Here is a 230,686-nt window from a genome sequence, read left to right as displayed (position 1 = left end):
AGCCATCAGTATTCTGCCTGTTAATTTTTCCACCTCGATCGCCTGTGTATTCATTGCTATATTACACAGGTTTCCGGAGACACCGAAGAAAAACAAAACAATCATCAATTGCCAATAAGAATCGGCAAAACCTATTAGCAGCAGAATAAAAGGATAAAGCATGAAACAATTTTTAATCATCCGGCTGCTGCCATATCGGCTTGTAAGTTTTCCTACAAGAATCATTGTAGAGATTTGCCCTATGGGCATTAACAGAAGAAGTGCCCCCAGCTCTGCTTCTCCTATATCAAGCATTTTTTTTACAATAGGTATTCTGCTGGCCCAGGAAGAAAAAACAAGACCATGCGCAAAGAACAAAAGCAAGCACGAAGCAGGCATTTTTACCCGGGATGATTCAGTAACATTCATGATTAAAGCAATATTATATTTTATAAAACTCTTCTGCCAGCGAAATTAGCTACTCCTCTTAGATAAAATATATTCCATTTTTGGTATTCTATATTCCATTTTAAGCTATGCCCCTAAAAAGAAAAATTTACTACTTAAATTTGTCTGCAACAGACCCGAACGACATAAGCATAATTTCTATAAACAAATTTAATCAGTGGATTCACCAATAAACAAAATGGATATTAAACCAAAATTTGAGGGATTACATATTGAAAATTACAAAGCCGGCAATATTGCCGACCTCAGTAAAAAGGCCACTAAAATCAACAAATTACTGCTTTGTTTTGTTCTGGAAGGTGAACTGAATCTCTACATCAGCTCAAAACCATATCTGATAGAAAAAAATTCAATTATAATGATACCTCCGGATACAGATCTTGCTCATATTTCAGAAAGTGAAAATATAAGTCTCTCTGCATTTTTCATATCACTTGATTTTATCAGTACTTATAGTTTTTTGGAAGTTTTGTTAACCAGTGAAGAAATAAAATTCAATCCTGTCATAAAAACAGAAATACCATCCAAAAATCTGATCTGGTCTACGGTAAAACTTATCAGAAATTATCACTCACAAACAAAAGAAATTTGCACACCAGAATCTGTGCAATATCTGCTATATGCTTTACTCGAGCTGGTTTCCAAACTATACCTGCCCGTAATAAAAAGTAAAAGCCTTCTACAAACCAGAAGTCAGGATATTATAAAAAACTTTTTCCATTTGCTTGAGAAACATGGACATCTGGAGAGAAGTGCATTATTTTACTCCGATCAGCTGCATCTTTCGGCTCAATACTTAAGCAACATTATAAAAAAAGAAACCGGAAAACCTATAAAGCAATGGATAAGTTATATGGTTATAAAGCATGCTAAAGAATTACTGAAGACTACACCCTTGTCCATCAAAGAAGTAAGCAACCAGTTAAAATTTGTGGATTCTTCTCTTTTTTGTCGCTATTTCAGACGCTGTACAGGTATTACCGCCAGCTCTTACAGAGAAAATTATATAATAAAATCGCACAAAAGTAACAGAAAGCTTGGGTAATGATGACTTTGAGGAAAATAAAATACCTAAAGACAGGCAAAAAGAATTTGTTCAGTTTGTTATGGGAAAAGAAAATCTGCTAACCCTATTAAAGCCAAAAATATTGTGACTGTAGAATTTGCGCTTTCTCGGTATGCACCAGATTTTATAAAACTTATTGATCAAAAAGGCCCGTGAAACAAAAACTATTCTTTATTCTTTTTTATCAGTTATTGCTGCATCACAGCACAAACCTTTGTTTCAGGAAAAATACTGAATGAAGAAGGCGCATTCGGGTAAAGATATTTATCTATATCTTTACCCGAATGTATCTGTTTAAAAACGGTTATAAGGATGTTTTGCTTTCCAAAAAAAATCTATATCCGGTTTGACGGCAAGGAATAGAAAATGAGCAGGTGGAAATAATAATGGACTGACAAGAAAACACGAAGGAGATGTTGTTCTTATAGGAAAGTTTGATATATAATTATATACCAGTACGCAGACAAGGCTTGTATACCTGTACCTAGCTTTACGCTTTTGAAGCATACCAGATTATTTTCAAAATCAATATTGGATTCGCTTGTGTCAATACCTTTTAAAATTATGGACAGTCCATAATACCTCAGTTTCCTTTCGGTGTTTTTGTAAAAATTGATCAGCAGTATGGAATTGCCAATCTGCTGAGAGATAAAGGAATGAGATATGCACAAGATGATATACCGGAGAAGTATTTAAAGCTACAGTTAAAAAACTATTGAATTTTAAAAACTAACGCCAGTGTTTGTGCCAGCAGAAATCATACAATTGTCGTACACCGTTTTTTAGTCTTTATTTTTCACATGGTCTAAAATACTTTTTGCATAAAAACTTTTCTTTACAGATTCTGATAAAAAATCATACATTTCTTGATAATCAGTAGCATCTAAAGCAGCTGATAGAGTGCAAAAATTAGGAATAATTGCCGAAACTATATTATCCCCATTATCCTTAACATACTTTTTTAGTAATTTCTTTCGATTAACTGTTATAGAATTTAACTTGGTTGCTAAAAGTTTTGCATTGTCGATGTCTTTTTTCTCTTTATAATCATCAAAAATGACTTTTAGTTTGTTCCAATCATCGACTAACAACTTATCTTCCTTAAAATACCGTGTTAAAATATCATTTGATTTCGAACCCGAAACTATTATGTTCTCAAGTTTGTCTGCTGTGCCAGTTAACTTTAGTTTTGTAGGTTCTACAATAAATTCTGCTAATTTTCCAGTAGGTTTTCCTTTTTCTAGTTTTATTATTTGAAAAAAATATGGGTTCTTTAAGGTGTCTGAATAATTGAAATTTCCATTTTTAGTGGCAATTTTCAATATTTCAGGTTTTTCAGAATTGAATTTGATAATCATTAAACTATCTGATGTAAGCTGTTTTAAATCACTGCTTATACTAAATTTCTGAGAAAAACATACATTTGAAAAAAAGATTAAAAAAAAGATTGAAAAAACTATACTTCTCATAATAATTGTTTTTAGTTAAAGAATGGATTAGTTCCACAGGCAAAGGCAAACAATGTCAGCCAGATAAATTTAGGGTGTTTTTTATAGTTTCATTTGGTTTATAATTTAGATTGAGGCATATTTTTTTAGTAAAAAACATTGGGAGTAGATAAAGAATTGTTACGAATGTAATATTTTTTTATTTGATTGTCAGCAGGTTGTATTTTTTAACCGGTATTAAATGGTTGCAAATGATTAAGTTGGTACAGCTACTTAGTATTGAATGTTTAAAAACCAGCGATGAACGTAAGGTTTCTTACCATTAAGGAGCATAAGGGAGGTGAATTCTAAAAAATTGAACCAACTATTTGGATTTATTTTTTTGCCAGATAAAAGGAAGGAAGCAGCCTTAATTTGTTACAAAACAAAAAAACCATAAATCTAAATACTTCGTAAATGCAGATAAGTATACGGACAGCCTCTTGTGTTGTTACTGTATAACAAACCTGAAAATTATTTAATTATATTTTCCTTTATCTCTCTGTATATTTTTAACACCGAAGGCGTATTTATATTCAGTTCTTTACCATAGTTAATAACCGCTCCACCAAATAATTCCAGCTCATTGCTTCCTTTATCAGAATGAATATCGAGTTGGAGAGAAGTCGGTGTCCCCGGAGGAAAACCGGCTGCTTTTTCCATTGTTTTAGCAATAATATCTTCCGGAAGATAAATACTCTTAGCACTGGCAATCAGTTTTATCTCTTCCATAATTTCTATAGCTTCCTGATTTTGTGCCTCATCCGTACAAACTGAGCTTATTGAAGAATTGTGCTTAGCAGTCACCAATCCGAAACTGGCAATGAAGATAAATTTCTCCCAAATATCTGTCAACGGGTTATCTTTAAAACTGAACTTAATATTACTTTTTTCCAATAAACCAATTACCCAATCAATATCTGCAGATTTATGCTGAGGATCGCGTCCGAAGATTAGAGTTCCAGGCTTTCCTTTATGCTCTACAGTCCCTTTTTCCTTAATGTGAGAGGCAACATATACACAAGATGGCAAGACCACATGGTCCGGAATAATTTTCCGTATTCTGTCATATATATCTGCACCATTCATCATTGGAAATAAAACAGTATCCGGGGTTATAACTTTAACCAGCTGCTGACAGACATTTTCCAGATCATATTCTTTCACACAAATAAAAATCAGATCCGGATTTTTGATATCAGCTATATTCTGCAATACGGTATTTGGTCTCGTAATTGCGTTTTCATGCTCCGGAGAAAGTAATGTCAAGCCCTTTTCTTTTACAATTTCATAAGTTGTTTCTCTGGCCACAAAGCTTATATTGTATTGTTTTGTCGCTTCATTCTCCTGATTCATTTTAAAACCAAAATAACCACCAACACCTCCCAGACCTATTACAACAATATTTTTCTTACTCATATTTTTTTTGATAAATATCTGTATTAAGTCCCATTCCATTACTTGACAAATGCAAAGAAATCACTTGTTATAAACTTTCCCGCCGAATCCGGCTTAACGAACTATCCTTAATCCCCAGATAAGAAGCAATAATCTTTAACGGAACATGCTGAAAGATATTAGGTTTTTGCTGTAATAAATTTATATACCTGGTTTTCGCTTTCTGACTGGACATTGCAATAAGTCTGTCATTAATAGAATAATAATTAATCACAAACAAAAGCCTGCTAAACTCTCTGAATTCGGGAATGTTATGAAAATTAGACTGTACATTTTCCAGTCCTGTTTCCCAGAAGGTACATGGTGTTATCGTCTGGTATATTTCTTTCGTAGGCTGCTGTCTGAAAAACGACAAAAAATCATTGACAAAACAAGGAGCCTCATATATATTTGTGGTAACCTCTTCATTATCCTCATTCAGAATATAAGAGCGTACATAGCCCTTCTCCAGGAAATAAGTCTTGGTACTGATGCTGTCTTTGTCCAGTAAAATTAAATTCTTGTCCAGCTCAAAATGATTGAAAGTCTCTGTTATCTTCTCGACAACCTCTTTTTTTATAGTGAACAATGAATGGAAATAATCATTGATAACCGATTTACTCATAAATTTCAAATAAATAAAAATAGTTTGGATAAAATACTTTTCGGAATATATCAGAGGAACTTTGCCAGCTCTTTAATACCTTCTTCCAGCTGCTCTTCCGAAACGGCCCCGTAGCTTAGGCGTATACCTCTGTCACGCGGTTCCTGCTGATAATGGTCCATTGCTACAATACGAATGCCTTTCTTTTTCAGTACTTCCGAAACCGTATCCCAGTCGACTTGTTTTTTAGGTATTATCCAAAATGCAAGCCCGCCTTCCGGAATATGATAGCTTGCTTTACTCTTCAAATACTTTCCAAGTAATTCGGCTGCGAAGTCCCTTTTAGCTTTATAAAAATGAGTTGCCTTTTTCAAATGGCGCTTAATTGTACCGTCGTTAATCAACTGCAATACAGCCTGCTCCATAATCGTATCTCCCTGTACATCTATAATTTTTCTCAGAGTTCCCACCCGCTCCAAGAGTTCTTTGTTGTTACTGATCAAATAACCTATTCTTAGTGCCGGCGCTACAACCTTACTCATTGTTCCTATGTACACATAGTTTTTAAGCTCTGTATAACTGGATAAAGGTAATACAGGACGGTAACCAAAATGGAATTCATTATCATAATCGTCCTCGATAATACTAAATCCAAATTTATTTGAAAGACGTATTAATTCCAGCCTTCTTTGCAGGCTTAGGGTTACTGTTGTAGGATATTGGTGATGCGGAGTTGTATAAATTGCCCTAATTCTCTTACCCGATTGTAGATGCATTGCTACCTCATCCGTAATGAGTCCGTCTTTATCCACATTAACAGGTAATATTTTGGCTCCCGCACTCTCAAAAGCTTTCCATGCAGGCTTATATCCAGGTTCCTCAACAATTACATAGTCTCCTTTTTCAAATAATGAATGTGCAGTGAGGTACATCGCCATCTGACTTCCCCGTGTAATACATACTTCATCCGCACTAGCCTGCATGCCACGCTGGTGATTAGCCATCTGCACAATTGCCTTCCGAAATTCAGCATCCCCGAATTCATCTCCGTAACCCATCATCTGCCACCTTCCCTTTCTGCTAAAAATCTGCCTGTAAGCCCTTGCTAATTCTGCAACGGGAGCAATTTTACTATCCGGATGTCCGTCATCAAAATTAATCCTGAATATACTTTTTTCATTTTTTTCAATTACAGGATCATGCTTTGGCTTCGCTGTCTTAGATAAAACCGGGAGAATATCCGAGACAAAGGTTCCCCTCCGCTCTTTAGAAACCAACCATTCTTCATTCAACAGAACATTCAAAGCTTCTACTACTGTATTCCGATTTACCTTCAGATCCTGCGCCAGCTTACGACTCCCCGGTAAAGCTGTTCCCTGTTTCAACCTTCCGGATTGTATATCTTCTATTATTGCATCGGCAATCTGAAGATATATCGCCTTATCAGATTGATGGTCTAATTGTATTTCTAATTTCCACGGTCTCAACATCTGGACTATCTTATTTTATAAAAACTGTATCATTTCAATAGTCCAAATCTACAATACTTTTGTTAAGCAATAATGCAAAAACACAATTAATATTATCAATCATGTTAAAATCAGAAGAAACAAAACAATTTAGTTCCAAAGACTTTCACCAGACTTTTGCAAGACCAGTCTATGTAAAGCCAACGCATGTTATCCACAAGAATGTGGAAAAAGCAGGAGTACACGATCAGTTTTCCACAGAAAGAAAACACCCTGTATTTTTTGTAGACCTTCCCAGTAAAAACGTAAGTATGACTATTGGTGGTTTACTACCGGGGCAATTGACCAATCGTCATCGCCATACTTATGAAACCGTACTTTATGTAATAGAAGGAAAAGGATGGACAGAAGTAGAAGACGAGCGTGTGGAATGGGAAGCCGGAGATGCGGTCTATATTCCATCATGGGCTTGGCACAGACACCAGAATACGAGTGATACAGAATCTGCAAAATATATTGCTTGTGAAAATGCTCCGCAATTGCAAAATCTTGGCGTAGCTCTTCGTGAGGAAGAAGGAAGAGATTTATAATCTATATTAAAAAAACGAAATGAAAAATACTTTATTCGAAGGTGTCATAGCATACCCTATAACTCCGTTTGACGAAAATGAAAAGGTGAATATTCCGTTATTCAGAAAATTGACCGAACGCCTTGTAGCATCAGGATCCCACGCTATTGCCCCATTAGGAAGTACAGGAGTATTACCTTATTTGTCCGATGAAGAGAAAGAAGCCGTAACTGAAGCTACTATTCAACAGGTTGCCGGACGTGTTCCTACATTGGTCGGTGTATCTAATCTGACAACAGAGAAAACTGTATATCATGCACAATTTGCAGAAAAATCCGGAGCTACAGCAGTAATGATTATTCCTATGAGCTATTGGAAACTGACCGATGACGAAATTGTAGAACATTACGATGCTGTAGCCTCTAAGATCTCTATTCCGATTATGGCCTATAATAACCCGGCAACAAGTGGTGTAGACATGTCTCCTGCTTTATTAAAGCGATTACTGGAAATTCCAAACGTTACCATGATCAAAGAAAGTACCGGAGACGTACAACGCATGCATTATTTAAGAAAAGAACTGGGCGAGGAAGTTGCTTTTTATAATGGCTCCAATCCTCTGGCCCTCGCTGCATTTTCTGCAGGTGCCAATGGCTGGTGTACAGCTGCTCCCAATCTTATCCCCGAACTGAATGTGGAATTGTATAATGCTATACAAAATAATGATCTGGAAGGTGCGCAGCAGCTCTTCTACCAGCAGCTGGATCTACTGAAGTTTATAGTAGCCAAAGGTTTACCAAGAGCTATTAAAGCCGGACTTCATATTCTGGGTGAAGATGGCGGAACCCTGAGAAGTCCGCTAAAGCCTTTGACAGAAGCTGAAACAGAGGAACTCAGACTTATTCTTTTCCGTATCCAGACTCCTGTTACAACCGCCGAAAAAGCCTTATAGAAAGCACTTTTTGCCTTTTATCATTTTTTAAGAAGCGCTAAACTATTCTTAAAAGTGTTAATTTACAGTTAAACAGCGGGTTAAGCACATACAGGTAATGAAAATTCTTTGTAGGTTCGCAGTACTAACATTAAAACAATAGTACAATGAAAAACACGTTAATGGCATTATCACTAGTTCTTGGACTAGGTTATGCAACTGCACAACAAACAACTCCAGCACAGAAGAAGTCTGAACCTGCTAAAAAGGAAATGAAAGGACATGAAACTGCTAAAAAGGTTGAGAAAAAGGCTGAAAAAACAGCTCCTGTGAAGCAGGAAAAAGCTCCCGTAAAGAAGTAAGAACAGTTTAATTAATGATAAGTCCCGGAATATCCGGGACTTATTTTTTATAGATATTATCTGTAAATCTGCAAACTAACCCAACCACCGGGTTTAAAGTTGATTACCGTTTTGCCTGCATCCAGAATCTCTGTTTTTGCATTTTTGCTTTCTGTAAGTTGTATTTTTCCTTTAGGCAGCTTAACATTCACTACTCCACCCTTTTCCGAAAACAACTTCACAGTAATAAGCTTTTCATTATCGATTTTGCCACTTACTAACACTGCTCCTTCCGCACGCAGATTAATAAAACTCACATTCTTCCAGTCTTTGGGGATTGCCGGAAAAACTTCTATATATCCCTGTCGGCTCTGTAATAATAGTTCGTGTACTCCCTGGGCAAATGCAAAATTCCCTTCCAATGTAAACGGACGATACGTAAATCCTGAATATTGCCCTCCTTTCTGGTCTCCATTCAGGTGAAAACTATTAGGGGAGCAAAAGTTAGAGGCAAATATCTGTAATTGCTTTACCGCTTTTTCTGCCTGATAAGCTCGTGCATACAATGTAGACATCCATGTAAAAGAATAACCTACCCAGGCACGGGTTCCTAGCTTTTCAATATGCTGAATGGACTTATCCACAATTTCTTTGTCCTTAGGCTGATTTACGTCCAGCAATGCTAAAGGATAGACTGCCATATAAGGAGAGAAATGTCTGTGAGATGATTCCATACTTTGTCCGGGTGCTACTGTAAGTCCTGTTTCATTTACATTATAATCAGGCAATTCTCCTAATATTTTTTTCCAATGCGTGGCTTCATCCTCTTTGCCGGAAGCTTTTGCAATTTCCGAAGCTGCAGAAAAAAGGAATCGCGCCAACGAAAGATCATAATTGGTCCAGTCTTTAAACCACGCATTAACAGAATTATCATTGTACTCCGGGCTCGAGCTTAGCGGTAATTTTCTCACACCATCTTTCAGGCGGGTAATATTCTCCATATAAACGGCTGCATCATGAACATAGGGGTAAGCTTTTTGCTGAAGAAAACGATCGTCCATAGAATATTTCCATTGCCAGTAAAAGTACTGGGCACACCATGCACTTACTGTAGGAGAAAGCGAATACTGAATCCACCCGCCCATAGGATCACCGTTTAGGGTAACAACTCCCGGAACATTCAGCCCGTCTACGCCGAAATACTGTTTGGTATACTGTAGACTTACAGGTCTTATCTTCCATAACCAGTCTGTAAAAGATACTGCTTCCTGCAAATGATTCCCTGTATAGGCAGGCCAATAACTAAGCTGAGTATTCAGGTCATTATGAAAATCGCCTTTCCACGGCGGCAAACTTCCGTTATCTGCTGTCCATACCGCCTGTAATGTAATCGCCGGCGCTCCCTTACGACTTACACTTCCCAGTTTATATAATTCCAGATAATATTGTTTTTCAATCAATTGATCAGGAAGTTTTACCGAAGATTTACTCCAGAAATCTTTCCACCATTTCACATGGCTTTTCCATTCACCGGAGTTCGTTATCGATTGCTGAGGTAGAGAAAGCGCAGCAGACTGGTTATCGGAAATTGTCCAACTCCCTGTCAGTTTATCTTTTCCTATTCTTTTCCATTTTACCAAAACTTCAAAAAATCTTCCGCCATAAGTAGGCTGGTGATAGCGTATTGTATGCTCTTCTTCCTTTACATTTCCTTTAGCATAGCCCAATTTCCCAAGACCTTCACCTGCATGACTGTTGTCACTCTCAGCTGCAGCACCTGAATTATAATTATGCACATCCAGTTTTGGTAACAGATCTTTCATTAAGTTTTCATCAGTAATATGATCAAAGCTAAAATATCCTGCTTGCTGCGTTGCGTGTATGTAGCTCTGAAAAACTACTCCGGAACTAAATTTGACACTATGCAATGCCGTTGCAATCTCTAACTGATTTGAGATCACTGTACCTAAAGCTTTTATATCAAATTGTAAAGCTGCTGCAGGTAATTTTGTAGGATATGGTGTATTATCATATGGCCAGTCTCCTATCTTTTGAACAGGTTTATAATCATTCTTCAGAACCTGCTGCTCAACCCATTTAAAATTTAGCTTGGAAATATCCAGGGCTTTTCGTTCATCCCACAAATCTGCTCTGTCCAGAGAAAGCCTTAGTTTTCCGTTTTTCTCCCAGGCCAGAGATCCCAACATTCCATTTCCTAAAGGAATACCTTCATCCCAACGGGTTGCCAGTTTTGTAAACTCAAGCCTATGCTGAGGTAGAGACTGAGCTCTGATATTCGGAACTATAAAAAAAATAAAAATGAGGGTACTAAACAGAAAAAGACTCTTTTCTGCGGTTACAGAAAGCAACATTCTGCCACCGGAACCGGAGGGTGGTTTTCGCATGATTAATAATGGTATAAAAGTTTTTACTAAACTATGAAATTATTTTTAGCGAATCAGCATTAAAACACCAAATGAAAAACATAAAGTCCTGTAAATTAATTTTTTAAATTATATTTACAAAAAAACAATATAACCAACCATGAAAAACACGCTAACCTTATTATTATTTTGTCTGCTGGGGACTCTATTCCCCTACGCCCAGACCAAAGTGTACGTTTCTTCCGGCGGAAGTGATAATAACCCCGGAACTGTAGCCAAGCCTTTCAAAACTCCGGAACGTGCTGTACAGGAAATTGAAAAAGCGAACGGAAAAGCATTTATTATTTATCTAAGAAAAGGTATCTATTATCTTCAGAAGCCTATTGTACTGAATAATAAAACACTAAAAACAAAGTCTCTTTTAATAAGTTCCTATCCCGGAGAACAAGCTTTTATAAGCGCCGGACAAGTATTAAAAACTAACTGGAAGCCTTATAAAAATGGTATTTATGTTACCCCTATTCCACAAGACATAAGCTTCGAAAGACTTTATGCTGATGAAAAACTACAAGTACTGGCTCGCTATCCTGACTTTGATCCAAATGCCAAAATATTCAATGGTACCTCAGCAGATGCCATAGCACCAGAACGTGTGCAGCAATGGAAGAATCCAGCAGGGGGTTATGTACACGGGCTTCATTCCGGAGAATGGGGTGGATTTCATTATCGTATAACCGATGCTGATGAAAAGGGCAATCTAAAACTGGAAGGAGGCTGGCAAAATAACCGGCCTTCACCACTGCACAAACAATTCCGTTTTGTGGAAAATATCTTCGAAGAGCTAAATGCTCCCGGTGAATGGTTTGCTGATAAAGAAAAAGGATTGCTTTATTATTATCCACCTAAAGGAACAAACCTTTCCCAAACCAACATAACAGTTTCCCGATTGAAAAACAGCATCGAAATAAAAGGTACAGAAGGTTCACCATTATCGGGTATAGAAATAAAGAACATAGGTTTCCTGCATAATGAACGAAGCTTTATGGATACCAAAGAGCCTCTTTTGCGAAGCGACTGGACCATCTACAGAGGCGGAGTTATATTGATGGAGAATACCCGGAATATAAAAGTAACCGACTGCCAGTTCACAGATGTAGGTGGCAATGCTATTATGCTAAGCGGGTATAATAAGAACAACACCATCAGTGGTAACCATATTAGAGGAGCAGGCGCCAGCGGAATTGCCTTTGTAGGAGAAACAGATGCTGTTCGTTCTCCTTCTTTCCGGTATGAGGATTATGTACCTTATGGACAATTGGATAAAACACCCGGCCCTAAGTCCGATCATTATCCACAGCAATGTATTGCAGAAAATAACCTTATTCATGATATAGGTAAGATTGAAAAACAGGCTACAGGTATACAGATTGATATTGCAGCCAATATTACCGTACGGCATAACAGCATATACAATACACCGAGAGCAGGCATTAATATCGGTGACGGGGCTTTTGGCGGGCATATTCTGGAATTCAATGATGTATTCAATACAGTACTGGAAACCGGAGATCATGGTGCTTTTAATTCCTGGGGAAGAGATCGCTTCTGGAGTCCTGACAGAAAATATATGGACAGCATTACCAATGCCCACCCGGAATTGATCCTACTGGATGCCATTCAAACCACTGTTATCCGGAACAACAGATTCCGCTGTGATCATGGTTGGGATATCGATTTGGATGACGGATCTTCCAATTACCATATTTACAACAATGTAATGCTGAATGGTGGGCTCAAATTCCGCGAAGGTTTTAAACGTAAAGCCGAGAACAACATTATGATTAACAATAGTTTTCATCCGCATGTGTGGTTTAAAAACAGCGATGATTATTTTACTCATAATATAGTAATGACACCATATGCTCCAATTGGGATGAATGACTGGGGCAAAAATATAGACTATAACCTCTTTCCGGATACAAAGGCTTTACAAGCTGCACAAAAAAGAAATACTGACCAACATAGTATCTCAGGAAATCCTGATTTTATCAATCCACAAATTGGTGATTACAGAGTACAGAACAATTCCCCGGCTCTGCGCATGGGTTTTAAAAATTTCCCAATGGATCAATTTGGTGTACAGATTCCACGATTAAAGCAAATTGCTGCCAAGCCAGAATTGCCAAAACTAATAAGCAATACTGAAAATAATAAAAATATAACAAGCATTGACTTTCTAAATGCTACGATAAAATCGGTAGAGGGACTTGGTGAAAGATCTGCTTTTGGTCTGCCTGATGAAAACGGCGGAATCATTGTAAAACTGGAAGCGAATAGCCCGCTAAAAAAGGCGGGGTTACAGGAAAAAGATGTCATAAGAATGATGGACGGTACCGAAATAAAAAAAGCAAGTGATTTGCTTAACGTTTATCAGGCTTCTAAATGGAAAGGACAGGTAAAAGTAGAGGCCATGCGTAATCAGCAGACGCTACATGTTAATCTGTTACTGAAGTGAGAAAAGATTACCTATCTTTTTGAAAAATAAAATGGCCGGATATTTCTTCCGGCCATTATCTTTAGTGTAATATACTATTTGTTACAATGATTTGCAGTTTTTAGCATATTGTCCTGATTGTACGCATGCGCTTAATTTTTCACACCATAACAGTGTTCTGCATCCGCAATCATAAGGCATTCCTTCACCAGGTGCATCGTCTACAGTAACAAGATGAGCATTACATCCACCTGTAAAAGCTCCGCCCTGAATTTCTTTAAGATTGTTTCTTGAAAGTTTTTTAAGATTTTTCATAATGTTTTAATTTGGTGTTAAAAATTATTTTATTACAGACCAGTCTCACATTTTGATCTAGGTATCTGACCTGAGTGAACACAAGCTCCTATTCCGGGACACCATCTCAGCCCTTTGCATCCGCAATCATATGGCATACCAGGTTCTGGCTGCTGATCCCCTGGAATCCAATGAGCTTCACAGCCACCTATGCCGCTTCCGCCGCCGCCAATAATGACTCCGCCATGAATTTCTTTAAGGTTTGTTCTTGAAAGTTTTTTAAGATTTTTCATAATGTCTTATTTTATTTGGTGTTTTATTGATTATTTGTTCCTGGATCCATCCATGCACAAGTAGGCTGCATTTTGTTCGGACACAATTGATCGCAAGGAGTAGGAACTTGCTCTCCTTTTATATAACAAACTCCCCATCCATCTGGTAAAGGCTCTCCTCCCCCGATAATAGCTTTTAGCTCTGTTCTTTTAATTTTTTTAAGGTTTTTCATAATATTTTATTTGGTATTTTATTGATTATTTGTCTGGGTCTACCATGCACAAAAAGGCTGTGTTCTGTCCGGACATAATTGATTGCACGGAGTAGAAACAGGTTCTCCATCTACAAAGCAAACTCCCCAACCGTCTGGTAAAGGCTCCCCTCCTCCGATAATAGTTTTAAGCTCTGTTCTTTTGATTTTTTTAAGGTTTTTCATAATGTTTTATTTGGTATTTTATTGATTAACAATTGTAAATGGCAGTTTAACAAGATCGATAACATTTTCACCCTGACGGTTTTTTGCGGCTGTCCATTTCATTGTAGATACTTTCTTTGCGGCTATCTCAACTTCTTTATTAAATACTTCATTTATGCCGTATGTGGAGATATTTAGTACCGTACCATCACCATCAACCTTAATGATAATTTTGGTATCAAGTTTCTTAGGCTGTCCCTTCAGAGGCTCTTTATTTATATTTTTTTCCACTAGCTGAAGAAAAGATCTGTTTCCCTTAGGGTACTGAGCCGGAAAAATATTTACCGGTGGCGCCGGTACAGAAGGATCCTGAGGCTGCCTTGCTTCCATTTTATTTTTTACATTCATTTCACTCTGCTTTTTAGCATTCTGAGCAAAACAAAAGTTGGCAACAAATAATAAGAAAAAGGGTACTATTTTTTCCATTTATACACACAAATATTATTATAGCTATAAATCAACATATAATATTTTCCCAAATATGTGAATTATTCTTGAAATAAAAAATGTACATTAGTTTTATTTTTAATTAACTAATGTTTTACACAACTCTTTAAACATATGATTAACACAAGCCTTATAATATATAAATAAGATGAAACTAAACACCAAATTGCGAAAATTAAGAAATTCTATAAAGCTAAGTCAGTCTGAATTAGCCGAGGCTTTACAAATATCACAGACAGCTTATAACAAATGGGAATCCGGCACAACAAAACCCTCTTTGGATAATATTCTGAAGCTGTCACAATTTTATAATATCTATATTGAAGAACTTATAGACGAAAGCCCCCTCCGTACAGCTGATACTTCAGAAAAAGAAATCAGAATAACGGAAGGGGCTATTTCGGCAATTATCCAAAATCAGAATGAACTAATCGGACTTATCAGGCAGCAGAATGAATTACTTATCCTACTTTCAAAAGCCTTAAATTAATATTTCAGGTTTGCTTTTTCAGCAATCTCCTGAGTATTTTTAACAGGAACTATTGTAAAGCCCCATTTATAATTTTTGTCAGACGGAATACTGTATTCCGGAAGAGGTTTAGCTCCCCAGCTATTATAACCAGCAACCCCCATCTGTTTCATATCCACACATACTTCTACGAAATTTCTTGGTGCAATATCGTTTATATGGGTCTGACGCGGACGCATATCTTTTGCTTTTTCATCAGAATTAGCAGCACGTTCTTCTGAACTAAAGTTGTTGAATTGGTAAGGTCTGTTTTTAGCCTCCTCGGAATCAAAATCTTCTACAGAATTTCTTAAAGCATTAAAGCCTACTGTATCATCAGCAATAATTAACAATCCAGCATTCTTGGTATCTGTAAGAGAGAACCAGCGGTTAAATGTTCTGTGACCATTTTCCTGCGGACGCACATAAGGGAAATACATATCCTCTGCTGTTGTATTATAAATACCTATTCTGGCTCCGGATTGACGGTCTGTATAGTTTTCCACAGGACCATTTCCATAGTACTGAACTTTATTCATAGACTGTGGTAATCTGAAGCGTACCCCAATTCTCGGTACTTCCAGTTTGGAAGAATTCTCCCTGGCTTTTTTCATTTCCGGAGTAAAGGTTGCCATCTGTGTAGCTTCTGAAGCTTCAACATTATTTGCTTCCATAGAAGTGGAGGTAAACTCCGCATTTACCTTCATCACACCATCCGGATAAATTTTATACTGCACCTTATACAGATTTCCGGCAGGTAACAGATAAGTTGCATTTAGCAGTGCATGATCATTTTCCTTTACAGCATTAACTTCCGTTACCTTAAAGTCTTTACTCGACTGTTTCCAGATCTGAAGACGTTTCGGCATCGAGCTTCCATAATCATTATCATTCGGGCCTCTCCAAAAGTTTGGCTGAATTCCGAATCCATCCTGAAAATATTCTTTACCATTAACCTTATAAGAGCTTACAATACCTTTTGCTTTATCAAAAGTCAGCACAGCTTTCCCTGCGGTTATAATCGTTATATTTCCTTTTTGATCCGTTTTTATATTCTGCGATACAGTTGCCAGCTTATAAGATTCTTTTACAATTTCAGAAGGCAGTCTGAATTGTCCATGTGCAATATTAAAGTTATTAGGAACTAGCGTTGTCGCTTTTGCTGTATATACATCAAAGTTTACAAAATATTCCTTCCCTTGTTTCAGTAGGTTTACCGGAATCTGTACATCCATGCTTTGCTGTGCACCAAGATTCATCGGAACTGTTTTTTCAGCTACAACTTTACCATTTTCAATAACATTATATTTCAGAACATAATCCTGAGTATTTGTAAAATAGAAACGATTTTTCACACTGAACAATCCTTTGGAAAGATTCTTTGCTTCAAAACCAAAGTCCTGATGAACATACTTCACTTCCTGCATTGCCGGATGAGGAGTTCTGTCCGGATTCACGATACCATTAATCAGGAAGTTTCCATCGCTGGCCATATTCTTTCCGAAATCACCACCATAAGCCCAGAACATTTTCCCATTTTTATCTTTCTGTGCAATGCCCTGATCTACCCAATCCCATATGTAACCACCCTGAAGATTCGGATATTTATAAATTGCCTGCCACTGCAGATCCAGATTACCACTGGAGTTCCCCATTGCATGCGAATATTCTGAAGGAATGACCGGACGGTCAGATCCCTCTTTCCCGGTTTTCTCCAACCAGGCTGCACTTGGATATTGTGGTACATACATATCCGAGTTATACCCCCAGATTGCTCTTTCATAATTTACCGGACGGTTCATAAAATCTTTCTCCCGCTCTTTCAGCCATCTATAGGTTACGTCGAAGTTAACCCCGTTTCCGGCCTCATTTCCTAATGACCAAAAACTTACTGAAGGATGATTTTTATTGCGTTCGAACATATTGATAGTCCTGTCCAGATGGGCATTCTGCCATTCCGGGTGCTTAGCCAGAGATTCTTTCCCGTAGTACATTCCGTGGCTTTCAATATTAGCTTCGTCATATACATAAAGTCCTAATTCATCACACAATTCATAAAACTTCCGGGATTGTGGATAATGGGCTAAACGGACAGAATTGAGGTTATTTTGCTTCATCAATGTAAAATCCTTCAGCATAATATCTTCAGTCACATAATGTCCGGTTGCCGGATTATGCTCGTGGATATTAACACCTTTAAATTTTATAGGCTGTCCGTTTACCAGAAACAGACGATCTTTTCTTCCATTATCTTCTACCTCCTTTATTTCAAATTTTCTGAATCCTACTGTAAATGGAATCACTTCGGTTTGTGTACTCCCTTGGTTCTGTACTGTCATTACCAGTTTATACAAATTCGGAGATTCTGAAGTCCATGTTGAAACTCCCGGTATTTTGATTTCAGGAAATTTATAATCGTTCTCTCCTCTTCCTTTTACACTTACTGTTGCCGAAGCTGAAGCTACAACCTTACCCTTAGCATCAAGCAGCTCATAACCCAGTACAGGGCTGGCCGGCTTAATCGGTGTATAGTTTGCTTTCTCTACAAGATCTCCATTTCCGTAATTTGCAACAGACATTTCCAACTGGAATACTCCGTTTTTATAGCTATCATCTAAAGTAGATTTCACTCTGAAATCACGCAAAGACACATTGGGTTGAGACCATAGGTAAACATCCCTTTCAATACCACTCATCCTCCAGAAATCCTGCGCCTCCAGATAAGAGCCTGTACTCCACCTGAATATTTTAACTGCAAGTTTATTAATACCAGGCTTCACATATTCATTAATCCTGAACTCTGCCGGATTTTTAGAATCCTCACTATAGCCAACTTCTTTACCATTGATATAAACATAAGTACCAGACTTTGCACCACCAATATTCAGAAAAATAGTCCTGTCTTTCAACCATTCTGCAGGAATATCAATATCTCTGCGGTAAACGCCTACAGGGTTTTCTTCCGGCATGTAAGGTGGAGCCTGTTTAGGCAGCCTTGTCTTAGGATCTCTTTCTACAAATTCATAAGGATGATTAACATAAATAGCAGTTCCAAATCCCTGAACTTCCCAGTTTCCCGGGACTTTTATATCCTTCCATCCGGAAGTACTGGTAGCAGAATCGGTAACATTTTCAGGCAACTGCTTATAGGCATCAGCAAAATGGAACTTCCAGGTACCATTAAGCGATTTATAATATTTACTATTTTCGAACTTAGTATTTAGAGCCTCACTTTTGGAATCATAAGTCATAAAGAGTGTCCGTGGATATTCTTTATTAACCTTTACAATACTGGCATTCTTCCAGTAAGGTAGTTCCTGAGCCTGAATAACGACCGTAACTAATGTGAGGACTCCGGCCAGGAGTTCCCTAGAAAAAAAATAATGTCTCATTACATGGTTATTTGAAGGGCTAAAGTATTAATTTCCAATCATAAAATCCAGAAAAAAGGCATTTAAATTTTTATTTATTTAAAATAATATCGTATATTTGCATTTCGTTTTGGGCTTATTTTATTTTTTATAAATCAGATTTTTGATAACTCTTGCGCTTTCGCGTGAGGGATTTCTGCGTTTATATACAATATCCTAATTTCTCAAAACTTAAAAAAGTATTTTGCATTACGCTGTGAAAAGATATACCAGCGTTGCAGTTAGAAAAATAGACATTCGGAACAAAAAAAAGATCGACAGGCTATTCTGATGAGCCCAAAAATCAAAGTCTTTCATCTTCAATCGTTCCCATTTGTCTTTCTTTCTGATATTTTTTACAAATCAAAATATTTTTTAACCCTTTTCTAAAACGTTTTATGAGCAAGACACAGACGCCAAAAACTCGGGAAAACCAAAGAATTAACTTCTCCTCTTCCAAAGGGAAAGTTATAACTCCTGATTTTCTGGACATTCAGATCCAGTCTTTCAAGGAGTTTTTCCAGCTTGATACACTGCCGGAAGCTAGATTGGATGAAACTCTTTACAAAACTTTCCAGGAAAACTTTCCTATTACAGACTCAAGAAACCAGTTTGTATTAGAATTCCTTGACTATTTAGTAGATGCACCTCGTTATTCTATCGATGAGTGTGTGGAAAGAGGTCTAACCTACAGTGTACCATTAAAAGCAAGACTTAAATTGTATTGTACTGACCCGGAACACGAAGATTTCCAAACAGTAGTACAAGACGTATATTTAGGTCCGGTACCATACATGACTCCAAGTGGTTCATTTATCATCAACGGAGCAGAGCGTGTTATCGTAACTCAGTTACACCGTTCACCGGGGGTTTTCTTCGGACAAACTTACCACGCAAACGGTACCAAGTTGTACTATTCCAGAATTATTCCTTTCAAAGGTTCTTGGATGGAATTTACAACGGATATCAACAGCGTAATGTACGCTTACATCGATCGTAAGAAAAAATTACCTTTAACTACACTTTTAAGAGCTATCGGTTATGAGTCTGACAAGGATATCCTTCAGATTTTCGACCTTGCTGAGGAAGTAAAAGTTTCTAAAGCTGCACTTAAAAAAGTAGAAGGAAGAACATTAGCTGCGAGAGTTTTGAACACATGGTTCGAAGACTTCGTAGATGAGGATACAGGTGAAGTAGTTTCTATCGAAAGAAACGAAATCATCTTGGACAGAGAGACTGTTCTTGAAAAAGAGCACTTGGATCTTATCCTTGAATCTGGTGTAAAAACAATTCTTATCCACAAAGAAAATGGAAACGAATTCTCTATTATCCAGAACACTTTACAAAAAGACCCTACCAACTCCGAAAAAGAAGCGGTAGAATATATCTACAGACAGTTACGTAACGCAGATCCACCAGATGAGGAAACTGCAAGAGGAATTATCGAGAAATTATTCTTCTCTGAGCAGCGTTATTCTCTTGGTGAAGTAGGCCGTTACCGTCTGAACAAAAAATTAGGGTTAAATATCCCAATCGATACTGAAGTTTTAACAAAAGAAGATATTATCGCTATTGTTAGACACCTTATCGAATTGGTAAACTCTAAAGCTGAGGTTGATGATATCGACCACCTTTCTAACAGAAGAATTAAAACTGTTGGAGAACAGCTATCAGGACAATTTGGTGTAGGTCTTTCCAGAATTGCAAGAACAATTAAGGAAAGAATGAACGTTAGAGATAACGAAATCTTTACACCGATAGACCTTGTTAATGCTAAAACATTAACATCAGTAATTAATTCATTCTTTGGTACCAACCAGCTTTCTCAGTTCATGGACCAAACCAACCCATTATCAGAGATCACTCACAAGAGAAGATTATCTGCACTAGGGCCTGGTGGTTTATCAAGAGAAAGAGCAGGTTTCGAGGTTCGAGATGTTCACCATACTCACTATGGTAGAATTTGTCCTATCGAAACTCCGGAAGGACCAAACATTGGTTTGATTTCTTCTCTAGGTATCTATGCTAAGATCAATAACCTTGGTTTCATCGAAACTCCATATAGAAAAGTAGAAAACGGTAAAGTAGACTTAAATGCTGACCCAATCTACCTAAATGCAGAGGATGAAGAAGCTAAAGTAATTGCTCAGGCGAACGTAGAACTAAGCGACAGTGGAGACTTCGAAACAGACAGAATTATTGCTCGTCTGGATGGTGACTACCCTGTAGTAGAGCCGGGTCAGGTAGACCTTATCGACGTTGCACCAAACCAGATTTCTGGTATTTCTGCATCATTAATTCCGTTCTTGGAGCATGATGATGCGAACCGTGCGTTGATGGGATCTAACATGATGCGTCAGGCTGTTCCATTATTAAGACCACAAGCTCCAATTGTAGGTACAGGTTTGGAAAAACAAGTAGCTACTGACTCCAGAATTTTGATTAATGCTGAAGGAACTGGTGTTGTAGAATATGTAGATGCTGATAAAATTACAATTAAGTACGAAAGAAGCGAGGATGAAGATTTAGTAAACTTCGAATCTGCGACTAAGTCTTATAAATTAACTAAGTTCAGAAAAACCAACCAGAGTACAACTATTACATTGAAGCCTATCGTAAGAGTAGGTGACACTGTAGCAAAAGGACAAGTACTTTGCGAAGGTTATGCAACTGAAAAAGGAGAACTAGCACTAGGTAGAAACTTAGTAGTAGCCTTCATGCCTTGGAAAGGGTACAACTTCGAGGATGCGATTGTAATCAACGAGAAAGTTGTTCGTGAAGACTGGTTTACTTCTATCCACGTAGATGAATATTCACTAGAAGTTCGTGATACCAAATTAGGTATGGAAGAACTAACAGCTGATATTCCAAACGTATCTGAAGAAGCTACTAAAGATCTTGATGAGAACGGTATGATCCGTATCGGTGCTGAGGTGAAGCCTGGTGATATCCTTATCGGGAAAATCACACCAAAAGGTGAATCTGATCCAACTCCGGAGGAAAAACTTTTACGTGCAATCTTTGGTGACAAAGCTGGTGATGTAAAAGATGCTTCATTGAAAGCTGACTCTTCATTAAGAGGTGTAGTTATCAACAAGAAGCTATTCTCCAGAAATATTAAAGACAAAAAGAAAAGAACTGAAGAGAAGCTTAAGCTTGAAGAAGTTGAAAACAGATACAAAGAGAAATTCGATGATCTGAGAAATACACTTCTTGAAAAACTTAACATTCTTGTTAGCGGTAAAACTTCTCAGGGTGTGAAAAATGACCTTGATGAAGAACTTATCGGTAAAGGTGTGAAGTTTACTCAAAAGTTACTTTCTAGTGTTGAAGATTACGTAAACGTAAGCGGATCTGACTGGACGGTTGATGCAGATAAAAATGAATTAATCAAACAGTTAATCCACAACTACAAGATTAAGTACAACGACCTTCAGGGTGTTAAGAACCGTGAGAAATTTGCAATTTCTATTGGTGACGAATTACCAGCAGGTATCATGAAGTTAGCAAAAGTTTACATCGCTAAGAAACGTAAACTGAATGTAGGGGATAAAATGGCAGGACGTCACGGTAACAAGGGTATTGTTTCCAGAATCGTTCGTGAAGAAGACATGCCGTTCCTTGAAGATGGTACAGCTGTAGACATCGTTCTTAACCCACTAGGGGTACCTTCCCGTATGAACATCGGTCAGATTTATGAGACCGTATTAGGATGGGCTGGTAAGAAACTAGGATTGAAGTTTGCTACACCAATCTTCGATGGTGCTGAGTTAGATCAGATCACTGAGTACACTGAAAAAGCAGAACTTCCGGCTTACGGAAACACCTACTTATATGACGGTGGTACAGGTGAGAGATTTACACAGCCTGCGACAGTTGGGGTAATCTACATGTTGAAACTAGGACACATGGTTGATGATAAAATGCACGCACGTTCAATTGGACCATACTCATTGATTACGCAGCAGCCGTTAGGAGGTAAAGCTCAGTTCGGTGGTCAGCGTTTCGGAGAGATGGAGGTTTGGGCACTAGAAGCATTTGGTGCATCTAACATCTTGAGAGAAATCTTAACTGTGAAGTCTGACGACGTAATCGGTAGAGCAAAAACTTATGAAGCTATCGCGAAAGGAGAAGCGATGCCTGAACCAGGTATCCCTGAATCTTTCAACGTATTACTTCACGAGTTACAAGGTCTAGGACTAGATGTAAGATTGGAGGAGTAAATTAAAAGATTTAATTATTTAAAAAATTAAGTAACTCCAAATTTGAGAGCGAAAGCTATTTCAAAACTAATTTTTGAATCTTTCAATCTTTTAATCTTTAAATCAAAAAAAACAATGTCAAAAAATAAAACAAGTAGATTTAGTAAAATCACGATTGGTTTAGCTTCTCCAGAGTCTATTCTTCAGGAATCAAGAGGAGAGGTTCTAAAACCAGAAACGATTAACTATCGTACACACAAACCTGAAAGAGATGGTTTGTTCTGCGAAAAAATATTCGGTCCTGTAAAGGATTACGAATGTGCTTGTGGTAAATATAAAAGAATCCGTTACAAGGGTATCGTTTGCGACCGTTGTGGGGTTGAAGTAACTGAGAAAAAAGTAAGACGTGAGCGTATCGGGCACATCAGCTTGGTTGTTCCTGTTGCACACATCTGGTATTTCCGTTCTTTACCTAACAAAATTGGTTACTTACTAGGTTTACCTTCCAAGAAATTGGATATGATTATCTACTACGAAAGATATGTAGTAATCCAACAAGGTATCGCTAGAAAAGCTGATGGTTCCGATTTCGACGAAATGGAATTCTTAACTGAAGAAGAATATCTTGATACTTTAGATACGCTTCCACAAGAAAACCAATACCTGGATGATTCAGACCCTAACAAATTCGTTGCGAAGATGGGTGCTGAGGCTATCGAGGAAATGTTGAGAAGAATCGATCTTGATGCGCTTTCTTATGACCTAAGACACAGAGCACACAACGAATCTTCAAAACAAAGAAGAACTGAAGCATTAAAGAGACTTTCTGTTGTAGAAGCATTGAGAGGTGCTAATACAAGAATGATCAACCGTCCTGAGTGGATGGTAATGCGTGTTCTTCCGGTTATACCACCAGAATTAAGACCACTAGTACCATTGGATGGTGGACGTTTCGCTACTTCCGACTTAAATGACCTTTACAGAAGAGTTATCATCAGAAATAACCGTCTGAAGAGACTTTTAGAGATCAAAGCTCCGGAAGTAATCTTAAGAAACGAGAAGCGTATGCTTCAGGAAGCAGTAGATTCATTATTCGATAACACCAGAAAATCTTCTGCTGTTAAGTCTGAATCTAACAGACCATTGAAATCTCTTTCTGATTCATTGAAAGGTAAACAAGGTCGTTTCCGTCAGAACTTATTAGGTAAAAGGGTTGACTACTCTGCTCGTTCGGTAATTGTTGTAGGTCCAAGCTTGCAACTACACGAGTGTGGTCTTCCAAAAGATATGGCAGCTGAGCTTTACAAACCATTTATCATTAGAAAACTAATTGAAAGAGGTATTGTAAAAACTGTAAAATCTGCTAAGAGAATCATCGACAGAAAAGAACCTGTTGTTTATGATATCTTAGAAAACGTAATGAAAGGACACCCGGTTCTTCTGAACAGGGCACCTACCCTTCACCGTTTAGGTATCCAGGCATTCCAGCCTAAGATGATCGAAGGTAAGGCTATCCAACTTCACCCACTAGTAACAACGGCATTCAACGCCGACTTCGATGGTGACCAGATGGCAGTACACTTACCACTAGGTCCTGAAGCTATCCTGGAAGCTCAGTTATTGATGTTAGGTTCCCAAAACATCCTAAACCCTGCGAATGGTTCTCCAATTACGGTACCTTCTCAGGACATGGTATTGGGTCTATACTTCATGACCAAAGAAGCGCATTCAACAGATACAAACAAAGTAAAAGGAGAAGGCCTGGCATTCTATTCACCTGAAGAGGTAGAGATTGCTTATTCAGAAGGACAAGTATCGTTGAACGCTAAAGTAAAATGCCGTTTACCAGTTAAAGAAAACGGTGAATTAGTAACAAGACTGACTCCTACAACTGTTGGTAGAATCCTGTTCAACCAGATTGTACCAAAACAAGTAGGTTATATTGATGAGTTATTGACTAAGAAGTCATTAAGAAACGTTATCGGTAGAATTTTGGATGAAACTGATTTCCCTACTACTGTGAAGTTCCTTGATGATATGAAAGATCTTGGTTACACCAATGCATTCAAAGGAGGTCTTTCATTTAGCCTTGGAGATATCGTGGTTCCAGCTGAAAAGAAAACCATGATTGCTAGTGCTGTTGAAAATGTAGATGAGATTAAGGCTAACTATAACATGGGTCTTATCACCGATACTGAACGTTACAACCAGGTAATCGACGTTTGGACAAATACCAATGCGAAGCTTACTGAAATGATTATGGACAGAATGAAATCTGACCAAGGTGGTTTCAACTCAGTATTTATGATGCTTGACTCTGGGGCGAGGGGTTCTAAGGAACAGATTCGTCAGTTATCCGGTATGAGAGGTCTAATGGCAAAACCACAAAAAGCTGGTTCAGTTGGGGCGGAGATTATCGAAAACCCGATTGTAGCTAACTTTAAGGAAGGTCTTTCCATCTTGGAGTACTTTATCTCTACCCACGGTGCACGTAAGGGTCTTGCGGATACCGCTCTTAAGACTGCCGATGCGGGTTATCTAACTCGTCGTTTGGTAGACGTTGCTCAGGACGTTATCGTTACTGTTGACGACTGTGGTACATTAAGAGGTGTGGAGATTACGCCATTGAAGAAAAATGACGAAATCGTTGAGAAAATCTCTGAAAGAGTATTAGGTAGAGTTTCTCTTCACAATATCTACGATCCTGAAACCGATGAATTATTGGTAGAAGCAGATCAACTTATTGATGAGAAATTAGCGAAGAAAATTGAAGTTGCAGGTATCGAAACTGTAGAAGCTCGTTCTCCGTTAACTTGTGAAACTAAGAGAGGTATTTGTGCGAAGTGTTATGGTAGAAACCTGGCAACAGGTAAGATGATCCACATGGGTGAAGCTGTAGGTGTTATCGCTGCACAATCCATTGGTGAACCTGGTACACAGTTAACATTGAGAACCTTCCACCAAGGGGGTACTGCGGGTAACATTTCTGAAAACCCATCTATTGTTGCAAAACGTGATGGTATCGTAGAAATGGACGAAGTAAGAACCATTAAGAGTGAGGGTGAAGATGGTAACACAACAGATATCGTTGTTTCCCGTTCTACTGAATTCCGTTTGGTAATGGATAACGAAACCAGAACAGTAATTATGACGGCGAACGTACCTTATGGTGCTGAGCTTGCTGTAAAACCTGGTGACAAAGTAAGTAAAGGAGATCTTATCTGTAAGTGGGATCCGTATAACGCGGTAATCATTGCTGAAACATCAGGTAAGGTTGAATACGAAGATATTATTCAAGGGGTTTCTTTCCAATTGGAAATTGATGAACAAACCGGTTTCGAGGAAAAAGTAATCTCTGATTCCAGAAACAAAAAAGCAGTACCTACTCTTAGAGTGGTAGATGCTAAAGGTGTTGAGCAGAAATCTTACAACCTTCCGGTAGGTGCCCACTTGATGGTTAACGATGGTGAGAAAATTAAGGCTGGTAAAGTCTTAATCAAAATCCCAAGAAAATCTGCTAAGGCAGGGGATATCACCGGGGGTCTTCCAAGAGTTACCGAATTATTCGAAGCTCGTAACCCATCTAACCCAGCGGTTGTTACTGAAATCGACGGTGTAGTATCTTACGGTAAAATCAAGAGAGGTAACCGTGAACTTGTTGTTGAAGCTAAAACTGGTGAGATCAAGAAATATCTTGTAAAATTATCTAACCAGATCCTTGTTCAGGAAAATGACTTCGTACGTGCAGGTTCTCCACTTTCTGATGGATCCGTTACTCCGGATGACATCCTAAGCATTAAAGGACCAACTGCGGTACAGGAATACTTAGTAAATGAGATTCAGGAAGTTTACCGTCTACAGGGGGTAAAAATTGATGATAAGCACTTCGAGATCATCGTTCGTCAGATGATGACTAAAGTAGAAATCGTTGATGGTGGTGATACTCAATTCCTTGAAGGCAGCCTTGAGCACAAGAATGACTTCATCGAAGAAAACGAAAGAGTATTTGGTCTTAAAGTAGTTATTAACCCAGGAGATTCTAAAGAATTCAAATCTGGTCAGATGATCACTGCAAGAGAACTAAGAGACGAGAACTCTAAGTTGAAGCGTGAAGATCAGGAATTAGTTGAAGTAAGAGAAGCTTTACCAGCTACAGCACAGCCTGTATTACAAGGTATTACAAGAGCAGCTCTTCAAACTAAATCTTTCATGTCTGCAGCTTCCTTCCAGGAAACTACAAAAGTACTTAACGAGGCAGCAGTGTCTGGTAAAGTAGATGATCTGAATGGTCTTAAAGAGAATGTAATTGTAGGTCACAGAATCCCTGCAGGTACAGGTCTTAAGCAATATCAGAATATCATTGTAGGTTCTACAAAGGAATTTGAGGATATAAATTAAAATTAATAATTTGAAATTTGAGATTTGAATTTATTTTTATACTTTCACAATCTCAAATTTTAAATTTTAAACAAAAATAATTAACAAAAATGGACAACAACCAAAATCCACAAGACGGAAACATCAACATTGAACTGAATGAAATGGTAGCAGCTGGTGTTTACGCAAATCTTGCTTTAGTTAATCACTCTCCATCTGAATTTATCTTGGATTTCATCCAACTAATGCCAGGTGTACAGCAAGCTAAAGTTAGATCAAGAGTTATCTTAGCTCCATTACACGCTAAGAGAGTTCTTAATGCGCTTCAGCAAAACATCGCTTCTTACGAACAACAATTCGGAGAAATTAAAGAAGTTGAGCCTTTCGTATTAGGACAAAACACTCCTCAAGCTTAATTAAAGTAACTACTTTAATATATAGGTCCCCGTCATTTCGACGGGGATTTTTATTTGATGAAAATTTAATCCCCAAGCCTTTGGCAAAGCTTTTATATGTTTTACCTTTGATAAAATTTTATGTTAATGAAGAAGTTTCTTGTTATAGGCTCTTTAATGTTAGCTGTTTTTGGCTACTCGCAAAAGCCTGCAGTGGATACAACACAGGTTATAATATCCGGAAGAACAAACGCTCCTGAAACCCTGCAAAAACCTTATGTAATTCTTATTTCTGCAGACGGATTCAGATACGATTATATGCAGAAGTATAATACTAAGAATTTATTAAACCTGGCTGAAAACGGTATATGGGCAAAAAACGGAATGTATCCGTCCTACCCTTCTATTACCTTCCCAAACCACTACAGCATTGTAACAGGATTGTATCCTTCTCACCATGGTCTTGTGGATAACATTTTCTACGATCCTAACAGAAAGGAAATGTATAAAATAGGCAGTAAAACAGTTACAGATGGCAGCTGGTATGGAGGATTACCATTATGGGGATTGGCCGAAAAGCAAGGAATGGTCGCAGCCAGTTTATTCTGGGTAGGTTCCGAGAGCGATGCCGGAGGAACAAGACCTTCTTATTACTATCCATATCACGAGAAATTTTCGGATGATGATAAGGTAAAAATTATCAAAAACTGGTTACAGCTTCCTGAAGAGAAAAGACCACATTTCATTACTCTATATTTCCCGGAAGTAGATCATGAAGGCCACCATTACGGCCCCGATGCAAAACAAACTGAAGATGCTGTACATTATGTAGATGGTGCTGTTCAGAAACTGGTAGATGGATTAAAACCACTTAACCTTCCTATCAACTTTATATTTGTTTCCGACCATGGAATGATAAAAGTAGATCCTAAAGATTACATTACAGTTCCATCCATTATCGACAGAAATAAATTTGTAGTAGTGAACAGCAATACTTTTGTAAGGATTACTGCAAAAGATGAAGCAGATATCTTACCTCTTTATAAAGCGTTAAGAAAAGAAAAACACGAAGGCTATAAAATATATCTGGCAAAGAACTTTCCGGGAAGGCTGCACTATAGTAAATCTGATGATAAAAACAGAAGAATCGGTGATATTATACTGGTACCTAACGGAACAAAAGCTATGGTAGATCCGGGTAAAAATCCTCCGGTAGGAAAACACGGTTACAATCCGTATAAAGTACCCGAAATGAAAGCAACTTACTTTGCATGGGGTCCTGCATTTAAACAACACCAGCAAATAAGACCTTTTGTAAATGTAAATATCTATCCTGCTATCGCTGAGATTCTGAACCTGAAAATTACAGCTCCTATAGATGGGAACATCAAAGTACTGGGAAAAACACTCAATAAAAAGTAACAAATAATGTAGACTGGATACTTTTTAGAACGAACGATTACAAATATTCTGCTTGATCCTTAGTAGTAAAAACATTGAAAATGTGCCAAACAAAATGGAACTGAAACCTATTTGTTTACAAGAAGACAAAAGCGCCGAAATATATGTTTCGGAAGACTGCCAACAGTTGTTAAACATCTATAAAGATTTTTATCCTAAAATTGGTTTTCAGCTTCCATGGATTGGCTATTTTATATTCAGTCAAAAACAAATTGTCGGTTCTTGCGGCTTCACCGGGCAACCCAGGGACGGAAGAGTTGAGCTCGCTTATTGGACATTCAAAGAGTTCGAGGGAAAAGGCGTTGCTTCTTTCGCCTGTAAGGAACTTATTTCTATCGCCTATACAGCAGACCCACATATAACGATTATTGCAAAGACAGCACCTGAGCATAATGCTTCTACAAAAATTCTGCAGAATAACGACTTTTTATTTACTGAAATTGTGCAGGATGATGAGATCGGAGATGCCTGGCTCTGGGTGCATAAAAAGTAAAATATAAAATTTAAATAATCAGGATATTCAGAAGAACTAATAATTACTTAATTCCGAATCGCTTAACTTCTACCTTTCTTTCTTTAACTTTTAGAATAAAAGGTTTCAGTTCCGATGTATTTCCCTCATTAATATCTGCAGTCTGATTGGCTTCTACATATACATTCTTCTGCAGCGCATTACCATCTATAAATACTTTATAATGTCCTACCGGCAAATAGGCTGAATATTCACCTCTCTCATTGGTGTAGAAAACAAAATTTTTAAACTGATTATTCTGGAATACTACAGGAAGTCCCGATAAGACTTCTACTACTTCAAATTGTGTTTTAGTAGTTTCCTGATACTGTACTTTTCCTTTTACCATGCTTGTTTTCTGCAGCGGAATTGTAAGGAATACATCTTTCCTGTCCACGGTAACCCTCATATCGTCGGCATACCATTTATCTTCCATTGCTTTTATCATGTAGGTTCCGTAAGGTACTTTCTTGTACTTTATATTTCCGTTCTTTGGTGTAATAAACAGGGTATTGTTGATTTTAGTTTTCAGATCCTGTGCCGGCAGATCTACAGAAGGATCATACTGTCCGTTATTATTAAGATCATAATAGAAAAACAATTCTATATTTCCAGTTTTGCCACTAGTTTTTTCTTCGCCAAAACTCGGTAAATCCTGGATAATACCTACCTGATAATAATTATTAGCAGATCTGTATACTCCGTTCAGGTATTTATTCAGATTATAGCTGGCAAATAGTTTAGTTCCGGATAAAACCCTGTAATCGAGGTTGGTATTAAAAGAAAAGCTTTTTCCAATAAATTTATCGGAATTAAAAATGGAACCAAATAACAAATTGAGACGTTTGTTAAGCAGGCTTATTTTATAATTGGCAATGGCAGAAATCCTCTCCGTATTGTCGCTAAGGCTATTGTTATAATTACCTTCATATAACATAAAGTTACCTTTCTGGTAATTGGCACTCAGCATGAAATTTTTATAATACCAGTTAGCCTGTAACCTGTAAATAAAACTATTAGAGGTAAATCCAACATATCTGGAATAGCCATTCGAAAGAACCAGGTTAATGCTGCTTTTATAATCCGGACTGGTATAGTTGAGTGCCGTATTGATAAAAGCGGTATTAAAGTCCACATTTACACTCTGAAAGCTACTGTTAACAAACACATTGGATCGTTCTGTGCTCCATTGCGGAATAATACTAAGTTTTGTATTTCTGGCAATCGTAAAGCTGGTTCCCATTTCAACCTTGCTGCGGTTAGCAACCGTATTATATTGGTATTGTGGATCAATACTTTTAGGATTATAATTATTCAGGCTATACCCTACCCAGATATTGAATTTATCAAAATTTCTAAACAAACGCTCCTCAAAAACCGTATTCCCTTTTCTAATTCCCGGATAGTAACTACTACTATAATAATTGTTAGAACTAAAAGTATATTTATTAAATGATGTATTCAGATTTAGTCCCGCAGCTACAGAAGATGCCGTATGAGACATTTCACCTTTTGTAGATGTGTAACCATATCCCAATCTCAGATCATAATATGTCTGTTTGTTATTATTGTAATGGTACTCATTCATCAGGATAAAACTTCGCTGGTATGGGTCATTATCCAGAATAACCGAATTATCCAAAGACTCTTTCTCATTGAGGCTAATGGACGATTTTGCATAGGTAGAATATCCTCTCGAAGAATTATTAAGATCCAATGGGTCAATCAGGTTATAGCTTTTTTCAACAGTTCCGACACGAATCACAGATCTTTTATTGGTAAACGGATTAACAGAAACTTCAGCCCCACGCCCTACAAGGTTTATTTCCAGATCACTTGCATTCAGGTTACCCAATTGCACACCTACACCTTTTCCTTCCAATCTTACCCAGGTATTTGTAAATAAAGGCTTTGTGCTGTTATTACTCCAATAAGTTCCATTTACATTAACAATACCTTTTATACCACCGGCATAAAATTCGGTATGCAGATCGAGATTATAGGAAGAATCATAATTAAGAAAAGCATTCCGGCTACTAAGGCTGATATGATTGACCTGATATGCCGGTCTGTAAAAATTGATAAAAGCAGGGTCTACGTATTTTCTGTTCCCTAAGGCGTTTTGTACGATAATAATAGCATTGCCAAAGAATTCTTTTTCTGCATTTAGTCCTGCTACATTTACGGTAAAAAGCTCCATTTTCAGGAGATCTTTATCCACAATTTTAGAGAAACTGACTTCTTTATTAACAAACGGCTCCAGTTTTATTTTCTTACTAATACTAAGGTCACGCCCGTCGGCTTGTGGAAAACTGGCAATTACTTCTACATTCTCTTCTCTGTTTCCACTGTTGTAAACTTGTGTGGAAATCTTTATAGAATCTCCAACCTTATACATCAGTACCTGAGGCTCATTGGCTACAATTTTCAATCCGCGTTTAGACTGTACCGTCAGATTGGTTTCAGCAGTTGCTAAAGTTAAACTACTCTCTGTTATAGCATATTTTATAGTTGCCTTTCCTGCAGGCTGATTTTTTTCTACAAATATTTTTACAGGTAAAAAAGCTTTTTCATTAGCCTTTAGGTGTATAGAGGAGATATTGTTAATAACTCTCAGTCCCTTTACCGTCTGTATATCTACATCAAGATTTCTTTCGATCTCTGTGTTATTACTGATCTTAAGCAGTACACTTACCATGTCTTCATTGAAAACACTAAGTTTCTGATCCGTTTCTATACTGACAGCACTTTTCTGGGCATAACACATGGTTATCCCCGCCACAAATATGGTTAATATAAATTTTTTGAAAAGGTTCAAAATTTTTACTGTGGAATAAGACTGAAAATAAGGGTTCCCGAATACTGTTCCTGAGCTTGATTAAAAAATCTCATGTCTCCCGCCTGTGTAGAATAGGTGAGATCAAAATACTTTTCTGTCTTTGCAGGAATCATACTTGTAATAATATTCTGCTTACTGCTGGATAATTTCACACTACCTGTTACAGTCTGCGACTGGCTGTCCTTCACATTGAGATTTATAGCATTTACCGGAAGATTCTGGTTAGATGTACTGGTAAGGTCGTTATTCAGACTATTCACCTGTACTGCATAACCTGTAGTCGAGATTACCGACAATGCTCTGCTGTATGTTCTGGATACTCCGTTGGCATAATCGCCGGGAGTTTTAAATTCCAAAAGGACATTTTTAGCAGATGGATCCAGCAAAATAGCATATTCTTCTGCAGGCTTCGGAGGTGAGTCGTCCGGATGTACCTGCATCTGAAAAGACACTGGCTCCGAATCTATAATCTCCCCTTTACCATTCCTTATCTCTATAATAATATTTACCGTATAATTATTCCATGAAGAATATTCCTCCAGATACGCTCCCCCGTCTATCATAACATCATATCCAAGTGTCATCATAAAATACCTGTTAACAATCTGCAGGCTATAAGGTGAGTTATTGACAAAATACGAATTGGTATACTGAAAAGGAATTGGATTGGTATTTACCCCCAGGTTCCCGGCATTAGGACTACTTCCCTGGTCATTCACGCCATTGCCTGCCACACTATTGAAGCGAAACTTCAGCCGTTCTACAGGAAAATATTTAGGACCACCATTGCTAATAGCGCCTACTACTCTGTAGCTCATAGACCATGTTTGCATCTGGATTCCCTGGCTGCTGTTGGCATGGACCTGAATCTGAACAAGGTTACTAATTGTAGCCCCGTTATAGCTTCTTACAGACGCATAACCAGTATTATACGGAGTTATCCACAATTTTTGGGCAGATAACTGTATGCAATGAAACAGAAAAAATATATAGATAAAGAGTCTATTCATTAATAAAGGTTAACTCGGCCATTTTAATAACATTATCATCGCCATAAGTAAATGTAGAGGTTACAATATACTTTCCTTTCTCCAACCCCTTCGGCAATGGGATGGTTACAATACGTTTGTCTGAAGGAAGTGTGTAAATAATCTCCTCTTCCAGATTATATTTAGCGCCATTCTGCTGATTAATCATCTCTGTATGAATTGTACCGTCTGTCCATACATTTCCCTGGTTTATAATTTCTAAAACCAGACTTTTACTATCCTTCTCATATTTGTAATCCGTGAAATCCATATTAGGTTCACGCTGAGATGAATAACGATGATAAATTTTTATTCCTGTTCTTACACTTACTTTTACCAGGGCACCTTTCTCGTTAATAGCATCAACGGGATTGGTTTGGGTAATATACATAAGACAGGTATGAACGGCTAATGCATCTTTCCGTACTGCCGGAGGTGTAACGGTAATTTCCAGTTCTTTTGTTTCTCCGGGATTCAGACTAAAGTACGACTGTGGTTTTATGCTTACCCAATTTACAGCCGAATTTTCTAAAGTTCCGGGTTCCGATATAACATTATTCCCTTTCTCGTCGTATGTCCAGTCATTCAGAGAGACTGTTAACTCCAGTGTGGTTGTTTTGCTCGGATTAGTTACCAAAACTTTTTTCGTACTACTCTCTCCTGCATTAGAGGTAAAATAATTGCGTGGAGGGCTCACAGTAATTCCTGCTTGTCCTTTTGCAATAATACCCGTCAGGAAAAATAACAAAAAGCTTAAACTTGCCAGAATTCTTTTCATATCGTGTAAAAAGGCAACCTAGGATTAATATCCTAAGTGCCTTAAATATTGTTATAAAAAAAATAATGTTATTTAGCTACAATAGTGTAGGTTACGACAGTCGTATAAGTCGTAGGATTTTCCACGTTAAAATACTTGTTCAGGTAACTGTCTGCACCAGCAGCAGAGTATTTTACGTTAAAGGTCTTGTCAACACCACCAATGTTACTGGAAATTAATTCAGTTGGGGTTGTAGATAATGTTACGGTACTAAGTTTTGAACCTGATAATGGATTCGTTGTACCTGCAGTCGGCGTTAGTTTAATATCCGCTGCATTAATTTTTTCTGTGATGCTAGTGTTTACACTGGATAACTGAGCATCTTTTGACTGTACATTTACAGCGAATGCACCGGTACTGTATACCGTAAGGTGATCTGCTTCATCTAAAGCTACACCTTTCTTGTAATCGTCTGATGTTCTGTAGTCAAGGTTTACATTTTTTTGTGAACCATTTACCACAATCGTCTGGATTGGATAAAGTCTAACATTAACCGTTGCATCGCCAGTTTTCTGTGCAGCCACGTTAATTGATGTAAGGCCGAAAGTAAGACCTAACAGGTAATAAAATTTTCTCATACTTTTAATAAAATCTTCTTCTTTTTAAAAAAAATGCATTTTATGCAAATGCATTCATACTACCTTTGATAGCGGGTGCAAAATTAGAGTGGAAATCCTATCTATTAGTTATGAAAAACAACAAAAAAACTATGTAAAACGACAAAAATTAATTTTTATTAACACTGCCTATACCCCTACTTACGAGGCAGTTATAGTATATTTTCTAGTTTTATGAGGCATTAATAAAAGTGTATGTACTGAAAATATAACACTTAGCTCAGGGCCGTATTTTCCCCAAAAATAATTGCATTAGCATTTATTCTGTATTGCATAGGTGTCATTCCGATATGAAGTTTAAAGAAATTATTGAAATTTGACTCTTGTGAAAATCCTAATTCCAGGCTGATATTTTTAACAGGTATTGAAGTCGACCTTAACATCGCTTTAGCCTTATCCAAGGCTCTTCCCGTAACAAGACTCTTTGCGGAACAACCATAAATAATTTGGGTTGCTTTGTCTAATCTTCGTTTTGTAATATTAAGTTTATCGGCATAGTAGCTTACTACAAGATTGAAGGTTACCTGCTCATCAAGAAGTTTACTAAACTTATTCGCTATTTCCTGATCATAGACATTTTTAGTACCTCTTTCAAAGCCCGGGTCAAAGTCCAGCTGAGCTCTTATGAGAATAAATTCTATAAAATTAGCCAGCAAATTTCTTTTAATCAAAGGATTAGCTCCTGGTGTCTGAAGTGGTCTTGCATAGTTTTTAACAATAAACTTATAAGGTATAAAACTGTTTTTAGCAGCAACACCCAAAGGATTCTGAAAGAAGAAACAATTCGTAATATAATACAGAAACTTCAGCCGGTCCATAAAGACTTCTGGTTTAAACCAGATAAGCACGGCTTTCTTATATTTTTCTATAACGGAAAAAGAACTTTTGGGAGGCAGGAAATAGAAAGTTTCCGGATCTATGCTTATGCTTTTATCTTTAATAATGATGTTTAAATGGTCTGTTGCAGTATACAGAATGGAGTATGCCAATGGATGAATACTAACATCCAGGTCATCAGCATCTTTTAGTCGATAAATCCCCCAGTCCTTTTGCATTTCCCTATTCATAAAAGCCAAATACAGGTGCAAATATAACCGTATTTATTTATTTCATATAATAATTACATATATATGATTAATTTTTAACAATTTTTGAAGATTATTTATTTTTTTTAGAAGAAAATATACTAAAAAGTGAGATACAAAGGTGGACACAAACCCGCTATATATTTAGTACATAACATTTTTTACAACACAATCCATACGCTAATACCATTTTTCGATACTGAAAATTTTCCGCAGCCATTTTTATCAATTTCAATATGATCATTTACTATTCCCAGGGCATCATAAAAGAATTTTCCGCTATATTTTGTACCAACTTCCATTATTTTATCTCCTGGACCATTATTACTGATAACAACAGCACAGCCTGGTAAGTCCCCGTTCCCCTCAAAGGTCCAGCCTATACAATCCGGATGATCAAAATAGTCATGTTGTACACCATAGATATTATTCTGGCGAATCCTCAGTAAAATTTCCAGTTCTTCTACACTCTCAAGGAAAATTTCACAGTCGTTACCTTCTTTATCTTTATCCACATAATGTGCCCCAAATAAGTCCGGATAGAATATACAAGGATACCCTTCTGTCCGTAATAAAATCAATGCATAAGCTATGGGCTTAAACCAATGTTCAACAGGAGCTTCCAATTGTTGTAACGGCTGGGTATCGTGATTATCTACCAGAGTAACAGCTTTATCGGGTTGGCTCTGAACTAGTGTTCCATCAAAAATTTTACTAAGGTCATAATCTGCTCCTTGGTTGGAAGCTAGGTAAAATTGATGCTGCAATGGAGCATCAAAAAGATTCATACAGCCCTCCGTTACTTCTATATATTTTTCAAGGAGAGGCAAATCGTTTGGGGCCCAGTATTCACCTACAGCAAATATATTCTCTTCTGTGGCTTCACGAAGTTTATACAGCCAGTCTTTAAAAAAAGCCGGTGTAATATGTTTTATAGCATCCAGTCTCACACCGTTGTAACCAATCTGTTCATAATACCATCTTCCCCAATAATCTAACTCTCCTACAACATTTGGATTTCGGAAATTAATATCATTATTCATCAGATAATCATAGTTACCTTTTTCATCACTCAGCAATTCATCCCAACCATCTCCATAATCATTGATCACCCGATATACATGCATACCATCAATTCCTTCAGCATATTCAACACCTGAAAAACAGGTGAAATCCCAGATAAATTCTGAATACTGCTTATTTCTCTCAGGAAAATTAAACTTCGTGTATGACTTAATATTAAAAGGTTCCGATGTTACCTCATTTCGGTTTTCGGTATTTACTTCCACAACCTGAAATTCTTCCAGCTCGTCACCGCCAGCTTTATGGTTCAGTACAATATCTGCAATGATCTGAATGCCTTTACTTTTAAGGCTGTTTATAGCGGCCAAATAATCCTCCTTAGTTCCATATTTAGTTGCTATACTTCCTTTCTGATTAAACTCTCCTAAATCGAATAAATCGTATGGATCATAACCTACAGAATGGGGCCCACTTGCACATTTATATGCAGGAGGAAGCCATACTGCTGTTATCCCTATATGCTTTAAATAATCAGTTGTTTCTTTAAGATTTTTCCACAGAAAAGAGTCTCCGTCCGTATACCAGTGAAAATACTGAAGCATCGTTCCATTCATAATATGTGCCTTTTGAATAATAAAAGTACATTAAAAAGAACTGATTACCTTATGATTACAAAAAATTAAAATTTGAACACTATTATAAAAATTCCGGAAAAGGAATTTTAAGCTGTACAGAAACCTGCTTCTTTTCTTCAGTATTAAGGTTGGACAGGGATAATCCCAGAAGACGTATCGGTTTATCAAACGGCCGGCTCTGCCAAAGTTGTTTAGCAAGTGTAGATAATGAAAATTTATTCTCGAGATACTGACCTTCAGTTTTACTGCGGGTAAATAATGTAAAATCTTTGTATTTTATTTTCAATGTCAGCGTCTTCCCTTTAATTCCTGATCTTTCAAGACGTCTAAATAATTCATCTGCAATCTCATCCAGTTTTTGAAAGACTGTATCCTCGTCCAGAAGATCTTCCCAAAAGGTTTCTTCAACAGCTACACTTTTTGCTATTCGGTGAGGCTTCACTTCTGAATATTGAATCCCTCGTACAACATTGTAATAGTGTTTTCCGGATTTTCCAAAAAGCAAAACCAACTCTTCAAGGCTTTTATTCTTAAGATCTTTTCCCTTATAAATACTAAGGGTATTCATTTTATTAGCAGTAACTTTACCTATACCATAAAATTTTTCTATAGGCAGCTCTTCTAAAAAGCTGAGGACATTTTGTGGATGAATCGTTTTTTGTCCATTAGGTTTATTGATATCAGAAGCTACTTTTGCCAAGAATTTATTAACAGAGATTCCTGCAGAAGCCGTTAATCCTGTTCTTTCCAGTATCTTTTTGCGAATTTCCAGAGCTATCTGATTAGCAGACTCTATTCCTTTTTTATTTTCGGTAACATCCAGATATGCTTCATCCAGCGACAAGGGTTCCACCAAATCTGTATATTCATAAAATATCTCACGGATTTGCTGGGAAATTTCCTTATATCTGGGAAATCTTGGTCGTACAAAAATTAAGTTGGGGCATTTCTGTTGCGCTGTTTTGCTGGGCATAGCAGAGCGTACACCATACTGACGGGCTTCATAACTTGCAGCAGCAACTACACCACGGTGAATTCCGCCTACAGCAATAGGTTTTCCTTTTAATTCAGGGTTATCATGCTGTTCCACGGAAGCATAAAATGCATCCATATCTACATGAATAATCTTACGAAGCGAAAAAGGGAAATCCATACCGCAAAGATATGGATTAGTTTATTTTCAAGAAGCTCAAAACAATTTATATCTTCTTTCTCATTAATAGAATATGGGATTCAAAACCTGCCTTTTCATAAGCTTTTACTGCTGATTCATTATCAGCATAAACCTCTAATCGGATTTCTGAAATTCCCTGGTCTCGTGACCAGTTTGTTAACTCATCAACAATCAGCCTATTAACACCCTTTCCTCTGTACTCAGGTTTCACATACATAAATCCTAAATAAGCATATCTGGAAAAGTTGTAATAATCCTTTTCAGCATTTTTGATGAGTGCATAACCTGAAGCTATAATATTCTCTTCATCTTCAGCAACAATAAGAGCTGCACTCTCTGAAGCTATTAATGAATTCAGGTCATAATAATGAATTTTTCCTTCTATCAAAGTAGGATTATATGGTCTTTCTGCTATCACTACTCCTTGCTCAAATTCTAAAAGAATAGGCAAGTCCTCTTCTGTAGCATATCTTAGTGTAATCATACTATAAAAGTAGTCAAAAGTTAAGAATGAATAGCAATAAGTTCGTAAGGTTTATAGGCTTAAGAGCTTTAATAACTCTGTCCCCAGTCTTATAACCTCTGTAGCCATTATAACTCTATCACATCCATAACTATTATAACCTGCATAACCAGTATAACCTCTTGGTTGTATGGGCTGGTTTAGGGATAAGTTAGGAATAGTAATATCCTAAAAACGAAAAAGCCTCTGCATGAATATGCAAAGGCTTTTCAAAAATAAAAACTGGCGGCGACCTACTCTCCCGCGTTAGCAGTACCATCGGCGCTGGTGGGCTTAACTTCTGTGTTCGGAATGGGAACAGGTGAGCCCCACCGCTATAACCACCCTAAAGTTTGTTATATATTTTTGGTTGTTCGTTATCGGTTTCTGGTTATCGGTCTTACACCTACAACTCTTATCCAATAACTACAAACCATTTTCGGTAGTTTCAACATCACAAAGGCATAACCTTTAGCGCACTCCTTAAGTATTTTTGCAAAGCTTACTTATTGCTTTTAGCTTTAAGCCTTATTAGGCTATAAATCTACGGGTAATTAGTACTACTCGGCTATGACATTACTGCCTTTACACCTATAGCCTATCAACGTCGTCATCTACAACGACCCTTAAAAGATGTCTCATCTTGAGGCGAGTTTCGCACTTATATGCTTTCAGTGCTTATCTCTTCCAAACATAGCTACTCAGCGGTGCACCTGGCGGTACAACTGATACACCAGAGGTTTGTTCAATTCGGTCCTCTCGTACTAGAATCAAGCCCTCTCAAACATCTAACGCCCGCAATAGATAGAGACCGAACTGTCTCACGACGTTCTGAACCCAGCTCGCGTGCCACTTTAATGGGCGAACAGCCCAACCCTTGGGACCTTCTCCAGCCCCAGGATGTGACGAGCCGACATCGAGGTGCCGAACCTCCCCGTCGATGTGAGCTCTTGGGGGAGACTAGCCTGTTATCCCCGGAGTACCTTTTATCCTATGAGCGATGGCCCTTCCATACGGAACCACCGGATCACTATGTCCTGCTTTCGCACCTGATCGACTTGTAGGTCTCACAGTCAAGCACCCTTATGCCATTACACTCTACGCACGGTTACCAAGCGTGCTGAGGGTACCTTTGAAAGCCTCCGTTACTCTTTTGGAGGCGACCACCCCAGTCAAACTACCCACCACGCAATGTCCTTCCGTAGAAGTTAGGCTCCAAGTAAACAAAGGGTGGTATTTCAACGTTGGCTCCACAAACACTAGCGTGCCTGCTTCACAGCCTCCCACCTATCCTACACATTGTTTACTCGAAGTCAATACGAAGTTATAGTAAAGGTTCACAGGGTCTTTTCGTCCCATTGCGGGTAATCGGCATCTTCACCGATACTACAATTTCACCGAGCTCGTGGCTGAGACAGTGCCCAGATCGTTACACCATTCGTGCAGGTCGGAACTTACCCGACAAGGAATTTCGCTACCTTAGGACCGTTATAGTTACGGCCGCCGTTTACTGGGGCTTCAGTCAATGCCTTCGAGTTACCTCTAAGCACCTTCCTTAACCTTCCAGCACCGGGCAGGTGTCAGACCCTATACAGCATCTTTCGATTTAGCAGAGTCCTGTGTTTTTGATAAACAGTCGCCTGGGCCTCTTCACTGCGGCCTCCCCGGAGGGAGGCGTCTCTTCTTCCGAAGTTACGAGACTATTTTGCCTAGTTCCTTAGCCACGACTCACTCGAGCACCTTAGGATTCTCTCCTCGACTACCTGTGTCGGTTTTGGTACGGGCAGTATATTTCGCTTTTCTTGGAAGCGGGTCCCCAGGATTATCAGCGCATCCGAAGATTTGCTGTACTATCGTAACCTCGCAGTTACTTCAACGTACTATTCCGTCAGTACGCACCTAGTTTCCAACTCCGTCACTTTTATTAATATACTGGTACGGGAATATTAACCCGTTGTCCATCCACTACGCCTGTCGGCTTCGCGTTAGGCCCCGACTAACCCTCAGCTGATTAGCATGGCTGAGGAAACCTTAGTCTTTCGGTGAGGGGGTTTCTCGCCCCCTTTATCGTTACTTATGCCTACATTTTCTTTTCTATCCGCTCCACAATACCTCACAGTACTGCTTCGGCGCAAATAGAATGCTCCCCTACCCAGTATTAAATACTGCCATAGCTTCGGTAATATGCTTATGCCCGATTATTATCCATGCCGGACCGCTCGACTAGTGAGCTGTTACGCACTCTTTAAATGAATGGCTGCTTCCAAGCCAACATCCTAGCTGTCAATGCAGTCCAACCGCGTTCTTTCAACTTAGCATATATTTAGGGACCTTAGCTGTTGGTCTGGGTTCTTTCCCTCTCGGACATGGACCTTAGCACCCATGCCCTCACTGCCGACAATCATTTATTAGCATTCGGAGTTTGTCAGGAATTGGTAGGCGATGAAACCCCCGCATCCAATCAGTAGCTCTACCTCTAATAAACTATATCGACGCTGCACCTAAATGCATTTCGGGGAGTACGAGCTATCTCCCAGTTTGATTGGCCTTTCACCCCTACCCACAGGTCATCCGAAGACTTTTCAACGTCAACCGGTTCGGTCCTCCACTTTGTGTTACCAAAGCTTCAACCTGCCCATGGGTAGATCACAAGGTTTCGCGTCTAATCCCACTAACTAAGCGCCCTATTCAGACTCGCTTTCGCTACGGCTCCGGACCTTAAGTCCTTAACCTCGCTAGTAAGATTAACTCGTAGGCTCATTATGCAAAAGGCACGCCGTCACAGCATATAGCTGCTCCGACCGCTTGTAGGCGTACGGTTTCAGGTTCTATTTCACCCTTCTATTCGAAGTGCTTTTCACCTTTCCTTCACAGTACTTGTTCACTATCGGTCTTTCAGGAGTATTTAGCCTTGGAGGATGGTCCCCCCATATTCAGACAGGATTTCACGTGTCCCGCCCTACTCATTTATCATCTATGTATGCCTTTCATATACGGGGCTATCACCCTCTATGGCCACACTTTCCAGTGTGTTCTATTAAACATATAAAGACTTTTGGGCTAATCCGCTTTCGCTCGCCACTACTTACGGAATCTCTTCGATTTCTTTTCCTCCGGGTACTTAGATGTTTCAGTTCTCCGGGTTTGCTTCTCGTCCGAAGACGAGATGACATATCTTCAATATGCCGGGTTGCCCCATTCGGACATCTGCGGATCAACTCGTGTGTGCCAATCCCCGCAGCTTTTCGCAGCTTACCACGTCCTTCTTCGCCTCTGAAAGCCTAGGCATCCGCCATACGCCCTTAACGATTTCTTTCCTAATTTTATTTTACTCTGCACTCAAGGAGTGCTCGGTTATCTCTTTGTGATGTCAATTTTACCGTTAATGTCAATGATCTTTAATTCTTTCTGTCTTCCTGATAAACGAATATTTGTTTTGGCTCTATTCGTATACTTGTATCAGTCCAACAAAACTGTGGAGAATAAGGGAGTCGAACCCTTGACCTCCTGCGTGCAAGGCAGGCGCTCTAGCCAGCTGAGCTAATTCCCCCTCTTAGTTAAGATGTTAGTCTTTAGTCCTTAGATTCTAGTATTAAACTAAATTCTAATTTCTTATTTCTAACCTCTAATTTAATTAGTAGTCTCGGGCAGGCTCGAACTGCCGACCTCTACATTATCAGTGTAGCGCTCTAACCAGCTGAGCTACGAGACTTCAATTTTAATTTTAAATTTTAAATCCTTAATTTTAAATTCAATCTAAAACCTATTATTTATAATCTAAAATCTCTCTATCCCTGTTACTAATCTAAGGGGTTATCTTTTTTATAGCAACCAAAGTAAAACCAAAGCTGTGCTTTGTTTAAGTAAGCAGTACATTTAAGTACCTTAATTTTGTTTATCGTCCTTTGGACGCTCTAAAATGAGATGTTCCAGCCGCACCTTCCGGTACGGCTACCTTGTTACGACTTAGCCCTAGTTACTAGTTTTACCCTAGGCAGCTCCTTTTACGGTCACCGACTTCAGGTACCCCCAGCTTCCATGGCTTGACGGGCGGTGTGTACAAGGCCCGGGAACGTATTCACCGCGCCATGGCTGATGCGCGATTACTAGCGATTCCAGCTTCATAGAGTCGAGTTGCAGACTCCAATCCGAACTGAGACCGGCTTTCGAGATTTGCATCCTATCACTAGGTAGCTGCCCTCTGTACCGGCCATTGTAGCACGTGTGTGGCCCAAGACGTAAGGGCCGTGATGATTTGACGTCATCCCCACCTTCCTCTCTACTTGCGTAGGCAGTCTCACTAGAGTCCTCAACTTAATGTTAGCAACTAGTGACAGGGGTTGCGCTCGTTGCAGGACTTAACCTAACACCTCACGGCACGAGCTGACGACAACCATGCAGCACCTTGAAAAATGTCCGAAGAAGGATCTATTTCTAAATCTGTCATTTCCCATTTAAGTCTTGGTAAGGTTCCTCGCGTATCATCGAATTAAACCACATGCTCCACCGCTTGTGCGGGCCCCCGTCAATTCCTTTGAGTTTCATTCTTGCGAACGTACTCCCCAGGTGGATTACTTATCACTTTCGCTTAGTCTCTGAATCCTAAAATCCAAAAACGAGTAATCATCGTTTACGGCGTGGACTACCAGGGTATCTAATCCTGTTCGCTCCCCACGCTTTCGTCCATCAGCGTCAGTTAAGACTTAGTGACCTGCCTTCGCAATTGGTGTTCTAAGTAATATCTATGCATTTCACCGCTACACTACTTATTCCAGCCACTTCAACCTTACTCAAGACTAACAGTATCAATGGCAGTTCGACAGTTAAGCTGTCGGATTTCACCACTGACTTATCAGTCCGCCTACGGACCCTTTAAACCCAATAAATCCGGATAACGCTTGCACCCTCCGTATTACCGCGGCTGCTGGCACGGAGTTAGCCGGTGCTTATTCATCTGGTACCTTCAGCTACTTACACGTAAGTAGGTTTATCCCCAGATAAAAGTAGTTTACAACCCATAGGGCCGTCTTCCTACACGCGGGATGGCTGGATCAGGCTTGCACCCATTGTCCAATATTCCTCACTGCTGCCTCCCGTAGGAGTCTGGTCCGTGTCTCAGTACCAGTGTGGGGGATCACCCTCTCAGGCCCCCTAAAGATCGTCGCCTTGGTGAGCCGTTACCTCACCAACTAGCTAATCTTGCGCGTGCCCATCTTTATCCACCGTAGTTTTCAATATAATCCGATGCCGAATCATATATTATAGGGTATTAATCTTCCTTTCGAAAGGCTATCCCCTTGATAAAGGCAGGTTGCACACGTGTTCCGCACCCGTACGCCGCTCTCAAGATTCCGAAAAATCTCTACCGCTCGGCTTGCATGTGTTAGGCCTCCCGCTAGCGTTCATCCTGAGCCAGGATCAAACTCTCCATTGTATGTTTGTGTTCCTTAAACTCAACTCAATTTAAAATTGACGCTTTGGTTTTTCTTACTTGGTTGTTATTTTATTTTCAATGATCTTTTATTCTTTTCGCTTTCTCCGAAATCTCTTCTGTCAGTTGTTTCAGATTTGCGAGTGCAAAGATAAAAACTTTTTCCCGATTTACAAAACTTTTTTTGAAGTTTTTTTTTCAGTCATCTTTATTAACTCTGCTCTACAGTCCTTTTATTAACCATTTTTGCGTGGGCAAAACTAATAAATTTTATTAACATGACCAAATCTTTCTTCTAAAAAATTTTAACCGATTTTATAGTCTCAATTATCTCCTGCTCCCTCAACAACTCTCATTGTTTAGGACTGCAAAAGTAGAAAAACTTCTACTACACACCAAACTTTATTACTCATTTTTTAACATAATATACCTAACTCCCTGAATACATGCGAGAAAAATTTAAGGTCAGTCTAATATTATACTTAACTACTCTTCTTATAAATCATAAAAACGGCTTTATATACATACTGAAAATTAAATTCTATTGATCTAAAATATACTTTAAAAGCTATTTTTTAATTTATCAAAAGTAATTTTTAATCCTCTACTTCATTATTTATACTATAAAAACAGAAAAACCAAGCTTCGAAGCTGGATAATAACTTGTGAGAAACATATAAACAATAAATAGAAGTTATCTTTTTATTAAGATATCAATCTGGGAATTTATTAAGGGCTTTATAATTTCACTAAAATCTAAAGGCATATAATTTTAATAAATTAATAGATCGTATTATAAGTTTATAAATTTTAAATGTTGATATTATTATTAATTCATAAGCTTCATAAAATTGACAGTTATTATAAAGTTGAAAACCAATACTGAGTTATGAGTTATAAATGATAAGTTATAAGTCGATAGGATTTAGACTTACTGTTATTCATATAGTATAATAGTATATATAATATAAAGTATTTACTAATGGGAAGTAGCTTAACTAAATATTCTATCTAAATAGTTATGAGGTATAAATGATAAGTTATAAGTCTATAGGATTTAAACTTATAGTTCTTCATGTAGTATGATAATAATATAGACTATTTACTAACAGCAAATATCTATTATGTCTTCGGTAAAAAAAAATTAGCCTGAGATAGAAAGTTATGAGTTATCAATGATAAATGATGAGTTGTAAGTTCAAACTTAAGTCATTTTTACAATTGCTCTAACCTATTAACGGATCAGATATGAATCCTTGGAGAAAGATAATATTCCTGTAGTGAAATAGTATTCCGGAGGAATACTTACTTTCTGACATACATTCTTTATGCAGATCAGACTCTTCCGGAGCTTCATTCTAATTTTTCCAGTTTCTATCAAATCTTATATTGAAAATATAGTTCATCACAATAAATAAGGAGCTCCGTCAGGAGCTTTATCTCCATAGATTATAATTCTGAAAAATCAGAGCGTTCCAGAGGAACGTTATCTTAACCGGATATTATGAGTGATTATTAGAAGGATAACTCTATCCCCAGTCTTATAACCTCTGTAGCCATTATAACTTTATCACATCCGTAACTATTATAACCTGCATAACTTACATAACCAGTATAACCTTTCTGGTTAGTTAGTGGTTAGGTATATTGAGTTGTGTTATTTTGGATAGGATTGGTTTGATAGAATGTTTTAGGAATATCCTAAAAACGAAAAAGCCTCTGCATGAATATGCAAAGGCTTTTCAAAAATAAAAACTGGCGGCGACCTACTCTCCCGCGTTAGCAGTACCATCGGCGCTGGTGGGCTTAACTTCTGTGTTCGGAATGGGAACAGGTGAGCCCCACCGCTATAACCACCCTAAAGTTTGTTATATATTTTTGGCTGTTCGTTATCGGTTTCTGGTTATCGGTCTTACACCTACAACTCTTATCCAATAACTACAAACCATTTTCGGTAGTTTCAACATCACAAAGGCATAACCTTTAGCGCACTCCTTAAGTATTTTTGCAAAGCTTACTTATTGCTTTTAGCTTTAAGCCTTATTAGGCTATAAATCTACGGGTAATTAGTACTACTCGGCTATGACATTACTGCCTTTACACCTATAGCCTATCAACGTCGTCATCTACAACGACCCTTAAAAGATGTCTCATCTTGAGGCGAGTTTCGCACTTATATGCTTTCAGTGCTTATCTCTTCCAAACATAGCTACTCAGCGGTGCACCTGGCGGTACAACTGATACACCAGAGGTTTGTTCAATTCGGTCCTCTCGTACTAGAATCAAGCCCTCTCAAACATCTAACGCCCGCAATAGATAGAGACCGAACTGTCTCACGACGTTCTGAACCCAGCTCGCGTGCCACTTTAATGGGCGAACAGCCCAACCCTTGGGACCTTCTCCAGCCCCAGGATGTGACGAGCCGACATCGAGGTGCCGAACCTCCCCGTCGATGTGAGCTCTTGGGGGAGACTAGCCTGTTATCCCCGGAGTACCTTTTATCCTATGAGCGATGGCCCTTCCATACGGAACCACCGGATCACTATGTCCTGCTTTCGCACCTGATCGACTTGTAGGTCTCACAGTCAAGCACCCTTATGCCATTACACTCTACGCACGGTTACCAAGCGTGCTGAGGGTACCTTTGAAAGCCTCCGTTACTCTTTTGGAGGCGACCACCCCAGTCAAACTACCCACCACGCAATGTCCTTCCGTAGAAGTTAGGCTCCAAGTAAACAAAGGGTGGTATTTCAACGTTGGCTCCACAAACACTAGCGTGCCTGCTTCACAGCCTCCCACCTATCCTACACATTGTTTACTCGAAGTCAATACGAAGTTATAGTAAAGGTTCACAGGGTCTTTTCGTCCCATTGCGGGTAATCGGCATCTTCACCGATACTACAATTTCACCGAGCTCGTGGCTGAGACAGTGCCCAGATCGTTACACCATTCGTGCAGGTCGGAACTTACCCGACAAGGAATTTCGCTACCTTAGGACCGTTATAGTTACGGCCGCCGTTTACTGGGGCTTCAGTCAATGCCTTCGAGTTACCTCTAAGCACCTTCCTTAACCTTCCAGCACCGGGCAGGTGTCAGACCCTATACAGCATCTTTCGATTTAGCAGAGTCCTGTGTTTTTGATAAACAGTCGCCTGGGCCTCTTCACTGCGGCCTCCCCGGAGGGAGGCGTCTCTTCTTCCGAAGTTACGAGACTATTTTGCCTAGTTCCTTAGCCACGACTCACTCGAGCACCTTAGGATTCTCTCCTCGACTACCTGTGTCGGTTTTGGTACGGGCAGTATATTTCGCTTTTCTTGGAAGCGGGTCCCCAGGATTATCAGCGCATCCGAAGATTTGCTGTACTATCGTAACCTCGCAGTTACTTCAACGTACTATTCCGTCAGTACGCACCTAGTTTCCAACTCCGTCACTTTTATTAATATACTGGTACGGGAATATTAACCCGTTGTCCATCCACTACGCCTGTCGGCTTCGCGTTAGGCCCCGACTAACCCTCAGCTGATTAGCATGGCTGAGGAAACCTTAGTCTTTCGGTGAGGGGGTTTCTCGCCCCCTTTATCGTTACTTATGCCTACATTTTCTTTTCTATCCGCTCCACAATACCTCACAGTACTGCTTCGGCGCAAATAGAATGCTCCCCTACCCAGTATTAAATACTGCCATAGCTTCGGTAATATGCTTATGCCCGATTATTATCCATGCCGGACCGCTCGACTAGTGAGCTGTTACGCACTCTTTAAATGAATGGCTGCTTCCAAGCCAACATCCTAGCTGTCAATGCAGTCCAACCGCGTTCTTTCAACTTAGCATATATTTAGGGACCTTAGCTGTTGGTCTGGGTTCTTTCCCTCTCGGACATGGACCTTAGCACCCATGCCCTCACTGCCGACAATCATTTATTAGCATTCGGAGTTTGTCAGGAATTGGTAGGCGATGAAACCCCCGCATCCAATCAGTAGCTCTACCTCTAATAAACTATATCGACGCTGCACCTAAATGCATTTCGGGGAGTACGAGCTATCTCCCAGTTTGATTGGCCTTTCACCCCTACCCACAGGTCATCCGAAGACTTTTCAACGTCAACCGGTTCGGTCCTCCACTTTGTGTTACCAAAGCTTCAACCTGCCCATGGGTAGATCACAAGGTTTCGCGTCTAATCCCACTAACTAAGCGCCCTATTCAGACTCGCTTTCGCTACGGCTCCGGACCTTAAGTCCTTAACCTCGCTAGTAAGATTAACTCGTAGGCTCATTATGCAAAAGGCACGCCGTCACAGCATATAGCTGCTCCGACCGCTTGTAGGCGTACGGTTTCAGGTTCTATTTCACCCTTCTATTCGAAGTGCTTTTCACCTTTCCTTCACAGTACTTGTTCACTATCGGTCTTTCAGGAGTATTTAGCCTTGGAGGATGGTCCCCCCATATTCAGACAGGATTTCACGTGTCCCGCCCTACTCATTTATCATCTATGTATGCCTTTCATATACGGGGCTATCACCCTCTATGGCCACACTTTCCAGTGTGTTCTATTAAACATATAAAGACTTTTGGGCTAATCCGCTTTCGCTCGCCACTACTTACGGAATCTCTTCGATTTCTTTTCCTCCGGGTACTTAGATGTTTCAGTTCTCCGGGTTTGCTTCTCGTCCGAAGACGAGATGACATATCTTCAATATGCCGGGTTGCCCCATTCGGACATCTGCGGATCAACTCGTGTGTGCCAATCCCCGCAGCTTTTCGCAGCTTACCACGTCCTTCTTCGCCTCTGAAAGCCTAGGCATCCGCCATACGCCCTTAACGATTTCTTTCCTAATTTTATTTTACTCTGCACTCAAGGAGTGCTCGGTTATCTCTTTGTGATGTCAATTTTACCGTTAATGTCAATGATCTTTAATTCTTTCTGTCTTCCTGATAAACGAATATTTGTTTTGGCTCTATTCGTATACTTGTATCAGTCCAACAAAACTGTGGAGAATAAGGGAGTCGAACCCTTGACCTCCTGCGTGCAAGGCAGGCGCTCTAGCCAGCTGAGCTAATTCCCCCTCTTAGTTAAGATGTTAGTCTTTAGTCCTTAGATTCTAGTATTAAACTAAATTCTAATTTCTTATTTCTAACCTCTAATTTAATTAGTAGTCTCGGGCAGGCTCGAACTGCCGACCTCTACATTATCAGTGTAGCGCTCTAACCAGCTGAGCTACGAGACTTCAATTTTAATTTTAAATTTTAAATCCTTAATTTTAAATTCAATCTAAAACCTATTATTTATAATCTAAAATCTCTCTATCCCTGTTACTAATCTAAGGGGTTATCTTTTTTATAGCAACCAAAGTAAAACCAAAGCTGTGCTTTGTTTAAGTAAGCAGTACATTTAAGTACCTTAATTTTGTTTATCGTCCTTTGGACGCTCTAAAATGAGATGTTCCAGCCGCACCTTCCGGTACGGCTACCTTGTTACGACTTAGCCCTAGTTACTAGTTTTACCCTAGGCAGCTCCTTTTACGGTCACCGACTTCAGGTACCCCCAGCTTCCATGGCTTGACGGGCGGTGTGTACAAGGCCCGGGAACGTATTCACCGCGCCATGGCTGATGCGCGATTACTAGCGATTCCAGCTTCATAGAGTCGAGTTGCAGACTCCAATCCGAACTGAGACCGGCTTTCGAGATTTGCATCCTATCACTAGGTAGCTGCCCTCTGTACCGGCCATTGTAGCACGTGTGTGGCCCAAGACGTAAGGGCCGTGATGATTTGACGTCATCCCCACCTTCCTCTCTACTTGCGTAGGCAGTCTCACTAGAGTCCTCAACTTAATGTTAGCAACTAGTGACAGGGGTTGCGCTCGTTGCAGGACTTAACCTAACACCTCACGGCACGAGCTGACGACAACCATGCAGCACCTTGAAAAATGTCCGAAGAAGGATCTATTTCTAAATCTGTCATTTCCCATTTAAGTCTTGGTAAGGTTCCTCGCGTATCATCGAATTAAACCACATGCTCCACCGCTTGTGCGGGCCCCCGTCAATTCCTTTGAGTTTCATTCTTGCGAACGTACTCCCCAGGTGGATTACTTATCACTTTCGCTTAGTCTCTGAATCCTAAAATCCAAAAACGAGTAATCATCGTTTACGGCGTGGACTACCAGGGTATCTAATCCTGTTCGCTCCCCACGCTTTCGTCCATCAGCGTCAGTTAAGACTTAGTGACCTGCCTTCGCAATTGGTGTTCTAAGTAATATCTATGCATTTCACCGCTACACTACTTATTCCAGCCACTTCAACCTTACTCAAGACTAACAGTATCAATGGCAGTTCGACAGTTAAGCTGTCGGATTTCACCACTGACTTATCAGTCCGCCTACGGACCCTTTAAACCCAATAAATCCGGATAACGCTTGCACCCTCCGTATTACCGCGGCTGCTGGCACGGAGTTAGCCGGTGCTTATTCATCTGGTACCTTCAGCTACTTACACGTAAGTAGGTTTATCCCCAGATAAAAGTAGTTTACAACCCATAGGGCCGTCTTCCTACACGCGGGATGGCTGGATCAGGCTTGCACCCATTGTCCAATATTCCTCACTGCTGCCTCCCGTAGGAGTCTGGTCCGTGTCTCAGTACCAGTGTGGGGGATCACCCTCTCAGGCCCCCTAAAGATCGTCGCCTTGGTGAGCCGTTACCTCACCAACTAGCTAATCTTGCGCGTGCCCATCTTTATCCACCGTAGTTTTCAATATAATCCGATGCCGAATCATATATTATAGGGTATTAATCTTCCTTTCGAAAGGCTATCCCCTTGATAAAGGCAGGTTGCACACGTGTTCCGCACCCGTACGCCGCTCTCAAGATTCCGAAGAATCTCTACCGCTCGGCTTGCATGTGTTAGGCCTCCCGCTAGCGTTCATCCTGAGCCAGGATCAAACTCTCCATTGTATGTTTGTGTTCCTTAAACTCAACTCAATTTAAAATTGACGCTTTGGTTTTTCTTACTTGGTTGTTATTTTATTTTCAATGATCTTTTATTCTTTTCGCTTTCTCCGAAATCTCTTCTGTCAGTTGTTTCAGATTTGCGAGTGCAAAGATAAAAACTTTTTCCCGATTTACAAAACTTTTTTTGAAGTTTTTTTTTCAGTCATCTTTATTAACTCTACTCTGCTCTAACAGTCCTTTTATTAACCATTTTTGCGTGGGCAAAACTAATAAATTTTATTAACATGACCAAATCTTTTTTTCTAAAAAATTTTAACCGATTTTATAGTCTCAATTATCTCCTGCTCCCCTCACAACTCTCATTGTTTAGGACTGCAAAAGTAGAAAAACTTCTACTACACACCAAACTTTATTACTCATTTTTTAACATAATATTCGTAACTATCTGACTACGGGTGAGAAAAATTTAATATTATGTTCATATTGAAAAGACTTCCCTTCTTTATATATACTCCATATATCGCTGGACACGCTTTAAAACCCGGGTTTTTGTTGTCAGCATTTACTGGAATAGGCTCTTTCTAATAGCTCAGAAGCCATTTTTTAGCTTTAACACTTCCTTTATATACATAAGAAAAACAAAAATCCGGCATGAAGCCGGATTTTATATACTATATATATGTATTAATAATGGTGAACGATATATTCATTCTCGAATGTACCATCATCATAAAACTTTAATATTGTATATCCAGGAGGTGTTTCCTGATAATAAAAAGGTTTAGCAGATCGCTTATCTCCTTCTCCCCACCAGAATCCAGACATCGCACCATTACAGAAATAGTACACATCATTGTACCAGGCTCTGTCCAAAAGGTGCTGGTGACCACTAAGACACCCTTTTACTTTATCTTTATGTTTATAGAAAAGGTCTTTTAGTGCTACATGATCTTTATGCTGCCCACCTTCAAAGGTTCCGGTAACCGTAAGTATTGGGTAGTGGGACATAATAAGTGCGTATTCTCCCTGAGGGATATTCTCCAATTCTTGTTTCAACCAGTTCATTTGTTCTGGATCCAATGTAACACCAGAATTATTACCATCTAACATAATAAAATGCCATTTCCCTTTTTTAGTGCTATAATAACGATTAGGCATTTTAAGCCTTTTAGCTGCATAAGGCACACCATACATTTCATCTGATTTGCCGCCGGCCCACCAGATATCATGATTTCCTACACAACTGTACATATCATAATCTGCAATTTCTTTGATACAGGTATCCCAGGCATTCCACTGATCATAGACCTCCTGACGAGTAGAATTGTCTCTGTCAACAGCCATAATAGAATCTCCGGTATTAAGGAAGAAATCTACTTTCTTTGTTTTCACTTCTTTCAGGCATTTCACAAAGCGTTCCATAACCTTAGGATCAGCCGGCAAGTGTACATCTGTTATATGAGCTACCGTCAGTACAAGTTTCTTTTTCAGATTTACATTTTTGTCTTTCAGAGTTGACGCTAAAAGATTGGTAGCAGTTCCTCCTAACATAAGGGCTGAAGCTGCTAGCGGAACTTTTGCCAAAAACTTTCTTCTTTTCATGATATATTATTCTGTTTCTTTAATATTAGTCTTCGAAACTCCGGAAGGCATTTTACCACCCCGGTGATTGTTTAAGTTTAGGGTTAAGAATTAATTGACTTGCCGGTATTGGAAGATAGTAATATTTAGGATCAATAAATGTTCTTGGCAGTCGTCTGTCTTTTTCGAACATAATATTACCTGAAGTACCTCCAGAAAGATAGAAGACCCCATCGGAAATATAAAACTTGGTTAGTTTCGCTCTGATATCTGCAGGAATATTACTCAATGGATCTTCTTTTCCAGGAGCTTCAAGGATTGCAATATCTGGTTTGCCATCACCTGTCACATCCATTGCTCCAAGTGCCGGGGTATAAATACCTTTGGAAGCTTGTCCCAATAATGCTCCGGACTTCCAACGGAATAAATCATCCAATCGTTTGTCTTCACAAGCCAGTTCAACACGACGTTCACGTCTGATTTCTAAAAGAACACCTCTGTTTCCTCCGTTAATATTAGGATATTGTTTTGCAAGATAGTTATCTGGTGTTGCATTAGCTGCCAGCATAGAAAGATCTGGCATCTTCACTCTTCTACGCAAAAGATTCACGGTATTGTCGAGATCACCCTGCGTTAAAATTCCTAATTCCGCTTTTGCTTCTGCATTAACTAATAATACCTCAGCAAACCTATATATAGGAAGATCTGTATAATTCAGTTCCCATCCTCCCCTTAATGATGGATCTCTAGGATAAAATTTAATTTGAAGATATCCACCAAAAGCAGGCTGAAGCATATAAGGATCACCATTCGGAATTGCTGCATACCCCGGAGGCATAATCGTTTCTGCCATACGTGGATCACGGTTGGCAAATACTTCAGTAAATGTTTTCTTATCATAATCGGTAACTGAAGTAAAAGGCGTTCCGTCCTTCATCAGGAATTCATCCGCAAGACTTCCACTCAGCGCCCACTGCCATCCCAATACTGTATGGGTATTATTACTCACTCCCTGATCTTTATTATTTTTTTGCAAGAAAATAACTTCCTTGTTACCAGCAAGACTATTACTGGCAAACAATGCCCGGAAATCTTCGGCTCCTTTTCCTGTATTATAGATACTGAATCCACCATTGCTGATAATATCCTGAGAGGCAGTTACAGCACGGTTCAGAAATTTAGCAGATGTATTCTGCAAGCCTAATTCATCATGATATTTTCTAAATGTACCTTCATACAATGCAACTCTGGACAACAATGTAAGCGCAGCCCATTTCGTAATCATGGTATTATTTGTTTTTGCAGGCAATACATTAGCAGAAGCATATTCCAGGTCTCCCATCACGGAATCCATAACCAATGCTCTCGGATCTTTAGCTTTGTAAAGCATTGCTTCGTCATTACTACCAATAGTAGCAGAATACCATGGAACATCTCCATATTTTTTCACCATATTGAAATAGAAATTGGCTCTGAAAAATTTAGCAACTCCTTTGTAATGCCTTATTAATGATTGATCGCCTTTCGCTTTTCCAGAATTTTCAATCATATAGTTAATAGACCGAAGCTGTTTCCAGTCCCATCCGTCTATATTTGCTGGTGTAAGGGAACCTCTCAGAAGATTATCTGTATTACTGGCGCCGGTATAAACTGATATATTGTCTGAAAACACATCGGTATATGGTGCCGAAATATAACTGTAAAAACCATTGGTATAGGTTTCCAAATCCTGAGGATTATTAAAAAAATTATCTTTTGTAACTTCTGTTATCGGATCTTTTTGTAGAAAATCGCTTTCACATGATATTAATGACAGCCCTGTAAATAACGTCAAAACTCCTGTGGATATATAGGTATTTAGTTTCATTTTTATATGCTTAAGAAATTATAGATGTTAAAAGTTTAAGTTCATACCGAATGAGTATGTTCTCTGAAAAGGATAAGCTGCCTGCCCTAAGGTTTCAGGATCCAGTTTTACTTTCAAATGCGATATCTCGAATATATTCTCGGCACTGAAATAGAAACGAATCTTATTAAAATGAATTTTAGAAGTTTCTTTCAGTGGCAGGGAGTAGCCTATAGTCACATTCTTTACACGGACATAGGAGGCATCCTGCATATAGCGTTTATTTGGAATGCCCAGCTGCTGCATGTTATCTTCTGCCGTATAAGCTCTTACTGCAGGGAAATATCCATTAGGATTATCCGGTGTCCAGTGATCAAGGTTTTGCTGTGTTACGTTAGTCCATGGCTGTGCATAAACACCCCAGAAGTAAATTGTTCCTGCACCAGGATACCAGTCTCTTTTCCCAACCCCTTGTAAGAAGATACGTAAATCTATTCCTTTCCATTCTCCGGATAAGTCTAAACTAAATGGAAAACGAGCGGATGTATTCCCGACTACATATAGGTCTCCAGGATTATTTACCGTCTTATCGCCCATATCTACTTTACCATCACCATTACGATCTCTGAATTTTGGATCTCCCGGGTAGAATCTGTAAGATTGATCATCGGTACCCATTGCGGTCTGATTAGGATGATTCTTAATATCCGCCTCATCTTTAAAGAAGCCCTCTATTTCAGCTCCCCAAATCTCACCAATTTCCTGGCCTACATAATATCCAGAAAGTAATTTTGCAGGATTATCAAATCTTGTAATATATGATCGGCTATCTGCAAGTGTAAATGCTACATTATAACGGAAAGGAGAACCTGCTAATTTAAATTGATCATTCCATCCTAATCTAAATTCCCAACCTTTTGTTTTAAGATCTCCCGCATTCACTTTAGGTTCAGATGCTCCAAAAACATTAGGAAGGATTTTCCCCGGAATCAACATATCCTTGGTATAACGGGTATATTTATCAAAGTTTAATTGTAGTCGATTATTAAAGAAGGCTAAATCTGCTCCGAAGTTTACTGTTGAAACTTTTTCCCATGTAAAATTATCGGAGACAGCATTAGGTGCATAAACTGCAATAGGGCGGCCATCTCCCAGAATCTGCCCTACAGTACCTGTAGTCATCGTTGGGATATATGGATAGGCTATTGTATTCTTATCTTTATCTATCAGATCCTGATTACCAAGAGACCCATAAGATCCTCTGAATTTTAGTAAGTTAAGACCGATTGTATTTTTCACTCCCGCAAAGAAGTTCTCGTCCGACAATACCCAGCCTGCCGATGCCGATGGGAAGAAGCCCCAACGGTGACCTTTCGGGAATCTGGAAGAACCATCATAACGGCCATTTAATTCCAACAGGTATTTATTCTTAAAATTATAAGCCGCTCTATAATATATACCCTGCAATGCCCATTCTATAATCCTTTCGGTTTCTTCCATTGTACCCGTACTCAATCCGATAGAAGGCAATGAAGTGGAAATGATATTATTTCTTTTTGCTGAAGAGTAGCCATATCTGTTATATTCCTGATTAAAACCTCCTAATAATTGAACATAGTGGCTTCAAAAGTTTTTATGAAAATCGGTATATACATTATATACGTAATACCTTCCCGTCATATTCTCGTTTCTGGCCCATGATGTTGTAGAACCTGTATAGGAGATAGGCTGCATTGGTCCTGTTTTATAAGCCACAGGAATATCATAGGAACGGGTAATTGATGATGTATTTCTGAAAGTTGCTTCAGCCTTTAAATCCCATACCTTTTTAATAATAGATGCATTAGCTGCAAATGAGATCTGAGTTTGTCTAAACTCATTCTTAGAGCGTCCGCCATCCTGTAATCTTCCCAAAATGCTAGCTCCGTCTTTTGTCCAGGTCCCATCCGGGTTTTTAGGTACACTTAGAGATGGAGTTCGGTTTACATTCCAAAAGAAAAGATCATCTATAAATACCGGAGAATCATAATCCGAAAATGTAAAAGCTGTATTGGTAGATAAATCTAACCATGGATTGATATTAAGATCTACCTTACCTCTCATGTTATATCTGTTATAGATATCGTTACCAAATCGAAGCATTCCGTCCTGACGGTAGTATTCTCCTGAAAGTAAGTAGCCTACTTTGTCCAGCTTTCTGGAAATACTTATATTATTGGTAAAAGTAGGTGCTGTATCATTATAAGCTTCTTTTAACCAGTTGGTCGATCCATAATATGCCCAGGAATTGGGGTCTGACGGATTCAGAATTACACGGGGAAGATTCGGGTTATTGGCAATCTGCCTTGCATATTCTCTTTCGTTTTCCGGAAAGAGATTATATAGCGGCGTTGCTGCGTCATGCTTATACTGCATAACAGTTAAAGGATCTGTTACCAATTCCGGCAATTTTCCTACAGTTCTGTATGCTGTATTGGTATTTACAGATACATTCAGCTGACCTCCTTTTGCACTTTTAGTTGTAATCAATACCACCCCAAATGCAGCCCTTGCTCCATATATTGCAGCTGATGCTGCATCTTTCAGCACTGAAACACTTTCTATGTCTGCAGGATTTAATCTCGCCAGATCCTCAGCGCTATAAGGTACATTGTCCACCATAATTAAAGGATTACCACCATTTACACTGGTGAAACCTCTTACATTAAAGTTTGCTGCCGAAGTAGCTCTACCATTATCTATGGTAATATTAAGGTTAGGAATAAGTCCTTGCAAACCTGCACCGATATTAGTAATAGGTCTGTTCTCCAGCTTCTTTGCTGAAACCATATCTACGGCACCGGTAAGGTTAACTTTTTTCTGTTTTCCAAAACCGACAACAACTACCTCATCTATATCTTTAGACCTGGATAGTGTATCCGCTTTTTTGGAGTTTTCTTTCTTTAAAGGTACTTGCTGGGCTATAGCAGTGTAGGAAGCACACAGGAAAAACGCAATAGCGACCTTCAAAGAGCCTTGGGTAATAATCGAGCTTCTTCTCATGGTTTAAGTTTAATTATTAGAATTATTGTTTATTAAATTTTTATATAAATAAGCACTACTAACAGCAATATACCTCCGGCAAATGAAGACGCAATTAAGTCACTTTCCGAGCAATTTTGTAATACAATATTGACATACTTTAGTATTAAATTATCCTCATCACAGCTCTTTGAAAAGCTCTCTTTTTCCCATTTATTTTTTCTGGTATATTTATACTATACGCAACAGGGAACAACTAAAATTTATATCTTTAATGCCCCAATATTTTTTTGGGCGCTGAAATATGGAAGATTACATCATTACCGTCGGAAAGAGAATCAAACAAATACGAAAGGATAAAAAACTTACAATTAACGATATTGCACAAAGAGCTGATGTAAGCAACGGTCTTATTTCCCGCGTGGAGAATGGGCGTACCATTCCCTCCCTACCCGTGTTGTTTTCACTGATTTCCGCTCTGGAAACAGATATTGCCTTATTCTTCAAAGATCTTCCCGTACAATCTAAAAACCCATTCCTGGTCTTCCGAAAAGAAGAAATGACACTGATTGAAAAGGAAGAAAATGCTGAAGGTTTTATATATCAGCATATATTCAGTAAGCAGTTTCCTTTTGTAGGCTTCGAATGTGTACTATTAGAAGTACATCCAAACTCAAAAAGAGAACAGGTAGTTACCGATGCATTTGAATTTAAGTTTATAATCTCGGGAGAGTGTAGTTATATCATTGGTGAAGAAGAAGTTCTGCTGAAACAGGGAGATTCTATATTTTTTGACGGAAGAATTCCGCATGTTCCTGTAAACAGAGGAAACCTCTCCTCCACTATGCTCGTTGTTTATTTCTATATTAACCCGGAATAATATGATCCAGTTCCGCCAGCGAATCCAGAATATAATCCGGGTTGGCAGCTTGTAACTGCTCTCGGGTCTGTGCTCCGCTTAATACACCTATTGTAATTCCGCAACCAGCATTCTTTCCTTCCTCTATATCAATTTCGGAGTCTCCGGCTTTCAGTACGGATTGGCTATCATCTATGGCCAAATCTTTCATCGCTTTATAAATCATATCCGGGTGCGGACGACCGTTTACTACATCGTCTGCAGTAATTACAGCATCTATATCACTCCCATTTCCCCAACCTACCTGCTGAAGAAGTTTATTAGCCGTTTTTGAATCGTAGCCTGTATTAAGTGCTATTTTGATTCCTTTGGATCTTAAACGGTCAAACAATTCAGGCACCCCTTTTACGGGTTTTACCTGCACTTCATCATATGCCTGCTCCAAAGCCTTTTGGAAATATGTAAATATAATTTCTGCCTGCTTTTCTGTATTCTGTTCTCCTGTGCAATTTTCCAGTACATCTTTTATCGCCTGTTGCTTTTCTTTTCCTGCTCCGTATTGTAATACCTCTTCCAGGCTTACATTATATCCATATTCATTTATTGCTTTCTGTACTGTTTTGTACACCAGATTATCTTCATCTATTGTTGTTCCGGCCATATCAAAAACAACCAGTTTTATTTTCTTCTCCATTCTCTATCGTTTATATTACATTAAAAGTTTATTGATATTTTCTTTAGAATAGCCCGCACTTCCGGTCATTCCTTTACCACCGATACCTGTGATAATGTGAATTTGTCCGTCAATTGAATGCTCGAACACATCGTGGTTTTTACATTGTGAATAAATTCCGAACCACTGTCTCTGGATTTCATAAGTAGGAAGATCTACTATTTTCCTTGCTTCCGCCAGCATAAAAGCATTGATATCTTCTTTAATATCATATCCAAGATCATCCATGTCTTTTACATCTGCATATTCGTGAGAATCTCCTATAATAACTGATCCGTCTGCTGCCTGCTTGAAAAGGATATGCACGCCCCATTTCTTCTCGAGTGCATCTTTCTCTTCTCTTGATTTTATCTCATTAAAAGACGGGCACTCGTGGAAGCTTTCATATCTGCGGATACTAAGTCCCGTTAATACTGATCCAGGCAAAGTATAATCAGATGGTTGTGGCACCGTCTGCAACATTTGCAGTTTGGTAACCTCCAGATCGCTTTGTGCAAATAGCTCCGGATACAATGTTTTGAATTCGCTACCATTACATATGATAACATTGTGTGCTAAAAGCTTATTCCCTATAGAAGTCAGAACTTCAGCTTTTCCATTTTGTACTGAGCAATGAATTACCTGTTGATATGTTAACAGCTTTAATCCTTTCTCTTGTACCAGATAAGCCTGTAATCTATGAATCATAGTGCGAGGCTCTACTGTGACTTCCTCCGGAAAGAACAGTCCGGCTTTTACATAATCCGTACGAAGCCCCGGATATTTGGCCAAACATTCTTCTTTTGTAAGAAGTACCGACGAATAGTCATTGTTTTTATTGATGTGATGCAACTCTTCTATCAGAGCTACTTCTTCATCATTGGAGGCAAAGTAAGCCGAACCATTCTGACGAACTGTAATGTCAAATTTACTTTGCAGCTCTTTGTAAATCTGCAAACTTTCTCTTCCATAGTTTTGCCATTTAGTATCCATTCCGGAAGGAACTACCTGTCCAAAATTACGGGTTGTAGCGCTTTGAGGAGCTTTATCTTTCTCCAGTATTGCCACTTTAAATCCTTTTTCCAAAGCATGATATGCATGGAAGGTTCCCAGAACTCCACCTCCGATTACTATAAGGTCAAATTCGTTTTCCATTTTTTTTCTTTATGTATATTTTCAGGGTTATTAAATTTACGATTGAGATAGAAATATGAATACAGTACAGCTAATAAGGCTATTGCTGACAATATATAAGTGCCTGAGCAAAAGAAATCTAACCAGGAAATTCCTCCTACACTAAAGTTTTTATACAACAGAACCAGCATACTTCCTAGATAACCGAAGGAATCGGCCAGGTAGATAAGAAATCCTGCATTCCCTTTAATTTTAAAAGCAGCTATAAACCGATCAAAAAACAAAGCATTGAAAGGCACATAGCATATATACAATCCAAAACCTGTTGATACCATCCAGATAAAAGCTCCGATATGATGATACTGAAACAACAAAGTGGAAGCTGCTAATGTTACTATTCCCAACAATAGCAAATAATGATATATATATAGTGCTTTAATATTATTCTTTATAAAATAGAGTGCTCCGAAAATAAGAAGTACAATAAGTGAGACAACAATTTCGGATTTACTGTATACGCTTACATCTCCGGTATAACCGATACTATCCCAAAGCTCTCTTGCGAAATTATCCCGAAAGTCTCTAAAAGCTGTAAGTAGTGTATAAAACAGAATAAGAAAACTAAAAGGCAGTGCAAACTGACGAAACACTTTCTTTCTCTCTGCACGGTTCATTGGTACACGTTCAGATTTTTCGGCAATATCCTCTGCTGTAGGTGGTGGAATTTTTTCCAGCAAAAAAATAAAAATCAGTAAGGGTAAAAGGAATAATGCTCCTGTTACCACAGGCATCCAAAACTCCGAAATACCCCAGTACTGCATTACCCACATACCGACAGACTTTACAACACCACTGGAAACAATAAAGCTTGTACAAAGAATAATGCCTAATATTTCGGTTGTTTTCCGACCTTCCAGATAGGAGAATACAATTCCCCAAATCATCCCCAATGGCAAACCATTCAGGAACATAAATACCACATTATACGGAGCCGGAACAATTGCAAAAAGGAACAATGCCAGCTCTGCCATCAGAATTAATCCCAGAAAATAGAATTTGCGCTTGTTAGGTGTGAGTTCCGATATTACTTTAATTCCAATAAACTTAGATGTTGCATATCCCAGTACCTGCAGTAGAATAAGGGCGATTTTATAATCTACACCCAAAACCTGCAAATGATCGTAGCGGGCAACTGTAAAAGGCTTTCGGAAAGCATACATGCAAAAGTATGCTCCGAAAGCTGCTATTGAACTATATAAAAGAAAAGTAAATTGCTTTGTTTTATTCTCCTCTGTTGATTTCATGGCTATGATCTGTTAGTACATTTCATAAAAATGAAGTCCTCGATACTATTGAATTCATGATCTAAAACAATAGCTTTAAAGAAATGGTTATCAGTTTTCATTTTTACTATTTGTAAATTTTATGCGCCAAAATTGATTAAATATTTACAAATAATAACTTTTTGAGTATTATAAAATTGTTAATCCAATATTAAATTTTCTTATTTCAGGGAATACACAATTGCAGAATCTCTGCATAAAAGAAGTAGCCGGACCTTACTCCGAAATTCATCTTTATTCTTTAAATTTGTCACTCATGCTGCACTTTTTTAGCAGAAGCACTTTAGCCCTATAAATTTTGAAACACTTTTTATTTTTCTTAATTACAGCTATTTTTATTACATCATGTACTAAGACAACTAGTACCAAAGAAGCAACGGCACCACACTCTATTCCAAATGCAGATTATGATAAAGCCTGGAAGTTTATTGACAAAGGTGACGACAAAAATGGTTTCATCTATCTGGATAAAGCAAAAAATGCTTATATAAAAGCCGGGGACAGCTTTTCTGCTGGAAAGAGCTTTGTAAACATGGCTATTATTCAGGAGCGGGTAAGCGATAATATGGGAAGTATAGAAACCAGCATTACGGCTTTAAAATTTCTAAACGAAAAAAATCCATACCATCACAGCTTTCTTTCCAGTAATTATAATAACATGGGCGTTGCCTCCAATAGTTTAAAAAACTATGCTGATGCAGAAAAGTATTATAAAAAAGCATATCTGTTTACACAGGATAAAATTGAGCAGATTATGATTATGAATAATCTGGCCAACTGCTACCATAATCAGAGAAAGTATAGGGAAGCAGCTTCAGTATTCCAAAAAATAAAAGACAGCCTTAAATCAAAAGACGATATCTATTACAAAATATCCTCTAATCTGGCTAAAACCTTATGGTACGAAGATGCCAGGAACAATCCAACCCCTGTCTATCTGGAAGCTAAAAAATATTATGCAAAAGAAAAAGACGACTGGGGACTGGATACTTCCTATGCCTATTTATCAGAATATTATCTCCATACCAACAAAGACTCTGCAATGTTTTATTCTAACAAGATGTACGATATTGCAAACAGACTAAAATCTCCTGTTGACAGACTGGAAGCCCTACAGAATATGATTGTATTGGAAAAGGGAGATCAGTCGAAGAAGTATTTTACAGAATATTATAAACTTTCGGACAGCATACAGGAGAGCAATAATACCTACAAAAATCAGTTTGCGGCCATACGGTTTGAAAGTGATAAAAACCGCATAGCAAAACTGAATCTGGAAAAAGATCTCGTACATAACCAATATAAAATAATTCGCCAGCAGGTCTTCATCTATTCTGTATCAGGAATATTGATACTTTTACTGATTACCGGAATACTATGGTACAAACGGAGGAAAGCCAAACTGGAACTTCAGGCTCAGGATAAAATAAAAGAAGAACGGCTTATTCTTTCTAAAAAGGTGCATGACGTGGTTGCCAACGGGCTTTATCAGGTGATGTCCAGAATAGAATACAATGATGATTTTAGTAAAGATGAAATACTGGACAAACTGGAGATGATGTATCAAAAATCCAGAGATATTTCCTATACTCCCTTATCTTCTTCTGAAAAGAAGTTTAAAGATCGTATCTCTGAATTATGTTTATCTTTCCAAAATAGCTTGCGCAGAATATTTGTTGTCGGAAATGAAGATGCTATGTGGAATACTTTGAATGCGGATATTCAGGAAGAATTATTTCTTATTTTACAGGAGTTTCTGGTAAATACTAAAAAGCACAGCAAAGCAGATAGGGTTGTTGTAAAATTCAGTTCTGACGAAGGGAAATTTCATCTAAAATATTCTGATAACGGAACCGGGCTGGATGAAAAAACTTCCCACAACAATGGATTACAAAGTATACAACAACGGACAAACTATATAAAAGGAATACTACATATATTACCCAATGAAGGAAAAGGATTTCTGGCAGAGATCTCTATACCTTAATTACAACAGACTATGTTTAGAAAAATACTTATTGCTGAAGACCATGAAAGTGCCAACCTTTCTGTACAGAAAACTCTGGAGGACTACCCAGCTTCAGCTACAGATTTTGTGTATTATTGTGACGATGCTCTAGACAGAATTGAAAAATCAATTCAGCAGAAAAATCCCTATGAATTACTAATCACAGATTTGTCTTTTGAAGAAGATAAGAATATACAAAGAATAAAATCGGGGTTTGAACTCATTACGCTGGCTAAAAGTATTGCACCAGATTTAGCTGTTATTGTATTTTCTGCAGAAAAGAGAGCCGGAATTATAGATTCTCTGTTCAAAGATTATAATATAGATGCCTATATTCATAAAGGAAGGACTGACGTAAAAGAGCTAAAGCTGGCTATTGACGCTATATATAATGGAAAGAAATACCTCTCAACAGATTCTCAGCAATCTTTGAAAGAGATTAATTCCTTTGAATTTTCTTCATTCGATGTAAAAGTTATTTCTCTTCTTGCAGAAGGTATTCTGCAAAAGAATATTCCTATGTATCTGCAACAGGAAAACATCTCTCCCAGCAGCCTTAGCAGTGTGGAAAAGCGCCTCAACATCTTGAAAGATCAGCTTCAGGTAAACAACAACGAACAGCTTGTTGCTTTCTGTAAAGATCTGGGAATTATATAAAAAACAGCTCCGTTACGGTTTCCCGTAAGGCCATGCAAAATTTCATTCCTATTTTTGCGGCTGAATACAAATGCAGAAAATTTAATTCTAAATTCATTTCCTATAGAGCCTGTTGTTAATTTTTTAACGACGGGCTTTTTTATTTTCAGAAATATCCTTTTTACTGAAAGTTTACCCATTTGAAACACCTAAACAACTTATTATCAGCTTTCAGAAGTTAAAAATCTCAAATCTGTTTATCCATGAACATTACAGCGATTTTACAGCTCTGTTTTTCAGATTTAATTTAATGTAAACTCAATCTGTAAAAACAACATTAAAAAGTGAAATAATATCTATTTACCCCGATAACTATTACTATTTTCTAAACAAATACCTATTTAAAACAAAAATAAACTACAAAGTATTGCATAATTACATTTTTTATTTAACTTTAATAGAATTAAACAATTCAGCACAAAAACACAATTCTGATGAAGTTTTATTTAAAAACAGATAAAAACGATGAAAGAACAATATTCATCACCGGGAATTTTAACAATTGGAATCCACGGGACAAAAACTATAGTCTGCAAAAGACTAAAGACGGATACTTTATAGAAATCAGTGATGATAAATTACCTTCTGAAGTAGAATATAAATTTACCAAAGGAGGCTGGGAAAATGTAGAAATGGATAGTGAAGGACATTTCACTTCCAACAGAAAGGTAAAAAAGCAAACTAAAAAAATTGAAGATATTGTTGAAGATTGGCGCTTGAACTGGGCTCCATTCAAGGAAGAATATTTTCCCAAAATAGAACTGATATCTGAAAATTTCTATATCCCACAACTGAATAAAACCCGAAAAGTATGGGCTCTGCTTCCCTATGATTATGAAAATTCACTGAAAAGTTATCCAGTGCTTTATTTACAGGATGCACAAAACCTCTTTAACGAAGAAAGCGTTTTTGGTAACTGGGAAATAGATAAGAAACTCTCTCTCCTTGCCGAATATGGAATTGGTGATATTATAATTATAGCTATAGAGCACGGAAGCCAGGATCGTATTCAGGAATATGTGTTCGAAGATGAAAACAAATATGCTGTAAAAGCTGAAGGCAAAAAGTATATACGCTTTATAACGGATACGCTGAAACCATACGTAGACCAGCACTTCCGGACTTTACCGGAGAGGGAGCACACCGGAATCGGAGGCAGTTCACTAGGTGCACTTATAAGTATCTACGGAGGTTTTTTATATCCCGAAGTATATTCTAAGCTCATGCTGTTCTCTCCATCATTATGGTTGAACCCCAATAATAATTTTCCGATGTTAAGCTTTCATCAGCCTTATCATACTAAGGTATACATCTATGGCGGCGAATTGGAAGGATCGGATATGGTAAAACGGATTAACCTGTTTAAAATAGCCATGAAACGATGGGAAGAGAGCAAATCCATAGAATTCGATATCAGAACCAGCATTCATCCGGAAGGAAAACATCAGGAATTCTATTGGTCACAGGAGTTTCCACGAGCCTTAGAATGGTTATTCTTCGACAAATTGGAAAATCCTAAGGAAAGAAAGAAAAAATACAATAAAGCCAAACAAAATGTCTGAAGCTACCCAACATATTTATATCTACTCTGAAGATTCATGGAAAGAGAACCAACATCTCTTCCTTGATTCTTTGCAAACTTTCTTTTCAGGGAAAAGAAATGAAAGCTTTGTTATTGCTTCAAACAACGAGATTACTTTACTCTTAGGAACAGGTACAGCTTATTCAGAAAATGACCTTACCAACATCGGTCAGAAGTTTTCTTATGATCATAGGGAGAAGTTATCCACAAATATTACATTTTTACATGCAGATATTCTCAGTTCCCGGGAAACTGAAAGTTTGTTATTGGGGTTCTATCTGGGAACTTATCAATATCCTTTTCAGGCAATACATCCGCTATGGAATCCAGAGTTCAGATGGGCAAACATTGAACTATTTGAAGAAAAGTTTGCTAAGATAAAAGCTATTTGCAAAGGTCAGTTTATTTGTATGGACTGGCTGAACAAACCTGCTAATCTTAAAAAAGCACCACAATTAAGTAATTTTATACAGGATAGAGCTCAGGAATACGGCTTCAATCTCACTACATACAACCGTAAACAATGTGAAGAGCTTGGGCTCGGAGCCTATCTGGCGGTTAATCAGGGAAGCCATCAGGAAGCTGCATTCACTATTATAGAATATATTTCCGAAAAAGAAAATGCTCCAACAATAGGTCTGGTAGGCAAATGCGTGCTTTTTGACACCGGTGGAATTTCTATAAAACCAGCTGCCAATCTGCACTATATGAAAAGCGATATGGGTGGTGCTACAGCTGTTTTGGGTACATTAATAGCTGCTGCAGAAATGCAGTTACCTGTCAATATTACAGCCATACTTCCGATTACCGACAATGCTGTTTCCAACAATGCTTACCTGCCTAGTGATGTAGTTACTGCTTACAACGGAAAGACAATAGAAGTAATAGATACAGATGCTGAAGGCCGCATGACTCTTGCGGACGGACTTGCTTATCTTTCAAAAAATTATAAAACCGATTATCTGATAGATCTGGCTACTCTTACAGGAAGTGCTGTGCGAATGTTCGGAACTACTTGTGGTGCCCTTTTCTCTAACGACCAGTCATTGCAAAAGCAACTTGAAGAATCCGGACAAAAAACCGGACAACGCCTCTGGAGCCTCCCATTATGGGAAGACTGGGAAGATGAGATTAAATCGGATGTAGCCGATTTAAAAAATATTTCACTGAAACCTGTAGGTGACTGTATCGTTGCCGCTACTTTTTTAAAACATTTTATCAACGATCATCCTAAATGGGCACATCTAGATATTGCCGCTATGTGCTTCGGGAATGTAACTTATGCTAAGGAAAAAGCAGCTACAGGTTATGGTGTAAGACTCCTAATAGACTTTATAGAAAAATTGTAAAAAACTAAAAACACAAGATGAAAACATTCGTTTGCCTTTCCAGCTATTACAAAGGCTATGATTTTATGGATGAATGCAAAAAGCTGGGCAACAAAGTCATCCTGATTACCTCCGAAAGCCTGAAAGAAAAAAACTGGCCCTGGCATGCTATAGATGAAGTCTACTACATGTCGGAGACAGAACCCTCGGTATGGAATTCTGACCATATGATCCAGGGGTTTGCTTACCTTATGAAGATTCATAACATCGATACCGTTATTGCATTAGACGATTTCGATGTGGAAAAAGCTGCGCTAATCCGGGAAACCTTTCGTATACAAGGAATGGGTCAAACGACTTACCGATATTTTCGGGACAAACTGGCCATGCGCCAGATGGCAAAGGACAGTGGTATCAATATTCCACCCTTTGCTCCGGTTTTTAATGACAGTGTTATTACAAGATTCATTGAAGAAAACCCTGCACCATGGGTTTTAAAACCTCGTTCTGAAGCGTCTGCAAGTGGTATAAAAAAAATACGTTCCGCAGAAGAACTCTGGAAAGTGATGGAAACACTGGGTGAAGATCGTATCCATTTTCTTTTAGAGGTTTTCAAACCAGGAGATGTTTTCCATGTTGACTGCCTCGTTTATAACAAAGAAATTAAATTTATTTCCTGCTCGAAATACCTTTCTCCACCTATGGCAGTATCGCATGATGGTGGTATTTTCAGAACCAAAACACTGGCAGAAGATTCCGAAGACTTCAAAGGTCTTGCAGAAATCAACCAGCAGGTTCTTTCCAAATTTGGGATTGTACATGGTGCTACCCATTCGGAATTTATCAAAAGTAATGAGGATGGAAAGTTCTACTTTCTGGAAACTTCTTCCCGTGTAGGCGGAGCACATATTCCGGATATGGTGGAAGCTTCTACCAAGGTCAATCTTTGGCGGGAATGGGTGAAGATTGAAACAGATGTCTTGAACAAGAACAAATATAACCTTACGTATGAACGAAATCATTTCGCAGGGCTTATTATAGCACTAGCTAAGGACAAGCATCCGGACATTACGGATTTTCAAAGAGAAGAGCTTGTAAAGTCTCTTAATCTGGATCATCATATCAGCCTTCTGTATCAGTCAGATTCTGCCGATAAAATAACTGAGGCTCTGGACGATGCTGCAGAAAAGATCTATGCACATCATCTTAGCATTCTTCCCCCACAAGCAAAGCCAACATCTTAAACACTAAAAACACAAATATGCCACAAGTAGAATATACAGACTACTATTCCCATATTTTAGGGAGGAAAATAAACATTCAGGTGACGGGACATTTCGGACATCCTATTATTATGTTTCCTACATCACAAGGAAGCCTCACCCAGAATGCAGATTTCCATCTTAACGGATCTATAGATCATTTCACAGACAGTGGAAAAGTGAAACTTTTTAATCTGGAAACATTGGATAAAGAGAACTTCTACAACGACAATATTTCTCCTCAGGAAAGAATATGGCGTTATGAAAACTACGTTCAGTTTCTCATCCGAGAATATATTCCATTTATCCAGAAAACTCATCAAGTACATCGTGTAGCTATTGCCGGTTGTAGCTTTGGAGCCTATCATGCTACCAATTTTGCATTCCGCTATCCGGATGTAATCTCCCACCTTATAGCGATGTCCGGAGCTTTCTCTATCCGAAATTTCATGGATGGTTTTAGCAACGATACAGTTTATTTCAATTGTCCTGAGGAATTTATGCGGGACGATGCTTCCTGGAAATTCGGGCATATGCATATTGTCCTCAGCACTTCCGATCAGGATGTTTGTCTGGACAAAAATATTCGAATGTCCAACATTCTTCGTTCGAAGGGAATTAATCACTGGTACGATGAAGCCAAATGGATTAATCATGACTGGCCGTTGTGGAGGATGGTTTTCCCAAAATTCATAAGTGCTTATTTCTCATAAAAACACGATTAACTAAAATATTAACTACTCAAAAAATACAATTATGGCAAAAAAAGTTGGAATACTATTCGGAATGGAAGATACCTTCCCTTGGGCATTTATAGATAAGGTAAACGAGCTGGGAAAAGGCGAAATTATTGCTGAACCGGTGAAAATTGATGTTCTGGAGCAGGGAGCTGATTATGGTTATGCTGTAATTATAGACAGAATTTCTCAGGATGTTCCTTTCTACCGTGCTTATCTGAAAAATGCAGCACTGAACGGTACTTATGTTATCAACAACCCTTTCTGGTGGAGTGCCGATGAGAAATTCTTTAATAATGCATTAATGAGCAAACTGGGAATTCCTTTACCGAAGACCGTTTTATTACCCTCCAATGACAGACCTGCGAATACAAGCGAAACATCATTCAGGAACCTTACTTTTCCGCATAACTGGGATTATATTTTTAATTATGTTGGCTTTCCTGCTTATATGAAGCCGCATGATGGTGGTGGCTGGAGAAATGTTTATCGTGTGGAAAATCCTGAAGATTTGTGGAATAAACTTTCGGAGACCGAGCAATTGGTGATGATGGTACAGGAGGAAATTATTTTTGAAGACTACTATCGTGTATACTGTCTGGGAAAAAAATATGTTCATATCATGCCTTATGAACCAAGAAACCCACATCATTTACGCTATGCAGCAAAATCTCAGTATTCCGGAAAACAGCTGGAAGATCTGCTCAAAACCATTCACAACTATACTATTAAAATGAATGAGGCTTTAGGATACGACTTCAATACAGTAGAATTTGCTGTAAGAGATGGTATCCCTTATGCTATCGATTTCTGCAATCCTGCACCAGATGCGGATAAAAATTCTGTAGGAGAAGAAAACTTTGCATGGATTGTAGAACATGCTGCAAAACTCGCTATAGAAAAAGCGAATGAATATGTTCCGGGCAAGCCGAATATTTCGTGGGGAACATTTGTAAAAGACTCTGTTAAATAAATCCGCAGCATGCGGGCTTCTCAAACTAAAAATTAAAAACACACAAAATGCACAAATTCACAATAGGTATAGAAGAGGAGTACCAGATTATCGATGCGGAAAGCCGGGATTTGGTTTCACACGTTTCTAAAATTATAGAAAGTGGAAAAGCAATATTGAGTGAAAACCTCAAGCATGAAATGCATGAATCCATGGTAGAAATGGAAACAGGCATTTGCCAGAATGTAGCACAGGCACGTGATGAACTTACCGGTCTGCGGCGCCAACTGGTAAAAATAGCACACGACCAGGGACTGCGTGTTTCAGGCGGAGGGACCCATCCTTTCTCTCACTGGAAGGATAACATTATTACCAAAGCCGAACGTTACAACAAAATTGTAAATGATATGGGTGACGTTGCCCGATCTAATCTGATTTTCGGGCTACACGTACATATTGGTATTCCGGACAGAGAAGAAGGAATCCGCATTCAGAATGTAATGCGTTACTTTTTGCCCCATGTTTATGCACTGTCTACCAACTCCCCTTTTTGGGTAGGCCGACTTACAGGTTTTAAGTCATACCGCCAGGAAGTTTTTGCCAAATTTCCAAGAACGGGTATTCCGAGTTATTTCAGCAGTGTTGCAGAATTTGATGCTTATGTTAACCTGATGATAAAAACCGGAACTATAGACAATGCTAAAAAGATATGGTGGGATCTTCGCGTGCATCCTTTTTATCCGACTATAGAATTCAGGATTTGCGATATGCCTTTTACAATAGACGAAACGACATGTCTAGCCGCGATTATGCAATCTCTGGTTGCTAAAATCTACAAAATGCACAGACAAAATATTAGTTTCCGTTCTTACCGTAGATTATTGCTGAGTGAGAATAAGTGGCGGGCCTCAAAAGACGGAATACATGCAGACCTTATCGACTTTGGTAAAGAGGCCAGTGTACCTTATGCTATTTTGTTGGATGAATTACTGGAATTTATAGATGATGTTGTTGATGAACTGGGCTGTCGTAAAGAAGCGGAATATGCCCGTGAAATTATAAAAATGGGAACCGGCGCTGATCGACAGCTAAAGGTTTTCCATGAAACTGGCGACATCAAGAAGGTTGTAGACTATATGATTCGTGAAACCGAAAAATCCGTACTCTAATACCACAGAACACTGGAAAACAACTTTTTACTTTATTACATTTGTAGAAAATATACAGATTATGAACCACGAAATAAAAATTGCAATACTCGACATGAACAACAATCATCCTAACCAAGGGATGCGAAATATAAAAGCTATATCGGAAACATTCAAAGCCAATTCCGGATATCAGGTCAGTATTGAGATTTTTGACGTTCGTCACAAATATGAAATGCCTAAAATCGAAGATTTTGATATTTTCATTTCTTCCGGAGGTCCCGGAAATCCGCATAAGGAAGGTTTTGTATGGGAGGAGAATTACAATCGTTTTCTGAATGCTGTATGGAAACATAACAAAGAAAATGAATCTAAAAAGTATATGTTTCTTATCTGCCATTCATTCCAGCTAGCCTGCATTTATTGGGATCTGGCTGAAGTTACTCAAAGAAAGTCTTATTCTTTCGGAGTTATGCCGATCCATAAGACAGAAGCTGGTGAAAAAGATTTTTTACTGAAAAATCTTCCCGAACCTTTCTATGCAGTAGATTCCAGAGCTTATCAGGTTATACAGCCTAAAACAAATCATCTGGAAAAACACGGAATGCAGATTTTGGCACTGGAGAAAGAACGTCCATATGTTGATCTGGAAAGGGCTGTAATGGCTATTCGGTTTTCCGAAGAGATATTTGGAACTCAATTCCACCCGGAAGCAGATCCGGAAGGCTTTCTGGAATCTCTGAAAGTTGAAAAATACAAAAACAGTATTATTGAAGATTACGGACTGGATAAATATCAGGAAACAATAGACCGTATTGACGACGAAGATAAAGTAGTACTTACAAGAAAAGAAATCCTGCCAGTATTTTTGGAGTTTGCCGCACAGCAGATTTCTAAAACTGTTTCCCTGGCCTAAAAACACAGATATGATATGATTCCTAATCTCAGAAAGCAGTTTAATGATGCTTTCTCACCAGAGAAATATCAAAAACTAAAAGATACCTGTCAGCAACATTCATCTACAGAAATTGGATTCAGACTTTCAGAAAGCCCGATTTTTGTTGATAAAGTTTTTCAGGAAAAACTATTTAATGCAGCCGAGTCTATTATCCAGCAAATAGATTCTTTTTCTGCCGAAGAACTAAACAAAGCGATTCCTTCTCAGTCTTTGGTTCCCGGTGATGATTCCCATTATCATTTTCTGGCAATTGATTTCGGAATCTGCAGAAATGAATCCGGAGAGCTGGAACCTCAGCTAATCGAATTACAGGCTTTCCCTTCTCTTTTTGGTTTTCAACGCCAATATGAGGAAGACTTAAGATCAGTATACCCTTTTCTGGATACTTTCAAAAGACGTATCCCGATAAATGATTACATAGAGATGCTAAGGAATATTATTATCGGAAACGAAAATCCGGAGAATGTTATTCTGCTGGAAATATTCCCTGAACAGCAAAAGACAGCTGTAGACTTCAGTGTAACTGAAAATTTCCTGGGTATAAAAACCATTTGCCTAACCCAGCTTATAAAAGAAGGCCGACAGCTTTTCTACGAAAACAATGGGAGAAAGATCAAAATAAACCGTATTTACAATCGTGTAATTTTTGATGAGCTGGATAATATTTCGGATCTAAAAACTGATTTTCATTTCACAGATGATGTAGATGTAACCTGGGTAACGCATCCTAACTGGTTCTTCAAAATTTCTAAATTTATCCTTCCAAAGCTAGACCATGCTTATATTCCGAAAAGTTATTTTCTGAATGAAGCTCCAAATAGTCTAGACTACAGTCAGTATGTATTAAAACCTCTTTTCTCTTTTGCAGGAAGTGGTGTAAACATATATCCCAAGCAGGAAGATATTGACAGTATAAGTGACAAAGAAAATTATATACTGCAACAAAAAGTGAGCTATGCTCCAATATTTGAGGATATCAACGGTGAGTTTTCCAAAGCAGAAATCCGTCTATTGTTTGGTAAGGCGGAAAGAAGTAACAAATTAGAGTTCCTTGTAAATCTTGTAAGAATGACCAAAGCAGAAATGGTGAATGTAAATTTCAATAAGAAAGATGCAATCTGGATTGGCAGTACCATGGCCTTTTTCGAAAGTGATCTTCAAAAATAATTAAGTTAATATTCATTCTCATACTTACAAACCTTATAGGTCTCTTAGACCTATAAGGTTTGTTTACAGTCAGTAAAAAGTAAAAGAGCGCTACCCGAAAGCAGCACTCTTTTTTTGAAAAGTTAAAATAATAATATTTGTGATGAAGTTTTTATAAAGCTCTGTCCAGGTGTACATAGCCACCATCGACATGAATCAATTGCCCTGTTGTATGGCTGGACTTTTCTGAGAGCAGAAATACAACCATATTGGCAATTTCCTCAGTTGTAGTCATTCTTTTTTCAAATGGAATTTTATCTGTTATAGATTTCAATTTAGCCTCAGGATTATCAAAAGTCTTAATCCACTTTTCATATAACGGTGTATACGCTTCGGCAACAATTACAGCATTTACCCTGATGCTGTAAGGCAATAATTCTACAGCCCAGTCTCTGGTCAACCCACTTCTTCCGCCATTGGATGCTGCATAAGCAGAAGTTCCGCCTTGCCCGGTTTCAGAAGTTTTGCTTCCTATATTTACAATCGATCCTTTACTTTCTTTCAGCGCAGGAAGTGCATAATGAGCCAGAAGATAATAATGAATAAGATTTTTGTGCAATGACTGCATAAAAGCCTCATAACTTCCATTCTCCAACCCTACTCCGTCATTAACTCCTGCGTTATTTACCAACCCATCAATTCTTCCGAACTTTGTAATAATCTCATCTATAGCTTTTCTGCATTCCTCAGGCTGAGTCAATTCGGCAACTACAGCATGAGCTGTCAGATTTTTTTCGGCTAAATCATCAATAAGTTTCTGATTGTCTTCAGCGCTTCTTCCGATGATAACAGGAATTGCTTTTTCCTGAGCCAATACCCGTACAATACCTTCACCAATACCTTTGGCCCCGCCACTTACAATGATAATTTTATTTTCAAGTTGTAAATCCATGTTCTATAAATTATAAAAATCAACAGCATTTCCTCTCAGGATTTGTTGCTGCTCTTCTTTACTAAATCTTTGTATATAGTCTTTTACCAGCTGTATCCATTCTGTATAATTGGTGTTCAGAAGCATTACCGGCCAATCACTCCCAAACATTATTCTGGATGTCCCAAAATTTTCGAAAATTACATCTAAATAAGGTTCCAGCATTTCTTTTGTCCACTTTCCTTTTTCAGCTTCAGTAACCAATCCGGAAAGTTTGCAATACACATTTGCAGATTTGGCCAATACTGTAATATTCTTTTTCCAATGATCTATCTCTGGTGTTTTTAAATCTGGTTTACCCATATGATCCAAAACCAGTTTTTGCTCAGGAAGCTTTTCAGCAAACTCAATGGCTTCTTCCAATTGCGAATAATAGACCAGAATATCATAGATATAATTATATTCTTTCAGCTTTTTTACGTTATCCACAAACTGTGGATAAGCTAAAAAGCCTTCCGGTTCTGCCTGCACAATATGCCTCCAGCCTTTTAGTTTAGAATATTTTCTATAGGTATGCAGCTGCTCTTCGAAATTATCACTCAGGAAATCTATCCAGCCAACAATGCCCAATATCCTAGGGTTATTTTCTGCAAGATCCAGCAAAAATCTGGTTTCTGCAATACTCTGATCTGCCTGTACAGCAACAATTCCCTCAACGCTGTTACTTACCAGCAATTCTTCAATATCAGAAGGCAGAAAGTCTTTGCGGATAACTTCCATACTATCATCGATCCAGCTATCGCGGACCTCATCATATTGCCAGAAATGAACGTGAGTGTCTATCATTTTCTACAGACTAAATATTTTGTTCATTAACACCCATTTTTCGCCAGGCTTAGATTTGGGTAATGCCTGCTGATAATCCCACATCAGCTTTTCCCATTCCTGAACTTTCGGGTTTCCTGCATCTGCTTCAGCCTTTACGTCGAAAGAAAAATCATCTCCAACTTCCATTATCATAAAAAGTCGGTTATCTGTACGGTAGATTTCCATATTCTGTATTCCGGAATTTTTGATGCTTTCCAGAATTTCAGGCCATACCTGTTTGTTGTATTCTTCATATTGACGAATTAACTCGTCGTCGTCTTTAAGGTCTAAAGCTAGTGCATATTTTCTCATTAGGAATAAGCTTTTACATTTTGTTTACTTGTTCCCAGTCCTTCTATTCCTAATTCTACTACATCTCCCGGATTCAGATACCATGCTTCTGGTTTCTGTCCCATTCCTACTCCTGCAGGTGTTCCGGTGGAAATTACATCTCCCGGGAGTAAGGTCATAAACTGACTGATATAACTTACTATATAAGCTACATCAAAGATAAAGTTTGAAGTATTACCATCCTGAACCTTTTTGTCATTTACTTTCAGCCAAAGTCTCAAGTTATTAACATCTTTTATTTCATCTTTTGTGGCGATAAAAGGACCTAGTGGTGCAAATGTATCTGCACTTTTTCCTTTTACCCATTGCCCGTTTCTTTCGATCTGGAAAGCTCTTTCGCTGTAATCATTGTGCAAAGCATAGCCTGCAACATGATCCAATGCATTTTCCATTTCCACATAGCTGGCTTTTTTTCCTATTATAATAGCCAGTTCAACCTCCCAGTCTGTTTTAGTGCTGTTTTTGGGAATTATCAGATCGTCGTTAGGACCAACTAAGGCTGAAGTAGATTTAAAAAACAAAATAGGTTCAGATGGTATAGGCATATTAGTTTCTTCGGCATGGTCCTTATAATTAAGTCCTACGCAAACAATTTTTGAAGGTCTTGCCAGTGGCGCGCCCAGTCTTACATCCTGATCAACTTCGGTAAGTCCGCCGGCAGCAATTTTTTCTTTTAACTCTTCAATAGCATTCCCGGAGAAAAACTTTTCATCATAATCATTCACCAGGTGAGAAACATCGTAGTATTTCTCATCAATAATAACACCTGGTTTTTCTTGTCCTTCCGCTCCGTATCTTATTAGTTTCATTGTCTTTGTTTAAAATTAGTTGTTTAATGTTGTAAAACCTCCGTCAATCGGGTAATCGCATCCTGTAATAAAAGAAGCTTCATCACTGCATAAATACAATGCCAGTGCTGCAATTTCTTTTGGATTCGCCATTCTTCCTATTGGTTGGGTTTTGGAAAGGTTCTGAAACATTTCCTCTATTCTGTCAGGATAATTTTTCTGTAAAAAACCATCTACAAAAGGTGTATGTACTCTAGCCGGAGAAATAGAATTACAACGGATATTATCATGGATGTAGTCTTTGGCCACACTCATCGTCATCGCTTTTACAGCTCCTTTTGCAGTACTATAAGCAAATCTGTCCGGAATACCTACCAATGCCGCAATAGATGCAAGATTAAGAATAACTGCATTTCCGGATTCTTTCAATTGTGGAATAGCTGCATGTAAACAGTTATAAACTCCCTTGATATTTACATTTACTATCTTATCAAAATCTTCTTCTGAGGTATTATCTGCTTTACCAACATGGGCAATACCGGCATTATTTACCAATATATTAATGGCTCCTATGCTTGTAAACAAGTCTTTTATCTGTTGGTGATTGGATACATCACAAACATGAACATAGGCTTTCCCTCCTTTTGCTTCTATTTCGGATAATGCCTCTGCTCCGTTGGCTTCACTAATTTCCAGGATATGAACTTCCGCTCCCTGCTCGGCAAATAATTCGGAAATAGCTTTTCCAATACCACTTCCTCCTCCTGTAATTACTGCTTTTTTATTTTTTAATGAAAACATTTTATATTTTTTTAAGCGCAAAACGCGCAAAGTATTTCTAACTTCTAACTTCGTACTTATAAACTCACTCCTCTTTTCCAGGGGATAAAATCATCTTGATTGAGTAAAACAGCTTTTGGTATAATTCTACCGCTTGCCACTTCTATACAATAATCGAGAATATCTTCTCCCATTTCTGCAATAGTCTTGCTTCCTTCTATAATTGGTCCTGTATCGATATCTATAATATCGGACATTCTGATCGCCAATGATGTATTGGTTGCTACTTTTATGGTAGGACAAACCGGATTCCCCGTTGGTGTTCCCAATCCTGTCGTAAATAATATTAAGGTAGCTCCGGAAGCTGCTTTTCCTGTTGTTGCTTCTACATCATTTCCGGGAGTACAAACTAAACTCAATCCGGGTTTTGTTGCTTTCTCGGTATAATCCAAGACATCAGCTACCGGAGAAAGGCCTCCTTTTCTGGCTGCTCCGACAGATTTTATAGCATCAGTAATAAGACCATCTTTTATATTTCCCGGTGATGGGTTCATATAAAAACCTGAACCAACTTTATGTGCTAATGTATCATATTCTGTCATGAGTTTGATAAATTTCTCGGCAGTTTCTTTATCCACAGAGCGGTCGATCATTTCCTGCTCGGCTCCGCACAATTCCGGAAACTCAGCCAGTAATACTTTCCCGCCTAATCCTACTAACAAATCGGCTGTATAGCCTACAGACGGATTCGCAGAGATTCCGCTGAATCCATCACTTCCGCCACATTTAACACCCAATACCAATTTATCCAGTCTTGCCGGCTTTCTTTCTATTTTATTAATTTCCGTAAGCCCGATAAAAGTATCATGAATAGCCTGTCTGATTAAAGCTTCTTCACTTTGTGTCTTTTGCTGTTCAAATACCAGAAGGGGTTTATCGAAATTAGGATTTCTCTCTTTTAAATCTTTCTTAAAGTTATCTACCTGAAGATGCTGACAACCGAGGCTAAGCAAAGTAATTCCGGCAACATTCGGATGGTCTGCATAGGATGCTAATAGCTTACTAAGCGTTGCAGAATCCTGTCTGGTTCCGCCACAGCCACCGCTATGATTCAGGAATTTTATACCGTCTACATTTTTGAAAACACGATTCTTTACTTCCACAACTGGATTTAAAGATATGTTTTCTAAATCTTCACCTTTCTGATAGGCTTCCAGTAAATGATGGGTATAGTCTTTATATTTATCTCCTACAGCATATCCGAGTTCGTTGTGCAAGGCTTCTTTAATGATGTCAAGGTTCCTGTTTTCACAAAATACCGTAGGAATAAACAACCAATAATTAGCTGTTCCTACTTCGCCATTGCTGCGGTGATAGCCATCAAAAGTTTTATCTTCAAACTTTGAGATATCAGGTGCCTGCCATGCATATTCCACATCGCGGTATGCATAAGGTTCTGCTGCATGCTTGGTATTTTCTACACTCATCCTTGCTCCTTTCTTCACATCGAACTGTGTTTTTCCAACCAGAACACCGTACATCATTACTTCACTTCCCTGCGGAAGATCCTGCATGAAGAATTTATGCTTTGCTGGAATTTTCTCTAAGGTTTCATATTCCAGTCCTTCAAAAAGGACTTTCTCACCCTGTTCAATATCTTGTAGTGCCACTAAGACATTGTCCTTTGGGTTAATTCTCAATATTTTATTTTTCATGATTATGTTCTCTGATTATTATCGAAGTTTTATCAGCAGCTAAAGCTGCTTGACTATGCTTCGGTTGGTTTCCAGCCATATTTACCAAAAGCAAATACAACAATGAAACATATAAATGGTACGATGTAGCCATACTGTATACTATGGGTAACATCTGAAATATAGCCTAATCCTAATGGCAATATTGCTCCTCCTACAATAGACATTACAATAAGAGAAGATGCTATCTTGGTATCTTTACCCAAATCTGCTATTCCCAGTGAAAAAATTGTAGGGAACATTATCGACATAAAGAAAGCTACTCCAATAAGCGCATAAATGGTAATATCACCTTTTCCGAATACTGCTACCAAAGTAAGAAGCATGCTCAGAACTGCGTAGATCATTAAAAGTTTATTAGGCTTTACGTATTTCATAAAGAAGGTTCCGACAAATCTTCCAACCATAAAGGCCAGTCCTGCCAATCCTGAATAAAATGCAGCATTTTTTTCCGTAATTCCTGCTGAAACAACAACAAAACGTATAAAAAAGCTTAGTACACATACCTGCGCTCCTACATAAAAGAATTGTGCAACAACTGCCCAGCGAAGATGTTTGTGTCTCCACGCATGAGAAATTTTAGATTTATCACCATCGTCTTCATGCTTAATGTCTGGCAACTTTGTAAAGACAAACAAAAGCATTACAATAACAATAATAACTCCCAGAACCAGATATGGCCCTTTTACACTGGCTGCTTCCTGAGCAATGTAAGCACTAAGCTCGTGTGGAGGTAATGCTTTTAGTTGTGAATCAGTCATAGATTGTTCACTCAGAATATATTTACCTCCAACGATTGGCGCTATAAAAGCTGCGAGTCCGTTGAAAGATTGTGAAAAGTTTAATCTGCGTGTTGCTGTTTCTTCAGGGCCTAAAATAGTTACATAGGGATTAGCTGCTGTTTCCAGAAAGGCCAATCCACAGGCTATTACAAATAATGCTCCTAAAAAGAAAATGTACATCTGGGTATTGGCTGCCGGAATAAAAAGGAAAGCTCCTAATGCAAACAGGCAGAGCCCAAATATGATTCCACTTTTATAGCCATACTTGCGCATAACATTTCCGGCAGGTATTGCCATAAGAAAATAGGCAATAAATATAGAAAAATCCACAAGGGAAGATTCTAAATCTGTCAGCTGAAAAGCCTTTCTCAGGTGCGGAATCAGCACCGGATCCAGGTTGTGAACAAAGCCCCAGAAGAAGAAGAGACTCGTAACGAGAATCAGTGGGAAAAGGTAGCCTCTCCTCCTTTCTGATGAAGCTTTTGTTGATTGCTCTGTTGTTATGTTTTGCATGGTCTATAAAGTAAAGGTCTTCGTGGTTATTAGTTTTTCGTTTTTCACTTAAATTTTCATGGTTATTAGTTTGTTAGTTTTTATTTAAGCTTTCATGGTTATTGGTTATTCATTATAAATATGTGGTGGCTGCGTGCACCATGTGCACCAATCACCAGTGATTGTTCTATATCCGCCGTTTTAGACGGTCCTGAAATAAAAGATGAAAATCCACCTTCTATCTCTATTATTTTATATGCATCATGCATCAGAGCTACTATTTTATCGGCCGCTAATATCACAAATAAATGCTGAGTGATAAAAGGTAATGCCCTATATTTCATTTGCTTTTCTGTAATCCATACTGCAGCATTCTCCGCTACTCCTATGCTCCCTTCAATAAGAGCAACTTCTACATTTTCCAGTTCATGCGAATCTGTTATTTCATCGCTGTCACTGTACAAATTTTCTTTTAATGCATTGATATTAGAGATTATTCTTTTATCAGATGCTATATTCTCTTTGAGGTATGTTAAAACCTCTTCTGTATTCTCTACAAATGTAACCTGCGAACCATTATTCCGAGCTGTTTGCACAAAAGACTCCAGAAGGTTTCCGGTTCCCGGTATAAATGATAAGTCTTCAGGCAGTTCATTTCCTGCAGGCTTTACTTTTGCAATTCTGGATAAAATTTCTTCTCTACTTCCCATTCTCAACATTCTTTTTATACCATTCTTTAAAGCTTTCCTCTGGCATTTCAGGCATCTCACGATGCTTATACCAAGGGTTTATACCACTTTTAAGAAGGAATGGTGTGTAGCGATATCCAAATTTCACTTTCTTTCTAAGCTTCTCATACTTTTTTGCATTGGAAAGTGACCTTGCCATCAGCTTCATAGAGAAGTTTTTCACCGGCTCTCCCAATCCTGAGGCAATAACCTCTTGTCTTAGTTCATACAGCTGATTATGTAAATCAATCTGTACCGGACATACATTAGTACATGAACCACATAATGTAGATGCAAAAGGCAGATCCTTGTACTCTTCAATATTTCGTGCCGGGCTTAGTACTGAGCCTATCGGCCCTGCAACTGCTGTATGATAGCTATGTCCGCCACTCCGTCTGTATACAGGACATGTATTAAAACAGGCACCGCAACGTATACACTTCAGTGAATTTCGGAATTTCTCTCTGCCTAACTGCTCAGATCTGCCGTTATCCACAATTACCAGATGCATTTCCTGTCCTTCTCTGGGCTTTCTGAAATGGCTGGAATAGGTAGTAATAGGCTGTCCCGTGGCACTTCTTGTAAGAAGACGAAGAAAAACGCCCAGATGTTCACGCTTTGGGATTATTTTTTCCAATCCCATACAGGCAATATGTACGTTTGCCAAATGCGCACCCATATCTGCATTTCCTTCATTGGTACATACCACAAACTCTCCGGTTTCTGCAACAGCAAAGTTAACTCCCGTTAAAGCTGCCTGGCTTTGCAAAAACTTCTTCCTAAGATCCTGGCGCGCTATTTCTGTTAGCTGCTGCGGATCGGAAAGGCCTTTTGGGGTATTTAGATACTCATGGAAAATCTCACCAATTTCTTCTTTCTTCTTATGAATGCATGGCAATACAATATGACTTGGCGGTTCTTTAGCCAACTGAACAATACGCTCTCCCAAATCGGTATCTGTTACTTCTATTCCGTTTTTCTCCAGATAATCGTTCAGGTGACATTCTTCCGTAAGCATAGACTTACTTTTCACCATCTTTTTTACCTGATGTTTCTCCAGAACAGAAAGTACAATAGCATTATGTTCTGCTGCATCTTTAGCCCAGTGTACTTTTATGCCGTTTTCTAAAGCATTCTTCTCGAACTCTATTAAATAGGTATCGAGATTGGAAAGCACATTCAGTTTTATTTTAGATGCAGTTTCTCTTAGCTTTTCCCAATCCGGAATAGGCTTGCTCTGTCGGTCACGCTTCTCGCGGACAAACCACAACGTCTTGTTATGCCAGTCTACACGGTCTTCATCCCGGTTAAATTGTTCTGCTAAAGTGGCGTGATTCTTCATTAATTTACTTATTAAGTATTCAAAATCTCCGCTATGTGCATCACTTTCACAGTGCTTTTCTCTCTTTTCAGAATTCCTTCCAGGTGCATAAGGCAAGACATATCACAAGCTGCAATATATTCTGCACCGTGTTTTATATGATCGTCTACTCTGTCTTTACCCATTTTGGATGATACGGCCTCTTCAGCAACACAAAATGTTCCGCCAAAACCACAGCACTCATCCTGTTTATCTAATTCTATAAGCTCTATTCCTTTCACCTGATTTAATAATTGTTCAGGTTTTGAAAAATAAGGAGCTGTTAATTCGCTCATACCGGAAAGCTTTAAACCTCTTTGTCCATGACAACTTTGGTGAAAACCTACTTTATGAGGAAAAGAAACTTCAAGATTTTCAACTTTCAATATATCTGTCAAAAATTCTGTCAGCTCATAAATATTCTCACGAATACGTATTGCTGTATCTTCATTCTCCTTTCCTTCGCCCTTCAGATGTTCTTTAATATGTAAAACACAACTTCCTGAAGGAGCGACAATAGCATCATAATCTTTGAATTGCTGAATAAAATTCCTGTCAGTATCGCATGTAAGATGCTGATAACCTGAATTGGCCATTGGCTGACCACAGCAGGTCTGACCAGTCGGATAACTAACATCTACACCAAGCTTTTTTAATAAAGAATAAGTTGCTATCCCAACTTTAGGATACAATATATCTATATAACATGGCACGAATAATCCAACTTTCATAACAATTCAATAAAGAATCAAATATTTTTTTAAACTTTATTAACACAAATTAAGGTTTTATTTAGAAAATAAAATTTCAGTATTTTATCCAATTATTAAGCTATATTATCCAAAAAGGTTTAATTTTATGTTTTAGATACTGATATAACTAAATAATGAAGCCACAGTTCCTGAAAATCTCCTCGGATACACTCCATTCCTTCAATGCCCGAAAGGATATAATGCCCGATGTAAACAACAAATGGCACTACCATATGGTCTTGGAACTTATCTATTTCCGAAAAGGTTCGGGGACTCAGTATGTGGGCAATAGTATTGAGCGTTTTAAAGAAGGTGATGTTGCACTTATTGGTAAAAACCTTCCACATTATTGGCTATTTGATGCGAAATACTTTGAAAATCCTAAGAGAAATAAGGTTGAAATTTTTGTAATACATTTTGGGGAACATTTCTGGGGTGAAGATTTCTTAAAACTTCCTGAGAATCAGACATTGAAAAAGACACTGGCACTTAGTTCCAGAGGGTTTCAGATTAAAGGGGAAGCTAAAGAGAAACTTACACAACTCATTCCGGAAATTGTAGAAAGCGACGGAACTCTGAAAATCATACGTCTATTAGAGGCCTTACACAGCATTAGTGAATCTGCTGAATACGAATTTTTAACTTCAGCCAATTTTAAATATCATTTTGATGAAGATGAGAGACACCGGATTCTTGACATTTATAATTATACCTTATCTAACTATACCCAAAAAATAACATTGGAGGATGTATCTGAAATAGCGAACCTTAGTCCTAACTCATTTTGTAAATTTTTTAAATCCCGTACAGGGAAAACTTATACACAATTTGTTAATGAAATCCGAATTGGTGATGCTTGTCAGAAACTTATCGAAAACCAAATGTCTGTAAAAGAAGTTTGCTTTGCGAGTGGCTTCAATAATTTTACCAGCTTTCATGAGTGTTTCAAGAACATCACAGGAAAAAGCCCTCTAAAATATCAACAGCTTTACAGAAAATAATATTTTTCGTAACTTCTCTGGCAAAACACAAGTGTTATGCTGAAGATGACTGAGGTTACTGATAGAATAACGCGAAAAGAATTTCTTGAGTTTCCTGTAAGGCTCTATCAGCTAGATAAAAATTTTATCCGGAATATGGACAAAGATGTTGACGACATCTTCAATCCTGTGAAGAATAAGTTTTTTAGCTCCGGAGAAGCTTCCAGATGGCTATGCACTAATGAAAAACAAGAAACGATAGGTCGTGTAGCCATATTCTATACCAGTAAATATAAACAAGATCAGCCAACAGGCGGTATCGGCTTTTTTGATTGTATTAATGATCAAATAACTGCTAATTTCATTTTTGATTTTTGTAGAGAATGGTTACAACAGAAAGGTATGGAAGCTATGGACGGGCCTATTAATTTTGGTGAAAGAGATCAGTTTTGGGGATTACTGACAGAAGGTTTTACAAGACCCCTTTACAGGATGAATTACAATTTCCCTTACTATCAGAAGCTTTTTGAGGGTTATGGTTTTCAGCCATATTTCCAACAGCTATGTTTTTCCCGAAAAACTACAAGTGAAGTTGACTCCAGCTTTATAAATGCACATACATGTCTTAGTCAAAATCCGGATATTCATGCAGAAAGAATGCAGATAAAACATCTTGATCGTTATGCCGAGGATTTTACACATATTTATAATGCTGCATGGGCAAACCACGGTGAAGGAAAACAGCTGGATGTAAAACAGGTAAAAAAAATGTTTCATATTATAAAACCTGTAATCAATGAACATATCTCCTGGTTTGTATATGAAAAAGGAAGTCCGGTTGGCATGTGGATAAATCTTCCGGATCTGAATGAATGGTTCCGATACCTGAATGGAAAATTTGGAGTGTGGGAGAAAATAAAGTTTTTGCTCATCCGGCAATTTGTCCCGAATAAAAAAATGGTAGGGCTGGTTTTTGGTATCGTACCAGAATGGCAAAAAAGAGGTATAGATGGCTATATGATATGGGAAGGAACACAGCATCTAAGAAAATATACTCATTTTGAGGAAATAGAAATGCAGTGGATAGGGGATTTCAATCCCAAAATGATTAAAATTGCAGAAAACTTAGATACAACAATCACAAGAAAACTTACAACTTATCGCTATTTATTCGACAGAAATAAAATATTTAAGAAACATCCAACGTTATAACGAAAATATATTACAATGAACTCAATTTTTATACTTTTGATCGTCTTTATTATTGCCTTCTTAGGCTTTATCGGACTTATTTTTCTGATTGCTTTTCTGGCTTCTCAAAGCAGAAAGAAAAAACAGGAAGCTGTACTTGCGTCATTACCAGAAGGTGCCAAGCTTAAGGCTATTGTACGTTACAATAAGGGCAAGCAACAAACTAAAATATTAAAAATGAAAGCTTTTCAGGGAAGTGGCGTTCTTTATGTTCTGGATAACAAGATTATTTTTCAGGACACCCTGAATCAGAATCCATATAGCTTTGATCTAAAAACGGCAGCAGTTAACTGGGTTGGGATCAATGCAGCTAACGGGGCACTTAACTGGTTTAAAGTTTCGGACGAACAGACAGAATACTACTTTAATGTAGAAAGCGGAATGTTTATCTGGCACACATCTTCAGGAAAACCTACAACAGAACAAATTTGCAACAATCTAAAGTCTTTGCAATTAGAAGCTGTTTAGCCATTTAGTATAGAATTACAAAAGCCTTATTAAGATTTCAAACTTTGATAAGGCTTTTTAAAAGGTATAGATACCAAAAAGAGACTGTCTCAAAAGGTGTCATGTTTAGCTTGGTCGAAACATTTTCATTAACAAAACATTAATAGTCAAAGATCCTTCGACAGGCTCAGGATGACAAAGTATAATATTTTTAGTTTTTGATACAGCCTCTTTTATTTTTATAAAGTATTCTTAGAAAAATTCGCTTACAATTTTCTGGATATTATCACTTTTACCCATTGTATAGAAATGTAGTGCAGGAACACCAAAATCTAATAACTCCTTGCATTGCTGAACACACCATTCAATTCCCACCTGCTTTACAGCTTCATTATTCTTGCATTGTGACACAGCATTTACCAAATCTTCGGGAAGATCTATTTTGAATACCTGAGGAAGCAGCTGTAAATGTTTTTTTACAGCAAGAGGTTTTATACCCGGAATAATAGGAACATCTATACCAGCTTCACGGGCTAGTTTTACAAATTCAAAGTATTTCTGATTATCCAAAAACATTTGAGTTACCACATAATCTGCTCCCAACTCTACTTTCTGTTTCAACATTTTCAGATCATATTGCATAGAAGGTGCTTCCAGATGCTTTTCAGGATAACCTGCTACACCAATGCAGAAACTATTGTTAAGATCGTTACCGGAGATTTCGCCATGCAGAAACTTTCCTTTTCCAAGATCATTAATCTGTGTAACAAGATCTGAAGCATAACGGTTTCCGCCTTTAGTTGGCTCAAAATATTTTTCACCTTTCATAGCATCACCACGTAGTGCCATTATATTATCAATCCCCAGATAAAGACAGTCTACCAGCAGATATTCTGTCTCTTCTTTAGTAAAGCCACCACATAGTACATGGGGAACAGTATCTACATTATATTTATACTGAATAGAAGCACAAATCCCTAGTGTTCCTGGTCTCATTCTGGAAATTTTACGTTCCATAAGCCCATTGCCTTTTTCAAGGTAAATATATTCTTCCCGGGAGGTAGTTACATCTATAAAAGAGGGTTTAAACTCCATTAACGGGTCTATATTTTTGTACAAATCTCCAATTCCGTGACCTTTCTGAGGCGGAATAATTTCGTAGGAGAGAAGTGTTTTACCTTTTGCTTCTTTTATATGGTCTGTTACTTTCATTCTATGGGTTCAAGGTTTTAAGTTTTTTTTTAATGTTTAAATAAAGCATTGTGTTATTTTTACTTTCATCAGTTTTTGTAAATCCAGTCTGTAATCAGCATGTTTGAATTTCCACATCGTTTGTAAGAATCAAGAGCAAAACTAATCCTGAATCGATATTTTTTATTTTTCAATGCATCGAAAAAAGAATCATTTACCAAGATTTTAAAATCTGATTTTATATCTATATCATATACATATGTTTTGCCTGACTTTAAACTTTTTGATTTGTCCCGATATGTAAAACAATCGATATCTTTATTTGTATTACGTACTTTTTCGAATGATTGAGTATCATAATTAAAAGATTCTAAATCTGCTAGCCTCATATTACAAAAGTTGATTTCTTTTCTTACTATAAAGGTTTCCTTTCCTGTATTTTTAATGAATAGTTTAATTCTACCTGTTTCTTTTAAGTCATCAGCATATACATTAACCAAATATTGACATCCTTCTTGTGCATAGTTATAAAAGCTAGCTAAAAAGAGAAAAAATAAAATCAGTTTCTTCATATTTCAAACTTATTATTGAGTCAAACGAAATATTCTTTTGATTTACAAGAAAATAATTAATTATGCCAAATTAGGGCTGAGCCATTTCTTAGCAAGATCATAATCGATGCCTTTACGTTCGGTATAATCCCGAAGCTGGTCTTCTTTTATTTTACCCAGTCCAAAATATTTACTCATCGGGTGAGCAAAATAATAACCACTAACGCTTGCTGCCGGCCACATTGCCAGGCTCTCAGTAAGTTTTACACCGATATTTTCTTCAACTTTCAAAACATCCCAGATCATATTTTTTTCCAGGTGATCCGGACAGGCCGGATATCCCGGTGCGGGACGTGTTCCTTTATATTCTTCCTTGATCATCTGTTCGTTGTTCAGATTTTCATCGGAAGCATAACCCCAATATTCTTTACGTATTTTATAGTGTAAAAACTCAGCATAGGCCTCAGCAAAACGATCAGCTAGAGCTTTCACCATAATGGAATTATAATCGTCATTTTCTTCGTTATATTTTGCAGCTACTTCGTCGGCTCCAAAACCAGCGGTTACACAGAAACATCCTATATAGTCCTGAATTCCGGTTTCTTTTGGTGCTATAAAATCGGCCAAAGCTAAATATTCTTTTCCTTCAGATTTTTTAGCCTGTTGGCGCAACGTAATAAATTTGCCAATATCTTCACCTTGCTCATTTTGCAGAAAAATATCGTCTTCCACAGCATTAGCCGGGAACAATCCAAAAATAGCTTTAGCAGTTAAGCTTTTATCTTCAATCAGCTTTTTAAGAATTTTCTGAGCATCGTGAAAAAGTTCTGTTGCCTGTACCCCCACTACTTCATCTTTCAAAATATCCGGATACCTTCCGTGAAGATCCCAGCTTCTGAAAAACGGTGACCAGTCGATATAATCTAACAAGGCTTCCAATGGCTGATCTTCGATAATGGTAATTCCCGGTTTGGCGGGTTTTACAATATCTTCAGATTTAAAGTCTATTTTGTATTTATTTTTTCTTGCAAATTCCAGTGCTACATATTCTTTATGCTCACCTCTGTTTAAGAATTTCTCTCTGAAATCCTCATACTCAGTTTTCAGATCCAATGTATAAACATTAGATTTTTCTTTATTCAGCAAACTGGAAACCACATTTACTGCACGGGAAGCATCGTTTACATGTACTACAGCATTAGAATATGACGGATCAATTTTCACTGCAGTATGCGCTTTGGATGTTGTTGCACCACCGATAAGAAGTGGAAAATCCAGATTCTTACGTTCCAATTCACTGGCAACGTGAACCATTTCATCCAAACTCGGTGTAATAAGACCACTAAGACCTATAATATCTACCTTTTCGTCTATGGCTGTCTGAATAATCTTTTCAGCCGGAACCATTACACCAAGGTCTATAATCTCGTAGTTGTTACAACCTAATACTACACTTACAATATTTTTTCCGATATCGTGTACATCTCCTTTTACAGTTGCCATCAACACTTTTCCGGCGGCCGGACGGCCTGTATCTTTTTCTGCTTCAATATAGGGTTGTAAATAAGCCACCGCTCTCTTCATTACACGGGCAGATTTTACCACCTGTGGCAAGAACATTTTCCCGCTGCCGAACAAGTCTCCAACAACTCCCATTCCGGTCATCAGATTAATCTCAATAACGTCCAACGGGCGCTTAGCTTCTTGACGGGCTTCTTCGATATCTTCTTCAATAAATCGGTCTATACCTTTTACCAAGGCATGAGTAATACGATCCTGAAGAGGCTGCTCTCTCCAGGCCAGATCTTCAGTTTTTTCTTTTCTGACAGATTTTACTCTTTCGGAAAAATCCAGAAGTCTTTCTGTTGCATCATCTCTGCGATCCAACATTACATCTTCTATCAGCTCCAGTAGATCTTTTGGAATTTCATCATAAACTTCCAACATCGTAGGGTTCACAATTCCCATATTCATTCCTGCTTTAATAGCATGATAAAGGAATACTGAGTGCATTGCTTCTCTCACTGCATCGTTTCCTCTGAAAGAGAAAGATACATTGGAGACACCTCCACTTACTGATACGTAAGGAAGATTGGTTCTTACCCAACGCGTAGCTTCTATAAAATCGATAGCATTCCGTCTGTGTTCATCCATACCGGTCGCTACCGGGAATATATTAAGGTCGAAAATAATGTCTTCCGGCGGAAAGTCTATTTCATTGACAAGAATATCGTATGATCTTTTAGCAATCTCTATGCGGCGTTCATAATTATCAGCCTGTCCTACCTCATCAAATGCCATTACAATAACAGCTGCACCGTAACGCTTTATTTTCTTTGCCTGATCGATGAAATTGGCTTCACCTTCCTTCAAGCTGATTGAGTTCACCACCGGTTTTCCCTGAACAACCTGTAAGCCGGCTTCCAGAATTTCCCATTTAGAGCTGTCTACCATAATAGGAATCCTCGCAATATCCGGTTCGGAGGCAATAAGATTCAGGAACTTCACCATAGCATATTTACCATCCAGAAGACCATCGTCCATATTAACATCCAGAACCTGTGCCCCTCCTTCTACCTGATGGCGGGCAATATCTAAAGCCTCAGCATATTTTTCTTCTTTGATTAATCTCAGAAATTTTTTAGATCCGGCAACGTTCGTCCTTTCCCCTACGTTTATAAAGTTACTTTCCGGTGTAATCACCAATGGCTCAAGCCCTGATAGCTTTAGATATTTCATTCGTCTACTTTTAATTTACCGCTCTGCAGTATTTTTATCGAATGGAATGCTTTTTACAGACATTTCCCATTCTTAATTAGGAATCCAGCTCCTCGAAGACATGCTTCAGAGGAACGTTATTCGCATTATATTTTAATAATTGATAATGTTTGCTCAATGCTGTGAGTAACGGAAATCTTTTGTAAACAAAACCATTCTCGTGAGCAAAATTTTCTATTTCTTCTGTAATTTCATTATAGTATACATAGCTGTAGTTAGGAAATAAATGGTGCGCCACATGGAAATTAAAATTCCCCAATACATGACGGATAAACCAATTGTTATTGCTTAAATCATTTGTTACCTCCAACTGATGTCTCAGCCAGCTAAATGGCAGATTATTATGTTCATCCGGAACCGGAAACTCGTTATCCGGCAGCGGGTGCAACGGCAACAACACAAATAATGCAAAAATGCTGGCTACCAGTATTTCCAAAATCCAAGCGCCAAATGCCAATCCGAAAGATACTTTCAGAAATAAAACAGGAATCGCTATCTGATAAAAAAGGTAAAATAATTTGTAAAGAATCAGTTTTACTTTTTCTCTTTTAGGGGCTTCACCATGAGCTTTATAAATAACTCTTTTTTTGTCGAAAAAGTCTCTGAAATCCCTAACTAACATCCAGTTGAACAGATAAAACGGATAAGCAAAAATAAAATACTTATCCTGGTATTTCTGAATACCTTTTGCCTCTACATGCGGAAAAATTTTTATTGGTCCGCTCTGTTCTACATCAGTATCCCAACCATCTACATTAGGAAAAGCATGATGACTTACAATATGTCTTTTCTGCCATATATAGCTATTCGCACCAATAAAATCGAATAAATTCAGAATCCACTTGTTAAATTTCTTAGTTTTATAAATATTGCTATGAGCTGCTTCATGAATAAGATTCAGGTAAATTAAAACCAGAGTGAGCCCCATTGCAATATAGCATGCTATATAAAGCCATGGTTTATCCCCGTTAAAGATTGCAAGGAAATAACTGCCAAAATATACAATTGGCAGAAGAATGGCTTTAACCTGGATGTACCTATCCCGATTTTCCGGTATTTCCTCTATTCTCTGGTTCACTCGTTTTCTCAGTTCGTTGAATAAATGTATCTCATCAGTATTCTTAGGATAAGCCGGATGTTTCATATGTAATTATTTGTGATGTTCTAACAAATTTACAAAAAATGAAAACTCGGATCTACCCTCTAACTATCTATGCTACTATACTTTAAATTAATAATTATTATTTATAAAATCTACCTTAAGCTTTAACCGATGTTACTCTAGGTTTATAGTTTTTAGCCAAATCTGCAATGGCTTTAATATGCTCCGGTGTTGTTCCGCAACATCCACCGATAATGTTGATTAGCCCTTTGTCAACAAACTCTTTAATCTGTTCTGCCATATCTTCCGGCGTTTCATCATATTGCCCGAATGCATTTGGTAAACCTGCATTTGGATAAGCAGAAACTGCAAAATCCGTATTATGTGACAATACTTCCAGATAAGGTGTTAGCTGCTGAGCACCTAAAGCACAGTTGAAACCAACACTTAGTAAATTAAGATGCGAAACAGAAATAAGGAAAGCTTCGGCAGTTTGCCCTGAAAGGGTTCTTCCCGAGGCATCTGTAATTGTCCCACTTACCATAATTGGTACACGAATATTTCTTTCATCCTGAATCTCATCAATAGCAAAAAGTGCCGCTTTAGCATTCAGAGTATCGAATATAGTTTCTACCAATAAGATATCAGAACCTCCATCCAATAAAGCTTTAGCCTGTTGTTTGTAAGCCTCTTTAAGTTCGTCAAAGGTAATAGCACGATATCCTGGATCATTCACATCCGGAGAAAGACTTGCTGTTTTATTAGTAGGCCCTATAGCTCCTGCGACAAATCGAGGTTTATCCGGTGTTTTTGCGGTATACTCATCTGCAACTTTTCTGGCAATTCTTGCTGATTCATAGTTAAGCTCTGTTACCAGCTCTTCCATCCCGTAATCTGCCATTGCAATTGTAGTTCCGGAGAATGTATTGGTCTCGATGATATCTGCCCCAGCTTCAAAATATTGTCTGTGTACATCTTCAATAGCTTGTGGCTGTGTTAAAGAAAGCAAATCATTATTCCCTTTTAAAGGACTTGGCCAGTCTTTGAAGCGATCTCCTCTGAAGTCTTCTTCTTCAAATTTGTGTCGCTGTAGCATTGTCCCCATAGCACCATCCAGAATAAGGATTCGCTCGTTAATAATATCATAGAGAGTTGCCAGTCTCTGGTTATCGGTTGTTGGTATTATATCTTGGTTTTTCATTTTATAGGTTCTTGTAATAATTAATAAAACCGTTCAACAGTTTTTTACATATCAGAGTTTTCCCCAGTACAACAGTTAACTCATCTTCCGAAATATAATTCTGATCGTATGATATGTAAAACTGCGTTTCAAGTTCATAAAGTGAGCCTCTTGCAATATGTAAAAATTGTATAGTATCATTAGCTGTTCGTCTTCCGCAGCCTTCGGCAATATTAGCAGGCACTGAAACTGCACTTCTTCGTATCTGACTTGTTATTCCAAACAATTCATCTTTTGGATACTTCTGCACTAATCCGTAAGCTATATTTGTTAGTTTTCGGCTTTCCTGCCAGACTTCTAATTCAGTGTATTCTTTTTTCATGATATATGTATTAAAAAGTGTGTTACTAAAAACTGGCAACCAAAAACCAACAACCTAACCTATAGCTTCTAAAGCTTGTTTTAGGTCCGCAATAATATCATTTACATTTTCCAATCCTACAGAACATCTTACTAATCCCGGAGTAATAGCTACTTCCAGTCGTTCTTCTTCTGTAAGCTTGCTATGTGTTGTAGATGCCGGGTGTACAATAATAGTTCTGGTATCTCCTAAGTTAGGTGATAGTGAGCATAGCTTTATATTATCCATAAAAGCTCTTCCTTTTTCCAGTCCTCCTTTTACTTCAAAAGCAATAATATTTCCGCCCAGTCTCATTTGCTTTTTAGCAATTTCATGACTAGGATGTGATTTAAGGAAAGGATATTTCACTGTTACTACATTCGGGTGTGATTCCAAAAACTCTGCAACTTTCAGTGCATTTTCACAATGTCTTTCTACGCGGATAGCCAATGTCTCCAAACTTTTGGACAACACCCATGCATTGAATGGAGAAAGTGATGGTCCTGTATTTCTTGCAAAAAGATAAATCTCACGAACAAGATCTGCTTTTCCGACAACTACCCCACCTAATACACGTCCTTGTCCATCGATTAGTTTGGTAGCAGAATGCACAACTAAGTCAGCCCCGTATTTTATAGGCTGCTGTAAATAAGGTGTTGCAAAACAGTTATCCACTATAAAGATCAGATTATGTTTTTTTGCAATTTGCCCTAATACTTCCAGATCAAGAATTTCTATAGCCGGGTTTGTTGGTGTTTCTGCATAAAGAATCTTGGTTTCCGGTGTTATATATTTCTCGATATCATTTACCTCATCAGCTTTGAAGTAAGTAGTATTGATATTCCACTTCGGAAAATACTTTGTAAAAAGTGTATGAGTAGATCCAAATATAGACTGACAGCTTAATACATGGTCACCACTATTTAGAAGAGGAGCCAAAGTACTGTAAACAGCTGCCATCCCGGATGAAAAGGCATAACCAGCCTCACCTCCTTCCAACTTCACCATTTTATCGGTAAATTCATTCACCGTAGGATTACTGTAACGGCTGTAAATATTCTTTTCTTTTTCTTCAGCGAAAGAAGCTCTCATATCTTCTGCATCCTGGAATATAAAACTGGATGTTAGAAATAACGGAGTTGAATGTTCGTCGTACTGCGTTCTTTCTGTTTGAGTTCTTATCGCCTGAGTTTCAAAATTTTCCATTTTCAAAAAGTTTACCAATATAACAATGTAACAGTCTAACAATCCATATTGTAGTTGAATTTTGGTACATTGCTAAATTGTTATATTGTTACATTATATATAATATTTTATTTATTCTCACTTACTCTTAAAATATCACCAAAGACACCTCGTGCAGTTACTTCGGCTCCGGCCCCGGCTCCCATAATTACAATAGGATTCTCACCATAAGATTCTGTATAGATTTCGAAAATAGAATCCGATCCTTTTACCTGGCCTAAACTTGCAGATTTTGGTACCGAAACTAATTTCACTTCCAGTTGTCCTTTTTCTTTCTGTAAATCTCCTTTCAGTTCTCCTACATAACGCAATACATGATCTTCCGGAAGGGATTTTTTCAGCTGTTCGTATTCAGTATTGAGTTCTTCCAAACGGGAAAGGAACTCATCTTTAGCAATACTCTGAAGATTTTCAGGAATCAGATTCTGAATATTGATATCTGAGAATTCATTTACCAAATCCAGCTCACGAGCCAAGATCAATAATTTTCTTGCAACATCATTTCCGGAAAGGTCTTCACGTGGATCCGGCTCTGTATAACCTTTATCCATTGCTTCTTTTATAATCGTACTAAAGGCATCTTCTCTTACAGAGAAATTATTGAAAATATAACTAAGAGATCCTGAGAATACACCTTTTACACGGGTAATATTTTCTCCAGAAAGATGCAGAAGTTTAATCGTATCTATCAGTGGTAAGCCTGCTCCCACATTCGTCTCATACAGGTATTTTTTATTTTTATCTTCCAGTACCTTACGCAGATTTTTATATCGGTCAATCGGCAGAGTGTTGAAAATCTTATTAGAAGATACTAAGTCGAATCCATTTTCAGCTAATAGCTCGTAATTTTCTACAAACACGCTGCTGGCAGTATTGTCTACCGCAATTAAGTTTTCTAAATGATTTTCTTTAGCGTACTTTAATAATGTTTCGATATTTGCCGGAACTGCACTCGTCTGCAATTGTGTTTCCCAGTCTTTCCCAATTCCTTTTTTATCAAGTATTAAATTTTTGGAATTACTGATAGCAAATATCTTAATGTGTGTATTCTTACGGTTTACAATATCATGAGTAGAATTCAGGATCTGATTAATCAACGCGCGCCCTACTGTTCCGTGTCCAATAATAGCCAGATGGATTTGTTTCGGATTTTCGAACAACTCACCATGAATAATATTCAGAGCTTTGCTTGTATCTTCTTTGCTTATTACGATACTAACATTAGCTCCAGATACCGTATTACTTATTAATAAAGGTTCTACATGATTTTTGATCAGTGCGTTGTACGACTGATTAAAATGAGACATTTTCTGTCCGATAATAGAAATTACACTTAATCCATCAATACTGTGGATACTCTGTACATCTTTGGTATCATAGTCTCTTGCAAATTCTTTGCGGAGTGCTTCCAATGCTCTTGGAGCATCTTTCTCATCTACCACTACTCCCATTCCTCTTTCGGAAGATCCCTGAGAGATAATTCCGGCACTAACTCCTGCACGGTGTAATGCACTGAAAAATCTTGCATCAATTCCTACTTTTCCCAATAATCCTCGCCCTTCGAAAACGACAAGTGATTTGTTTTCCTGAAGCATCAGAGATTTTACAGAAGTATTGTTCTTATCATTGGAAATAAGAGTACCTGTCTGATCTATTCCTTTGAAGGTATTCAATATCTTGAGCGGAATATTTTTATCTATAAGAGGTAAAATCGTTTTATCATGAAGGACATTCATTCCGAAGTTTACCATCTCATTTGCTTCCTGGAAGGATAAGTTTTCTATATGGCGGGCATCTTCTACCAGCTCAGGATTTACAGAGAAAACACCATCTACATGTGTATAGTTTTCTAAGATCTCTGCATTGATAAATTTAGCCACTAGAGCCGCTGAATAGTTACTTCCGTTTCTTCCTAATGTTGTGGTCTCTCCTTCTTCGGTAACGCCAATAAATCCTGTTACAACCGGAATAGCTCCGTTGCTATAGAACTCCTCGAACGCAGCTTGTGCATTTTTTTCAGAGATTTCGTCTTTAGGAATAGCATTACCAAAACGATCATCAGTAATCAAGAAACTCCGGGCATCTACAAACTTGGCAGAAAGTCCTTCATTGATAAGAACCTGCACCAATGTTTTAGCCGAAATAACTTCACCAAAGCTTAGTACCTCATCTTTGGTTTTCAAAGAATAATCCTTTAACAACTTAACACCTGCAAAGAAGTTTTTCAGATTATGGAAATCAGTATCCAGAATATCCTGTTGTTGCGGAATTGCTTTTAACTGATTTTCCTTAAAGTTAATCCAGTCTTCTTCTTCCCACTGTCCGTTTCTGGCATTTTCCAATAACGCAATCAGCTCATCTGTCGCATTTCCTCTTGCAGAAACTACTACACAAATATCTTCTTCATTCGCTTTTTTATGCTTGATAATTTCTAATGTCTTTTCCAGACCTAATCCGTTTGCCAGAGATTTTCCTCCAAATTTTAAAACCTTCATGTTACTTTTTAAATATATTGTGTAAGATGTTATTCAATTGTTCGTATTCCATCAAGAAAGCATCGTGCCCATGAACAGAGTTTATGATGAAATGCTTTATGTTATTTTTTATTTTAATCAGCTCAGTATATGTCTGGTGATCTTCCGATGCCGGAAAGAATAGATCACTGTCTACTGAAACGATAAATATATTTGCTTTTATGGCCGCTAATTGTTCGAAAGACGCACTGTTTACCTCAACGGTTTCAATAGTCGAAAGAAGTTGATTCATCATACTATAAGCGGACAATGTAAATCTTTCATTAAGCCTCTCTCCATGAAAGTTAAGCCAGTCTTCAGACTTTCTAAGTTCCTTATCTTCATGGATTTTATTACCAAATCTTTCGTTTAAAGATTGCGGCGTTCTGTAGCAAAGCATCGCGTGAATACGTGCTTTTTGTAAAGGCTTATCGGATTGTGTAAGTAAAAAATCCTGAACCAGACATTGTGCATATAACCAATCTGAGGTTTTCCAGTCTGTCGCTACCGGAATGAAATTCTGAGCCAGAGTATTATTCAACCCCAACATTTCCCAACCTATTCCTCCTCCTAATGATCCGCCAATAATAGCATAGAGTTCGTTAATATTCAGCACTTCTAATCCTTGCAGGAATAATCGTGCAATATCTTTAGTTACAAAATCTTTAGGATTGTCTATTAGAAAACCATCATATCCGTTACCGGGAATATTAAATGCCAGAATTGTATAAGTGTTGGTATCTACGGGTTTCCCTTCACCAATAGCTTCTTTCCACCAACCCAATTCTCCGGTTACTGCAGAATTTCCGGTTAAGGCATGATTGACTAACACTACAGGAGCCGTATACAAATCTTGTCCGAAAACCTCATAGGTTAATGGAATATCATATACTTTCCCTGATTGGGTAGTAAAGTTTTTAATATTAATGGTTTTAAGATAATCTTTCAATTTTATATTTTTTGATCCTATAAAATTGAAAATGCCCAGAAAAGGCTGAAAGAAATTCAGTAACGTTATCTATCCCATAGTGGTAGAATGTAGCACCTTCTTCGGCAAGCGAAGGGTTGCTAAGGCGTCATAGGGTCTATTCCCTCGGCCTTTCCTGATAACATTTTCAATCGTGTTAAAGAACTAATCTTGGCTGCAAAGATACAAACAATATGGATTTTTGCAAAAAAAAGATAAAAATACTTGTTAATTGTCCATAACAAGTAATGGGCAATAAGTAATTCTAAAAGTATTAATCACCTATTGCCCATTATTGTTTTAGTACGAGATGTATTTCTATTTTGTTGAAGTTCCGTTTACCAAAACTTCCCAGGTAACTTTAATTTGTGGATCAAGCGATTTAGAAACCGAGCAATATTTCTCAAAAGAAAGTTCAGCAGCTCTGTTTGCTTTTTTACCGTCAATCTCTCCTTCCAGTTTGAATATTACATGAATGTTACGGAAAGGCTTAGCATCCTCTACCTGTACACGTTCTCCCTCTACATCAGCAGAAAAAGAGGTAATTTCCTGTCTCTGTTTCTTCAGAATAGAAACCATGTCTATACTACTGCATCCGGCCAATGCCATTAGCACTGATTCCATTGGGCTAACTCCCTGTGGATCGTCTTCAGACGTATTATCTAAAATAATTTTATGCCCTCTCTGATTGGTTAATTCAAACAGATAATTATCATCAATTCTGTTCAGTTCTATTTTCATTATTTAAGATTTTTTAAAATTCTTTTTGATGAACAAATTTATACATTTGTTATGGTATTTGGTATCCAAATTTTGCATACGGTTTGTAAAATTGTATCTCAGACCTCACCAACAAACACAAATTATAAAAATATGGAACAGAAGCTCCAAAATCAAATTGCTATTATTACGGGTGCCAGCAGTGGTATCGGTAGTGGCATCGCCAAATGTATTGCAGCATCGGGTGCTACAGTTATTATCAATCACTCATCTCAATCATCTAAGCCTGCTGCCGAGGCAATTTTAAAAGAAATTACTGATGATGGTGGCTCCGGAATAACTTATCAGTGTGATGTAAGTAAAGAAGATGAAGTTATAAAAATGTTTCAGGATGTTATTGCGCAATATGGTACCGTGGACATCCTGATCAACAATGCCGGGGTGCAGAAAGACGCAAAGTTTACAGATATGACTCTCCAGCAATGGCAACAAGTTATAGACATTAATCTTACCGGGCAGTTTCTTTGTGCCCGTGAAGCCATCAGAGAATTTTTAAGAAGAGACATAGACCCTGCAAAATCCGTAGCAAGAGGAAAAATAATCCACATCAGCAGCGTTCACGAAATTATTCCCTGGGCCGGGCACGCTAATTATGCAGCCAGTAAGGGTGCTATAAGAATGCTGATGCAAACTCTGGCTCAGGAATATGGAGCTGATAAAATAAGAGTAAACAGCATATGTCCCGGAGCAATTCAGACTCCTATTAATACCAATGCGTGGAATACTCCGGAAGCATACAATTCACTGATGAACCTTATACCCTATAACAGGATCGGAAAACCTGAAGACATTGGGAAACTGGCAGTTTTTCTGGCTAGTGATGACTCGGATTACATCACTGGTGCCAGTATTTTTATAGACGGTGGTATGACCACTTTTGAAAGCTTTTCAACCGGAGGATAACTTTAAGTACGAGTAGGTATTATGAAGTTAGAAAAAGTATTAATAACTTTATAATTAACGACTTGAGACTAACTACTATGATGAACTATAAATAAAAACATGACACAAGAATATAACCGATTAAAAAATCCTGACTGGAAAATATGGGGCCCTTATGTAAGTAACAGACAATGGGGAACAGTACGGGAAGATTATAGTGCAAATGGTGATGCATGGAACTATACGGGACATGACTCAGCTGAAGCATTAACATTCCGCTGGGGAGAAGAAGGCATTGCAGGAATAAGTGATCAGGATCAGACTTTATGTTTTGCCTTAGGCTTCTGGAATCACCGGGATAAAATGATAAAAGAACGTTTCTTTGGACTAAGTAACAGCCAGGGGAATCATGGTGAAGATATAAAAGAACTTTTCTATTATCTGGAAAGCAGCCCTACGCACAGCTATATGAAGATGCTTTACAAGTATCCGCAGAATGCCTTCCCTTACGAGGATCTTATAACAACTAACAGGAATAGAGGAAAGGCCGAACGGGAATATGAAATTATAGATACAGGTATTTTTGATAACAATGAATATTTTGACATTACAATAGAATATGCTAAAGCCGATATTCATGATATTCTGATTCAAATCACTGTTGAGAATAAAGGACCGAAAGAAGCTCCACTGAGTATTTTCCCAACATTATGGTTTCGGAATACCTGGTGTTGGGGATACGACAATTACAAACCTGAGCTTTCGGTAGATTTTAACGGAATTAAAGTTGATCATCAGGAAATACTGATTAAAAAGTTATTTACTGAAATACCTTGTGAAAGCATGTTTTGTAATAATGAAAGTAATACAGAAAGGCTTTATCAGTGGAATGATTCTGAACCTTTTGCCAAAGACGGAATCAATCAGTATATTCTGACAAACAATACAGCAACTATTAATCCTGAGAAGAAAGGAACAAAGGCAGCTTTAAAGATTGAAACGTCTTTACTTCCTGGGGAAAAGAAATCCTGGCGTTTCCGGTTAGGTACCGAGCAGGAAAATCCTTTCGCAGATTTTGATCAGATATTCGGAGACAGGGTAACAGAAAATGAAGATTATTATAATCAGCTTCAAAAAGATGTAACGGACGAAGATAAGCGCAGAGTTCAGCGGCAAGCCTTTGCCGGATTGATGTGGAACAAGCAGTTCTATCATTACAATGTTTCCAAATGGCTAAAAGGTGATCCTAATGAAATCCATCCGCCGGAATCCCGCTACTATATCCGGAATGAAGACTGGCAAACTCTAAATAATAAAGATATTATTTCCATGCCCGATAAATGGGAATACCCATGGTATGCAACCTGGGATTTAGCTTTTCATTGTGTGGGACTAAGTCTTGTAGATTCTTATTTTGCGAAAGAACAACTTTTGCTGCTCACCCGCGAATGGTACATGCACCCTAATGGACAGCTGCCGGCATATGAATGGAATTTTAGTGATGTAAATCCGCCAGTACATGCATGGGCAACTTTTAGGGTATTTAAAATTGATGAGAAGAAACACGGCAAGCCTGATCTGTACTTTCTGGAATCTGTATTTCAGAAATTGTTATTGAACTTCACCTGGTGGGTTAACCGTAAGGATATGAACGGAAATAACATTTTCGGAGGAGGCTTCCTTGGCCTGGATAATATTGGTGCTTTCGACCGGAACACGGTATTCCCCAACGGAGAACACCTGGAGCAAGCTGACGGTACGAGTTGGATGGCTATGTTTTCTTTGAACATGCTACGTATTTCACTGGAATTAGCACTATACAATCCTGTATATGAGGATATGGCCACAAAATTCTTTGAACACTTCCTGTATATTGCTGAAGCGATGAACAGCCTTGGGGATGACAAACAGGGATTGTGGAATGAAGAGGATGGTTTCTTCTATGATGTTTTACAGCTTTCCGACGGAACAAGTTTCGATCTCCGTTTGCGCAGTATTGTAGGACTTATCCCTATGTTTGCGGTAGAAGTAATTGAACACCACTATCTGGAAAAGCTTCCTAATTTTGCCAAAAGGATGGATTGGGTACTATCCCATAAACCCGAGCTAGCGGCGTTGGTTTCGCATTTCGATGTTGAAGGACAGGGACGCAAGCATTTGCTGAGTATCTTGCGTGGACATCGTCTGAAAAAAATCCTGGAAAGAATGGTTGACCCTGAAGAGTTTTTGAGTGATTACGGAATCAGAGCGCTGTCTAAAGTTTATGAAAAAGAACCTTTTCAGTTGAATGCGGGTGGAAATGATTACACCGTAAAATATCTACCTGCAGAAAGCGACAGTGATATGTTTGGTGGTAACAGTAATTGGCGCGGACCTATCTGGTTCCCGATAAACTTTTTGATTATAGAAAGTCTGCAGCGTTTTCATTTCTATTTTGGGGATGACTATAAAATCGAATACCCTAAAGGAAGCAACGAAATGCATCATCTGAATGAAATTGCTGAGGATGTAAGTAAAAGACTTTGCAAGATTTTTCTTCGTGATGAAAGTGGAAGAAGAGCTTTTAATGGTGACTATGAAAAATTACAAAGTGACCCTGAATTCAGAGATTATATTCTGTTTTATGAATATTTTCACGGTGATACAGGCCGCGGCGTAGGCGCTTCACACCAGACCGGGTGGACAGCATTAGTTGCAAAATTATTGCAGCCAAGAGCTTAAAAAAAGTAACTTATTATAACTGCAGGTTTTGAATAAAAGCCTGCAGATCTTCTTCTTTGCCCAAGCCTATTTTCTGTTTTAGTCTGTATTTAGTCATTCTAACTGTTTTGGGATCTGCTTTCAGAACATTCGCTATCTGCAGGTTATCCATATTCAGGTAAATATAAGCTGCATACCTCAGATCCTGATTGGTCAGTTTACTTTTAGAAACTTCATTCAGTCGCTTGAAGAAATTAGGATGTACTTCCTGCACAATATTTTGTATCGCACTAAAATTGGTATCGGAAGATTGCTCTTCCTTTAGGATACGATCCAGATTAAAATCTTTTATGTCTTTAGCCTTTTCCTTCAGCTCATTGATGAAAGTATTTTTCTGGCTCAACTGAAGTGACGTTGCCAATGCCTGTTTCTGCAGCTGTTCCTGTTGTATAGCCCACAACTCCTGCTCTGCTTTCATACGGGCTTTTTCTTCATGCTCAAGTTGCAACAGAAGTTCTGATTCGTTTCTTTCGGCTACCAACAGGTTTTGTTTATATCTAAGGGTAGAAATCAGAAATATTATAGTAGCTATAGAAAGGAGAATAATTCCCAGATAAAGAAATTTTCGCTTATTAAACATTTTATTCTTCTCTTCCAGTTGTCGTATTTGCTGGTTCTTCTGCTGTGCCTGATAAAAGACGTCCAATGTTTTAGCTGTATTATGAGACTGTTCTTCGCTATAATTTTTAATCAAATTTTTGGCATCCCGTTCATAAACAAGGGCCTTTTCCGGCTGGCCAATCTTCTCGTGCAGTCGTGAAAGATTTTCAAGAATCTCCATTTTATCACTCAGAAAGATCTCCTTGTCATCCTTTGACAAAGAATAAGCTTTTAAATAATATTCTTTTGCCAGTTCATTTTTCCCCATTGCCTCATATACGTAGCCAATGTTATTGTAAGCAAATGTTGTAAACTGTTCAAAATTGTCATCGTCTTTATTCAATGATAGTACTTTATTGTACAATTCCAGACACTTATTATAATCTACAGGTTTTACAGTATTAACCATTACACCATAATTCAGATAATAAGCAATTAATGATCTTTTCTGGGCAGCAGGCTCTTTTATCAACAAAGCATATTGATGCGATTTTTGATAACTTTCCTGCGCGGAGGCAAGGAATTTCTTTTCATGGGACAACTCATATCTCTTCCGGTAATAATATCCGAGATTATTATAGGTAGAGTTGATTAATAAATTATTTTTAGATTTTAATGCATATTGATTTGCTTTGGTATAGTCTTCTTCACCATACTTATTGAGCATCTTTTTGGTGGAATAATTATATTTAAGAAAATACAATGTGGCAAGCATGAAATTCTCATCGGGGTATTTGCTAAAAGTAATGATGCTTTCATTAACTGATTTTACAAATAATTCGTCCTTATCTAGCTTCTGATAATATTTAGCATAGCCCTGATCTACATAAGCTTTGTCTATAGCGTTCTTAGTTTTTGAAGCTATATCTTGAGCATTCTCCAAAGCTTCAGTTCTTTTTACCACATCTTTTAGCAAAGTATAGTAGTCCGCCAAATAGACATAGCCAATAACTTTTCTGGAGTCATCATTCGATTTTAAGAACTCTGATTCTATAACTTCTTTTGCTTTGGCTTTCTCATTACCATATAAAAGGGTATAAACAAGCTGTTGATTAACATCCTTATCACTTTGGGCGAAATACAAGCAGGACATTAATAATAAAATGACAGATAATATAACTTTATTCATTTTTTGCAAACTCATAAAACCTTTACATACAAAAATACATATATATAAACATATAATAATTAGGTTTTTACAAAAAAATGTAGACATTTTGTATACGTGAAAAAAAAATTATGTAGGCGCATTGTAATGCGGAGAAACGCAACCATTAAAAAAAATAACAAGAAATTTGTAGTCAGAAACATACATGATAAAAAGAAACAAAAACACACTAGTTGAAAGAGAATGGACATTGTTGCCCATTCTTTTTCTTTTATAGATCTCAAAAGTTCAGAATAATAAATTCTTGGCTTTAATAATAAAACGCTTATATGCTTTGATAAGTAAAAGGAAATAGGAAGTATTAAAATGGTCCAAATTAGCTCTCTATAACAGATCGTTTAATCCATATTTTTCAAATAAAATTTCCCCTATTTCTAATTTAGACCAACCCTTTTTTATTTTATAAGTAAAGGTGAGGGCATTATCTTTAAAAAAGCTCTCCAGATTTAATATTACAATCTTCTCGCTGTCTGTTATTAGCTGTTCAATACCATTTAGATGTGTGGATAAAATAAATAATGAGGTATTGTATTTTGACAATGCTTTTATAGTCTTCAGTGTGATCCTGGATGAATCATTAATGTTAGTCCCTTTAAATATTTCATCAAAAACCACAAAACTTGTTTTATCCTTCAGGCTGATCAACACATTTTTTAAATTTAAAAGTTCTTGTGCAAAATAACTATATCCCATTTCAATATTATCGCTAACCGTAAAAAACAAAAATATTTTATCATAGAAAGGTATATTACAATAACTTGCCGGCACAGCTAACCCAAGATGAGAAAGATATACGATTGTACTTATGGACCTCATAGCCGTTGATTTACCGGACATATTAGCTCCGGTAAAAATAATCGTATTTTTACCAGTGATCTTTAAAGAATTTTTAACGGAATTTTCCAATTTCAAATTCTTAAGATCTTCAATAATAAACTGATCTTCAAAATTAAAAGAAGGAAATACTAATTTATTTTTAGCAATGCCTTTAGAAATACTTACATATACATCAAACATATAAAAAAAGTCCCAGAACTTACTGTACTTATTGTTTTTTATATTCCATTCAATATTGTTAAGTATTATTTTTCTCTTTTTATTACCTGAAGATCCATTTTGAAGATCACTAATGTTTAAAGAACTTATAAATCTTATATTTTCACGAAGTATTTCTGCGTATTCCGGACATATATTCAAATACCTGATACTCTTCAGCACATCACCAAAGTATTCGAAGAAATTAACATAAACATCAATATTGAAATTCACTTCATTGATATACTGCCTATAAAATAATTTATTGAAATTATTAAATTTAGTAGGATCTACCTCATCTAAAAAGGTCTTAATGCACAACAAACTACCCTCCATTACTCTAAAAGAGTTTATCACATCCAAATTTTCTTGAAACATTTTCAATATACCCTGAGTATAAAACACTTCTTTTATGTTATGCTCTGTCCTATTAAAAAAATTAATCAAATAATTTTTAGAAGATCTTGTTTGCACAAAATCAAAATATTGAATAACATCTAATTGGTCTGGCATTATAACTTTTATATTTACGATGTGAAAACTCTATATGTGAATAATAATGTTAATCTACAAAAAATTGTTTAGTTAGCCTGAATTTCAAGGAAGGTCAAATGTTTAGATCAATTATTTATTAAAATCTTTATATTTCCTAAAACCCTTCATCCGGATAAAGAAAAACTGATCATCTCAACTTAAGCTAATACTCTGTTTTTTCCACATAGCTTTATAAATAGAGTCTTTAGAAATTAGCTCCTGATGATTGCCTTGTTCTATAATCTGTCCATCTTTCATTACTAAGATTGTATCTGCATTAGCAATTGTACTAAGTCTGTGAGCAATCACCACCATTGTTTTACCTTGTGATCTAAACTCATTCAATGTATTTTGAATCACCAATTCAGATTCAGTATCCAGAGATGACGTTGCTTCATCCAGAATTAAAATTTCGGGATTCTTATATAACGCCCTGGCTATAGCAATCCTCTGCTTTTGTCCACCTGACAATAATGCTCCATTTTCTCCTAAATAAGTCTGAAAGCCATTTGGAAGTTTCTCTACAAAAGTAAGTATACCTAGTTTCTTTGTAATATCTAAAATTCGCTGAACATCAGGAAAATCTTCTCCTAAAGCAATGTTCTCTATTACATTTCCTGAGAAAAGATCAATCTGTTGTGGAACTACTGATATAAAGCTCCTCAATGAGTAATTGGATATGTAATTAATATCATAGTCACCTATGAGAATTTTTCCACCTTTTAAAGGATAAAGATTTTGTAGTAATGATGCCAATGTTGTTTTTCCACTTCCACTTTCCCCTACAATAGCGGTAGTTTTTCCCTTTTCTATGGTACAATTAAAATCATTAAACACATCAGCACGGCTACCATAACTAAAACTGACTTCTTTGAATTGTATATCACCAATGTGTTCTGGCGACAATTCTAATTTATCAGTAGTTTCTTCTCTTTCTAAGTCCATTATCTCAAAAAGACGGTCTGCTGCGATTAAGGCATTTTGTATGGTTTTATTCATTCCTATTAACTGTGCTACAGGACTGGTAAAATATCCAATCAGAGCATAAAAAGATAATAATTCCCCCGGTGTAATAATTCTGTCTATTACATAACCAGAACCTGCCCAAAGTAAAACAATAGTAAATATCCTTGATAGAAACTCAGATGAATTTCCTGAGAATAAAGCATTAAGAACAGAAGTATAAATAGTCTTTAAAAGCTTAGTAAAAGCATTGTCTGTTTTATTATTTGCAAAAGTCTCTACTCCAAATTGTTTAATCGTTCTGACAGAAGTAATGGATTCTACTAAGTGAGATTCCAGTTCTGCACTTTCTTCCATTAGTTTACGTTCTACCTTCTTGTTCAGCTTATTGGTTATCCAATAAACCAGAAAATAGAAAGGAATGACTAAAGCTGTAATTAATGCCAGCTTCCAGTAATAAGAGAACATCAAAACAAAGGAAAAGATAATGATGAAAATATTCACAAATATCTGAATGGCTACGTCATTAATAAAAGTTCTGATCTTAACAGCATCATTTACCCTTGATATGATTTCTCCTACCTTCATTGTATCAAAGAAACGCTGTGGAAGTTTTAGAAGATGTTTATAATACCCTAATATAAGATGTTTATCCATCTTCTGTCCCGTTTGTAAGACCAGAACACTTTTCATTACACCTATAAAAATTTGGAACAAAAGGATAAGAATCATTCCTACGGAAAGAAGGTTAAGTAGTCTTTTGTTACCATCTATCAGTACATAATCGGTAATCTTCTCAATATAGATAGAGGTTGATAATCCCAGAATAGTATAGACCAATGCTCCTAATAAAGCTTGTATTAATATACTTTTATGAGGTTGTACCAGATTCCAGAATCTTTTATAAAGGCTTGTTTTTTCATCCTTCTGCTCAAAGTATTCATTGGGCTCGAGAAGAATTAAAACTCCTGTCCATATTTCTGAAAACTCCTGAATGGTATACTCTTGCATTTTACCATAAGCTGGATCCATTACAGTGACCTTATCCTTTTTCACAGAATAGATAACTACATAATGATGAAGTTGCCCCTGAACGATAATATGAGCAATGGTTGGTAATGGAATTTCAGGTAAAGCATCAGCTCCACCTTTTACCCCTTTAGCATTGAAACCCATTTTTTCCAATCCCTGAATCATTCCTAGTACATTAGTACCTCTGGTATCAGTGTGGCAGATCTGCCTTATCTTGGCAATAGGCATTTTTAGTCCATAGTGTGCTGCTACTGATGCCAAACAAGCAGCACCACAATCTTTTATATCGTGTTGTTTAATCTGTATATCTTTCTTCATAAAACCCTTGTTGTTATTTTAATTTAGGATTAAACCAGTCATCAACTCTGTCAAATAAGAGTTGCCAAAGGGTACGGTCTATAAGATGGAAGCGTGCCGTGAAGGTCATTCCTTTTCCAATCTGACCTTTATAACCATTTTTAAGTTGTAGATAGTTTTTATCCATTTTACAAAGGACTCTGAAAGATGCTTCCCCAGTTTGCTGATTGATTTTGATGTTTTGGTCAATTTCCTGTACCCGCCCGTCTACAAGTCCCCATTGGTTGTAATTGTAAGTATCGATTTGGAATTTTACTTTTTGTCCTGTTCGGATAAAACCAATATCTTTTGGTGAGACTAAGCATTCTGCTACTAAAGATTGCTCGGGAGATATTTCCCCGATAGTTTGTCCTTGTACTAAAAAGTTACCTTTCTGAATTCCTGAAAAATTAACCAGTCTTCCAGATAATGGGGCAGTAATTACATAATTCTTCTGCTCCTGACTAATTTTTTGAATTTCAGAGCCCAAAGAGCGAAGTTGTCTTTCAGTTTCTCTTTTCTGTGCCTGCCATTGGGCAAGCTGTTGTTCTCTAACGTTAGATATCTGGTTTACCAGTCCCTGATGAGTATAATAATTTTTATCGTATTCTGCTTTTGGAACTACACCTTGTTTGAAAAGTATAGTAGCTCTGTCCAAGTCTTTCAGAGCTAAAGAGAGTTCTGTCTGAATCTGGGCTATTTTTTCCTGCATAGCAGAAAGTTCTCTTTGATATTGCCCAGTCTGTAGACCTGAATATTGTCCTTTGGTAAGTTTATTAAGATCGTTAAGCTGTGCCGTATAATCTGTGCTTTGTGTATTTTGTAATTGCTTTTGGGTATCTAATTGTTCTGCGGTTACAATAAGCAAAGTATCACCTTGTTTGATGAGCTGATTGTTCTTTAACAATGAGGTTTTAATTACTCTGCCGCTGACTACAGCACCAAGGTTAGTGTTTTCTTCGATTGGTCGCAAGCTTCCGCGAGAAGAGGAGGATATAGGTATTGTAATGACTGGTAACAGGGATAAAACTACAATAATAAAGAAGATTATACTCAGATAGATAGCGTTTTTAAACATTGTTGAGTAAATAGGATATTATACTGATAATAAGTTTGAAAAGTAGGGGGAGCATATTTTATTAGTATATTATATAGTTTAGATTTCGCTTTAATTAAAGATATATTTATATGCCTTGATAATTTCTGTTACAATTAAGAGTATACAAGAAATAGCACTTAGGATTATTACAGAAATTTCAAGTTTTTGAGAAATTACCTTGTTAAATATATTCTTGTAAGCACTTATAAGAAGATAGAATAAAAAAAACGAAAGAAAAAAAAGTAAAAATAAATTATTCATAATTAAAAATTGGGAGATCTTTTCCTTATTCCATTTAATAAAAATTATTTTACTTGTGCTTATTTACAACTTTAATATTTTCTATTCTGGATATCAACCTCTATTAAATTTAGTTTTAAGCCATTTTCGATTAATGCATTCTTAGAGTTCATGCTGTCTAATTTCCTCTAATACTATTTCATTATTTATATTTGAATTTTCGAGTTTTTTCAAATTATTATTGTTTTGTTTCAATAAAAAACTAACTCCAAGCATATATTTTATATATTTATCATTAGTACTCTTTTTAAGCATTTTTTTTACTTCTATGTTGGAACCATAAGCAATATATTCACAATAGCCCTCTTCTATCCAACCTTTCAAATATATATTAGAATTATATAACATCAAGTGTGTGATTTCGTGTGTGATTAAAATAGTATTAGTTACTTTTTTGCTTTTGGGATATGTTGTTGCAAGTCCTGTTTTCAAATTAAGATTTGATATGTATATATTATTTGTAAGCTTAGAACTTGTTGCAAAGCCTTTTCTATTAAAAGGGACTAAAAAACTATAAAGAACAGGAGAATTACAAATAAATAAATTTGTATGGGGGTTTTTCTCTGAAAATGCCCTAAATAAAGAACTTGTAGAAATATTCTTTTGAACAGAATCAGTAAATTTTTCAAGAACTTTAATATCTAAATCTTTATTGCTATAAAAGATATATTTTATATTGGAACGTGTAACAGAATATTTTTTAGTAAAAAAAAATGAAGGAAAGAATGTCCTTAATATTACCCATATAATTAAGATAATAGATATTATTTTAATTATATTATAGAAAGGGCTTTTGTTAAAAAGCCCTAAAAAGTGATTATTTGTCTCTGCCATTCCTATTTGCTTCATAATATGCAACTACAGCAACAACAATAATTGCCACAACAAGCCAAGGATTTCCTCCTTCAGTTTCTTTCATTTCCTGAGCATTAAGCTCCACTAAATCTAATTTTTTTAAAGTCATTTCTTCAATTTTTAAAATTCGTATTAATCTTTGTCATATTATAATCCCTGACATGGGTTTTTACAAATTTGTTAAAAAACAAATATGAACCTGATTAATATTATGAGCAAATGAAGTCCGTCCTTATTCTTTAAATTTTGACAGATTACATTATAAAAGCACTAAAATGAAAGTAAATGAAATAAGAATAGTAATAAAAAGGATACAGTATTGTCTATGAATATTTAAGACTTAATATAAAATCATAGCATCATTACTCATTATCTCTTTCCTACAAGTTTAAAAACCTGTGTATATAAAAAATTTAGGAAACAATTATTTTAAATTGAAGAAACTAAATGATAATTATCTCAATCAATAATGTTATAGGCCTTCATTAACCTAAGCGCATTCATGGTTTGAGTAACACCAGATTTTAGTTTGTAGTCGGATATAAGCTCTCCATTTTTTTCATCCAATTCAAAACAAAGATTGGAAACATTTTCAGGGTAAGTTATAGCCATTTCTGTGAGTGGCAAATCATGGGTAGCAATAATACAAGTAAAGTCTGTATTAATATCCATTATTTTCTTCAGGAACAAACGAGAACCCTCCAACTTATCTGTAGAATTTGTTCCCTTCAGAATTTCATCGAGAATAATGTAAAGTGGAATCTTTTCTTCCAGTGTTTCCACTAAGCTTTTTAATCTTTTTATTTCTGCATTAAAGTAAGAGCTTCCATCCGATAAGGAATCGCTTGTTCTCATACTTGTAAATATATGCATCGGTCTAAAAGAAAACTCTTCGGCTCCGACCGGGCAACCATTCATTGCCAGCACAAGATTTACACCTATAGTTCGGAGAAAAGTACTTTTACCTGTCATGTTAGCCCCTGTAACGATACAGATATTCTTAGTATTTCCAATAGTAAAATCATTACCGATTGCTTTTCCGGAGTCCAATAATGGGTGAACTATATCTTTACATTGTAATGAATCTATATCTTCTCTACAAACCGGATAATTGTATTGAGGATTTTTATAAGCAAAAATGCCAAAAGATATTAATGCTTCATACTCAGCAAATGCCTCAAACCAGTTATCAATATGCTCGTTAAGCAGATTCATTAATTTCGCCAGCTCTACTGTATATCTAAGATTCCATAGAAACAAAAGATTGGCAATTGATCCAAACAAGGGTGTATGTCCGTTATCCAGATTTCTTTTTATACCGGATAATTTGTTAATACATGAAGAAGCCAACGGATGAGTAAGCTTTGCCTGAAGGTTTTTATTTAATTCTGTATTGAAAACTTCTTTCTCTATTAACTGAAAAATTTCTGAAAACCTGCTATATTGTTCTGATCTTAGATTGACAACACTATAAGCTTTTTTAAGTTGTTTACTGTATTTACTATTAACAACAAGCAAGCTAATAATAGAAAAGGCTAAAAATACCCCCAGAAAAACAGGTGAAAAATCCTTCAGAATAGCCAATGTCAGTAATAAAATATTAATTACCGGAATCACTATCAGTATTGTACTAACGAGCTTCCATGGAAAATCTACAGACAGTTTATTTGTCAACAGACTTTTATCTTGTAATTCAAGCGACTTTGCATTTGCCAGAAAACGTATATTCCATTCCGGCTTCTGAGACAATTCTTTAATAGCTTCCTGCCTTTGCTCAATTTCTTTGCATTTCGTAAGTGGGTTGGACAGATAATCTCTTAATTTGTCTACTCCTAGGCAAGTTGATGTTTTATCTATTTTAGTAAACAGGGAGCGTTCACCGAAAATATCCAAATCTTTATTATAGGAGTGGTAATTGTTTATATCAGATCCTTCAATTTGGGTATTCGCTGAAAATTCTTCAGTAATCTGTTTACAAACCTCAATAATCCTTTTACTGTAATTTATTTTTTGCTGATAATGAGATGATACAAATAGTAATACTAAAAAAAGTATAAATGACAGGAAAGTTAAAAACAGATATAAAGCCTCCTTATCCTGAAAATATTTAATCATTGAAAAAACAGAGGCAAGAAATGTCAGAACCCTAAATAAACTGATTAAATTTTTGATCTTTTCAGAGGATTTTATATTAGCCTGCTCTTTCTCGATCGAGGACTTTATTTCTTTCATAAATCTATTTCATCATTAGTAAATAAAACATGCTTCCACGGAAAGGAAACAAATAATGGGTACCTGAATTAATATAGCTAGAGTATTCCCCTTGCTTTAATTTCCAGATATTTGTTGATAACTTCTATACTCAAATTTTCAGGAAGTGTATAAACAGAATAAATACCATATTTCTGGAGTTCCTGGCGAATCAGCTTTTTCTCATACTCGAATTTTTCCGCTATAATCTGATCATAAACGTCCTGAGTCTTTTGTGCATTTTTATGATCCATCATTTTCATTACCTCAGCATTCTTAAAGAATACAACTACCAATAAATGGCTTTTGGCAATTCCTCTGAGATATGGAAGCTGACGTTTCAGTGCATCCAGTGTCTCAAAGTTGGTAAAGAGAAGTATTAAACTTCGTTGCGTTACTTTTCTTTTCAGGTCGGTATAAAGCCGGCTGAAATCAGATTCGTAAAAGTTTGTATTAATGTTATACAGAGCTTCGGCAATTTTCTTTATCTGCCCTGCTTTCAGTTCAGCAGCAACAGTATTCTCCATTTTTTTGGAGAAAGTCATTACACCGGCACGGTCTTGTTTTTTAAGGATAATATGAGCTAAAGCCATAGATGCATTAATGGAATAATCCAGCAATGACAACCCATTAAACGGCATTTTCATCGTCCGCCCTTTATCTATAAGCATATATACCCTTTGTGCTCTCTCCTCCTGGTACTGATTAATCATCAGTCGGTTTTGCTTTCCGGTCGCTTTCCAGTTAATACTACGGATATCGTCACCGGTTACATACTCACGGATTTGTTCAAATTCCATAGTATGCCCAATTTTACGAATCTTTTTTATTCCCCCTAACAAAAACTCATTCTGCATAGCCATGAGCTCATATTTTCTGAGGTGAATAAATGATGGATAACTTGGTACCATTTGTCCATCCTGAGTTTTATACCTTTTTGCAACGAGTCCTAACGGAGAACAAACGTATATATTAAGATTTCCAAACTGATATTCGCCTCTTTCCTTTGGCACAAGCGGATATTCAAACAGAGTATTACCGTAAGGTTTTATATCCTTATGAATCTCAAAATTACGAAGCTGAAACTGAAATGGTATCTCATCGATAACCTTTACTTTTATAGTAAATGGATAATTGTTCCGAAGGTCAATTTTAGTAAGATTTTCATCTCCATTCGATAATTTTTCAGGCAGAATCCTGTTACTTTTCACTCCATTTTTCTCTCTGAATAGAATAAAAATATCAATACAGGTCATTAACACCAATAACAATAATCCTGCATGTGCTATCCACATTACTAATGGGAAGAAAAATGCAAAAACATATACTACTGCTATAATACCAAGCAGCAGAAAAAAAAGATTATTGATATATAATTTTTTCATAAAATTTATTGAGAGTTTACAGTACACAGATAATAGCTATTTACTCAAAGATTTGATTATTTCTTTTAAAATTCTGGAAATCTCCAGAATACCATTAACTGTAAGCTGACAACCGCACACTACATAATTTATCTCGGAATTTCTATAGATTCCAGTATTTGTTTAATTACCTCTTCTACACCCAGTCCTTCCATTTCACGCTCCGGGGTAACAATTACTCTGTGCCTTAATACTGCTACTGCAGCTTCTTTTATATCATCAGGAGTTACAAAGTCACGGCCGTTAATCGCTGCGAAACCTTTAGACGCCGTTAACAATGCTAAAGAAGCACGAGGTGAAGCGCCTAAATACAGGAAAGGATTCTCTCTTGTGTTCACGACAATTCTGGCAATATATTCCAGAAGGTTTTCTTCAACAATGATATCTTTTATCAACGTCTGATATGTTTTCAATTCTTCGGCTGTAAGTACAGCCTGAACTTGTTCAGTTTTATCATCAACTTTTAGCTGATGCTGATTCTTGATAATCTGAACTTCCTGCTCTGGTGTTGGATATCCAACATTCACTTTAAACAAGAATCTGTCTAATTGCGCTTCCGGTAATCTGTAAGTTCCTTCCTGCTCTATTGGGTTTTGAGTTGCAATAACCAAGAATGGTTCTTCCATTATATATTTTCGACCATCCATAGTAATTTGCCTCTCTTCCATTACTTCGAAAAGTGCAGCCTGAGTTTTTGCAGGGGAACGGTTAATCTCATCGATTAATATAAAGTTGGAAAATATAGGTCCTTTCTTGAATTCAAACTCTGTTGTTTTAGCATTGAATACTGCCGTTCCCAAAATATCAGAAGGCATAAGGTCTGGTGTAAATTGTATTCTGCTAAAATCTACTGCAATTGTTTTAGCTAATAGCTTAGCCGTAATTGTTTTGGCAACTCCCGGCACTCCTTCAATCAGTACATGTCCGTTAGACAATAGTGCAACCAGCAAATGTTCTATCATGGAATCCTGACCAACAATTACTTTATTGATTTCCGATTTTACTCTATCCAGGCTATTCTTCAAAGCCGTCATATCAATTCTGGATTGAAATTCCGGATTTTGTGATTCTGTCGAAGTACTCTCAGGTATTGGGGTATATTGATTTTCTTCCATATTTTTATTTGTATATTTTGTCTAATATTTCGTTTAATTTAATCAGATCCTGTTCTGTTATTTTTGAAGAAGGATTATTACTTCTTTGTATTAGTATAATCGCTTGTTCTATTAATTCTTTAGATTTTCCTGTTTTTAGTTGTAATCTGTTGACAAAAACATCATCTATAGCAGAAGTATCTATCAGGAGATCTGTACGCACTTTATTTAGAAAATAGGTAATTTTCTTCTGCATCATATCTTTTGCATCTCCTTCATTCAGATAAAGATTGCCTATACTTCTCACAAATTCCACAGAGGTATTTTCCAATGGCTTTATTATAGGAATAATACGCTGTTTTCTTTTAGCATGGAATATTATGAATACAAGAAACCCTGCTAAAAATATATACCAGGCATAGCGTAATGGCGGATTTCTTAAAATAAAGCGTAATGGTGACATAGATTGTAGATTTTGATTTTCCATAAACCAAAAAGTATCTCTGTCTTTCGGCAGGTATGAAAACATTTCCTCTACATATTTTTCATTTCCTTTTTGTAAAAGGTAATAATTAGTCAAAACCAATGGCTCTGTATGAATAAAAATATTTCCCTTACCTGCTTTTACCCTTACAAAGTTCGCATAGGAATGATTACGACCTTTCAATAGATTACGTCCCAGTATCTCGGTTGTTTTTATATCAATCATCGGAATGACATTTCCGTTTGGAAGTCTATTGAGTTTTATGCTTCCTTTGCGGTTTTTATCTGTAAATGTCAGATAATTTATCGTGTCAGAACTTAGACGTCTTGTTGTGAGATTTAAAGTATCTACTAAATCATATGGTATATTTTCGGAAACAACCATCACATTACTTCCTCTTTTAGCCTGCTTCAGTATCTTTATCCACGATTGTTTATCCAATTCTCTTTCAATAATCAATATATTATGTAGATGTTGAAGAGAGTCCTTACTATAGTAACGATAAGGCGATTCACCAATTTTTTTTAACTTCTGGTTGAACAGCTGATTAGCCTCATGATTAAATATATATAAATCGAAAGGCTTTTTATCTATCACAGAATAGGTTTTTCGCCAGTCAATCAACGGTTTTTTATTCACCTGCAATACTGCCAGAAGTCCTACAACTACAGCAAAAATAATGAGATATAACTTTAGTGTCTTATTCATATTTTTTGTTGTGTCTGTTGATATTGTTTTCTGAAAACAGCATACTCATTCTCGGTAATACTGCGCTCTCCATACCATACATTCTCGAATACGAAAGAGAGCTTCTGGAAATCAGATTGCAAGGCATTACCATTAAGCATGCGGATATAATCCTTATTTGTCTTTTCCGGATCCCACTCCAACATATTCTTATCGGTCATAAGCTTCAGCAGGTAAAGGAACTGGTATCTTATAGCAGATCTGTATTCCTTTTTCTCTTCATAGTTTTTAATTAAAGATGGAATGTCCAGTTCATGAATATTTTCTGTTATTCTTCTGTCTTCAGGATTCAGCTTTTTACTTTTCTTGCTGAATACCCAGTTACCATTTCTGGAAAGAACAAACTTCACAATAAGATACAATGCAAAACCGAGAAGAACTATGGCTACAATTCTTAACAAAATATATAAGGCATCATTAGCTCCCTGTAAACTTTTACTTTGGAACAAATCATCAAATAGCTCAGCCAGCCATTTTTTGAATTTTTGCCATAAAGATTCTTTTGGTTTATTTACGGAGTAATCAAAATCGCTTCCGTTATATTTTTCTTTAAACTTCGCATCAAATATTCCCGGATAAACTGCATTTTCAGTAACATATCCTTTTTGGAGCAGGGAATCTGTTTTTAACTGATTCTTATTTTTTATACTCACTGGTGGCAATTCAGCAGTAACAATAGTGTCTACCTTCTGTGCATGTACAGAAAGTGTAAAAAGAAAAATAATATAAAGGATTCTATTATTCACCAGACCCAATAGTATCGATTTCGGAAAAAGTAACATTGCGGTGTAAATCTGTTCTGCTGTCATAATACATGAAACCAGCATTTACATAGATTAGATTATTGAGTACAATAGTACATGCAATTGATACAGCATACACAATGGCCATAAGTGTCATAAAAAATGAGGAATCTGATCCAAGTGCATCCGGAGTAGTTCTTACAGTGGTAATAATATATCCATATAAAAACATCATAGGAATAAAGGCAAAAATACTTGTCACCACATTAATCAGTAAATAAACAATGAAAGTGGAGCCTATATATTTCCAGAAGCTTTTGGAAAACTGCATACGAAATGCTATACCAATGGATGCAAAAAAACCATCATTGGTATTGTACATATTGAACAGGGTGAAGTTTATAATATTAACCATTACCGGGATACAGGCCATAATCAGCAAGAAACCGATAAGAATAATCATTAGAAAAGATGAAATAACAAATGCAAAAATGAATAATGGCGTCAGGATAAAAATAGAACCAATGAAGAAGATAAAAAATTTCTTCAGATTTTTTTTCATATCCTCTATCATTTCATTCATCGTCACTTTAGAATTACCCGTCTCAGCAAGTCGCTTCATGTAGAGCACAGGAAATGAATATGAAATTAGTGACAACAGAATAATTAATATAATTGAAAGAACCGAAGCTCCTATCAATAGACCTTGATTTTGTTGAAAATAATCCTGAAACAAATAGGCTTCACCGTTTATATTGGATCCGAAAGCCTGCTTAAAAAAATCACCAAAACCTATTACAATTACAACAACCAATAGAATAATAATTCCACCGTTGAGTGTAAGATAATTTTTGAAATAATTTTTCCCATATAGCTTGAAGAAATTAAGCGTATCTGATACCAACGCTCCAAAATCTCTTTTTTTATAAAATTGCATCATGTTTTAGTTTTTTATGGACCCTGTAAGGGAAAATAGCGTAATAGAAGATTATGAATCCTAGTGTCCCAAAGATAATTACCAAATCAATAATTAGTGGCATTTGCAGTGCATATCTTGTTACAAAACCTTCTAAAATTCCGGCAAATATGGTAAACGGAATAGTGCTTACAAATATTTTAAATGAATTCCTAAATCCTATTTTAAATGAATTCAGCCTCGAGTAAGTTTTTGGGAAAAGCAAAGAAGCACCAAGTATAAAACCTGCAGTAGCCTCTATTACCATCGCTGATATTTCAAAAGCACCGTGTATCCATATTCCACGCATACTGTCTCCTAATACACCTTGTTGCTGAAAAAAATACTGAAAGGTCCCCAGCATAATACTATTCTGCATTAACACTAATAGTGTTCCAATACCGCCGAAAATACCATAAGCATAAAGCTTAGCTCCTACTCCCAGATTATTCTGAATAATTCCAATGGCACTTCCCCAGTTAGATCCGCTTCCATAAATAGCAACAGCATTGCCCTTTTTAATATTCTCTAAGGTTTGATTGACATAATCTTCTCCTAATATCAATTTGACAAAATCCAGATCATAATGTGTAGAAATAACACCTATGGTAGTAAACATAGAAAAAACAAGAAAAGCAAGCAGTAAATATTTTCTGTATTCATACATGATCAGAGGAACCTCTTTCATGAAAAATGCTTTTAACCTGTTTTGCTCTATCCTTTTTGTTTTATAGATCTTTTGGAAAATCTGTGATGAGAGATAGTTAAGATATACCGTTGTCTTACTTTTGGGATAATAAGTCTGAGAAAAAGACAAGTCATTAATCAGGTTGATATATAACGAAGACAGGTCATCAGGATTTTTTTTAATTTTTCCTAATACCACCTGCTCTATATCCAGCCATTTTTCTTTATTTTGTTTGATGAAAGCGATTTCTCTCATATATTTGCTAATGTAACAAAAAATTATGAATTCAATAGATATAAATACATCACAAAATGTAAATATCAGTTTCGATCCTGCCAGTATTGGTGAGAGAATTCTTGCATTCATAATCGACATGGTAATTAAGGTTGCCTATTTCGTTGTTATATATCTTATTATCGCATATATATTCGGTTTTAAACTTTTAAAAATAACCGATCAATGGTCCCTGATGGCTATTTTCGCAATCATATCTCTTCCTATGAATCTTTATACACTTTTGTTCGAAAGTTTTATGGAAGGGCAGACACCGGGAAAAAGAGTAATGAAAATAAGAGTTGTAAAAACAGATGGCTACCAGGCAAGCTTTGGTGATTATTTTATGCGCTGGTTTTTCAGGCTTATCGATATCATGTTCAGCTCCGGACTCGTAGGTGTTATAACTATGGTAACCAATAAACATAATAAACGTTTAGGTGATCTGGCAGCAGGTACTGCTGTTATTACACTAAAAAGTAAATACAATATCAACCATACAATACTTGTAAATCTGTCACAGGATTACATTGCAAGGTTCCCACAGGTAATTGCTTTATCTGATAATGACATGCGGATTATTAAGGAAAATTATGTTAAAGCCAAGAATACCTTCGACCAAGGCATCATCAAAAAGTTAGCTGAAAAAATACGCCAGACTACCGGTATTACATACAACACTCAGGAAATTACAGATCAACAGTTCATTGCAATTGTTATTCAGGACTACAACTATTACACAGGTATACAATAATTTCGTATATTTAGTAAAACATGTTGTGTATGGAAAATCTAAGATTTGAAAAGGTACAAAGCCAGAACGGTGGATTCATTAGTGCCTTTAACCAAAATAATGAAGAAATAGGGAAATTAACATATACCATTCAGCCTGAAAAAAATATTCTTATTATTTCCTATGTAATGGTATTTCCTAAGCATGAAGGAAATGGATATGGACAAATGCTCGTAGCTGAGGCCGTAAGTTTTGCCAGAGAAAATAAATGGAGAATATATCCACATTGCAGCTTCTCACGAAGTGTATTGGTCAATATGAAAGATATTAGTGATGTATATCCCTAGAAAAACAAAAGAGCCTGAAAAATCAGGCTCTTTTTATTTATATAAAATCACTTCTTAGCTCTGAAGCAATTCTTCTGTCATTTCCATATTATGGTAAACGTTTTGTACATCATCGTCTTCTTCAAAACGATCTAGCATTTTCAGGTTAGCTAAACCCTGCTCCAAACTTACACCTTTATGCATGTTAGGTATTCTTTGCAGTTCTGCATTCTGAACCTCTAATTTCATCTCTTCAAGCTTATGAGACATGGTACCAAAGTCTTCAAAAGCTGTTGTAACCATTACGATTTCTTCGTCCTGATCTATTTCTTCAGCTCCACCATCAATCATCTCCATTTCGAAATCATCCCACTCCATTTTGATCTGAGATTTTTCTATGGTAAAAATACCTTTTCTATCAAATAGAAAAGAAAGTTCTCCGTTTTTACCAAGATTACCATCGAACTTATTGAAAATAGCTCTTACATTAGCAACCGTCCTTGTAGGATTATTTGTTGTACATTCAATGAAGAAAGCCACACCTCCTTGTCCATATCCTTCATATGTGATTTCTTCATAGGTTTCTGCATCTGCACCAGAAGCTTTTTTAATAGCCCTTTCAACATTATCTTTTGGCATGTTAGCTCCTTTAGCATTCTGAATACACCTTCTTAATGCAGGGTTGGAATCCGGGTCAGTTCCTCCGGCTTTTACTGCCAAAGCAATATCCTTTCCTATTCTGGAAAATGTTTTTGCCATTTTATCCCATCTGGCCATCTTAGAGGCCTTTCTATATTCAAATGCTCTTCCCATTTCTGAATTTATTTACGTGCAAAAATATCACTAATCAACAAATTATACAACGTACATGCATAAAAAAACACCCCCACTAGGTGGAGGTGTTTATTATATTGAAAAAATTTTAATTATTTTTTCTTTTTGATAACTTTTTTAGAAGATTTTTTCACTCCTTTTTTTACTGGCTTAACAACAGTAACGTCATCTTTTTTGTAAGCAGCCCACTCAGTATCAGCAGAGATAGCTCTTACTTCAACTTTTCTGTCTACTTGTCTAGCCTCGTTAGAAGCAGTAGCTGGTACAGTAGCTTCTTTAGAACCTACACCTACAGATTTCAAGTTAGCTCCGTTTACACCTCTAGCCTCAAGAGCTTTCACTACAGAAGCAGCTCTTTCTCTTGATAATTTCAAGTTGTAGTTAGCATTACCTTTAGCATCTGTGTGACCAGTTACTAAGAAGTTTTCAGCTTTAGCTCCTTTAATGATAGCAGCAGCAGCATCTACTTTAGATAAAGAACTAGATTGGATTGTAGCTTTGTTGAAATCGAATAAGATATCTTTAAGCTCTTTAGTTACAACTTCTGCAGTTGGAGGACATCCTTGGTACTCAGGAAGACCTGGTACATCTGGACATCTGTCATCTTTATCAGGGATACCATCACCATCTCTATCTGGCCAAGGACAACCTTGATTTTCTACTGGACCTGGTACGTTAGGACACTTATCGTCTTTGTCTAACACACCATCACCATCAGTATCTGGCCAAGGACAACCTTGGTTTTCTTTTGGACCAGCAACCTCAGGACATTTATCGTCGATATCTGGAATACCATCACCGTCAGTATCTGGACATCCTTGGAACTCAGGTAATCCTGGAGTATCTGGACATCTGTCATCTTTATCAGGGATACCATCCTTATCTCTGTCTCTGTTACCAAATCTGAATAATAGAGATGCAGAAGCTTGCCAGAAGTTAGCAACTACAGACTTATCACCTGGAGTAGTTACATAATCTCCTTGAATACCAAGACCGAAGTTTTTAGTAATCCAGAAGTTAGATCCTAAACCTGTAGATACAGCGAAGAAGTTTTTCTTACCTGTCTTATCTCCATTTCCATTATAAGAATCATAGTAATTACCGAAAGCATCTGTTCTTGGGAAAGTTAATCCAGAATAGTCATGTCTTAGGTAGTTCGCACCAACTCTTGCATATGGATCGAACCAAGACTCTTCATTCCATAGACTGTTGAATTTGAATTGAAGACCTAAACCAGCCATCAAGAAAAACTCTTTATCCATGTCAAATTTCTTATTTCCAACATTACCTACAGAAGCCTGTAAGTCAAGAACTAAATATTTGTTGATATTTCTAGCAACAGTTAATTTAGATAATGGTGGAGTAATAGAGAAATTATTCAAATTAAATAGCCTCTTAGTCAGATTCTGAGCTCCGAAGGTATTTGAGAAATTGTTAGCTTGTGCTTTGTGGTTTTCACCATGTGCCCCCACACCGATTAACCACGGATTGCTCGTAGTCTGTGCGAACGCAGTAGTGGCTACCGTAAGTGCCAATGCTGTAATTCCTAGTTTTAAATTTTTCATAGAATTAAATGATTAAATAATTGATAATGCAAAATAAATATAAAAATACGTATTAAACAAAGTTTTTTTAAAAATTCTTTCGAATTCTGCTTAGATTTCTATCAGATTCACGTTTTTTAATAGATTCACGTTTGTCAAATAGTTTCTTTCCTCTTCCAAACCCAATAAGGAGTTTAGCTCTACCTTTATCATTTATATATAATTTTAAAGGTATTATTGTAAACCCTACATCTTTTACTTTTTTCTCCAAACGGGAAAGTTCTCCTTTATGTAGTAACAACTTCCGATCGCGTTTCGCCTTGTGATTATAAAATGATCCCATCTTATATTCATCTATCATCATATTGACCACCCAAAGTTCACCGTCTTTCATCTGGCAAAAACTTTCCGCAATTGATGCTTTAGAAGAACGTAACGACTTTATTTCGGTTCCATATAAAACAATACCTGCTTCATATTCTTCAAGTATTTCATACTCGAAGCGAGCTCTTCTGTTTACAATATTAACAGTTCTTTCAATTTTCATACCAAAATTTAACAAAACACTAACATTTTTCCTCGAAGACATATAATCGGGAAATCTTTCGTATTTTTGCACAAATTTACAAAAGTATATGTTAACAGTTTCAAATTTATCTTTACAGTTCGGAAAAAGAGTACTTTTTGATGACGTCAATATAAAATTCACCAAAGGAAATTGCTATGGTATCATTGGTGCTAATGGTGCAGGTAAGTCTACTTTCCTGAAAATATTAAGCGGCAAACAGGAAGCCACAACAGGTAATGTATCTCTGGAACCAGGAAAGAGAATGTCGGTTCTGGAGCAGGATCACTTTGCTTACGACAACTTCACTGTACTGGAAACCATTATGCGTGGAAACAAAAAGTTATTTGACATCAAAGAAGAAATGGATGCTCTATATGCAAAACCGGATTTTTCTGATGAAGACGGGATTAAAGCAGGAGAACTAGGTGTTGTTTATGATGAAATGGGTGGATGGACTGCAGAAACCGATGCTCAAACCATGCTTTCTAATGTTGGGATTAAAGAGGACATGCATTATAAAATGATGTCTGAATTAGAAAACCAGGATAAAGTACGTGTTCTATTAGCGCAAGCACTTTTCGGAAATCCGGATGTTCTTATTCTGGATGAACCTACCAATGACTTAGACATCGACACTATCGCATGGTTAGAAGATTTCTTAGCAGGTTATGAGAATACCGTTATCGTTGTATCTCACGACCGTCACTTCTTAGATGCAGTTTGTACGCACATTGGAGATTTAGATTACTCTAAACTTAACCTTTATACAGGTAACTATAGCTTCTGGTATCAGGCATCACAGTTAGCAACAAAGCAAAGAGCTCAGGCTAATAAGAAAGCTGAAGAGAAGAAAAAAGAATTACAGGACTTCATCGCCCGATTCAGTTCTAACGTGGCAAAAGCTAAACAAGCGACAGCACGTAAGAAAATGATCGACAAGTTAAATATTGAAGATATTAAACCTTCTTCCAGAAGATATCCTGCAATTATCTTTGAACAAGAAAGAGAGGCGGGAGATCAGATCCTTGAGGTAAAAGATCTTGAAAAAACGAAAGATGGTGAGTTATTATTCTCCGGAATTAACCTAAATCTAAAGAAGGGTGATAAAATTGCCGTTCTTTCAAAAAACTCTATGGCTATTACTGAATTCATGGAGATTATTACAGGAAATGATACGGCTGACAAAGGTACATTCAACTGGGGTGTAACCACTAAGCAAAGTTATATGCCACTGGATAATACAGAGTTCTTTAAAGAAAACATAAGCCTTGTAGACTGGTTACGTCAGTTCGTTCAAACCGATGAAGAAAGACATGAGGAATATGTAAGAGGATTCTTAGGGAAAATGTTGTTCTCAGGTGATGAAGCATTAAAATCGTCAACGGTTCTTTCCGGGGGTGAAAAAATGCGTTGTATGTTTAGTAGAATGATGTTGCAGAAGGCTAATATCTTAGTTCTTGATGAGCCTACCAACCACTTGGATCTTGAAAGTATTACGACATTGAACAACACTTTGGAAAACTTCAAAGGCACTGTTCTACTTTCATCTCATGACCACGAAATGCTTCAGACAGTATGTAACCGTATTATTGAATTAACTCCGAAAGGAATTATAGATAGATACATGACTTATGACGAGTATCTTGAAGATAAAAAAGTTAAAGAACTGAGAGAGCAATATTACGCTTAACCAATTCTATCATAAGTGAAAATTAAAAGGATGATCAAATGATCATCCTTTTCTATTTTAAATTTATTTTGTCAGTTTTGTTGTCGGAATTGTAATTGTCCCCGGATCTTTCCATAACCCGTCTTTTTCAGCCTTTTTCTTAATCACATCAGCTCTCTTTACACTATCCGGATGTGAGTTAAACATTTTCTGAAAACCACTTTGCTTATCTCCCTGTTCGGACAACAATGCTAATTTTTTGAATGCGGTATACTCTGCTACAACATTATATCCATTCTTTTTCATAAAATCGTACGAATAAAGATCTGCCTCAGATTCTTGTTTTTTACTATGGGCAGCATCCATCATTTCGTTAGCCATTTTACCAAGCTGGCTTTCATTTAAAGTTGCCACTGTTTTAGATGTAGCAGATGCAGCATCAAGAGCAGCAGCCTTCATGTATGCACTCTTCATAGCATCTTTAGTATCTTCATTCTTCACGTGACCAATTTCGTGACCAATCACTGCAAGGATTTCATCATCAGTCATAATATCCATTAAAGAAGAAAAAACTCTTACACTTCCGTCTGCACAAGCAAAAGCATTAATATCTTTTACTTTATAAACCTTATAATTCAGGTTTAATCCATCTTGAGTTTTATGTTTTCCGAAAAGCTTGTTCAGTCTGATTGTATATGGATCTTTTGGTCCTGCTACTGCATTATTTTTATCCATCCATTCTACCGCTTCTTTGGAAAGATTAATAGCATCTGCATTACTAAAAGTTAGAGCTTTTAATCCCTTTCCTGCAACATCTGTGATTTTACCCAAACTAATCTGAGCATTTGACATAGAAAAAGCGCCCAGTATTAATGCGCCTGCAATAATTTTTTTCATTTTATAGTATTTTTAAGTTATCCGGCGCAAGATACAATTTTTAAACACCACCCGGTGATTTAAAGAAACAGTTTTCTATTACTACAAAATTAATTTTGGTAAAACTATTAAGACATACACTTTTTATTTCCTATATTTGTTACCCTATGATGCAACGATGGATCTACAAACCGACACCTTCCGAAGACTTAATAGATAGTATCAGCTCTTCGCTGGGATTTGGTTCTTTAGCATCCAAAATTCTGGTTATGCGGGGAGTAGATTCCTACCAGAAAGCCAGAGAATTCTTCAAGCCAAAAGCTTCCGATATACACAATCCTTTTCTGATGGCAGATATGCAAAAAGCAGTGGAGAGAATTGCCACGGCTATCGAAAACGGAGAAAAAATATTAGTCTTTGGAGATTATGATGTAGATGGTACAACTGCCGTTGCATTAATGTACCTGTACCTTAGCAAAATCTGCGACAAGAAATATTTAGATTTTTATATTCCTGACAGAAATCTGGAGGGTTATGGTGTTTCCACTGAGGGGATTGATTATGCAAAAGAAAATGGCTTTTCATTAATTATCGCATTAGACTGTGGAATCAAGTCTGCAGACAAAGTTGACTACGCTAATAGTCTGGGAATTGACTTTATAATTTGTGACCACCACCTTCCCGGTGATGAGATTCCGAAAGCAGCGGCGGTTCTTGATCCTAAAAGAAAAGACTGTGAATATCCTTATAAGGATCTTAGCGGCTGCGGTGTTGGCTATAAACTTTGCCAGGCACTGAATACCATCTATAAAATTTCGGACCACGAATTACAAGATCTAACCGATCTTTTGGCGATAAGTATTGCTGCAGATATTGTTCCTATCACTGGTGAAAACAGAGTATTCGCCAAAATGGGGCTCAATAAACTGCGTAAAACAAAAAGACAGGGATTAAAGATTTTAATTCCTTACGAAAAGCTTCAGAACTTCACAATCTCGAATATTGTTTTTGAAATTGCTCCTAAAATAAATGCTGCAGGCAGAATTTCTCACGGGAAAGCTGCTGTAGAGCTAATGATTGCAGAAAATGCTAAACAAGCCCACCTCATTGCTGATCAGATTGTTAATCTAAACGATGAGAGAAAGGAATTGGACAGTAATATGACTCAGCAGGCTATAGATCAGGTTATTGAGACAAAACAAGAGGAAACATTCAGTACAATTGTTTATCAGTCTGAATGGAATAAAGGTGTAATTGGTATTGTTGCATCCAGACTAATTGAATTATATTACAAGCCCACTTTGGTATTTACCGATGGGACTAATGGTGAAATGGTAGCTTCTGCTCGTTCTGTAGCAGACTTCGATCTTCACAATGCATTAGATGTATGTTCCGATTTATTTTTAAAATTTGGAGGACACCGTGCTGCAGCAGGACTGTCTATGGAGAAAAAGCATTTTGAAGCATTTAAAACAAAGTTCGAAGAGACTGTAAAGAACTCTATAAAGGAACATCAGAAAACGCCAAGTATTGAAATTGATGCTGAAATTTCTCTGAACGATTTAACTAATGATTTTTTCCAGTTCCACCGATGGCTGGCTCCTTTTGGTCCTGAAAATATGAAGCCTGTTTTGGTAATAAAAAATGCCCGAGTAAGTGGTCATGTAAGGAAAATTGGAAAGCAAAGTTCTCATTTGAAATTTAATATTGTTCAGGATTCTTCCAGAAAAGGAATAGAATGCTTAGCCTTCAAAATGGGGGAACATGCCACCGACTTCAAAACCAAAACTTTTGATATTGCATTTACTATTGAAGAGAATCACTGGAAAGATAATCTTACTTACTATCTCAATGTAAGAGATGTTATTTTCCATTAATTTTTTCTAAAATTGCATCATGAAAAAAGTAGGCTTATTTTTTGGTTCTTTTAATCCTATCCATATTGGGCATCTTATTTTATCCAATTATATTCTGGAAAATACAGATCTGGAAGAAATATGGTTTGTTGTCAGCCCGCAGAATCCCTTTAAGTCTAAAGCCAATTTACTGGATGAATACAATCGCCTGGAAATGGTAAATCTTGCGGTACAAAGCTATTCAAAACTAAAGGCTTCGGATATTGAATTTAGCCTTCCCCGCCCCTCATATACGATAGACACTTTAACTTATCTCCACGAAAAATATCCGGATCACGGATTTTGTCTTATCATGGGAGAAGACAATCTGGAGAGTCTTCCTAAATGGAAAAATTACGAACAATTAATCGCTAATCATGAATTAATTGTTTATCCTCGAGTATTTGCAGAAAAGAAAAATACAGATCAGTATCTCCAAGATGTTAATATACATCTTGTAAAAGCTCCTATTGTAGAACTTTCTGCCACGGAAATAAGAGATATGATTAAGGCCGGTAAAAATGTACGTCCTATGTTACCACCAGAAGTTTTTGAATATCTGGAAGGAAGCAATTTTTATAAATAAATTAGAGCCGAAGTGTCTCTTCAATTACAAAGAAGCTAATAACAATCAGCTGCTAATTCTGACAACTAATCATTATCTTTGCAGCAGAATGGAATTTATCAATCGCTATTTCAGTAAATACCCCGAAGAAACAATTATCAGATGGTTTAAAAACATTTGTATTGCAGAGGCTGTCTCATGTTTTCTGCTTTATTGTATAGCCATGGTATGGAAGCGTTATGATCCGGACGGATTATTATCCACAATTTTCATTATTATTGTTGGTAACATTCACGGTCTATTTTTTACACTATACTTACTCTTATGTCTTCCATCCAGAAAAATTTATAACTGGGATGATGAAGATTTTGTTTTTGCACTTTTAGCTGCTCTATTCCCTTTCGCAACCATTTGGGTAGACAAATCTCTGGCGAAAAAAAACAGAGAAGAATAATTTTTTCACTTTAACATGTAACAATTTTAACCTCTCAATTGTCTAATTGATAAAGAGGTAATTTCCAGTAGTTAATTTTTATAACTGATAATCAATAAGTTAATATCGGTATTAAAAATATTTTACTACTTTGTATTGCATAATACTAATTTATAATTATATCTTTGCCATGTAAAATATTAGATAATAAAAAATACTAAGCACTAATTAACACCTAAAATAAACTTGCTATGAAACGATTAATCTTCTCTATAGGAATTCTGGGGGGTATCCTGGTAACAGCACAGCAATCTAAAAAAGATACAGCCACCACAAAAAAAATTGAGGAAGTAACACTTACAAAGAAAGTCTTTCAGAAAAAAACAGACAGATTTGTATACGACGTAGCAGCATCTCCTGTAGCAAAAGGAAATACAGCACTTAATCTTTTAAAAGAAACACCTTTAGTTTCTACAACAGATGATAAAACACTAAAAATTGCTGGTAAGTCTAACGCCATCATTTTTATCAACGGAAGAAAAACTCAAATGGATGCAGATGCTCTTGCAGCATTTTTGAAAAATACTCCAGCAGAGAATATCCAGAAAATAGAAGTTATTACCATGCCCGGTAGTGAATATCAGGTAGAATCTTCAGACGGAATTATCAACATTATTCTTAAAAAAAGGGCTGATAATGGCCTGAATGGAAACCTGAGAATGACAAATAATCAGGGACGTTTCAATAATCCCGGAGCAGGAGTTTCTGTTAATTACAGAAAAGATAAATTGGGTATAAGCTCTAGTTTTAATACAAGTGACTGGACACAATATCAGACTTATTTATTAAGAAATGGTAACGAACGTTCAACAAACCAATCAGAAGGTTCTGTTAATGATCCGAATAAAAACTACGGAGGTTATTTGAATATTGACTATGCGTTAACTGACAACAGTAACTTAGCTTTAAGCTATAATACCTGGTATAATAAAAGTTTTGCATCTACATCTGATTTATTCAATACCGTGAAATTCTTAGATGACAAGAACAACTGGCAAAGCAGATATAACTGGACTAAAAGCTATGAAAATGCACAGTCTTACAATAACTCTGTCAATCTGAATTATGAGTTAAAAACAGATTCTTTAGGAAGTAAATTAAATGTGAACGCTGCCTACCTTAATTACCACAGAGGCCAGAATAGCACCAACACAACAATAAATGCCAATCAAAATGGAGACATCATTTACAGAAATCCTGGCACACCAGATATAATGACCAATATTGTGCAAAGCACGCCTCAGATGATCAATAATTTTTCAGGAATGGTGGACTATGTACAAAAGTTTAAGAATGATTTTACACTAAGTGTCGGTGGAAATTACAATCACACCAAAACAGATAACGATACAAAATCCTATACAGACAACTGGAATGCAGAATCTAATAAATATGACAGAGTATATAACCCTAATCATTTTATTTACACTGAAAAGATCTATGGATTCTATCTGACATTAGATAAAAAATTCTCAGATAAGTTTAGTGGAAAAGTTGGTGCCCGCTATGAAATAACCAATAGTGTTGGAGAATCATCGAATGCTGCAGATCCAAGTTTGAGCAATATCAAAAGAGATTACAACAACTTCCTACCATATCTAAGCTTAAATTATGCTATTAACAAGAATAATAATATTTCTTACGCATTTTCCAGCAGAATGAGAAGACCTTCTTTCTGGGAACTAAATCCTGTTAGAACCTATTTGACACAATATAACTATATTCAGAATAATCCATTTGTAAAGGCATCATCGACTTACAATCAAGAGCTGACTTATATGTACAAAAACTCTTATTATTTTATTGTAAGTCATAGTTTCTACAAAGATGTTATTACACAGGTTCCTTTACAGAGAGAACGAACAGTAAAGGTGACTAAGTTTGATAAAGATAATAACCCAATAATAGATCCAGAAACTGGTAAATATGATACTTATTCTACTAACATTAATGAGCTTCGCTACATTCGCACCAATTTTGGAAATAAACAAGAGCTTAATTTCACAGTAGGAATGCAAAAGAGCTTTTTTAAAGGTTATTGGACAACAACCCTTAATGTAGGTGTTCTGGTTAATATTAATAAGGGATACTTGGATACGGATCCGCTAAATGGTGATAAGTTCATTCCTTACGTTAATAATGTAAATTCCACAAGTTTAAATCTTCAAGCCAATAACAATATTCGTCTGGATAAAGCTAAAACGTGGTATGCAGGTGTTAATTACTGGTTTGTAGATAAGCAACAAATAGAATTAGGACAACTAGGTGCATTAGGAAGCCTAGACCTTAGTTTGAAAAAAATATGGGGAGACTGGACGTTCATGGCTACTGTATATGATGTATTAGATACAAATAAAGTAATCATTAACGATCCAAAACTTAACGGAAGTTTCAATTATGTTAACAATTATATGTACAGACGCCAGCTAGACTTATCCATCACTTATAATTTCGGAAATAAAAAAGTCAAAAAAGTGCGTGATATAGAAGCTGCTACTGATGCTATAAAAAACAGAACAAAATAAATCAAACCAATATCAAACTATATTTTTCACGAAATGCGCCGCAGGCAAAGCCTGCGGCGCATTTATTTTTTATATGTTATTAACTTATTTTTTTGGAAGAAAAACTTCAGCCATCATACAACGAGCACTACCACCACCATTCTTTTCTATGGTATGAAGGTCGGAGTATAATATTTCAGCATGCGCTTCTATCGTTTGAATTTGCCTTGAGGTAAGACTCTTATATGCACATTCACTCATTACCAAAAATTTATGACCATCATTATTTCTTACTTCAAGCATATTACCTGCAAAGTTCTGCATTTGTTCTTCAGAAATTTCAATTACTTCTTTATGACTTTCTGTAAGTGTCCTCTCTACCAGCTCTCTTTCTGTCGCATCATCAATTGTATCCAGACAGATTACAGCATAGTCACTTCCCACACACATCATTACATTGGTATGATAGATCGGAAGTCTCTCTCCGTTTACAGACTGGAAAGAATGGAATACTACAGGCTTATAGCCAAATTCTGCACACCATTTTCTAAAAACTTCTTGATCCAGACGTAATGAAATTGCTCCGTAAGCAATCTTATTTTCACGATCAAGAATCATACTTCCTGTTCCTTCTAAAAATTTGTTTTCTGCTTCAAATACTGAGTAATCTTTAACTGCAGCAATGCTAAGTCCTTTTCCGGACAATTGATCTAATATATCATTTCTGCGTTCAAGCCTTCTGTTCTCTGCAAACATTGGGTATAAAATGACAGTACCATCCTGATGGAAGCTTACCCAGTTATTCGGGAATATAGAGTCTGGAGTATGTGGGTCCAAAGTATCTTTTACGGTAATTACATTTACACCTTTGCTTCTAAGCTTATCTACAAAAGCATTAAACTCTCTCAGTGCTTCAGATTGTGTATCTTTGGATTCATCATTTACCTGAAAATAATTATTTACCGCCGTTTGTGCATTAAATCCAAATGCGATAGGCTCTATCATTAAAATCGTATCAGTTGACTGCATAATATTTATTATAAAGCAAAAATAAAAAAGTTCCGTCGAATCTCTTCAACGGAACTGTTAATAAAAGTAAAGTAAGTAAGAATATTTTTAGAATGCCTGTGCAAAATCAGCTATAATATCATCTATATGCTCGATTCCGACACTCACACGTATTTGTCCTGGTTTAATTCCTGCGGCTGCTTGTTGCTCATCACTTAACTGTTCATGTGTTGTAGACGCCGGATTAATTACTAATGTTTTAGCATCTCCTACATTTGCCAGATGACTTGCCAATTTTAGAGAATTAATCAGTTTTACAGCTGCTTCTTTTCCACCTTTCACTTCAAAATTCAGAACACCACCAAAACCTCTCTTCAGGTATTTATTCGCATTTGCCTTGTCTGTAAAGTTGGGAAGTCCCGGATAAATAACACTTTCTACATCCGGATGCTGCTCCAGATATTCAGCCAGCTTTTGTGCATTCTGAACTATTCGTTCCAGCCTTAAGGATAGTGTTTCCAACCCCTGAATCAGCTGAAAAGAATTAAATGGTGATAATGCAGGACCAAAATCACGAAGCCCCTCTACCCTTGCTTTAATAATAAAGGCAATATTTCCGAAAGGTGAATTCTTACCAAAAACATCTGTAAACACCAGGTCATGATACCCTGGAGAAGGTTCTGATAATAACGGAAATTTCCCGTTTGCCCAGTCGAATTTACCACTGTCAACTATTATTCCCCCAACGCTGCTACCATGCCCTCCAATCCATTTGGTAGCCGATTCTACTATAATGGAAGCTCCATATTCAAACGGATTAAAAAGAAAACCACCGGCACCAAAAGTGTTGTCGACAATTAACGGAATCTGGTATTTCTCGGCTACTTTGGCAATAGCTTCAAAGTCGGCAACATTCAGAGTTGGGTTACCGATGGTTTCAATATATAGTGCTTTAGTGTTTTCATCAACCAGAGCTTCAAAATCTTCAGCATTATCATCTTTAGCAATACGGGCATCAATCCCAAGTTTTTTAAAGCTTACAGTAAACTGATTATAGCTTCCTCCATATAAATATGGTGAACTTACAAAGTTATCTCCCTGTTGAAGAATATTAGTTATAGCAATAAATTGTGCTGCATGTCCCGAGGAAACTGCAAGAGCTCCTGCCCCGCCGTATAAAGCGGCGATTCTTTTTTCAAAGACATCTGTAGTGGGATTCATAATCCGGGTATAGATATTTCCAAAAGCTTTCAGGCCAAAAAGATCTGCCGCATGTTGTGCATCATTAAAAGTATAAGATGTTGTTTGGTAAAGCGGAACAGCGCGGCTGTTAGTATCTTTATCCACTTCGTGCCCTGCATGCACCTGTAACGTCTCGAATCTGTAGTTACTCATAATATCTTGTTTTTTTAGTTATCTGTTAGTTCAAACTTATCCAAGAAATGAGTAAATGCCGGAGAATAAAAAAACTCTTCCGACAAGTCGAAAGAGTTTTGAGTATTTTGTTATAAATATTTCAAACTTTTTTCAGACTTATCTTTCCCTTTTTTGGGGTTGAATGTGGCACCTTACCTTTTGCAGGTTGCCAAGACTTCACCGGGTCAATTCCCTCCGTCTTTCTGGATAAGTAAATGGATTTGTGTGTAAATCCTCGACAAAAGTAGTAGATATTATTAATATCTGCAAATAAAAATTTATTTTTCTCTTACCAAAGGCATTGTAGAACAACGCAAAAGTCCCCCCATCTTAGAAACTTCTCTATACGGAATTTCTTCTACTGTAAAGTTCCATTTTTCTCTCAGGTGCTGATTTAGCCTTGTAAAAGATCCGTCTGTTACAACAATATCGTGGTCTATTGAGAAAATATTAGGTACCATTGCTACCATTTCTTCGTTATTGATAACAAAACAGTTTTCTTCACCAAAAATATCTAATAGCAATTGGTAGTCACTTTCTTCTACAAAACCGTCTTTATAAATAACGCATTTATCTTTCCCTATTGGATTAAATGTACAATCAAGGTGCAAAATTCCTTTCTTTGGATTCTTGTCATCTTTTTTCAGATCAAGATCTATAATCCTTTTATGAGGAAAATACTCCTTAAGTATTTCTATGGCATATTCGTTGGTACGTGCTGTCTTATAACTTCTGTAATCCTGACTGTAGCAGGTTCCTACAAACAAAAAGTCGTTCCATACAATAACATCACCACCTTCTATATGAGCACTTTCCGGTAGATTGATAATATTTCTCCACGGAACTTTTTCAAATATCTTTCTGTATGCCTCTTGTTCATCTGCTCTGTCTTCAATGATATTGGAAATAATCATTTTGTCGTCGATAACAAAAGCAACGTCTCTGGAAAAAACCTGATTGTAATCTTTAATAATTTCGGGACGGAAAACTTCTACATTATATTTGTGAAGTACTTTTTCAAAAGCATTCATCTCCGATATAATATCCTTCTCTACAGGGTAAATTTCTTTTTTAATGCTCTGGTATGATTTAGCATCATAAGAGTCTTTTAACTCCGGAGTATCACCCATTGACTGTGGTTGTCCCAAAACAACGCTTTTCAGTCTCCCTGTTTCATTTTTAATGTTTAGCTTCATAAATAAAAACTAGAAGCGCAAAGCTAAACAAATCAAAAATCTTCTACAAATGGAGTACTTTAGGACAATAATTGACTTTTAGAGTTATATTTTGTACTAAAAATGCTACTTATACAAACCAAATCATGTTTTAAACAAAACAAAAGATATTTTATCTGAATTTGGAGCATATTTTAACTTTATATGAATTTTTTATCCATAAAAATACTTTTTACTGTGCATTTTATCGTGCTCTGTTTTCTTCTTCACTTCTTTTAAGTTCTTTAGCTTCATATCTTGAAGAACCAAAATTATAACTTAATGCAAAAACTATTTTCCGGAGATCATTCCAATGTCGTAGTTGATTATTCATAATCTGTTTGTGACGGAAAATCAATGTCTGGGCAAAACTGTCAAAAATATTATTGAAACTTAGCTTCGTATTTAGCTTATTATCAAGCCAACTTTTCTGTATCGACAGATCAACTGTATAACGGGATTTATAAATGTAAAGGCTATTCCCTGACTGAGATTCAAAATGCGAAAAAATATTAGCTGTATATCCTTTAGGAAGTGTGAACGTTTGATTAATTCCAAAGGCATAGGAATAAATATTTTTTGTAAAAACAGTATCTAAATAAGGCCTGTACTCGTAATTATAATTACCCGTCCATTGTGTATTAATATTCCACCATTTTGTAAGCTTCACCGGAAATGAAATTTCCAGAGCTGCAAAATCCTGATAAGGTAAGTTTGTTCCCAGATATTCTAAAATATTGGTCTCCGGATGATATACCGGATATCTTACAATAACATCATTTTCTCTTCCAACAATCAGGGAACCTATAAAGTTTTTCTTCCGAAACGTTGCTTTCAGCTGACTGGTTATAGAGGGAAGTAAATATGGATTCCCGATCCAGTAATTAAGTGGGCTGAAGTATACCCGAAAAGGATTAAGCTGTGAAAATGGAGGTCTTGTCATTCTCCTGCTATATGATAAAGACAACTCAGTCGAGTTATTTATAGTATAGCCTATATTAATTGACGGAAGCCATTTGGTATAACTTCTGCTAACAACCGAATCCATAGTTACTGCACTAGAAACACTATTCGTATGCTCAGCCCTCAAACCACCATTAATGCTAAATTTTCCGAATTTCTGGCTGTAAGAAATATAGCCTGCATAAATTTTTTCTTTGTATAAAAAGATATTACTCCTTCCAGGATCATATTCAAATTTCTGGCCGGAAGAAAGTGTATCATAACGTATATTATTATGTGTCTCCGAAGAACTGAACTTTAATCCCGCCTCCAGACTAGCTCCTCCTATCTTTTTGGAAAGATCGGTTTGCAAGGTCAGTATATTTACTTTATTAAGCAAGTCTGATTTCCAATGAGATAGTTTTACTTCTGACAGTTTATCTCTATCAATAAAATCATCATTCTGATTGTTTTTCACTGACAGGTAATTCCCTATTACATTGAATTCAAAATTATTTTTACTGAAAGAATAATCCAGAACTGCACCTGTATTATTCTGGTGATAATTAATAGGATTTTCGCTTCCTGTATAGGAAACTATATCAACATCATCTTTTTTCCGGGTCAATAATTCACCAATCCTGTTTCTTTCGTCATAGCGTTCATTCTGCCTAAATGTTAGGCCAATTCTGTTGTAATCATTGATTCTAAAATCTAACCCGGCCTGCAAGCTATATACCCGCCAAAACATTCTCTGGTAAATATCGGTTCTCATGATATTGGTATTTGCCAAGTGTTGTAGTGCGTTATACTTATAGGTATTGATTCCGTTATTATAACCCATTACTAATTTATAAGCAACTCTGTTTGTATTATAAGAAATATCCAGATTATTTTCGACAAATACTGTTCTGTTTAGCTGAAGGTTTCCCGAATAATTTCCCCGTAAACCAAGCTGGTTATTCTTTTTAAGTTTAATGTTTACAATTCCTTTTATTTCTGCATCATATCTGGAAGAAGGATTTGCTATTATTTCAACAGCGTTAACCATATCCGGCGTCAATGTCTTCAAATAGTTTTGCAGCTCCTGAGCACTCATTACTAATGGTTTTCCGTTTACAAAAATACTTGCTGTATTTCTCCCTATCATTACAGCGTTATCTTCACCCATACTAACTCCGGGTGTCTTCCGCAGAACATCTATAAGATTAACAGCCGTTTTTAAGTCTTTATTTCCGGAAACTGAATACTCAGGATTACCATTATTCAACTGCACATTTTTTCTACCCTGAACTGTTACTTCAGAGATTGTAGCAGTAGCAGGGCGAAGTAAAATATTCTGGTTATTCACAAAATTATCAATCCTCATCTCATCAAATCCTGCCGCAGTAATCATAAATTGGAAAGCTAAAGTATTATCTGATGAAAAACTAAAGACTCCCAACGAATCTGTATTGGTCTTTTGGGCTGGTAGATCTGAAGATGTGAATATTCTAACTTCTGCATTTGTCACTGGTCTTCTCGTTTCTGCATCAATAATTTTTCCCCGAATAGATTGTGCAGTAATACTTACTGATAGAAGAAATAAGATAATACTCCAAAATTTTGTCGTCATAGTCCTGATTTTGATGACTCAAAAATACCGGAGCGGAGTGTGGGGGCAGACCTGGATTTTAAATATGGAAGTCCGGAATTATAATTTCGGAATTATTAGTACTTATTTTCAGTCCATTGCAGCGTTTCTGTAAAGTTGTGGTGTAGCGTTTTTAATTTTTTTGAAAGTTGAGAAAAAAGTCGATTTTGAATTAAAACCTACTTCATATCCTATCTCTTCAATTTTAAGAAAAGAATCAGAAGTAATTATTCTACACGCTTCTTCTATTCTGTATTCATTAACATAGATAGAAAAGCTTTTACCTAGATTATCATTGAGGAGCTGCGAAAGCTGGTGTGCAGAAATATTCATTTTCGAAGCCAAATCACTTAGCTTCAGATTAGGATTTTTATACAATTCTTCTGTATACATCAACTGGTCTAACCTGGTAACAAAATTATCTGCTCTCTCATCACATATTTTTTTGTTAGAATATTTACCTGCTTCCTTCAAACCTACAGAATGATATTTGCGGTTAAATAATATAAGAAAATTGACATACAGAATAAATGAAAATACTATACTTCCACTAAGACAATAAATTTCTACGATTTCAACAGAAATCAGTTCATATACGGAGAAAATAATAACATTACTTACCAAGACCGGAAGTACATATCTGTTCAGGTTCTTGGATTTTTTTTTCGAGAGAATATAATACTGATAGACTGACAACAAAACAAAAGTCATCCATACTCCATAAATAAAGGCTCCAAAATATTGCATCCAGGTAACCGGAAAGATGAGATATAAAAAGCCTACGACTCCTAAAACAATTGTTAGGGTACTAAAGTTCTTTTTGCATTTTCTGATATTGAACTGTTCTTGCTGAAAGGAGGACAATACGAAATAATACAATGCGGGCCCTACGAAATAAAGTGCAGCCAGTCCCAAATGTGGTATAATCCGAGGCCAGTCTTGATCAAAATAAAAGCATACGGATATACCTACCCTGGTACTCAGCATCAACAAAAGAAGTCCCAAAAAGAAGTCCGGGATATATTTTAACTTTCTTACAAACAAAAGATAGCTTCCTAACAGTAAACCATTAAAGGCACCTATTCCGCTAAAGAAGAATAAAATCTGTTGTCCTAAAGTCATTGTTTATGAGATTATTAACTCTCATAAAAATACTAATTATTTATATTCGATCTTTAATATTCTGTTTTTTTATGCTCAGGATATAATAAATAAAAAGAATCCCAAAATAAATTTTGGGATTCTGATTTATGATATTCTTTGAGGAATATTATCTGTTTTCCATAGGAACATAGTTTCTTTCCTTTGCTCCTTGATAAACTTGTCTTGGTCTTCCGATTGGATCTCCTTTCAGTCTCATTTCTTTCCACTGAGCGATCCATCCTGGTAGTCTTCCTAATGCAAACATTACTGTAAACATTTCTGTAGGAATTCCTAAAGCTCTGTAAATAATACCTGAGTAGAAATCTACGTTTGGATATAGTTTTCTTTCTACGAAGTAATCGTCTTCCAAAGCCACTTTTTCTAATTGCATTGCAATATCTAAAGCTTTGTCCTGAATTCCTAATTTACCTAGGATATCATCAGCTGCTTTTTTAATGATTTTAGCTCTTGGGTCAAAGTTTTTGTAAACTCTGTGTCCGAAGCCCATTAAACGGAAGTTATCATTTTTATCTTTAGCTTTTGCTACATACTTGGATACATCACCACCGTCTTTGTCAATCATTTCAAGCATTTCAATTACTGCTTGGTTAGCTCCTCCGTGAAGAGGTCCCCATAATGCAGAAACACCTGCAGAAATAGAAGCAAAAAGACCAGTGTGAGCAGAACCTACCATTCTTACTGTAGAAGTAGAACAGTTTTGTTCGTGATCAGCATGAAGAATTAATAACTTATCTAATGCGCCTACTACAACAGGATCTAATTCAAATTCCTCATTTGGTAATCTGAATGCCATTTTGTAGAAGTTTTCAACATAGTTAAGTTTGTTGTCTCCATGGTTCAATGGTAATCCCTGAGTTTTTCTGTAAGTCCAAGCACAAAGATGAGCAAACTTAGCAATCATTAGTTCAGCAGCATGGTCAAGATCTTCTTTAGAGCTTACATCTACAGCCTTCGGATTGAATGCTGTAAGTGCAGAAGTTAAGGAAGATAATACGCCCATAGGGTGAGCTGAACGAGGGAAAACATCGATAATTTTCTTCATCTCGTCAGCAATGAAGTTATACTTCTTTATGTTGCTTTCAAAACCACTGAATTGTTCTTTGTTTGGTAATTCGCCATTTAATAGCAAATACATTACTTCAGTAAAATTAGATTTCTCAGCAATTTGATCAATCGGATAGCCTCTGTAGAACAATTCTCCCTGATCACCATCTAGGTAAGTAATTTCGCTAATTGTAGCTCCTGTATTTTTATAACCTAAATCTAAAGTGATAAGACCAGTCTGGTCTCTTAGCTTGGAGATATCGATTCCTCTATCTCCCAGAGTGCTTTCTACGATCGGATACTCATAAGCCTGTCCATCATAGTTTAGAACAACTTTATTGTCTGACATATTATTTTGATTTATTTGTCTAAAAATACTCTATTTTGCAGAATACTGCAAGGAGAGATACTTTTAATTGTTATTTTCTATTGATCTTGAAGGCGTCAAAACCTGGATAGATTGCAGTCTCTCCAAGAGCTTCTTCAATTCTAAGAAGTTGGTTGTACTTCGCCATTCTGTCTGAACGTGAAGCAGATCCTGTTTTAATTTGTCCACAGTTTTGTGCTACTGCAAGGTCTGCAATAGTAGCATCTTCAGTTTCTCCCGAACGGTGAGACATTACTGTTGTATAGCGGTTATTTTGTGCCATTTGTACAGCTGCCATTGTTTCGGAAAGAGAACCAATCTGGTTTACTTTTACCAGGATAGAGTTTGCAATACCTTCGTCGATTCCTTTTTTCAAACGTTTTACATTGGTTACAAAAAGGTCATCTCCTACTAATTGTACTCTGTCTCCGATTTTGTCAGTAAGCATTTTCCAACCTTCCCAGTCATCTTCCTGCATACCATCTTCGATAGAGATAATCGGATATTTATTACATAATTCTGCTAAGTAAGATACCTGCTCTTCACGTGTTCTGTGCGCTCCTTTATCTCCTTCGAATTTTCTGTAGTCATAGATACCATCTTTGTAGAATTCTGAAGAAGCACAGTCTAATGCCAACATAATATCTACACCTGGCTTATATCCAGCTTTTTCAATTGCCTGAAGTAATGTATCCAGACCATCTTCTGTACCGTTGAAAGTCGGTGCAAAACCTCCCTCGTCTCCTACAGCTGTAGAAAGATTTCTTCCTTTAAGAATAGATTTAAGGCTGTGGAAGATTTCAGTTCCTTTTCTCAAAGCGTGAGAGAAAGAATCGGCTTCAACCGGCATAACCATAAATTCCTGGAATGCAATTGGTGCATCTGAGTGAGAACCTCCGTTGATAACGTTCATCATCGGAACAGGAAGCGTATTAGCATTAACACCTCCTACATATTTATAAAGTGGCATTCTTAGTTCTGCAGCTGCAGCTTTAGCAGCAGCCAGAGATACTCCAAGAATAGCATTTGCACCAAGTTTTGCTTTATTAGAAGTACCGTCGATATCTATCATCACGGCATCCAGTAAGTTTTGTTCAAACACCGATAATCCTACTAACTCAGGTGCCAGAATCTCTCTAACATTCTCTACTGCTTTTAATACTCCTTTTCCAAGGAATTCTGCGCCGCCATCACGTAATTCAACAGCCTCGTGTTCTCCTGTAGAAGCTCCGGAAGGAACTGCTGCTCTTCCCATTGCTCCGCTTTCGGTAAACACATCCACTTCAATTGTCGGGTTGCCACGAGAATCTAAAATCTGTCTGGCATCGATGTAAGAAATATAACTCATTTTTAGTTTTTTTAAGTCTAACAAATTTATTAAAAACAAAATGGATAAGGAAAAATCTTATCCATTATTTTATGCGTAAAGTAATAATATTTATGGTTTTACCAACTGATCCAATATAGGAGTTTTAACAGTTGAAACAGTACTTTGTACCTTTTGGTTTAGCTGATCAAAAATAATAATCTCATTCTTACCTTTCTTCAGCCATACTCCCGGAATGTAAAGCGTCTGTTGTGGTCCCACTTTCCAGAAACGTCCAATATTTCTACCGTTTACGAAGATGACACCTTTACCCCAGTTTTGCATATCGATAAAAGTATCCCCTGCTTCAGTCAGTTCAAATTCCCCTTGATACAATACAGGAACATCTTTCAGTTGTCCCAGCTTACTACCTTCAACAGGTTTAGCCTTGATTGTTGACGCGAACTGATCTGGGAAAGGTAATTTAGTCATTTCCCAATTGCCTGTAATTTCTGTATCTCCAATCTTAACTGCAGAGATAATTCCTTTTGTATTTTCATTAATGCGGGAACCATAATTAATTCTTCCCCAATTTTCCACTAAGATCTCTAATGTAGAGTTAAACGGAATATCAATTGGCATTGTATACTGGTTATAGTATCTGTTCAGTTCTCCTACTTTTTCTCCGTTAATATAAATTGTTGCATAATCACGAAGTCCCTTTAAGTCAAGAGTACCGCTAATCGGTTGGTTGAAATGACGGCGGTAAAGTACATATCCATGTCCCTGATTAAGTTCTTCAAAGGAAAGAGGCTTGTCACCTTTTACTACTTGCTGTCCTTCTGCATAGTTGAAGAAGTTGTATAACTTGCTTAGCTTGATATCTTTAATATCAATTACTTTTATTGGAGCTGGTATTTCCGGAAGTTTAGCTTTTGTATGCTTGGAAATAACTGCACGCAATGAATCATATTTAGGAGTTCTCCAGCCCGCTTCCGTAATAGGAGCATCATAATCATAAGATGTTAAGTCTGGTTGAATATCATGATTCTTGTCGTAGTTTGCACCGTTAGTAAATCCAAAATTAGTTCCGCCGTGTACCATATAGTAGTTGAAGGAAACATCATTTTTAAGATATTTATCTGTCTGGCGTGCTACAGTACCGGCATCCACTCTAGGGAATTTTTCTGCCCAGTGCCCCAACCATCCAGGGTAAAATTCAGCAACCATATAAGGTCCCTGATTGTTATTATACTGGTTCACCACTTTTTTAAGGTTCTCAATATTATCCTCTCCATTAGCAGTTGGCAAAGCACCTACAACACTACCACCTTCAAATAACCATGAACCGTCGGAAGTAAACATTGGTACACTAAATCCGGCATCTTTAAGCTGCTTTACAATCTTTGCATTATAGGTACGGTGACTTGCAAGTGGAATATCTTTACGTTGTGCTACAAATGAACCAAATTCATTTTCCGCCTGCACCATAATAACAGGCCCCCCATTAGTAATTTGAAGGTCTTTTACCTGATTGTATAATTGTGTAATATATTTCTGGGTTTCCGCAAGGAACTGATCGTTGTCTTCACGGATTTTTAATCCTTTAATATTTTGCAGCCACCATGGATAGCCTCCAAATTCCCATTCGGCACATACATACGGGCCAGGTCTTATAATTACATATAATCCTACTTCTTGTGCAGTTTTTATAAATTTCTTTAAGTCTTTTTCTCCGGACCAGTTCCATTTCCCCGGACTTTCTTCATGGTAATTCCAGAAAACATAAGTTGTAACGGCATTTAATCCCATTGCCTTCATCATTTGAAGACGATGTTTCCAGTATTCTTGTGGAATTCGGGGATAATGCATTTCTCCGGAGTGAATAGAGAAGGGCTTTCCGTTTAATAAAAAATGTCCGTTTTTAATCTCAAACGTACTTTTTTTGGATTGAGAAAATATAAGCACATTACATGCAAATAAAACAAACAGGACTAAAAGTCTTTGCAGGTTTTTCATAGGTTAAAAAGTTTTGGCTAAGTTATGGAAATGAAAGGACATAAAAAATACCATCCGGAGATAGTATTTTTATAATTATGAATTTATAGCCCTATTCTAATATTGACTCCTTACATACGAATATTTGTTAAAACAGTATAAAGATTAAATGACTTCTCCAACGTCTAAAAATTTTATTTAAATTCAGCAAACCAACCAATTAATTCAAAAGTATTATTATGAAAAAATTATCAAAAACAGACCTGAAACAAATTCAGGGAGCCGCTGCTCCGCCAATGGGAGGAAAGTGTCCTGAAGGTTATTGTCAGTATTACAGCCAGCATGGAGCATGCCTTCCGATTGATCCGGATAAATGTAATCACTTCCCGGTTCCGCCACCTCAATTTTAGAGGTTTTGTAAAATAAAAAAACCGTTCAGAAATCTGAACGGTTTTATTTTTATATCTGAAAGAATATTATTCTTCAGTTTTTTCTTCAGTTGCATCAGCAACCGGAGCTTCAGTTTCTTCAACTTTAGCTTCAGCAACCGGAGCAGCCTCAGCTTTTTTAGTAGTTGTAGCTCTTCTGCTTCTTCTTGTAGTTTTCTTCTCAGCTTCGTTTGGATTGTAAAGCTCGTTGAAGTCAACTAGTTCGATAAGTGCAGTATCTGCAGCATCACCAGGTCTGAAACCAGTTTTGATGATTCTTGTATAACCACCATTTCTGGTAGCGATTTTAGGTGCTACAGTTCTGAATAGTTCGCTTACTACTTCTTTGTTTTGTAGGTAAGAGAAAACTACTCTTCTGTTGTGAGTAGAATCTTCCTTAGATTTTGTAAGGATAGGCTCTACGAATACTCTCAGTGCTTTAGCTTTAGCAACTGTAGTATGGATTCTTTTATGTTCAATTAGGGAACATGCCATGTTTGAAAGCATAGCACTTCTGTGAGAAGCTGTTCTACCTAAGTGGTTGAATTTTTTACCGTGTCTCATTGTTTAGGATTATTTATCAGCGTCCAACTTATATTTACTTACGTCAAAACCAAAGTTAAGTCCTTTGGCATGAACTAGCTCTTCCAGTTCAGTAAGGGATTTCTTACCGAAGTTTCTAAATTTCATTAGATCCGACTTGCTGAAAGAAACTAACTCACCTAATGTTTCAACTTCAGCTGCTTTTAGGCAGTTAAGTGCTCTTACAGATAAATCCATATCTGCAAGTTTAGACTTAAGAAGTTGTCTTGTGTGAAGCGTTTCCTCATCGTACTGAGCAGAAGCTTTAACGGCTTCAGTCTCAAGAGTGATACGCTCATCAGAGAACAACATGAAGTGGTAAATTAATATTTTAGATGCTTCAGTTAAAGCGTTCTGAGGAGTGATAGACCCATCAGTTTCGATATCAAGAATAAGTTTCTCGTAGTCAGTTTTCTGCTCAACACGATAGTTTTCGATGCTATATTGTACCTTTTTGATTGGGGTAAAAATAGAGTCGATCGCTATAGTGCCTATCGGTGCATTGTTAGATTTATTTTGATCTGACGGAACATAACCTCTACCTTTCTCAATATTGAAAGTTATCTCAAAGTTAACATCCTTATTAAGAGTACAGATCACTAAATCCGGGTTTAGTACTTCAAAGCCACTAATAGCTGAAGCAAAGTCACCAGCAGTAATTTCCTCTTTACCCGTCACTTTTACAGAAACCTGCTCTGCCGTAGCACCTTCGGTTTTTGCTTTTAGACGAAGTTGTTTAAGGTTAAGGATGATTTCTGTTACATCTTCAATAACACCAGGGATAGTAGAAAATTCATGCTCTACACCTTCAATTTTGATAGATGAAATAGCAAACCCTTCTAGAGAAGAAAGTAAAACTCTTCTCAATGCATTCCCGATTGTTAAACCGAAACCTGGCTCCAACGGTCTGAATTCGAATTGACCTCTGAAGTCTGTTGAGTTAAGAAGGATTACTTTATCGGGTTTAATAAAAGATAATATTGCCATAATGATTGGTTGAGCAAATTTTCAAAAAGATTATTTAGAATATAATTCGACGATTAACTGTTCTTTGATTTCTTCTGGGATCTGAATTCTCTCAGGAGCACTTACAAAAGTACCAGTTTTAGTTTCGTCATTGTATTGTAACCAGTCGTAGCTAGCCTTAGAAGCTAAAGCGTCAGTGATTACTTCAAGAGATTTAGATTTCTCTCTTACAGCAATTACATCACCAGCTTTAAGCTGATAAGAAGGAATGTTAACTAATTCTCCGTTCACAGTGATGTGTCTGTGAGAAACTAATTGTCTTGCTCCTGCTCTGGTTTTAGCAAATCCTAATCTGTAAACTACGTTATCTAATCTGGATTCACAAAGTTGAAGAAGTACTTCACCAGTTACCCCTTTAGATCTTTGCGCTTTGTCATATAGATTAGCGAATTGTCTTTCAAGGATACCGTAAGTATATTTTGCTTTTTGTTTTTCAGCTAACTGAACTGCATATTCAGATTTCTTAGCACCTCTTCTTTTGTTTGGTCCATGTTGTCCTGGTGGGAATTTTCTTTTTTCAAAGTTTTTATCATCACCATAGATTGCCTGACCGAATTTTCTTGCAATTTTGGTTTTTGGTCCTATATATCTTGCCATTGTCTTAGATTTGTGAGATTAAAATTATACTCTTCTTCTTTTTGGAGGTCTACAACCGTTGTGCGGCATTGGAGTGATATCAACGATTTCACTTACTTCAATTCCTGAGTTGTGGATAGTTCTGATAGCAGATTCTCTACCAGCACCAGGACCTTTTACAAAAACTTTAACTCTTCTAAGACCTGCTTCATAAGCTACCTGAGAACAATTTTCAGCTGCCATTTGTGCTGCAAATGGTGTATTCTTTTTAGAACCTCTGAAGCCCATTTTACCTGCAGATGCCCAAGAGATTACCTCTCCGTTTTTATTTGTCAAAGAAATAATAATATTGTTGAAAGAAGCTTGGATATGTGCCTCGCCTATTGCTTCAACTTTTACTTTTCTTTTTTTAACTACTTTAGTTTGTTTTGCCATGATTCTAACGATTATTTACTTGCCTTCTTCTTGTTAGCAACAGTTTTTCTCTTTCCTTTACGGGTTCTAGAATTATTTTTCGTTCTTTGGCCTCTTAAAGGTAATCCAAGTCTGTGACGTATTCCTCGTTGGCATCCAATGTCCATCAATCTTTTGATGTTCAATTGCTTTTCAGATCTTAGTTCTCCTTCAACTTTAATGTTTTCAGAGATGAAGTTTCTGATCGCTGCCAATTCATCGTCATTCCATTCATTGACTTTCTTATCTTCGCTGATACCAGCGCTCTTAAGAATATCAGAAGCGGTGCTTCTTCCTACTCCGTAGATGTAAGTAAGTCCAATTACTCCTCTTTTGTTTTTAGGTAAATCTACCCCTGCAATTCTTGCCATAATTTAATTGCTATTAACCTTGTCTTTGTTTAAATTTTGGGTTCTTCTTGTTAATGATATAAAGACGTCCTTTACGTCTTACAATCTTACAGTCCGCACTCCTTTTCTTAATTGATGCTCTAACTTTCATATTTATTGCTTTGCGCTATAAGCTTTATTAATACCTGAATGTTATTCTCCCTTTTGATAAATCGTAAGGAGATAACTCTAATCTTACTTTGTCTCCTGGTAAAAGTTTGATATAATGCATTCTCATCTTACCGGAAATATGAGCGATAAGAATATGCCCATTTTCCAACTCCACACGAAACATGGCGTTAGATAGTGCTTCCACTATCACGCCATCCTGTTCTATATGCTTTTGTTTTGCCATAAAAAATTCAATACTTCTATAAGTTGGGGTTTCTTGATAATTTAGACTGCATTAACCCATCATAGTGATGATTCAACAAATATGTGTTAATTTGTTGAACAGTATCCAAGACAACACCAACCAAAATCAACAATGATGTACCACCGAAGAACAGAGCAAACCTGTCAGTTTGCACAACAGTTCCATGTACTATTGCTGGAAGGACTGCAAAGATAGACAAAAAAATCGCACCCGGCAAGGTTATTTTGGATAAAATATCATCCAGATAATCTGCCGTCTCTTTTCCAGGTCTTACTTTAGGGATTAACCCCCCATTCCTTTTAAGGTCATCAGCCATCTGATTTACCGGAATGGTAATAGCAGTGTAGAAGAATGAAAAGATTATAATCAGTATCGCAAACAATACATTGTACTGCCAGCTGAAAACATTTTTAAAGCCTGCAAGAAATGTATTGGTCTCATCTACTTTTGTTAGTAACCCCGGAACAAACATTAATGCCTGAGCAAAAATGATTGGCATAACTCCGGCAGCGTTTACTTTTAAAGGTATCCACTGTCTGGCACCTTCCATTAAGTTTCTGGAAACTCCTCCTCTTGCCTGAGCGCGGCTTACATACTGAATTGGGATTTTTCTTACAGCAACTGATAATATAATTGCTAAAAGGATTACCAATAACCAGAACAGAACCTCTACTAAGATAATGATAGTACCTAAACCACCTTTACCAGTCTGAGTCTGAAACTCGTGAATGAAAGCCATAGGAAGGTCTGCAAGGATCCCCACCATAATAAGAATAGAGATACCATTACCGATTCCTTTATCAGTAATTTTCTCTCCAAGCCACATGGCGAAAACAGATCCTGTCACCAAAATAACAATACTTGGTAACCAGAACATAATAGAATTAGGATCTATATAATAAGCAGAACTGAACTGCGTATAAGGCAAGAACAATCCTGTAATAGAACCTAAATATGAAGGCGCTTGAACCAAACATACAGCGATGGTTAACCAACGCGTAATCTGATTAAGGGTTTTTCTCCCACTTTCACCATCTTTCTGCAATTTCTGAAGATAAGGAATAGCCATCCCCATCAACTGAACGATAATAGATGCCGAAATGTAAGGCATAATCCCTAATGCCATAATAGATGCACGGCTAAATGCACCTCCGGTGAACGAAGAAAGTAAGCCTAAAAGCCCAGAAGCTTGTTTGCTTCCTCCTTGGTTCTGGTATACTTGCAAAAGATTCCCTACCTCTGCCATATTAATGGCCGGTAGGGAAATATAAGATGCGAATCTATACACCAAGATGAGCGTGAACGTAAAAACTAACTTGTTCCTAAGTTCTTCTAAACTCCAAATGTTTTTAAGTGTCTGTATAAATCCTTTCATTGTAATGATTAAAGAGTAATTGCTTTACCTCCTGCTTTGTTGATTGCTTCTTCAGCTGATTTAGTAAACTTATCAGCAGAGATTGAAATGTTAGATTTCAATTCTCCTCTTCCTAAGATTTTTACTAAGTCGTTTTTAGAAACTAAGTTGTTCTCTACTAAAACATCTTTAGTGATATCACCAGTGATTCCTTTAGTATCGATAAGCAATTGGATAGTATCCAAGTTGATACCTTTGAACTCTTTTCTGTTAACGTTTTTGAAACCGAATTTAGGTAGTCTTCTTTGCAAAGGCATCTGACCCCCTTCAAAACCGATTTTTTGAGAGTAACCAGCTCTAGCCTTTTGACCTTTGTGACCTTTTGTAGCAGTACCTCCTTTACCGCTACCTTGTCCTCTACCAATTCTTTTGGAATTGTGAGTAGAACCTGAAGCCGGTTGTATGTTATTTAAATTCATAATTCTGATAGATTTTAGATTTACTCACGAATCTTTATTTCTAAAGTCGTTCGTGAAAAATACGTTTTTCAGATTTTATATAATCCGGAGAATTTTTGGAAAATTCGGGTGTGAAGATAACAAATATTCTCCGAATATTAAAATTCTTACTATTTTTCCTGAACTTCAACTAAGTGGCTTACGGTTGCTACCATTCCTAAGATAGATGGAGTAGCCTCATGTTCTACAACTTGTTGTAATTTCTTCAAGCCTAATGCTTCTAGTGTTAGCTTTTGGTTTTTTGTTCTACCAATAGCACTTCTTACTTGTTTGATTGCGATTTTTGCCATTGTTTTTAATATTAACCGTTAAACACTTTTGTTAATGAAACACCTCTCATTCTAGCAATTTCTTCAGGTCTTCTGATTTCTAATAAAGCTTTGAAAGTAGCTTTTACCACATTGTGTGGGTTAGAAGATCCTTTAGATTTTGAAAGTACATCATGTACTCCAGCTGATTCTAGTACTGCACGTACCGCACCACCTGCGATAAGTCCTGTACCGTGAGATGCAGGTCTTAAGAAGATGTCTGCTCCACCGTATCTAGCTGTAGTTTGGTGAGGGATTGTATGGTTAACTACCGGTACTTTTACTAAGTTTTTCTTAGCATCCTCAACAGCTTTAGAAATTGCAGAAGCAACTTCTTTAGACTTACCAAGGCCATAACCGATAACGCCGTCTTCATTACCTACCACTACGATAGCTGAAAATCCAAACGCACGTCCACCTTTAGTTACTTTAGTTACTCTGTTAACAGCCACGAGGCGATCTGTCAATTCTAATCCTCCGGGTTTTACTCTTTCGATATTATCTAGTCCTAACATATTGTCCGATTTTTAAAATTAGAATTTAAGTCCACCTTCTCTAGCACCATCAGCAAGAGCTTTTACTCTACCATGATACACGAAACCATTTCTATCAAACACAACTGAACCAATACCTGCAGCAACTGCTTTTTCAGCGATCTTTTTACCAACAAGTGTGGAGATTTCAGTTTTAGTCCCCTTTTCGTTAGCAAGATCTTTCTCACGAGAAGAAGCTGCTACTAAAGTTTTCCCACTTTTATCATCTACTAATTGAGCGTAGATTTCTTTATTACTTTTGAATACAGATAATCTTGGTAATTCAGCAGATCCGGAGATTTTGCCTCTTACTCTTCTTTTGATTCTGATTCTTTTTTCAACTTTTGTTAATGCCATTTTCTTAAATTTTAAGCAGATTTACCGGCTTTACGTCTAACATTTTCTCCTACGAATCTAACACCTTTACCTTTGTATGGTTCAGGCTTTCTGAATGAACGGATTTTAGCCGCTACCATCCCTAATAATTGCTTATCGTAAGAAGACAAAGTAATAATAGGGTTTTTACCTTTCTCAGTTAGCGTTTCTACTACTACTTCACTTGGAAGATCTAACACGATACCGTGAGAGAAACCTAATGCTAACTCTAGTTTCTGACCTTGGTTAGAAGCTCTGTAACCTACCCCTACCAACTCTAGTTTTTTTGTAAAGCCTTCAGATGTACCAACAATCATGTTATTGATTAAGGCTCTGTAAAGACCGTGAAGGGCTTTGTGCTGCTTAGAATCTGATGGACGGTTAACGTTAAGTTTACCTTCATTTTGTTCTAAAGTGATCCCGCTTGTAAGCTCTTGAGTTAACTCGCCTTTAGGCCCTTTTACTGTAACGAAACCGTCTTTTTCAGTAATGGTTACCCCAGCAGGAATTTCTATAATTGCATGACCAATTCTTGACATTTTCCTTTAATTAAAAATTAATAAACATAGCAAATTACTTCCCCTCCTACTTTCTCTTGTCTTGCTTTTTTATCTGTCATTACTCCTTTAGAAGTAGAGATAATAGCAATACCAAGTCCGTTCAATACTCTTGGAAGTTCCTCAGAACCTTTGTATTGTCTTAGACCTGGACGAGAAGCTCTCTGAATAGACTTGATAGCAGGTTTGTTAGTTTGCTTATCGTATTTTAAAGCGATTTTGATGTTCCCTTGAACAGCGCTATCTTCAAACTTGAAGTTTAAAATATAACCTTGGTCAAAAAGGATTTTCGTAATCTCTTTTTTGATTTTCGATGCAGGAATTTCCACCACTTTGTGGCCTGCGCTTTGTGCGTTCCTTACTCTTGTTAGGAAATCTGAAATTGGATCTGTTACCATTTCTTTGTTTTAAATTATTGGTTAATAACTGCTAGTTTTGACTTTCGACGTCAGATTTCAGATATCAGATTTCAGACAAATGGTATGTCTGCAATCTGACATCGTCCATCTTATATCCTGTAAAGCCAACTTGGCAATCTCGATTAGTTAATAATAATTACCAACTTGCTTTTTTAACTCCAGGGATAAGGCCTTGGTTAGCCATTTCTCTGAAAGTTACTCTGGAGATACCAAAAGTTCTCATGTAACCTCTTGGTCTTCCTGTAAGTTTACATCTGTTGTGTAGTCTTACCGGAGAAGCATTTTTAGGTAATTTTTGTAATGCTTCGTAATCACCAGCTTCTTTTAAAGCTTGTCTTTTAGCAGCATATTTAGCTACTAAAGCTTCTCTTTTGCGCTCACGCGCTTTCATTGATTCTTTAGCCATTTCTTAGTTCTTTTTGAAAGGTAAACCGAAGTGAGTTAAAAGCGCTTTAGCTTCTTTATCTGTACTAGCAGATGTTACGAAAGTGATATCCATACCTTGGATTTTTTTCACTTTGTCAATCACGATCTCTGGGAAGATGATTTGTTCAGTGATACCCAAGTTGTAGTTACCTCTACCATCAAAACCGTCAGCTTTAATTCCGTTAAAATCTCTGATACGTGGTAATGCAGAAGAAGTAAGTCTGTCTAAGAATTCATACATCATGTCTGCTCTTAGTGTTACTCTTGCTCCGATTGGCATACCTTTTCTTAATTTGAATGAAGCCTCATCCTTTTTAGAAATGGTTCCAACTGCTTTTTGACCAGTGATTGCGGTTAGCTCTTCTACAGCGTAGTCAACAATTTTCTTGTCAGCTGTTGCTGCTCCTAAACCTTGGCTCACTACAATTTTAAGTAATTTAGGTACCTGCATAACAGATTTGTACCCAAATTCTTCCATCATTGCAGGAACAATTTTCTCTTTATATAATTTTTTAGGTCTTACTATGTATTCCATGTTCTGTCTAAATATTATAAAGTTTCACCGGATTTCTTAGCAATTCTTACCTTCTTGTCACCCTCGATTTTGTAACCAACTTTAGTTGCTTTACCAGTTTTAGGGTCAACAATCGCTAGGTTAGAAATGTGGATAGAAGCTTCTCTTTCCACGATTCCTCCCTGAGGATTTTGTGCAGATGGTTTAACGTGTTTTTTAACGATGTTAAGACCTGCTACTACGGCTCTGTTCTTATCTTTGATAATTTCTATAACCTCTCCTACTTTACCTTTAATTTCTTTACGGCCTGTAGTTACGATTACATTATCTCCTCTTTTGATTTTTAACTTTGTCATTTTCTGTAAAATTTTAAAAATTAAAGAACTTCAGGAGCTAATGAAATTACCTTCATATATTCTTTATCTCTCAATTCACGAGCTACTGGCCCGAAAACACGAGTACCTCTCATTTCTCCTGCAGCGTTTAGTAATACACAAGCGTTGTCTTCGAAAGAGATGTAAGATCCATCTTTTCTTCTAACAGCTTTCTTAGTTCTTACTACTACCGCTTTAGATACTTGTCCTTTTTTAGCATTTCCTGATGGTGTAGAATCTTTGATAGTTACTACGATCTTATCACCAACTGAAGCATATCTTCTTCTGGTACCTCCCAGAACTCTGATTACTAGTACTTCTTTAGCACCAGTGTTATCAGCTACTTTTAATCTTGATTCTGTTTGTAACATTACTTAGCTTTTTCAATGATTCTTACTAATCTCCATCTCTTGCTCTTGCTTAAAGGTCTAGTTTCTTGGATTAAAACTGTATCGCCTTCGTTGCATTCGTTATTCTCGTCGTGAGCAGTATATTTTTTCGTCTTTAGAACGAATTTTCCATACATCGGGTGTTTCATTCTCATTGTTTCACTAACAACAATGGTTTTTTCCATTTTATTGCTGGAAACAACTCCGATTCTTTCTTTTCTTAAATTTCTTTCCATTGTAAGATGAAATATTATTGTTTGTTAGTTAATTCAGTTTGAAGTCTTGCGATGTTTCTTCTTAAATCTCTAATCTGAATTGGATTTTCGATAGGGCTAATTTTATGAGCCAATTTCATTTTGGTATAGTTAGCCTGAGCTTCTGCCAATTGGCTTTTTAGCTCCTCTGCGCTTAAATTTTTGATGTCAGCGTTTTTCATAATTCTTTAATTAGATTAAGAAGGTTGAACAAAATCGTTAGCAACTACGAACTTAGTTGTCACAGGTAATTTCTGAGCAGCTAATCTAAGAGCTTCTTTAGCGATATCGTAAGGAACTCCACCGATTTCAAACATAATCTTACCCGGTTTTACTACAGCTACCCAATATTCCACAGCACCTTTACCTTTACCCATCCTTACTTCGGCTGGTTTCTTAGTAATTGGCTTATCCGGGAAGATTTTGATCCATAGTTGACCTTCTCTTTTCATATATCTGGTTGCAGCAATACGTGCAGCTTCGATCTGTCTAGCAGTAATCCAAGCTCCTTCCATTGCCTTTACACCAAAAGTACCGTATGCAAGTTGACTACCTCTGTGAGCGTCACCTTTCATTTTCATCTTATGAACTTTACGGAACTTCGTTCTTCTTGGTTGTAACATAATTTAAATTTTAGATTTTAGATTTTAGATTTTGGATTTTAAAAAAGTAACGGTAATTTAAAATTTAATGGTCTAAAATTTTTAATTATTTTTTATCTCTTGAAGGTCTTCTGTTTTCTCTGTCGCCTCTGTTACCACCACCTGAAGGTCCTTTCTTAGGTTGACCAACTAATGGAGATAATTCTCTCTTACCGTAAACTTCACCTTTCATGATCCAAACTTTAACACCTAATCTACCATAAGTAGTGTGTGCTTCAGCCCAGTGGTAGTCAATATCTGCACGGAATGTAGATAATGGAATTCTACCTTCTTTGAAAGATTCGCTTCTTGCCATTTCAGCACCGTTCAATCTACCAGAGATTTGAACTTTGATACCTTCAGCACCCATTCTCATTGTAGAAGAAATAGCCATTTTCACAGCTCTTCTGTAAGAAATACGGTTCTCGATTTGCTTAGAGATACTTTCTGCTACCAAGATAGCATCTAGTTCAGGTCTCTTAATTTCGAAGATGTTGATTTGAATATCTTTCTTCGTAATTTTCTTAAGCTCTTCTTTTAATTTATCTACTTCCTGACCTCCCTTACCAATGATAAGACCTGGTCTTGCAGTAGTGATAGTTACAGTAACTAATTTAAGAGTTCTCTCGATATAAATTCTAGAGATACCTCCTTTTGCTAATCTTGCCTCAAGGTATCTTCTGATTTTATAATCTTCAGCGATTTTATCACCAAAATCTTTACCTCCAAACCAGTTAGAATCCCATCCTCTGATGATCCCTAATCTGTTACCTATTGGATTTGTCTTTTGTCCCATACCTTGATTATTGATTATCTGTTTTGTTACCTAAAATTAAAGTTACGTGGTTAGATCTCTTACGAATTCTGTAACCTCTTCCTTGCGGAGCTGGACGTAATCTCTTTAATTGTCTTGCGCTATCAACGAAAATCTCTTTTACAAAAAGATTTGCTTCTTCAATATCCTGTCCTTCGTTTTTCACTTGCCAGTTAGCAATTGCAGAAAGAAGTAATTTCTCTAACTTGTTAGAAGCTTCTTTCTTAGAATATTTAAGGATATATAAAGCTTTATCTACTTGCTCACCTCTGATGATGTCAGCAACTAATCTCATTTTTCTAGGAGATGAAGGGCAATCGTTTAATGATGCCTTTACAACGTCCGTATTTGCAGCTTTTCTTGCTAAAGCACTATCTTGTTTTCTTTTTCCCATGATTTCTGCTCTTATCTGCTTCCTTTGTTTTTATTACCACCGTGACCTCTGAATGAACGTGTTGGTGAAAACTCTCCTAATTTGTGTCCTACCATGTTCTCAGTAACATAAACAGGGATAAATTGTTTCCCGTTGTGTACTGCGATAGTTTGACCTACCATGTCTGGAGAAATCATAGATGCTCTAGACCAAGTTTTAATCACAGTCTTTTTATTAGACTCTATATTTGCCTGAACTTTCTTCTCTAATGTATGATGAATGAAAGGCCCTTTCTTAAGTGATCTTGCCATAATTATTTTCTTTTAGATACGATGTAACGGTTAGACACTTTGTTTTTCTTTCTGGTCTTGTAACCTTTAGCCGGCATACCGTTTCTAGATCTTGGGTGACCACCTGAAGAACGTCCTTCACCACCACCCATTGGGTGATCTACTGGGTTCATTACTACAGCTCTTGTTCTAGGTCTTCTACCTAACCATCTGCTTCTACCTGCTTTACCAGATACGGTAAGTTGGTGGTCAGAGTTAGATACAGAACCGATCATAGCCATACATTCCACTAAGATCATTCTTGATTCTCCTGAAGGTAATTTAATGATAGCATATTTACCATCTCTGGAAGTCAATTGTGCAGAAGATCCTGCGCTTCTAGCTAAGATAGCTCCTTGACCAGGACGCATTTCTACGCAAGAGATAACAGTACCTAAAGGAATGTTTTTCAACTTCATTGCATTTCCAACTTCTGGAGCAACGTTCTCACCAGATACTACTTTCTGATCTACTTTAATACCATTCGGAGCAACGATATATCTCTTTTCTCCGTCTGTGTACTCTAATAGAGCGATAAATGCAGTTCTGTTTGGATCGTACTCTACAGATTTTACCGTAGCTTCAACGTCGAATTTGTTTCTCTTGAAGTCGATAACTCTGTACTTTTTCTTGTGTCCACCGCCAGTGTAACGCATGGTCATTTTACCTGTGTTGTTACGTCCACCTGACTTTTTAATACCAACTGTTAGAGATTTCTCTGGTTTGTTGGTAGTAATTTCCTCAAAATTGTTTACAATTCTGAATCTCTGTCCTGGGGTGATAGGTTTTAATTTTCTAACAGACATTACTATTATTTATAATTAATTAATTCGTTGCGAAAATATCGATAGTTTCACCTTCTACTAACTGAACTAAAGCTTTCTTCAGTTTGTTGGTTTTACCTACCTGTAATCCTTTTTTAGTGTATTTAGAAGAAACTTTAGGCGCATAAATCATTGTGCGTACGTCTGCTACTTTTACACCATATGCTTCTTCGATAGCTAGTTTAACCTGGATTTTATTAGCCTTAGTATCTACTAAGAATGTATAAAGTCCACTAAGATCAGCTTGTGAAGTTGCTTTCTCTGATATAATTGGTTTAATAATTACTGACATAGCTCTTGATTATTTCTTTAAGTTTTCCTGAAATTTTTCTACAGCACCTTCTAAGAATACAATCTCACCAGCATTTACTAAGTCGTAAGAACTAATTTCGTTATAGTTCAATACTCTAGTTTTAGGTAAGTTTCTTGAAGATAAATATACATTCTTGTTAGCTTCAGGAATGATGAATAACGACTTTTTACCGTTTAATTCTAAAGCGTTCAACAAGTTGATGAATTCTTTAGTTTTAGGAGCGTCGAAATTCAAATTCTCTAAAACTTTAATGCTGTTATCTCTCATTTTTTGAGAAAGAACAGATTTCTTAGCTAATCTTTTGATAGCTTTATTTAACTTGAAACGGTAGTCTCTTGGTTTTGGACCGAATACTCTACCCCCTCCTTTGAAAGTTGGAGATTTAATATCACCATAACGTGCAGAACCAGATCCTTTTTGCTTCTTAAGCTTTCTTGTAGAAGCAGTAATTTCGCTTCTTTCTTTTGATTTATGAGTACCTTGTCTTTGTGCAGCAAGATATTGCTTAACCTCTAAGTAAACCGCGTGTTGGTTAGGCTCGATTCCGAATACTGTTTCGTCGAACGCTACTGTTCTTCCGGTTTCTTTTCCTGATGTATTTAATACTACTAGTTCCATTTTCTGATAATTACATAAGAATTTTTAGCCCCCGGAATAGCACCTTTTACTACTAAAAGATTTTGCTCTTCATCTACTTTTAACACCTGAAGGTTTTGTACAGTTACCTGCTTACCTCCCATTCTTCCAGCCATACGCATACCCTTGAATACTCTTGAAGGGTCAGATCCAGCACCGATAGAACCCGGAGCTCTTAATCTGTTATGCTGACCGTGTGAAGCCTGCATTACACCACCAAAGTTGTGTCTTTTAACAACACCCTGGAAGCCTTTACCTTTAGACGTACCTGTTACGTCCACATACTCTCCTTCTGCAAATAAATTTACAGTTACTTCTTCTCCTACTTTTACTTCATCAACGAATTCTCTGTAGAATTCAACCAACTTAGCTTTAGGAGTTGAACCAGCCTTTTTAAAATGACCAGCTAACGCTTTAGAAACGTTCTTCTCACTCTTGTCATCGAAACCTAACTGAACAGATTTGTATCCGTCCTTTTCAATGGTTCTGACCTGTAAAACCGAACATGGACCAGCTTGAATAACTGTACAAGGAATATTTTTTCCTTCTTCGTTAAACAAAGATGTCATTCCGATTTTTTTACCGATAATACCTGACATTATTAAATTATATATCTATTATTTTGTTTAAAACTCAACATTTTAGCAGGTTTAGTTATGTACTATGTTTGAAATAGGCATACTTCTTCCCTAAAATGAGTGTGCAAATGTAGGAATATTTTTCCAATCTGCAAATAAATTTTAAAAGAAATTGTTTGATTTTTTGCGAGTTATAAATTTTAACACCCAAAAGTTTCAACTCGTTTTTTACATGCTCAAAAAAATAATATTGAAAGAAAACTTCAGGAATTATTCTTAACATTGTAAAAAACTATAACGATCATGATAACAAAACTTACCCAATTAATCATTTCGGGCTGTTTGCTCCATGCAGGATTAACTTCTGCACAAACATTAGAAATTCCTTTGGCCGGAAACGCATTCATCACACAAAAAGCTCCTGATGCCACAACTACAATCTCAAGAGAGGGATTAACTAAATGGAATAGCACAGGAAGTATTGCAAGCACTTATTTCAGAGTAGACCGTCCCGGGCAAATCATATTAGGAATTAAAGCTAAATCCGGGACATCTGGCAGCAGTACTTTAAAAGTAAGCCTTAATGATATATCAAAAAATGTAACAATCAACTCTTCTGCTTTTTCAGACCATAATATAGGTACATTTAATATTAGTAAACCCGGATATATAAAGGTAGATATCCAAGGCATAACGAAGAACAATAATACATTTGGTGAAATTTCGCACATCACTGCTACAGGAGATGCTCTTTCCGGCAAAAATATCTTCAGCAATGATCCTGCCTATTACTATTGGGCACGAAGAGGCCCATCTTGCCATTTAGGATATACCCTACCCACTTCCGAGGACATCAACTATTTTTATAACGAAGTAACTATCCCAAAAGGCGAAGATAAAATTGGTTCTTACTTTATGGCTAATGGTTTTGGCGAAGGTTATTTTGGAATGCAGGTGAACTCTGAGAACGAAAGAAGAATCCTTTTCTCTGTATGGAGTCCTTTCAAAACAGACAATCCAAAAGAAATACCAGATGATCATAAAATAACACTGAACAAAGTTGGGCAGCAAGTAAAGACAGGAGAATTTGGAAACGAAGGTTCCGGAGGACAAAGCTATATGAAGTACAACTGGAGCGCAGGCAAGACTTATAAATTCTTACTCAAGGGTCAGCCAGACAGCAAAGGAAATACAGATTACACAGCATGGTTCTTTGCCCTTGAAAGTAAAGAATGGAAACTTATCGCAAGCTGGAAAAGACCACAAACCAATACTTATCTGAAAGGCTTCTATAGCTTTGTAGAAAACTTTAATCCCGAAAATGGCTACATGCACCGCAAAGCAGAATTCCATAATCAATGGGTAAGAACGGCTTCAGGAAAATGGTTGCCAGTATCCTCTGCCAAATTTACAGTAGATGCTACTTATAAAGCTCAGCAGCGTATAGATGCTATGGGCGGAACAAATGGAAAATCCTTCTTCCTGGCCAATGGTGGATTCTTCAATACAATTATTACTCCTGGTACGCTGTTCTCTGTACAGACACCTAAACAGGCACCTGTAATCGATTTTGAAAAACTTCCATAGAAATTCAGAAATCAGTTTTCAACATCAATAGATAATAATCCAAATATTGTATTTGGTAAACTTCAGCAGTCAACAGATTTATTAAAAGATTAATATATTTATCGCTTCAAATCTTAACTATTATGAAAAATAATTTATTGTTGGCTGCAGCTATTTGTATAGGTGCTACAGCTCTTAGTGCTCAGGAAAAAACCGCTGAAGCACCAAAAAACGATACTGTAAAGGCATGGTCTGTTACCGGACAAAACACTTTATTACTTAATCAGGCCGCTTTCTCCAACTGGGTTGGTGGTGGTGCCAATAACGTAGGCTGGATTGCCGGGGTGAATTACAACTTTACTTATGAAAAAGGTAAAGATCTTTGGGAAAACAATGTGATCTTAGGATATGGACAAAACAATACCAAAGGAACCGGAAATCGTAAGACTCAGGACATCCTTAACCTGAATACTAACTACGGACGTGAGTTTGCTAAAAACTGGTACATTTCCGGAGGTATAGGTTTCCAATCACAATTTGCACCCGGATATGAAAACGGAAATGACCCAAGTGCTAAAAAGATTTCCAACTTCATGGCGCCAGGTTATCTTAATATAGGTGCAGGTGTTACCTACAGACCCAACGACAATTTTACTATGACTCTGCGTCCTGCAAATGGACGTTGGACATTTGTAACTGACAAAGATCTTCAAAAGGCAGGAAATTACGGTTTGAAGAACGACGGAGATTCTTCTCTTTTCCAGTTCGGATTCCTGGGTACTGCAACTTATAAAGTGAAGCTGATGGAAAACATTACCTTAATTAACACTGCTTCTGTATTCTCTAATTACCTCGATCATCCGGACAGACTGGTTTTAGGTTATGGTGGAATTCTGAATTTGAAGGTCAACAAATATATTTCTGCTAATGTTACTCTGGATCTGTTATATGATCACAACCAGATACAGAAAACTCAGCTGAAGCAAACTCTTGGTGTTGGTTTAGCCTATAATATAGACAATGGTGTAAAGCGTAGTGAAAACAAACGCAACCAGGAATGGCAGAAAAAATAATCATTTGATTATTTACTTAAAACATAAAAACGAAAGCTCCTACTTTGTATGGAGCTTTTTCTCTTTTATAAACATCATACCTATATATATTATAAAGTTATCTAAAGTAAAAACACGTATTTGTAATTTGTTATAATCATTTAGAGCCTGTTTAAAATTTATTGCTAATACTCTTCGATAATTTAGTTCGTCAAGTTCACTATAAACTGGCTCATTACAGGCTGAGCTCGGAGTGACATTGCACATCCAAAATACTTTCCTTTAGAAGTGTCAGGCTGAGCCTGTCGAAGCTTAATGCTTGTTAAACTATAAAATAACAATGATTAAAAATCCCTGCTATCGGGGATATATTTTACTTATAGTACTTAATACTTTTGTATCAATTATTTAAAACGATTATGAAAATTAAATTCATCTTAACTCTTGTTTGTACTTTAATCATACAATTCTTCATTGCACAAACTGAAGTTAAAAAGCCCGAAGAAGCATTCGGATTGTATTTTGGTGCATTTCTAAAAAATGATGAAGGCATTCAAAAAGCATTAAACGATTATATGCGTCCAACCGTCGAAGGACAAGACATGTATAATTTCCATAATGATCTTAAAGACCAAATGAAAGAAAACATAGTTAAGTCATATGTCTCTATGCTTTCCAAGCCTACAGCGCAAGCCAACAAGGCAGAAATTGAAGCCTTCTTTGATATATTGATAGCCAATTTTAGAAATTCAAAATACAAGATCAAAAGTGTAAATCTCGTAGATAATGAATATCAGGAAGGTGAAAAAATAGCTGAATTGGTTTATGATGTTACATTTAAAATTCCTGAAACATCTTTGGAGGAAGAACCTGAGGTATCTGCTTATATCAATAAGCAAACGAAAAATCTAAAACCTGAGGAATTAAAAAAAATATTGACAGTCTCACTTCAAAACCTAAAAAATGCTACAAAAGAAATCACTATAGAGCAGAATTTCAGTCTTTATACCTTAAAACAGGATAATAAAGTTTTCTACTACAACGGTAACCCGAGTGAAATTGTAACAAATCTCACAGACTTCTATTTTGATAATACCAAATTCTAAATATTAAAATTGCCCTATTGAAGTTCACGCTGTAAAAGATCAAATTATTATAAAAATCATTTCTTCAAATGTATCACTTATAATAGCCACAACTTTATTATACAATTAAGGGTTACAAATAACTACCGTCCAATATTGTCCTTACTTTCGAAAGTAAGGATTTTTGCTTTAGACAACTTCTATATTATATTATGCTACTAAATCATTGTATCTGGATTTAATATGAAGAAATTCATAGTAAAAAGCTTTCTCCAGTCAAAATGAAGTAGTACTTTTGCGCAATACAATATTTAGAATAAATAAAAATAATAAAAATGAAAAAGATACTATACTCATCTTTATTTCTGTTTTCTTTATTTTTCAATGCTCAGCAAAATACTCTACTGAATGCAGACTTCTGGAAATCTAAGCCAGATGTGGAAAAGGTAAAAGCAGAAATCTCTAAAGGAAATAATCCTACAGAATTTAACGGATCAACATTCGATCCGGTTGCTTTAGCCATCAATAATGGAGCTCCACTAAGTACTATTAAATACTTGACAGAACAGAAAGGTAATTCCGTAGATAAATTGACGCATGACGGAAGACTTTATCTTCACTGGGCAGCAATGACCGGAAACAAAGAGGTTATTGAATACTTTATTTCCAAAGGATCTGACGTAAACAAATTAGATACAAAAGGACTTACACCACTTTCTTTTGCAGCATATTTTGGATTAGACAATCCGGAAATATATGATATGTTCTTCAAGGCAGGTGTTAATCCGAAACATAAATATAAAGATGGTGCTAACATTCTTTTACTGGCAATCGGAAATGATAAGGATGGTTCTTTAGTAAAACTTTTTACATCAAAAGGATTGGCATTAACAGATACTGATGATAAAGGTTATACTGCTTTCGATTATGCAACAAGCTTTGGAAACCTAGACCTATTGAAGTCTTTGAAAGCTAAAAATATTAAAGCGAATGATATTGCTTTGATTAATGCTGCACAAGGAACAAGAAAACAGGTGAATGGTATCGATTTATACAAATATCTTATTGAAGATGTAAAACTAAAACCTACAGCGGTGAGTGCAGATGGTTCTACAGCTTTACAGATTGTTGCAAGAAAGCCTAACCAAACTGAAATCATCAATTACCTTATTGGAAAGGGAACAGATGCTAATAAAGCAGATAACGAAGGAAACAATGCATTAATGGCAGCAGCTTCCGGTAAAGATATTAATAATGTAAAAGCTATTCTTCCGAAGGTTAAGAATATTAATACTGTAAATGTAAATGGTGAATCTGCATTAACACATGCAGTAAGATATGGCTCCCCTGAGATTGTAGCTTATTTATTGGATAACAAAGCCGATGTAAAAGTTGCAGACATCAAAGGAAATAATCTTGCCTACTATTTGGTACAATCTTACAGACCTGGTCCAAAAGATGAGTTCACTGAAAAGTTAGGCTTACTAAAAGCTAAAGGTTTCGATGTTACTACTCCACAAAAAGATGGCACTACCCTTCTTCACCTTGCAGTAGCCAAAAGTAATCTGGATCTTCTGAAAAAACTAGCTCCACTGAATATAGATGTTAATGCAGTAGACAAAGAACAGATGACTGCTTTGCACAAAGCGGCACTTATTGCTAAGGATGATACAATTCTAAAGTATCTTGTATCTTTGGGAGCTAAAAAGGACCTGAAAACCGAGTTTGAAGAAACGGCTTACAATCTGGCTTCTGAAAATGAAACGTTGAAAGGTAACAAGGTAGCATTAGACTTTTTAAAATAATCTGTAAAGGTGTAGACTATTTAAAACTCAACTATAGCAGCTATACAGATTATTAAACAATAATAAAATAAAGAGATGAAATCATTTTTCAAAATACAGCTGGTAGGAATCCTGACTTTACTTTGTGCAGGACTCGCTACAGCGCAGGTATCCAAATATAAATGTATGCTTCAGATGGTAAACTATACCGGAGAGAAAGCTTACATAGTAGTATCATTAATCAACCCTAAAGGGCAATATGAAAAAACCCTTTATATGATGGGACCAGACAAAAAATGGTATGATACACTAAAGGAGTGGCATAAGTCACAAGGAAAAAGCAATGTAAAGCTTAATGCCATTACCGGAGCATCTGTTGCTGGTGGTGACAGAAGTATTACCACTTTTGCAATAGAAGATAAATTCTTAAATAAAGGATACAAAATTCGTTTCGAGTCAGCAGTAGAAGATCAGAAATATTATGTAAGCGACATAGAAATTCCATTAACCTCTGCAGAAGTTACAGCTAAAGCTGAAGGTAAAGGATACATCAGATACGTTAAACTAAATAAGTTATAATAAAGAAATCCAAAGATGACATTATCTATTTGGAGGTATGCACACTTAGCCTTAGCTATTCTTACATTTTCTTTTTTAATCGTAGCCTCCTCCACAGGAGTAATATTAGCTTACGATGCAGCTCAGGAAAAAGTGCAACCTTATCGGGTGGATGATTTCAGCGAAATAAATCTTGCGCAATCCCTACCGGAATTGCGCAAAGTTTTTCCGGAAATCACCGAAATTACTGTAGACCACAATCAGTTTGTTACCCTTGAAGGCTTCGATCAGGACGGAAAGGAGGTTAAAGCTTATATTAATCCCAAAACCGGAAAGATCCTGGGCAAACCTGTTGAGAAAGGTGAATTCATCAATTGGGTAACATCTCTTCACCGTTCCCTGTTTCTAAAAGAAACCGGGCGTTTTACCGTAGGTGTAATTTCTTTTCTCTTAATGCTGATCAGTATTTCCGGATCAATTCTAATTATCAAAAGACAACAAGGTGTAAAACACTTTTTTGACAAGATCAAGAAAGATTTCTTTTCACAATACTTTCATGTTGTGTCCGGAAGGCTTCTCCTGATTCCTGTTTTAGTTATCGCCATAACCGGAACTTATCTGTTCATGATCCGTTTCGAGTTTATCCCTAAAGGAAAAAATGAGAATGTCATTATTAAAAAGAGCAATGATGAGTCTGAAAAGAAATTGGCAGATTTCCCAATCTTTAAGGAAACCAAATTCAGCAGTGTCAAGAAAATAGAATTTCCGTTTATCGAGGACGAACCTGAAGAATACTTTGTTCTAAAGCTTAAAGATCGCGAGATTTCAGTAAATCAGATCAACGGTAATATTGTTAAAGAAGAAAAATATCCTCTAACTACTATTTACGACAACCTCAGCCTTAGTCTGCATACAGGTCGTGGCAGTGTTACATGGGCTATTATCCTGGGACTGGCCTCTCTTAATATTCTCATGTTTATTTATTCCGGTTTTGTTATTACTTTTAAAAGAACAAGGAATAAAATCAGAAACAAATATAAAGCAGAAGATGCGGAGATTGTTATTCTGGTAGGTTCGGAAAATGGTTCTACTTTAGGCTTTGCAAGCCATATCCATTCGCAATTTAATTCGGCTGGCAAGAAGTCTTTCCTTACTGAACTGAATCAGTATAAAGCTTTCCCTAAAGCAGAACATATACTGGTTTTTACTTCAACTTATGGTTTGGGGGATGCACCAACTAATGCTAAACATTTTAAAAACCTTCTGGCTAAATTTCCACAAAATCAGAAAGTAAAATATTCTGTCGTAGGCTTTGGGTCCAAGGCTTATGAAGACTTCTGCGGTTATGCTATTGAAATCGATCAGCTTCTGAGTGAACAAAATTGGGCAGAGCCTCAGTTAGCACTACATACCGTTAATGATCGTTCTACAATTGAGTTTGCAGAATGGGCCAAGCAATGGAGTTATGAAACAATGATTCCTTTAGCATCCGCCCCTTCATTATACAACCAAAAGACACCTCCTCTGAAACCAATGAAAGTAGTTGGTAAAAGTGAGATTGTGGAAGAAGTAACAACATTCAAAATACTTCTGAAACCTGGACGTACGCTAAGTTTTAAATCGGGTGATCTTTTGGCTATCTATCCGGATAACGATCATAAAGAACGTTTCTATTCTATAGGAAAAGTAGACGGTGCTATACAGCTTGTTGTAAAGCTTTATGAAAATGGATTAGGTTCCGGCTTCCTTTACAAACTGAAAGAAGGACAGGAAATAAAAGCCCGCATTGTTAAAAACTCTGAATTCCATTTACCTAAGAAAGCAAATAAAGTAGCTATGATTGCTAACGGAACCGGAATTGCTCCTTTCTTGGGAATGATTGAGGAAAACTCTAAAGAAACGGAAGCCCACCTTTACTGTGGATTCCGCAGATCCAGCAAGCTCACCAAAAGCTATGAAGACTTTGCTGCAGAAAACATACAGAAAGGCAAACTGGCTAAATTAAATCTTGCTTATTCCAGAGAAGAGCAGTCTCAGTACGTTATGGATCTTGTAAAAAGAGATTCTGCATTCTTTATGGAGTTGCTAGCCCAAGGCGGATATATCATGATTTGTGGTGCATTAAAAATGCAGCATGATCTGGAAGATTTACTCAGAGACTTATGTGCCCAGCAGAGTAAAAATTACGAAGATTATAAAACCAACGGACAAATATTGACCGATTGTTATTAAGCCATATGAACAGGACTGATCTCTTTATCAGAATTACATTACTACTTTGTACTATCAATATCTCTGCACAAGTACAGAGGAGCAGACTCGTTACTTTAATGGGTAGTCGGTTTCAGATAACCCTGGTAGATAAAGATTCTATTTCTGCAGAACGGAATATTGATCAAGCTATAGCTGAAATTACCAGAATCGAGAATCTTATTTCCGAATGGAGACCCGAAACACAAATTTCTCAGGTAAACCAAAATGCAGGAATAAGACCGATAAAAGTAGATAAGGAAGTATTTGACCTGACGAAAAAAGGTTTATACTTTTCTAAACTTACAGACGGAGCCTTCGATATCAGTATTGTTGCTATGGACAAAATCTGGAAATTCGATGATTCTATGGATGAGCTTCCAAGTGAACAGGCCATTAAAGAATCGGTAAGAAATGTTGGCTATCAGAATATAATACTCGATAGTACCAACTCTACTATTTTTTTGAAAAACCCCGGAATGAAAATAGGTTTCGGTTCTATTGGCAAAGGCTATGCTGCGGATAAAACCCGGGATCTGATGAAAAGTATGGGGGTAAAAGCAGGAATTATTGATGCTTCCGGAGATATCTCTACGTGGGGAACCCAACCCGACGGAAAGCCATGGGCAATAGGAATCAACAACCCATTCAATGATCATAAAATGGCAGCTATTCTTTATTTCAAAGAAAATGCTGTAACAACTTCCGGCAGTTATGAGAAGTATGCAGAAATTCACGGGAAACGCTATTCTCATATTATGAACCCTAAAACCGGATATCCATCTACCGGCCTTACAAGCGTAACGATTACCGGACCTAATGCAACTATGGCCAATGGCTTCAGTACTTCTGTTATGGTATTAGGAGAGAAAGACGGCTTAAAACTCTTAAAACCGTTTCCAGAATATCATTATCTTCTAATTACTGACAAAGGAAAGATTATTAAGAATATCAAATAAAACAAAACGAGCCGGGAAATATTCCGGCTCGTTTTGTTAATCTCTTGGGTATTCATATAGTTTATAAACAAGAATAATTATAATTCATTATCTTAGAGGTCGTTATCTGCTTACAAGTAGATATACACAAGCATAAACTAATACCAAGATGATCAAATACAAAACATTTTATTGCTGTGTAGCAATGCTATTTGGAGCATTGCTGTATAGTCAGGAAGCTTCCGAATCTTACATGTCGGATCCTACAGTCAACGCTGTGAATAGGGAACCTATGCGCGCCAGCTATTTCGCTTACTCTTCAGCAAATGAGGCCAGAGAAAACAATCCCTGGAAAGTGTCCAACTATCAGTCTCTTAATGGTGCCTGGAAATTTAATTGGGCAGATGCTCCTGCCAAAAAACCAAAAGGCTTCTGGAAAACAGATTATAATGACAGTCAGTGGCAAAGTCTGAATATTCCGGCAGTATGGGAACTCAATGGCTATGGAACTCCTATTTATGTCAATCAGCGCTACGAGTTCGACTACCTTATGAAGCCTAATCCACCACATGTTCCTCAGAACTATAATCCCGTAGGATCTTATCGCAGAGAGATTGTGGTAGATAAGAACTGGGATGGTAAAGATATTTATATTCAGTTTGGAGCTGTACGTTCCTGTATGTATCTATGGGTAAATGGACAATGGGTTGGCTACAGTGAAGACAGTAAACTGCCTGCGGAATTCAATATTACCAAATATATCAAGCCTGGGCAGAAAAACGTCATTGCTTTTCAGCTATACCGTTGGAGTGATGGTACATATATGGAATGTCAGGATATGTGGAGACTTTCGGGTGTTACCCGTGATACCTGGCTTTATGCGCGCGAACCTGTCCACATCAGAGATTTACAAATTACCGGGGATTTGGACAAAAGCTATAAAAATGGCATTTTAAATGTTGATATAAATCTTTCTAATCATAAAAATATACCACTAAAGGGCTATTCTGCCAGTATAGAATTAAAAGACCAGCAAGGTAAAACTGTCGGGACAACAAAAATTCCGGTGGATAATCCCAGTGCACTTAAAAATATAAGAATACCTGTTAACCGTCCGGAACTTTGGTCAGCCGAGATTCCGAATCTGTATACAGTATTGGTTTCGTTGCAAGACGCTTCCGGAAAAGTGCTGGAAGCTATCCCACAGAAAACAGGATTCCGTAAAGTAGAAATCATAAACGGAGTTTTACTCATCAACGGAAAAGCACCTTTAATAAAAGGAGTCAACCGACATGAAATGGATCCTGAAACAGGCTATGTTGTCTCGAAAGAACGAATGGAGCAGGACATCCGGATTATGAAGGAGAACAACATCAATACAGTACGTACCAGCCATTATCCCAACGATCCTTATTGGTACGAGTTGTGTGACCGCTATGGAATGTATGTAATAGATGAAGCCAATTTGGAAACTCATGGGATGGGCTATGGAGAAGAAACGCTGGCCAAGAAACCAGAGTGGTATAACCAACACCTGGAAAGAAACCAGCGTATGGTAGAACGGGATAAAAACCATCCATCAGTAATCATTTGGTCTCTGGGTAATGAAGCCGGTATGGGTGAAAACTTTGAAAAAGCTTATCATTGGATTAAAAACAGAGATGCTTCCCGTCCGGTACAATACGAACGTGCCAATATGGGTGCTACAGATATCTATTGCCCTATGTATGTATCGCCTGAAGATATGGTACGCCATGTAAAGGAAACTAAATCTCCAAAACCTTTTATACAAACAGAGTACGCACATGCTATGGGAAATTCTCTTGGTGGTTTCAAAGACTATTGGGATACCATTCGTGCTAATTACCCTAAAATGCAGGGTGGCAATATCTGGGATTTTGTAGATCAGGCCTTTCTGAAGATCACACCTAAGGGTGATTCCATTTATACCTATGGCGGAGACTATGGTTTCAATATGCCTAGTGACAATAACTTCAACAGTAACGGGCTTATTGCTACCGACCGCAGTCTGCATCCACACATGCTGGAAGTAAAGAAACTATACCAGAGTATTCACACTACAAATACTGATGCAGCCAAAGGAAAAGTAAAAATATTTAATGAATTCCTTTTCAGAGATCTCAGCGATGTATATATGCAATGGGAAGTAATTGCGGATGGTAAGCCTATAAAAACAGGTCGTATTAATGACCTAAGAGTAAACCCTCTACAAAGCACTAACCTTACTATTCCTTATACTATTCCTTCGGATGATAAAGAATATTTCCTGAATGTATATTATAAAACCAAGAAGAAAGATGGACTTGTTGATGCCGACTGGGAAATTGCTAAAGATCAGATTCTCATCAAATCACCACAGCCAGACAATAAAATGACTTTGGATTCCCAAACCGGAGCTTTGCAACTAAAGAACAATCCTGATAATATCACTCTATCCGGAAATGGTATTTCAATTCAGTTTGATCGTAAAGACGGATTGATACATCATTATATCATTAATGGTACTGACTTCATGGAGAAAGGATTCGCCCTGAAGCCAAATTTCTGGCGACCACCTACAGATAATGACTTCGGAGCAGGACTTCAGCAAAAGTTACAAAACTGGAAACGTGCCAGCTATGAATATGAACTAACTTCTCTTCTTTCAGAAAATGAAGGTAAGGCTAATAAAATAACAGCAACCTACAACCTGCCTTATGTAAATGCAATATTGAATATTGTATACAGAATTGCTGCTTCTGGTCAAATAGATGTAACTCAGACTATGAAACATCAGGAACTAACTGCCAAAATGCCTATGCTCCCTAAATTCGGTATGCAGTTAGTACTTCCTGAATCTTATGAAAAAGTCAACTGGTACGGTCGTGGTCCGGGTGAAAATTATCAGGACAGAAAAGAAAGTACATTTATAGGACTCTATCAAAGTACAGTAAAAGATCAGGTTCATCCGTATGTAAGGCCACAAGAGAGTGGTAACAAGTCGGATGTGCGTTGGTTCACACTAACTTCTTCTAACGGAACAGGCCTTAAATTTAGCAGTGAAGCTTCTCTCAATTTTACAGCAAGGCCATTCTTAGACGGAGATCTGGATGATGGTATTGCAAAGAAACAATCTCATTCAGGATCATTAATACCAAGACCATATACCGTACTGAGTATAGATTTGCAGCAAATGGGCTTAGGATGTATAGATAGCTGGGGCGCTCTACCCATGGAAGCGTATCGACTAAATTATCAGGATTATAATTATCAATTTACCATAACTCCTGTAAAGCAATAAATAGTATATTCATAATAATAAAGGCGGTCTGTATAAGACCGCCTTTATTATTATCCGGTTTTCCTATTTATGATAAACTGAATTACAGGCCTGTAATACTTATAATAATTCAATACATTTGAGTATGAAAAAAAGTTTACTTCTCCTGTTATTAATCTCCTTATTTACATGGTCTTGCAAAAAAGGAGAAAAAACACATCCATATACTTTCTACTACTGGAGAACTAATTTCGAACTCAATCAGACAGAAAAGCAGGCTTTGGAAAAAGCCACTACTCCGATATTGTACACCCGATATTTTGATATTGACAAAGTTAACGGACGCTTTCAACCCGTAGGGATTTTGACATCTAAGCAGAGTATTCAGCAAAAGATAGTTCCTGTTGTTTTTATTATGAACAGGGTGTGGGAAAATATAACACCTGAAGAACTAGACTTTCTTGCAGCAAAGACCAACGAATTCATCCAAAGAGTCAGTAAAGAAAATGCTTTTAATACCATTAACGAAATTCAGATTGACAGCGACTGGACAGCAGGAACTAAGGCTGATTATTTTGCTTTTCTGAAAAAACTAAAACAGATTTCGGGAAAAGACATTTCGTGTACCATACGCCTTCATCAGGTAAAGGACAAAAAGAATACCGGTATTCCACCCGTAAGTAAAGGCTATCTGATGTGCTACTCTACTTCTTCTCCTCTGGAAGATAAACCGGAAAACTCGATCCTGGATGTTGCAACACTGAAGAATTATCTATCCGGTATAGGTGACTATCCACTAAAACTGGATATTGCATTGCCTATTTATTCATGGGGAATTGTAACCAACCATTTGGGAAAACATAAACTCATAAATGCCGTATCAGAAGAAAACCTGAAGACAGATCCAAAGTTCAAGAAAGTAGCTGAACATGTCTACCAGGTTGAAGAAGATCACTTTTACGAAGGTTTCTACCTGAGTAAAGGCTTTCAGATCAAAGTAGAAGAGATCTCCCAAAAAGATCTGGATCAGGTAAAAGGCTTCCTGAGCAAAAAATTAAATAACTACAACATTATTTATTATCATTTAGATTCACGATTTTTACACTATCAATACTAAAAACCAATTATGAAAAAGATATTAACTTCCGTTGCACTATGCTTTCTGATGTACAATCAGGCTTCTGCATGTGCTGATTCAGACACAGATGGTATTTATTTCAATCTGTTTGGACAGGAAATTATTCAGCGTCCTGAATACTTTCCGTTTTTATTGTCTTATGACTATGCATATTATGAACCGGAAAGCAAACTAAAAGCAGAAGATGAAAATATAAAAGACTGGGAGAAATACTTCAACAATCAGCTGTCTTATGAAGAAACCAATGCCCTGGTGAAGGTTGTTGGATTGAAGCATCTACAAAACTGGAAAAAAGGAGATCTTACACACCAGCTTTCAAAAAAACTGGGAAAAGATTTCTATATCAAATACAGGGACGGATTAGATTACCTGGCAAAAGCGAAGGAACTGGAGCCTTATATGTTTGTAAAATATGTTCCGAGCAAAGACTCTTTTTATTCAACACACTCAGATGGTCAACGCAATGCATCCGATCTGAACTATACTGCTACTGTAAAATCCTTAATGGATGGTTATAATACAGCAAAAGGAGCAGATATAAAACTAAGATATGCCTACCAGCTGATAAGATTTAATCACTATAATCTAAAATTTGATGAAGCGGTTAAGGCATTCAACACCTACGCTACACCTTTGAAGCTAAAAAATGCAATCTACTGGGATGCACTTGACCAAAAAGCGGGTGCACTAAGAGGATTAAAGAAAAAGGATGAGGCAAACTGGGATTTCTTTCAGGTATTTATTCATAGAAAAACCAATAAAGAATCTGTTTATTCTTCACTAAAACTTACAGAAGCCAACGATTTCAAAAGTCTGTTGGCAAGAGCTAAGACACCTGAAGAAAAGAACATGGCCTATTTCCTTTTAGCTTATAACGAGTATAACAATCCTGTACCTATTATGGATAAAATGATCGCCAACAATGCTGATTCGGAAATCCTGAAAGTTCTTGCAGTAAGAGGCATCAACCAACTGGAACGGAATTACCTGCCAACGAATATTTATTGTTACGATCTTAACTGCCAGTATAAAACCAACAAACTTCCGTTCTATGATTCAACATATTCTTATCAGGACAAAGGAGGTGGAAACTTTATAACAGCATTAGATAAAACTTTGCAAAATGCCAAAGCAAAAAGCCAGGACAAAGCGTTCTGGAATATCTCAATTGCCTATCTGAAGTTTTTACAAAGTGATTATGTATCGAGCGTTGCTATCCTGAATAAAATATCTACTTCTAACCCCGAATATCAACAGCAGATTACAAAAATGAAAATGCTGAATGATATCCTTTCTCAAAAGAAGATAACTCCGGAATTCGAGAACAGCCTGCTTACAAAATACAGTGAGGTTTTTAAAGAAAATCAAAACACCGATGACAGATATGCATGGAAACACATGCAGACCAGAGATTTCATCATAGACATACTGGCCAACCGTTACTTCATGGAACATCAGGATGCTAAATCCTTCCTGCTGAATAACAAACTTTCCGATCTGCAATATAATCCTAACTCGGATCTGGTAGCCAAAGTTCAGGCGTTCTATAAAAAACCAAATAAAACAGCTCTTGAAAAATATATCACCAAAAGCTTTGACAATGTTGGTGATATAGACTCTTTCTTTAATATTATCTATGGAGACCGTGCCATGCGTACAGGTGATTTTCAGAAAGCCCTCTCTTTCTACCAAAAGTCAAAAAACTTCAAAGGTATTCCAAGAACTGAAGCCATGTATGATGATAAGGGAAATTACCATCCAAGTCTGATGGTTTATAAATCTGGGGTATACGATGGATACAACAATATTCCGTCATTGGTATTCGGAAGAAATAAATGGGTAAGCTATGAAAGTGCTCCAAATGAAACTATGATTGCAGAAGATACTTCTGCCTTCCCTTTCCTTACCAAGGATATGAATAAGATGCAGCTTACCGAAGCTCTTATACAACTGAAAAAGATTGGTGAAGGAAATAGTGACAAAGCTAAAATGGCCAATCGTCTGATCGGTAATCTTATGTATAACACTTCCATTTTAGGATATTATCGCCATATTTTTGTAATGGATGTTGATAACGCTAACGGTCAGAAGTTTCATTTTGACAACTCCAAAGGTCAACCTTTCCACTTCTATTATAAGAACTTCCTGGACGCTCACTATGTAGAGCCCGATAATTTTGATATTGCTATCGGCTATTTCCAGAAAGCTTTACAACAGTCTCCAAATAAAGAGGACAAAGCCAAGATTCTCTTCCAAATGGCGCAGGCTGAACAGGGGAAATACTATCAGTGGGAAGCAGCACAAAATTCGAATACCTCATACAGTGATAAGGATTATGATGCTAAAATGAAGAAGTTTGATAATATGTTGCTAACAACAAAGAATCAGAAGTTCCGGACTTACTTTGCTGAACTGAAAAAGAATTACAATAACACTTCTACAGTAAAAGCTTTAGAAACTAATTGTCTGTATTTTGATTATTACATGAGTAAGTAATCAAAATACCTCTATAAATAAATATGGCGCTAAGAATCTTAGCGTCATGTTTATATTTATTAATTACTTCTGTTCTTTTATTTTCCCAAGAAATTTTATTTTAGGCGAAGCAGCCATCCCATTGGGGTTACATCCTGGCTTGCCTTCCGGTACTTCCAGGTTTTGTTTTTTATAAAAAGCTTCCCATGCAACATCGGTTTTACCGGTTTTAGGATTGACAAAAGTCATTGGCTCTAACTGAAAAATGGAATCTCTGGCAAAACTCCTGTGAACAAAATCGGAACAGTATAACTGATCATCGGAAAGGATATAACTATAATTGTATGGTCTTCCCAGCCAATTTTTAGCAACGATAATAGCATTGGGAATACTTTTACGATAAGCTGTTCTCAGGCGGTATACATCTACATGGTTGTTATCATTCTGTTCGTCCCGAAGGAAGTGGTCCAAAGGAACTCTTTCAGATCCGTTCCGGGTACCGGCATGCAAAACCCAATAGTTTTTACCTTCTTTTTCTAACATCCCGATATGGGAATAGTGTGTTGATTTATCTGTCTGAGTCACCCGGTCTATAGCACCTGACAGTGTACTACCATTGGCCGAAACCAGCAAAAGATCTCCGTTCTCTAACTGCATACCATATTTTGTTGCACAGGATCCTAAAACAAAAAGTATGATCCCTAATAATATTATCTTTAAGCTTCTCATTTGCAACGGCAAATATAGCTATTCTGTAAAAAAAAACCTTACAGATTTTGTTTCTGTAAGGTTCATAATTTATCTGGTCATATTCTTTATTCAATAACCAATAGCCAGCCTTTGTTTTGCGCAACCGGAATAGCATCATTTATACTAAACGTTTTAGCTTCCTGGAAGCCTTCAATAGCCTGTGCTTTTATTACAGCTTTCTTAGGATTAATTCCTAGTTTCTTCCAGTCTATATTTAGTTTTACAGAAGTATCACCAGAAGCCCAGCTTGCCAATGCTACCATAACTTTGTTGTCTTTCTTGTAAACTGTTGCAAGAACTTCCTTATTGTCGGTTTTTATCGGATTGTTATCTACCCAGTAGCCGATCATTTTGGATCCTTTAATTCCGAAATTATCCCATGCCTTCCACAGATGGGTTGGGTTACTTTTATCCGACCAGCCCAACCTGTTTGTCATCCCGAAGATCATTCCTCTCCATTGGTTTCCGTCATTCTGTAACATTTCTCCCATTAAACCGAAAGGAATACCACTAACTTCTGTAAGGAAAAAATCTGGTTTGTTCTTCTCATAATCGAAGTACTCCCCAAACCATAATCTGTTCAGATACGGGAAATGTTCCATATAAAGATTAGCACTATTGTTGAAGCCGTCTTTATCATTAAACTGATTGGCAGAATGCAGATCTATAATACCCGGATGTCCGTTTTTTGTCATCACTTTTTTCACTCGCTTCATTGTTACTCTGTCGAAAGCTACATCATCCAGGTAGATTCCGTCAATACCAATATTATCAACCAGCCAGTTCATACCTTCTACGTAGTAATTATGCCAACGGTTCATACCACTATTGATAATAGCTGCATCTTTAAATTCCGGAACATACCATGCGGCAATATAATCGTTATGAAGATGTTCCTGCAGCCATGAATAACCACCACCCCTTCCGGCAGAAAAAACTTCGTGGCCCAAACTTCTTACAGGATATAGCTCGTACATTCTGTTGGAAACCTCACGGATGGTATTGTAGATTTTCACCTTCAGCCCGCTCTGGTGTGCCTTGCTGATATAATCTTTCATTTCTTTTGTAGCAATGAAAGGGTAATTGATATATGGATTGATATCAGTACCATGGTGAATATTGATTACGTTGGCACCACTCTCTTTGGCCTTTTCTATCGGAACATATTTATGGTAAAATCTGTTTTCCCATTGCCATTCTGTATTTATAGTATGGAAAGGTGTGATCAGTAAATGGAAGTTATAATACAACTCTTCCCCTTTTTTCAGGTTTCGGCTTCCGCTGTAATTATTAACAATTACTCCGGATTTGTCTTCTGTAATATTAATTCCACCCTTGTTATTATTTCCCCATGAACCCGGAAGTATCAGAGGCTTTTGCAGGTAGAAATTAGTATTCAGCGGGCGCGAGTATTTTTCATCCCGAAGGCTGAACTGTAGCCCGGCATTTACATTACCCAACCAGGCACCATCCTGATTCTTTTTAGCCACATCCCATTTCCATGAGAAATTTTCAGGACGATTGCCTCCTTTCTCGCCGAGCCCCATCAGGTACTTGGATGCATAAGATGAAAACGGAATCTGCATAGAGATATCCTTTAGCTCTACATCATTCAATGCCGTTACTTTTACTTTATATTCCATAAAGCCATCAAACTCCAGGGATCCTTCTATTTCCATTTTCAGGTTCTGTCCCTGGCTTTGCGAATGCCAACTGTACAATCCTTCTTCTTTTTTGTCCAGCTTAAATTCTGCCTGACTAAACTTCTCGGGAGTTCCGTTAGCATTTACTATATTAAATTTAACTGGTGAAGCCAATACTTCATTAGCTTTTGCCGAGATTTCCGTCATCTCCTGAGTAAAGAATGTCTGTATTTTTGCTGGAAGTCCATCGGACGAAAGAATTACCTTTCTTCCTAACAGAGAAATTTCACGATTAGCTGTATTATATATTAATGGTGTATAAGGCTTGATTACCGTATTCTCTTGTGCCATCGTAGAATTAAGCCATGGAAGACGCGTCATCTTCCAGGGTTCATCATAACCTTTATGTTGTGCAACAGTACCGGAGATACTAATTTCTACCGGAATATTTTGTGCTGGTGCATTCTCAGGCTGAATAGTTACAACAGCTTTGTAAGTCCCGGCAGGAACATCTGCAGGAATATCGAATCCACACCAAATAGGCTGAATATTACCTGGTGCTACATTTACAGCAAACTTCAGAGGTTTTCCTTCATAGCTGGTACCATCTGTATTGATAGAAGTAAAAAGCGATGCACTTATTTTACCCGCAGGGGAAATGAGATCTGTTGCAGTAACTTTTACATTTTTAAGCTCAGTATCTTTTGCCAATACACCCAACTGAAAAGCATAGAACTCTCCTTTGTCAGTCTTTCCGGCAAATTTGCTGTTATCCCTCTTAGGATCTACCCATATCTGTGGAAGCTCATTCATCTTTACTGGATTCTCTCTGGATTCCGGGAATACCAGATAGGCATCGTTTGCATGTTTTTTCAGATACTGGTCTATCTCAGTTTTTGAAGCGAGAATTTCCATAGGATTGTTCTCGTTAAATCTGTCTACAGCATCTATCCGCATAAACTTTGCTACTTCACTTCCTTTTACATCCGAAGTACCGGAAACTGTTTTCTTGAGATAAACAGCCTGCGGGTAATTTTCACTGGCCTTCAACTCATAAGGAAGATAATAAATATAGTATGTCCCTTTTCCGGAAACAGGGTCGAAAAGAACTTCTCCCTGCTCTCTGTTGATATTGAGATAAGCACTTACTTCATATTGTTTCTGTGAAGTACTGTCTACTACTAAAATCCGTTGTCCTTCTTTTATTTCGGGATTTCTCCACGGAATTATAGCTTTTGCAACTTTAGATTTTCCTTCAAATTTCACAACTGCTCTTTTATTACCCAATTTATCGGGATTCCAAAGTTCTTTTTGAGGAGGATAAATATGCTGAGCATGTATAGCAATACCCAGAAATGAAAGTACGGACAGCCCTAATTTTTTAGAGTATGCTGTTTTCATAGTTTATGGTTATTTGTTTTATTCTATCAAAAGTACTACTCTTCAATTAATTAACCGTTATAAATTGTGACATTTAATCCCTGAAAACAGTGATTTTAGCAGTTTATCTGCTCCAAAACATATTAAATATTCAGGCTTTTCGCTACTTTCACCACATAAAAAACAAATATGAAAAAGACATTCGGCTTATTATTTTCATTTATTTCTTTATTGGCTTTCTCACAGATGCAAACATATAAACTGGAGAATGCAGTATCCTACAGGATTAAAGACGATTTTTACTCCAATTTTCTAAATATTTTTTCCACATCAGATTATTCAGCTAATCTCTTTGTCGTAGCAACTCCTATGGGAAACACTGCTTCTTTAAATGTAAATAAGCATTTTTATGCGGTATATTCAGATGATGGGAAAGTCTTTAAAATTGCTATTGAAGACACCTTTGACAGGAACAAGTATAAGAATAATGATGATCCGGATCTTGACTTAACAGATTTTAAAAATACTCTTCTGGTAAAAAGAACAAACAAGAAAGAAACTATAAAATCCAAACAATGTGATGTATATTCTATAACCAATAAGGATGGCAAAAACAACAATGAAACAGTTTGCATTGATACAACATCTAGATTGAATACTGTTCCTTTTATAATTCCGGCAATAAAGGATTCAGTAAAGGGTTTAGTCTATCGTATTGGTAATAAAATTGAGCTCAATTATTCCGGTACAATTGAGGATATGGAAAAAGAAGAAAAAGATTCTGAAGATGGAAGTGATGGCGAAGTGACTAAGACAAAGCAAAAAGATCTCGTTATACAGTTTGATGAAAAAACTGAAATAGAAAACTATAAAAAGGAGTACCATAAAAAAAATAAAGGATTATAACTTTCAAGTTACAATCCTTTATCAGAGAATAATATAATAAAAACAGAATCTGTAAATCAATGTAAAATTGATTTAAAAATACTTTTTCTTCAGTTTTCTAAAAGGTAATACAAAAAGCGTTTTGAAGTCACTTGTTTCTACTTTCTTTGGGTAATAATCCACACCAAATACAATTTCGTGCGCTTCAGCTCTTCTGTAAGTTCCAAAAATCCTATCCCATATAGTCAGAACATCTCCATAGTTGCAATCTGTTAACGGAAGCTTATGATGGTGGTGAACATGATGAAAATTGGGTGTATTGAAAAGCAAACTTACAATACGGTCTGTTTTTTCCGGAAGACGAAAATTAAGATGGCTGAAAAGGCTAAAAAACAACTGAATAATCTGACGAAGGATAAGTACCCAGAACAAACTTCCGGAAAGAAATACCCAAAGCAATGTCAGCAACATTCTTAAAAGATTATCCCCGGGATGCTCTCTTAATGTTGTCGATATATCCATGACTTTATCACTATGGTGTACAGCATGAAAACTCCACAATGGCCTTACTTTATGTGCAACAACATGGTAGATATATTCACCAAGATCTAAAAGCAGAAAACTGACCACAAACAATAATACAGGATGACCATCTAAAGGCAAAAGGTAGATAACACCAAAATGATGTAACTGCGTCCATGCAATTGTCTTAACAAACAGTACACTCAGAATAAGTTCTGCAGGCAGGCTGGTAAAAATAAATGGCATGTTGGTAAAGGCATGTTTCCATTTTTTATAATCAAGTCCCGAAGAGATAAAATTTTCAAGATTCCACCCAACAAAAAACAACATGAAGAAAATAGCAATCTGAATCTTTTCTCCGTCTCTTAATAATAATTCTTTCATAGGCTTGCAAAGGTATTTTCCCTTGCTTAAAACCAAATTAAAATACCCTGAAAAAAATATTAAAAAGTGGAGTTATTTATCTCACCCTAATTATATTTAATTGCCTTATCCAGTTCTATCGGGTTATTATATTTCTTAATTATTTTCCTTTGCTTTTCTGTAACCTCTTTTAAATTGTCTTTGGTAACCATTGTTCCATCCTCCAATACCAGAGCTTGTGTCTTAGATAAATCAAGTTTACCATTATTTACCTCCATTAAGGGATCACTGTAAAAATCCAGCTTCAATTTTACGTATTTATCTCTTGTGATAGGAACAGCTTTACCTCCCATAAAATTAAATATGTCTAGGTTTTGAGTATTTTTAATTCTGTTATACTTGACCAGAACAAATTTAAAATTTCCCTTGTCATCTTCTATTTCTACAATCATACCTGGTAAACCATGAAACTTATAGGGTCCTTCCTGAAAAGGAATATCAGCCGCAAACCATGCAGTCCAATTTCGCCCACCCCATCTGGCAGTTGCCTTTTGAAGATTATATCCCTGAAAAGTTTTATTCTCTGTATGAAGCTTCCAATCTTGTTTATCCGTTTGCTCCATCTTAAAAATATTAAACCCCATCATCTCATAATGCACATATTTATCATTTTTTGAAGGATGCATATACAAATTAAGATCTCTTGGTACAGGAATTCCTTCATTAGAATTTAATTTTTGCACAGAGTCTGCGACATAGAAGCTATAATTATAATAATAGACATTATCCGGATTAACATCCACAATGTAATTATCTTTTAATCTTTCTGTACTTGTCGAATCCTTTTTGATATGGACTTCATAAATAAAACGATGTGTCTGTGCAGCAAGTAGTATTGAGCAACATAGGAATAGTAATATTTTTTTCATTCTATATTTATTTGATTGGGTATTTTACAGCTTTATCTAATTCGATAGGATTATACTCTCTTCTGATCTTCTCCTGCATTTTTACAGAAAGCTCCTTAAACTGCTCTTTTTTAGTAATCCTTATTCCCATTACAGCAGACTGAGACTTTCCCTCTACAAAGTTTTCTCTGGCCCACTGTAGAGGATCATTATATGTTTCTAAAAGTTTTTGCTGATACTTTTCTAATGTAATTGGCACTGGTTTCTTACCATAGGCGGTTTCGAAGAAATTAGTTGTATTGTATGCAGCCTTCTCATTTGTACTTTTCACAAGATTGAAAATGAAGTTATGTCCAGTATCTTCAACTTCAAAAATAAGTCCCGGTAAGCCTCGAAACTTATAAGGTCCTTCATCTATATTTACTTCTTTACAAAACCAGGCAACCCAATTGCGTCCTCCAAATTTTGTAGTAGCTTTTTGTAGCTGGTATCCGTCCTTTATCTTAGTTTCTTTGGTAAGCCTCCAGTCCATCTTGTCGGTACTAGCCAGTGAAAAACTGTTGAAATCTAGTTGTTCTCTGCTTATATTATTAAAAGTATTCCTTTTACGCTCCAACATCGGAGCACCTGTATAACCTTCCATCTGCCCACCTTTCATGTTAATAGAATCCATACTTATATATTCATTATCATAAAACTTCACAGTATTCGGTAATACTTCCAGAATCATTTTTACTTCATCATAATGGCTACTCAAAGAATCTGATTTGTATTTGTACTGGTAAATAAACTTATGTACCTGCCCTTGCATAACTGAAACGCAGAAACTTAGAATGAGAAGAATATATTTCATATATGTATATTATTTCTCTAAAATTAGAGAAAAATTTTATCGTGGCAACAGTACATAAAAAAACACCACATTCTTTCGAATGTGGTGTTTCTATTATCACGGCAAAGTATGCACGTTATCACACTTTAATTTCTACGTCTACACCGCTAGGAAGTTCTAACTTCATTAGAGCATCCACAGTTTTAGAAGAAGAAGAATAGATATCCATCAATCTCTTGTGAGCAGAAAGTTGGAACTGTTCTCTTGATTTCTTGTTTACGTGTGGAGATCTCAACACAGTGAAGATTCTTTTATTTGTTGGTAAAGGGATAGGCCCGTTTACGATAGCCCCTGTAGCCTTTACTGTTTTTACGATTTTCTCAGCAGATTTATCAACTAAGTTGTAATCGTAAGATTTTAGCTTTATTCTGATTCGTTGTGACATTTTTAATCTAATTTAAAATTAACCTCTAGCTTTTGCGATTACATCCTCAGCAACATTGCTTGGAGCTGGTTCGTATTTCTCAAATTCCATAGAAGAAGTAGCTCTACCAGAAGATAATGTTCTTAATGAAGTTACATAACCGAACATTTCTGATAATGGAACGAATGCTTTGATAACTTTAGCGTTATTTCTGTCATCCATACCGTTTACTGTACCTCTTCTTCTGTTAAGGTCACCTACGATGTCCCCCATGTACTCCTCAGGAGTTACAACTTCAAGTTTCATAATAGGCTCCATGATTACAGGCTTAGCAGCTCTACCAGCTTCTTTGAAACCTAGCTTCGCAGCTAATTCGAAAGATAACTGATCGGAGTCAACCGGGTGGAAAGATCCATCCTTAAGAGTTACTTTGATACCTTCAATTTCGAATCCAGCTAAAGGACCATTTTTCATAGCCTCTTTGAAACCTTTTTCTACAGAAGGAACAAATTCTCTTGGAATGTTACCACCTTTAATTTCGTTGATGAATTCAAGACCTAACTTACCTTCTTCTGCAGGACCGATTTCGAATACGATATCTGCGAATTTACCACGACCACCAGTTTGTTTTTTGTAAACTTCTCTGTGGTTAGCAGTAGCAGTAAGAGATTCTTTGTACTCAACCTGAGGCTGACCTTGGTTAACTTCAACTTTGAATTCTCTTCTTAAACGGTCTACAATGATATCTAAGTGAAGCTCACCCATACCAGAGATAATCGTTTGGCCAGAAGCCTCATCAGTTTTAACCTGGAAAGTTGGATCTTCTTCAGCAAGCTTAGCTAATGCGTTACCAAGTTTATCCTGGTCTGCTTTAGTTTTAGGCTCAACAGCGATACCGATTACCGGATCTGGGAAGATCATAGATTCAAGAACGATAGGGTTCTTTTCATCAGATAGAGTATCACCAGTTTTAATATCCTTGAAACCTACAGCTGCACCAATATCTCCTGCCTCGATATACTCAACAGGGTTTTGCTTGTTAGCGTGCATCTGATAGATTCTTGAAATTCTTTCTTTATTACCAGATCTTGTGTTAAGAACATAAGAACCTGCATCTAGTCTACCAGAGTAAGCTCTGAAGAATGCTAAACGACCTACGAATGGGTCAGTAGCAATTTTAAATGCTAAAGCTGCGAATGGTTCTTTAACGTCTGGTTTTCTTGTAATTTCTTCATCAGTTCTTGGGTCTGTACCTTTGATATCGTCTTTATCCATTGGAGAAGGAAGATATTTACATACAGCATCCAGCATGAACTGAACACCTTTATTTTTGAAAGATGATCCACAAGTCATTGGGATAATAGAAAGATCAATTGTAGCTTTTCTTAAAGCTTCGTTGATTTCGTCCTCAGAGATTGAATCCGGATCTTCGAAGAATTTCTCCATCAAAGTCTCATCATAGTCAGCAACAGCTTCAACTAATTTCTCTCTGTATTCAAGAACTTCAGCTTTCATGTCCTCAGGAATTGGAACTACTTCGAAAGTAGCACCTTGTCCAGCCTCATCCCATACAATTGCTCTGTTCTTAATAAGGTCTACAACACCTTTGAAGTCCTCTTCAGCACCGATAGGTAATACAATTGGAACTGCGTTAGATCCTAACATATCTTTAACCTGGTTTACCACGTTAAGGAAGTCAGCACCTTGTCTGTCCATTTTGTTTACGAATCCCATTCTAGCAACTTTGTAGTTGTCAGCAAGTCTCCAGTTGGTTTCTGACTGAGGCTCTACTCCATCTACTGCAGAGAATAAGAATACTAAACCATCTAATACTCTTAAAGAACGGTTTACTTCTACTGTGAAGTCAACGTGTCCCGGTGTATCGATGATGTTGAAGTGGTATCCTTTAGTTTCTGGTAAAGATTTACCTTGGTCTGTAGGGAAGTTCCAGCTACAAGTTGTAGCAGCAGAAGTAATAGTAATACCTCTTTCAGCTTCCTGCTCCATCCAGTCCATGGTAGAAGCACCTTCGTGAACTTCACCAATCTTGTGAGTTTTTCCTGTATAGAAAAGGATACGCTCAGTTGTAGTAGTTTTACCAGCATCGATGTGTGCAGCGATACCAATATTTCTTGTGTATTTAAGATCTCTACTCATCTTACAAATTAAAATTTAAAGTGTGAGAATGCTTTGTTAGCCTCAGCCATTTTGTGCGTATCTGTCTTTTTCTTAACAGCAGCACCTTCTTCTTTAGCAGCAGCAACAATCTCTGCAGCTAATTTCTGAGCCATAGACTTATCATTTCTGGCAGTAGCATACTTAATTAACCACTTCATTGCCATAGAGATTTTTCTATCTGCACGGATAGGCATTGGAATTTGGAAGTTAGCTCCTCCAACTCTTCTAGATCTTACCTCTACGTGTGGCATTACGTTAGTTAACGCATCTTTCCAAATTTCAAGGGAAGTTTTTTCCTGATCTTCTTTCTTCTTTTCAACGATTTCTAATGCATCATAGAAAATTCTGAAAGCGATAGACTTCTTACCGTCTAACATCAGGTTATTTACAAATCTTGTTACCAATTGATCATTAAACTTTGGATCTGGTAGCAAAGGTCTTTTTTTAGCTTTTGTCTTTCTCATTGTACTGTTCCTAATTTAATGATTACTTTTTCTTACCTGTAGCTGCAGGCGCTTGTCCTGGTTTAGGTCTCTTAGCTCCGTACTTAGATCTTCTCTGAAGTCTTCCGTTAACTCCCGCAGTATCTAAAGCACCACGTACAATGTGATATCTAACTCCCGGTAGGTCTTTCACCCTTCCGCCTCTTACCAATACTATCGAGTGCTCTTGAAGATTATGTCCTTCTCCCGGGATGTAGGCGTTAACCTCTTTACCATTAGAAAGTCTAACTCTCGCAACTTTTCTCAAAGCTGAGTTAGGTTTCTTAGGCGTGGTTGTATATACTCTCGTACATACGCCTCTTCTTTGTGGACATGATTCCAAAGCAGCCGATTTACTCTTCTTAGTAAGCGTGGCTCTTCCTTTTCTAACTAATTGTTGAATAGTAGGCATGTAATTGCTTTATTATTTTTTATTTGAGGATGCAAAAATATAAATTATTTTTTGATTTACAAACAATTATGTTTTTATTTCGTGCAGAAAAATCAGTATTAAAATTTGTAAACCATATCATTACAATTCTAAAGCTCATTATTTCTTCACTTATTTAAATACATCTTTTATTACTTTTCCTTTTGAATATTGCAGCGGAAATTGTAGAAGTTCTGCAATCGTATTTGCAATATCTATTTGCTCGTAGTTACCCGTATTAATGGTAGCATTCTTTTTAAAATCCGGGCCCATTGCAAAAAATTCAATATGTCTGCAACCTGTGCAGTCATCACCATGATTCTGGAATCCGCCTTTACTGTCAATATGCCTTCCGTGATCGTTACTTACAATTAATGTGGTCTTATCTTTATATGAAGGCAAAGATTGGATATAATCCCATATTTCTTTAATTGAAGCATCTGTTGTTTTTATAGCCTTAATATATTCCTTCCAATTATTATTGTGCCCATAGGAATCTACATCTTTCAAATTTATCACAATAATATTAGGGCTATACTTTTTCATTACCTCTTTTGTATTCGCTACAGTTACAGCATCCTCACGATAGTCGGATCCATTACCGCTAATACCACAATCTGCACTAGGTTGAAACTTATCTTTCCAACCATCAAGCTTACAATTATTCAGGACTTCAAGTTTGTCTTTAGAAGCAATCACCCAAGCTTTAGTCTTATCCGCTCCGGTATACTTCAGCCACTGCTGCATTACTGACGGAAAGCCTGGCAGCTCTTTCCCATTATTTTGGATGGACTCATAGACTCCACTACACATTGCACTATGCCCCGGATTGGTATTAGTTGTACCATTATTTTTGAAGTCACTGATAAAAACTCCCTGTTGTAAAAGATTTACTCTGTTCGGAATATTTTCTTTATTGGCAGCCTCCCAGGTCTCGGAGATACGGGGACCATCTACTACAAGCAGGACAACATTTTTAGTCTGGTACTTTTCTGCCACCTTTTGAGCGGACTCAAATGACTCATTATTATTATCATTACATGAAAATGATAATAATAATGAAATAAGAGGAAATAGTAATGTAAATTTCTTCATTATAAAATATTTTGTGATTGGTGTTTTATATGACCGCAAAAATAACCTTCCTCTCCTGTTAAGACGATGAACATAATATTACAGAATCATTAAAAGTATTTAACACACTTTTTCATAATTATCCACAGCAACTTTCAATGTTTATCTTTTAGTTAGATTTAATCTATCAAAATAAAACAAATCAATAGTTTTAATTTATTAAATTTGTGTATCGAAATATTAACATTAATAAAATAATACAAATGAAAAATTCTAATTTAATAGGACTAAAAGCTGAAGATTGCAAGAACATTGCTGAAAGACTAAATGTTTTATTGTCTAACTATTCAATATTTTATCAGAATACACGTGGAGCACACTGGAATATAAAAGGTGATTTATTTTTCACACTTCACCCAAAATTCGAGGAACTTTACAACAGCCTTATATTAAAGATCGATGAAATTGCTGAAAGAATCCTTACACTAGGTGCACAACCACAGCATAACTATTCATTCTATATTAAAAACTCATCTATTAAAGAGAGCAACGAAGTAAGCGATGGCCGCAAATGTGTTGAAGACATTCTTGCTTCTTTCAAAAAGATTATTGAACTTCAGAGAGAATTGCTAGACATTACAGACGAAGCAGGTGACGAAGGCACAAACTCTTTAATGAGCGATTATATTACAGAACAGGAAAAAGAAGTATGGATGTACAGCTCTTTCCTTGGAAAATAAACCCATTTATATCATATAGTATATACAACAATGCAGCCTCTTTAAAAATAAAGAGGCTGCTTTTTATTTCTATAATCTTTCATCTATCTTCCTTATATTAGCATAAATAAACGAAGATGTTAGAAGATCATAACGTAAGATTGGTTTCCCTATTAGATAATGATTTTTACAAATTCACCATGCAATGTGCTGTTGTAAAGCTGTTTCCAAGTGAAGTTGTAAAATATGATTTTATAAATCGTGGTAAACACGAATACCCTGAAGGCTTTGCGGACGAGCTGAAAAAAGCTGTCAATGCAATGTCTCAACTAAGGCTTACCAAAGAAGAAAAACAATTCTTAAAAAAAACATGTCCATATCTGGACCTACCCTATATAGACTTTCTGGAAGGCTATCGCTACGACCCATCCGAAGTACACATTAAACAAGAAGGAACAAGCCTGGAGGTACAGGTTTCAGGATTATGGTATCGGACAATCTTGTGGGAAGTTCCTTTATTATGTTTGATCAGTGAACTTTATTACTCGATGAAAGGCCTTCAAAGAGAAGATGACGAAACAATCATCCAGAAGACTATAGAGAAAGAGAAAAAGTTCAAAACACTTCAGGTTCCTTTTGCAGAATTCGGAACGAGAAGAAGACACTCTTACAGGGTACACCGATTGGTTATGCAGGCACTTACATCGATGGAAGACTCTACCTTTACAGGATCTTCCAATGTACACATGGCTATGCTGTACAATGTAAAACCAATTGGCACACATGCCCACGAATGGTTTATGTTCCATGCAGCAGAATATGGTTTCAAGATGGCCAATTCTCTTTCCCTGGAACACTGGGTGGATGTTTACCGTGGTGATCTGGGAGTTGCTCTTTCCGACACTTACACTACAGATGTATTCTTTCAGCAGTTCGATAAAAAATTTGCAAAACTATTCGACGGCGTAAGACACGACAGTGGAGATCCTATTGAATTTGCTAACAAAACTATAGAACATTATAAAAAGCACGGCATCAATCCATTATTTAAATACATTATTTTCTCTGATGCCCTGAACCCTGAGAAAGTTGAAGAAATCACTAAAGCCTGCCGTGGCAGAATTGGCATTTCTTTCGGTATCGGAACCAATCTGACTAACGACGTTGGTCTTGCGCCAAGCAACATCGTAATGAAGCTTATCAGTGTAAAAGGAATTAACAACGAATGGATTCCAACCGTAAAACTTTCTGATGAGAAGGGTAAATATACCGGAGATCCTAAAATGATAGAACTTGCCAAAGAATTTCTTCAGATAAGAGATTAACAGAGTCCATACCTTCATTTGTATTAAAAAATTATAAAAAATAGTTAAAGAAAATCCTTAGTGATTTTCTTTTCTATTTTTGAGTAAATTTGCACAACCAAAGAGAAGAGCATATGAAAAGACAAATTGACTGGAAGGCTTTAGCTGCATGTATATCCTTTCATGTGTTTGTATTTTTCATTATACACGCTTTAACGCCTGCCAATTCATTTAATGTATGGTACAATCATTTGGACAAACCGCTCTTCACTCCCCCTTCTAACTTTTTATTCCGGACTATATTTTTAATGTATTTCTTTTCCGGCTTCGCATTTTATTTCATCTGGAAAGCTAAGGAAACCCGTTTCAAACATCGTCAGAGAGCACTCATCTATTATTATATCATTTTCGTGCTTATATCTCTATGGTTCATTATTTTCTTTAACTTCAAATTATTAGATCTTGCAGTTATTGTAAATGTCATTACATGGGTAATGACCATAATTTTATTCTTTCTCTTCAAGCGAGTCTCTAAAACGGCAAGCTACCTCATACTTCCCACTTTATTATGGGACACTTTCAATATGGTTTTATCTTGGGGATTCTGGCAACTGAATCATTAAATATTTTTCTTTTCTTTCTTCTTAATTATCAGCAGATAAACCATTATTTTACGGTTTTCAGTAAAGAATACCTTTATAATTAGTTTTATATTGCCACACAATATTTTGTAATTTTGAAAGATGGAAATAACTTATTTACTTATTGGATTTATTGTTGGCGGAATTATTGGTGCTGTAATTTTGTATTTTATTTCAAAATCATCTTCCATTTCCAGAAACTCATATAACGAATTAAACAATTCATACATTAAAAGTGTATCAGATCTGGAAAACCTTAATCTGAAAAATCAGGAGCTCGCTCAGATTATTAATAAAGAAAAGGAACTCAGCCAGCAGCAATCAGATCTATTAAGCGATCTGAAAAACGAGTTTGCAAAAATATCAGCTGAATACTCGGCTCTTAACTCTCAATCTCAGGAACAGAAACAAATAAACACAAAACAAGTCTCTCAGATTGAAAACCTTATATCTGATAAACAAACATTATTTGCCAAAAATTCTGAACTATCGGCTATTAATGAAAGTTTACAGAAATCCCTTGAAACCCAGAAAGAAGAGGTAACTAAAATTCAGGAAGAAGCAAAACTTCAATTTGAAAACCTAGCCAATAAAATTCTGGAAGAAAAGACCGAGAAATTCACCACTCTTAATCAGAACAACCTTAAAACAATTCTTGAACCTTTTCAGGAGAAGATTGCTGACTTAAAAAACAGAGTCAACGAAGCATACGAAAAGGAAAATAAGGAGCGTTTTTCGTTAGCAGAAAAAGTAAGAGAACTTGCAGAATTAAATCAGCAAATTTCTGAAGATGCTAAAAAGTTGACAAGAGCCTTGAAAGGCGAAAGCAAAACCCAGGGAAATTGGGGAGAAATGATCCTGGAAAGCATTCTGGAAAAATCCGGACTGGTAAAAGGAAGAGAGTATTATCTTGAACATGAACTCCGTGATGAGAACAACAAGGCCATCTATTCTGAATTCTCCGGAAAAAAAATGCGTCCGGACGCCGTTATAAAGTATCCTGATGAAAGAAATGTGATTATAGATTCCAAAGTTTCTCTAACAGCTTTCACAGAACTTGTAGATGAAACTGATCCTGAAATCTATGCAATAAAACTCAACCAGCATTTAGCATCCATTAAAAACCATATCCAGCAGCTTAGTCAGAAAGCCTATGACGATTATGGAAAATCTCTGGACTTCGTCATGATGTTTATTCCAAGTGAACCAGCCTATATTGCAGCAATGCAGGCTGATCAGAACCTGTGGAACTACGCCTACGAAAGGAGAATTCTATTATTGAATCCAAGCAATCTTATTACTTCCCTTAAGCTGATTGCTGATCTATGGAAACGGGAATACCAAAACAGAAATACAATGGAGATCGCTGACAGAGGGGCTAAGTTGTATGATAAGTTTGTAGGTTTTGTAGAAAATTTAGAAAAAGTAGGAAAAGGACTTGACCAGGCTAGAAATGCATATACAGATGCATACAAACAACTTTCCACAGGAAACGACAATCTTGTAATACAAACTCAAAAACTGAGAGCGCTGGGGATTAAAAGCAAGAAAGAACTTCCACAAAGTCTTATTGAAAACAGTGAAAGTATTGAAGAATAAATGAAACCACAAAGCCTGACACTGACTATAAGTATTGCACTCTTTGTTGCGTCATTAACGCAGACTGCCGTTAATATGGGAAGTGACTATATGCTTTCTATAGCATGTATATTGTTAGGCTGGGCCGAAGTTTTTGAAGGAGGAATTGCCTGGCTGGCAAATCCTCTTTTATTTATTTCATGGTTATTTCTTTTAATAAAACAGCCCAAAATATCTTTCCCCCTAAGCCTAATCACCTTTATTTTAAGCCTTTCTTATCTTTCTGTCAGCACTATTACAGTTAACGAAGGCGGAGGCAAAGCCGCGATCACCTCTTATGGTTTAGGATATTATCTATGGCTGGCAAGCAGCATTTCTCAGTTCATTGGGAACCTCTGGACGATAATATCCAACAGAAGATCTGCACCATAGAAATTATCTGTACAAAAAGAATCATTATCCCGCTTCATGAAACAGCAAGGAAACCTTTCTAATGATAAATTTTGCATAGTTTTGCAAAATGCAAATAGAAAGTATACAGAACGATAAAATAAAAAAATTAACCAGACTGATGTCCAAAAACAATGAACGCCGTAAAAGTGGTGTTTTCATTGTAGAAGGTGTTCAGGAAAATGAAAGAGCTATTCAGTTTGGCTATACTCCTACAGAATTCTTTATCTGCAATGATATATTCCAAGGAACCATCCCCTCTGCCGTAATTAATAATGTTTCTGCAAAGGTTTATGAAGCAATTGCATACAGAGGGACTTCAGAAGGCATTATTGGAGTTTATCAGGAAAAACAAAAATCATTAGAACACTTTACTCCAAAACCTAATTCCGGAATTATCCTTCTGGAAAGTGTAGAAAAACCTGGCAATCTTGGTGCTGTACTTAGAAGTTGTGAAGCTTTTGGAATAGACGCTATCATTATTACTGATCCCAAAACTGATTTCTACAATCCAAACGTAATACGCTCCAGTGTTGGCTGTCTGTTCGGAATGAACTTCTTCCAGACAGATAATGAGTCAGCAATGGATTTCTTTAAACAGTACAATTATCAGATCATCACAACATTTATGGATGACAATACCAAACAGATTCAAAATGCAGATTTTAATAAGAAGACAGTTGCCTGCTTTGGTACAGAACATTCCGGATTAAGTGATTTTTGGAAAGATAAAGGCAACAATTACCTGATCCCGATGACGGGTAGTATAGACTCTCTTAACCTGAGTAATGCTGTAGCAATTACATGTTATGAGTTCCTGAGACAAAAGATATAAAACCATCTATAAACAAAAAATCCCTTAAACTTATTTAGGGGATTTTTTTATGACAATATAATCATAATGCATAAAAAAAGCCGCTCGAGAGCGGCTTAATAATTATCTTTGTAAGAAATTATTTTTTAACTTCTTCTTTCTTAACTTCAGTAGTCTTAGTTTCTTCTACTTTTTTAGTAGCGTCAGCTTTAGTAGAATCTGCAGTTGGAGCAACAGCTTTAGTAGAATCTACAGTTGTAGTAACAGTAGAGTCAACTTTAGTAGAATCTACTTTAGTAGAATCAGCTGAACCTTCTGTAGCAGTAGCTTCAGTTTTTTTACAAGATACTAAAGAGATAGCAACGATAGCAGCAGCAGCAGCGATGTTTAAGAATGACTTTTTCATAATAAATTAAATTTAATTTTGTTAAAAATATTTTTCTAAATTGTAATGTGTTCTCTATTTGAACAAGACAAAGGTATGGCAGCAATAAAATTTGTCTGAGAAAATTAATTGTAATACCTTTGTAAAACTATTTTACAAAATAATATAACTGATAATCAATAGATTAAATAAAAAATAAATTTTTGACTGATTTAGAATTATTACATTTCGAACAGCTAAAATCTGAAGTTCAGGCCAAATATCTGGAAAATCACACGCCTTCCTATGATGAAATTTCTAAATGGAAAGGCATTGATATCATTTATTTCCAGGAGGACCTCAGAAAAAATGCAAAAGGTAACATTAGCGAGAAGTCGTTTTATACTTATTTCAAAACTTCTCCAACGGCTAAATTACCACGTATTGATATGCTGAATATACTTTCGATATATGCAGGTTATAGCTCATGGTATGACTTTAAGAAAAATCATGCATTTGCTGAAGAGCTTCTTTTAGAAAACGAAAACAGCCTTTCTGAAACTAAAGAACCTCAAGTGGAAAGTTTTGTTGAAGAGGAATACAAAGTCCCTGTCATTAGTGAAAAAGAAAGCTCTCCGGCCATTCAGCCACAGAACTCATTACCAGAAGTAACTACAAGCAATAGCAAACCAGCTTCAAAACCAATTATATCCAAGGTAAAGAAATACTTATGGATCGGCATTTCCGCTGTTCTTGCAATATTTGTTGCAGCTTTAACCTTTGCAGACAGCTTCTTCACAAAGACTTATACATTTAAGTTTACAGATGCAGACAGAAGCCAGCCTGTGCAAAATGAGGTAGAAATAAAAGTATTAAAGGCAGGTGAATCACCTCTTACCTACAGAGTAAAACCGAATGAAGCCTTTGTATACCCTACAAAGGATAAGACACTTAAAATGGTGATTAGTTCTGTATTCTACCGTACTGACACCATAATAAGAAACCTGGAAAATGCGCCAGAAACTGAAATAATTCAGTTAAAACCGAATGAATATAATATGATGTTATATTCCTATTCCAGATCCAAAGACTTTAAGAGTAGAAGAGCCCAACTGGAGAACCTGATCAGCAATGATGCGGTTATATACCAGGTATTTGACAATCAGTATTTCAATGTGGAAACTATGAGCAAGCAACGTTACATTAACTTTCTTTCGCTTCCTACAACCTCATTGGAGAACCTGGACGTTATAGAGACTAAAATCTCTTCCAATGGAAAAATAGTATTAATCAAATTCAGAATCAGAAACAATGAAAAGGGTTCATAATATATTCAATATAATAGCTGTTACAATAATTCTCGTTGTAGGATTAGCCGCCTGTAAAGAAAAATATAAGGGTAAAAACTCTCTGGAAACCGTAAAGTATAATAATAATACAACTACATTTTCACCAATAGAGCTGGACAGCCTTCAAACCATTAATAATATTACGGCTCTGAAGCTACAAGAGGTATATGATCTGGGAACCAATTATGCAGCAGGAAATAAGGATTCAGATATTGACATTACATTGTATAATCAGATTCAGGAATATTTCGAGAAGCCTGATTCCACTAAAATAATGCCTTTCATAAAGCAATTAGACAGTTTGAAAGCTCGCTTTGTCAAAATTAGTGATGTATCTACTTCCAAACATATCAGCGCTAAGGATACATTGGACTTTGCAAAGTATAAAATGGATTACTACGATAAGGAAAGAAAATATATTGGTTACCTTAATAAAGAAGTACAATATGCACTAAAAGAGGCTCCTGCAAAAGAAAAGAAATTCAAAAGTGAATTCAAATTCTATTTCGTGGAGTTTAAAGGTCCGCCTAAGAAAGACAGTATTCTGTCTGGTAAGACTAAATAATCCAGCTTTATATCAAACCGATCTACATCCTGAATTAATTCATCAGGAGCAAAATAGTTGATCCCAATTTTCAATACCGGATTTTTGACAGAACTGAAAAATCTGTCATAGAAACCTTTACCATAGCCTATTCTATTACCTTGTTTATCGGCATAGAGCAATGGTGTGATAACCTGATCGAATTCAACATTTTCAGCAATATTTGAAACAGGTTCCCATATTCCCCATGAATTTAGTGCAAGTTCTGTATCTGATCTATAAGCTATTGAGATAATCTCATCTCCTACCATCTTGGGAATAAAGACATTGATGTTGTTCTTCCAGAAATAGTCAATCCAAAGATGGGTATTAATTTCATTTTTAGCAGAGATGGGCAGGAAGATATGAATACTCTGGTTTTCAGGAACATTAAATTGTAAAAGATACTGACTAAATATCTTTCCAGACAAAAAAGCAACGTCCTCAGGAGACATTGCTTTTCTTTCTTTTAAATATTTTTTTCTAAGTTCTGATTTTAATGAACTAAACATCTTTCATACTGATTTAACAGAGATAATAATTACATACAGGCTTCTGCCAGATCAAAAGCATCTTCGGTAGGAGTTTTTACTGTAAAGAAACCTTTTTCTAACATAACCAGGCTCTATTCTAAAGTTTAAGCCTGAACTATTTTGTATAGTTTGTCCGACAATCGAACTCTGAAAGGAAGCTCAAAAGTGATCTGATCTCCTACTTTTGCAGTTTCACAAGGACCTCCATTTACATGGATCTGAGTAATTGTAATTTCCTGATCACCTGTTGTTGGTCCAGAAATCAATACTTTATCTCCAACCGAAAGTTCTTTATTCTCAATTAAAAACTGTGCAATTTTTGATTTTGAATAATAATGTTCAGCTTTTCCAATCAAAGTCTTTTTAACTTTTATTTTCTGACGAATATCTTTCGTTTCAGGTTTTGCTGTAGCTTGCGCTAAAGGCTGTGTTGACAAATCACCTGAATGTTTAAATTTCAAAGCATCAGATTTCCCTTTTCTGAAAACCTTATTTCCAACCTGTAAGCCTTTTCTTTGTGCAACCTGCTCTTCCAAAGGTAAATGGATTGTTTCCAGACATTCTGTAGAACAACAGTTTTCCATTGCTGCTTTACAATCATCACATTGGATAAACAATAGATGACAAGCATCATTAGCACAATTCGTATGATTATCACAAGGTTTACCACACTGGTGACATTGCGAAATGATATCATCCGTAATTCTTTCTCCTAATCGGTGGTCAAATACAAAGTTTTTACCAATAAATTTACTTTTGATTCCTTCTTCCTTTATCTGACGGGTATATTCAATAATTCCGCCTTCCAATTGGTAAACGTTTTTAAAACCTTGATGTTTGAAGTAAGCACTGGCTTTTTCACAACGGATTCCGCCTGTACAATACATCAGCAGGTTTTTATCTTCTTTAAAATCCTGTAATTGATCGTTGATAATTGGTAAACTTTCTCTAAAGTTTTCCACATCCGGAGTAATCGCTCCTTCAAAATGCCCAACTTCACTTTCGTAGTGATTTCTAAAATCAACAACAATAGTATTAGGGTCATCAAGCATATCATTAAACTCTTGAGCTTTTAGGTGAACACCTTTATTAGTAACATCAAAAGTATCATCGTTTAAACCATCCGCAACAATTTTATTTCTGACTTTTATCGTCAACTTTAAAAAAGAGTGATTGTCTTGCTCCACCGCTACATTCAAGCGAATACCTTTCATAAAATCATAGACTTCAAGCGTATCACGAAAAGCCTCAAATTGATCAGCAGGAACACTCATCTGAGCATTAATTCCTTCAGTCGCCACATAAATACGGCCAAGTGCATCTAGGGCATTCCAGGCTATAAATAATTCGTCGCGAAATTTTTTGGGATCTTCAATTTTGGCATACGCATAGAAAGACAATGTAAGGCGTTCCTTACCAGCTTCATCAATAAGTTGAGCTCTTTCTTCTGCGCTTAATGTGTTATACAGTTGCATGCTATAAACGTTTTAAGTGAGAAAATATTTTTGCAAATATAGTGATTTTTCAATTGAATATATTTGATCCGATACTACTACAACTTTCAACACCCCTATAAACAAGGATAATTATTTGAGTAAATATTTCAATAATCTAATAATATCCCGTTAAGATTACATTCATAACAATTAAAATTTCAAAACACTTGTTAAACTTAGTTAAAGTAAGCCCTTTTAAGAAAAATACATCAACATTTGCCTTAAATTTGATTACTCAATAATAAATAAAAAAAGTACTATAATAAAATGGATTTCAAAAAAATTATGCCGTTGGCTGTAGTAGGAGTCCTTTCTGCAGCGACTACTGTAGGCACCCTTCACTACTTTGACAGTAATCATGATACAAATGGAGATTTCAATTATTTCCATTCTTCAAGAAAAGACGGGCAATTTGCCAGCCTGAACGCAGTGGCATTAGGTGATGACTTTGTAAAAGCATCCAAAACTGCAGTTCCTGCCGTTGTCACAATTAAGAACTACCAGAGCAATGCCGGAAGAAACCGTGGAATGGATCAGGATCTGTTCGACTTCTTTTTCGGTGATCCGTTCGGAGGCAGAAAACAACAGCAACCTCAGCAGCAGCAACCGCCAAAGGATATGCCTTCAGGTCTTGGTTCGGGAGTTATTATTTCTCCGGATGGCTATATTATTACCAACAACCACGTTGTAGCCAATGCTAACAAACTGGAAGTTGTACTAAGCAATAAGAAAAGCTACACCGCAAACCTGATAGGAACTGACCCTAGTACAGATATTGCTCTTTTGAAAATTGAAGACAAAGGCCTTCCTTACCTAAATTTTGCTAACTCAGATTTAGCAGAAGTTGGGCAATGGGTATTAGCTATTGGTAATCCTTTAGGTCTTAACTCTACTGTTACTGCCGGGATCATTTCTGCAAAAGGAAGAAGTATAGACTTACTAAGCCAGCAAAGTAAAACTCCGATAGAATCATTCATCCAGACTGATGCTGTAATTAACAGAGGAAATAGTGGTGGTGCATTAATTAATATCAACGGAGATTTAATTGGTATTAACTCTGCAATTTCATCTTCATCAGGTTACTATGAAGGTTATGGATTCGCAGTACCTTCTAATCTTGCCAGAAAAGTTGTAGAAGATATTAAGAAGTTTGGTATTGTACAGAGAGGCTTCTTGGGTGTAAGCAATCTGGATCTTTCTGACGAAATGCTTATCAGACAATATAACCAGCAATACAAAACGAACATAAAACCGGGAATTGGTATGTATGTTATTAATGTTGCTGACAATAGCGGTGCATTGGATGCGGGAATCAAGAAAGGTGATATCATCACTAAAATAGACGGACAAAACATTACAAACTTTGCAGATCTTTCTCTTGCTATCGGTAGTAAAAGACCTGGAGATGTTGTAAAAGTAAGCTACCAAAGAAATGGTAAGGAAAATACTACATCTGTAACCTTAAAAGATCAGGATGGAAATACTAAATTCCGCAGCAAAGCTGATTTACCTGTAGCTGAAAAGCTTGGGGCAGATTTCCAGCCTTTAACTGAACGTGACAAAGTATACTTTGGCTTAGACAGTGGTGTAGGTGTTACAAATGTTACCGACAGTGGTTTATTAGCTTCAATTGGTATCGGTGAAAGAAACATTATCACCGAGATCAATGGTAAACCTGTAAATTCTAAAAAAGATGTTGAGAAAATCCTGAACAACTATAAAGGTCAGGTGAATGTAAAATATCTTGATGATAATGGCAGAATGACCAGCAGAGGTTTCAAAATGCCTTAATCTGAATAAGGATTAATAGAATAATTGACACATAAAAACCCCGGAAGCAATGCTTCCGGGGTTTTGTTTATAGAGGATTCTGTTGCAATCCTGGTTGTAGATTAATCTGACTTTGTGGAATATCACATTGCAGGTCATTATCTGTTGGTTGAATTATTTCTTTCCCTAGCTTCATCCTTGTTTCGTTAAGATGCACTCCTGGGAATTTTCTATCAATTGCACGATTATTTCTGATCAAATCGAATTTACGCTGTGATTCAAAAGCAAACTCTAGCCATCTTTCATCCAAAACAACATCCAGAGCTGTTTTTCCCGCAGGCAAACTTGCAAACTCCGGAGCATTTGCTCTTCTTCTGATTATATTAACATCATTCAATGCCCCTGTAATATCTCCCGATTTCGCTTTAACTTCTGCTCTGATTAAATATAACTCCGCCAATCTTGAAATTACTGGTGAATACAGTTGAGAGTAACCCTCCTGTAAAGAAAGTTTATTGATATAATATTTAGGGAAACCTCCTCTATTATTCATTTCATAATCACGAGTCAGATATTGTTTTTGACCATTGATAGTAGTGAAATACTTTGTATAAGTAGGTCCTCCATAATTTACGTCTTCGGAACTTATAGGATAGGTATTACCATCTTTTGTAAACGAAATATAATTACCATTTGCGTCTACGTTAGCTGGGTAAAATTTATATTCATATCTAAAACGGCTAGCAACATATTCAGTCCAATATACTACCGGAGCTTTTTTCTTCGTTTGTGTATCTAATTTATAATCCTGCTGTATAAATTTATTTCTAACATCCTGAGGAAACCTTTGCAATAACTGTATATAAGGATCTGCAGCATACATTTCTCCCCAGCCTTCATTATTAATCACCGTATACATAGACCCTAGCATATAGTCAGGATTATAAATATAGGTTGAAGATGTATCATACCTAACCGCAAAAATTGTTTCGGAGTTATTTTCCGGTACTTTTTGAGCATAAGTTGGTAATTCAGCAGTAGAAACTAAAGAATATTTACCGCTACTGATAACTTTATCCGCATATTCCAAAGCTTTTGGATTATTATCCATATAAAGATAAACTCTTGCTAAAAGTGCTTGTGCCGCAGCCTGAGTTGCCTTTATATTATTTTTGCTATCACCTGTCATTAAACGTTCTGCACTCAATAAATCTTTTACAACTGCGTCATACGACTCGCCTACAGTAGCCCTATTTGGACGATCACTTTCATCGGTTGTATACTTCAATGGGATACCTAAATTCCCTCGTCCCTGATTATAAGGTTTAGAATAATGAAGTAACATATTAAAATTAATAAATGCTCTCAGGTAATAAGCCTCCCCCAACATATGGTCTAAAGCTTCTGATCTTCCTTCATTCAGATTTTTGAAAATACTATTTATTGCATTTATAGCACTGAACCCATCATTCCACGCAACAACCATTCTTGCATTAGAAGCATCTCTGACTAAGCTATAATACCCCATTAGAGGGTCTGTTGTAGTTCCACTCAGATTCACTTCATCGGCTCCATAAGTACCATTTCTATAGTAGTTCATACTTATCCCGTAATCGCTACCTTTCTGATTAATAACATCTCCTCCTCTTACTTTAGCATAAATACCATTAAGCAATTGTTTTAATCCTGTTTCGCTCGTTACAACCTGATCCGTTATTCCACCATCATAAGGAGCTCTATCTATATTACACCCTATTAAACCAATAAGGGCGATTGATGATAATATTATTTTTTTCATTTTTTCAATTAATTAGAATGATACATTTAATCCCACGGTTATAGTTCTTGGGGCAGGATAGCCTGTATAAGCAAATCCATCTCCACCGGAATTACTTCCTAAGAAGTCCATTTCAGGAGTTTGCCCAGAATATCCAGTAATCATAAACATATTTTCAGCATTCACAGATATTCTTGCACTTTTAAATGTATTACCTGGAATAAAACTTTTAGGCACATCGTATGAAAGACTGATACTTCTTATCTTAAGGAAATCTCCTTTTTCTAAGTACCTTGTAGATTCATAACGTCCTTTTCTTGTATCTTCATAAATAAGAGAAGGGTGTGTTGCTTTAGCATTCTGCTCAGGTGTATTCTTAGGACTCCATCTTATCCAATCTTTATCTGGCACCATTACATTATAATATGGATAAGTACCATCTGCATCTAAGAAGCTTGAACGTTGTCCATTATACAAATAGCCACCAACAGAGAAATAAGCACTTGCAGCTAAAGTAAAGCCTTTGTAACTTACTGAAGTATTAAAACCACCTGTAAAATCTGGCAAACGAGACTTATCTTTAAGATGAACATAAGTTGCCTGATCATAATTATTCGTCGTTTTACTAGTTACACTTGCTCCAGGATTAGCATTCATATAATCCGTTAAATTTGCAATTCTCTTTCCTGCAGAGTCATAGTAAGCATTCCATAATGGGTTCCCATTAGAAGCATCAACCCCCGCCCATTCTCTAAGTTCATAAGTATACATTTTTTCTCCAACAGCAACTCTGTACATTCCACTTTTATAACTTCCGTTATAAAGATCTACATAAGTAGCTTTATTCTTCGCAATATTGAAGCCTACATTCCAACGAACATTACTGTTTCTTATAATATCAGCATCAATTGCCAATTCCACACCTCTGTTTCTAATAGTACCAATATTTACTGTTTTACTATTAAATCCTGTAATCCAAGGTAATTGAAGAGATGTAATTAAGTCTTTAGTATCTTTATTATACCAGTCAAATACAACATTAATTCTATTATTCAGGAATGAGATATCTGTTCCTAAATCTAACTGATAAATAGTCTCCCATTTTAGGTTATTATTACCAGCCTGAGTTGGATATAAACCTATATTTCCATTATAAGGCACTGATGTACTTTTATTATAAGTAGCATAATAATTAGTCGGAGCATTTCCTTGTGCTCCGTAACTACCTCTTACTTTCCACTTATTAACTGTAGATTTTAGAGATTGGAAAAATCTTTCATTTGCAACATTCCAACCTGTACTTACAGCCCAGAAAACCCCGGTTTTATTTTGTGAAGTAAAACGAGACGATTGATCTACCCTTACAGATCCCTGTAATAGATATTTATCATCATAAGAGTACTCGGCATTAGATAAGTATGATTGAAAAGCGTATTCATTTCTCTGTCCAGTAGGTACTCCATCTGCCTCTGCCGAATTAGATAAAACCTCAGAACCTACTATAATATTCTTAACTCTAGCGCCATTAGCTTTATACATGTAATCCTGATATTCATACGCCACTAAAGCATTTAATCTGTGTTTATCATTCCATGTATTTTCATAACGCAACATTTGGTTTGTATAACTCGTCCATCTGATAGCATTAGACTGGCTCATTCTTCCTCCTGTTGTAACCTCTGATAACATAGATGGATCATTGTATGAAAAACCATCATAATTATAATAAGTTAAAGAGTTGGTAGAAATAAATTTCAAATTTTTAAGAAGTTTTACTTCGAAATCCAAGTTTCCTTGGGCGTTAAAAGTATTAGCTTTGCTGTAATACTTATTTCGGTCAATCAGGTAATTCCCTCTATCCCTACTAAACCATGATGCATTATTACTAGATGTAACATAATACAAAGATCCATCCGGGTTATATGGAGAATCCCATGGCAGTTTATAAAACCCATCAAACAAGCTATATTGTTGATCAAAAGTTTTATCATACATAAAGTATAACTTTGGACTAACCTTCAACCATTTATAAAGTTGTGTTTCATGGTTCAATCTTACGGTTAATCTTTCTAATTTATAACCTTTAATCGTACCTTCTTCATTATAATAGCCTGCATTTAGATAAGTTTTGCTTCCCTCAGATGACTTATTAAAGCTAACATCATAGTTATGAACAACACCTACCTGGGTTGCAAGGTCTTTCCAATTAAAATCATTTTTAATATCATCCCAGCTGTTAAGAGTTTTCCCATACTGCTGAGACAGAACTCCATCTGCCCCAAAAAGTTTCAAATTTGGATTATTATCCAAATATTCCATAAAATGATCTTTGAGCTGTTGAGAATTCATAACTTTCAAAGGTCCCATATTAAAGAAATTGAATGAATTATTCATCCTTACATTAATAGAGTTACCTTTCCCAGCTTTTGTTGTTATAACAATAACACCAGCAGCTCCTCTGGATCCATATAATGCTGTAGCCGCAGCATCTTTTAATACAGTAACATCTTCAATCTGATCTGGAGCTATATCAGCATTTCCATGGACTATTACACCATCCACCACATATAATGGGTCATTATTAGCTGATATACTCGCTATACCACGAATACGCATAGTTGGTTTCGAGCCAGGCTGCCCACTAGATACAGCTGCCACAACTCCGGGCATCTTACCTTGAAGCATTGTTTGGAAGTTTGCACTGGTTACATCCTGAAGTTGTTCAGAATTTACAGTTGCTACAGAAGATGTAAGCGTTTCTTTACGTTGTTTTTTGTACCCAACGACAACAACTTCCTCGATCTTTTTTTCATTCAGGGAATCTTTTTTTGTAGTCTGAGCATGTACCATTCCGGACATCAGAAAAAAGCACACACCAGCCTTCCCAAAATTTTTGATTTGAGTCTTCATAGATTACAGGTTATTATTTTTTAACTGTTTCAAAAATATAAAAAAAAAGCGTATATCAAAGTATACGCTCTTAATTTATGTTAATTTTTAAATAATTTTACTTTTGCAAAGCAAAATTCAAATTATATATTTACTACAATAAGAAAAATAAAATTATTTTTTTTTCATTTTTTGAAAACGATTTGTGGCAATTTCAACAATTTTGCCACCAATCCATGAAAACGGGAAAAATATAAGAAAAATAGAAATTTTATAAAACGTAGGATGAAACGGGAATATAATAACATCCAGCATAGCAATAAATAGCAATATAAAGCCAATAAGAATAGCATATGCAACTTTAGCATACTTTACTACAAGTGCTGTTACCACTCCGCCTATCATCGCTCCTATACCCGAAGACACTAATAATGCAACGAAGAAATAATCCTTATTTCTGACACTATAAAGAAGGTATTCCCATCTTTTAAAAGGTGCAAATTGCTCATAGGTAATCCAGGCAGGATTCAGCCGAACCCCAAGAGTAATAATCAGGGCCGCAACAAACAACCCCAGAATAACACCAAATGTATTTCTTAAAAAATTCACGTTCTATTAACCCTTATGTGCAATCATAGAAATTTCTACATTCACATTCTTAGGAAGACATGAAACCTGAACCGTTTCTCTTGCCGGATAGCAAGAAGAATCAAGGTAAGATGCATAAATATCATTCATCACAGCAAAATCATCCATATTCTTAAGAAAGATAGTAGACTTTACAACATCTCTGAATGTTAATCCTGCAGCATCAAGAATCGCCTGCAGATTTTTCATTACCTGATGCGTTTCTTTTTCGATACCATCAAGTATTTTCCCTGTTGCAGGATCCATTGGAATCTGTCCCGAAATATACAAAACACCATTGATCATATTCGCTTGCGAATAAGGTCCGATTGCCGCCGGCGCATTGTCTGTAGAAATAATTTCTTTCATGATTATTTTTCGTCAAATATATAAAATTAGAACGAACTTGTTGTATTAGGGAAACTCCTTGATTTATACTTCACTGCGTCTCTCAGGATATTTGCTTTAATCCCGATAAAGAAGTCATAAACCTTATACGGTCCTCCGGTAGGAACCCAGTTGAAGTTAATTGTAAAGCTTCGCTGATCTCTGGAAAACCCTATACGAGTATAAGCTAACTGTCCTGTAACAACGTCATAATAAGTGCTACCATTGATGTTCCAGTAAGGCGTAAGTTTTATACTTCCATCCAATCCTACTGAGAAAGTCTTTGTTCCGGTACGGGTTAATCCTTTATTATAACTATATTGTGCATTCACATTTAACGTCCATGGCTGCTTGAACCTTGCATAGTAGTTGTCGTCGAAATAATAATTTTCGTAACGTATTTCCCCTTTGGTCTTGTATTCTTTCGCAGGATCTTTACTTTCCCCCAGAATAGCTTCAGATAAAGGTAATGACAATTGCGCATTGAAATTAGCAATACTAAATGCCCCAAACTTTTCAGTTCTTATTCCCTGCTCTATGCCTGGTAAAAATTCAGTTTTATAAGGATCCAACATCATAGACATATTTACATTCAGCTTATTCTTAAAGAATGAAGACTGTGTGTTGATACTAATCATTGACCATTTATACTTTGGAGCTGCAAAATTATAGTTCCCGGAAATGTTCAGGTTTTCAAAGATTTTCACTTTTTCAACTCCCGTAGAGTCTTTTTTAGACTTAACTTTCATCTCCAGGCTGTTATTAATATTAAAGCCTACAGACTGTGTTAATCCTGTTCCGGGAGATCCATAAATACCCCCTTCAAAAATAGAATAAGGCACCAGCATACCTGTTCTGTCATAATATTCATTATAATATCCCCATGACTGAGAACTGAAGTCCGGTGCATAATTAAAGCTGATACTCGGTGTCACCATGTGTCTTATTGCCTGAACCTTGGAATTTTTATTAAATTTCAGCATCCCGTACAGTACCGTCTGCAAACTTGCTGAAGTTGTAAACGTACTGAATCCGGATATATTCTTTTTATAATTATTATCAATTTTATCGGTAACAGGATTATAATTTCTGTCCAGTGTCTTGGTTGTCATAACGTTATTTACATTAGCACTAAGTGAAAACGTAAAGTATTTGAATAATGGTGTATTGGTTGTCAACCCTATTGTATTCTGCAATCCTGTTTGCATTTTGTCAAACATCGATTTAGTGAACAACTCATCCTGCTTAGCGTTTACGTAGTTAGTAAATGACAAATTTGTATTCACATTAATATTCTCCAGCAGACCTGTTCTTACTCCGGTTTTCGGTTTAAACAGATAAAACTGGTTAACATTTACCGTTAATTGAGGCAAACGAAGATCAACCAAACCTGTTGCAAAGTTCTGAGAATAAGATGCCGTTCCGTTAATCGTAACTGGTAGATTCAGAAACCTTTTGGTAAAGGAAATAGAAGAACTTTGTTGTGTATTAAGTGCATTACCCTGGAAGATATAATTATTATTAAGGGTATTGTTATAGAACTTGGTACTTACAATATCTACTGATGCAGAAAAGTTAAAATACGGATTAGCCTTTGTATCCTGGGAATGCCTCCATCCGATTCTGTATGTACTACTTTGTGAATATCCATCAAGTCCTTTAATCCCTACGATACGTGATCCGAATTCTGCTATAAAGTTACCGGTATAGCGGTAATTTTTCTTATAACCTATTTCAGGTCGCAAGTTCCAGCTTCCTTTAGTATAAATATCACTAAGAATTTTAAGGTCAAAGTGCTCGCCTATTGGCTGATAATAACCTAATCCATTCAGAAAGAATCCTACATCTTCTCTTTCACCAAAACTAGGAATCAGAATGCCGGCACTCCTTTTTTCGGAAAACGGAAGAATTGCAAACGGAAGCACTAAAGGCGTTGGTACATTTTCAATATACATCTGGATAGGCCCGGTAATAACCCGTGAACTCTCCTTTCCTTTTATCATCTTGATTTTAGGTGCCAACAGATAATAATCGGACATGGAATCCTTTTTCTTCAGGAAATATTCATCCGTTGTATATTTCCCCTGCCTCAGATAATATATCGAGTCATTCGCTTTCTTAGTCTTACTCGCAACAATAGCCCCCTCACTCTCCTCAGTACGAGTATTATAAGCTATTGCCTTATTGGTTTTATAGTTGTAATTAAGACTTTCGGTTTCATATTTTTTTCCTCCCTGAGTAGTAATTACCGGAGAAACAATCTTTCCTTTATCATTAAGTTTTCCTCTTGCAAAAATCTGATTCTTGTCCCAGTCTATAGAGATATAATCAGCATCAATCTGAGTATCCTGATATACTACCGTAGCATTTTTATTCAGGATTGTCATCTTTTTAGGGACATCACTCTTATTGTTATCTGCTTTGGTTTTTACTACGTCAGCAATCTTCTCTGTTTTAAGCAGAGAATCTGACTTTATACTATCCGTTTTTACCGCTATAGTGTCTGATACAACCTTTTTTCCCTTAACAGTTTGCTTAGTATTCTGTGCTAAAAAACTGTTAAAAATTAGGAAAATTAAAATATGTAAGGTATTTTTGAAACCGTTTGAACCCAAATCTATTCTATAATTATTCGGGTCAAAATTAGCAAAATTTAAAAAATGAAGATGAATAACCCCTTATTTAATCTTAAAAAATATTTATTCCTGCTTGCAGGCGTCCTTTTTATCAGCCTTTCGGCTCAAAAAAAATTTACACTTGTTATAGATCCCGGACACGGAAGTAAGAATGGCTCGGCCAGAACTTATTCTGATCTGGGTGAAGTAAGAGAGGATCATGTCGTTTTAGCCGTTGGGCTAAAATTAGGTAAGCTTCTCGAGAAGAATAAAGACATAAAGGTTATTTTTACCAGGACGTCGGATGTACTTCCTTCACTAACAGAAAGAACGAATCTAGCCAACAGGAGCAAAGCCGATTTATTTGTTTCCATCCACTGTAATGCAACGGGAACTAACAATGGTTCCGCATATGGCACTGAGACTTATATACAAGGACCCAACCAGAATAGCACAAATCTGGAGGTTGCCAAGCGAGAAAACTCGGTAATTTATCTGGACAAAGAAGACCGACAGAACTTCGCCTCATATGATCCAAACTCTCCGGAATCACTTATTGCCCTGAAACTTCAGCAAAGCAAGTATTTGGAAAGCAGTTTGCTTATCGGTAGTATGGTGGAAGAAAATTTTGAGAAAAAAGATAAAAGACTTTCCCGTGGAGTAAAACAAGCCAACCTACACGTTTTACGACTTAATGCCATGCCTTCCATTCTTGTAGAAACAGGCTTTGTGAACAATTACGAGGAAGCACAATACCTGATTTCTGAAAAAGGACAGCAGGAAATAGCAGAATCTATTTATGAAGCAATCATCAATTACAAGAAAGCCGTTGAACGAAACAGAGGCTCTGTAAGCGTAGAAGAAGCTAAACCTGTAAAAGTAGAGACTCCTCTGAAAAATGACTTCAGAATACTCTTAATGACAACCCAGAACAGGTACAACGAAAATGACCCTGCCCTGAGAGGACTCAACTATATACTTCCGGTAAAAGAAGGGGTATTTTATAAATATTATTATGCCACTACGAATCTGGCATCTGTAAAAGACGGAAATATAAAAACAGCTAAAGACGCTGGCTTTATGAACGCCGTTGCCATTGGTTTTGTTCCCAATGCTGTTATCGCAAAAGGCTATTACACTATAGAAGTTACAGTTTCTAAGGAGAAACTCAATAGTTCTTCCTATATACTTCAGACTCTTAAAGACATTAAGCGTGACAAAAGAGATGGTACATTCTACTATACTTTTGGCAAGGTAAACACCCTGGAAGCGGCTATTAAGCTCCAAAAAACACTAGAAGAGAAAGGCATTAAGAACACAATTATTGAAAAAGTTACAGAATAATTGAAAAATTATTTTGCAGTATCAAAAAAACGTTCTATATTTGCACTCACAAAAATCAAATGGCCTATTCGTCTAGTGGTTAGGACTCAAGATTTTCATTCTTGCAACAGGGGTTCGATTCCCCTATAGGCTACAAGTTTTTTGTAAAAATTATTTTGGTAATTAAAAAGATTTTTATATCTTTGCAAAAGTTTTAAAAAGTTATGGCAAATCATAAATCAGCTCTTAAAAGAATTAGACAAAACAACGTTAGGAGATTAAGAAACAGATATTATCACAAGACAGCTAGAACTGCGGTTAAAGTGTTAAGAAGTGAGACTGAAAAGGCTTCTGCTACTGAGCAATTGCCAAAAGTAATCTCTTTACTAGATAAGTTAGTAAAAAAGAACATTATTCACAAGAATAAGGCAGCTAACTTGAAAAGTAAACTAACTAAGCACGTTAATAAGTTAGCTTAATATAAAATTTAAGGCCCGTTCGTCTATCGGTTAGGACCTCAGATTTTCATTCTGGTAAGAGGGGTTCGATTCCCCTACGGGCTACCAAAGCTCTCAACAAATGTTGAGAGCTTTTTTTATTCTCATATTTTCCATTATCTATTCTATTCATGGCTAAAGATATTTTCTTATTTTTATAATGAAAAACTAAAAACCATGAATCACACCACATCACTTTTAAATAAAAAAGTATTTGCCTTAGCTTATAATGTAGTATCATATTTCTAATCTAGCCTGATGATTTATATTTCTGCACAGCCCGATCAGATTTATTTTCTCTGGCAATTGGAAATACAATTAAGAAACTTTCAGTCTCTGGGAATAAAAAAAGACGATATTCATGTTATCATTGGCTATAACCCTCTGACCGAATTAAAAGAAAATTCTAAGATCTTTATAAAAGAAAATAAAGATTTCGCTCATTTCTTTGTATATCCGGACACCCGAAATAACCCAAAATACGAATCTTCTATACGCCCCCACTTACTTGAAAAGCATTGGATAGAAAATCCTGATATCCGAAATGAAACGATATTTTATCATGACTCTGATATCCTCTTCAGCAGGATACCATCTATTAATCAGGAATTAAACGACCATATTAATTATGTTTCAGACACTCGTTCATATCTTGACAGTGTTTATATTCTATCCCATACAGACGAAAAGGTATTTAAGAAAATTACTTCAACTGTAGGAATCAGTGTGCAAGACGTAACAAATATTGATGAGAATGCTGGTGGAGCACAGTACATACTAAAGAATGTAGATTCCCATTTCTGGAGAAAAGTTTATTCAGATTCTGAAACTATATATACAATACTATCCGACTACAATACAGAAGAACTTCAGAAATCAATTATTAATCCGGATTACCAGCAAAAAAAAATTCAAGCCTGGTGCTCGGATATGTGGTCACTTCTCTGGAATCTTATATATTTAGACAGAGAAATTAAAATTCTTCAGGAATTAAATTTTTCATGGCCAACAGATGACATCAAAGAATGGAGCAATAAAGCAATTCTTCACTATGCAGGTTTACATACGGACAAAGAAAATTATTTTTATAAAAGAGATTACGTTCACCATACTCCTTGGTATGATGATAATATAGATTCAATCCCTCCATCAAATTGTAGCTATCCTATTGTTGAGTTAATAAAAAGAAGAAAAGAAGAACTGGACACAAAAAGAATAATTTTAGAAAATATAGTTCTTTCACCTGATGAACAAACAGAAATTCAGAAAAAATATGTTGAAAAGTATTTTTTTTCAGCTGACATAGCAACATTTTGTAAGCCTGTACTAACGATACCTCAAAACTTGATTATCCCTCCGGAATTATTACAAAAAATTGACAAACTCATTGGAGAAAATCAGTTCACAGAAATACAGCTTCATCATATATACCACGTAGATTTATTAATAAGTGAAGTTTTTAATAAAGTTCAAGATGCAGAAATATTAAGTCAGAACAAAGGAAAATTTCAAATTTTAGACCTTCCAGTTACTATAAATATAAAATATCCTAACTGTGATTCAACAGATAAAAAAGTTTTGGAAATAACAAACACCGTATTTGAATTATCATGAAAACAGGATTAATTAATGGTTTATCCGGAGATGCACTTATTTTGTTTCTATCACCGGAAAAGAAAAACAGAGATGAAGGACTAAAACTCCTAAATATAGTTTCAGAGGAGATTACGACATCAACAGACTATAGCTTCGATACTGGTATTACAGGTTTCGGATGGCTCGTAGCATTTCTTCATCAGGAAAGATTAATCGATATTGACTCTGATGATATTCTGGAAGACTTTGACGATCAGATTTACAAATTGACACTACAGGAATTATCAGAACAAAATACGGATGTAAATACTTTATTGGGCTTTATTGATTATCATATTATAAGACACCGTAATAAAAATTTCAATGAACAACAGTTCAGAAAATTCCTTCATCAAGAATGTATTAATCTGATGGTAGAAAAGCTTAATACACTTATTGGCTATTATATTTCTCAAAAAGAACTTACCCAAAAACAGATAGAAAATAGTTGTAAGATATTGCTGAAATTTAGTTATCTATCCAATTATATAAATAATAAGATCATTAGTGATCAGCTACCAGATCAATTATACCATTTTATAAAATATACGCAAAACAATCTTCAGCCTGATAGTAACCTAAAAAAACAATCCCAAAAAAGGTTATGGCAAGCTGTTAAAAATAAGAACTACAAAGTTTTTATTACACAATTAGAAATTGATCTGCCCAAAGTCAATTACAGTGATTTAAAAGAGACATTAGACATCAATAATATCATATATAATCTAACAAATACAAACAATCAATAGGTATAGCATCATTTTATTCAGAATAAATTATAAAAATCGCTCACTTTGTAGTGATTTAAAAAATAATACATAAATTGTAGTCGAATTACAAAATAACCCAAGATGGCCCCTACAAAAACTGCCATCTTTTAAATCTTTATATCATGAAAAAAATCAAATTAAATCAGGTAAATTTAACTCCTGAAAAGCAATTAAACAGAGAACAATTAAAAAATGTATTTGGAGGAGAGGTCATTTTTTCTACTTGGAATGAAGTTATATGTTTCGTAGAATATCGTTGTGACAACAATCCCGATCTTATCGTAAAGGGATCTGCCGCTAATTGTGTATTAGCTGAGCAAAATGCCAGAAAACAGTGTCGTTAATCATAAATAACCTCAAAAATACTGAAAGGGTGCTTTGCACCCTTTTTTATTTTATTTAATAAACTATCAATTATTCTCAGTATATGAAGTATTAATATAAAAATATTTTCTATCTTCGTACTTTCTCATATGTATGAACATACTAGCTAAAAACTTTACAATTGATCACAACAGCAAACTGCCTCTACATGTACAGGTAGAAGAACTTTTTCGCAAACTAATCAAAATGGAAGTTTATAAAAAGGGGGCTTTGTTACCAAAAGAAGTAGATCTAGCTAACCTTTGGGGGGTATCTCGTAATACCATCCGCCAGGCAACAAACAAACTGGAGCACGAAGGCCTCATTATACGTAAAAAAGGAGTAGGTACACGTGTTGCGGAAAAGAAAAGCCTTGTAACCGGACTAGACCATTGGTATAGTTTTACCAGAGAAATGCAGGAGAAGGGAATCAATGTTATCAATCAGTTATTAAAGACCGAAGAAATACAGCCAAATGAAGAAATCTGCAATTTCTTCAGCATTACGCCAGATAAAAAAATATTCAAGCTCTCCAAACTAAAAGGAGAAAACTCGGGAGACCCTATTGTTTACTTCGAAAGTTATTTTCATCCAAGAATCGGAGTCAATAAAAATGATGATTTTGATATGCCATTATACAGCATGCTTCAAGATCATTTCGGAGTTATAGTAGACCGCTCACGCGAAAACATAAGTGCCTGCCATGCTGGTGCTGTAATAGGGAAAAAGCTAAAAGTGCCTGCTACTTTTCCTTTATTAAAAAGAGAACGTTTTGTTTATGATATAAACGGAAAGCCTGTAGAATATAATGTAGGCTATTACCGTTCTGACAAATTCACCTATACCATAGATATAAATAAGTCTGTGGAAAGTTGATTTTATTTTTTTAGCTTTTAATATGTTCAAACATTCTAACATATAACCATAAAAAATGAAGCTCATGTATTACAGGTATTTTCTTTTGCTAATGTCCTTCTGTATGGCAGGCAATTTTATTTATGCCCAAAAAAAGGTTCCGTATTTTGGCAATATAAATGCTATAAACGGATATGAAAATGAAATAAGCGGTGAGAATATTGATTATTTTTCTGCATTTCCGGATCACGCAACCCGTGCATTGCTCACCAGAACAACGGACGGAGCCAAAACAATAGAATGGGAGACCGCCAAAGTCCCTCAAAAAAATTCAGGCCCGTATATATATTTCAACTGGCTGGTATCACATTCTTCAGGCAGCAGTGGTGGTGTCCGTAATTTTGATTTGTATATAAACGATCAAAAAGCACTAACTCTTAGCACCTACCCTGCCAACCAGCATCCGACATGGATTTCCAAAGCTGCAGACAGTACTGCTTTTGTTTTTAACCAGACAAAAATGGACGGACTGAAAGACTCATACGGCATTGCCTATCTAAGAGTTCCTATAAATAAAGTAACCCCCGGAAAGCCCCTTCGATTAAAACTGGTAGGACAGGCACAAAACAGCAGGGATTGGTTCATGACTTATAAATTTACGTTCCAGGAAAAAATGGATGCCAGCGCAACTCCTTTCATCCTGAAAGACGGTAAACGGCTAATTAATCTCACTACACTGCATTTCGGTCCGGAAGAGAAAATCACTGCAAAAATCGACAACAAGGAGAGTTTTTCTTTTACAATGCCAGATGGTATTAAAACATTTGACATTCCGGTAACGCTTTCACAAACCGGAGGCAATGTACAACTAACCGTAACCTCAGGAAAAAAAGAACTTCTGCGCAAAACTATACAGGCAGGTACTATTGTTCCACGTACTTTATATTTCATTCATCATTCTCATACTGATGTAGGATACTCTCATTTACAGGCAGAAGTGGAAAAGATTCATACCAAAAATATTTACGATGCTCTGAGGATGATTGATGAAACCCGAAATCTTCCTGAAGAGGCTCGTTTTAAATGGAATGTAGAAGCGCTATGGGATGTAGAGAATTTTATGCAAAAGGCTACACCCGAAGATAAAAAGGCTTTTGTAAAAGCTGTAAAAGATGGAGGAATCGGACTTTCTGTTATGTATGGTAATATACTGACAGGACTTAGCCAGCCGGAAGAGCTATTTCACTATACCGAATACGCACAGAAGCTGGAGAAGGAGTATGGCCTTAAGATCAACAGTGCAATGATGTCTGACGTTCCGGGGTTTGCATGGTCTCTAGTTCCTGCGTTAACCACTTCAGGTGTAAAATATTTCTCCAGTGGTCCCAATTATTTAGGGAAAACTAATCCTTACCTGGGTGACCGTGTTGGAAATTTTGTAAAAAACTGGGGAGATAAACCCGTATGGTGGCTATCTCCTTCCGGAAAAGAAAAAATATTATTCTGGACTGCAGGAAGAGGTTACTCATCATGGCATGGCATTCATCCCGGAGCGGTATTCGAAACTGGCCAGAAAAAAATTGCAGAATACCTTGATGATCTTACCCGAACCAATTACCCATATGATATCGTACAATGGCGCTACAATATTGTATCAGACAACGGACCTATTGATCCATCAATATCAAAGTTTGTAGATGAATGGAATAAAAAATATACTTCACCAAAAATTGTACTGAGCACTAATGAGAAAATGTTTGAAGTATTTGAAAAAAAATATGGTGACCAGCTTCCGGTTGTAAAAGGCGATATCAGTCCACATTGGGAAGATGGTGCAATGTCCACAGCTAAAGAAGAAGGAATAAACAGAAACAGCGGACTGAAACTACAGCAGCTAACCACTCTTTATTCTATGCTAAATCCCCGCCTGTACAACAGTCAGCATTTTTATGATGCGTGGAGGAATGTAATTCTTTTTCATGAACACACATGGGGAGCTTTCAATAGCATTACAGCTCCTGACCTACCATTTGTTACCGATCAATGGAAGGTAAAAAGACAATTTTCACTTGACGGAAACTCTCTTGCCAATCAATTGGAAAAAGATTTATTACAACCTCTGACTAATCCGGGATCTAAAAAGATTGAGGTTTTCAATACTTCGTCCTGGACACGTAACGGAGTTGCAACTATTCCTGCGACAGCAGAAGGCAATAGTGTCCAAGATGCAGCAGGCAACAAAATACCACTACAAAAACTGGAAAATGGTACAATGGTATTTATGGCTAAGAATATTCCGGCATTAGGTTCCGCAGTTTATACTATTATTAAAAATAAAACATTAGCAACCACACCGTTTGTAGTTACCAACAATAGTGTATCAAACGGAAAAATAACACTGACCTGGGATAATAAAACCGGAAGCATTACCCATTTTACAGATAATGGTACCACTAATTATGCAGGAAGTTTTAAAAATCAGGGACTGAACAGTTACTGGTATGTACCGGGATCCGATCCCAATGAAGCCAAATCAAACACTGAAGTACAGACAAAAATATTGGAAAACGGGCCTGTAATGGTAAAGGTTTTATTAACCGCAGATGCTCCCGGAGCTAACAAACTGGAAAGAATTATCACTCTATATAAAGATAGTGATGAAGCATTATTAGAGAATATTATAGACAAAAAACCTGTCCGAACTAAAGAGTCTGTTCATTTCGGTTTTCCGTTCAATTCTGGTTTCAAAAATATTACAGCCGATGCCGGTTATGGCATTATGAAATACCTTACCGATCAACTACCAGGATCTAATATGGATTATTGGTATAGCCGCCGTTGGGTAGATGCTTCTTCCGGGCAGAAAGGAATCCAGTGGATGATGATAGAAACACCGCTAACGGAAGCTGCAGAAATGATAGATGAAAGAATGCTTATCGATAATAGTCATAAGAAATGGAAAGATAAAGGCACTCTCGGAACTACTAACTGGTTTAGCTATGCGATGAACAATTACTGGCATACCAACTACAAAGCAGATCAGGAAGGCCCCGTACATTACCGCTACGCACTCCGTCCTCACGATACTTTTAATTCCGTGGAGAATGAAAAGTATGCAGCCGCGTTTACTCAACCTCTTATTGCCATTCCTGTAATCGAAAAAGCAGATATCAAAGGAAGTCTTTTCCACATGAAGAATGATAAAATTGTGGTGACTAGTATAACTCCTCAGAACGATCAAAGCTTTATTATAAGACTTTATAATCCGGATGAAAAAGAGCAGACAACCACATTTACATGGGAAAGGTTAAAACCTTCTAAGCTGATTTATAATAAAACAGGAAAAGAAATATTTATAAACGATTCAGTTAGTCTAAATAGCATGGATGTGATTGAAATAAAGGTAATTCCATAAATAAAATATTCCAGACAGCATTATATACAATCAGAAATAATATCAAAACTTATTAAAGCTATCAATGTGTGAATAAAAGAGATCGAAATTGTACAGGTATATAGTAGCATAAGACTAATTTACTTATCCGATACCTTATAATTTTATATATGATCATACCATACAAAGCAAATTGTGGATAAACTGTTAAGAAATATAAAAACCTCCATAACAAAGGGATAATTCAAGAATATTTATTAACCAAATGCTGTGGATAAGCATGTAAAAAGAACTCTTTTTGTGGATAAAAATATAAAGTTCCGCTGTATAAATAAGAGCTATGGCTTATATCAAAATTAGCAACTTTCAGAGGTAAAGAAAATGGCAAAAACCAAAAAGAGAATTTCAGACAAAAATATAGTCCCAGTTTCTTATCTGAACATGATATCCGGTAGAAAATATCCAGTTTGGAATTCTCATACAGTAGAAATTGTGGATAAACTGAGCCAGCATCAGAAAATCCTCGGTATAAGTAGATCGGAGCTTATTTTTTATTCACCAAATATTGTGGATAAGCATGTGGAAACAGCCCCTTTTGTGGATAAAAAACAGCATTATTCCGTAAATAAAAACTAAAAAAAATGTCAAAACCAGTTATTGCCATAGACATGGGTGGCACCAAAATAAAAATTGGAATTGTTCATCAAGATACTATTCTGGCATCAGCTTCTATAGATTCTTATTCAGGAGAAGGTCTGAGACCAAGACTGCCCCTTATAAAAGAAATTGTGGATAAGCTATTGGAAAGAACAGAAACTCCCATTACAAGAGTATCTGGGCTTGGTATTTCTTCACCAGGAATTGTTGATAACCATAGAAAAAGGATACTATCTGTGGATAAAAAATTCAGTGATGCACCGGGTATAAATTTGGAAGAATGGTGCTTACTAACATTCGGAATTCCTTTTTTTATAGAAAACGATGCCCGCTCCGCTCTTCTCGGAGAATGGAAATATGGAAACGCAAAAGATGCTGACAATGTAATACTGATGACACTAGGTACAGGAATAGGAAGTGCAGCGGTCACAGAAGGTCGATTACTAAGAGGCAAACACTTCACCGCAGGTATAATGGGCGGACATTTTGTTATCAATTATAAAGGCAGGATGTGTAACTGCGGAAATAAGGGATGTGTAGAAACAGAAGCTTCTACCTGGAATATTACCAACATTGCAAAATCAGAAAAGGGTTTCACAAAAAGCAGGCTGGCAGATTTTCCGGTAATTGATTACGAGCTCATCTTCAGATTGGCCGGAGAAGGAGATGCAACTGCTATACATCTGCGAGACCAGAGCCTACAGGCATGGTCAGCTTCTGCCATCAATCTCATCCATGCTTACGATCCGGAAATACTGGTGCTTACTGGCGGGATTATGGCAAGCAGCAATTACATCATTCCCTATATCAGAAAACAGGTTGAAACTCATGCGTGGACTCCTTGGGGAAAAGTTGACATCAGGGAAGGGAAATTCCCGGCAACTGCAGCGTTACTAGGCATCGCCCATGTGGTAAATAATGGATAAATAAAAGAATACAAATGAAATCAAATTTTAATAAATTCCCTGTCATCGAAATACAAAATCACAACTGTATAAGCGGATGGGAAAACATTGCAGAGGAAATTGAGACACGCGCACCTAAGGTAATAGCTATTGAATGTTATTCCGGTGTATATACCGAGGAGATTAACGTTTCATTACAAGAATTACTAAAGCCGGAATTAATCATAAATACCATAGAGGCAATGAAACCGGAAAGCGAAATTTCTGCACTGGTACAAGCCTTTGTAACAGACGACCCTGTATTTGGTAATTTAACATCACTGGAGCTGGAAAATTATTTTGATATTTCTAAAGTAAACAGCCTTCGTAATCGTATAGCCGCTACCAATAATCTTATAATCGTTACCGGCCCCGGAGCTACGTTAATAGCACGACAGGCAGATCTTTGCATTTATGCAGACATGCCACGATGGGAAATACAATTACGCTACCGTAAAGATACTGTCTGTAACCTGGGCAAAACTAATTATACCGACTCTTTCGCCTATAAATATAAGCATGCATATTTTGTAGACTGGCGCGTATGCGACCGTTATAAAAAACGAATATTAAGCAACTGCCAACTCTTTCTGGACACAACCAAACCTCATCAGCCAAAAATGATAAGTACCAATGCTTTATACGATGCTATGCAGGAAACCATAAAACGTCCATTCAGAGTCGTTCCGTTTTTTGACCCCGGTCCATGGGGAGGACAATGGCTGAAAGAAGTTTGTGATCTGGACAGAAGTCTGCCTAACTATGCATGGGGATTCGATTGTGTTCCGGAAGAAAATAGTCTCTTGTTAGGGTTCGGTGATCAGATAGTGGAAATACCATCTGTAAATCTGGTATTTTTCCAATCGGAAGCTTTATTAGGAAAACAAGTATACAAAGGATTTGGTGATGAATTCCCTATCCGTTTCGACTTTCTGGACACTATGGAAGGAGGTAACCTCAGCCTACAGGTACACCCCCTAAAAGAGTATATCAAAGAAAAATTTGGCATGTCTTATACACAAGATGAAAGCTATTATATACTAGATGCCGGAGAAGATTCTTTTGTGTACCTTGGATTAAAAGAAAATATTAATCCCGATGAGATGATGAAAGATCTGGAAGCTGCACAAAACGACAATATAATTTTTGATGCAGAAAAATATGTACAGAAATGGGATGTTCATAAACACGATCATGTATCCATACCTGCAGGGACAGTACATTGTTCGGGAGCAAACACCGTTGTTTTAGAAATTAGTGCCACCCCCTACATTTTCACATTCAAGCTATGGGATTGGGGCCGCATGGGACTTGATGGCAAACCGCGTCCAATATCTTTGGAACATGGTAAAAACGTAATACAATGGGATCGTACAACATCGTGGACAAAAGAGAATATACTAAACCTTACAGAATCTGTTTCTGACGGTGACGGATGGCGGGAAGAACGTACAGGATTGGATGCTCTATCTTTCATCGAAACCAGGAGGCATTGGTTTACTAAAAAGGTAGTTCACCATACCAGAGGCGTAGTTAACGTCATTAATCTTATAGAAGGCAGAGAAGTTATTGTAGAAAGCCCTGACAACAGCTTTGAACCTTATATTATCCATTATGCAGAAACATTCATAGTACCGGCGAATATTGATACTTACACGATAACACCGCATGGAGAAAGTACCGGTCAGGAATGCGCAACAATAAAAGCAAGCATACGTACAAATATGATTGCTGAAAAAGTTTTAAAATAGACGGTATGCAATCAGCAATTAATTCAGGCATTATTTACAAAGCCACTCTTGTGGCTTCTGTTGGCGGATTATTATTTGGCTATGATACCGCTGTAATATCGGGCGCTATAGGTTTTATGCGCAGCTTTTATAATCTTTCAGATATTATGACAGGGTGGGTCGCCTCCTGCGCATTATTAGGATGCATTGCAGGCGCTATGTATTCTGGTAAGCTCAGTGATTGTGCAGGGCGAAAAAAGATACTAATGCTGTCAGCTGTACTCTTTACTATTTCTTCTATTGGTACAGCAATAGCTCCTAACCTATGGGTTTTTGTTCTGTTCCGTATTATAGGAGGAATGGGAATAGGCATTGCGTCAATGCTTTCCCCTATGTATATTTCCGAAATGGCTCCGGCTTCAGTAAGAGGTCGATTAATTTCTGTTTTTCAGCTTGGGATTGTTACCGGAATTCTTGTTATTTATTTTGTAAACGCATACATTGCAGGCATACACAATGAAGCTTGGAATATTTCTACAGGATGGCGGTGGATGTTTGGTTCCGGCGTTATTCCTTCCATAATTTTTATACTGTTATTGCTAACTGTACCTGAAAGTCCGCGTTGGCTTGCCAGTCAAAAGAAACAATCTGAAGCTTTGGCTATTCTAAGCCAGATCAACGGTAATACAGCTGCACAAAAGGAACTCAACTCTATTAATGAATCCCTGAAGGATGAAGCTCCTTTTTCTTTAGCCACACTAAAAGGCCCCAAATTAAAAAAAGCTCTGATTACCGGTATATTTCTAGCTGTATTTTCACAATTTACTGGGATCAATGCGATAATGTATTATGCACCGGAGATTTTTAAATCAACAGGCACAGGTACGGATTCCGCATTTATACAAACCATACTCGTAGGTGTTATTAATGTTGCTTTCACTCTTGTCGCCATAAAATATGTAGACTCTTGGGGACGAAAAAAGCTATTACTCTCAGGTATTTCTGGCATGACCATATGTCTTTTTATTGTAGGTCTTGCATTTTATACACAACAGCAGGGTTATCTGGTTCTTATTGCAATACTGGGTTATATCGCCTTTTTTGCCATGTCGCTTGGCCCGCTTACATTCGTGGTTATTGCTGAAATTTTCCCCACAAGATCTCGGGCAACGGCAATGTCTATTGCTACTTTTTTTCTGTGGCTGGCTGTATTTCTTGTATCCCAGACCTTTCCTATCCTAATAGGATCTATAGGCAGCGCTTATACTTTCTGGTTATACACTCTGATCTCTGTACTCACCTTTCTATTCATTCGGAAAAGCATTCCTGAGACTAAAGGCAAAACACTGGAAGAAATAGAAGCAAGCTGGACAAAGGAATAAGATTATAAAATAAAAACCAGAGAACATTAGTCCTCTGGTTTTTTCTAATACCGGATATCTGGTTATTCAAAGCGGATCAGACGTTCATACTTGACTATACTTTTTATAACCCCAAATACAACTGTAGCTTGTTTGCCTTTTATATCCAAAACAGTTCCTATAGCTGTCTGACCTTCCAACTTTACTTTATCTCCAATTCCAACAACTAAAATTTCTGCAGTAGTTTCACTCTCTCTATTTTCATTTAAAGTTTTTCGTACACAATTACCATACAATCGCTCTTCTGACTCATCTGTTTCATTTCTTTTTTTCTCCCAATAAAGTCTGTCCCTTACTATTGACTGCAGGAGATTATCCATATTAACAAACTCAGTTCCTATTCTTTCTGCCGAATCTATAATAATATCTTCGGGAAGTCCTGTTTTTCGCGCTACTTCAATCGCAAAAGAGCTCCCCGGACTCCCTATAGCCAATTTGTATAAAGGCTTCATTTCTTCAACATCATACAACATTGCTCCATTAACAATACCTTTAGTTTCATAGGCAAATTGTTTTAGATTCTGAAAGTGTGTTGTAATAAGTCCAAAGCTGCGCTTACGGTTAAATCTTTCCAACAATGTTTCTGCAATAGCCCCTCCTATTTGCGGCTCTGTTCCACTTCCAAACTCATCTATCAACAAAAGTGTTTTATCATCATTATGCTCCACGAAGAATTTCATATTCTTCAGATGCGAAGTATAAGTACTAAGGCTGTTTTCTATACTTTGTCCATCTCCTATATCCATAAAAATATGGCCGAAAATTCCTGCATGCGAGTCAGATCTAACCGGAATTAGTAATCCACACTGAAGCATATACTGAAGCAATGCTGCTGTTTTTAGACACAAAGACTTCCCTCCCGCATTAACACCGGACACTACAAGTATTCTGTTTTCCTGGTTCAGGATAATATCTAACGGAGCAGCTTTTTTATTCTGCTGCCTCAGAGTGATATTGAGTAATGGGTGCACAGCCTGGATCCAATTCACCTGCTGTTTATTTTCAAAAACAGGTTTTACAGCATTTATACGTGCAGAAAATAAGGCCTTTGCTCTGATAAAATCAATAGTCCCCAGAAAATCATATGATATCAACAGGTCCGCAACTTCTGGTCTTAACATATTGGTAAACTCTGTTAATATCCTTATGACTTCCCAACGTTCATCGGCTTCCAGCTCCTTAAGTCTGTTTGTTGCCTCCACTACTGCTTCCGGTTCTATATACACAGTTCTACCACTTCCGGAATCTCCCCGTACCTCACCTTTTATTCTTCTTTTATAGGAAGCATTTACAGGAATCACCAAATAGCCATTGCGCATATCTGAGAATACTTCTTTTGAAACAATACCTTGCGACTGTGCACTGCGAATAGCTGCCTGCATCTTTCTCGTAATCTCTTTAGCAGCTTCTGTTTTATTTTTACGGATGTCCGCCAACAGATGTGAAGCATTATCTTTTATACGTCCGGATTTGTCCAATATAGAATATGCTTTTTGTACAAATTGTGAAAATGTTTTTATTTCTCCACTCATAGCATGAAGCATCGGATATTTCAGACTACCATCTGCCGTTCTGGTATTGTTTAAAAAATCTACAATACGATCAATAGTCATAAGGGAATTTCCAAGTCCGGAAACATCATCCTCCGACAACCATACTGTCGGGTCTTTGTCTATATTAATCAGAGTTTGCCGAAGATCCAGATAGTTATCTGCCGGAAAATCTTCTTTGCTCTGCACAATCTGTAAAAATTCATGTGTTTGTTCCAGCCATGCTGAAACTGTTGTATAATCGGATGAAAATGCCATTGATGTCACTTTTTCTGCTCCAAGTACACTATGGCATTTTTCTATAATAAATTCTCGGATTGTATTAATTCCTATTTTTTCTTCAAAATTATCCGGGTAAATCATAATCTCATAAAGTTTAATAATACCGGTTTTCTCATCAGAACCTGATAAGCCGATATATGATTAATAAAAAAATATGTGTTAAATAAAACTGAGATTTCCCATATTACGACAGGGTACAATAATATTACAGACATTATTGTCTGCAAACATCCCTTAGTAACTTCAGATACTAATTCGTAATATGGTATTTACGCGGAAAGAAAATACATGATACAGTATATTTCGATATATTGAAACAGCAAAATTATTATTTTACCTTCATAATTCCAAACCAGACAGTTACAAAAAAAATTCCGGGAATAATAATTCCCGGAATCCGATTTAAAAGTAAAGTAAGATAATAATTAAAGATTAGGATTGCTTTCCGTTTCTTTTTGTGGTATTGGGAATATGTAATAGCGACTATTAGGCACAAATTCAGTTTTATCAGGGAAAGTAAATACAGAATGTCCTCTTGCATCTACCTCTTTTACTGTACCATCAGGTGTCGTCACTTTAACTTTTATAGGCTTTCCATCGGCGGTTGTATAAGGATTTCTTACAACTTTTCCCTGAGTACGGATAATATCGGATAATGAAAACCCTTCGCCGAATAATTCTTTTCGCCTTTCAATCAGCACTTCTTTTAGAACCGCTTCTGTATTCAGACTTCCATTATAAAGATTTGCTTTTCTGGCAGCCTTTAGAAGATTCAGGTTCGCTACTGCTTCAGATGCATTTCCGGATCTTGCGTAGCCTTCTGCTGCAATCAGATACATTTCAGCAGATCTCATGTATACAATATCAGCAATTAAATTCGGTTTGAATTTGAACTTTTTATATCTCAGTAGACCTTCACGTCCTTTTAATCCGTCCCATTCGAATAACTGATATCTTATATCATTTGTATCAAATAAATCTTTAAAGAACGGATCTGCCATAAAGCTATAATAGTAACTACCGGAAGAAGATACATCCAGATAGTGGAATGCATAACTTTCACTAGATTGCTCTTGCGTTTGTCCATGCCCCCAAATCCACTCGGAGTTACCAATATCGTTGAAACCTTCTGAATATTTTTCAGTTGGCATAAAAGCATATCCTGTTCTTGCTGTATTTGCAGCATCAGCAGCTTTCAGCCATTCTCCCGTATTCAGGTAAGTTCTCGCTAAAAGCCCATTAACAACAGACAGATCGATCTTATCTTTGTTGTTTCGCTTATAGCTTTTCAGTAAATTTTTAGCATCCAGAAGATCACTTTTTATAAGGGTATAAAGTTCTTCGAGACTCGCTCTATTATTACCTACCGAATTAATAGTAGCCGGCTGGGTATAAATTGGCACTGTTAAGGCTGTTTTGTCTTTCTGATAGCTAAACTGATAAAAACTTGCCAGATTAAGGTAACAAAAAGCTCTGAAAGCTTTTGCCTGTCCTTTTACCTGATCTTTCTTTTCCTGTGAACCTTCTATATTATCTATTCTGCTGAGCACATTGTTCATGTTGTTTATTGCAGAGTAAAACAGATTCCAAACAAATAAAGTACGTGATCCGGTATTATTTACAAGATCTGTAAATGCATAAGCAGAGTTGAATCCATATTTATTAGTCAGTACCGCAACATCACTTCCCATTGCATCACTTGCTCGAAGTACCGTAGAGTAGCCAATATTTGCATAGGTAGTTCCGTCATCATTAAATTTTGCCCAGGCCCCATTAACTACCGTTTCTGCATTATCCGCAGTTTTAAAAACCTCTTCTTCATTTGCCTGGTTAGTAGGCGCTGTTTCCAACTCACTCTCACAACTTATAAAAACAGAAGCTGCAAAAGCCAGAAACAATGTATATTTTATTTTTGTCATGTCTTTTATTTTTAATTAAAATGTTGCCTGTAATCCGAAAGTCACTGTTCTCATTGCCGGATATCTGTAATAGGTTGTTCCGTCAACTGTCTGTTCGGGATCCATTCCTTTATGTCCGTAGAATGTTAATAAATTCTCGCCCTGCAGGTAAATTCTGAATCTCTGAAGTCCCAGATTAGCGAAAGTATCTTTCGGCAACGTATAGCCTATACTCACATTTTTAAGTCTTGCATAGGTTCCGGAATAAAGGAATCTGGTTGATGTAGAAGTCCAGTTATTGGTTGTGGTACTAAGTGCCGGAACATCTGTATTTCGGTTCTCAGGTGTCCATCTGTTCAGTATTTCTTCACCCCAAGCTCTTCCTGCAGTATTCCCGTTTGACAATAGCATTGTATAATCGCTATCCAGGATTTTTCCGCCTATACTGTATGATAATAGTGCAGAGAAATCGAAGTTTTTATAGGTTATAGACGTACTAATACCTCCTATCCATTTAGGCAGCGAGGAGCCTTGCAGCATTTTGGTTGCTTTGGAATACTCTGAAGTTGTTCCCTCTACTATATTTCCGTTAGCATCTGTCGTTTGTGTTATCCATAATGGAGCTCCGTTGTTAGGATCCACTCCTGCCCATGTCGGAATAAAGAAGTCATATACAGATCCTCCTACCTGCAGTAGCTTTGTTCCACTAACAATAGAACCTTTTGGTAATTTTGTAATCTTATTTTTTGTAGTAGTAGCATTGATATCCAAATCCCAACGGAAATTTTCTGTTTTTATGGGTGTTGTCTGCAGGCTAATCTCGAATCCGGTATTCTGCAGCTCACCAATATTATCGGAATAACCGTTGAATCCTACAGATGGTGCCAGTGGCATTGTAAATAATAAATCTTTACTCTGTCTTTTAAAGTATTCTACATTACCTCTGATTCGGTTATTCAGAATAGCAAATTCTAATCCTACATTCAGGTTCAGGTTAGTCTCCCATTTCAAGTCTGGTGTTGGTAGTCTGCTTGCAGCAGTCCCTCCTTCACCAAGATTGTTATAAAAAGCATATAAACTCTGATATGCGTACAATGTACTTAGTCCATCATTACCTTGCCCTCCATAGCTGGCACGCAATGTCAACTGGTCAAAAAAGTTCAGATTCTTCACAAAATCTTCGCTCGAAAGTTTCCAGGATCCACCAACTGACCAAAATGTTCCCCAACGATTTTTAGGAGAGAATCTTGAAGATCCGTCTGCTCTTACTGATCCGGCCAGGAAATATTTATTCTGATAATCATATTCCACTTTACCTAAGAAACTCAATAATGATCTCTTATCACTATTTCCGCTAAATCCACCTAATAGTGCTGCGGCATCTGGCTCATAATATCCCGGCAGAGAGAACTGACTTCTGTTACCTGAAATAACCTGATACTCATACTGGTAAAATTCTTGTCCTGCCAATACATTAAAATGGTGCTGTCCAAATTTTTTATCGTAGGTTAAAATATTACTGGTTGTATAAGAAAGCGTTCTGTCACTACTTTTGGATACGGACCCACCAGTTTCTTTTCCTTGCCCTAAAAGTAGGTTGGTGTAATAATGTGTATTAAGACTTACTAAATCCACAGACAAGCTTGATTTGAATCTAAGTTCCGGAAGGAAAATAAATTCTAAGAATCCTTTACCAGAGAAATTATCAATTTTTCTTTCATTTTTATCCAGAGGAAGTGTTGCTGCTGCGTTCTCATTCTGTAAAGCACTGGTAGGTCTGTATTTACCAAAATCGTATATTCTGTTTCCATTTTTATCCAAAACATAGCTTCCATTTTCATTCCTTTCATAATAAGGATAGAATGAAGGGATTACCCTGGCAGCATTTATCACATTGTCTGTTCTGGAATCCGATGCAGGTGGTGCCTGCTGAAGCGTATTAACGTAGCTTAAGTTGGCTCCGGCATTCAACCAGCTTTTCACTTGTGAGTTTACTTTTAACCTGGCACTGTATCTTTTAAATCCGGATTCTATAGCCATCCCTTTCTCATCCAAATAACCCAGGGAGAAGAAATAGTTTCCTTTTTCATTACCTCCACTTAAGTCTAAATCCACCTGGCTTCTTGATGCAGTTCTTTGTAACACGTCGCGCCAGTCATCATTCCATAAAGCGGTAGCTCCTGGCAACAATTTACCATCCAGACCAACCGGTTTAGGATAAGCAGGACCGTATGGATTAATCCCTAAACTGGAAATAAGATTGTCTGTTGCCATTTGTGCCGCCTGGCTCTGAGAAATTTTAGGGGATACATAACCGTTCCTTAGAGCTTCCCAGTATAACTGAAAGTACTGATCTGTATTTACCTGCTTATAATCTTTTACAGCACGCCCGGAAAATCCCTGGCTAATATTGAAGTTAATTTTTGACTCTCCTTTTTTTCCGGATTTAGTGGTAATTACAATAATCCCATTTGCACCTCTGGAGCCATACAGCGCACTTGCCGTTGCATCTTTTAGCACACTGATAGATTCTACATCATTAGGATTTATAGCATTTATATTTCCATCATAAGGAATACCGTCCACTACATAAAGCGGAGAACTGGATGCACTTATAGAACCAATCCCTCTAATTCTGATTGCCGCTGTTTCACCTGGTTGCCCTGAAGCACTCACAGCCTGTAATCCAGGAACCTGCCCTTCCAAAGCTTTGGTAATGTTGGTAATTGGTCTGGTTTCAATTTTGCTGCCGGAAACTGTTGCCACAGATCCAGTATAGCTGGATCTCTTTGCCTTTCCATAAGCAACTACTACTACTTCATCAATTTCTTTTTCCCGAAGAGAGTCTTTCTTCCCTTTTGTATTCTGACCATAGATCCCTGAAACCCCCAGGAAGAATACCGCTACCCCTATCGGTATTCTAATATTAGCTTCTATTGCTGATTTTATAAACATATTAATATTTTTTAATTATCTATCAAAAAAATTCCCTTTGCATAATAGACAGCAAAGGGCATTTATAAATACAAAATACCTATTGCTTATCTTTCCTTAAAGGCTGAATGTAACACCTTGCATCGAGCAGGTTGTCAAGATATCATTGGGTCAGTTCCCTCCATCTTTCTTTATAAGCTTGGTTATAATTATGCGACAAAGTTATAAACATAACATCTATCAAACAAGTAGATTTTTAGATTTGTTAAGAATTTTAACTAAATAGAAATTGAAAAATTCATAAAATACTGTTAAATAAAGCAATGAGGAAAATCCAATAAAATTGAAAACTGATAAATATCATGTAAAATAAGTATTTAACAAACGATCGTTAGTAATAGGTGAACACAGCATGTTATTTACAGTTAATTTCAGGTTTTTAGCCTCATTAATACATAATAGGTATTGGATTTTGGTTGTTTTTGTAAAAACATCTAAATTTATCCTATGAAAATATTAATTGTCAACGGCCCGAACCTAAACCTTTTGGGAACAAGGGAGCCTGAAATATATGGAACAACCTCTATGGAGGACTATCTACAAGAGCTGAGACAAGAATTTGTTCAGGATGAGATATTGTATTACCAGTCAAATATTGAAGGGGAGCTTATCAACAAAATACAAGAAGATGATTTCGATGCCCTTGTTGTTAACTTTGGAGCTTTCACCCATTATTCTTATGCTTTGGCTGATTGCCTTAAAAATATTCGAAAGCCTAAAATAGAAGTTCATATCAGCAACATATACAAGCGTGAGGAATTTCGTCAGAAATCGGTAACAGCAACATATACCGATGCTATTCTTTCAGGATTTGGAATGAAGGGATACAGACTGGCTTTATTGCACTTACTCCACTAAAAGACATCTACTTTTACAAATACAAACAAAAAATCCTCAGTTAAAATTAACTGAGGATTCTTAACTTAAGAAAAGTTTATCTTAAATCACTTCTGCTTCTTTTCTTGGAGCTCCTGCTAAGATGCTTTCATCTTTAATATCATCGAATCTTTCGAAGTTTTTATGGAAAGCTGATGCCAAAGATCTTGCTTTCTCAATATAAGCATCGTAAGAATCCCAGCTGTTTTCCGGCAGCAACATAGACTCGTCGGAAACACCTTCACATGATACAGGAATCTGTACCTTAAAGATAGGACTTTCTTTGTAATCTACATCATTTAATTTACCATCTAATGCAGCGGAGATAAGAGCCCTTGTATCTTTAAGGCTCATACGCTTCATTTTACCATTGAAGCCTGTATTTACCAACCAAACTTTTGCATCTGCACTTTTTATTTTTTCAGATAACATTTTCCCATATTCAGTTGGGTGAAGAGGCATAAACGCAGCACCGAAACATACAGAGAATGTAGTTTGTGGTTCTGTTACTCCAACCTCAGTACCTGCAACTTTGGAAGTATATCCTGAAATAAAGTGATATGCTGCCTGCTCCGGAGTAAGTCTAGAGATTGGAGGCAATACACCAAATGCGTCAAATGTCAGGAAGAAAATATTTTTAGGATTCTTTCCGATAGAAGGAACCTGAATATTGTTAATAAAATCAATCGGATAGCTTACACGTGTATTAGGTGTAATGCTGTCGTTTGTATAATCTGCCTCACCATTCTCATCAAAAAATACATTTTCAAGAATAGCACCTGGCTTTATTGCACCATAGATATCTGGTTCTTTCTCTGCAGAAAGGTCAATAGCTTTAGCATAACATCCACCTTCAATATTGAATACAGTATTATCCGGAGTCCATCCGTGTTCATCATCACCGATTAGTTTTCTGTTAGGATCTGCTGAAAGGGTTGTTTTACCAGTACCTGACAGACCAAAGAAAATAGCTGTTTCTCCATCTGCTCCGGCATTAGCTGAACAGTGCATTGGCAATACATTCTGCTGAACAGGTAGTGTAAAGTTAAGTGCAGAGAAAATACCTTTTTTCATTTCACCGGTATAAGCTGAACCACCGATCAGAGCAATCTTTCTCTTGAAATTAAGAATAGAGAAATTATGTTGTCTTGTTCCGTCTCTTTCCGGATCTGCTTTAAAGCTTGGTATACAAAGAATCAACCAGTCGGTTTCACCAAAAGATTCAAGTTCATCTACCGTAGGGCGGATAAACATATTATATACAAACTGATTAGACCAAGGGAATTCGGTAACTGCAGTAATTTTTACCTGGTAGCGCTTATCTGCAACAGCGAACGCTTCTCTTGCATATAAAGGAATCTCGGAAGCATATTCTGCTACTCTGTCATATAATGCATCAAATTTTTCACTGTCAAAAGGAAGGTTTACTTTTCCATCCCACCATACTCTGTCTGCAGTAACTTCATCTTTTACGATGAATCTGTCTTTAGGAGAACGTCCTGTAAATTCTCCTGTGTTAATTGCTAAAGCGCCAGATTTTGCAACAAAACCCTGTTTGAGATTAACAGTTTCCTGTACCAGTTCTTCTGGAGACAATTGCCATTTAACATTGTCATTTTTAATTCCGAATTTTTCTAATGATCTCATTACTTTACTTTTCAATTGGCTAAAGTTAATAAAATTTAATAAGTAGCCTCAATGATATTCATCATCTTACAAAAAAGTAAACAAAATACTGATTATCAGAAAATTAAATTTTCATAAGAAAAGAAATTAGGGAATCCGTTATGCAGAAAATAGTTTTCGTAATCACAGAATTTTGTGGTCAAAATGAAATCTCCACCCCATGCACCCAAACTTTTGAAGAACGAAGGGGCATTTTTGAAATATTTTTCTTTAACTGTGGGTATTTTAAGGAAATTGCTCATAGTTTTTTCATGATCTTCCATTATAAGCGAAAAATTTTCTAAATTTTCACTTATAAGAATCTTATCAGTAAGCTGTGAAAAATAATGAATTAAATCCTGAGATTTTTCCATCTGCTTATACATCGTAATTCCTTCACGCGAGTCTTGCTTTTTGTTCAGGTGAACGAATAAAAGCTGGTCTTTGAAGCTTGGTGAATAATTTACAGTTTCAACAGTTTTCTTTCCACCATTCCGGGTATAAATAATTGGAGATCCGGCTTTCGCTACTGCGATATCATAACCACTTCCCCCTAAAGCAGTATCATTTAGGACAAATGCATCTACATCTCCCCAGTTTGCCACGTTATTCATAAGGGTAGAGCTGCTGCCCAGTCCAAAGTTCTCGGGAAACTGTACATTAGATTTCAATCTATAAGAATCATCATTGGATAATTTTACAGAATCTAATTCTTTAAGTGTTTTAAAAATTTTAAGAATAAAATCAGAAGCTGATTCTATATTGGTTTCCAAAATGCTAAGATTATTGTAATCTATACAAGTTTTTAACCACAACTTTCCCTCCCGATATGTTTCCCAATGGATTTGAGATTTATGATCAGCGATTATTTCAGCTGAAAGATCCTGTCCTAGTTTGGTCGGAATAGCCAGAGCTTTTGCTCCGTCCAGAACAAAATACTCGGATGTCAGTAATAATTTGCCGTGAGAGAAAAAATGTTGTTTATCCAAAATGGGTCATTAAAGAAGAGACACAAATTACTTTGTGCCTCTTTATTTTTATTCTGATTAAAATGCAGAAGATGTTTCGACTGCCGAATCTATTTTTTTGATCAGCCCTTGTAGGGTTTTACCTGGTCCAACCTCAACAAAGTTAGTAGCTCCGTCTTTTATCATATTTCTTACAGACTGTGTCCATTTTACTGGTCCTGTAAGTTGCTTGATAAGATTTTGTTTAATCTCTTCAGGATCAGAAACCGCTGTAGTCGTAATATTCTGATATACCGGAATAATAGGCTTGTTGAATTTTGTTGTATTAATAGCTTTTGCTAATTCTTCCTGAGCCGGCTGCATTAAAGGAGAATGGAAAGCTCCGTTTACCGGTAATAATAAAGCTCTCTTGGCACCAGCTTCTTTTAGCTTGACCATAGCTTCCTCAACAGCCTGGGTTTCACCAGAAATCACCAATTGTCCCGGGCAATTATAATTAGCAGGAACAACAATTCCTTCTACAGAAGCACAAATCTCTTCAACTTTATCATCATCAAGACCTAAAATAGCTGCCATAGATGATGGATTAGCGTCGCAAGCAGCCTGCATTGCCAAAGCTCTTTTTGATACCAAACGCAGCCCATCTTCAAAAGAAAGAACACCATTTGCTACTAAAGCTGAAAATTCCCCTAAAGAATGCCCTGCAACCATCTGAGCTCCAAGCGCATCTACAGCCTTAACTGCTGCAATAGAGTGAATAAAGATAGCAGGTTGTGTTACTTTAGTTTTTTTCAGGTCCTCATCTGTACCTTTGAACATCGTGGAAAGAATATCAAATCCCAGAATATCGTTAGCCGATTCCATTAAATCTTTAATTTCCTTACGGCTATCGTAAAGGTCCAATCCCATTCCAACAAACTGTGAACCTTGTCCAGGAAATACTAATGCTTTCATTCGTTTAAATTATTTTGTTTGTAAAACCTACTTAAAATTTAGTAGTATAGCACTTCTAATTAAGGATTTAGTCGTATTACACGATATCCTTTATTAACATAAGCGCCTTCTTTTGTTTTTTCGTATTCAAATTTGGTTGCCAAATGCGTCTGACTTTTGCCCATTTGTCTGAAAATTTCTCCTTTGGAATTTTCTCTGGAAAGTGCATCGTTCATTACATCAAATCCTACAACCGCATATTTAGACGGGGACTTACAGAACTTAGCATTATACTGTGCCAATACTTCTTTCTCGAAGTTTCCGTCAGTATTAATTTTTCTGTCCATAATGTAAACCATGTTTACTTTCCCCAGGTCAGCTTCTTTTTTATCAAAGTCA

At 36.7% G+C, this 230,686-nt stretch carries 192 protein-coding genes, 6 tRNA genes, 6 rRNA genes, 1 pseudogene and 3 riboswitches (2 of these 208 cut by a window edge); of the genes and pseudogenes, 69 read left to right on the top strand and 136 right to left on the bottom strand.

Annotation, left to right across the window (positions count from 1 at the left end):
• Window positions 1-408: the beginning of an MFS transporter gene (locus tag AYC65_RS20110; protein ID WP_034870641.1), read on the bottom strand. Its footprint begins 756 nt before the window's first position; the window shows 408 of its 1,164 coding nt (coding positions 1-408); its start codon is at window positions 406-408; the stop codon falls past the left edge of the window.
• Window positions 409-625: 217 nt separating this feature from the next.
• Between AYC65_RS20110 and AYC65_RS20105 the strand changes: the two genes are divergently transcribed.
• A complete protein-coding gene (locus AYC65_RS20105; protein WP_034870640.1) occupies window positions 626-1,492 on the top strand; it encodes a helix-turn-helix domain-containing protein in 867 nt (288 codons plus the stop codon).
• Window positions 1,493-2,295: 803 nt separating this feature from the next.
• Here AYC65_RS20105 and AYC65_RS20100 read toward each other — a convergent pair.
• From AYC65_RS20100 to pdxR, 4 genes are all read right to left on the bottom strand, one after another.
• Window positions 2,296-2,982 carry a DUF4369 domain-containing protein gene (locus tag AYC65_RS20100; protein ID WP_034870639.1) on the bottom strand — a complete coding sequence of 229 codons (687 nt, stop codon included), beginning with the start codon at window positions 2,980-2,982 and terminating at the stop codon, window positions 2,296-2,298.
• Between the two features lie 492 nt (window positions 2,983-3,474).
• A complete protein-coding gene (locus AYC65_RS20095) occupies window positions 3,475-4,419 on the bottom strand; it encodes a ketopantoate reductase family protein (protein WP_034870750.1) in 945 nt (314 codons plus the stop codon).
• Window positions 4,420-4,486: 67 nt separating this feature from the next.
• Window positions 4,487-5,062: a Crp/Fnr family transcriptional regulator gene (locus AYC65_RS20090; protein ID WP_034870638.1), complete on the bottom strand. Its 576-nt coding sequence runs from the start codon at window positions 5,060-5,062 to the stop codon at window positions 4,487-4,489.
• A gap of 50 nt (window positions 5,063-5,112) precedes the next feature.
• The gene (gene pdxR, locus AYC65_RS20085; RefSeq protein WP_034870637.1) at window positions 5,113-6,531 is read right to left on the bottom strand and encodes a MocR-like pyridoxine biosynthesis transcription factor PdxR; all 1,419 of its coding nucleotides are present in this window, start codon (window positions 6,529-6,531) and stop codon (window positions 5,113-5,115) included.
• Window positions 6,532-6,632: 101 nt separating this feature from the next.
• On the opposite strand from pdxR, the gene AYC65_RS20080 reads away from it, so the two are divergent.
• The 3 genes from AYC65_RS20080 to AYC65_RS20070 all read left to right on the top strand — a co-directional run bounded on the left by AYC65_RS20080 (window position 6,633) and on the right by AYC65_RS20070 (window position 8,372).
• Window positions 6,633-7,100, top strand: coding sequence for a cupin domain-containing protein (locus AYC65_RS20080; RefSeq protein ID WP_034870636.1), 468 nt, complete (start codon window positions 6,633-6,635; stop codon window positions 7,098-7,100).
• Window positions 7,101-7,119: 19 nt separating this feature from the next.
• The gene (locus AYC65_RS20075) at window positions 7,120-8,031 is read left to right on the top strand and encodes a dihydrodipicolinate synthase family protein (RefSeq protein WP_034870635.1); all 912 of its coding nucleotides are present in this window, start codon (window positions 7,120-7,122) and stop codon (window positions 8,029-8,031) included.
• Window positions 8,032-8,177: 146 nt separating this feature from the next.
• Entirely contained in the window at window positions 8,178-8,372 is a 195-nt protein-coding gene (locus tag AYC65_RS20070) for a hypothetical protein (protein WP_034870634.1), read from the top strand.
• A gap of 56 nt (window positions 8,373-8,428) precedes the next feature.
• Here AYC65_RS20070 and AYC65_RS20065 read toward each other — a convergent pair whose 3' ends face one another.
• A complete protein-coding gene (locus AYC65_RS20065) occupies window positions 8,429-10,756 on the bottom strand; it encodes a glycosyl hydrolase family 95 catalytic domain-containing protein (RefSeq protein ID WP_034870633.1) in 2,328 nt (775 codons plus the stop codon).
• 139 nt (window positions 10,757-10,895) lie between these two features.
• Here AYC65_RS20065 and AYC65_RS20060 point away from each other — a divergent pair, with 139 nt between their 5' ends.
• On the top strand, window positions 10,896-13,250 hold the full coding sequence (locus AYC65_RS20060) for a PDZ domain-containing protein (RefSeq protein ID WP_034870632.1): 2,355 nt from the start codon (window positions 10,896-10,898) through the stop codon (window positions 13,248-13,250).
• Between the two features lie 81 nt (window positions 13,251-13,331).
• Here AYC65_RS20060 and AYC65_RS20055 read toward each other — a convergent pair whose 3' ends face one another.
• Genes AYC65_RS20055 through AYC65_RS20040 form a run of 5 tightly spaced genes read right to left on the bottom strand, consistent with a single transcriptional unit; the run spans window position 13,332 to window position 14,697 of the window.
• On the bottom strand, window positions 13,332-13,544 hold the full coding sequence (locus AYC65_RS20055) for a bacteriocin-like protein (protein ID WP_034870631.1): 213 nt from the start codon (window positions 13,542-13,544) through the stop codon (window positions 13,332-13,334).
• Window positions 13,545-13,576: 32 nt separating this feature from the next.
• Window positions 13,577-13,816: a bacteriocin-like protein gene (locus tag AYC65_RS20050; protein WP_034870630.1), complete on the bottom strand. Its 240-nt coding sequence runs from the start codon at window positions 13,814-13,816 to the stop codon at window positions 13,577-13,579.
• Between the two features lie 23 nt (window positions 13,817-13,839).
• Window positions 13,840-14,028, bottom strand: coding sequence for a bacteriocin-like protein (locus AYC65_RS20045; RefSeq protein WP_034870629.1), 189 nt, complete (start codon window positions 14,026-14,028; stop codon window positions 13,840-13,842).
• A 39-nt stretch (window positions 14,029-14,067) separates the two neighbouring features.
• On the bottom strand, window positions 14,068-14,232 hold the full coding sequence (locus AYC65_RS20950; RefSeq protein WP_165689200.1) for a bacteriocin-like protein: 165 nt from the start codon (window positions 14,230-14,232) through the stop codon (window positions 14,068-14,070).
• A gap of 18 nt (window positions 14,233-14,250) precedes the next feature.
• Window positions 14,251-14,697 (bottom strand): hypothetical protein, encoded by a 447-nt coding sequence (locus AYC65_RS20040; protein WP_034870628.1) that lies wholly within the window; start codon window positions 14,695-14,697, stop codon window positions 14,251-14,253.
• Between the two features lie 169 nt (window positions 14,698-14,866).
• Between AYC65_RS20040 and AYC65_RS20035 the strand changes: the two genes are divergently transcribed.
• A complete protein-coding gene (locus AYC65_RS20035) occupies window positions 14,867-15,208 on the top strand; it encodes a helix-turn-helix domain-containing protein (RefSeq protein WP_034870627.1) in 342 nt (113 codons plus the stop codon).
• Here AYC65_RS20035 and AYC65_RS20030 read toward each other — a convergent pair.
• Window positions 15,205-18,618, bottom strand: a complete 3,414-nt coding sequence (locus AYC65_RS20030; protein ID WP_034870626.1) for a glycoside hydrolase family 2 TIM barrel-domain containing protein — start codon at window positions 18,616-18,618, stop codon at window positions 15,205-15,207. The two genes, AYC65_RS20035 and AYC65_RS20030, sit on opposite strands and share 4 nt — an antisense overlap.
• 416 nt (window positions 18,619-19,034) lie before the next feature.
• On the opposite strand from AYC65_RS20030, the gene rpoB reads away from it, so the two are divergent.
• The 5 genes from rpoB (at window position 19,035) to AYC65_RS20005 (ending at window position 29,564) form a co-directional block, all read left to right on the top strand.
• On the top strand, window positions 19,035-22,859 hold the full coding sequence (gene rpoB, locus AYC65_RS20025; protein ID WP_034870625.1) for a DNA-directed RNA polymerase subunit beta: 3,825 nt from the start codon (window positions 19,035-19,037) through the stop codon (window positions 22,857-22,859).
• Between the two features lie 114 nt (window positions 22,860-22,973).
• Window positions 22,974-27,236 carry a DNA-directed RNA polymerase subunit beta' gene (gene rpoC / locus AYC65_RS20020; RefSeq protein ID WP_034870749.1) on the top strand — a complete coding sequence of 1,421 codons (4,263 nt, stop codon included), beginning with the start codon at window positions 22,974-22,976 and terminating at the stop codon, window positions 27,234-27,236.
• Window positions 27,237-27,325: 89 nt separating this feature from the next.
• Window positions 27,326-27,631 (top strand): DUF3467 domain-containing protein, encoded by a 306-nt coding sequence (locus tag AYC65_RS20015; protein ID WP_009091273.1) that lies wholly within the window; start codon window positions 27,326-27,328, stop codon window positions 27,629-27,631.
• 126 nt (window positions 27,632-27,757) lie between these two features.
• A complete protein-coding gene (locus tag AYC65_RS20010; protein ID WP_034870624.1) occupies window positions 27,758-29,032 on the top strand; it encodes an alkaline phosphatase family protein in 1,275 nt (424 codons plus the stop codon).
• 82 nt (window positions 29,033-29,114) lie between these two features.
• Window positions 29,115-29,564 carry a GNAT family N-acetyltransferase gene (locus tag AYC65_RS20005; RefSeq protein ID WP_131828199.1) on the top strand — a complete coding sequence of 150 codons (450 nt, stop codon included), beginning with the start codon at window positions 29,115-29,117 and terminating at the stop codon, window positions 29,562-29,564.
• Window positions 29,565-29,607: 43 nt separating this feature from the next.
• Here the strand turns inward: AYC65_RS20005 and AYC65_RS20000 are convergent, their stop codons facing one another.
• The 23 genes and pseudogenes from AYC65_RS20000 to AYC65_RS21140 all read right to left on the bottom strand — a co-directional run bounded on the left by AYC65_RS20000 (window position 29,608) and on the right by AYC65_RS21140 (window position 58,145).
• Window positions 29,608-32,364 (bottom strand): COG1470 family protein, encoded by a 2,757-nt coding sequence (locus AYC65_RS20000; RefSeq protein WP_034870747.1) that lies wholly within the window; start codon window positions 32,362-32,364, stop codon window positions 29,608-29,610.
• Window positions 32,365-32,405: 41 nt separating this feature from the next.
• Complete coding sequence (locus AYC65_RS19995) at window positions 32,406-33,431, bottom strand: hypothetical protein (protein WP_034870623.1); 1,026 nt, start codon at window positions 33,429-33,431, stop codon at window positions 32,406-32,408.
• On the bottom strand, window positions 33,424-34,227 hold the full coding sequence (locus AYC65_RS19990) for a fimbrial biogenesis chaperone (RefSeq protein WP_034870622.1): 804 nt from the start codon (window positions 34,225-34,227) through the stop codon (window positions 33,424-33,426). The genes AYC65_RS19995 and AYC65_RS19990 overlap by 8 nt, the downstream gene beginning before the upstream one ends.
• A gap of 68 nt (window positions 34,228-34,295) precedes the next feature.
• Window positions 34,296-34,844, bottom strand: coding sequence for a hypothetical protein (locus AYC65_RS19985; RefSeq protein WP_009091284.1), 549 nt, complete (start codon window positions 34,842-34,844; stop codon window positions 34,296-34,298).
• Between the two features lie 254 nt (window positions 34,845-35,098).
• The gene (locus AYC65_RS19980) at window positions 35,099-35,950 is read right to left on the bottom strand and encodes a helix-turn-helix domain-containing protein (RefSeq protein WP_223200208.1); all 852 of its coding nucleotides are present in this window, start codon (window positions 35,948-35,950) and stop codon (window positions 35,099-35,101) included.
• A 179-nt stretch (window positions 35,951-36,129) separates the two neighbouring features.
• Window positions 36,130-37,605 (bottom strand): alpha-amylase, encoded by a 1,476-nt coding sequence (locus AYC65_RS19975; RefSeq protein WP_034870621.1) that lies wholly within the window; start codon window positions 37,603-37,605, stop codon window positions 36,130-36,132.
• 82 nt (window positions 37,606-37,687) lie between these two features.
• Window positions 37,688-38,779, bottom strand: coding sequence for a DNA polymerase IV (gene dinB / locus AYC65_RS19970; RefSeq protein WP_034870620.1), 1,092 nt, complete (start codon window positions 38,777-38,779; stop codon window positions 37,688-37,690).
• Between the two features lie 46 nt (window positions 38,780-38,825).
• Window positions 38,826-39,284: a GNAT family N-acetyltransferase gene (locus tag AYC65_RS19965; RefSeq protein WP_034870619.1), complete on the bottom strand. Its 459-nt coding sequence runs from the start codon at window positions 39,282-39,284 to the stop codon at window positions 38,826-38,828.
• Between the two features lie 259 nt (window positions 39,285-39,543).
• Window positions 39,544-39,651 (bottom strand): 5S ribosomal RNA (gene rrf, locus AYC65_RS19960).
• Window positions 39,652-39,836: 185 nt separating this feature from the next.
• Window positions 39,837-42,618, bottom strand: a 23S ribosomal RNA gene (locus AYC65_RS19955).
• A 160-nt stretch (window positions 42,619-42,778) separates the two neighbouring features.
• Window positions 42,779-42,852, bottom strand: a tRNA-Ala gene (locus AYC65_RS19950).
• Window positions 42,853-42,940: 88 nt separating this feature from the next.
• A tRNA-Ile gene (locus AYC65_RS19945) sits at window positions 42,941-43,014 on the bottom strand.
• Between the two features lie 205 nt (window positions 43,015-43,219).
• Window positions 43,220-44,736, bottom strand: a 16S ribosomal RNA gene (locus AYC65_RS19940).
• Between the two features lie 1,231 nt (window positions 44,737-45,967).
• On the bottom strand, window positions 45,968-46,090 hold the full coding sequence (locus AYC65_RS21215; RefSeq protein WP_257788229.1) for a hypothetical protein: 123 nt from the start codon (window positions 46,088-46,090) through the stop codon (window positions 45,968-45,970).
• 396 nt (window positions 46,091-46,486) lie between these two features.
• Window positions 46,487-46,594: ribosomal RNA gene (gene rrf / locus AYC65_RS19935) — 5S ribosomal RNA — on the bottom strand.
• Window positions 46,595-46,779: 185 nt separating this feature from the next.
• Window positions 46,780-49,561: ribosomal RNA gene (locus AYC65_RS19930) — 23S ribosomal RNA — on the bottom strand.
• Between the two features lie 160 nt (window positions 49,562-49,721).
• Window positions 49,722-49,795, bottom strand: a tRNA-Ala gene (locus AYC65_RS19925).
• 88 nt (window positions 49,796-49,883) lie between these two features.
• Window positions 49,884-49,957, bottom strand: a tRNA-Ile gene (locus AYC65_RS19920).
• Window positions 49,958-50,162: 205 nt separating this feature from the next.
• Window positions 50,163-51,679, bottom strand: a 16S ribosomal RNA gene (locus tag AYC65_RS19915).
• The 16S, 23S and 5S rRNA genes sit together here with 4 tRNA genes alongside, the layout of an rRNA operon.
• A 681-nt stretch (window positions 51,680-52,360) precedes the next feature.
• Window positions 52,361-53,278, bottom strand: coding sequence for a metallophosphoesterase family protein (locus tag AYC65_RS19910; protein ID WP_034868952.1), 918 nt, complete (start codon window positions 53,276-53,278; stop codon window positions 52,361-52,363).
• A 52-nt stretch (window positions 53,279-53,330) separates the two neighbouring features.
• Window positions 53,331-55,124: a RagB/SusD family nutrient uptake outer membrane protein gene (locus tag AYC65_RS19905; RefSeq protein WP_034868953.1), complete on the bottom strand. Its 1,794-nt coding sequence runs from the start codon at window positions 55,122-55,124 to the stop codon at window positions 53,331-53,333.
• A 27-nt stretch (window positions 55,125-55,151) separates the two neighbouring features.
• Window positions 55,152-56,711, bottom strand: a pseudogene (locus AYC65_RS21145) (SusC/RagA family TonB-linked outer membrane protein); the annotation flags it as partial.
• Window positions 56,712-56,726: 15 nt separating this feature from the next.
• Window positions 56,727-58,145: a TonB-dependent receptor plug domain-containing protein gene (locus tag AYC65_RS21140; RefSeq protein WP_234300416.1), complete on the bottom strand. Its 1,419-nt coding sequence runs from the start codon at window positions 58,143-58,145 to the stop codon at window positions 56,727-56,729.
• Window positions 58,146-58,428: 283 nt separating this feature from the next.
• Between AYC65_RS21140 and AYC65_RS19895 the strand changes: the two genes are divergently transcribed.
• The gene (locus AYC65_RS19895; RefSeq protein ID WP_034868955.1) at window positions 58,429-59,004 is read left to right on the top strand and encodes a helix-turn-helix domain-containing protein; all 576 of its coding nucleotides are present in this window, start codon (window positions 58,429-58,431) and stop codon (window positions 59,002-59,004) included.
• On the opposite strand, the gene AYC65_RS19890 is transcribed toward AYC65_RS19895, so the two are convergent.
• From AYC65_RS19890 to AYC65_RS19880, 3 genes are read right to left on the bottom strand one after another with little or no spacing between them, the layout of a single operon-like run.
• Window positions 58,991-59,677, bottom strand: a complete 687-nt coding sequence (locus AYC65_RS19890) for a phosphonatase-like hydrolase (RefSeq protein ID WP_034868957.1) — start codon at window positions 59,675-59,677, stop codon at window positions 58,991-58,993. The two genes, AYC65_RS19895 and AYC65_RS19890, sit on opposite strands and share 14 nt — an antisense overlap.
• 15 nt (window positions 59,678-59,692) lie before the next feature.
• Window positions 59,693-60,850 carry a TIGR03364 family FAD-dependent oxidoreductase gene (locus tag AYC65_RS19885; protein WP_034868958.1) on the bottom strand — a complete coding sequence of 386 codons (1,158 nt, stop codon included), beginning with the start codon at window positions 60,848-60,850 and terminating at the stop codon, window positions 59,693-59,695.
• Window positions 60,826-62,133: a DUF5690 family protein gene (locus AYC65_RS19880; protein WP_034868960.1), complete on the bottom strand. Its 1,308-nt coding sequence runs from the start codon at window positions 62,131-62,133 to the stop codon at window positions 60,826-60,828. Before AYC65_RS19880 ends, AYC65_RS19885 begins: the two co-directional genes overlap by 25 nt.
• A 337-nt stretch (window positions 62,134-62,470) precedes the next feature.
• Between AYC65_RS19880 and AYC65_RS19875 the strand changes: the two genes are divergently transcribed.
• The 10 genes from AYC65_RS19875 (at window position 62,471) to AYC65_RS19830 (ending at window position 74,010) form a co-directional block, all read left to right on the top strand.
• Window positions 62,471-64,159: an ATP-binding protein gene (locus AYC65_RS19875; RefSeq protein WP_034868963.1), complete on the top strand. Its 1,689-nt coding sequence runs from the start codon at window positions 62,471-62,473 to the stop codon at window positions 64,157-64,159.
• A 12-nt stretch (window positions 64,160-64,171) separates the two neighbouring features.
• A complete protein-coding gene (locus AYC65_RS19870; protein ID WP_034868966.1) occupies window positions 64,172-64,837 on the top strand; it encodes a response regulator in 666 nt (221 codons plus the stop codon).
• A gap of 473 nt (window positions 64,838-65,310) precedes the next feature.
• Window positions 65,311-66,438, top strand: coding sequence for an alpha/beta hydrolase-fold protein (locus AYC65_RS19865; RefSeq protein ID WP_034868968.1), 1,128 nt, complete (start codon window positions 65,311-65,313; stop codon window positions 66,436-66,438).
• Window positions 66,431-67,807 carry a leucyl aminopeptidase family protein gene (locus AYC65_RS19860; RefSeq protein WP_034868971.1) on the top strand — a complete coding sequence of 459 codons (1,377 nt, stop codon included), beginning with the start codon at window positions 66,431-66,433 and terminating at the stop codon, window positions 67,805-67,807. The genes AYC65_RS19865 and AYC65_RS19860 overlap by 8 nt, the downstream gene beginning before the upstream one ends.
• A gap of 17 nt (window positions 67,808-67,824) precedes the next feature.
• Window positions 67,825-69,030, top strand: a complete 1,206-nt coding sequence (locus AYC65_RS19855; RefSeq protein ID WP_034868973.1) for an ATP-grasp domain-containing protein — start codon at window positions 67,825-67,827, stop codon at window positions 69,028-69,030.
• Between the two features lie 17 nt (window positions 69,031-69,047).
• Window positions 69,048-69,761: an alpha/beta fold hydrolase gene (locus AYC65_RS19850; RefSeq protein WP_034868975.1), complete on the top strand. Its 714-nt coding sequence runs from the start codon at window positions 69,048-69,050 to the stop codon at window positions 69,759-69,761.
• A gap of 43 nt (window positions 69,762-69,804) precedes the next feature.
• On the top strand, window positions 69,805-70,758 hold the full coding sequence (locus AYC65_RS19845; RefSeq protein WP_034868976.1) for an ATP-grasp domain-containing protein: 954 nt from the start codon (window positions 69,805-69,807) through the stop codon (window positions 70,756-70,758).
• A gap of 47 nt (window positions 70,759-70,805) precedes the next feature.
• On the top strand, window positions 70,806-71,906 hold the full coding sequence (locus tag AYC65_RS19840) for a carboxylate-amine ligase (protein WP_034868978.1): 1,101 nt from the start codon (window positions 70,806-70,808) through the stop codon (window positions 71,904-71,906).
• Window positions 71,907-71,967: 61 nt separating this feature from the next.
• Window positions 71,968-72,801 (top strand): type 1 glutamine amidotransferase, encoded by an 834-nt coding sequence (locus tag AYC65_RS19835; RefSeq protein ID WP_034868980.1) that lies wholly within the window; start codon window positions 71,968-71,970, stop codon window positions 72,799-72,801.
• Window positions 72,802-72,816: 15 nt separating this feature from the next.
• The gene (locus AYC65_RS19830; protein WP_034868981.1) at window positions 72,817-74,010 is read left to right on the top strand and encodes a hypothetical protein; all 1,194 of its coding nucleotides are present in this window, start codon (window positions 72,817-72,819) and stop codon (window positions 74,008-74,010) included.
• A 151-nt stretch (window positions 74,011-74,161) separates the two neighbouring features.
• Here the strand turns inward: AYC65_RS19830 and AYC65_RS19825 are convergent, their stop codons facing one another.
• The 10 genes from AYC65_RS19825 to AYC65_RS19780 form a co-directional block, all read right to left on the bottom strand.
• Complete coding sequence (locus AYC65_RS19825; protein ID WP_034868982.1) at window positions 74,162-74,941, bottom strand: L-fucose dehydrogenase; 780 nt, start codon at window positions 74,939-74,941, stop codon at window positions 74,162-74,164.
• Window positions 74,942-74,944: 3 nt separating this feature from the next.
• Entirely contained in the window at window positions 74,945-75,766 is an 822-nt protein-coding gene (locus AYC65_RS19820) for an amidohydrolase family protein (RefSeq protein ID WP_034868984.1), read from the bottom strand.
• A 3-nt stretch (window positions 75,767-75,769) separates the two neighbouring features.
• A complete protein-coding gene (locus AYC65_RS19815; RefSeq protein ID WP_034868986.1) occupies window positions 75,770-76,099 on the bottom strand; it encodes an L-rhamnose mutarotase in 330 nt (109 codons plus the stop codon).
• Window positions 76,099-76,947: a fumarylacetoacetate hydrolase family protein gene (locus AYC65_RS19810; RefSeq protein ID WP_034868987.1), complete on the bottom strand. Its 849-nt coding sequence runs from the start codon at window positions 76,945-76,947 to the stop codon at window positions 76,099-76,101. The genes AYC65_RS19815 and AYC65_RS19810 overlap by 1 nt, the downstream gene beginning before the upstream one ends.
• A 15-nt stretch (window positions 76,948-76,962) precedes the next feature.
• Window positions 76,963-77,727, bottom strand: a complete 765-nt coding sequence (locus AYC65_RS19805) for an SDR family NAD(P)-dependent oxidoreductase (RefSeq protein WP_024565662.1) — start codon at window positions 77,725-77,727, stop codon at window positions 76,963-76,965.
• 56 nt (window positions 77,728-77,783) lie between these two features.
• Window positions 77,784-79,421, bottom strand: coding sequence for a UxaA family hydrolase (locus AYC65_RS19800; protein ID WP_034868988.1), 1,638 nt, complete (start codon window positions 79,419-79,421; stop codon window positions 77,784-77,786).
• A gap of 53 nt (window positions 79,422-79,474) precedes the next feature.
• On the bottom strand, window positions 79,475-80,755 hold the full coding sequence (fucP, locus tag AYC65_RS19795; protein ID WP_034868989.1) for an L-fucose:H+ symporter permease: 1,281 nt from the start codon (window positions 80,753-80,755) through the stop codon (window positions 79,475-79,477).
• 98 nt (window positions 80,756-80,853) lie between these two features.
• Window positions 80,854-81,444, bottom strand: coding sequence for a LutC/YkgG family protein (locus AYC65_RS19790; RefSeq protein ID WP_034868990.1), 591 nt, complete (start codon window positions 81,442-81,444; stop codon window positions 80,854-80,856).
• Window positions 81,434-82,804: a lactate utilization protein B gene (locus tag AYC65_RS19785; RefSeq protein ID WP_034868991.1), complete on the bottom strand. Its 1,371-nt coding sequence runs from the start codon at window positions 82,802-82,804 to the stop codon at window positions 81,434-81,436. Before AYC65_RS19785 ends, AYC65_RS19790 begins: the two co-directional genes overlap by 11 nt.
• Window positions 82,805-82,815: 11 nt before the next feature.
• Window positions 82,816-83,553, bottom strand: a complete 738-nt coding sequence (locus tag AYC65_RS19780) for a (Fe-S)-binding protein (protein WP_034868993.1) — start codon at window positions 83,551-83,553, stop codon at window positions 82,816-82,818.
• A 155-nt stretch (window positions 83,554-83,708) separates the two neighbouring features.
• Between AYC65_RS19780 and AYC65_RS19775 the strand changes: the two genes are divergently transcribed.
• Genes AYC65_RS19775 through AYC65_RS19765 form a run of 3 tightly spaced genes read left to right on the top strand, consistent with a single transcriptional unit; the run spans window position 83,709 to window position 86,273 of the window.
• Complete coding sequence (locus AYC65_RS19775) at window positions 83,709-84,575, top strand: AraC family transcriptional regulator (RefSeq protein ID WP_034868994.1); 867 nt, start codon at window positions 83,709-83,711, stop codon at window positions 84,573-84,575.
• 36 nt (window positions 84,576-84,611) lie between these two features.
• Complete coding sequence (locus tag AYC65_RS19770; protein WP_311316667.1) at window positions 84,612-85,766, top strand: hypothetical protein; 1,155 nt, start codon at window positions 84,612-84,614, stop codon at window positions 85,764-85,766.
• A 15-nt stretch (window positions 85,767-85,781) separates the two neighbouring features.
• Window positions 85,782-86,273, top strand: a complete 492-nt coding sequence (locus AYC65_RS19765; RefSeq protein WP_034868995.1) for a hypothetical protein — start codon at window positions 85,782-85,784, stop codon at window positions 86,271-86,273.
• Between the two features lie 231 nt (window positions 86,274-86,504).
• On the opposite strand, the gene metF is transcribed toward AYC65_RS19765, so the two are convergent.
• From metF to AYC65_RS19715, 10 genes are all read right to left on the bottom strand, one after another.
• Entirely contained in the window at window positions 86,505-87,464 is a 960-nt protein-coding gene (gene metF, locus AYC65_RS19760) for a methylenetetrahydrofolate reductase [NAD(P)H] (RefSeq protein WP_034868997.1), read from the bottom strand.
• Between the two features lie 68 nt (window positions 87,465-87,532).
• Entirely contained in the window at window positions 87,533-88,015 is a 483-nt protein-coding gene (locus AYC65_RS19755; protein ID WP_034868999.1) for a hypothetical protein, read from the bottom strand.
• Window positions 88,016-88,075: 60 nt separating this feature from the next.
• Window positions 88,076-90,733, bottom strand: coding sequence for a methionine synthase (gene metH / locus AYC65_RS19750; protein ID WP_052114655.1), 2,658 nt, complete (start codon window positions 90,731-90,733; stop codon window positions 88,076-88,078).
• A 76-nt stretch (window positions 90,734-90,809) separates the two neighbouring features.
• Complete coding sequence (locus AYC65_RS19745; RefSeq protein ID WP_034869000.1) at window positions 90,810-91,916, bottom strand: fatty acid desaturase family protein; 1,107 nt, start codon at window positions 91,914-91,916, stop codon at window positions 90,810-90,812.
• A 115-nt stretch (window positions 91,917-92,031) separates the two neighbouring features.
• Window positions 92,032-93,075, bottom strand: a complete 1,044-nt coding sequence (locus AYC65_RS19740; protein WP_034869002.1) for a homocysteine S-methyltransferase family protein — start codon at window positions 93,073-93,075, stop codon at window positions 92,032-92,034.
• 1 nt (window position 93,076) lies between these two features.
• A complete protein-coding gene (locus AYC65_RS19735; RefSeq protein ID WP_034846870.1) occupies window positions 93,077-93,436 on the bottom strand; it encodes a four helix bundle protein in 360 nt (119 codons plus the stop codon).
• Window positions 93,437-93,490: 54 nt separating this feature from the next.
• The gene (locus AYC65_RS19730; protein ID WP_034869003.1) at window positions 93,491-94,660 is read right to left on the bottom strand and encodes a trans-sulfuration enzyme family protein; all 1,170 of its coding nucleotides are present in this window, start codon (window positions 94,658-94,660) and stop codon (window positions 93,491-93,493) included.
• Window positions 94,661-94,767: 107 nt separating this feature from the next.
• Entirely contained in the window at window positions 94,768-97,194 is a 2,427-nt protein-coding gene (gene thrA, locus AYC65_RS19725; protein WP_034869004.1) for a bifunctional aspartate kinase/homoserine dehydrogenase I, read from the bottom strand.
• Between the two features lies 1 nt (window position 97,195).
• Window positions 97,196-98,161, bottom strand: a complete 966-nt coding sequence (locus AYC65_RS19720; protein WP_034869005.1) for an alpha/beta fold hydrolase — start codon at window positions 98,159-98,161, stop codon at window positions 97,196-97,198.
• A 62-nt stretch (window positions 98,162-98,223) separates the two neighbouring features.
• A riboswitch (SAM riboswitch) is annotated at window positions 98,224-98,325 on the bottom strand.
• Window positions 98,326-98,497: 172 nt separating this feature from the next.
• On the bottom strand, window positions 98,498-98,920 hold the full coding sequence (locus AYC65_RS19715) for an OsmC family protein (protein ID WP_009087219.1): 423 nt from the start codon (window positions 98,918-98,920) through the stop codon (window positions 98,498-98,500).
• Window positions 98,921-99,052: 132 nt separating this feature from the next.
• On the opposite strand from AYC65_RS19715, the gene AYC65_RS19710 reads away from it, so the two are divergent.
• On the top strand, window positions 99,053-99,862 hold the full coding sequence (locus AYC65_RS19710; RefSeq protein ID WP_034869017.1) for a glucose 1-dehydrogenase: 810 nt from the start codon (window positions 99,053-99,055) through the stop codon (window positions 99,860-99,862).
• A 99-nt stretch (window positions 99,863-99,961) separates the two neighbouring features.
• Window positions 99,962-102,562: an MGH1-like glycoside hydrolase domain-containing protein gene (locus AYC65_RS19705; RefSeq protein WP_034869007.1), complete on the top strand. Its 2,601-nt coding sequence runs from the start codon at window positions 99,962-99,964 to the stop codon at window positions 102,560-102,562.
• 13 nt (window positions 102,563-102,575) lie between these two features.
• Here the strand turns inward: AYC65_RS19705 and AYC65_RS19700 are convergent, their stop codons facing one another.
• The 13 genes from AYC65_RS19700 to AYC65_RS19640 form a co-directional block, all read right to left on the bottom strand.
• Complete coding sequence (locus tag AYC65_RS19700; RefSeq protein WP_034869019.1) at window positions 102,576-104,330, bottom strand: tetratricopeptide repeat protein; 1,755 nt, start codon at window positions 104,328-104,330, stop codon at window positions 102,576-102,578.
• Between the two features lie 363 nt (window positions 104,331-104,693).
• Window positions 104,694-105,917 (bottom strand): MutS-related protein, encoded by a 1,224-nt coding sequence (locus AYC65_RS19695; RefSeq protein WP_034869008.1) that lies wholly within the window; start codon window positions 105,915-105,917, stop codon window positions 104,694-104,696.
• A gap of 174 nt (window positions 105,918-106,091) precedes the next feature.
• The gene (locus AYC65_RS19690) at window positions 106,092-108,251 is read right to left on the bottom strand and encodes a peptidase domain-containing ABC transporter (protein WP_034869009.1); all 2,160 of its coding nucleotides are present in this window, start codon (window positions 108,249-108,251) and stop codon (window positions 106,092-106,094) included.
• Between the two features lie 13 nt (window positions 108,252-108,264).
• Window positions 108,265-109,347: an HlyD family secretion protein gene (locus AYC65_RS19685; RefSeq protein ID WP_034869011.1), complete on the bottom strand. Its 1,083-nt coding sequence runs from the start codon at window positions 109,345-109,347 to the stop codon at window positions 108,265-108,267.
• 423 nt (window positions 109,348-109,770) lie between these two features.
• The gene (locus AYC65_RS19675; protein WP_079114103.1) at window positions 109,771-110,517 is read right to left on the bottom strand and encodes a hypothetical protein; all 747 of its coding nucleotides are present in this window, start codon (window positions 110,515-110,517) and stop codon (window positions 109,771-109,773) included.
• Window positions 110,486-110,632: a class IIb bacteriocin, lactobin A/cerein 7B family gene (locus tag AYC65_RS20870; protein WP_108721286.1), complete on the bottom strand. Its 147-nt coding sequence runs from the start codon at window positions 110,630-110,632 to the stop codon at window positions 110,486-110,488. The genes AYC65_RS19675 and AYC65_RS20870 overlap by 32 nt, the downstream gene beginning before the upstream one ends.
• A 350-nt stretch (window positions 110,633-110,982) precedes the next feature.
• The gene (locus tag AYC65_RS19670; RefSeq protein ID WP_034871554.1) at window positions 110,983-112,755 is read right to left on the bottom strand and encodes a MutS-related protein; all 1,773 of its coding nucleotides are present in this window, start codon (window positions 112,753-112,755) and stop codon (window positions 110,983-110,985) included.
• A gap of 77 nt (window positions 112,756-112,832) precedes the next feature.
• Window positions 112,833-114,158, bottom strand: a complete 1,326-nt coding sequence (locus AYC65_RS19665; protein ID WP_034871555.1) for a DUF58 domain-containing protein — start codon at window positions 114,156-114,158, stop codon at window positions 112,833-112,835.
• Window positions 114,159-114,286: 128 nt separating this feature from the next.
• Entirely contained in the window at window positions 114,287-115,312 is a 1,026-nt protein-coding gene (locus tag AYC65_RS19660) for an AAA family ATPase (RefSeq protein ID WP_034871556.1), read from the bottom strand.
• A 4-nt stretch (window positions 115,313-115,316) separates the two neighbouring features.
• Entirely contained in the window at window positions 115,317-116,483 is a 1,167-nt protein-coding gene (locus tag AYC65_RS19655) for a DUF4350 domain-containing protein (RefSeq protein ID WP_034871557.1), read from the bottom strand.
• Window positions 116,480-117,268 carry a DUF4129 domain-containing protein gene (locus AYC65_RS19650; RefSeq protein WP_234300409.1) on the bottom strand — a complete coding sequence of 263 codons (789 nt, stop codon included), beginning with the start codon at window positions 117,266-117,268 and terminating at the stop codon, window positions 116,480-116,482. The genes AYC65_RS19655 and AYC65_RS19650 overlap by 4 nt, the downstream gene beginning before the upstream one ends.
• Window positions 117,261-118,205 carry a hypothetical protein gene (locus AYC65_RS19645; protein WP_034871559.1) on the bottom strand — a complete coding sequence of 315 codons (945 nt, stop codon included), beginning with the start codon at window positions 118,203-118,205 and terminating at the stop codon, window positions 117,261-117,263. Before AYC65_RS19645 ends, AYC65_RS19650 begins: the two co-directional genes overlap by 8 nt.
• The gene (locus AYC65_RS19640) at window positions 118,189-119,163 is read right to left on the bottom strand and encodes a stage II sporulation protein M (protein ID WP_034871560.1); all 975 of its coding nucleotides are present in this window, start codon (window positions 119,161-119,163) and stop codon (window positions 118,189-118,191) included. Before AYC65_RS19640 ends, AYC65_RS19645 begins: the two co-directional genes overlap by 17 nt.
• A gap of 25 nt (window positions 119,164-119,188) precedes the next feature.
• On the opposite strand from AYC65_RS19640, the gene AYC65_RS19635 reads away from it, so the two are divergent.
• The gene (locus AYC65_RS19635; protein ID WP_034871561.1) at window positions 119,189-119,935 is read left to right on the top strand and encodes an RDD family protein; all 747 of its coding nucleotides are present in this window, start codon (window positions 119,189-119,191) and stop codon (window positions 119,933-119,935) included.
• A 29-nt stretch (window positions 119,936-119,964) separates the two neighbouring features.
• Entirely contained in the window at window positions 119,965-120,261 is a 297-nt protein-coding gene (locus AYC65_RS19630; protein ID WP_052114803.1) for a GNAT family N-acetyltransferase, read from the top strand.
• A gap of 54 nt (window positions 120,262-120,315) precedes the next feature.
• On the opposite strand, the gene AYC65_RS19625 is transcribed toward AYC65_RS19630, so the two are convergent.
• The 3 genes from AYC65_RS19625 to smpB all read right to left on the bottom strand — a co-directional run bounded on the left by AYC65_RS19625 (window position 120,316) and on the right by smpB (window position 123,165).
• Complete coding sequence (locus AYC65_RS19625; protein WP_009087243.1) at window positions 120,316-121,053, bottom strand: YebC/PmpR family DNA-binding transcriptional regulator; 738 nt, start codon at window positions 121,051-121,053, stop codon at window positions 120,316-120,318.
• Window positions 121,054-121,166: 113 nt separating this feature from the next.
• Window positions 121,167-122,639, bottom strand: a complete 1,473-nt coding sequence (locus AYC65_RS19620) for an OmpA family protein (protein ID WP_034871563.1) — start codon at window positions 122,637-122,639, stop codon at window positions 121,167-121,169.
• A 67-nt stretch (window positions 122,640-122,706) separates the two neighbouring features.
• A complete protein-coding gene (smpB, locus tag AYC65_RS19615; protein ID WP_024565639.1) occupies window positions 122,707-123,165 on the bottom strand; it encodes an SsrA-binding protein SmpB in 459 nt (152 codons plus the stop codon).
• A gap of 88 nt (window positions 123,166-123,253) precedes the next feature.
• Between smpB and AYC65_RS19610 the strand changes: the two genes are divergently transcribed.
• Window positions 123,254-124,876: an ABC-F family ATP-binding cassette domain-containing protein gene (locus AYC65_RS19610; protein ID WP_034871564.1), complete on the top strand. Its 1,623-nt coding sequence runs from the start codon at window positions 123,254-123,256 to the stop codon at window positions 124,874-124,876.
• A 63-nt stretch (window positions 124,877-124,939) separates the two neighbouring features.
• On the opposite strand, the gene AYC65_RS19605 is transcribed toward AYC65_RS19610, so the two are convergent.
• Window positions 124,940-125,752, bottom strand: a complete 813-nt coding sequence (locus AYC65_RS19605) for a M48 family metallopeptidase (protein ID WP_034871565.1) — start codon at window positions 125,750-125,752, stop codon at window positions 124,940-124,942.
• 146 nt (window positions 125,753-125,898) lie between these two features.
• Here AYC65_RS19605 and recJ point away from each other — a divergent pair, with 146 nt between their 5' ends.
• From recJ to AYC65_RS19585, 4 genes are all read left to right on the top strand, one after another.
• Window positions 125,899-127,608, top strand: coding sequence for a single-stranded-DNA-specific exonuclease RecJ (gene recJ / locus AYC65_RS19600; RefSeq protein ID WP_034871566.1), 1,710 nt, complete (start codon window positions 125,899-125,901; stop codon window positions 127,606-127,608).
• 19 nt (window positions 127,609-127,627) lie between these two features.
• Window positions 127,628-128,212: a nicotinate (nicotinamide) nucleotide adenylyltransferase gene (nadD, locus tag AYC65_RS19595; RefSeq protein WP_034871567.1), complete on the top strand. Its 585-nt coding sequence runs from the start codon at window positions 127,628-127,630 to the stop codon at window positions 128,210-128,212.
• 88 nt (window positions 128,213-128,300) lie between these two features.
• Window positions 128,301-128,645, top strand: a complete 345-nt coding sequence (locus AYC65_RS19590) for a DUF3817 domain-containing protein (protein ID WP_034871568.1) — start codon at window positions 128,301-128,303, stop codon at window positions 128,643-128,645.
• Window positions 128,646-128,875: 230 nt separating this feature from the next.
• Entirely contained in the window at window positions 128,876-131,209 is a 2,334-nt protein-coding gene (locus AYC65_RS19585; protein WP_034871569.1) for an outer membrane beta-barrel family protein, read from the top strand.
• 84 nt (window positions 131,210-131,293) lie between these two features.
• Here the strand turns inward: AYC65_RS19585 and ctlX are convergent, their stop codons facing one another.
• The 8 genes from ctlX to AYC65_RS19545 form a co-directional block, all read right to left on the bottom strand.
• Complete coding sequence (ctlX, locus tag AYC65_RS19580) at window positions 131,294-132,217, bottom strand: citrulline utilization hydrolase CtlX (RefSeq protein ID WP_034871570.1); 924 nt, start codon at window positions 132,215-132,217, stop codon at window positions 131,294-131,296.
• Between the two features lie 87 nt (window positions 132,218-132,304).
• Window positions 132,305-133,591 carry an O-acetylhomoserine aminocarboxypropyltransferase/cysteine synthase family protein gene (locus tag AYC65_RS19575; RefSeq protein ID WP_034871571.1) on the bottom strand — a complete coding sequence of 429 codons (1,287 nt, stop codon included), beginning with the start codon at window positions 133,589-133,591 and terminating at the stop codon, window positions 132,305-132,307.
• A 135-nt stretch (window positions 133,592-133,726) separates the two neighbouring features.
• Window positions 133,727-133,826, bottom strand: a riboswitch (SAM riboswitch).
• A 64-nt stretch (window positions 133,827-133,890) separates the two neighbouring features.
• Complete coding sequence (locus tag AYC65_RS19570; RefSeq protein ID WP_034871572.1) at window positions 133,891-134,808, bottom strand: dimethylarginine dimethylaminohydrolase family protein; 918 nt, start codon at window positions 134,806-134,808, stop codon at window positions 133,891-133,893.
• A gap of 223 nt (window positions 134,809-135,031) precedes the next feature.
• Window positions 135,032-137,383: a TonB-dependent receptor gene (locus AYC65_RS19565; protein ID WP_052114804.1), complete on the bottom strand. Its 2,352-nt coding sequence runs from the start codon at window positions 137,381-137,383 to the stop codon at window positions 135,032-135,034.
• A 108-nt stretch (window positions 137,384-137,491) separates the two neighbouring features.
• Entirely contained in the window at window positions 137,492-138,523 is a 1,032-nt protein-coding gene (locus tag AYC65_RS19560; protein WP_034871573.1) for a helix-turn-helix domain-containing protein, read from the bottom strand.
• Between the two features lie 148 nt (window positions 138,524-138,671).
• A complete protein-coding gene (locus AYC65_RS19555) occupies window positions 138,672-139,958 on the bottom strand; it encodes a citrate synthase (protein ID WP_034871574.1) in 1,287 nt (428 codons plus the stop codon).
• 70 nt (window positions 139,959-140,028) lie between these two features.
• The gene (gene eno, locus AYC65_RS19550) at window positions 140,029-141,324 is read right to left on the bottom strand and encodes a phosphopyruvate hydratase (RefSeq protein ID WP_034871575.1); all 1,296 of its coding nucleotides are present in this window, start codon (window positions 141,322-141,324) and stop codon (window positions 140,029-140,031) included.
• Window positions 141,325-141,414: 90 nt separating this feature from the next.
• Window positions 141,415-143,301, bottom strand: coding sequence for a glycoside hydrolase family 35 protein (locus AYC65_RS19545; RefSeq protein WP_034871576.1), 1,887 nt, complete (start codon window positions 143,299-143,301; stop codon window positions 141,415-141,417).
• Window positions 143,302-143,519: 218 nt separating this feature from the next.
• On the opposite strand from AYC65_RS19545, the gene AYC65_RS20865 reads away from it, so the two are divergent.
• Complete coding sequence (locus tag AYC65_RS20865) at window positions 143,520-143,690, top strand: hypothetical protein (protein WP_157757817.1); 171 nt, start codon at window positions 143,520-143,522, stop codon at window positions 143,688-143,690.
• 66 nt (window positions 143,691-143,756) lie between these two features.
• On the opposite strand, the gene rplQ is transcribed toward AYC65_RS20865, so the two are convergent.
• From rplQ to rplC, 28 genes are all read right to left on the bottom strand, one after another.
• A complete protein-coding gene (rplQ, locus tag AYC65_RS19540) occupies window positions 143,757-144,272 on the bottom strand; it encodes a 50S ribosomal protein L17 (RefSeq protein ID WP_034871577.1) in 516 nt (171 codons plus the stop codon).
• A gap of 9 nt (window positions 144,273-144,281) precedes the next feature.
• Window positions 144,282-145,277: a DNA-directed RNA polymerase subunit alpha gene (locus tag AYC65_RS19535; protein ID WP_034871578.1), complete on the bottom strand. Its 996-nt coding sequence runs from the start codon at window positions 145,275-145,277 to the stop codon at window positions 144,282-144,284.
• 30 nt (window positions 145,278-145,307) lie between these two features.
• Window positions 145,308-145,913 (bottom strand): 30S ribosomal protein S4, encoded by a 606-nt coding sequence (gene rpsD / locus AYC65_RS19530; RefSeq protein ID WP_034871579.1) that lies wholly within the window; start codon window positions 145,911-145,913, stop codon window positions 145,308-145,310.
• Window positions 145,914-145,937: 24 nt separating this feature from the next.
• Window positions 145,938-146,327, bottom strand: coding sequence for a 30S ribosomal protein S11 (gene rpsK / locus AYC65_RS19525; RefSeq protein ID WP_009087288.1), 390 nt, complete (start codon window positions 146,325-146,327; stop codon window positions 145,938-145,940).
• A gap of 11 nt (window positions 146,328-146,338) precedes the next feature.
• Window positions 146,339-146,716 (bottom strand): 30S ribosomal protein S13, encoded by a 378-nt coding sequence (gene rpsM / locus AYC65_RS19520; protein WP_009087290.1) that lies wholly within the window; start codon window positions 146,714-146,716, stop codon window positions 146,339-146,341.
• A 13-nt stretch (window positions 146,717-146,729) separates the two neighbouring features.
• A complete protein-coding gene (gene ykgO, locus AYC65_RS19515) occupies window positions 146,730-146,846 on the bottom strand; it encodes a type B 50S ribosomal protein L36 (RefSeq protein ID WP_004917354.1) in 117 nt (38 codons plus the stop codon).
• 27 nt (window positions 146,847-146,873) lie between these two features.
• A complete protein-coding gene (gene infA, locus AYC65_RS19510; protein WP_009087306.1) occupies window positions 146,874-147,089 on the bottom strand; it encodes a translation initiation factor IF-1 in 216 nt (71 codons plus the stop codon).
• A 16-nt stretch (window positions 147,090-147,105) separates the two neighbouring features.
• Entirely contained in the window at window positions 147,106-148,485 is a 1,380-nt protein-coding gene (gene secY / locus AYC65_RS19505; protein WP_009094461.1) for a preprotein translocase subunit SecY, read from the bottom strand.
• A gap of 8 nt (window positions 148,486-148,493) precedes the next feature.
• Entirely contained in the window at window positions 148,494-148,943 is a 450-nt protein-coding gene (rplO, locus tag AYC65_RS19500) for a 50S ribosomal protein L15 (RefSeq protein WP_034871580.1), read from the bottom strand.
• Between the two features lie 149 nt (window positions 148,944-149,092).
• Window positions 149,093-149,272 carry a 50S ribosomal protein L30 gene (gene rpmD / locus AYC65_RS19495; RefSeq protein ID WP_034871581.1) on the bottom strand — a complete coding sequence of 60 codons (180 nt, stop codon included), beginning with the start codon at window positions 149,270-149,272 and terminating at the stop codon, window positions 149,093-149,095.
• 11 nt (window positions 149,273-149,283) lie between these two features.
• Window positions 149,284-149,805, bottom strand: a complete 522-nt coding sequence (gene rpsE / locus AYC65_RS19490; protein WP_034871582.1) for a 30S ribosomal protein S5 — start codon at window positions 149,803-149,805, stop codon at window positions 149,284-149,286.
• Between the two features lie 18 nt (window positions 149,806-149,823).
• On the bottom strand, window positions 149,824-150,180 hold the full coding sequence (gene rplR / locus AYC65_RS19485) for a 50S ribosomal protein L18 (RefSeq protein ID WP_034871584.1): 357 nt from the start codon (window positions 150,178-150,180) through the stop codon (window positions 149,824-149,826).
• An 11-nt stretch (window positions 150,181-150,191) separates the two neighbouring features.
• Window positions 150,192-150,737 (bottom strand): 50S ribosomal protein L6, encoded by a 546-nt coding sequence (gene rplF, locus AYC65_RS19480; RefSeq protein ID WP_034871585.1) that lies wholly within the window; start codon window positions 150,735-150,737, stop codon window positions 150,192-150,194.
• 17 nt (window positions 150,738-150,754) lie between these two features.
• A complete protein-coding gene (gene rpsH, locus AYC65_RS19475) occupies window positions 150,755-151,153 on the bottom strand; it encodes a 30S ribosomal protein S8 (protein WP_034871586.1) in 399 nt (132 codons plus the stop codon).
• Window positions 151,154-151,310: 157 nt separating this feature from the next.
• On the bottom strand, window positions 151,311-151,580 hold the full coding sequence (gene rpsN / locus AYC65_RS19470) for a 30S ribosomal protein S14 (RefSeq protein ID WP_009087322.1): 270 nt from the start codon (window positions 151,578-151,580) through the stop codon (window positions 151,311-151,313).
• A gap of 3 nt (window positions 151,581-151,583) precedes the next feature.
• Window positions 151,584-152,135, bottom strand: a complete 552-nt coding sequence (gene rplE / locus AYC65_RS19465) for a 50S ribosomal protein L5 (RefSeq protein WP_009087323.1) — start codon at window positions 152,133-152,135, stop codon at window positions 151,584-151,586.
• A 14-nt stretch (window positions 152,136-152,149) separates the two neighbouring features.
• Window positions 152,150-152,470 carry a 50S ribosomal protein L24 gene (gene rplX, locus AYC65_RS19460; protein WP_034871587.1) on the bottom strand — a complete coding sequence of 107 codons (321 nt, stop codon included), beginning with the start codon at window positions 152,468-152,470 and terminating at the stop codon, window positions 152,150-152,152.
• Between the two features lie 20 nt (window positions 152,471-152,490).
• Complete coding sequence (gene rplN / locus AYC65_RS19455) at window positions 152,491-152,859, bottom strand: 50S ribosomal protein L14 (RefSeq protein WP_009087327.1); 369 nt, start codon at window positions 152,857-152,859, stop codon at window positions 152,491-152,493.
• Window positions 152,859-153,113 (bottom strand): 30S ribosomal protein S17, encoded by a 255-nt coding sequence (gene rpsQ, locus AYC65_RS19450; protein WP_009087328.1) that lies wholly within the window; start codon window positions 153,111-153,113, stop codon window positions 152,859-152,861. Before rpsQ ends, rplN begins: the two co-directional genes overlap by 1 nt.
• Window positions 153,114-153,127: 14 nt before the next feature.
• Window positions 153,128-153,313: a 50S ribosomal protein L29 gene (gene rpmC / locus AYC65_RS19445; RefSeq protein WP_009087330.1), complete on the bottom strand. Its 186-nt coding sequence runs from the start codon at window positions 153,311-153,313 to the stop codon at window positions 153,128-153,130.
• 15 nt (window positions 153,314-153,328) lie between these two features.
• Window positions 153,329-153,754, bottom strand: a complete 426-nt coding sequence (rplP, locus tag AYC65_RS19440) for a 50S ribosomal protein L16 (protein ID WP_034871588.1) — start codon at window positions 153,752-153,754, stop codon at window positions 153,329-153,331.
• An 85-nt stretch (window positions 153,755-153,839) separates the two neighbouring features.
• Complete coding sequence (gene rpsC / locus AYC65_RS19435) at window positions 153,840-154,568, bottom strand: 30S ribosomal protein S3 (RefSeq protein WP_034871590.1); 729 nt, start codon at window positions 154,566-154,568, stop codon at window positions 153,840-153,842.
• A 7-nt stretch (window positions 154,569-154,575) separates the two neighbouring features.
• Window positions 154,576-154,980, bottom strand: a complete 405-nt coding sequence (gene rplV, locus AYC65_RS19430; protein WP_034871591.1) for a 50S ribosomal protein L22 — start codon at window positions 154,978-154,980, stop codon at window positions 154,576-154,578.
• Between the two features lie 11 nt (window positions 154,981-154,991).
• Complete coding sequence (rpsS, locus tag AYC65_RS19425) at window positions 154,992-155,270, bottom strand: 30S ribosomal protein S19 (RefSeq protein WP_009087336.1); 279 nt, start codon at window positions 155,268-155,270, stop codon at window positions 154,992-154,994.
• Between the two features lie 2 nt (window positions 155,271-155,272).
• On the bottom strand, window positions 155,273-156,094 hold the full coding sequence (gene rplB, locus AYC65_RS19420) for a 50S ribosomal protein L2 (RefSeq protein WP_034871592.1): 822 nt from the start codon (window positions 156,092-156,094) through the stop codon (window positions 155,273-155,275).
• Window positions 156,095-156,113: 19 nt separating this feature from the next.
• Window positions 156,114-156,404 carry a 50S ribosomal protein L23 gene (gene rplW, locus AYC65_RS19415; RefSeq protein ID WP_034871593.1) on the bottom strand — a complete coding sequence of 97 codons (291 nt, stop codon included), beginning with the start codon at window positions 156,402-156,404 and terminating at the stop codon, window positions 156,114-156,116.
• A gap of 9 nt (window positions 156,405-156,413) precedes the next feature.
• Window positions 156,414-157,043, bottom strand: a complete 630-nt coding sequence (rplD, locus tag AYC65_RS19410) for a 50S ribosomal protein L4 (RefSeq protein ID WP_034871594.1) — start codon at window positions 157,041-157,043, stop codon at window positions 156,414-156,416.
• A complete protein-coding gene (gene rplC / locus AYC65_RS19405; RefSeq protein ID WP_034871595.1) occupies window positions 157,034-157,660 on the bottom strand; it encodes a 50S ribosomal protein L3 in 627 nt (208 codons plus the stop codon). The genes rplD and rplC overlap by 10 nt, the downstream gene beginning before the upstream one ends.
• Before the next feature lie 282 nt (window positions 157,661-157,942).
• On the opposite strand from rplC, the gene AYC65_RS19400 reads away from it, so the two are divergent.
• From AYC65_RS19400 to AYC65_RS19350, 10 genes are all read left to right on the top strand, one after another.
• Entirely contained in the window at window positions 157,943-159,226 is a 1,284-nt protein-coding gene (locus AYC65_RS19400) for a DUF3472 domain-containing protein (RefSeq protein ID WP_034871596.1), read from the top strand.
• Window positions 159,227-159,348: 122 nt separating this feature from the next.
• Window positions 159,349-160,278: a DUF3078 domain-containing protein gene (locus tag AYC65_RS19395; RefSeq protein WP_034871597.1), complete on the top strand. Its 930-nt coding sequence runs from the start codon at window positions 159,349-159,351 to the stop codon at window positions 160,276-160,278.
• A 398-nt stretch (window positions 160,279-160,676) separates the two neighbouring features.
• Window positions 160,677-161,363 (top strand): hypothetical protein, encoded by a 687-nt coding sequence (locus AYC65_RS19385; protein ID WP_034871599.1) that lies wholly within the window; start codon window positions 160,677-160,679, stop codon window positions 161,361-161,363.
• Window positions 161,364-161,677: 314 nt separating this feature from the next.
• Window positions 161,678-163,147 (top strand): ankyrin repeat domain-containing protein, encoded by a 1,470-nt coding sequence (locus AYC65_RS19380; protein ID WP_034871600.1) that lies wholly within the window; start codon window positions 161,678-161,680, stop codon window positions 163,145-163,147.
• A 75-nt stretch (window positions 163,148-163,222) separates the two neighbouring features.
• Entirely contained in the window at window positions 163,223-163,705 is a 483-nt protein-coding gene (locus tag AYC65_RS19375) for a DUF2271 domain-containing protein (RefSeq protein ID WP_034871601.1), read from the top strand.
• A 15-nt stretch (window positions 163,706-163,720) separates the two neighbouring features.
• Entirely contained in the window at window positions 163,721-165,916 is a 2,196-nt protein-coding gene (locus AYC65_RS19370) for a PepSY domain-containing protein (RefSeq protein ID WP_034871602.1), read from the top strand.
• Window positions 165,917-165,921: 5 nt separating this feature from the next.
• A complete protein-coding gene (locus tag AYC65_RS19365; RefSeq protein ID WP_185097694.1) occupies window positions 165,922-166,893 on the top strand; it encodes an FAD:protein FMN transferase in 972 nt (323 codons plus the stop codon).
• A gap of 148 nt (window positions 166,894-167,041) precedes the next feature.
• Window positions 167,042-170,173 carry a beta-galactosidase, LacZ type gene (gene lacZ, locus AYC65_RS19360; RefSeq protein ID WP_234300407.1) on the top strand — a complete coding sequence of 1,044 codons (3,132 nt, stop codon included), beginning with the start codon at window positions 167,042-167,044 and terminating at the stop codon, window positions 170,171-170,173.
• 124 nt (window positions 170,174-170,297) lie between these two features.
• The gene (locus AYC65_RS19355; RefSeq protein WP_034871605.1) at window positions 170,298-171,269 is read left to right on the top strand and encodes a hypothetical protein; all 972 of its coding nucleotides are present in this window, start codon (window positions 170,298-170,300) and stop codon (window positions 171,267-171,269) included.
• 9 nt (window positions 171,270-171,278) lie between these two features.
• Window positions 171,279-173,786, top strand: a complete 2,508-nt coding sequence (locus AYC65_RS19350; protein WP_034871606.1) for a hypothetical protein — start codon at window positions 171,279-171,281, stop codon at window positions 173,784-173,786.
• 63 nt (window positions 173,787-173,849) lie between these two features.
• Here the strand turns inward: AYC65_RS19350 and AYC65_RS19345 are convergent, their stop codons facing one another.
• Together AYC65_RS19345 and AYC65_RS19340 are read right to left on the bottom strand one after the other, a co-directional pair.
• Window positions 173,850-174,422: a YiiX/YebB-like N1pC/P60 family cysteine hydrolase gene (locus AYC65_RS19345; protein ID WP_052114814.1), complete on the bottom strand. Its 573-nt coding sequence runs from the start codon at window positions 174,420-174,422 to the stop codon at window positions 173,850-173,852.
• A 158-nt stretch (window positions 174,423-174,580) separates the two neighbouring features.
• On the bottom strand, window positions 174,581-177,559 hold the full coding sequence (locus AYC65_RS19340) for a glycoside hydrolase domain-containing protein (RefSeq protein WP_034871608.1): 2,979 nt from the start codon (window positions 177,557-177,559) through the stop codon (window positions 174,581-174,583).
• A gap of 168 nt (window positions 177,560-177,727) precedes the next feature.
• On the opposite strand from AYC65_RS19340, the gene AYC65_RS19335 reads away from it, so the two are divergent.
• Complete coding sequence (locus tag AYC65_RS19335; RefSeq protein WP_034871609.1) at window positions 177,728-178,444, top strand: hypothetical protein; 717 nt, start codon at window positions 177,728-177,730, stop codon at window positions 178,442-178,444.
• Window positions 178,445-178,516: 72 nt separating this feature from the next.
• Here AYC65_RS19335 and AYC65_RS19330 read toward each other — a convergent pair whose 3' ends face one another.
• The 8 genes from AYC65_RS19330 to AYC65_RS19295 form a co-directional block, all read right to left on the bottom strand.
• Window positions 178,517-179,329 (bottom strand): sterol desaturase family protein, encoded by an 813-nt coding sequence (locus tag AYC65_RS19330; protein ID WP_052114805.1) that lies wholly within the window; start codon window positions 179,327-179,329, stop codon window positions 178,517-178,519.
• 86 nt (window positions 179,330-179,415) lie between these two features.
• On the bottom strand, window positions 179,416-180,237 hold the full coding sequence (locus AYC65_RS19325) for a GLPGLI family protein (RefSeq protein ID WP_034871610.1): 822 nt from the start codon (window positions 180,235-180,237) through the stop codon (window positions 179,416-179,418).
• Window positions 180,238-180,244: 7 nt separating this feature from the next.
• Complete coding sequence (locus tag AYC65_RS19320; RefSeq protein ID WP_078674614.1) at window positions 180,245-181,069, bottom strand: GLPGLI family protein; 825 nt, start codon at window positions 181,067-181,069, stop codon at window positions 180,245-180,247.
• 118 nt (window positions 181,070-181,187) lie between these two features.
• Window positions 181,188-181,493 (bottom strand): 30S ribosomal protein S10, encoded by a 306-nt coding sequence (gene rpsJ, locus AYC65_RS19315; RefSeq protein ID WP_009087374.1) that lies wholly within the window; start codon window positions 181,491-181,493, stop codon window positions 181,188-181,190.
• Window positions 181,494-181,511: 18 nt separating this feature from the next.
• Complete coding sequence (fusA, locus tag AYC65_RS19310; protein WP_034871611.1) at window positions 181,512-183,629, bottom strand: elongation factor G; 2,118 nt, start codon at window positions 183,627-183,629, stop codon at window positions 181,512-181,514.
• A gap of 8 nt (window positions 183,630-183,637) precedes the next feature.
• A complete protein-coding gene (rpsG, locus tag AYC65_RS19305) occupies window positions 183,638-184,114 on the bottom strand; it encodes a 30S ribosomal protein S7 (RefSeq protein ID WP_034871612.1) in 477 nt (158 codons plus the stop codon).
• Between the two features lie 22 nt (window positions 184,115-184,136).
• Window positions 184,137-184,544 carry a 30S ribosomal protein S12 gene (gene rpsL, locus AYC65_RS19300; protein ID WP_009087380.1) on the bottom strand — a complete coding sequence of 136 codons (408 nt, stop codon included), beginning with the start codon at window positions 184,542-184,544 and terminating at the stop codon, window positions 184,137-184,139.
• A gap of 150 nt (window positions 184,545-184,694) precedes the next feature.
• Window positions 184,695-185,657 carry an alkaline phosphatase family protein gene (locus AYC65_RS19295; RefSeq protein WP_034871613.1) on the bottom strand — a complete coding sequence of 321 codons (963 nt, stop codon included), beginning with the start codon at window positions 185,655-185,657 and terminating at the stop codon, window positions 184,695-184,697.
• Window positions 185,658-185,899: 242 nt separating this feature from the next.
• Between AYC65_RS19295 and AYC65_RS19290 the strand changes: the two genes are divergently transcribed.
• From AYC65_RS19290 to AYC65_RS19265, 6 genes are all read left to right on the top strand, one after another.
• A complete protein-coding gene (locus AYC65_RS19290) occupies window positions 185,900-186,376 on the top strand; it encodes a Dps family protein (protein ID WP_034871614.1) in 477 nt (158 codons plus the stop codon).
• Between the two features lie 116 nt (window positions 186,377-186,492).
• Window positions 186,493-187,680 carry a nicotinate phosphoribosyltransferase gene (pncB, locus tag AYC65_RS19285; protein WP_034871615.1) on the top strand — a complete coding sequence of 396 codons (1,188 nt, stop codon included), beginning with the start codon at window positions 186,493-186,495 and terminating at the stop codon, window positions 187,678-187,680.
• A gap of 113 nt (window positions 187,681-187,793) precedes the next feature.
• Complete coding sequence (locus AYC65_RS19280) at window positions 187,794-188,282, top strand: TspO/MBR family protein (protein ID WP_034871616.1); 489 nt, start codon at window positions 187,794-187,796, stop codon at window positions 188,280-188,282.
• A 120-nt stretch (window positions 188,283-188,402) separates the two neighbouring features.
• Complete coding sequence (locus tag AYC65_RS19275) at window positions 188,403-189,899, top strand: DNA recombination protein RmuC (RefSeq protein WP_034871617.1); 1,497 nt, start codon at window positions 188,403-188,405, stop codon at window positions 189,897-189,899.
• Window positions 189,900-190,310: a hypothetical protein gene (locus AYC65_RS19270; RefSeq protein ID WP_034871618.1), complete on the top strand. Its 411-nt coding sequence runs from the start codon at window positions 189,900-189,902 to the stop codon at window positions 190,308-190,310.
• 88 nt (window positions 190,311-190,398) lie between these two features.
• Window positions 190,399-191,163 carry a TrmH family RNA methyltransferase gene (locus AYC65_RS19265; protein WP_034871619.1) on the top strand — a complete coding sequence of 255 codons (765 nt, stop codon included), beginning with the start codon at window positions 190,399-190,401 and terminating at the stop codon, window positions 191,161-191,163.
• Between the two features lie 118 nt (window positions 191,164-191,281).
• Here AYC65_RS19265 and AYC65_RS19260 read toward each other — a convergent pair whose 3' ends face one another.
• On the bottom strand, window positions 191,282-191,548 hold the full coding sequence (locus AYC65_RS19260) for a hypothetical protein (RefSeq protein WP_034871620.1): 267 nt from the start codon (window positions 191,546-191,548) through the stop codon (window positions 191,282-191,284).
• A 182-nt stretch (window positions 191,549-191,730) separates the two neighbouring features.
• On the opposite strand from AYC65_RS19260, the gene AYC65_RS19255 reads away from it, so the two are divergent.
• On the top strand, window positions 191,731-192,834 hold the full coding sequence (locus AYC65_RS19255; protein WP_034871621.1) for a hypothetical protein: 1,104 nt from the start codon (window positions 191,731-191,733) through the stop codon (window positions 192,832-192,834).
• Window positions 192,818-193,420, top strand: coding sequence for a hypothetical protein (locus AYC65_RS19250; protein ID WP_034871622.1), 603 nt, complete (start codon window positions 192,818-192,820; stop codon window positions 193,418-193,420). Before AYC65_RS19255 ends, AYC65_RS19250 begins: the two co-directional genes overlap by 17 nt.
• Here AYC65_RS19250 and AYC65_RS19245 read toward each other — a convergent pair.
• A complete protein-coding gene (locus tag AYC65_RS19245) occupies window positions 193,357-193,950 on the bottom strand; it encodes a 5-formyltetrahydrofolate cyclo-ligase (protein WP_034871623.1) in 594 nt (197 codons plus the stop codon). The genes AYC65_RS19250 and AYC65_RS19245 overlap by 64 nt on opposite strands.
• A 125-nt stretch (window positions 193,951-194,075) precedes the next feature.
• Entirely contained in the window at window positions 194,076-195,446 is a 1,371-nt protein-coding gene (gene trhO, locus AYC65_RS19240) for an oxygen-dependent tRNA uridine(34) hydroxylase TrhO (RefSeq protein ID WP_034871624.1), read from the bottom strand.
• A 288-nt stretch (window positions 195,447-195,734) separates the two neighbouring features.
• On the opposite strand from trhO, the gene AYC65_RS19235 reads away from it, so the two are divergent.
• Window positions 195,735-197,258 (top strand): trypsin-like peptidase domain-containing protein, encoded by a 1,524-nt coding sequence (locus tag AYC65_RS19235; protein ID WP_034871625.1) that lies wholly within the window; start codon window positions 195,735-195,737, stop codon window positions 197,256-197,258.
• A 67-nt stretch (window positions 197,259-197,325) separates the two neighbouring features.
• On the opposite strand, the gene AYC65_RS19230 is transcribed toward AYC65_RS19235, so the two are convergent.
• The 5 genes from AYC65_RS19230 to AYC65_RS19210 form a co-directional block, all read right to left on the bottom strand.
• A complete protein-coding gene (locus tag AYC65_RS19230; RefSeq protein ID WP_034871626.1) occupies window positions 197,326-199,035 on the bottom strand; it encodes a RagB/SusD family nutrient uptake outer membrane protein in 1,710 nt (569 codons plus the stop codon).
• A gap of 12 nt (window positions 199,036-199,047) precedes the next feature.
• Entirely contained in the window at window positions 199,048-201,924 is a 2,877-nt protein-coding gene (locus AYC65_RS19225) for a SusC/RagA family TonB-linked outer membrane protein (RefSeq protein WP_034871627.1), read from the bottom strand.
• Window positions 201,925-202,077: 153 nt separating this feature from the next.
• Window positions 202,078-202,512 carry a hypothetical protein gene (locus tag AYC65_RS19220; protein ID WP_009087412.1) on the bottom strand — a complete coding sequence of 145 codons (435 nt, stop codon included), beginning with the start codon at window positions 202,510-202,512 and terminating at the stop codon, window positions 202,078-202,080.
• Between the two features lie 6 nt (window positions 202,513-202,518).
• Window positions 202,519-202,899, bottom strand: coding sequence for a RidA family protein (locus AYC65_RS19215; protein WP_009087415.1), 381 nt, complete (start codon window positions 202,897-202,899; stop codon window positions 202,519-202,521).
• Window positions 202,900-202,925: 26 nt separating this feature from the next.
• Window positions 202,926-205,532 (bottom strand): putative LPS assembly protein LptD, encoded by a 2,607-nt coding sequence (locus AYC65_RS19210; RefSeq protein ID WP_034871629.1) that lies wholly within the window; start codon window positions 205,530-205,532, stop codon window positions 202,926-202,928.
• A gap of 45 nt (window positions 205,533-205,577) precedes the next feature.
• Between AYC65_RS19210 and AYC65_RS19205 the strand changes: the two genes are divergently transcribed.
• The 13 genes from AYC65_RS19205 to AYC65_RS19145 all read left to right on the top strand — a co-directional run bounded on the left by AYC65_RS19205 (window position 205,578) and on the right by AYC65_RS19145 (window position 219,082).
• Window positions 205,578-206,876 (top strand): N-acetylmuramoyl-L-alanine amidase family protein, encoded by a 1,299-nt coding sequence (locus tag AYC65_RS19205; protein WP_034871631.1) that lies wholly within the window; start codon window positions 205,578-205,580, stop codon window positions 206,874-206,876.
• A gap of 61 nt (window positions 206,877-206,937) precedes the next feature.
• A tRNA-Glu gene (locus AYC65_RS19200) sits at window positions 206,938-207,009 on the top strand.
• 70 nt (window positions 207,010-207,079) lie between these two features.
• A complete protein-coding gene (gene rpsT, locus AYC65_RS19195) occupies window positions 207,080-207,334 on the top strand; it encodes a 30S ribosomal protein S20 (RefSeq protein WP_021348600.1) in 255 nt (84 codons plus the stop codon).
• A gap of 12 nt (window positions 207,335-207,346) precedes the next feature.
• Window positions 207,347-207,421: transfer RNA gene (locus AYC65_RS19190), tRNA-Glu, on the top strand.
• 189 nt (window positions 207,422-207,610) lie between these two features.
• Entirely contained in the window at window positions 207,611-208,966 is a 1,356-nt protein-coding gene (locus AYC65_RS19185) for a hypothetical protein (protein ID WP_034871632.1), read from the top strand.
• Window positions 208,963-209,736, top strand: coding sequence for a hypothetical protein (locus tag AYC65_RS19180; protein ID WP_034871633.1), 774 nt, complete (start codon window positions 208,963-208,965; stop codon window positions 209,734-209,736). Before AYC65_RS19185 ends, AYC65_RS19180 begins: the two co-directional genes overlap by 4 nt.
• 143 nt (window positions 209,737-209,879) lie before the next feature.
• The gene (locus AYC65_RS19175) at window positions 209,880-210,101 is read left to right on the top strand and encodes a hypothetical protein (RefSeq protein ID WP_034871634.1); all 222 of its coding nucleotides are present in this window, start codon (window positions 209,880-209,882) and stop codon (window positions 210,099-210,101) included.
• Window positions 210,102-210,234: 133 nt separating this feature from the next.
• Complete coding sequence (locus AYC65_RS19170) at window positions 210,235-210,996, top strand: GntR family transcriptional regulator (RefSeq protein ID WP_034871635.1); 762 nt, start codon at window positions 210,235-210,237, stop codon at window positions 210,994-210,996.
• Between the two features lie 103 nt (window positions 210,997-211,099).
• Complete coding sequence (locus tag AYC65_RS19165; RefSeq protein ID WP_034871636.1) at window positions 211,100-214,390, top strand: glycoside hydrolase family 38 C-terminal domain-containing protein; 3,291 nt, start codon at window positions 211,100-211,102, stop codon at window positions 214,388-214,390.
• Window positions 214,391-214,750: 360 nt separating this feature from the next.
• On the top strand, window positions 214,751-215,005 hold the full coding sequence (locus AYC65_RS19160) for a hypothetical protein (RefSeq protein ID WP_034871637.1): 255 nt from the start codon (window positions 214,751-214,753) through the stop codon (window positions 215,003-215,005).
• Window positions 215,006-215,010: 5 nt separating this feature from the next.
• Complete coding sequence (locus AYC65_RS19155) at window positions 215,011-215,952, top strand: ROK family protein (protein ID WP_034871638.1); 942 nt, start codon at window positions 215,011-215,013, stop codon at window positions 215,950-215,952.
• Between the two features lie 14 nt (window positions 215,953-215,966).
• Window positions 215,967-217,721 carry a class I mannose-6-phosphate isomerase gene (locus AYC65_RS19150; protein WP_078674613.1) on the top strand — a complete coding sequence of 585 codons (1,755 nt, stop codon included), beginning with the start codon at window positions 215,967-215,969 and terminating at the stop codon, window positions 217,719-217,721.
• 5 nt (window positions 217,722-217,726) lie between these two features.
• Window positions 217,727-219,082 (top strand): sugar porter family MFS transporter, encoded by a 1,356-nt coding sequence (locus AYC65_RS19145; protein WP_034871640.1) that lies wholly within the window; start codon window positions 217,727-217,729, stop codon window positions 219,080-219,082.
• Window positions 219,083-219,144: 62 nt separating this feature from the next.
• On the opposite strand, the gene AYC65_RS19140 is transcribed toward AYC65_RS19145, so the two are convergent.
• From AYC65_RS19140 to AYC65_RS19130, 3 genes are all read right to left on the bottom strand, one after another.
• On the bottom strand, window positions 219,145-221,034 hold the full coding sequence (locus AYC65_RS19140; RefSeq protein WP_034871641.1) for an endonuclease MutS2: 1,890 nt from the start codon (window positions 221,032-221,034) through the stop codon (window positions 219,145-219,147).
• 344 nt (window positions 221,035-221,378) lie between these two features.
• Complete coding sequence (locus tag AYC65_RS19135; protein WP_078674612.1) at window positions 221,379-222,872, bottom strand: RagB/SusD family nutrient uptake outer membrane protein; 1,494 nt, start codon at window positions 222,870-222,872, stop codon at window positions 221,379-221,381.
• Between the two features lie 15 nt (window positions 222,873-222,887).
• A complete protein-coding gene (locus tag AYC65_RS19130) occupies window positions 222,888-225,806 on the bottom strand; it encodes a SusC/RagA family TonB-linked outer membrane protein (RefSeq protein ID WP_034871643.1) in 2,919 nt (972 codons plus the stop codon).
• Between the two features lie 83 nt (window positions 225,807-225,889).
• Window positions 225,890-225,985, bottom strand: a riboswitch (SAM riboswitch).
• 307 nt (window positions 225,986-226,292) lie between these two features.
• On the opposite strand from AYC65_RS19130, the gene AYC65_RS19125 reads away from it, so the two are divergent.
• Entirely contained in the window at window positions 226,293-226,703 is a 411-nt protein-coding gene (locus tag AYC65_RS19125; RefSeq protein WP_034871644.1) for a type II 3-dehydroquinate dehydratase, read from the top strand.
• An 81-nt stretch (window positions 226,704-226,784) separates the two neighbouring features.
• On the opposite strand, the gene pckA is transcribed toward AYC65_RS19125, so the two are convergent.
• The 4 genes from pckA to AYC65_RS19105 form a co-directional block, all read right to left on the bottom strand.
• On the bottom strand, window positions 226,785-228,368 hold the full coding sequence (pckA, locus tag AYC65_RS19120; RefSeq protein WP_034871645.1) for a phosphoenolpyruvate carboxykinase (ATP): 1,584 nt from the start codon (window positions 228,366-228,368) through the stop codon (window positions 226,785-226,787).
• Between the two features lie 95 nt (window positions 228,369-228,463).
• A complete protein-coding gene (locus AYC65_RS19115) occupies window positions 228,464-229,375 on the bottom strand; it encodes a GYDIA family GHMP kinase (RefSeq protein ID WP_034871646.1) in 912 nt (303 codons plus the stop codon).
• A gap of 57 nt (window positions 229,376-229,432) precedes the next feature.
• Window positions 229,433-230,308 carry an ACP S-malonyltransferase gene (fabD, locus tag AYC65_RS19110; protein ID WP_034871647.1) on the bottom strand — a complete coding sequence of 292 codons (876 nt, stop codon included), beginning with the start codon at window positions 230,306-230,308 and terminating at the stop codon, window positions 229,433-229,435.
• Window positions 230,309-230,367: 59 nt separating this feature from the next.
• Window positions 230,368-230,686 carry the final stretch of a LysM peptidoglycan-binding domain-containing protein gene (locus tag AYC65_RS19105; protein WP_034871648.1) on the bottom strand. The gene runs 1,583 nt beyond the window's last position, so the window shows 319 of its 1,902 coding nt (coding positions 1,584-1,902); its start codon lies beyond the right edge, outside the window; its stop codon occupies window positions 230,368-230,370.

The sequence above is a fragment of the Elizabethkingia bruuniana genome (genome assembly GCF_002024805.1).
Classification (GTDB): Bacteria; Bacteroidota; Bacteroidia; order Flavobacteriales; family Weeksellaceae; genus Elizabethkingia; species Elizabethkingia bruuniana.
This window is presented reverse-complemented; position numbering and strand designations above follow the sequence as displayed.

Coding starts and splice junctions, on each gene's coding strand:
- AYC65_RS20105 (WP_034870640.1), top strand. CDS start 626: ATGGATATTAAACCAAAATTTGAGGGATTACATATTGAAAATTACAAA.
- AYC65_RS20100 (WP_034870639.1), bottom strand. CDS start 2,982: ATGAGAAGTATAGTTTTTTCAATCTTTTTTTTAATCTTTTTTTCAAAT.
- AYC65_RS20095 (WP_034870750.1), bottom strand. CDS start 4,419: ATGAGTAAGAAAAATATTGTTGTAATAGGTCTGGGAGGTGTTGGTGGT.
- AYC65_RS20090 (WP_034870638.1), bottom strand. CDS start 5,062: ATGAGTAAATCGGTTATCAATGATTATTTCCATTCATTGTTCACTATA.
- pdxR (WP_034870637.1), bottom strand. CDS start 6,531: ATGTTGAGACCGTGGAAATTAGAAATACAATTAGACCATCAATCTGAT.
- AYC65_RS20080 (WP_034870636.1), top strand. CDS start 6,633: ATGTTAAAATCAGAAGAAACAAAACAATTTAGTTCCAAAGACTTTCAC.
- AYC65_RS20075 (WP_034870635.1), top strand. CDS start 7,120: ATGAAAAATACTTTATTCGAAGGTGTCATAGCATACCCTATAACTCCG.
- AYC65_RS20070 (WP_034870634.1), top strand. CDS start 8,178: ATGAAAAACACGTTAATGGCATTATCACTAGTTCTTGGACTAGGTTAT.
- AYC65_RS20065 (WP_034870633.1), bottom strand. CDS start 10,756: ATGCGAAAACCACCCTCCGGTTCCGGTGGCAGAATGTTGCTTTCTGTA.
- AYC65_RS20060 (WP_034870632.1), top strand. CDS start 10,896: ATGAAAAACACGCTAACCTTATTATTATTTTGTCTGCTGGGGACTCTA.
- AYC65_RS20055 (WP_034870631.1), bottom strand. CDS start 13,544: ATGAAAAATCTTAAAAAACTTTCAAGAAACAATCTTAAAGAAATTCAG.
- AYC65_RS20050 (WP_034870630.1), bottom strand. CDS start 13,816: ATGAAAAATCTTAAAAAACTTTCAAGAACAAACCTTAAAGAAATTCAT.
- AYC65_RS20045 (WP_034870629.1), bottom strand. CDS start 14,028: ATGAAAAACCTTAAAAAAATTAAAAGAACAGAGCTAAAAGCTATTATC.
- AYC65_RS20950 (WP_165689200.1), bottom strand. CDS start 14,232: ATGAAAAACCTTAAAAAAATCAAAAGAACAGAGCTTAAAACTATTATC.
- AYC65_RS20040 (WP_034870628.1), bottom strand. CDS start 14,697: ATGGAAAAAATAGTACCCTTTTTCTTATTATTTGTTGCCAACTTTTGT.
- AYC65_RS20035 (WP_034870627.1), top strand. CDS start 14,867: ATGAAACTAAACACCAAATTGCGAAAATTAAGAAATTCTATAAAGCTA.
- AYC65_RS20030 (WP_034870626.1), bottom strand. CDS start 18,618: ATGAGACATTATTTTTTTTCTAGGGAACTCCTGGCCGGAGTCCTCACA.
- rpoB (WP_034870625.1), top strand. CDS start 19,035: ATGAGCAAGACACAGACGCCAAAAACTCGGGAAAACCAAAGAATTAAC.
- rpoC (WP_034870749.1), top strand. CDS start 22,974: ATGTCAAAAAATAAAACAAGTAGATTTAGTAAAATCACGATTGGTTTA.
- AYC65_RS20015 (WP_009091273.1), top strand. CDS start 27,326: ATGGACAACAACCAAAATCCACAAGACGGAAACATCAACATTGAACTG.
- AYC65_RS20010 (WP_034870624.1), top strand. CDS start 27,758: ATGAAGAAGTTTCTTGTTATAGGCTCTTTAATGTTAGCTGTTTTTGGC.
- AYC65_RS19995 (WP_034870623.1), bottom strand. CDS start 33,431: ATGAATAGACTCTTTATCTATATATTTTTTCTGTTTCATTGCATACAG.
- AYC65_RS19990 (WP_034870622.1), bottom strand. CDS start 34,227: ATGAAAAGAATTCTGGCAAGTTTAAGCTTTTTGTTATTTTTCCTGACG.
- AYC65_RS19985 (WP_009091284.1), bottom strand. CDS start 34,844: ATGAGAAAATTTTATTACCTGTTAGGTCTTACTTTCGGCCTTACATCA.
- AYC65_RS19980 (WP_223200208.1), bottom strand. CDS start 35,950: ATGAATAGGGAAATGCAAAAGGACTGGGGGATTTATCGACTAAAAGAT.
- AYC65_RS19975 (WP_034870621.1), bottom strand. CDS start 37,605: ATGAATGGAACGATGCTTCAGTATTTTCACTGGTATACGGACGGAGAC.
- dinB (WP_034870620.1), bottom strand. CDS start 38,779: ATGGATTTCCCTTTTTCGCTTCGTAAGATTATTCATGTAGATATGGAT.
- AYC65_RS19965 (WP_034870619.1), bottom strand. CDS start 39,284: ATGATTACACTAAGATATGCTACAGAAGAGGACTTGCCTATTCTTTTA.
- AYC65_RS21215 (WP_257788229.1), bottom strand. CDS start 46,090: ATGAAGCTCCGGAAGAGTCTGATCTGCATAAAGAATGTATGTCAGAAA.
- AYC65_RS19910 (WP_034868952.1), bottom strand. CDS start 53,278: ATGAAAAGAAGAAAGTTTTTGGCAAAAGTTCCGCTAGCAGCTTCAGCC.
- AYC65_RS19905 (WP_034868953.1), bottom strand. CDS start 55,124: ATGAAACTAAATACCTATATATCCACAGGAGTTTTGACGTTATTTACA.
- AYC65_RS21140 (WP_234300416.1), bottom strand. CDS start 58,145: ATGAGAAGAAGCTCGATTATTACCCAAGGCTCTTTGAAGGTCGCTATT.
- AYC65_RS19895 (WP_034868955.1), top strand. CDS start 58,429: ATGGAAGATTACATCATTACCGTCGGAAAGAGAATCAAACAAATACGA.
- AYC65_RS19890 (WP_034868957.1), bottom strand. CDS start 59,677: ATGGAGAAGAAAATAAAACTGGTTGTTTTTGATATGGCCGGAACAACA.
- AYC65_RS19885 (WP_034868958.1), bottom strand. CDS start 60,850: ATGGAAAACGAATTTGACCTTATAGTAATCGGAGGTGGAGTTCTGGGA.
- AYC65_RS19880 (WP_034868960.1), bottom strand. CDS start 62,133: ATGAAATCAACAGAGGAGAATAAAACAAAGCAATTTACTTTTCTTTTA.
- AYC65_RS19870 (WP_034868966.1), top strand. CDS start 64,172: ATGTTTAGAAAAATACTTATTGCTGAAGACCATGAAAGTGCCAACCTT.
- AYC65_RS19865 (WP_034868968.1), top strand. CDS start 65,311: ATGAAGTTTTATTTAAAAACAGATAAAAACGATGAAAGAACAATATTC.
- AYC65_RS19860 (WP_034868971.1), top strand. CDS start 66,431: ATGTCTGAAGCTACCCAACATATTTATATCTACTCTGAAGATTCATGG.
- AYC65_RS19855 (WP_034868973.1), top strand. CDS start 67,825: ATGAAAACATTCGTTTGCCTTTCCAGCTATTACAAAGGCTATGATTTT.
- AYC65_RS19850 (WP_034868975.1), top strand. CDS start 69,048: ATGCCACAAGTAGAATATACAGACTACTATTCCCATATTTTAGGGAGG.
- AYC65_RS19845 (WP_034868976.1), top strand. CDS start 69,805: ATGGCAAAAAAAGTTGGAATACTATTCGGAATGGAAGATACCTTCCCT.
- AYC65_RS19840 (WP_034868978.1), top strand. CDS start 70,806: ATGCACAAATTCACAATAGGTATAGAAGAGGAGTACCAGATTATCGAT.
- AYC65_RS19835 (WP_034868980.1), top strand. CDS start 71,968: ATGAACCACGAAATAAAAATTGCAATACTCGACATGAACAACAATCAT.
- AYC65_RS19830 (WP_034868981.1), top strand. CDS start 72,817: ATGATTCCTAATCTCAGAAAGCAGTTTAATGATGCTTTCTCACCAGAG.
- AYC65_RS19825 (WP_034868982.1), bottom strand. CDS start 74,941: ATGGATTTACAACTTGAAAATAAAATTATCATTGTAAGTGGCGGGGCC.
- AYC65_RS19820 (WP_034868984.1), bottom strand. CDS start 75,766: ATGATAGACACTCACGTTCATTTCTGGCAATATGATGAGGTCCGCGAT.
- AYC65_RS19815 (WP_034868986.1), bottom strand. CDS start 76,099: ATGAGAAAATATGCACTAGCTTTAGACCTTAAAGACGACGACGAGTTA.
- AYC65_RS19810 (WP_034868987.1), bottom strand. CDS start 76,947: ATGAAACTAATAAGATACGGAGCGGAAGGACAAGAAAAACCAGGTGTT.
- AYC65_RS19805 (WP_024565662.1), bottom strand. CDS start 77,727: ATGTTTTCATTAAAAAATAAAAAAGCAGTAATTACAGGAGGAGGAAGT.
- AYC65_RS19800 (WP_034868988.1), bottom strand. CDS start 79,421: ATGAAAAATAAAATATTGAGAATTAACCCAAAGGACAATGTCTTAGTG.
- fucP (WP_034868989.1), bottom strand. CDS start 80,755: ATGCAAAACATAACAACAGAGCAATCAACAAAAGCTTCATCAGAAAGG.
- AYC65_RS19790 (WP_034868990.1), bottom strand. CDS start 81,444: ATGGGAAGTAGAGAAGAAATTTTATCCAGAATTGCAAAAGTAAAGCCT.
- AYC65_RS19785 (WP_034868991.1), bottom strand. CDS start 82,804: ATGAAGAATCACGCCACTTTAGCAGAACAATTTAACCGGGATGAAGAC.
- AYC65_RS19780 (WP_034868993.1), bottom strand. CDS start 83,553: ATGAAAGTTGGATTATTCGTGCCATGTTATATAGATATATTGTATCCT.
- AYC65_RS19775 (WP_034868994.1), top strand. CDS start 83,709: ATGAAGCCACAGTTCCTGAAAATCTCCTCGGATACACTCCATTCCTTC.
- AYC65_RS19770 (WP_311316667.1), top strand. CDS start 84,612: ATGCTGAAGATGACTGAGGTTACTGATAGAATAACGCGAAAAGAATTT.
- AYC65_RS19765 (WP_034868995.1), top strand. CDS start 85,782: ATGAACTCAATTTTTATACTTTTGATCGTCTTTATTATTGCCTTCTTA.
- metF (WP_034868997.1), bottom strand. CDS start 87,464: ATGAAAGTAACAGACCATATAAAAGAAGCAAAAGGTAAAACACTTCTC.
- AYC65_RS19755 (WP_034868999.1), bottom strand. CDS start 88,015: ATGAAGAAACTGATTTTATTTTTTCTCTTTTTAGCTAGCTTTTATAAC.
- metH (WP_052114655.1), bottom strand. CDS start 90,733: ATGAAATATCTAAAGCTATCAGGGCTTGAGCCATTGGTGATTACACCG.
- AYC65_RS19745 (WP_034869000.1), bottom strand. CDS start 91,916: ATGAAACATCCGGCTTATCCTAAGAATACTGATGAGATACATTTATTC.
- AYC65_RS19740 (WP_034869002.1), bottom strand. CDS start 93,075: ATGAAAAACCAAGATATAATACCAACAACCGATAACCAGAGACTGGCA.
- AYC65_RS19735 (WP_034846870.1), bottom strand. CDS start 93,436: ATGAAAAAAGAATACACTGAATTAGAAGTCTGGCAGGAAAGCCGAAAA.
- AYC65_RS19730 (WP_034869003.1), bottom strand. CDS start 94,660: ATGGAAAATTTTGAAACTCAGGCGATAAGAACTCAAACAGAAAGAACG.
- thrA (WP_034869004.1), bottom strand. CDS start 97,194: ATGAAGGTTTTAAAATTTGGAGGAAAATCTCTGGCAAACGGATTAGGT.
- AYC65_RS19715 (WP_009087219.1), bottom strand. CDS start 98,920: ATGAAAATAGAACTGAACAGAATTGATGATAATTATCTGTTTGAATTA.
- AYC65_RS19710 (WP_034869017.1), top strand. CDS start 99,053: ATGGAACAGAAGCTCCAAAATCAAATTGCTATTATTACGGGTGCCAGC.
- AYC65_RS19705 (WP_034869007.1), top strand. CDS start 99,962: ATGACACAAGAATATAACCGATTAAAAAATCCTGACTGGAAAATATGG.
- AYC65_RS19700 (WP_034869019.1), bottom strand. CDS start 104,330: ATGAATAAAGTTATATTATCTGTCATTTTATTATTAATGTCCTGCTTG.
- AYC65_RS19695 (WP_034869008.1), bottom strand. CDS start 105,917: ATGCCAGACCAATTAGATGTTATTCAATATTTTGATTTTGTGCAAACA.
- AYC65_RS19690 (WP_034869009.1), bottom strand. CDS start 108,251: ATGAAGAAAGATATACAGATTAAACAACACGATATAAAAGATTGTGGT.
- AYC65_RS19685 (WP_034869011.1), bottom strand. CDS start 109,347: ATGTTTAAAAACGCTATCTATCTGAGTATAATCTTCTTTATTATTGTA.
- AYC65_RS19675 (WP_079114103.1), bottom strand. CDS start 110,517: ATGAAGCAAATAGGAATGGCAGAGACAAATAATCACTTTTTAGGGCTT.
- AYC65_RS20870 (WP_108721286.1), bottom strand. CDS start 110,632: ATGACTTTAAAAAAATTAGATTTAGTGGAGCTTAATGCTCAGGAAATG.
- AYC65_RS19670 (WP_034871554.1), bottom strand. CDS start 112,755: ATGAAAGAAATAAAGTCCTCGATCGAGAAAGAGCAGGCTAATATAAAA.
- AYC65_RS19665 (WP_034871555.1), bottom strand. CDS start 114,158: ATGAAAAAATTATATATCAATAATCTTTTTTTTCTGCTGCTTGGTATT.
- AYC65_RS19660 (WP_034871556.1), bottom strand. CDS start 115,312: ATGGAAGAAAATCAATATACCCCAATACCTGAGAGTACTTCGACAGAA.
- AYC65_RS19655 (WP_034871557.1), bottom strand. CDS start 116,483: ATGAATAAGACACTAAAGTTATATCTCATTATTTTTGCTGTAGTTGTA.
- AYC65_RS19645 (WP_034871559.1), bottom strand. CDS start 118,205: ATGATGCAATTTTATAAAAAAAGAGATTTTGGAGCGTTGGTATCAGAT.
- AYC65_RS19640 (WP_034871560.1), bottom strand. CDS start 119,163: ATGAGAGAAATCGCTTTCATCAAACAAAATAAAGAAAAATGGCTGGAT.
- AYC65_RS19635 (WP_034871561.1), top strand. CDS start 119,189: ATGAATTCAATAGATATAAATACATCACAAAATGTAAATATCAGTTTC.
- AYC65_RS19630 (WP_052114803.1), top strand. CDS start 119,965: ATGGAAAATCTAAGATTTGAAAAGGTACAAAGCCAGAACGGTGGATTC.
- AYC65_RS19625 (WP_009087243.1), bottom strand. CDS start 121,053: ATGGGAAGAGCATTTGAATATAGAAAGGCCTCTAAGATGGCCAGATGG.
- AYC65_RS19620 (WP_034871563.1), bottom strand. CDS start 122,639: ATGAAAAATTTAAAACTAGGAATTACAGCATTGGCACTTACGGTAGCC.
- smpB (WP_024565639.1), bottom strand. CDS start 123,165: ATGAAAATTGAAAGAACTGTTAATATTGTAAACAGAAGAGCTCGCTTC.
- AYC65_RS19610 (WP_034871564.1), top strand. CDS start 123,254: ATGTTAACAGTTTCAAATTTATCTTTACAGTTCGGAAAAAGAGTACTT.
- AYC65_RS19605 (WP_034871565.1), bottom strand. CDS start 125,752: ATGAAAAAAATTATTGCAGGCGCATTAATACTGGGCGCTTTTTCTATG.
- recJ (WP_034871566.1), top strand. CDS start 125,899: ATGATGCAACGATGGATCTACAAACCGACACCTTCCGAAGACTTAATA.
- nadD (WP_034871567.1), top strand. CDS start 127,628: ATGAAAAAAGTAGGCTTATTTTTTGGTTCTTTTAATCCTATCCATATT.
- AYC65_RS19590 (WP_034871568.1), top strand. CDS start 128,301: ATGGAATTTATCAATCGCTATTTCAGTAAATACCCCGAAGAAACAATT.
- AYC65_RS19585 (WP_034871569.1), top strand. CDS start 128,876: ATGAAACGATTAATCTTCTCTATAGGAATTCTGGGGGGTATCCTGGTA.
- ctlX (WP_034871570.1), bottom strand. CDS start 132,217: ATGCAGTCAACTGATACGATTTTAATGATAGAGCCTATCGCATTTGGA.
- AYC65_RS19575 (WP_034871571.1), bottom strand. CDS start 133,591: ATGAGTAACTACAGATTCGAGACGTTACAGGTGCATGCAGGGCACGAA.
- AYC65_RS19570 (WP_034871572.1), bottom strand. CDS start 134,808: ATGAAGCTAAACATTAAAAATGAAACAGGGAGACTGAAAAGCGTTGTT.
- AYC65_RS19565 (WP_052114804.1), bottom strand. CDS start 137,383: ATGACGACAAAATTTTGGAGTATTATCTTATTTCTTCTATCAGTAAGT.
- AYC65_RS19560 (WP_034871573.1), bottom strand. CDS start 138,523: ATGACTTTAGGACAACAGATTTTATTCTTCTTTAGCGGAATAGGTGCC.
- AYC65_RS19555 (WP_034871574.1), bottom strand. CDS start 139,958: ATGTCAGACAATAAAGTTGTTCTAAACTATGATGGACAGGCTTATGAG.
- eno (WP_034871575.1), bottom strand. CDS start 141,324: ATGAGTTATATTTCTTACATCGATGCCAGACAGATTTTAGATTCTCGT.
- AYC65_RS19545 (WP_034871576.1), bottom strand. CDS start 143,301: ATGAAAAACCTGCAAAGACTTTTAGTCCTGTTTGTTTTATTTGCATGT.
- AYC65_RS20865 (WP_157757817.1), top strand. CDS start 143,520: ATGAAAAAATTATCAAAAACAGACCTGAAACAAATTCAGGGAGCCGCT.
- rplQ (WP_034871577.1), bottom strand. CDS start 144,272: ATGAGACACGGTAAAAAATTCAACCACTTAGGTAGAACAGCTTCTCAC.
- AYC65_RS19535 (WP_034871578.1), bottom strand. CDS start 145,277: ATGGCAATATTATCTTTTATTAAACCCGATAAAGTAATCCTTCTTAAC.
- rpsD (WP_034871579.1), bottom strand. CDS start 145,913: ATGGCAAGATATATAGGACCAAAAACCAAAATTGCAAGAAAATTCGGT.
- rpsK (WP_009087288.1), bottom strand. CDS start 146,327: ATGGCAAAACAAACTAAAGTAGTTAAAAAAAGAAAAGTAAAAGTTGAA.
- rpsM (WP_009087290.1), bottom strand. CDS start 146,716: ATGGCAAGAATTGCAGGGGTAGATTTACCTAAAAACAAAAGAGGAGTA.
- ykgO (WP_004917354.1), bottom strand. CDS start 146,846: ATGAAAGTTAGAGCATCAATTAAGAAAAGGAGTGCGGACTGTAAGATT.
- infA (WP_009087306.1), bottom strand. CDS start 147,089: ATGGCAAAACAAAAGCATATAGAACAGGATGGCGTGATAGTGGAAGCA.
- secY (WP_009094461.1), bottom strand. CDS start 148,485: ATGAAAGGATTTATACAGACACTTAAAAACATTTGGAGTTTAGAAGAA.
- rplO (WP_034871580.1), bottom strand. CDS start 148,943: ATGAATTTAAATAACATACAACCGGCTTCAGGTTCTACTCACAATTCC.
- rpmD (WP_034871581.1), bottom strand. CDS start 149,272: ATGGCAAAAATCGCAATCAAACAAGTAAGAAGTGCTATTGGTAGAACA.
- rpsE (WP_034871582.1), bottom strand. CDS start 149,805: ATGTTAGGACTAGATAATATCGAAAGAGTAAAACCCGGAGGATTAGAA.
- rplR (WP_034871584.1), bottom strand. CDS start 150,180: ATGGCATTAACAAAAGTTGAAAAAAGAATCAGAATCAAAAGAAGAGTA.
- rplF (WP_034871585.1), bottom strand. CDS start 150,737: ATGTCAAGAATTGGTCATGCAATTATAGAAATTCCTGCTGGGGTAACC.
- rpsH (WP_034871586.1), bottom strand. CDS start 151,153: ATGGTAACAGATCCAATTTCAGATTTCCTAACAAGAGTAAGGAACGCA.
- rpsN (WP_009087322.1), bottom strand. CDS start 151,580: ATGGCTAAAGAATCAATGAAAGCGCGTGAGCGCAAAAGAGAAGCTTTA.
- rplE (WP_009087323.1), bottom strand. CDS start 152,135: ATGGAATACATAGTAAGACCTAAAAAATTATATAAAGAGAAAATTGTT.
- rplX (WP_034871587.1), bottom strand. CDS start 152,470: ATGACAAAGTTAAAAATCAAAAGAGGAGATAATGTAATCGTAACTACA.
- rplN (WP_009087327.1), bottom strand. CDS start 152,859: ATGTTACAAACAGAATCAAGATTAAAAGTAGCTGATAACACTGGTGCT.
- rpsQ (WP_009087328.1), bottom strand. CDS start 153,113: ATGGAAAGAAATTTAAGAAAAGAAAGAATCGGAGTTGTTTCCAGCAAT.
- rpmC (WP_009087330.1), bottom strand. CDS start 153,313: ATGAAAAACGCTGACATCAAAAATTTAAGCGCAGAGGAGCTAAAAAGC.
- rplP (WP_034871588.1), bottom strand. CDS start 153,754: ATGTTACAACCAAGAAGAACGAAGTTCCGTAAAGTTCATAAGATGAAA.
- rpsC (WP_034871590.1), bottom strand. CDS start 154,568: ATGGGACAAAAGACAAATCCAATAGGTAACAGATTAGGGATCATCAGA.
- rplV (WP_034871591.1), bottom strand. CDS start 154,980: ATGGGAAAAAGAAAACAAGATAGTGCTTTAGCAAGAAAAGCTGCAAAT.
- rpsS (WP_009087336.1), bottom strand. CDS start 155,270: ATGGCAAGATCACTTAAGAAAGGGCCTTTCATTCATCATACATTAGAG.
- rplB (WP_034871592.1), bottom strand. CDS start 156,094: ATGTCTGTTAGAAAATTAAAACCTATCACCCCAGGACAGAGATTCAGA.
- rplW (WP_034871593.1), bottom strand. CDS start 156,404: ATGTCAGTAATTATTAAACCAATTATATCAGAGAAAGCAACTTCACAA.
- rplD (WP_034871594.1), bottom strand. CDS start 157,043: ATGGAACTAGTAGTATTAAATACATCAGGAAAAGAAACCGGAAGAACA.
- rplC (WP_034871595.1), bottom strand. CDS start 157,660: ATGTCAGGTATTATCGGTAAAAAAATCGGAATGACATCTTTGTTTAAC.
- AYC65_RS19400 (WP_034871596.1), top strand. CDS start 157,943: ATGATAACAAAACTTACCCAATTAATCATTTCGGGCTGTTTGCTCCAT.
- AYC65_RS19395 (WP_034871597.1), top strand. CDS start 159,349: ATGAAAAATAATTTATTGTTGGCTGCAGCTATTTGTATAGGTGCTACA.
- AYC65_RS19385 (WP_034871599.1), top strand. CDS start 160,677: ATGAAAATTAAATTCATCTTAACTCTTGTTTGTACTTTAATCATACAA.
- AYC65_RS19380 (WP_034871600.1), top strand. CDS start 161,678: ATGAAAAAGATACTATACTCATCTTTATTTCTGTTTTCTTTATTTTTC.
- AYC65_RS19375 (WP_034871601.1), top strand. CDS start 163,223: ATGAAATCATTTTTCAAAATACAGCTGGTAGGAATCCTGACTTTACTT.
- AYC65_RS19370 (WP_034871602.1), top strand. CDS start 163,721: ATGACATTATCTATTTGGAGGTATGCACACTTAGCCTTAGCTATTCTT.
- AYC65_RS19365 (WP_185097694.1), top strand. CDS start 165,922: ATGAACAGGACTGATCTCTTTATCAGAATTACATTACTACTTTGTACT.
- lacZ (WP_234300407.1), top strand. CDS start 167,042: ATGATCAAATACAAAACATTTTATTGCTGTGTAGCAATGCTATTTGGA.
- AYC65_RS19355 (WP_034871605.1), top strand. CDS start 170,298: ATGAAAAAAAGTTTACTTCTCCTGTTATTAATCTCCTTATTTACATGG.
- AYC65_RS19350 (WP_034871606.1), top strand. CDS start 171,279: ATGAAAAAGATATTAACTTCCGTTGCACTATGCTTTCTGATGTACAAT.
- AYC65_RS19345 (WP_052114814.1), bottom strand. CDS start 174,422: ATGCAGTTAGAGAACGGAGATCTTTTGCTGGTTTCGGCCAATGGTAGT.
- AYC65_RS19340 (WP_034871608.1), bottom strand. CDS start 177,559: ATGAAAACAGCATACTCTAAAAAATTAGGGCTGTCCGTACTTTCATTT.
- AYC65_RS19335 (WP_034871609.1), top strand. CDS start 177,728: ATGAAAAAGACATTCGGCTTATTATTTTCATTTATTTCTTTATTGGCT.
- AYC65_RS19330 (WP_052114805.1), bottom strand. CDS start 179,329: ATGAAAGAATTATTATTAAGAGACGGAGAAAAGATTCAGATTGCTATT.
- AYC65_RS19325 (WP_034871610.1), bottom strand. CDS start 180,237: ATGAAAAAAATATTACTATTCCTATGTTGCTCAATACTACTTGCTGCA.
- AYC65_RS19320 (WP_078674614.1), bottom strand. CDS start 181,069: ATGAAATATATTCTTCTCATTCTAAGTTTCTGCGTTTCAGTTATGCAA.
- rpsJ (WP_009087374.1), bottom strand. CDS start 181,493: ATGTCACAACGAATCAGAATAAAGCTAAAATCTTACGATTACAACTTA.
- fusA (WP_034871611.1), bottom strand. CDS start 183,629: ATGAGTAGAGATCTTAAATACACAAGAAATATTGGTATCGCTGCACAC.
- rpsG (WP_034871612.1), bottom strand. CDS start 184,114: ATGAGAAAGACAAAAGCTAAAAAAAGACCTTTGCTACCAGATCCAAAG.
- rpsL (WP_009087380.1), bottom strand. CDS start 184,544: ATGCCTACTATTCAACAATTAGTTAGAAAAGGAAGAGCCACGCTTACT.
- AYC65_RS19295 (WP_034871613.1), bottom strand. CDS start 185,657: ATGAAGAAATTTACATTACTATTTCCTCTTATTTCATTATTATTATCA.
- AYC65_RS19290 (WP_034871614.1), top strand. CDS start 185,900: ATGAAAAATTCTAATTTAATAGGACTAAAAGCTGAAGATTGCAAGAAC.
- pncB (WP_034871615.1), top strand. CDS start 186,493: ATGTTAGAAGATCATAACGTAAGATTGGTTTCCCTATTAGATAATGAT.
- AYC65_RS19280 (WP_034871616.1), top strand. CDS start 187,794: ATGAAAAGACAAATTGACTGGAAGGCTTTAGCTGCATGTATATCCTTT.
- AYC65_RS19275 (WP_034871617.1), top strand. CDS start 188,403: ATGGAAATAACTTATTTACTTATTGGATTTATTGTTGGCGGAATTATT.
- AYC65_RS19270 (WP_034871618.1), top strand. CDS start 189,900: ATGAAACCACAAAGCCTGACACTGACTATAAGTATTGCACTCTTTGTT.
- AYC65_RS19265 (WP_034871619.1), top strand. CDS start 190,399: ATGCAAATAGAAAGTATACAGAACGATAAAATAAAAAAATTAACCAGA.
- AYC65_RS19260 (WP_034871620.1), bottom strand. CDS start 191,548: ATGAAAAAGTCATTCTTAAACATCGCTGCTGCTGCTGCTATCGTTGCT.
- AYC65_RS19250 (WP_034871622.1), top strand. CDS start 192,818: ATGAAAAGGGTTCATAATATATTCAATATAATAGCTGTTACAATAATT.
- AYC65_RS19245 (WP_034871623.1), bottom strand. CDS start 193,950: ATGTTTAGTTCATTAAAATCAGAACTTAGAAAAAAATATTTAAAAGAA.
- trhO (WP_034871624.1), bottom strand. CDS start 195,446: ATGCAACTGTATAACACATTAAGCGCAGAAGAAAGAGCTCAACTTATT.
- AYC65_RS19235 (WP_034871625.1), top strand. CDS start 195,735: ATGGATTTCAAAAAAATTATGCCGTTGGCTGTAGTAGGAGTCCTTTCT.
- AYC65_RS19230 (WP_034871626.1), bottom strand. CDS start 199,035: ATGAAAAAAATAATATTATCATCAATCGCCCTTATTGGTTTAATAGGG.
- AYC65_RS19225 (WP_034871627.1), bottom strand. CDS start 201,924: ATGAAGACTCAAATCAAAAATTTTGGGAAGGCTGGTGTGTGCTTTTTT.
- AYC65_RS19215 (WP_009087415.1), bottom strand. CDS start 202,899: ATGAAAGAAATTATTTCTACAGACAATGCGCCGGCGGCAATCGGACCT.
- AYC65_RS19205 (WP_034871631.1), top strand. CDS start 205,578: ATGAAGATGAATAACCCCTTATTTAATCTTAAAAAATATTTATTCCTG.
- rpsT (WP_021348600.1), top strand. CDS start 207,080: ATGGCAAATCATAAATCAGCTCTTAAAAGAATTAGACAAAACAACGTT.
- AYC65_RS19185 (WP_034871632.1), top strand. CDS start 207,611: ATGATTTATATTTCTGCACAGCCCGATCAGATTTATTTTCTCTGGCAA.
- AYC65_RS19180 (WP_034871633.1), top strand. CDS start 208,963: ATGAAAACAGGATTAATTAATGGTTTATCCGGAGATGCACTTATTTTG.
- AYC65_RS19175 (WP_034871634.1), top strand. CDS start 209,880: ATGAAAAAAATCAAATTAAATCAGGTAAATTTAACTCCTGAAAAGCAA.
- AYC65_RS19170 (WP_034871635.1), top strand. CDS start 210,235: ATGAACATACTAGCTAAAAACTTTACAATTGATCACAACAGCAAACTG.
- AYC65_RS19165 (WP_034871636.1), top strand. CDS start 211,100: ATGGCAGGCAATTTTATTTATGCCCAAAAAAAGGTTCCGTATTTTGGC.
- AYC65_RS19160 (WP_034871637.1), top strand. CDS start 214,751: ATGGCAAAAACCAAAAAGAGAATTTCAGACAAAAATATAGTCCCAGTT.
- AYC65_RS19155 (WP_034871638.1), top strand. CDS start 215,011: ATGTCAAAACCAGTTATTGCCATAGACATGGGTGGCACCAAAATAAAA.
- AYC65_RS19150 (WP_078674613.1), top strand. CDS start 215,967: ATGAAATCAAATTTTAATAAATTCCCTGTCATCGAAATACAAAATCAC.
- AYC65_RS19145 (WP_034871640.1), top strand. CDS start 217,727: ATGCAATCAGCAATTAATTCAGGCATTATTTACAAAGCCACTCTTGTG.
- AYC65_RS19140 (WP_034871641.1), bottom strand. CDS start 221,034: ATGATTTACCCGGATAATTTTGAAGAAAAAATAGGAATTAATACAATC.
- AYC65_RS19135 (WP_078674612.1), bottom strand. CDS start 222,872: ATGACAAAAATAAAATATACATTGTTTCTGGCTTTTGCAGCTTCTGTT.
- AYC65_RS19130 (WP_034871643.1), bottom strand. CDS start 225,806: ATGTTTATAAAATCAGCAATAGAAGCTAATATTAGAATACCGATAGGG.
- AYC65_RS19125 (WP_034871644.1), top strand. CDS start 226,293: ATGAAAATATTAATTGTCAACGGCCCGAACCTAAACCTTTTGGGAACA.
- pckA (WP_034871645.1), bottom strand. CDS start 228,368: ATGAGATCATTAGAAAAATTCGGAATTAAAAATGACAATGTTAAATGG.
- fabD (WP_034871647.1), bottom strand. CDS start 230,308: ATGAAAGCATTAGTATTTCCTGGACAAGGTTCACAGTTTGTTGGAATG.